The 228201-nt window shown below is 53.6% G+C and carries 225 protein-coding genes, 3 pseudogenes and 2 riboswitches (2 of these 230 running past the window's edge); of the genes and pseudogenes, 105 read left to right on the top strand and 123 right to left on the bottom strand.

The annotated features are described in order from the left end of the window. A protein-coding gene (locus NC979_RS09805; protein WP_190520196.1) for a GGDEF domain-containing protein crosses the window boundary here: on the bottom strand, positions 1-869 show its 5' portion. Its footprint begins 190 nt before the window's first position; only the first 869 of its 1059 coding nucleotides appear in the window; it begins with the start codon at positions 867-869; its stop codon lies off the left edge, out of view. 196 nt (positions 870-1065) lie between these two features. Continuing rightward, complete coding sequence (locus NC979_RS09810; RefSeq protein ID WP_190520198.1) at positions 1066-2379, bottom strand: C1 family peptidase; 1314 nt, start codon at positions 2377-2379, stop codon at positions 1066-1068. Positions 2380-2859: 480 nt separating this feature from the next. Between NC979_RS09810 and NC979_RS09815 the strand changes: the two genes are divergently transcribed. Beyond that, positions 2860-3921 (top strand): AI-2E family transporter, encoded by a 1062-nt coding sequence (locus NC979_RS09815; RefSeq protein WP_190520200.1) that lies wholly within the window; start codon positions 2860-2862, stop codon positions 3919-3921. Between the two features lie 48 nt (positions 3922-3969). On the opposite strand, the gene NC979_RS09820 is transcribed toward NC979_RS09815, so the two are convergent. Next, the gene (locus NC979_RS09820) at positions 3970-4179 is read right to left on the bottom strand and encodes a DUF2949 domain-containing protein (RefSeq protein ID WP_242021184.1); all 210 of its coding nucleotides are present in this window, start codon (positions 4177-4179) and stop codon (positions 3970-3972) included. Between the two features lie 254 nt (positions 4180-4433). On the opposite strand from NC979_RS09820, the gene NC979_RS09825 reads away from it, so the two are divergent. Together NC979_RS09825 and lepB are read left to right on the top strand one after the other, a co-directional pair. Beyond that, the gene (locus NC979_RS09825) at positions 4434-4634 is read left to right on the top strand and encodes a hypothetical protein (RefSeq protein ID WP_190520202.1); all 201 of its coding nucleotides are present in this window, start codon (positions 4434-4436) and stop codon (positions 4632-4634) included. Positions 4635-4733: 99 nt separating this feature from the next. After that, positions 4734-5291 (top strand): signal peptidase I, encoded by a 558-nt coding sequence (lepB, locus tag NC979_RS09830; protein WP_190520204.1) that lies wholly within the window; start codon positions 4734-4736, stop codon positions 5289-5291. Between the two features lie 4 nt (positions 5292-5295). Here the strand turns inward: lepB and NC979_RS09835 are convergent, their stop codons facing one another. The 4 genes from NC979_RS09835 to NC979_RS09850 form a co-directional block, all read right to left on the bottom strand. Further along, positions 5296-5850 carry a DUF421 domain-containing protein gene (locus NC979_RS09835; RefSeq protein WP_190520205.1) on the bottom strand — a complete coding sequence of 185 codons (555 nt, stop codon included), beginning with the start codon at positions 5848-5850 and terminating at the stop codon, positions 5296-5298. A 283-nt stretch (positions 5851-6133) separates the two neighbouring features. Continuing rightward, positions 6134-7951 carry a M3 family oligoendopeptidase gene (locus NC979_RS09840; protein WP_190520207.1) on the bottom strand — a complete coding sequence of 606 codons (1818 nt, stop codon included), beginning with the start codon at positions 7949-7951 and terminating at the stop codon, positions 6134-6136. Between the two features lie 83 nt (positions 7952-8034). After that, positions 8035-8940 carry a DUF6999 family protein gene (locus NC979_RS09845; RefSeq protein ID WP_190520209.1) on the bottom strand — a complete coding sequence of 302 codons (906 nt, stop codon included), beginning with the start codon at positions 8938-8940 and terminating at the stop codon, positions 8035-8037. Continuing rightward, a complete protein-coding gene (locus NC979_RS09850; protein WP_190520211.1) occupies positions 8937-10862 on the bottom strand; it encodes a 3-oxoacyl-[acyl-carrier-protein] synthase III C-terminal domain-containing protein in 1926 nt (641 codons plus the stop codon). Before NC979_RS09850 ends, NC979_RS09845 begins: the two co-directional genes overlap by 4 nt. 728 nt (positions 10863-11590) lie before the next feature. Between NC979_RS09850 and NC979_RS09855 the strand changes: the two genes are divergently transcribed. The 3 genes from NC979_RS09855 to NC979_RS09865 all read left to right on the top strand — a co-directional run bounded on the left by NC979_RS09855 (position 11591) and on the right by NC979_RS09865 (position 14561). Continuing rightward, positions 11591-11860, top strand: a complete 270-nt coding sequence (locus tag NC979_RS09855; RefSeq protein WP_190520213.1) for a GlsB/YeaQ/YmgE family stress response membrane protein — start codon at positions 11591-11593, stop codon at positions 11858-11860. A gap of 255 nt (positions 11861-12115) precedes the next feature. Next, positions 12116-13459 (top strand): hypothetical protein, encoded by a 1344-nt coding sequence (locus NC979_RS09860; RefSeq protein ID WP_190520215.1) that lies wholly within the window; start codon positions 12116-12118, stop codon positions 13457-13459. Positions 13460-13649: 190 nt separating this feature from the next. Further along, a complete protein-coding gene (locus NC979_RS09865) occupies positions 13650-14561 on the top strand; it encodes a DUF5996 family protein (RefSeq protein WP_190520217.1) in 912 nt (303 codons plus the stop codon). Positions 14562-14707: 146 nt separating this feature from the next. Here the strand turns inward: NC979_RS09865 and NC979_RS09870 are convergent, their stop codons facing one another. Then, positions 14708-15292 (bottom strand): HdeD family acid-resistance protein, encoded by a 585-nt coding sequence (locus NC979_RS09870; RefSeq protein ID WP_190520219.1) that lies wholly within the window; start codon positions 15290-15292, stop codon positions 14708-14710. 412 nt (positions 15293-15704) lie between these two features. On the opposite strand from NC979_RS09870, the gene NC979_RS09875 reads away from it, so the two are divergent. After that, the gene (locus NC979_RS09875) at positions 15705-16190 is read left to right on the top strand and encodes an orange carotenoid protein N-terminal domain-containing protein (RefSeq protein WP_190520221.1); all 486 of its coding nucleotides are present in this window, start codon (positions 15705-15707) and stop codon (positions 16188-16190) included. Between the two features lie 68 nt (positions 16191-16258). On the opposite strand, the gene NC979_RS09880 is transcribed toward NC979_RS09875, so the two are convergent. The 7 genes from NC979_RS09880 to NC979_RS09910 form a co-directional block, all read right to left on the bottom strand. Then, positions 16259-16837, bottom strand: coding sequence for a hypothetical protein (locus NC979_RS09880; protein WP_190520223.1), 579 nt, complete (start codon positions 16835-16837; stop codon positions 16259-16261). Positions 16838-16977: 140 nt separating this feature from the next. Beyond that, positions 16978-17859 (bottom strand): SAM-dependent methyltransferase, encoded by an 882-nt coding sequence (locus tag NC979_RS09885; protein WP_190520225.1) that lies wholly within the window; start codon positions 17857-17859, stop codon positions 16978-16980. Between the two features lie 549 nt (positions 17860-18408). Next, positions 18409-18543 carry a hypothetical protein gene (locus NC979_RS09890; protein ID WP_255524834.1) on the bottom strand — a complete coding sequence of 45 codons (135 nt, stop codon included), beginning with the start codon at positions 18541-18543 and terminating at the stop codon, positions 18409-18411. A 24-nt stretch (positions 18544-18567) separates the two neighbouring features. Then, positions 18568-19140, bottom strand: a complete 573-nt coding sequence (locus tag NC979_RS09895) for a hypothetical protein (protein ID WP_190520227.1) — start codon at positions 19138-19140, stop codon at positions 18568-18570. Between the two features lie 447 nt (positions 19141-19587). Continuing rightward, complete coding sequence (locus tag NC979_RS09900) at positions 19588-19713, bottom strand: hypothetical protein (RefSeq protein ID WP_255524835.1); 126 nt, start codon at positions 19711-19713, stop codon at positions 19588-19590. After that, positions 19707-20306, bottom strand: a complete 600-nt coding sequence (locus tag NC979_RS09905; RefSeq protein ID WP_199308880.1) for an HNH endonuclease — start codon at positions 20304-20306, stop codon at positions 19707-19709. Before NC979_RS09905 ends, NC979_RS09900 begins: the two co-directional genes overlap by 7 nt. A 33-nt stretch (positions 20307-20339) precedes the next feature. Next, positions 20340-20693: a phosphorothioated DNA-binding restriction endonuclease family protein gene (locus tag NC979_RS09910; protein WP_488656486.1), complete on the bottom strand. Its 354-nt coding sequence runs from the start codon at positions 20691-20693 to the stop codon at positions 20340-20342. Between the two features lie 644 nt (positions 20694-21337). Here NC979_RS09910 and NC979_RS09915 point away from each other — a divergent pair. Further along, positions 21338-21628, top strand: coding sequence for a hypothetical protein (locus NC979_RS09915; RefSeq protein WP_190520229.1), 291 nt, complete (start codon positions 21338-21340; stop codon positions 21626-21628). Positions 21629-22535: 907 nt separating this feature from the next. Here NC979_RS09915 and NC979_RS09920 read toward each other — a convergent pair. Beyond that, complete coding sequence (locus NC979_RS09920) at positions 22536-23744, bottom strand: chromate transporter (RefSeq protein ID WP_190520231.1); 1209 nt, start codon at positions 23742-23744, stop codon at positions 22536-22538. A 127-nt stretch (positions 23745-23871) separates the two neighbouring features. Continuing rightward, entirely contained in the window at positions 23872-24837 is a 966-nt protein-coding gene (locus NC979_RS09925) for a chromate resistance protein ChrB domain-containing protein (protein ID WP_199308882.1), read from the bottom strand. 710 nt (positions 24838-25547) lie between these two features. Between NC979_RS09925 and NC979_RS09930 the strand changes: the two genes are divergently transcribed. Continuing rightward, positions 25548-27890, top strand: coding sequence for a beta strand repeat-containing protein (locus NC979_RS09930; protein WP_190520233.1), 2343 nt, complete (start codon positions 25548-25550; stop codon positions 27888-27890). 377 nt (positions 27891-28267) lie between these two features. Here NC979_RS09930 and NC979_RS09935 read toward each other — a convergent pair whose 3' ends face one another. Beyond that, a complete protein-coding gene (locus NC979_RS09935; RefSeq protein ID WP_190520235.1) occupies positions 28268-29200 on the bottom strand; it encodes a tetratricopeptide repeat protein in 933 nt (310 codons plus the stop codon). A 571-nt stretch (positions 29201-29771) separates the two neighbouring features. Here NC979_RS09935 and NC979_RS09945 point away from each other — a divergent pair. After that, on the top strand, positions 29772-34922 hold the full coding sequence (locus NC979_RS09945; protein ID WP_190520236.1) for an adenylate/guanylate cyclase domain-containing protein: 5151 nt from the start codon (positions 29772-29774) through the stop codon (positions 34920-34922). A gap of 127 nt (positions 34923-35049) precedes the next feature. On the opposite strand, the gene NC979_RS09950 is transcribed toward NC979_RS09945, so the two are convergent. Next, positions 35050-35490 carry a DNA-binding transcriptional response regulator gene (locus NC979_RS09950; RefSeq protein WP_190520238.1) on the bottom strand — a complete coding sequence of 147 codons (441 nt, stop codon included), beginning with the start codon at positions 35488-35490 and terminating at the stop codon, positions 35050-35052. Positions 35491-36017: 527 nt separating this feature from the next. On the opposite strand from NC979_RS09950, the gene NC979_RS09955 reads away from it, so the two are divergent. The 4 genes and pseudogenes from NC979_RS09955 to NC979_RS09970 all read left to right on the top strand — a co-directional run bounded on the left by NC979_RS09955 (position 36018) and on the right by NC979_RS09970 (position 39324). Next, positions 36018-36461 carry a hypothetical protein gene (locus NC979_RS09955; protein ID WP_190520240.1) on the top strand — a complete coding sequence of 148 codons (444 nt, stop codon included), beginning with the start codon at positions 36018-36020 and terminating at the stop codon, positions 36459-36461. A 183-nt stretch (positions 36462-36644) separates the two neighbouring features. Continuing rightward, positions 36645-36833, top strand: coding sequence for a hypothetical protein (locus NC979_RS09960; protein ID WP_199308883.1), 189 nt, complete (start codon positions 36645-36647; stop codon positions 36831-36833). Positions 36834-36848: 15 nt separating this feature from the next. Next, positions 36849-38150, top strand: a pseudogene (locus NC979_RS09965) (serine/threonine protein kinase); the annotation flags it as partial. Between the two features lie 226 nt (positions 38151-38376). Next, entirely contained in the window at positions 38377-39324 is a 948-nt protein-coding gene (locus NC979_RS09970) for an S-layer homology domain-containing protein (RefSeq protein WP_190520242.1), read from the top strand. Between the two features lie 462 nt (positions 39325-39786). Here the strand turns inward: NC979_RS09970 and NC979_RS09975 are convergent, their stop codons facing one another. The 3 genes from NC979_RS09975 to NC979_RS25315 all read right to left on the bottom strand — a co-directional run bounded on the left by NC979_RS09975 (position 39787) and on the right by NC979_RS25315 (position 41720). After that, positions 39787-39996: a hypothetical protein gene (locus tag NC979_RS09975; protein ID WP_190520244.1), complete on the bottom strand. Its 210-nt coding sequence runs from the start codon at positions 39994-39996 to the stop codon at positions 39787-39789. A gap of 579 nt (positions 39997-40575) precedes the next feature. After that, the gene (locus tag NC979_RS09980) at positions 40576-40956 is read right to left on the bottom strand and encodes a single-stranded DNA-binding protein (protein WP_190520246.1); all 381 of its coding nucleotides are present in this window, start codon (positions 40954-40956) and stop codon (positions 40576-40578) included. 488 nt (positions 40957-41444) lie between these two features. Continuing rightward, on the bottom strand, positions 41445-41720 hold the full coding sequence (locus NC979_RS25315; RefSeq protein ID WP_431191052.1) for a DUF6464 family protein: 276 nt from the start codon (positions 41718-41720) through the stop codon (positions 41445-41447). Between the two features lie 838 nt (positions 41721-42558). On the opposite strand from NC979_RS25315, the gene NC979_RS09990 reads away from it, so the two are divergent. Together NC979_RS09990 and NC979_RS09995 are read left to right on the top strand one after the other, a co-directional pair. Continuing rightward, the gene (locus tag NC979_RS09990) at positions 42559-44121 is read left to right on the top strand and encodes a hypothetical protein (RefSeq protein ID WP_190520248.1); all 1563 of its coding nucleotides are present in this window, start codon (positions 42559-42561) and stop codon (positions 44119-44121) included. Between the two features lie 173 nt (positions 44122-44294). Further along, positions 44295-45932 carry a hypothetical protein gene (locus tag NC979_RS09995; RefSeq protein ID WP_190520250.1) on the top strand — a complete coding sequence of 546 codons (1638 nt, stop codon included), beginning with the start codon at positions 44295-44297 and terminating at the stop codon, positions 45930-45932. 285 nt (positions 45933-46217) lie between these two features. On the opposite strand, the gene NC979_RS10000 is transcribed toward NC979_RS09995, so the two are convergent. Next, complete coding sequence (locus NC979_RS10000; protein ID WP_190520252.1) at positions 46218-47480, bottom strand: glycoside hydrolase family 10-like protein; 1263 nt, start codon at positions 47478-47480, stop codon at positions 46218-46220. Between the two features lie 516 nt (positions 47481-47996). Further along, complete coding sequence (locus tag NC979_RS10005; RefSeq protein ID WP_190520254.1) at positions 47997-48512, bottom strand: hypothetical protein; 516 nt, start codon at positions 48510-48512, stop codon at positions 47997-47999. Between the two features lie 37 nt (positions 48513-48549). On the opposite strand from NC979_RS10005, the gene NC979_RS10010 reads away from it, so the two are divergent. Continuing rightward, positions 48550-48741, top strand: a complete 192-nt coding sequence (locus NC979_RS10010) for an SDR family oxidoreductase (protein WP_431191057.1) — start codon at positions 48550-48552, stop codon at positions 48739-48741. 187 nt (positions 48742-48928) lie between these two features. Here the strand turns inward: NC979_RS10010 and NC979_RS25320 are convergent, their stop codons facing one another. Next, on the bottom strand, positions 48929-49096 hold the full coding sequence (locus tag NC979_RS25320) for a hypothetical protein (protein WP_431191059.1): 168 nt from the start codon (positions 49094-49096) through the stop codon (positions 48929-48931). On the opposite strand from NC979_RS25320, the gene NC979_RS25325 reads away from it, so the two are divergent. Beyond that, complete coding sequence (locus NC979_RS25325; protein ID WP_431191058.1) at positions 49025-49237, top strand: RidA family protein; 213 nt, start codon at positions 49025-49027, stop codon at positions 49235-49237. The genes NC979_RS25320 and NC979_RS25325 overlap by 72 nt on opposite strands. 336 nt (positions 49238-49573) lie before the next feature. Here the strand turns inward: NC979_RS25325 and NC979_RS10020 are convergent, their stop codons facing one another. Continuing rightward, on the bottom strand, positions 49574-49918 hold the full coding sequence (locus NC979_RS10020) for a tyrosine-type recombinase/integrase (RefSeq protein WP_190520257.1): 345 nt from the start codon (positions 49916-49918) through the stop codon (positions 49574-49576). Between the two features lie 685 nt (positions 49919-50603). On the opposite strand from NC979_RS10020, the gene NC979_RS10025 reads away from it, so the two are divergent. Both NC979_RS10025 and NC979_RS10030 read left to right on the top strand, forming a co-directional pair. Continuing rightward, complete coding sequence (locus NC979_RS10025; RefSeq protein ID WP_190520259.1) at positions 50604-50849, top strand: integrin alpha; 246 nt, start codon at positions 50604-50606, stop codon at positions 50847-50849. Further along, on the top strand, positions 50785-50970 hold the full coding sequence (locus NC979_RS10030; protein WP_278002584.1) for a bluetail domain-containing putative surface protein: 186 nt from the start codon (positions 50785-50787) through the stop codon (positions 50968-50970). The genes NC979_RS10025 and NC979_RS10030 overlap by 65 nt, the downstream gene beginning before the upstream one ends. Before the next feature lie 655 nt (positions 50971-51625). Here NC979_RS10030 and NC979_RS10035 read toward each other — a convergent pair. Continuing rightward, the gene (locus tag NC979_RS10035; protein ID WP_190520261.1) at positions 51626-52384 is read right to left on the bottom strand and encodes a DUF6875 domain-containing protein; all 759 of its coding nucleotides are present in this window, start codon (positions 52382-52384) and stop codon (positions 51626-51628) included. Between the two features lie 714 nt (positions 52385-53098). On the opposite strand from NC979_RS10035, the gene NC979_RS10040 reads away from it, so the two are divergent. After that, positions 53099-55762: a non-ribosomal peptide synthetase gene (locus NC979_RS10040; RefSeq protein ID WP_199308885.1), complete on the top strand. Its 2664-nt coding sequence runs from the start codon at positions 53099-53101 to the stop codon at positions 55760-55762. A 731-nt stretch (positions 55763-56493) separates the two neighbouring features. Here the strand turns inward: NC979_RS10040 and NC979_RS10045 are convergent. The 4 genes from NC979_RS10045 to NC979_RS10060 all read right to left on the bottom strand — a co-directional run bounded on the left by NC979_RS10045 (position 56494) and on the right by NC979_RS10060 (position 61592). Further along, positions 56494-58167 carry a GspE/PulE family protein gene (locus NC979_RS10045; protein WP_190520263.1) on the bottom strand — a complete coding sequence of 558 codons (1674 nt, stop codon included), beginning with the start codon at positions 58165-58167 and terminating at the stop codon, positions 56494-56496. Between the two features lie 202 nt (positions 58168-58369). Next, complete coding sequence (locus tag NC979_RS10050) at positions 58370-59899, bottom strand: alkaline phosphatase PhoX (RefSeq protein ID WP_190520265.1); 1530 nt, start codon at positions 59897-59899, stop codon at positions 58370-58372. A 529-nt stretch (positions 59900-60428) separates the two neighbouring features. Next, entirely contained in the window at positions 60429-60977 is a 549-nt protein-coding gene (locus NC979_RS10055) for a hypothetical protein (protein WP_190520267.1), read from the bottom strand. Positions 60978-61343: 366 nt separating this feature from the next. Next, on the bottom strand, positions 61344-61592 hold the full coding sequence (locus NC979_RS10060) for a hypothetical protein (RefSeq protein WP_190520269.1): 249 nt from the start codon (positions 61590-61592) through the stop codon (positions 61344-61346). 128 nt (positions 61593-61720) lie between these two features. Between NC979_RS10060 and NC979_RS10065 the strand changes: the two genes are divergently transcribed. Both NC979_RS10065 and NC979_RS10070 read left to right on the top strand, forming a co-directional pair. Then, complete coding sequence (locus NC979_RS10065; RefSeq protein WP_190520271.1) at positions 61721-62644, top strand: alpha/beta fold hydrolase; 924 nt, start codon at positions 61721-61723, stop codon at positions 62642-62644. 97 nt (positions 62645-62741) lie between these two features. Then, positions 62742-63107 (top strand): DUF4345 family protein, encoded by a 366-nt coding sequence (locus tag NC979_RS10070; protein ID WP_190520273.1) that lies wholly within the window; start codon positions 62742-62744, stop codon positions 63105-63107. Positions 63108-63128: 21 nt separating this feature from the next. Here the strand turns inward: NC979_RS10070 and NC979_RS10075 are convergent, their stop codons facing one another. The 5 genes from NC979_RS10075 to NC979_RS10095 form a co-directional block, all read right to left on the bottom strand. Next, positions 63129-64508, bottom strand: a complete 1380-nt coding sequence (locus tag NC979_RS10075) for a carotenoid oxygenase family protein (protein ID WP_190520275.1) — start codon at positions 64506-64508, stop codon at positions 63129-63131. A gap of 688 nt (positions 64509-65196) precedes the next feature. Beyond that, positions 65197-65472, bottom strand: coding sequence for a UBP-type zinc finger domain-containing protein (locus NC979_RS10080; protein ID WP_190520276.1), 276 nt, complete (start codon positions 65470-65472; stop codon positions 65197-65199). A gap of 36 nt (positions 65473-65508) precedes the next feature. Then, complete coding sequence (locus NC979_RS10085; protein WP_242024058.1) at positions 65509-66066, bottom strand: putative antibiotic biosynthesis monooxygenase; 558 nt, start codon at positions 66064-66066, stop codon at positions 65509-65511. A 64-nt stretch (positions 66067-66130) separates the two neighbouring features. Next, positions 66131-66745, bottom strand: coding sequence for an FMN-dependent NADH-azoreductase (locus NC979_RS10090; RefSeq protein ID WP_190520280.1), 615 nt, complete (start codon positions 66743-66745; stop codon positions 66131-66133). 101 nt (positions 66746-66846) lie between these two features. After that, a complete protein-coding gene (locus NC979_RS10095) occupies positions 66847-67533 on the bottom strand; it encodes a type 1 glutamine amidotransferase domain-containing protein (RefSeq protein WP_190520282.1) in 687 nt (228 codons plus the stop codon). Between the two features lie 545 nt (positions 67534-68078). Here NC979_RS10095 and NC979_RS10100 point away from each other — a divergent pair. The 36 genes and pseudogenes from NC979_RS10100 (at position 68079) to NC979_RS10275 (ending at position 101468) form a co-directional block, all read left to right on the top strand. After that, positions 68079-68318 carry a hypothetical protein gene (locus NC979_RS10100; RefSeq protein WP_206755260.1) on the top strand — a complete coding sequence of 80 codons (240 nt, stop codon included), beginning with the start codon at positions 68079-68081 and terminating at the stop codon, positions 68316-68318. Positions 68319-68435: 117 nt separating this feature from the next. Continuing rightward, positions 68436-75881, top strand: a complete 7446-nt coding sequence (locus NC979_RS10105; protein ID WP_190520287.1) for a PAS domain S-box protein — start codon at positions 68436-68438, stop codon at positions 75879-75881. A 12-nt stretch (positions 75882-75893) separates the two neighbouring features. Beyond that, on the top strand, positions 75894-76523 hold the full coding sequence (locus NC979_RS10110; RefSeq protein WP_190520289.1) for a response regulator: 630 nt from the start codon (positions 75894-75896) through the stop codon (positions 76521-76523). 217 nt (positions 76524-76740) lie between these two features. Continuing rightward, positions 76741-77298 carry a DsbA family protein gene (locus NC979_RS10115; protein ID WP_190520291.1) on the top strand — a complete coding sequence of 186 codons (558 nt, stop codon included), beginning with the start codon at positions 76741-76743 and terminating at the stop codon, positions 77296-77298. 118 nt (positions 77299-77416) lie between these two features. Beyond that, complete coding sequence (locus NC979_RS10120) at positions 77417-77773, top strand: AraC family transcriptional regulator (protein WP_190520292.1); 357 nt, start codon at positions 77417-77419, stop codon at positions 77771-77773. A 79-nt stretch (positions 77774-77852) separates the two neighbouring features. Continuing rightward, the gene (locus NC979_RS25330) at positions 77853-78224 is read left to right on the top strand and encodes a hypothetical protein (RefSeq protein WP_242024059.1); all 372 of its coding nucleotides are present in this window, start codon (positions 77853-77855) and stop codon (positions 78222-78224) included. Positions 78225-78305: 81 nt separating this feature from the next. After that, on the top strand, positions 78306-78791 hold the full coding sequence (locus NC979_RS25335) for a CPBP family intramembrane glutamic endopeptidase (RefSeq protein WP_431191053.1): 486 nt from the start codon (positions 78306-78308) through the stop codon (positions 78789-78791). Positions 78792-79107: 316 nt separating this feature from the next. Then, positions 79108-79758 (top strand): GOLPH3/VPS74 family protein, encoded by a 651-nt coding sequence (locus NC979_RS10130; RefSeq protein WP_190520294.1) that lies wholly within the window; start codon positions 79108-79110, stop codon positions 79756-79758. A 534-nt stretch (positions 79759-80292) separates the two neighbouring features. Beyond that, positions 80293-80874 carry an ester cyclase gene (locus NC979_RS10140; RefSeq protein WP_190520296.1) on the top strand — a complete coding sequence of 194 codons (582 nt, stop codon included), beginning with the start codon at positions 80293-80295 and terminating at the stop codon, positions 80872-80874. Between the two features lie 159 nt (positions 80875-81033). Beyond that, positions 81034-81702 carry an NAD(P)H-dependent oxidoreductase gene (locus NC979_RS10145; RefSeq protein ID WP_190520298.1) on the top strand — a complete coding sequence of 223 codons (669 nt, stop codon included), beginning with the start codon at positions 81034-81036 and terminating at the stop codon, positions 81700-81702. Between the two features lie 160 nt (positions 81703-81862). After that, positions 81863-82609 carry an SDR family oxidoreductase gene (locus tag NC979_RS10150; RefSeq protein ID WP_190520300.1) on the top strand — a complete coding sequence of 249 codons (747 nt, stop codon included), beginning with the start codon at positions 81863-81865 and terminating at the stop codon, positions 82607-82609. Between the two features lie 253 nt (positions 82610-82862). Next, positions 82863-83051 (top strand): annotated as a pseudogene (locus tag NC979_RS10155) (helix-turn-helix domain-containing protein); the annotation flags it as partial. A gap of 127 nt (positions 83052-83178) precedes the next feature. Further along, complete coding sequence (locus NC979_RS10160) at positions 83179-84078, top strand: pirin family protein (protein ID WP_190520302.1); 900 nt, start codon at positions 83179-83181, stop codon at positions 84076-84078. A 110-nt stretch (positions 84079-84188) separates the two neighbouring features. Beyond that, the gene (locus NC979_RS10165) at positions 84189-85211 is read left to right on the top strand and encodes an LLM class flavin-dependent oxidoreductase (protein WP_190520304.1); all 1023 of its coding nucleotides are present in this window, start codon (positions 84189-84191) and stop codon (positions 85209-85211) included. A gap of 298 nt (positions 85212-85509) precedes the next feature. Next, entirely contained in the window at positions 85510-85611 is a 102-nt protein-coding gene (locus NC979_RS10170) for a zinc-binding dehydrogenase (RefSeq protein WP_347403951.1), read from the top strand. A gap of 55 nt (positions 85612-85666) precedes the next feature. Further along, positions 85667-86356, top strand: coding sequence for an NADPH-dependent F420 reductase (locus NC979_RS10175; protein WP_199308886.1), 690 nt, complete (start codon positions 85667-85669; stop codon positions 86354-86356). A gap of 311 nt (positions 86357-86667) precedes the next feature. After that, a complete protein-coding gene (locus NC979_RS10180; protein ID WP_199308887.1) occupies positions 86668-87081 on the top strand; it encodes a nuclear transport factor 2 family protein in 414 nt (137 codons plus the stop codon). A gap of 142 nt (positions 87082-87223) precedes the next feature. After that, a complete protein-coding gene (locus NC979_RS10185; protein ID WP_190520307.1) occupies positions 87224-88177 on the top strand; it encodes an NADP-dependent oxidoreductase in 954 nt (317 codons plus the stop codon). A gap of 120 nt (positions 88178-88297) precedes the next feature. Then, positions 88298-88537, top strand: coding sequence for a pirin family protein (locus NC979_RS25340; protein ID WP_199308888.1), 240 nt, complete (start codon positions 88298-88300; stop codon positions 88535-88537). Next, complete coding sequence (locus NC979_RS10190) at positions 88534-89085, top strand: pirin family protein (RefSeq protein WP_199308889.1); 552 nt, start codon at positions 88534-88536, stop codon at positions 89083-89085. Before NC979_RS25340 ends, NC979_RS10190 begins: the two co-directional genes overlap by 4 nt. A gap of 578 nt (positions 89086-89663) precedes the next feature. Then, positions 89664-90419, top strand: a complete 756-nt coding sequence (locus tag NC979_RS10200; protein WP_190520877.1) for an SDR family oxidoreductase — start codon at positions 89664-89666, stop codon at positions 90417-90419. Between the two features lie 273 nt (positions 90420-90692). After that, positions 90693-90947, top strand: coding sequence for a hypothetical protein (locus tag NC979_RS25345; protein ID WP_199308890.1), 255 nt, complete (start codon positions 90693-90695; stop codon positions 90945-90947). A 114-nt stretch (positions 90948-91061) separates the two neighbouring features. Beyond that, positions 91062-91412: a hypothetical protein gene (locus tag NC979_RS10210; protein ID WP_190520309.1), complete on the top strand. Its 351-nt coding sequence runs from the start codon at positions 91062-91064 to the stop codon at positions 91410-91412. Between the two features lie 362 nt (positions 91413-91774). Continuing rightward, a complete protein-coding gene (locus NC979_RS10215; protein WP_190520311.1) occupies positions 91775-92611 on the top strand; it encodes an alpha/beta fold hydrolase in 837 nt (278 codons plus the stop codon). Positions 92612-92720: 109 nt separating this feature from the next. After that, a complete protein-coding gene (locus tag NC979_RS10220; protein ID WP_190520313.1) occupies positions 92721-93296 on the top strand; it encodes a TMEM175 family protein in 576 nt (191 codons plus the stop codon). A gap of 278 nt (positions 93297-93574) precedes the next feature. After that, positions 93575-94174 carry an ester cyclase gene (locus NC979_RS10225; protein ID WP_190520314.1) on the top strand — a complete coding sequence of 200 codons (600 nt, stop codon included), beginning with the start codon at positions 93575-93577 and terminating at the stop codon, positions 94172-94174. A 395-nt stretch (positions 94175-94569) separates the two neighbouring features. Continuing rightward, positions 94570-95025, top strand: a complete 456-nt coding sequence (locus NC979_RS10230; RefSeq protein WP_190520317.1) for a peptidoglycan-binding domain-containing protein — start codon at positions 94570-94572, stop codon at positions 95023-95025. Positions 95026-95383: 358 nt separating this feature from the next. After that, entirely contained in the window at positions 95384-95734 is a 351-nt protein-coding gene (locus NC979_RS10235; protein WP_190520318.1) for a nuclear transport factor 2 family protein, read from the top strand. Between the two features lie 89 nt (positions 95735-95823). Beyond that, positions 95824-96045: a hypothetical protein gene (locus tag NC979_RS10240; protein ID WP_190520320.1), complete on the top strand. Its 222-nt coding sequence runs from the start codon at positions 95824-95826 to the stop codon at positions 96043-96045. Between the two features lie 117 nt (positions 96046-96162). Beyond that, positions 96163-97752 (top strand): serine hydrolase domain-containing protein, encoded by a 1590-nt coding sequence (locus tag NC979_RS10245; protein WP_190520323.1) that lies wholly within the window; start codon positions 96163-96165, stop codon positions 97750-97752. Between the two features lie 87 nt (positions 97753-97839). Next, positions 97840-98052 carry a CPBP family glutamic-type intramembrane protease gene (locus tag NC979_RS10250; protein WP_255524841.1) on the top strand — a complete coding sequence of 71 codons (213 nt, stop codon included), beginning with the start codon at positions 97840-97842 and terminating at the stop codon, positions 98050-98052. A 120-nt stretch (positions 98053-98172) separates the two neighbouring features. Further along, entirely contained in the window at positions 98173-99936 is a 1764-nt protein-coding gene (locus tag NC979_RS10255) for a CocE/NonD family hydrolase (protein ID WP_190520325.1), read from the top strand. A 68-nt stretch (positions 99937-100004) separates the two neighbouring features. Next, positions 100005-100133 (top strand): hypothetical protein, encoded by a 129-nt coding sequence (locus NC979_RS10260; RefSeq protein ID WP_255524837.1) that lies wholly within the window; start codon positions 100005-100007, stop codon positions 100131-100133. Next, complete coding sequence (locus NC979_RS10265; RefSeq protein ID WP_190520327.1) at positions 100123-100356, top strand: alpha/beta hydrolase; 234 nt, start codon at positions 100123-100125, stop codon at positions 100354-100356. Before NC979_RS10260 ends, NC979_RS10265 begins: the two co-directional genes overlap by 11 nt. Positions 100357-100473: 117 nt before the next feature. After that, positions 100474-101214, top strand: a complete 741-nt coding sequence (locus NC979_RS10270) for a CPBP family intramembrane glutamic endopeptidase (RefSeq protein ID WP_190520329.1) — start codon at positions 100474-100476, stop codon at positions 101212-101214. Positions 101215-101234: 20 nt separating this feature from the next. Continuing rightward, positions 101235-101468 carry a hypothetical protein gene (locus NC979_RS10275; RefSeq protein ID WP_190520331.1) on the top strand — a complete coding sequence of 78 codons (234 nt, stop codon included), beginning with the start codon at positions 101235-101237 and terminating at the stop codon, positions 101466-101468. A gap of 1032 nt (positions 101469-102500) precedes the next feature. Here the strand turns inward: NC979_RS10275 and NC979_RS10280 are convergent. The 5 genes from NC979_RS10280 to NC979_RS10300 all read right to left on the bottom strand — a co-directional run bounded on the left by NC979_RS10280 (position 102501) and on the right by NC979_RS10300 (position 107706). After that, on the bottom strand, positions 102501-103148 hold the full coding sequence (locus NC979_RS10280; protein ID WP_206755261.1) for a hypothetical protein: 648 nt from the start codon (positions 103146-103148) through the stop codon (positions 102501-102503). A gap of 201 nt (positions 103149-103349) precedes the next feature. After that, the gene (locus NC979_RS10285; RefSeq protein ID WP_190520335.1) at positions 103350-103961 is read right to left on the bottom strand and encodes a hypothetical protein; all 612 of its coding nucleotides are present in this window, start codon (positions 103959-103961) and stop codon (positions 103350-103352) included. Between the two features lie 1042 nt (positions 103962-105003). Further along, positions 105004-105852 carry an aldo/keto reductase gene (locus tag NC979_RS10290; RefSeq protein ID WP_190520338.1) on the bottom strand — a complete coding sequence of 283 codons (849 nt, stop codon included), beginning with the start codon at positions 105850-105852 and terminating at the stop codon, positions 105004-105006. Positions 105853-106033: 181 nt separating this feature from the next. Then, on the bottom strand, positions 106034-107206 hold the full coding sequence (locus NC979_RS10295) for a zinc-dependent alcohol dehydrogenase (RefSeq protein WP_190520340.1): 1173 nt from the start codon (positions 107204-107206) through the stop codon (positions 106034-106036). 5 nt (positions 107207-107211) lie between these two features. Further along, entirely contained in the window at positions 107212-107706 is a 495-nt protein-coding gene (locus NC979_RS10300; RefSeq protein ID WP_190520342.1) for an SRPBCC family protein, read from the bottom strand. A gap of 428 nt (positions 107707-108134) precedes the next feature. On the opposite strand from NC979_RS10300, the gene NC979_RS10305 reads away from it, so the two are divergent. Next, complete coding sequence (locus NC979_RS10305) at positions 108135-108764, top strand: RraA family protein (protein ID WP_347403945.1); 630 nt, start codon at positions 108135-108137, stop codon at positions 108762-108764. Positions 108765-109087: 323 nt separating this feature from the next. Beyond that, complete coding sequence (locus NC979_RS10310) at positions 109088-109453, top strand: BON domain-containing protein (protein ID WP_190520345.1); 366 nt, start codon at positions 109088-109090, stop codon at positions 109451-109453. Between the two features lie 265 nt (positions 109454-109718). Here NC979_RS10310 and NC979_RS10315 read toward each other — a convergent pair whose 3' ends face one another. The 22 genes from NC979_RS10315 to NC979_RS10420 form a co-directional block, all read right to left on the bottom strand. Beyond that, positions 109719-109856, bottom strand: a complete 138-nt coding sequence (locus NC979_RS10315) for a hypothetical protein (RefSeq protein ID WP_190520347.1) — start codon at positions 109854-109856, stop codon at positions 109719-109721. Positions 109857-109937: 81 nt separating this feature from the next. After that, positions 109938-110693 (bottom strand): ABC transporter ATP-binding protein, encoded by a 756-nt coding sequence (locus NC979_RS10320; protein WP_190520349.1) that lies wholly within the window; start codon positions 110691-110693, stop codon positions 109938-109940. Positions 110694-110859: 166 nt separating this feature from the next. Then, entirely contained in the window at positions 110860-111669 is an 810-nt protein-coding gene (gene ssuC, locus NC979_RS10325) for an aliphatic sulfonate ABC transporter permease SsuC (protein ID WP_190520351.1), read from the bottom strand. A gap of 62 nt (positions 111670-111731) precedes the next feature. After that, positions 111732-112796, bottom strand: a complete 1065-nt coding sequence (locus NC979_RS10330) for an aliphatic sulfonate ABC transporter substrate-binding protein (protein WP_190520353.1) — start codon at positions 112794-112796, stop codon at positions 111732-111734. Further along, entirely contained in the window at positions 112793-114172 is a 1380-nt protein-coding gene (locus NC979_RS10335; protein ID WP_190520355.1) for an LLM class flavin-dependent oxidoreductase, read from the bottom strand. The genes NC979_RS10330 and NC979_RS10335 overlap by 4 nt, the downstream gene beginning before the upstream one ends. Positions 114173-114238: 66 nt before the next feature. After that, on the bottom strand, positions 114239-115438 hold the full coding sequence (locus NC979_RS10340; RefSeq protein ID WP_190520357.1) for an acyl-CoA dehydrogenase family protein: 1200 nt from the start codon (positions 115436-115438) through the stop codon (positions 114239-114241). A gap of 43 nt (positions 115439-115481) precedes the next feature. After that, on the bottom strand, positions 115482-116030 hold the full coding sequence (ssuE, locus tag NC979_RS10345; RefSeq protein WP_190520359.1) for an NADPH-dependent FMN reductase: 549 nt from the start codon (positions 116028-116030) through the stop codon (positions 115482-115484). 48 nt (positions 116031-116078) lie between these two features. Beyond that, on the bottom strand, positions 116079-116828 hold the full coding sequence (locus tag NC979_RS10350; RefSeq protein ID WP_190520361.1) for an ABC transporter ATP-binding protein: 750 nt from the start codon (positions 116826-116828) through the stop codon (positions 116079-116081). Positions 116829-116967: 139 nt separating this feature from the next. Further along, positions 116968-117774: an ABC transporter permease gene (locus NC979_RS10355; protein WP_190520363.1), complete on the bottom strand. Its 807-nt coding sequence runs from the start codon at positions 117772-117774 to the stop codon at positions 116968-116970. Positions 117775-117885: 111 nt separating this feature from the next. Next, positions 117886-118722, bottom strand: a complete 837-nt coding sequence (locus NC979_RS10360) for an ABC transporter ATP-binding protein (RefSeq protein WP_190520365.1) — start codon at positions 118720-118722, stop codon at positions 117886-117888. 11 nt (positions 118723-118733) lie between these two features. Beyond that, on the bottom strand, positions 118734-119798 hold the full coding sequence (locus tag NC979_RS10365) for a taurine ABC transporter substrate-binding protein (protein ID WP_190520367.1): 1065 nt from the start codon (positions 119796-119798) through the stop codon (positions 118734-118736). Positions 119799-119930: 132 nt separating this feature from the next. Beyond that, positions 119931-120755, bottom strand: coding sequence for an ABC transporter permease (locus tag NC979_RS10370; RefSeq protein ID WP_190520369.1), 825 nt, complete (start codon positions 120753-120755; stop codon positions 119931-119933). Between the two features lie 159 nt (positions 120756-120914). After that, positions 120915-121997, bottom strand: coding sequence for an aliphatic sulfonate ABC transporter substrate-binding protein (locus NC979_RS10375; RefSeq protein WP_242024063.1), 1083 nt, complete (start codon positions 121995-121997; stop codon positions 120915-120917). Between the two features lie 90 nt (positions 121998-122087). Beyond that, on the bottom strand, positions 122088-122693 hold the full coding sequence (locus tag NC979_RS10380; protein ID WP_190520371.1) for a peroxidase-related enzyme: 606 nt from the start codon (positions 122691-122693) through the stop codon (positions 122088-122090). Between the two features lie 24 nt (positions 122694-122717). Beyond that, on the bottom strand, positions 122718-123902 hold the full coding sequence (locus NC979_RS10385) for an acyl-CoA dehydrogenase family protein (protein WP_190520373.1): 1185 nt from the start codon (positions 123900-123902) through the stop codon (positions 122718-122720). A 153-nt stretch (positions 123903-124055) separates the two neighbouring features. Further along, positions 124056-125198, bottom strand: coding sequence for an FMNH2-dependent alkanesulfonate monooxygenase (gene ssuD, locus NC979_RS10390; RefSeq protein ID WP_190520375.1), 1143 nt, complete (start codon positions 125196-125198; stop codon positions 124056-124058). Positions 125199-125320: 122 nt separating this feature from the next. Beyond that, positions 125321-126433: a sulfonate ABC transporter substrate-binding protein gene (locus NC979_RS10395; RefSeq protein ID WP_199308891.1), complete on the bottom strand. Its 1113-nt coding sequence runs from the start codon at positions 126431-126433 to the stop codon at positions 125321-125323. A gap of 35 nt (positions 126434-126468) precedes the next feature. Then, positions 126469-127545, bottom strand: coding sequence for a sulfonate ABC transporter substrate-binding protein (locus NC979_RS10400; protein WP_190520377.1), 1077 nt, complete (start codon positions 127543-127545; stop codon positions 126469-126471). A gap of 449 nt (positions 127546-127994) precedes the next feature. Then, a complete protein-coding gene (locus NC979_RS10405; RefSeq protein WP_190520379.1) occupies positions 127995-128771 on the bottom strand; it encodes a class II glutamine amidotransferase in 777 nt (258 codons plus the stop codon). 149 nt (positions 128772-128920) lie between these two features. Next, positions 128921-130564 carry a RecQ family ATP-dependent DNA helicase gene (locus tag NC979_RS10410; RefSeq protein ID WP_190520381.1) on the bottom strand — a complete coding sequence of 548 codons (1644 nt, stop codon included), beginning with the start codon at positions 130562-130564 and terminating at the stop codon, positions 128921-128923. Between the two features lie 158 nt (positions 130565-130722). Beyond that, positions 130723-130917, bottom strand: coding sequence for a DUF2795 domain-containing protein (locus NC979_RS10415; RefSeq protein WP_190520383.1), 195 nt, complete (start codon positions 130915-130917; stop codon positions 130723-130725). A 214-nt stretch (positions 130918-131131) separates the two neighbouring features. Next, positions 131132-132049: a TauD/TfdA dioxygenase family protein gene (locus tag NC979_RS10420; RefSeq protein WP_190520385.1), complete on the bottom strand. Its 918-nt coding sequence runs from the start codon at positions 132047-132049 to the stop codon at positions 131132-131134. Positions 132050-132211: 162 nt separating this feature from the next. Here NC979_RS10420 and NC979_RS10425 point away from each other — a divergent pair, with 162 nt between their 5' ends. The 6 genes from NC979_RS10425 to NC979_RS10450 all read left to right on the top strand — a co-directional run bounded on the left by NC979_RS10425 (position 132212) and on the right by NC979_RS10450 (position 140331). Beyond that, complete coding sequence (locus NC979_RS10425) at positions 132212-134521, top strand: FAD/NAD(P)-binding protein (protein ID WP_190520387.1); 2310 nt, start codon at positions 132212-132214, stop codon at positions 134519-134521. A gap of 471 nt (positions 134522-134992) precedes the next feature. Continuing rightward, positions 134993-135514: a C-phycocyanin subunit beta gene (cpcB, locus tag NC979_RS10430; RefSeq protein ID WP_190520389.1), complete on the top strand. Its 522-nt coding sequence runs from the start codon at positions 134993-134995 to the stop codon at positions 135512-135514. Between the two features lie 159 nt (positions 135515-135673). Then, positions 135674-136165: a C-phycocyanin subunit alpha gene (gene cpcA / locus NC979_RS10435; RefSeq protein ID WP_190520390.1), complete on the top strand. Its 492-nt coding sequence runs from the start codon at positions 135674-135676 to the stop codon at positions 136163-136165. A 208-nt stretch (positions 136166-136373) separates the two neighbouring features. Next, positions 136374-136457, top strand: a riboswitch (Fluoride riboswitch). An 85-nt stretch (positions 136458-136542) separates the two neighbouring features. Further along, positions 136543-138180 (top strand): cation:proton antiporter, encoded by a 1638-nt coding sequence (locus NC979_RS10440; protein WP_190520392.1) that lies wholly within the window; start codon positions 136543-136545, stop codon positions 138178-138180. Positions 138181-138638: 458 nt separating this feature from the next. Further along, positions 138639-139499: an SDR family oxidoreductase gene (locus NC979_RS10445; protein WP_190520393.1), complete on the top strand. Its 861-nt coding sequence runs from the start codon at positions 138639-138641 to the stop codon at positions 139497-139499. 256 nt (positions 139500-139755) lie between these two features. Next, on the top strand, positions 139756-140331 hold the full coding sequence (locus NC979_RS10450; RefSeq protein ID WP_190520395.1) for a cytochrome P450: 576 nt from the start codon (positions 139756-139758) through the stop codon (positions 140329-140331). Here NC979_RS10450 and NC979_RS10455 read toward each other — a convergent pair. From NC979_RS10455 to NC979_RS10520, 14 genes are all read right to left on the bottom strand, one after another. After that, complete coding sequence (locus NC979_RS10455; protein ID WP_348253551.1) at positions 140328-140993, bottom strand: acyl-CoA dehydrogenase family protein; 666 nt, start codon at positions 140991-140993, stop codon at positions 140328-140330. The two genes, NC979_RS10450 and NC979_RS10455, sit on opposite strands and share 4 nt — an antisense overlap. Positions 140994-141271: 278 nt before the next feature. Further along, positions 141272-142015: an SAM-dependent methyltransferase gene (locus NC979_RS10460; RefSeq protein ID WP_190520397.1), complete on the bottom strand. Its 744-nt coding sequence runs from the start codon at positions 142013-142015 to the stop codon at positions 141272-141274. A gap of 40 nt (positions 142016-142055) precedes the next feature. Then, positions 142056-143183, bottom strand: a complete 1128-nt coding sequence (locus NC979_RS10465; protein WP_190520399.1) for an iron-containing redox enzyme family protein — start codon at positions 143181-143183, stop codon at positions 142056-142058. Positions 143184-143510: 327 nt separating this feature from the next. Further along, entirely contained in the window at positions 143511-144245 is a 735-nt protein-coding gene (locus NC979_RS10470; RefSeq protein WP_190520401.1) for a DUF3891 family protein, read from the bottom strand. Positions 144246-144414: 169 nt separating this feature from the next. After that, the gene (locus NC979_RS10475; RefSeq protein ID WP_190520403.1) at positions 144415-144876 is read right to left on the bottom strand and encodes a hypothetical protein; all 462 of its coding nucleotides are present in this window, start codon (positions 144874-144876) and stop codon (positions 144415-144417) included. 241 nt (positions 144877-145117) lie between these two features. Next, positions 145118-146143 carry a hemerythrin domain-containing protein gene (locus tag NC979_RS10480; RefSeq protein ID WP_190520405.1) on the bottom strand — a complete coding sequence of 342 codons (1026 nt, stop codon included), beginning with the start codon at positions 146141-146143 and terminating at the stop codon, positions 145118-145120. A gap of 279 nt (positions 146144-146422) precedes the next feature. Next, positions 146423-146815, bottom strand: coding sequence for a BON domain-containing protein (locus tag NC979_RS10485; RefSeq protein ID WP_190520407.1), 393 nt, complete (start codon positions 146813-146815; stop codon positions 146423-146425). 143 nt (positions 146816-146958) lie between these two features. Beyond that, entirely contained in the window at positions 146959-148659 is a 1701-nt protein-coding gene (gene crtO / locus NC979_RS10490; RefSeq protein WP_190520889.1) for a beta-carotene ketolase CrtO, read from the bottom strand. A 419-nt stretch (positions 148660-149078) separates the two neighbouring features. Beyond that, positions 149079-149309 carry a hypothetical protein gene (locus NC979_RS10495; protein ID WP_190520408.1) on the bottom strand — a complete coding sequence of 77 codons (231 nt, stop codon included), beginning with the start codon at positions 149307-149309 and terminating at the stop codon, positions 149079-149081. A gap of 89 nt (positions 149310-149398) precedes the next feature. Continuing rightward, complete coding sequence (locus NC979_RS10500; RefSeq protein WP_199308892.1) at positions 149399-149692, bottom strand: hypothetical protein; 294 nt, start codon at positions 149690-149692, stop codon at positions 149399-149401. 102 nt (positions 149693-149794) lie between these two features. Further along, on the bottom strand, positions 149795-150976 hold the full coding sequence (locus NC979_RS10505; RefSeq protein WP_190520410.1) for a zinc-dependent alcohol dehydrogenase: 1182 nt from the start codon (positions 150974-150976) through the stop codon (positions 149795-149797). A gap of 126 nt (positions 150977-151102) precedes the next feature. Continuing rightward, positions 151103-151516 carry a hypothetical protein gene (locus tag NC979_RS10510; RefSeq protein WP_190520412.1) on the bottom strand — a complete coding sequence of 138 codons (414 nt, stop codon included), beginning with the start codon at positions 151514-151516 and terminating at the stop codon, positions 151103-151105. Positions 151517-151549: 33 nt separating this feature from the next. Then, positions 151550-152242, bottom strand: a complete 693-nt coding sequence (locus tag NC979_RS10515; RefSeq protein ID WP_190520414.1) for an SRPBCC family protein — start codon at positions 152240-152242, stop codon at positions 151550-151552. Positions 152243-152341: 99 nt separating this feature from the next. Next, positions 152342-152749, bottom strand: a complete 408-nt coding sequence (locus NC979_RS10520) for a phage holin family protein (RefSeq protein WP_190520415.1) — start codon at positions 152747-152749, stop codon at positions 152342-152344. A gap of 515 nt (positions 152750-153264) precedes the next feature. Between NC979_RS10520 and NC979_RS10525 the strand changes: the two genes are divergently transcribed. Together NC979_RS10525 and NC979_RS10530 are read left to right on the top strand one after the other, a co-directional pair. Beyond that, the gene (locus NC979_RS10525) at positions 153265-153735 is read left to right on the top strand and encodes a BON domain-containing protein (RefSeq protein WP_190520417.1); all 471 of its coding nucleotides are present in this window, start codon (positions 153265-153267) and stop codon (positions 153733-153735) included. Between the two features lie 197 nt (positions 153736-153932). Continuing rightward, positions 153933-154331, top strand: coding sequence for a cupin domain-containing protein (locus NC979_RS10530; protein ID WP_190520419.1), 399 nt, complete (start codon positions 153933-153935; stop codon positions 154329-154331). Positions 154332-154502: 171 nt separating this feature from the next. Here the strand turns inward: NC979_RS10530 and NC979_RS10535 are convergent, their stop codons facing one another. The 8 genes from NC979_RS10535 to NC979_RS10570 form a co-directional block, all read right to left on the bottom strand. Beyond that, positions 154503-154913, bottom strand: coding sequence for a VOC family protein (locus NC979_RS10535; protein ID WP_190520421.1), 411 nt, complete (start codon positions 154911-154913; stop codon positions 154503-154505). Between the two features lie 155 nt (positions 154914-155068). Beyond that, positions 155069-155473, bottom strand: coding sequence for a VOC family protein (locus NC979_RS10540; RefSeq protein WP_190520423.1), 405 nt, complete (start codon positions 155471-155473; stop codon positions 155069-155071). A gap of 95 nt (positions 155474-155568) precedes the next feature. Beyond that, positions 155569-155988 carry a YybH family protein gene (locus tag NC979_RS10545; RefSeq protein ID WP_190520425.1) on the bottom strand — a complete coding sequence of 140 codons (420 nt, stop codon included), beginning with the start codon at positions 155986-155988 and terminating at the stop codon, positions 155569-155571. 142 nt (positions 155989-156130) lie between these two features. Further along, positions 156131-156490 (bottom strand): YciI family protein, encoded by a 360-nt coding sequence (locus NC979_RS10550; RefSeq protein WP_190520427.1) that lies wholly within the window; start codon positions 156488-156490, stop codon positions 156131-156133. A 34-nt stretch (positions 156491-156524) separates the two neighbouring features. After that, complete coding sequence (locus NC979_RS10555) at positions 156525-157001, bottom strand: DUF1579 domain-containing protein (protein ID WP_190520429.1); 477 nt, start codon at positions 156999-157001, stop codon at positions 156525-156527. Between the two features lie 99 nt (positions 157002-157100). Further along, on the bottom strand, positions 157101-157829 hold the full coding sequence (locus tag NC979_RS10560) for a DUF899 domain-containing protein (protein ID WP_190520431.1): 729 nt from the start codon (positions 157827-157829) through the stop codon (positions 157101-157103). A 224-nt stretch (positions 157830-158053) separates the two neighbouring features. Then, on the bottom strand, positions 158054-158449 hold the full coding sequence (locus NC979_RS10565; RefSeq protein ID WP_190520433.1) for a YciI family protein: 396 nt from the start codon (positions 158447-158449) through the stop codon (positions 158054-158056). 276 nt (positions 158450-158725) lie between these two features. After that, entirely contained in the window at positions 158726-159958 is a 1233-nt protein-coding gene (locus NC979_RS10570; protein WP_190520435.1) for an RNA polymerase sigma factor, read from the bottom strand. A 421-nt stretch (positions 159959-160379) separates the two neighbouring features. Between NC979_RS10570 and NC979_RS10575 the strand changes: the two genes are divergently transcribed. From NC979_RS10575 to NC979_RS10585, 3 genes are all read left to right on the top strand, one after another. Next, entirely contained in the window at positions 160380-161027 is a 648-nt protein-coding gene (locus tag NC979_RS10575) for a Crp/Fnr family transcriptional regulator (RefSeq protein ID WP_190520437.1), read from the top strand. Positions 161028-161238: 211 nt separating this feature from the next. Then, the gene (locus NC979_RS10580; protein ID WP_190520439.1) at positions 161239-161688 is read left to right on the top strand and encodes a YidH family protein; all 450 of its coding nucleotides are present in this window, start codon (positions 161239-161241) and stop codon (positions 161686-161688) included. A 144-nt stretch (positions 161689-161832) separates the two neighbouring features. Then, positions 161833-162681 (top strand): prohibitin family protein, encoded by an 849-nt coding sequence (locus NC979_RS10585; protein WP_190520441.1) that lies wholly within the window; start codon positions 161833-161835, stop codon positions 162679-162681. 112 nt (positions 162682-162793) lie between these two features. On the opposite strand, the gene NC979_RS10590 is transcribed toward NC979_RS10585, so the two are convergent. After that, positions 162794-163729, bottom strand: a complete 936-nt coding sequence (locus tag NC979_RS10590; protein ID WP_190520443.1) for a LysR family transcriptional regulator — start codon at positions 163727-163729, stop codon at positions 162794-162796. A gap of 127 nt (positions 163730-163856) precedes the next feature. Here NC979_RS10590 and NC979_RS10595 point away from each other — a divergent pair, with 127 nt between their 5' ends. The 6 genes from NC979_RS10595 (at position 163857) to NC979_RS10620 (ending at position 168409) form a co-directional block, all read left to right on the top strand. Further along, positions 163857-164654 (top strand): cadmium resistance transporter, encoded by a 798-nt coding sequence (locus NC979_RS10595; RefSeq protein ID WP_242024064.1) that lies wholly within the window; start codon positions 163857-163859, stop codon positions 164652-164654. Positions 164655-164667: 13 nt separating this feature from the next. Further along, the gene (locus NC979_RS10600; RefSeq protein ID WP_190520445.1) at positions 164668-165276 is read left to right on the top strand and encodes a cadmium resistance transporter; all 609 of its coding nucleotides are present in this window, start codon (positions 164668-164670) and stop codon (positions 165274-165276) included. A 28-nt stretch (positions 165277-165304) separates the two neighbouring features. Next, positions 165305-165943, top strand: coding sequence for a hypothetical protein (locus tag NC979_RS10605; protein ID WP_190520447.1), 639 nt, complete (start codon positions 165305-165307; stop codon positions 165941-165943). Between the two features lie 122 nt (positions 165944-166065). Beyond that, positions 166066-166341, top strand: coding sequence for a hypothetical protein (locus NC979_RS10610; RefSeq protein ID WP_199308893.1), 276 nt, complete (start codon positions 166066-166068; stop codon positions 166339-166341). A gap of 270 nt (positions 166342-166611) precedes the next feature. Then, a complete protein-coding gene (locus NC979_RS10615; RefSeq protein WP_431191054.1) occupies positions 166612-167865 on the top strand; it encodes an urease accessory protein UreH domain-containing protein in 1254 nt (417 codons plus the stop codon). Beyond that, positions 167846-168409 (top strand): hypothetical protein, encoded by a 564-nt coding sequence (locus NC979_RS10620; RefSeq protein ID WP_190520449.1) that lies wholly within the window; start codon positions 167846-167848, stop codon positions 168407-168409. The genes NC979_RS10615 and NC979_RS10620 overlap by 20 nt, the downstream gene beginning before the upstream one ends. Positions 168410-168464: 55 nt before the next feature. Here the strand turns inward: NC979_RS10620 and metX are convergent, their stop codons facing one another. The 6 genes from metX to NC979_RS10650 form a co-directional block, all read right to left on the bottom strand. Continuing rightward, a complete protein-coding gene (metX, locus tag NC979_RS10625; protein WP_190520450.1) occupies positions 168465-169568 on the bottom strand; it encodes a homoserine O-acetyltransferase MetX in 1104 nt (367 codons plus the stop codon). Positions 169569-169684: 116 nt separating this feature from the next. Further along, positions 169685-170977 (bottom strand): O-acetylhomoserine aminocarboxypropyltransferase/cysteine synthase family protein, encoded by a 1293-nt coding sequence (locus tag NC979_RS10630; RefSeq protein ID WP_190520452.1) that lies wholly within the window; start codon positions 170975-170977, stop codon positions 169685-169687. Positions 170978-171089: 112 nt separating this feature from the next. After that, positions 171090-172079: a cysteine synthase A gene (gene cysK / locus NC979_RS10635; RefSeq protein ID WP_190520454.1), complete on the bottom strand. Its 990-nt coding sequence runs from the start codon at positions 172077-172079 to the stop codon at positions 171090-171092. Positions 172080-172212: 133 nt separating this feature from the next. Then, complete coding sequence (locus NC979_RS10640) at positions 172213-172425, bottom strand: hypothetical protein (RefSeq protein WP_190520456.1); 213 nt, start codon at positions 172423-172425, stop codon at positions 172213-172215. 192 nt (positions 172426-172617) lie between these two features. Continuing rightward, on the bottom strand, positions 172618-172908 hold the full coding sequence (locus NC979_RS10645; protein ID WP_190520459.1) for a hypothetical protein: 291 nt from the start codon (positions 172906-172908) through the stop codon (positions 172618-172620). A 64-nt stretch (positions 172909-172972) separates the two neighbouring features. Continuing rightward, positions 172973-173539 (bottom strand): MgtC/SapB family protein, encoded by a 567-nt coding sequence (locus tag NC979_RS10650; protein ID WP_199308894.1) that lies wholly within the window; start codon positions 173537-173539, stop codon positions 172973-172975. Positions 173540-173805: 266 nt separating this feature from the next. On the opposite strand from NC979_RS10650, the gene NC979_RS10655 reads away from it, so the two are divergent. From NC979_RS10655 to NC979_RS10710, 12 genes and pseudogenes are all read left to right on the top strand, one after another. Further along, positions 173806-174267, top strand: a complete 462-nt coding sequence (locus NC979_RS10655) for a protein tyrosine phosphatase family protein (RefSeq protein WP_190520461.1) — start codon at positions 173806-173808, stop codon at positions 174265-174267. Beyond that, positions 174268-175506: an NAD-dependent epimerase/dehydratase family protein gene (locus NC979_RS10660; RefSeq protein ID WP_190520463.1), complete on the top strand. Its 1239-nt coding sequence runs from the start codon at positions 174268-174270 to the stop codon at positions 175504-175506. It abuts the gene before it with no gap. 43 nt (positions 175507-175549) lie between these two features. Then, positions 175550-176131 carry a beta-class carbonic anhydrase gene (locus tag NC979_RS10665; RefSeq protein WP_190520464.1) on the top strand — a complete coding sequence of 194 codons (582 nt, stop codon included), beginning with the start codon at positions 175550-175552 and terminating at the stop codon, positions 176129-176131. Between the two features lie 109 nt (positions 176132-176240). Next, entirely contained in the window at positions 176241-177191 is a 951-nt protein-coding gene (locus NC979_RS10670; RefSeq protein WP_190520466.1) for a sulfurtransferase, read from the top strand. Between the two features lie 90 nt (positions 177192-177281). After that, positions 177282-177500: a hypothetical protein gene (locus NC979_RS10675; RefSeq protein WP_190520468.1), complete on the top strand. Its 219-nt coding sequence runs from the start codon at positions 177282-177284 to the stop codon at positions 177498-177500. Between the two features lie 24 nt (positions 177501-177524). Continuing rightward, positions 177525-178712 (top strand): YeeE/YedE family protein, encoded by a 1188-nt coding sequence (locus NC979_RS10680; RefSeq protein ID WP_190520469.1) that lies wholly within the window; start codon positions 177525-177527, stop codon positions 178710-178712. 362 nt (positions 178713-179074) lie between these two features. Further along, positions 179075-179842, top strand: a complete 768-nt coding sequence (locus NC979_RS10685) for a hypothetical protein (protein WP_190520471.1) — start codon at positions 179075-179077, stop codon at positions 179840-179842. Positions 179843-180102: 260 nt separating this feature from the next. Then, positions 180103-180495 carry a GFA family protein gene (locus NC979_RS10690; RefSeq protein ID WP_190520473.1) on the top strand — a complete coding sequence of 131 codons (393 nt, stop codon included), beginning with the start codon at positions 180103-180105 and terminating at the stop codon, positions 180493-180495. Positions 180496-180587: 92 nt separating this feature from the next. Further along, positions 180588-180914: a DUF433 domain-containing protein gene (locus NC979_RS10695; RefSeq protein ID WP_190520475.1), complete on the top strand. Its 327-nt coding sequence runs from the start codon at positions 180588-180590 to the stop codon at positions 180912-180914. 5 nt (positions 180915-180919) lie between these two features. Then, positions 180920-181249 (top strand): annotated as a pseudogene (locus NC979_RS10700) (DUF5615 family PIN-like protein). 217 nt (positions 181250-181466) lie between these two features. Beyond that, positions 181467-182144 (top strand): cadmium resistance transporter, encoded by a 678-nt coding sequence (locus tag NC979_RS10705; protein WP_190520477.1) that lies wholly within the window; start codon positions 181467-181469, stop codon positions 182142-182144. A gap of 76 nt (positions 182145-182220) precedes the next feature. Next, positions 182221-182415 (top strand): hypothetical protein, encoded by a 195-nt coding sequence (locus NC979_RS10710; protein ID WP_242024065.1) that lies wholly within the window; start codon positions 182221-182223, stop codon positions 182413-182415. A gap of 12 nt (positions 182416-182427) precedes the next feature. Here NC979_RS10710 and NC979_RS10715 read toward each other — a convergent pair whose 3' ends face one another. From NC979_RS10715 to NC979_RS10730, 4 genes are read right to left on the bottom strand one after another with little or no spacing between them, the layout of a single operon-like run. Further along, on the bottom strand, positions 182428-183117 hold the full coding sequence (locus NC979_RS10715; RefSeq protein WP_190520479.1) for a phosphatase PAP2 family protein: 690 nt from the start codon (positions 183115-183117) through the stop codon (positions 182428-182430). A gap of 16 nt (positions 183118-183133) precedes the next feature. Continuing rightward, a complete protein-coding gene (locus NC979_RS10720; RefSeq protein WP_190520481.1) occupies positions 183134-183664 on the bottom strand; it encodes a DUF7980 family protein in 531 nt (176 codons plus the stop codon). A gap of 49 nt (positions 183665-183713) precedes the next feature. Beyond that, the gene (locus NC979_RS10725) at positions 183714-184184 is read right to left on the bottom strand and encodes an HAD family hydrolase (RefSeq protein ID WP_190520483.1); all 471 of its coding nucleotides are present in this window, start codon (positions 184182-184184) and stop codon (positions 183714-183716) included. Further along, positions 184181-184987 carry a sulfite exporter TauE/SafE family protein gene (locus NC979_RS10730; RefSeq protein ID WP_190520485.1) on the bottom strand — a complete coding sequence of 269 codons (807 nt, stop codon included), beginning with the start codon at positions 184985-184987 and terminating at the stop codon, positions 184181-184183. Before NC979_RS10730 ends, NC979_RS10725 begins: the two co-directional genes overlap by 4 nt. 578 nt (positions 184988-185565) lie before the next feature. On the opposite strand from NC979_RS10730, the gene NC979_RS10735 reads away from it, so the two are divergent. Together NC979_RS10735 and NC979_RS10740 are read left to right on the top strand one after the other, a co-directional pair. After that, positions 185566-188217: a hybrid sensor histidine kinase/response regulator gene (locus NC979_RS10735; RefSeq protein ID WP_190520487.1), complete on the top strand. Its 2652-nt coding sequence runs from the start codon at positions 185566-185568 to the stop codon at positions 188215-188217. Between the two features lie 46 nt (positions 188218-188263). Then, the gene (locus NC979_RS10740) at positions 188264-188950 is read left to right on the top strand and encodes a type 1 glutamine amidotransferase domain-containing protein (protein ID WP_190520489.1); all 687 of its coding nucleotides are present in this window, start codon (positions 188264-188266) and stop codon (positions 188948-188950) included. Between the two features lie 179 nt (positions 188951-189129). Here NC979_RS10740 and NC979_RS10745 read toward each other — a convergent pair whose 3' ends face one another. Next, positions 189130-191559 (bottom strand): PAS domain-containing hybrid sensor histidine kinase/response regulator, encoded by a 2430-nt coding sequence (locus tag NC979_RS10745; RefSeq protein ID WP_190520491.1) that lies wholly within the window; start codon positions 191557-191559, stop codon positions 189130-189132. 1020 nt (positions 191560-192579) lie between these two features. Between NC979_RS10745 and NC979_RS10750 the strand changes: the two genes are divergently transcribed. Beyond that, positions 192580-192936: a hypothetical protein gene (locus NC979_RS10750; protein ID WP_190520493.1), complete on the top strand. Its 357-nt coding sequence runs from the start codon at positions 192580-192582 to the stop codon at positions 192934-192936. Between the two features lie 250 nt (positions 192937-193186). On the opposite strand, the gene NC979_RS10755 is transcribed toward NC979_RS10750, so the two are convergent. Further along, on the bottom strand, positions 193187-193786 hold the full coding sequence (locus tag NC979_RS10755) for a tetratricopeptide repeat protein (RefSeq protein ID WP_190520495.1): 600 nt from the start codon (positions 193784-193786) through the stop codon (positions 193187-193189). Between the two features lie 196 nt (positions 193787-193982). On the opposite strand from NC979_RS10755, the gene NC979_RS10760 reads away from it, so the two are divergent. Continuing rightward, entirely contained in the window at positions 193983-194381 is a 399-nt protein-coding gene (locus NC979_RS10760; protein WP_190520497.1) for a DUF5335 family protein, read from the top strand. A gap of 176 nt (positions 194382-194557) precedes the next feature. Here the strand turns inward: NC979_RS10760 and NC979_RS10765 are convergent, their stop codons facing one another. Both NC979_RS10765 and NC979_RS10770 read right to left on the bottom strand, forming a co-directional pair. Beyond that, positions 194558-195532: an aldo/keto reductase gene (locus tag NC979_RS10765; RefSeq protein WP_190520498.1), complete on the bottom strand. Its 975-nt coding sequence runs from the start codon at positions 195530-195532 to the stop codon at positions 194558-194560. Between the two features lie 224 nt (positions 195533-195756). Further along, positions 195757-196167 (bottom strand): MerR family transcriptional regulator, encoded by a 411-nt coding sequence (locus tag NC979_RS10770; protein WP_190520500.1) that lies wholly within the window; start codon positions 196165-196167, stop codon positions 195757-195759. 362 nt (positions 196168-196529) lie between these two features. Between NC979_RS10770 and NC979_RS10775 the strand changes: the two genes are divergently transcribed. After that, complete coding sequence (locus tag NC979_RS10775) at positions 196530-197144, top strand: DUF6962 family protein (RefSeq protein ID WP_190520502.1); 615 nt, start codon at positions 196530-196532, stop codon at positions 197142-197144. Between the two features lie 194 nt (positions 197145-197338). Then, complete coding sequence (locus NC979_RS10780) at positions 197339-197863, top strand: orange carotenoid protein N-terminal domain-containing protein (protein ID WP_190520504.1); 525 nt, start codon at positions 197339-197341, stop codon at positions 197861-197863. A 67-nt stretch (positions 197864-197930) separates the two neighbouring features. On the opposite strand, the gene NC979_RS10785 is transcribed toward NC979_RS10780, so the two are convergent. The 4 genes from NC979_RS10785 to NC979_RS10800 all read right to left on the bottom strand — a co-directional run bounded on the left by NC979_RS10785 (position 197931) and on the right by NC979_RS10800 (position 202977). Beyond that, positions 197931-198335 carry a hypothetical protein gene (locus NC979_RS10785; protein WP_190520505.1) on the bottom strand — a complete coding sequence of 135 codons (405 nt, stop codon included), beginning with the start codon at positions 198333-198335 and terminating at the stop codon, positions 197931-197933. A gap of 28 nt (positions 198336-198363) precedes the next feature. Next, the gene (locus NC979_RS10790) at positions 198364-199086 is read right to left on the bottom strand and encodes a lipase family protein (RefSeq protein ID WP_190520507.1); all 723 of its coding nucleotides are present in this window, start codon (positions 199084-199086) and stop codon (positions 198364-198366) included. 75 nt (positions 199087-199161) lie between these two features. Continuing rightward, a complete protein-coding gene (locus tag NC979_RS10795) occupies positions 199162-200784 on the bottom strand; it encodes a S8 family serine peptidase (protein ID WP_242024066.1) in 1623 nt (540 codons plus the stop codon). Between the two features lie 132 nt (positions 200785-200916). After that, positions 200917-202977 (bottom strand): NAD-binding protein, encoded by a 2061-nt coding sequence (locus NC979_RS10800; RefSeq protein WP_190520511.1) that lies wholly within the window; start codon positions 202975-202977, stop codon positions 200917-200919. Between the two features lie 166 nt (positions 202978-203143). On the opposite strand from NC979_RS10800, the gene NC979_RS10805 reads away from it, so the two are divergent. Further along, entirely contained in the window at positions 203144-203425 is a 282-nt protein-coding gene (locus NC979_RS10805; protein WP_190520513.1) for a hypothetical protein, read from the top strand. A 108-nt stretch (positions 203426-203533) separates the two neighbouring features. Here the strand turns inward: NC979_RS10805 and NC979_RS10810 are convergent, their stop codons facing one another. From NC979_RS10810 to NC979_RS25355, 3 genes are all read right to left on the bottom strand, one after another. Then, positions 203534-203812, bottom strand: coding sequence for a hypothetical protein (locus NC979_RS10810; protein WP_190520515.1), 279 nt, complete (start codon positions 203810-203812; stop codon positions 203534-203536). A gap of 286 nt (positions 203813-204098) precedes the next feature. Then, positions 204099-204554, bottom strand: a complete 456-nt coding sequence (locus NC979_RS25350) for a tyrosine-type recombinase/integrase (RefSeq protein ID WP_190520516.1) — start codon at positions 204552-204554, stop codon at positions 204099-204101. A 233-nt stretch (positions 204555-204787) separates the two neighbouring features. Next, positions 204788-205060: a phage integrase N-terminal SAM-like domain-containing protein gene (locus tag NC979_RS25355; protein ID WP_190520519.1), complete on the bottom strand. Its 273-nt coding sequence runs from the start codon at positions 205058-205060 to the stop codon at positions 204788-204790. A 244-nt stretch (positions 205061-205304) separates the two neighbouring features. On the opposite strand from NC979_RS25355, the gene NC979_RS10820 reads away from it, so the two are divergent. Further along, the gene (locus NC979_RS10820) at positions 205305-205823 is read left to right on the top strand and encodes a DUF6714 family protein (RefSeq protein WP_190520521.1); all 519 of its coding nucleotides are present in this window, start codon (positions 205305-205307) and stop codon (positions 205821-205823) included. A gap of 165 nt (positions 205824-205988) precedes the next feature. On the opposite strand, the gene NC979_RS10825 is transcribed toward NC979_RS10820, so the two are convergent. From NC979_RS10825 to NC979_RS10855, 7 genes are all read right to left on the bottom strand, one after another. Beyond that, on the bottom strand, positions 205989-207938 hold the full coding sequence (locus NC979_RS10825) for an ABC transporter ATP-binding protein (RefSeq protein WP_190520523.1): 1950 nt from the start codon (positions 207936-207938) through the stop codon (positions 205989-205991). A 98-nt stretch (positions 207939-208036) separates the two neighbouring features. Next, positions 208037-208414, bottom strand: a complete 378-nt coding sequence (locus tag NC979_RS10830; RefSeq protein ID WP_190520525.1) for a hypothetical protein — start codon at positions 208412-208414, stop codon at positions 208037-208039. 111 nt (positions 208415-208525) lie between these two features. Then, a complete protein-coding gene (locus tag NC979_RS10835) occupies positions 208526-210268 on the bottom strand; it encodes a VWA domain-containing protein (RefSeq protein ID WP_190520527.1) in 1743 nt (580 codons plus the stop codon). Between the two features lie 97 nt (positions 210269-210365). Next, positions 210366-211007, bottom strand: a complete 642-nt coding sequence (locus NC979_RS10840) for a hypothetical protein (protein WP_190520529.1) — start codon at positions 211005-211007, stop codon at positions 210366-210368. A gap of 41 nt (positions 211008-211048) precedes the next feature. Continuing rightward, a complete protein-coding gene (locus NC979_RS10845; protein ID WP_190520531.1) occupies positions 211049-211651 on the bottom strand; it encodes a hypothetical protein in 603 nt (200 codons plus the stop codon). Positions 211652-211852: 201 nt separating this feature from the next. Beyond that, complete coding sequence (locus tag NC979_RS10850) at positions 211853-212224, bottom strand: GFA family protein (protein WP_190520533.1); 372 nt, start codon at positions 212222-212224, stop codon at positions 211853-211855. Between the two features lie 19 nt (positions 212225-212243). After that, positions 212244-213467, bottom strand: coding sequence for a M20 metallopeptidase family protein (locus NC979_RS10855; protein ID WP_190520534.1), 1224 nt, complete (start codon positions 213465-213467; stop codon positions 212244-212246). A 170-nt stretch (positions 213468-213637) separates the two neighbouring features. On the opposite strand from NC979_RS10855, the gene NC979_RS10860 reads away from it, so the two are divergent. The 3 genes from NC979_RS10860 (at position 213638) to NC979_RS25360 (ending at position 214610) form a co-directional block, all read left to right on the top strand. Next, the gene (locus NC979_RS10860) at positions 213638-214048 is read left to right on the top strand and encodes a DUF433 domain-containing protein (protein ID WP_190520536.1); all 411 of its coding nucleotides are present in this window, start codon (positions 213638-213640) and stop codon (positions 214046-214048) included. A gap of 81 nt (positions 214049-214129) precedes the next feature. After that, on the top strand, positions 214130-214402 hold the full coding sequence (locus NC979_RS10865; RefSeq protein ID WP_190520538.1) for a hypothetical protein: 273 nt from the start codon (positions 214130-214132) through the stop codon (positions 214400-214402). Positions 214403-214487: 85 nt separating this feature from the next. Then, positions 214488-214610 carry a Uma2 family endonuclease gene (locus NC979_RS25360; RefSeq protein ID WP_242024067.1) on the top strand — a complete coding sequence of 41 codons (123 nt, stop codon included), beginning with the start codon at positions 214488-214490 and terminating at the stop codon, positions 214608-214610. A 423-nt stretch (positions 214611-215033) separates the two neighbouring features. Here NC979_RS25360 and NC979_RS10875 read toward each other — a convergent pair whose 3' ends face one another. Both NC979_RS10875 and NC979_RS10880 read right to left on the bottom strand, forming a co-directional pair. Continuing rightward, on the bottom strand, positions 215034-216821 hold the full coding sequence (locus NC979_RS10875) for an AIPR family protein (RefSeq protein WP_190520539.1): 1788 nt from the start codon (positions 216819-216821) through the stop codon (positions 215034-215036). A 163-nt stretch (positions 216822-216984) separates the two neighbouring features. Beyond that, positions 216985-217212, bottom strand: coding sequence for a helix-turn-helix domain-containing protein (locus NC979_RS10880; RefSeq protein WP_190520541.1), 228 nt, complete (start codon positions 217210-217212; stop codon positions 216985-216987). A 167-nt stretch (positions 217213-217379) separates the two neighbouring features. Between NC979_RS10880 and NC979_RS10885 the strand changes: the two genes are divergently transcribed. Beyond that, positions 217380-217583, top strand: coding sequence for a hypothetical protein (locus tag NC979_RS10885; protein WP_190520543.1), 204 nt, complete (start codon positions 217380-217382; stop codon positions 217581-217583). 279 nt (positions 217584-217862) lie between these two features. Here the strand turns inward: NC979_RS10885 and NC979_RS10890 are convergent, their stop codons facing one another. Next, positions 217863-218234, bottom strand: a complete 372-nt coding sequence (locus NC979_RS10890) for a hypothetical protein (protein ID WP_190520546.1) — start codon at positions 218232-218234, stop codon at positions 217863-217865. 165 nt (positions 218235-218399) lie between these two features. Between NC979_RS10890 and NC979_RS10895 the strand changes: the two genes are divergently transcribed. Beyond that, complete coding sequence (locus NC979_RS10895; RefSeq protein WP_190520548.1) at positions 218400-219053, top strand: methyltransferase family protein; 654 nt, start codon at positions 218400-218402, stop codon at positions 219051-219053. Between the two features lie 26 nt (positions 219054-219079). Here NC979_RS10895 and NC979_RS10900 read toward each other — a convergent pair whose 3' ends face one another. Beyond that, a complete protein-coding gene (locus NC979_RS10900; RefSeq protein ID WP_347403947.1) occupies positions 219080-219631 on the bottom strand; it encodes a DUF2283 domain-containing protein in 552 nt (183 codons plus the stop codon). Positions 219632-219673: 42 nt separating this feature from the next. Between NC979_RS10900 and NC979_RS10905 the strand changes: the two genes are divergently transcribed. Continuing rightward, positions 219674-221605, top strand: coding sequence for an ABC-F family ATP-binding cassette domain-containing protein (locus NC979_RS10905; protein WP_190520553.1), 1932 nt, complete (start codon positions 219674-219676; stop codon positions 221603-221605). Positions 221606-221775: 170 nt separating this feature from the next. On the opposite strand, the gene NC979_RS10910 is transcribed toward NC979_RS10905, so the two are convergent. The 4 genes from NC979_RS10910 to NC979_RS10925 all read right to left on the bottom strand — a co-directional run bounded on the left by NC979_RS10910 (position 221776) and on the right by NC979_RS10925 (position 225477). After that, positions 221776-222480 (bottom strand): hypothetical protein, encoded by a 705-nt coding sequence (locus NC979_RS10910; protein WP_190520555.1) that lies wholly within the window; start codon positions 222478-222480, stop codon positions 221776-221778. 101 nt (positions 222481-222581) lie between these two features. Further along, entirely contained in the window at positions 222582-223262 is a 681-nt protein-coding gene (locus NC979_RS10915; RefSeq protein ID WP_190520556.1) for an actin-binding WH2 domain-containing protein, read from the bottom strand. Positions 223263-223498: 236 nt separating this feature from the next. After that, positions 223499-224437, bottom strand: a complete 939-nt coding sequence (locus tag NC979_RS10920; protein ID WP_190520558.1) for an exopolyphosphatase — start codon at positions 224435-224437, stop codon at positions 223499-223501. 254 nt (positions 224438-224691) lie between these two features. Further along, positions 224692-225477, bottom strand: a complete 786-nt coding sequence (locus NC979_RS10925; RefSeq protein ID WP_348253574.1) for a dienelactone hydrolase family protein — start codon at positions 225475-225477, stop codon at positions 224692-224694. Between the two features lie 160 nt (positions 225478-225637). Here NC979_RS10925 and NC979_RS10930 point away from each other — a divergent pair, with 160 nt between their 5' ends. Further along, positions 225638-225856, top strand: a complete 219-nt coding sequence (locus tag NC979_RS10930; protein WP_313887271.1) for a PCP reductase family protein — start codon at positions 225638-225640, stop codon at positions 225854-225856. A gap of 419 nt (positions 225857-226275) precedes the next feature. Next, positions 226276-226353, top strand: a riboswitch (Glutamine riboswitch). 284 nt (positions 226354-226637) lie between these two features. On the opposite strand, the gene sir is transcribed toward NC979_RS10930, so the two are convergent. Continuing rightward, positions 226638-228201, bottom strand: the 3' portion of a protein-coding gene (gene sir, locus NC979_RS10935) for a sulfite reductase, ferredoxin dependent (RefSeq protein WP_190520562.1). The gene runs 377 nt beyond the window's last position; the window shows 1564 of its 1941 coding nt (coding positions 378-1941); its start codon lies off the right edge, out of view; it ends in the stop codon at positions 226638-226640.

Raw genomic sequence — 228201 nt, forward strand, 5'->3', positions numbered from 1 at the left:
GGAATGGCTAGGGCTTTAACGGCCTGTTGAATTTGCTCTGCGATCGCAGTTGCGCCAAACAAATCAGTATTGGGTAAAACAACGGCAAATTCTTCGCCCCCGTAGCGGGCCACCACATCAGTCGTTCGTTCAACTGTTGATTTAACCGTCTGAGCAATGCTAATCAAGCAGTCATCACCCATTTGATGACCGTAGTAATCGTTGTAGCGTTTGAACGCGTCAACATCGAACATAATTAATGAGAGCCGCTGCTGGCTGCGTAGGGCGCGCCGCCATTCTTGCTCTAGATAGTCATCAAATTTTCGTCGATTGGCGATTTGAGTGAGGCTATCTACGGTGGCTAACTTTTCTAACTTTGTATTAGCGGCCTGAAGAGATTGCTCAAGACGACGGCGCTCTGTGCTGTCAAAAACAAATAAGTAGTAGCCAACTACCTCCTGGTCACTGCTGAAGGCTGGCGTTAAACAACTGGTGAGATAGACATAGTCACCATTGCGATAGACCATTCCAAATTCAAAGCTTTGCGGCTCTCCCTTTAAAACGCGCTCAACATAGTCTTTGACAGAGGCGTATGCTTCTTCACCAATTACATCCCAGACGTATTTATTTAGAATGCTTTCTCGAGAACGGTTGAAGCGTACTTCATAAAACCGGTTGACAAACTGGTATCGTCGCTCGGCGTCGACAAAGGCAATACCCGCGTCGGTAGAGTTGAGAATTTGCTGAAGCTGTTCGTTACTTGCGCGCAGGGTCGCTTCCGTCTGGGCACGTTCTTGCTGTTCCAGTTTCAGTTGAGCCTTGGTTTGCTCGAGTTCTAGAGCAAGCTGTTTGACCCGCTGTTTCAGCGTTGAGATGTAATCAGCATCCATTAAAGGATTTTAGCTTGTCGACGCGTAGAGAGCTTCTGAAGCGTAGCACCCGCTTGAGCGGCTTTTGTTATGTGACTTAGAGCAACGCATTTACCCGCCTATAGCTAACTATCCTCAACCGTCCTAAGCATGGCTTGCGCTGGGAGAATTTGCCGCTGCAAGCCATGCTAACCGGAATCAAGGCACCGTCAGTCGGCTATTCTTCTTCCTCAGAATATTCCTCTTCCTCGGATTCTTCTTCGGCGTACTCCTCCTCCTCTTCCTCAGAATATTCCTCTTCCTCGGATTCTTCTTCGGTGTACTCTTCCTCAGACTCCTCTTCCGCGTACTCTTCTTCAGATTCCTCCTCGGCGTACTCTTCTTCGGATTCTTCTACGGCCTCGTCTTCCTCAGTTGCCTCTTCATCGCTGCTGCCGTAGCCGAAGCTATAAGATTCATCAACGGCGTACTCTTGGCAAAGAGCGTCTAGCTCGGCGACAAACTCGGTACCGTCCTCAACGCTGAGGTCAAAGTTGAGGATGTTGAGCAAATAGGGACTGCCTTCGTCTTCGTTGTAGTCGTAGTCGAAGTAATAGTCGTCTTCGGTTTCGACGTAGGTGAGGCAGAGGGCAGCAAGCGCGTCGGTGAAGCCTTCGGGGTCTTCGGTATGAATATAAAAGTCGTACAGCAAGAGCGAGCATTCGTCGGCGAAGAATGACTCGTCCTCTTCCCAAACTTCGGCGCTAAAGTCGAGATCGCTGAGAGACTTGATAATCCAGGAGTCGTGGCCGTTGTAGTCGTCGTGGATGACGTAGTCGTAGGGAATGTAGCAGTAGCCGCGATCGCCCCACTCTGGCCCCCAGGAGTTGCGCACAATAAAGAAGCGGTCTTTGTCGGAGTAGCCGACGCAGAGCATAGCGTGCCAGCCGTGGGTTTCGCGCACGTTGTCGGAGCGCTTGGGCTGAGGGACTCGGCCTTTGTTGCGGGTGGCCTCGTCAAACGATTCAAAGGTGTTGAGGGCGAAGGCGATTGGGTAGCCTTCGGCCAGGGTATGTCGCCAGAGGTCTAGGTCGGTGTCGATGGTCTCAGTTTCGACAATTTTGAAGTTAGAGGCGTGGTCATAGGCCCCGGTGTCGGGCTCGGTGAAGATTAGCTCTTCGTCATTGGGCCAGAGGTCTTCGGAGCAGGCCCCGTGCTGCATTAGGGTTTCGATCGCACAACGCATCTGTGTGCCAGCATCTTCGTTGTGGCTACCGGTTTGCGATCGCGCGTTGTAATAGACAAACAGACGGCTGACGTTACCAGCATCACCCAGATCGCGCTTGGCCAGATATTCGTAGGCCCCTACAAAGGCATTGGCCACGCAGCTATTGCCCACCTGCGCTTCCACTTCAGTCATGTGGTGGCGTAAATCGACCCGGCCCGGCAACTCCTCTTTCCCAAATCGGCCAATCTGGTGATGCTTAACGTCGTCCGGCTTTTGCCCCGGTTGATAACCGCCAATGCGAAACTTACGGGTCTGCGTAAACATGTTCAACCTTGAGGAATGGCTTCTTAAGCATTCCCTCCGCACCCCTAGCGAGCGCAGCATGGCAGCCCAATATTGCATTACTTTTAAAGAACGGTAAGGCAGTTTGAAGCGGAGTCTGCGAGGTTCTTGTTGCCTGCTGCCCTCGCGTGCCCGCTCACCCTAGAAGAAGGTGCCAGTACCGATAAGAAGCAGGTCATCTAGGTTCAAAGTTTTCCCTAAAGAATGAGGTTCAAGCGGAACTCTAATTTGTGGATCCCTCAGGGCAGACCCTCTAATACCAAATCTGATTTGGTAGACCCCAATTCATAATCAGGAACCCCGTAGGGGCGTAGCATGCTACGCCCCTACAAATTGGGGGTCATTCATTCGGGATTTGGTGTAAGGCATCCGCTAATCTCTACCCCAGCGCGCCGCTTGCCTCAATCGCAAGACGTTACCTTAAGTCTTATAGACCGTACTGATAGGCTACGCCCATTGACCATGCAAGCATTTGATAAGCTGCCCCGTTGGCTGGTGTGGGAAATTGCCCTGCCTTTGACCATTCTGAACATTTGGCTGCTTTACAAGGTCTTTCAGACCTTTCAGACACCGTTTACTATGCTGATCGCCGCCACGCTGCTGTCGTTTCTGTTGAGCTATCCGATCGAGCAGCTTGAAAAGCGCGGCATTAAACCCGGTGTCAGCATTGCGCTAATTTTGCTTTTGACAGTTGGGCTAGTGGGGATTTTGGGCTTTACCCTAGTGCCGGCCCTGCTTCAGCAGTTAGGAGATTTGGGAACTCGCCTGCCTAACTGGTTAGAGTCGGGTAACGAGGAGTTTCAAGCATTAGATGCCTGGCTGGCGGTTCAACATATTCCTTTAAACGTCACCGCGCTGGCGACACAGGTGGCGCAAATGCTGCCCGATGAGGTGGCTCAGCTGCCCGATCAGCTGCTTGAGGTGGTTGTTGGCGTCGCTGACAGCCTGGTGGAAGTATTGATTACGGTCGTGCTGACGCTCTACCTGCTGCTGCATGGGGATGGGTTTTGGAGCGGTCTGCTGCGCTGGCTACCGGGCAACCTTGGCGGTCAGATTCGGCTGGCGTTTCAGGAAAAGTTTAAGAACTATTTTGTGGGGCAGGCCACGATCGCGCTGCTCATGGTCACCAGTCTAACGACCGTCTTCTTTCTGCTCCACATTCCCTATTGGCTGGTGTTTGGCATCGGCATTGGCCTGATGACGCTGATTCCGTTTGGCGATGTCGTGGGCATCTTTACGGCTACCATCATCGTGAGTTTTCACAGCATTTTGCTAGGGGGAGAGCTGGTAGTGGTGGCTCTGCTGGTTGATCAGGTGATTGACAATGCTGTGACTCCCAAAATTTTGGGCGATTTAATTGGGCTGAACCCCGTGTGGATTTTGGTGCTGCTGTTGATTGGCTCCCAGCTCGCGGGGGTGTTAGGGTTACTGCTGGCCGTACCGCTGGCGGGGGCAATCAAGCGAATCTTTGAGGAGATTTATCAACCCTCTGGGCCATCCTCAGGGGCTAACCCAGTCGGTTGACCGGCGGGCTTGAAAAGACCTGCGATCGCTGGCCAACCCCCAATCCCTCTACCCCTCAACGGAGCGAAATCTGGCCCGTTCTAGCCAGGCAAACAGTGCGTCGAGCTGAGCTGTGTTGATAAAGCCATACTGCCAGAGAATCATCGGCAGCTGGGTGGCAGAGTCACTGTGGTGGAACGCGGTAGCCACTTCTTCGTTAGATACCCCAAATTCGGTTTGCACGAAGCTAACCAACCGGCTGAGCAGTGGTGAGGTCATAGCAAAGTTTCCTAGTGTGAGGGAGCGTTGGTCTTGCCCATCAGTAGCCGCAGTGGGCTAATCAGGACAGTCCAATTTGAAGGCAAAGCGCAAACAGCGGTTGTGGTAATACTGTGTCGCTAGCGTTTCAGCCTAGTTGCATTGGGCCTAAATCGCTCGCTTTGTCACAGTCATGTCACTGTAACGACATACCCAGCCCCTAACCTAGAATCCATGGGTAGAAATCAATCGTATCGATAGGATGGTCCACCTATTTGAGCAGCACACTAGCTGTTTCCTCTAGCGGCTGGGCAGGGAAACAGCCATCCACTGGTAATTTTGACCTACTGCACGCTAAGTCTCCTGGTTCTATCGCCTATGATTGGCTCAATCACAACCGCGATCGCGTCGTTATGGCTAGCTACCTTCAGGGCATTCTTGAGGTCACTTATGCTCACCGGATTATTTACCGCTAGCATTGTGGCAGCGACGATGGCGTGATTTGGCCTTGTTTATGTCAACAATGACCCTGCCTCAGCGAAAATTAGCTTTCACCCCCTGTAAGTGAGTCAGTCATGATCGATTCCAGCTCTACCCCTCCCCGCCCTTCGGCCCCCAGAGGCAAAGGAATTTTGCGTGAAACCGTAGAAACCCTAGGCCTGAGCGTGCTGCTGGCCCTGGGCATTCGCACCTTTGTAGCTGAGGCTCGCTACATTCCCTCGGGCTCAATGCTGCCCACTCTGGAAATCAACGATCGCCTGATCATCGACAAGGTGAGCTACGACTTTGGCGATCCCCAGCGGGGCGACATCGTGGTGTTTCGTCCCCCCGACGCCTTAGGTCAAAATGAGGCCTTCATCAAACGGCTGGTTGGTCTGCCGGGAGACGTAATTGAGGTCAAAAACGGCCAGCTCTACGTCGACAATGAGCCCCAGTCAGAGCCCTACATCGCAGCTAAGCCAGACTACCAGTATGGGCCTGTGACGGTGCCTGATGATTCTTACCTGGTTTTGGGCGACAACCGCAACAAGAGCTTTGATTCTCACTACTGGGGCTTTTTGCCGGCTGACCATCTAATTGGCCGCGCTGTATTTCGGTTTTGGCCTCCCGATCGCCTAGGGGATCTTGACTAAACCGCTATAGCTGCTGGAGCCGCTGCTCAATGCGATCGAGCCGGCGCAGCAGTTCTGCCTCAGCGGGGGTGGGTAAATCGGTGGCTCGCTCCACGGTAATGCTGCCGCTGGTTTCTAAAATAGCTTCTCTAATTTCCGCCAGGTTCTCAAACCCCTGACGGCGCAGCACCGTGCGGAACTCTTTTTCGCTAATCAACTCTTTAGCCAGATTTTTTGAAATCATTTGCCCATCCAACAGCAGCGGCGTCGATCGGCCTTCGACTACCTGCTGAATGCGAGGATAGCGATAGGCTAAACGCACCACTAAATAGTTTGTAATTAGTAGAGTAGTCGCCCCAACTAGCCCGCCTAAGACCGAATTGTCGTCGCCGATAATGGCGTTTTGCACGGCGTTAGAAAGCATGAGCAGCACAACTAAGTCAAAGCCCGTCAGCTGCCCCAGCTCTCGTTTGCCACCCAGCCGCAGGGCAATGAGCAAAAAGCCATAGACCAAAATTGGCCGAATAATCTTTTCAAGAATGGATACATCGGGTATCCACAGATCGTGAGCGATAGTCATAGGGCAAAGAACAAACATAGAAGAGCGAAAGATGAAAGAGATGCTCGATGGGCTTGAATTTCGCTATTTTGGGCTGTCCTAACTAGTTTTCACTTGCTACAGAGTTTAGGTGAATCAGTAGGTGTTCAATGCTATAGCAGAAGCAGGCTTAAGCATCTGCTCAGCCTCAAGTTGGCCGCAAAGACTGTCTATAAACCAAGCAGGCGAAATTTAGCGATCGCCAAACTTCGCCACAGCACAAGGCTCTAGTGACTGGCAATAACTATGCTGTGGATTCTTGCGTCTACACCACCAGGCTTTCTAATCGGCTGACGGCGCGATCGACAATGTCTAAACTGTCCTGCCAAAACTCAGGCTGGCGAATGTCTTGCTGGAGATGACGCAGCACGACATCCTCCGCCGTCATGCTGCCGGTGTCGCGCAGCAGCTTGGTGTATAGGTCGTTAAACTGAGCGCCGTATTGGTCTTTTTGGGCGTAGATGCCCAGGCTAAACAGATAGCCAAACAGGTAGGGATAGTTGTAGAAGCCCAGCTCTGCGATCGAGAAATGTAGCTTGCTGGCCCAAAACATGTCGTCATAGCTGGCCAGGCTGTCTTCGTACCAGTGCTGCCAACTGTCGCGCATCATGGTCTTGAGATTGTCAGCAATCACAAACCCCTGCTTGCGGGACTCGACCAGTTTTTGCTCAAAGGTGAACCGAGCTGGAATATTGAGCAAGAATGTCGCCGCCGCAGACCCTTCTTCCCAGGCAATTTTGAGCTTCTGCTCGGGGGTACTGGCCTGCTCAAACAGAGCATCGCGCACCAGGGTTTCGCCGAAGATGCTGGCGGTTTCGGCCAGGGTCATGGGGTAAAAGGTTTTGTAGCGGGGCAGATCCTGCATAACCCAGTTGTGCCAGGCATGGCCCAGTTCGTGAGCCAGGGTCAGCACGTTGTTCATGCTGCCCTCGAAGGTCATAAAGATGCGCGGTTCTTTGGGCTCGGCGAAGCTGGTGCAGTAGGCCCCCGTGGCCCGGTTGGGGGTCGGTTGGGCGTCAATCCAACCCTTTTCGGCCATCATCATGGCAAAGTCGCCCATGGCTGGGCTGAACTGTCGAAAGGCGTCGGCGACCAGTTCGATCGCCGCCTCAAAGGCAAACCCCCCGCTCTGGTCTGCCGCCGGGGGCGGAGCAAACAAATCCCAGGGGGCCATGGGCTCGATTTTGAGCACTTTGCCCATGGCCGTTAGGGCGCGCTGGCCGAGGCTACGCCGCTGGTATGTAGCCTCCATCATGGCGTCGAGGGTGGTGCGATCGATGCGGCTTTGGTGGCAGCTTTTGTCGAGGTAGTGCAGGCTGCGGTGGCGCGATCGCTGTTTGGTTTCCTCTAGCCGCCAGCCGTTGATGGCGTTGAGAACGGTGGCAACCGTCTCGGCCCGGCTCTCCCAGGCGGCGTTGACCCCATGCCAAGCCTCGGAGCGCAGGGTGCGATCGGGGGAGCTGAGCAGGTTAAAGGCCTTGGCCAAGCCCACAGTGTCACCGGCCACGGTGCATTGCAGGGTGCCCGATAGCTCGGTGTAGAGGTTGCCCCAGCCCTGCAGGCCGTTGACGGCCAGGCCGGTGATTAGCTTTTCTTCGGCTAGGCTGAGCAGCTGGTCGTTGAGCTGACGCTGGTGCAGCAGGGAGAAACTCAGCTCTTCGAGGACTGGATCGGCAATCAAGGCCTGGATAAAGGCGTTGTCGACCCGCAGCAGAAAAATGTCTAAGGCCTTAGTGGCCTGACTGATTTCGGCACCGAGCTGTTGCAGGGTGGGTTTCCACTCGCTGGCGCTGGCGTCGCGGGAGTCAACGCTGAGAATAGAGGAGATAAAGGTGCGGAGGTTGCCCAGGCGTTTGGCGGTGGCGGTGCGCTGCTGGTGGGCGGCTCTAACTTGAGCCAGCAACCCCTCAAACTTTTCCTGAGTAAGGGGTTCGGCAGGTTCGATGTGCTCGATGAACGGGGCGCAGAGGGTGGATAGGGTATCGATTTCCGCTTTGATCCGCTCAACCGTTGCGGCAATTTGGGGATCATCACTGCCCGCGAAGAAGTGGCTGTTATCCCAGGTTTGATGGAGGATGGGCATAAAGGCAATGGAGCAAAGGGCATTGCCTTTAGCTTACCTAACCTCTCAGAATATGCTAAGCCCCTAAAGATGCGATCGCGCCATTAAGGAGCAACGCGGTTTATTGCGACAGCTTTAGCCTCAGGGCAGCTATCCGCCGTGGCTAGCTCCAAATAGCGCTGGAGCGACTCTGAGGCCAGACCGTGCAGCAGCAGATTGCGGGCTGAGCCAAAGGGGCTGTTGGGAGCCAGGGGATGGCGGTTCTTCACGGTGTGGTTCCAGGCGTAGTCGCCGGTTACCCGGCTAAAGTAGAGGGCAAAACTTTCGTCGAACTGAAGGGAAAGCACTGCCCGCTCAAACTCGTCGCTGGTGACCCAGAGGGAATAGCAGATCTTGAACAGCTCCAGGGAGGACTCCATATCGAGCACCTGGAGCCAGCCCCGCCGAGTGATGTCGATCTCGACGGACACCGGGCGGATGCCCCCATAGCTGAGCCCTCGCTGACGTACACTCTCTAGCCAATTGGGGTGCTGCTCTTGGGCGCGATGATAGCCGAGCACAAAGTTGTAGAGGTTGATGTCGTGCTCTAAAAAAGCGTTAGCGGCCAGGTCCTCCACCCGGCGAGGGTAGAGAGTGGCGTGGGGCAGGGTCGGGTCGGGGCCATTGTCGATTAAAAAATTGACGATATTAGAGCCAATGGCAAAGTGGCGCACAATCAGGTAGCAGGCTTCGGGAGTAGTGAAGGTGTTAAGAAACCAGACGGCTAACTGGTGCATCAGCCAGTAGTTGCGAAATTGAAAGGGCAAGAGCCGCTTGAGCGTCATAATCAAAGCCATGACCAGGTTGGCGAAGAGCTTGATCGGCAGCAGCAGGTAGGAGCGCGACCAGCTTTGCAGGTCTTTGACCATGTAGGCCTTGGCGGTGGGGTCGAGGGGGATGGCCCAGTCGGCATAGATAGCATCCCAATAGTTAGGGTCTTGCCGGTTGTGGGGCACGGGGGTATAGGTCATAGGTCAATCTCTTCTAGTTGCAGGCGGTACAGGCGGGCGGTGACCTGGGCCGTTTTGACAATGCGGGCGGCGATCGCCGCCGTCATCCAGTCGGCATTAAGAAAGGCATCGAGCTTTTGCACATGGGCCTCGTCATTCTCGCCGTGGTAGCTGAGGAAGGAAATTTGGGTCTTATCTAACCCCAAGCTTTGTTGAATGAGCGCGGCCCACTGGCCCGCCATGCGGTTGCCCAGCCCTTCCACAATGAAGATGCTGCCCAGTAGATCAATCGGGTTTTCGCGGGAGGCGCGTTGAAAAATAAAGGCAGACAGGGCTTCTGAACCAATGTTTTGCTCAGCCTTCAGAATCTCCTCGAGCTGCCCCCCGACCGAGACGTAGTCGCGCTCCAGCATTTGAAAGTCGCGGTGCTCGTCGCGGGCGTGGCCGATCAGGTGCGATCGCAGCTCAAAGTCAGTCATATTTGACGCGGCTCGGGCAATCCACCGGGCGCCATCGACCACCTGGGGGCGCAAGGCTCGCAGCAGCGCCCGGTAGTCTGCGAGGGTAAACTCCCCCCGGTGCAATCGCCTGACGATGGGGACGGACCGCAGCTCTCGCTCAAAGGTCAGCCACACCAGCATCAGCTGGCGCAACAGCGCTTCAGAGACTGTGTCAGGGGTTTCGGTTTCCAGGGCAGCGGTTGCTGAGGGGGGACGGTCAGGGGAGGCGATCGCCGCAGTGGCCGGCAGCAGCGTGGCGTTAAAATCCTGGCTTGGCCCAGTCGCCTCCACCACCGTCAGCAGCATGTAGGCGGTCGTGAACCGGCCACTTTCGGGCACAAAGCAAAAGATCTGCTGCCCTGGCCACAGCTTGCCCGAGTTAAATAACTCCTCCAGCATCAGGTAGATTGAAGCGCAGCCGGTGTTGCCCCGGGTGTAGAGGTTGGTAAACCACCGCTCCTCAGGAATCATGCAGCCCGCCTGTTCGAGCAAATTGATGATTTGGCTACGAAAGAAATGCGACGAGTAGTGGCACAGCAGCCAGTCCACCTGGTCGGGGTGCACCCGACCAGCTTCGATCAGCCTGATCCAGCCCTCCACGCCCAGCTGCACCACCTGGTCGAGCAGGCGAATGTTTTGGCGCAGGTTGAGCGCTCCCGCCGCTGCCGCCGCCCCCTGATCGGGAAAGTCCATCCAGCTGGTTAGCTCCGTGGCGCTATCGACCCCGGCATACATGCACAGCGGATGGGAATTGGCGTGGGAGACCGACTCAATCCACTCAATTTTGAGGCTGAGGCCGCTGGCGTTGGGGCGATCGCTGACCAAGCAGGCCCCCGCGCCATCCGACAGCATCCACCGCAGAAACTCGGTGTCGAAGGGCAGGGCAGCCCGCGCTTGATGGGCGGTTTCGGCCTCAAACCGGGTGTGTTTAAACAACCGCGAGGCCAGCTCTGAGGCCACCGCGATCGCCTGCCGCTTTTGACCCAGCTGCACCTGGGCCGCCGCGTATTTGAGTGCCGCCACGCCAGCGCAGCATACCCCTAGGTGAGAGGTCGCCTCCACTGGGGCCAGCTCCGGCAGCTCTCCATGCACCATACTGGCAAAGCCCGGCACCAGCAGGTCGGGCCAGGTGGTGGCACAGGCCAACAGGTCAACGGTCTTGGGATCTAGCTCAGCCTGGGCCAGGGCGTCTCGCACCGCTGTTGCGGCCATCTGGCTATTGCTGAGGGTGGTTTGCTGTTGGCGATCGAGGGCATAGTAGCGCTGCTGAATGCCGTTGCTTTTGAGAATGCGGGCCTTGACTCGGGAGGGGCGATCGCCCACCTGGCCCAGGTAGGCGTCCATCTCATCGTTGGCGATCGGGTTTCCTGGCAGACATTTGCCGATGTGGGTGATGTAAGCCGCCCGGGGTTGAGCCCGGTCGAAGGGGGTGAAAGCCGGCATGGGGTTATACCTCTAGCATGAGACTGTCAGTTACTGCCCTGGGCGACCCGCTGGTGCTGCGCCATAGGAGGTGAATTGATCTTGGCCCTGACAGCACGCCGCCAGTGGCCCAAGCAGAACAATCCAGCAAAAATCGTTGACGAGATGCATCGTCTCAAGATGCCCCGATTGACTCAGCCCTAAACCTTTTGTTAGGTGAGCCATGCGTTCAGTAAAGCACCGCTACCTAGCGCTCTGACCCAAATCGATCCGCTTTAAAGTTTGACCTTATCGCCAAAGAGGTCAACGGTCTGTTGCCTAATTTAGAAATGCTGTCTATGAGCTGTCATCCACTGCTCGCTGATGTCCAAGCGTCAGCAGTTACAGCCCCTAACCCGTTTTTGTCGGGCGAGGTTAGCGTTGATGCAGAATTTTAGTCGGAGTTGATCAAACGCCTAAGCGGCAAGAAAACTGTTGCCTAGCCACTTTAGAAAGGTTCTTCAGAACTGCACTGACTGCTGGAATGGCCATCTGCCGTTCGCAAACACTGTCCGACGCTAACCCTAGAAGTAGATGGGCAACACCCGAAAAAGCCAGCTAAGCACCGGCAATTTATCTGCCAAAACCCTATGTATGCCTTTAGACAAAGGCCAACTATTTCTTTAGATGGTCTCGCCAGCTAAATCGTTTGGCTATTGTTATTTGTAAGGAAAAGGCACCGATTGCCTACAACATTTGGAGAGAAGGGAATGAACATTCTAGCTTGGATCGTATTGGGTTTGATTGCTGGTGCAATTGCTAAAGCTATTTATCCCGGACATCAGAGCGGTGGTCTCTTGGGCACACTGATTCTGGGTGTAATTGGTGCATTCGTTGGGGGTAGCCTCTACTCTTTGCTGACCACAGGATCATTAGCCCTGACAGCAACAGGTCTCAGCATCGGTGGTGTAGTAATTGCCGTCTTGGGCGCAATTGTCGCCCTGTTCATCTACTACGCAGTTGCCAAGCGTGCCGTTTAATTGCCAGCTATTAGCCATAAATCGAAATAGATAAGCACCAACGAACCGGATATAGCGGGTGGCGATTGCCGCCACCCGCTGGGGGTCAAAACTCGGCATACTTGCCTAGGATGACTCCTTTCCGCTAAGTGGGCTTATCTATTTTTCCGTGTATGGGTGTAATAGCTTGGGGGCAGCGTTGAAGCAAGTTGTCCCAAATCATTTTTTGAGGTAGGTTAGCAGCAGTTTCCCCTGCGTTGTGTCGATAGGTTCCGTGTGAGCGATAACGTAAACCAGTCTCAGGTCTTAAAACAGGCGCTACAGGCCTTTGTACTAGATGCTGAGGGCGAGCTGGCAACAGCCTTAGAACAATACAGCGCCGCTCAACTAAAGCTTTGGTCAGCCACCAACCTGCAAGGCATTAATCGCTCAAGCCTGGCGATCGATATGTTTTTGACCGAAGGCCAGGTAGCTGGCCAGTCGGTATTGGATATTTTTATTGAAAATCAGCCCAGCTTATCCCCGAGTGACCGGGCTTTGGCTGAGAGCTGGAAGAAAACGTTTAATGGCCTGTTTAAAGTGCTTCAGGCTACGCCAGAACGCTTTGAAGTGATGAACTGGCTGACGGAAAAGCGCTACTGGGTCGAGCCGAATGGGGCACAGTCGGCCGAGGAGCTAGCTCGTCTTGGCCCCGGCGAGATTGTGGTTACTCGTCTGTCGCCAGACGTGGATGATGTCTGGACGTTTTCAGGCCCTTTGATGCTGCTGGGCAAATTGGGTAAGCCTAAGCTAGCTGTTGCGATCGGCAACTTTAAAAACTGGTTTCCTGACCATTTGTATGGCGATGCCCCTGAGCTTTTAGAAGAAGCCTGGAAATCTGTGGAGCGCTACCACCACGATTTTGTGGACTTTTTTGGGGGCGATCGCATTACTCTGTCAGGCTATGAGCTGAACAAAAAGCTCAAAGAATATCAAGAGATTTCTACCCAGCGCCGTTTAGAGGCGCTCGGCATTGACAGTTCTAAGTCGCTCAAGGAACTGGTCGCTGAGTCTGGGGTTTCTGAGGAAGAGGTGGCTGAGTCGATGGCCTCGTTTGGCAAAGACGGGAAAGAGGTGGACCGGCTCTTAAAGGATGACAAGGCGATTAAGATGGCAACGCCGCCCATCAATCTGCCCGATGAGCTGCGTCGGGCAGAAGCCGTGACGGTGTTTGTTCACCCCCGTTGGGGACAGACATTCCTCAAAGACTACGTGCGCTTGACCCAGCTGTTTGAGGCGACCGATGACGCATCTGTAACCAAGGCGGATCAGCTAATTCAAAAATATCTCAAGGAAGATGCGGTCAACGCCTACGTTTGGCATTGCTTTGCTGAAGACAACGCCACGCCGTTGATGGCAGCTTTGGGAAGACATTTCAACCGCTCAGATCTAACCATAGATGATCTGGACGACGTTTTAGTACAGGCCGGAAAGCCTTTAGAGCCAAAACTTCCAGAGATTGCGAGTGTGCCTATGCATCTGCAAGACTTGTTTCAGGAAGCGATGCAAGAGGTGGATCAAGGCTCCTCAAAGAAAAAGTCAAAGGGCAAACAGAAGCAAAAAACCGGCTTTGCCGTTTAGAGGCTGTTCAGCAGAGCATCTGTTGTGACGTTAGCCGTCTACGCTCTCCCAGCGCGGATTAGGGCAGACTCATTGGTTACTGAGGGAAATCCTGCGCTGTGGGCCTGCGGAAATGGGGGCGATCGCCCCCATTTCCACAAATTGCTAATCTTGTGCTCCAATTTGTCTTAAACCAATTGGGGGAAACGTTATGCCTAACGTCTGGCCACAGCTACCTCTCGATGATTGGCAAGACACCTACGCCACGCTGCACCTGTGGACTCAAATTGTGGGCAAAATTCGGCTAGTGCAAACGCCCTGGATTAATCACTCGTGGCATGTGCCGCTATATCTGACCGCGCGGGGTCTGACAACAAGCACTATTCCGAGCACGGATCAGATTTTTCAGATCGACTTCGACTTTTTTGACCACCAGCTGCGCATTGCCACCAGCGAAGGCAGCGTGAAAACGGTCGAGCTACGGCCTCGGTCGGTGGCAGACTTTTATCAGGCGGCGATGACGGCTCTGGCAGAGCTGAATATTGCCGTTCGCATCCACACCACGCCTAACGAAATCCCAGATGCGATTCCCTTTGAGCAAGATGAAACCCATGGGGCTTACGATGCCGATGCGGCGCAGCGGTTTTGGCGGGTGCTGTTGCAGAGCGATCGCGTCTTTCGGGATTTTCGCTCTCACTTTTCGGGCAAGGTGAGCCCGGTGCATTTTTTTTGGGGCAGTTTTGATCTGGCGGTGACGCGATTTTCGGGGCGACCGGCACCGGAGCATGGTGGGGGTGTGCCCAACTTGCCCGACGATGTTGCTAAGGAAGCCTACTGCCAAGAGGTGAGCAGCGCTGGGTTTTGGCCAGGGATGGGTCTGGGCTACCCGGCTTTCTATTCCTACGCCTATCCGGTACCGGAGGGGTTTAAGGATGCGCCGGTTCAGCCGGAGGCGGCCTTCTTCCATGAGGGGCTAGGGGAGTTTGTTTTGCCCTACGATGCCGTACGCGAGGCCGCTGACCCTGACCAGGCGCTGCTGCAATTTCTGCACAGCACCTATGAGGCTGCTGCTAATTTGGCCAACTGGGATGCCGCCGCGCTGCAACAGACCTGGTTCAAATAGCGCTGCGTAGTAGGGGAGAGGGGCGATCGCCCACGGAGTTTGCAGAATCAGAGTTTAAAACAGGGCTAAACCCACTGGCTAATTAATATCGCCAGTGGGTTTAGCCCCGTAGCTGTGGATCGAAGGATTGCGGTGGTCTACAGCGCTCAAGCAGAAGCGGCTGATTCGGACTCGCGCTCAGACTCGCGCTCCGAAAATTCGCGGGTTTTGAGGGATAGCCCAATGCGAGAAATGCCCGTAAAGAGAATGCTGGCACCGACTAAAGTACCTAACAACCAGGGAGCGTTAAAGGGAAACTGAAACCAGATCATGGCGCCCAGGATCAGGGTAATGATGCCGTTGCCTAAAGCCCAGGTCCAATTTTGCTGGGGTCGTAGACGAAAGGCCAGAATGAGTTCAAACACGCCTTCGGTGAGTAAAAAGCTACCGAGCAACAGGGTCAACGTCAGTACCCCTGAGCGTGGATTCACAAACAACATAATGCCGGTAGCAATGTAAAGAACGCCAAGCAGCGCTTTCCAAAGGGTGCCGCCTTTGTCACGGGTTTGATAGGCATAAACGAGTTTTGCTGCCCCTGCGGAAGCCAAAATTACGGCTACCCAAGTTTCAACAAAAAGGGTCGAGACGATGGGCAGCGCGATCGCAGCTACACCCAAAATTGTTAGAACAACGCCAGTCCATAACGAGCGATCGCGAACCTGTTTAACATCTACTGAAGTATTGCTGACCATGAGATTTTCCTCTTGATTTAGCTGTTTAGCTGTGAGCTTCTTCAAGTTAAGAAATCTTGCCGCGATCGAGTAGAACCAAAGGGTAGAACGTGCTTGAAATGGCGGTGACTTTAGGATGAGATGCAACGCTGAAGTGCAAAGTCTTTTCCGGTTAATTTTAGAGGACAGCTCAGCCCTTTAATAAGCCACACAATGCAGGCAATACAAGCGATCGCGGCAGCAACAGCAGACGGTTGAGAGCATTGTTAGATGACCTTTACCCATCCACTGGTATAGCTTCGGCTATTGCCATAGCAGGAGGAAGGAAGTTAAATCCTCCATTAACTTGCAGGTATCGGCTCCAAGTACGAGTTTCATTGCTGAAGCGTGCTTTTTAGGGCCATTTGTACAAGCTGCAACAAAAGGATTTTTTATGACTGCTTACACAACCGCTAACGATCCTAACCAAGCTCTGAATGTCTTTAAGGGCTTAGATACAGATGCGCAACTGGCACTGCTGTGGTTTGTCTATGAGCAGATGGGAGAGCGGATCACGCCAGCTGCCCCTGGCTCTGCATCCCCTGAAATTGCTACCGGTCTTTATAACCAGGTCAAAGAGGTCGATCAGCAAGAGCAGCTTGAGATTATGCGCGCGATCGCACGGTGTGACGCCTCTAACCAAATCGGCCGAGAGTACGGTTCTTTGAGCGCCAACACAAAACTCGCTTTTTGGTATTACCTGGCTCAGGGCATGGATAGCGGTGAAATTATCCCAATGCCTGAAAATTATGAACTTGATAATCAAGGGCAAGATCTGCTGGCTGCCCTAGAGACGATGGGCTTTGAAGAGCAGATTACCTTTTTGCGCGACGCTGCCCTTGGCATGGGCGCAGAACCCGCCAGCGGCTCCAACATCTAGATTTAGCGCAGGTGCTTCCTCCCAGCGGATCGTGTAGCGTTGGGAGGAAGTGTTCTGAAATTGCGAAGCTACTGAGGCAGGCCCACAAGACAACCTGCTGCTTCAAAGGCAGCCACAGTCTCAGGGTAAAACTGCCTTAGCTCTTCTGATGAACTGGGCAGCGGTCGGGGGTGAGCATACTCATAAAGGCTGGGCTGATTTTCATAGACCGATACGTTGCCCAAAAAGTTGTTGTCTAGAAAGAAGACTACGTTTTGGTCGGTGTGTAGTTTGTTGTCTCTCACCTGGCCAGCGTAGAACTTGCTCTGATCTTGGTATATGTCGAGAATGCAGACCCCTCCTCTGAGAGCAGATGGGTAGATATAGAGAGATTCTTCAATGGCAGTCCATTCGCCCAGAAATGGGGCGATCGCAGGGTCAACGTCAGCCCAAGCTTCTGCATAAGCCGATCGTTCTTGCCACTCTTCAAAGGTGCGGCGATCGCTGTAGAAACCACTGGCTTGAAGGTCTGGAATCTTGCGTCTGAGTTCCTGGGCTAGCTGTTGAAGCTCTGTTGCGGTTGGATATCGCTCAGACTGGGCGATCGTAGGCTGAGCTAAGCTAACCAGCGTTAAAGCCAAAAGGCTACTCAGTTGAAGTTGTCTCATTGGGTTGCTTGCCTTCGCTGCTGACTGTTTCAGAAGTCCGTCTCGCAGAACGGCCCTATACAGAGCTAATCATCAACCTCTAGTAGAATTCCGGGCTGTCGATTATTTCTTTATTTAGGGCGCGGTTGATGCGATCGGGTTTACGGGTCTTTTTTGGCCTGCATTAGCCAAACCCCTCTCTCTGACTGGTGGTCACCGACCTCGGCTGTAACTGGCATAGATTCTGGGTATCTGCTGTGGGCAATGCCTACATCTTGGGGTTGGCTAACTCTACCGCTCCAGCCATAGCGCTTTAGCAATTGCTGGGGGTCGTCGCAGCCAAACTGCCAGTGGCGCACCACACGCCCTCTATCGTCCTGTTTAGCTCGCTGAGCCGCCTGAATTGAACCGTCGTTGACCCCATCCATACCCAAAACGCTACCGGGGCAGCTTAGTGTAGCAACAGTTTTCAGTAGAGAGTGGGCTGAAGGCTCTGGCAAATACATCATCACGCCTTCAAGCAGCCAGATCGTTGGCAGTTGCTTCAGGCCTGCCTCTAGGAGGCGAGCCACCCAGCCAGTTTGAACATCTCCTAAGTCGCCAGCAATTAGGTGGTGACGACAGTTGGCCTCATGGTTTCGCAGGATGTTGGCTTTGTAGTCTAAAACTGCTGGCACATCGACTTCGTAGAGGCAGGTGGCTGGTGGCCAGGGCAGTCGATAGGCTCGGGTATCTAGTCCTGAACCCAAGATGACGACTTGAGGCTCGAGTAGCCGGGGCAGAGTGGCTAGCAGTAGGTCATCAAAGAAACGGGTGCGAATGGCAATGTAGCGGGTGCGCTTGGCAATCACTTCTTCTAAAGCGCGTCCCTGCTGTGCAGAGACCTGCTGCCATTTGGCTAGAAGATGCTCAACCTCGTCACCCGCTAGGGCCGCCGCATAGGGGTCGTCGAACAGTGGCTGCGGCAGAGATTGCTCAATGGCTCGCTTCGCCGCCACAATTTTGGCGGTGTAGGAGATGGGATCGGCAGAAGTCGGGGGCACAGCAGAGTTCTAGAAGTTGCGTTTTAGGGGCTGTTTAGCAAGGGATTGGTTGTAGCTTTAGTCATTGGCTGATTCCCCTTGCCTTGCGAAGGGAATGTTCAGGCTTAGTCTCCCCCTTTTATAGACGCTCTCTTGTAGTTTGGTCTGATTCTGCCCCGTTATTTTGTAGAGCTGCTTCACCGGATAGGGGCCGCTCTGTTCGGCTGGGCCAGCCTGGAGTTGTGATCTGCATCATCTCACTGGGCGGCATCGCTCACGTTGTAGGGCTAGAAGTATCACCAAGTGACCGATACCTCTATCACTTCCTGAGCTGAGGATTTAGGAGACTATGAATTCATTGCTAGCAGTCCGCAGATTTGATTTATCGCAGCGTTCTCCACGCCCGGTAGATAACCCAACGACTTTCCTCCTAAACAACAACGACCTACCTACCCCGCTCGCAACAGTGGGGTTTTTTGTAGCTAGCAAATCTGATCGATACACTATAAACGCGTCATGATTCTCCCATTGCATGACGAAAGTCATCATCTAACCCTGGCTTCGATCGCTCTAATCCTCAGTCAGATTCACCTGGCTAACCGCAGCAGCATACAGGCTGTTGGCAAGTGCGATCGCCCCTGCTCGATCAATGGTCTCCGTCATCTGCTCTAGCAGTTCTGGAGTCAGTAAGGGAAAGGCTGTCATGCTTATAGTTTTGCCACTGTCCGTTTAATCAACCCAGGAAATATCATCCAGGCTGGGCTTGGTTGGCTCTTTAGCTGGCGGGGCTGTAACCGTCTTTGGTGGACTGGGTTGCACCTGAGTAGCCTGCGGTTTTGACTGAGCTTGACTGACTTGGCTGACGCGATCACTCCCATTTCCCTGCTTTCGCTTCATAAAGGCAGAGGAGGCTAACTCTTCCGGTGCCAGCGATCGCAGAAACCAATCGAGCGTCTCTTGAGACAGCCATCCGTGTAAAACCGCCAGTGCCCCAATTCTCAACCCCGCCTGCGCCTGCTCTCGCAGCAGGGCGTCTACCTGTTGAGAACTCAGCAGCCCCGCCTGCTGAAAGTAATACCCGATCGGATTATCCCGACCAACCGTGGCGAGCTGCGGCCACTGTTCAGCGAAAAACTCAATGGCGTCGCGCTTGACCCACCCGCGCAGCTCAAGAATGTCGCCTATTCTGAGCTCAGGCTGCCATTGCTGATCCTGAAGCACCACGTCAAGCTGCGCTTGGGAGAGCAATCCTGCCCGCTGCAACATTTCTCCGAGGGGTCTGGTTTGAGGCTGGGCTGGCATGGCTAAGCGATCGACGCAAACAACGGTCTTTCTGAGAAAGTACCCCTATTCTACTGTCGCATTCTTGGACAGGTTGGGGAGCTGGTAATAACTAAGCAAAAAGTTCTTTAAACCTTGACTTGCTTATCTAATAGCTCTCTAATTCGATACTGGTGGAGATCAGGATAACCACTGGCTGGTCTGGGGAAAGTAGCGATCGCTCAGGTATGTACGGTGCTCTTAAATGTTGGCAAAGCCGAGCTGGTGCAGGGCAACGCTGAACCCTAAAGCATCACAGGCCTTTGTGCAGCGATATCTCGGAGATGAGAAATAGCCCAATAATATCGTGTCGGGTGGGCAATATTCACCGCTTAGAGTTTCAACAGTAGCTAGGGGCTGAAATGAAAGAAGCGATCGCATGGCATTGTGCGAGCGCCCCTCAAACTGACTCGGCTTTGGGTTAAGTGCCTAAGCAACTGACTGCTGATCGAGGGAAGTCTGGCTAGCCCGTCGCCGCTCAGGTCGCCGCTTGCCGCCTGCCATTTCATACTCAGAGCTTTTGCGGCCATAGACTACGGCGACGGCATTCAGCATCCTTTCAGACTTTTCGGCCAATATTCCATTCCCCACCTCTCCCGATGCCACCTCAATCCCTCCAAATTTGGCCTAAACTCCCGCTTCCCCGGCAATCTAATCGCCTCTCCCCTAAATGCCACCATCTCTCGACTTTTCACCGCTGGCTCCTCCACAAACCGCCCCTGCGGAATCACAATTCGGTAATCGTCATCCACCCCAAACCAGCCGTGGTCAAACGCCCAATAGTGATTCTTGCAAAGCGCCAGCCCATTTACAAAGCGGTCATCCCTAAACTCAGCAACCGGCTTAATGTGAGCACCATCCACAATGTCTTGCCCATCCGCGCTAATAATCCTCAGCCCACAAAACGCGCAGCGCTGGTTATAGAGCGACACCACAATCTTGCGGAATGCCCTATTTCTGACAACAATATTCTTCTCATTCTTCAGGTCTTCAACCTTGTAGGTTGCGCTACCCTCCCGCAAGAGTTGAGTTTTCACCGTCTCAAATTCATCGATTAATGATAGCTGCTCAATCTCAGACGAGCACCCTGCAAACCAGCTATCGATCAGCACCCGCAACAAAATTACCCGCTGCCCTGGGTCTTGCAATATTGCAAACAGATCCGGGTCTAACCACGCATACTACACAATTCGCCGCACCGCCGTCACCCCCTTGCGGCCCAACCCCGTCGAGGTTGCCGTTTTACTATTGGGGTAAAACGCCAGGTGCCAAAACCCATCCCCCGTCAAATGCACAAACGGGAGCGAAACATCAGAGCGATCATCGCTCCTGACCAAGCTGCGCCAATACCTCAAAAATGTCGAGATTAGCTCTGGCGATAGCGGCACCTGATTTAGCCAAATCTTGCCCTGCTCAATCAGCTCCATCGATGCGATCAAGAGCACAGGCTTGTGAGGCGCAGCTCCGCGCTCTCGGTGCCGGTTGACATTCAGCCTGGCAAATTTCTTGGCGTAGTAAGTTAGGTCTTTTGGTATCGTTTAGCCAGAGGGGACATCTGGCACTAAGCTTGCTTTGGCTCTACCCAGTCATAACCCAAGCCGCTGATAATGTCTCAGTGAAGCGGGGAAAACAGCATTTGTAAAATTTTTTTACCTTACGTAAGCCTCTTACCGGTACCGCCAGTGAGCCATCCATGTCAGTGGTTGCTTGCCCTCAACAAAGCCTGATCATCTGCTGTTGTAGTGCGATCGCTTGCACAACAGCGAGAGTCACACCGAAGTAATGCACTTACTGTCTGAACGGAGGTTTGAGATTTTAACTTAGCGGTTTACCGTTAAAGGCGACACCTAGATTTGAACTAAGGGTAGAGGTTTACAGACCTATTGAGCCCTTTGATTTTAGAGCGTCTAGATCTTCAAATGCTTAGGGTTGAGAGCGGTGAAGGCGGAAAAGCTACTCAAATCTATTTGAGGGGGTACTTTGGATTGGTTCAAGGCTGGTAACGGAAGTTAAATTGGCCTGTTGCAGGTAGTCTTGACCTTCATCAGTAAGCAAGAGAGCCGCAAACTTAGCCCCGATGGGCGGCAGGCGATTGTCTCGCCGGTAGACTACAGCTAGAGAGCAGGTTCACCTAATAGTCAAAGCAGCTCAAGCAACAGCCGCTGCTTTAGGTTACTCAGTGCCGGATGCAGTTGCAAATTTTTCTACAGAAATAATTAACGCATTACTAAGCACAGGTGATGATGAGCTTGGTCTTGGGACCTACGTACTTCAACCTAATGCTTTTGCTAGCTTTGCTCAGCAGCCTCTAACTCACTTCAGAGTTCAGCTCGACTATCACTTTTTCCTTCAGCATACTGATGGCGATGCCAAGTACTATTCCTTCTATCAAATTGTTGAGGATGGTTCGGCTGTATTATCCCCAAGTGTTTCTGTAGGACCTGAATGGAAGCTTATGGGCCATGCCTAGAATGTCAAAGGTATGGCATTCCTGGCTAACAAACTGTATGCAGCTCCTTCAAACAACCAACTGTGGATGCGGGATTCAGCCGACTATGATGTGCCTTGGCGGCATGTCGGAAGTGCTAGTAGTGTAGTAGCGATGGCGGGGTCTATCGATAGTCCTCAAAGTGGTGCAGTCTTCGCTGCGACTTCAAGCAATCAACTTTGGAGGTTTAATACCTGGGCCATCACCTAATCAGGTATGGCTTGCCCCTCCTTGTCTTAAGTTGAACTGATACAAGAAATCCAATATTTCAAGCATTTTAAGCTTGTAAATGTTGGATTTCGGCATCAGATTTTACTATCTACATTTTAATTTTTTTAAGTAACAGCGAATTTTTGGAATAAAAATTAGAGCTTTATATGTTGGCATGGGAAAGCCACTTAGCTAGATCTGTATTGACGAAAACCAAGCTTACTAACTTTATTGAGTAGGTAGTAAGTTTTGAAAAGTTCTAAAAGGTTTGTGGACGCTTTTGAGAGGCAAGGTTAAACTCGCCAGGCTTTTAGTTCACTAAGTTTTTGCACGTGTGCTTGGGTTGGCCCAATGATTAGTAGCAAAAATATTTTGGTGCTATGCCTTGAAGAGATGAGAGAGGTTTGCGCTCACTGCCCTTAACTCGCTTAAGCTTAAGGGCAGTGAAGGTGGAGTAGTTGCCTGCGCGCGCAATCAGCCGCTCGGGCTTACCCCCCTGTATTCAGAGATTCTGGACGTAGTTAAGTGGAAATTGTCCAGCACGGTGATAGTGTTAACAACTTTTAGAACATTTCACGAAAGAGCTGCCGAAAGAGATTGTGATGCTGCTCTGTGGCCCAGGGCAACTACACCTTTACACCCAAGCCAGCAATGGGCCAGCTCCTAATAGCTTTCAACCTTATAAAGCTGGATGGGTGAGAGGGTAAATGACTAGACCCAGCAGAGCGGAAACCAGCACAATGAGTGGCTCAGGCAGCTTCTTTTTGAAGATAAGCAGCAAAGCTAGGGTGACAGCAGCCACGATGACTGTGGGAATATCTACCAGCGATCGCTTCCCGAGCACCACCACCGCTCCGGTGATTGCCCCGATCGCTGCTACCGTCACCCCTTCGACAAAGGCTGCTACCCCCGGCTGCTTGCCATGCTTCTTAAAGTACGGCGCTGGAATAATCGTAAATAAATAGCAGGGTAGAAACGTCGCCAGGGTCGCCACAATTGCTCCAGCTAGCCCCGCTACCAGAAATCCAATAAATCCAACCGTAATCACAATTGGCCCTGGTGTAATCATCGCCACCGCTACAGCATCGACAAACTGTTCAGAATTCAGCCACTGCAACTCATTCACCAGTCCGCCATAGAGAAAAGGCACAATCGCTAGGCCACTGCCAAACACAAACGCCCCTGCCTTGCCAAAGAAGGTGAAGATTTGCCAGAGAATGCCTGGCTCAGTGACTGGAATAGCCATCAGGGTCGGCAGGAAAGGCACTACAGCAAAACTAGATAATCTTTTAGGACGCCACTGCTTGGGCGGAGCCTTCACCAACCACACCAGCACCCCTGCCGCCAAAATCAGCGCAATTTTCTCAGACTCGGTGATGACCGTGACCGCCGCCGAGACAATGTAGATTGCCCAAAACAGCCAATCTTGGCCGATAGTTTTGACCGTGAGCTTATAGCTGCTGTTGGCAATGATGCCGATGACCGTGGCACCGACCGTGTAAAAAATGGCCTGCATCCAGGGCAGACCCCCATAAATTGTGTAGGCCCATCCCAGGCCCAGCACCATTAAAAAAGCTGGTAGGGGAAAGACTAGCCCCGTCAGCGTTGCGCCCAAAGTGCCGTAGTGGACGTAACCCATATAGATCGCCAGCTGCTCGGCCAGGGGGCCAGGGGCTAATTGCGCCAGAGATAGCCCTTCTTTGTAGTCAGATTCAGAAATCCAGCCGCGCTCCTCCACTAGGTCGCGCTTCATATAGCCCACTAGAGCAATGGGGCCACCAAATCCCCAGGTGCCCAACTTGAGAAAGTACAGCACCATTTGCCCTAGGGAGTAGGGCGGCGGCGATAGTTCGGGGTGCTGGTTTGCTGGCAGTGGGGCCTCGGCCATGGGGTGATTCCTCTGGTGACAGAACATTCTCTCTGAAACTATCTAGAAGATGCTCAGTCAAAACTGTAATGCTTGTTTATCTTGTAAGCAACATGTGTTGCACAAAATTTGATGCCCCTGGTTTAGTTTACCGCTCAGCGGCTTGAGGGGCGGAAGAACCCAGCGGAGTGGCCCGCTCCTGAGCCAAGGTTGCATACAGCCCTTCAAACAGAGCAATGCCGTGCATCTCTAGGGCAGTGTCAGAGAAATCGGTCAGCAGCCAGCCCCGCAGCAGGGCATCGACCCCCGCAGTTTGGGGCTGGTGGTATTGACCATCGCGCAGGTCAATTTCATGCACAATCTGGCCCAGCACCTGCAGAGCTGGATTATTGTCTAAACCAAAGGCTCTAACCATGACCTCAAAGGTGCACAGATTGCCCTGGTGCTGAAAGTCACCTTTATCCATATCGAAGGTGACTTCGTCGGCTGCCGCCGTTTTGGCATAGCGAATCACGGCCTTGGGGTCAATAAATCGACGAATCAGCCAGATGCAGGCCAGGCGATCCACATGGGGGCGGGGCCGAGTTACCCACGATCGCTGCTGATACTGGTCTAGGGCAGCGGCGGCAATGGCGATCGCCTCCGATACAGGCGTCAGGACTTCAGCAATCTGGTTGAGACGGGCCATCACCTGCGCCCCTTCAGGGCAGTCAAAAAAGTCGATGCGGCGGATGTCAGCATAGTGCTTGTAGAGCTTTTCGAGGCGCTCGTGTAAATCGCCCGAGACATCAAAGGCAGGGGAGCTAGCCAGCGCTGTAGCCTGTGCCTCTAGCTCGGCGTAGTCGTCGCGCCGAGCGGCTCGAAACCGCTCGACGATATCGGAGTCGGATAGGCCCTCAAACTGCTCAACCCGCATAATCAGTGCTTCTCCACTGGCTTTTTGCACCTCTTGGGCTAGCCACTGAAACGCTTCGAGGCACTCATCGCGATCGGGCAGCACCTGAATGCTGTTGAAGGCGATCGCCCCCAGCCGCTTCAGCCGCCGCCACAGGGTTACCCTCGGGCTCGACGAGGCCTTTGAGGGCAAAGAATAGGAAAAAACCAGCCAGCTCACGCCATGACCTCTACTCAAAAGCCAGAGTAACGGATATAGCTATGAGGAGCAACAGGTGTTGCTAGCGCTGGCTTGGCTGGGGCTATTGACCTTTAAAGGGGCTGGCGACGTGCTGACGGTGACGAATAGCCTTGAGCCGCCTATACCCCGAGAAGCAGTTAAATCAGGACTTAAAGTTGTTTCCCTTTATAGCAAAATTGATATGCCCAATGCCGTGTGTCGATTGCACATTGCTCTTAGGAAGGGGTGGGCAGAACCGTATCGTGAGCTCGCAGCTCTGGCAGGGTGAGTTGCTGCAGAGCAAACGTACTCTGCAACGGCTAAGGCGCGAGAAACTATAGAGCCTGACGAGAGCTTTCGTGAATCACCGTAAAACTTGTATCACGAACAAAGCTTTCACTTGAGTGTTTCCGTAAAAACGCGGATTCTGATTGATGAATTGATTCAGACTAAGGCGACTTGTCCTGGCTAAGCAAGCTCGTATTGGTATGGCTAAAACAACGTGGACCTTATGGTCTATGGGGTAATCGCACACTTGTCCGCAGCGGGAACTCGATTCCTCAGGGGAAGGGGAGAGTGCTTCTGTTTGAACAGGCATCACGCCTAGCTCAACTCACATCGTTGCAGTTTAGACCTGCCTCAAGCTCACGCATGGACAGTCTCTAGTTTTGCTCAAGGCTCAATTTAAATTTTATCTTAGGGCTTTTTTTATGTTCGATCCCGTGCTTAACCTTTCTACCCTCAATGGCAGCAACGGCTTTGTGATTAACGGCATCGCTGCGGATGACAATTCAGGCTTTTCTGTCAGCAATGCAGGCGACATCAACAACGACGGCATTGACGACCTGATTATTGGGGCAGATGGAGCAGACCCCAACGGCAACAGTAATGCTGGCGAAAGCTATGTGGTCTTTGGTGGAACCGGCGTGGGCAGCAGCGGCAGCTTCAACCTCTCTGACCTCAACGGCAGCAACGGCTTTGTGATTAACGGCATCGCTGCGGATGACAACTTAGGCAGATCTGTCAGCAGTGCGGGCGACATCAACAACGACGGCATTGACGACCTGATCATTGGAGCATTCATAGCAGACCCCAATGGCAACAATGCGGCTGGTGAGAGCTATGTAATTTTTGGTGGGGCAACAGTGGGCAGCAGTGGCAGCCTCAACCTCTCTGACCTCAACGGTAGCGACGGCTTTGTGATTGAGGGCATCGATGAGTTTGACACCTTAGGTTTATCCGTCAGCAGTGCGGGGGATATCAACAACGATGGCATCGACGACTTGGTTGTTGGGGCAAACCTAGCAGACCCCAATGGCACCGTTAATGCTGGCGAGAGCTATGTGATTTTTGGTGGGGCTGGAGTGGGCAGTAGTGGCAGACTCAACCCCTCTAGCCTCGACGGCAGCAACGGCTTTGTGATTAACGGTACGGAGGTGGATGACTTCTCAGGTTTTTCGGTCAGCAGTGCAGGAGACATTAACAACGATGGCATCGACGATCTGATCATTGGGGCACCCAAGGCACTCCCTCCAAGCAGCGCGGGAGCTGGCAAGAGCTATGTGGTGTTTGGTGGGGCCGGCGTGGGCGCTGGAGGCAGCCTCAACCTCTCTGCTCTCGATGGCAGCAACGGCTTTGTGATCAACGGTATTGATGCAGGTGGCATCTTAGGCAGTTCTGTCAGCAATACGGGTGACATCAACAACGATGGCATCGACGACATGATCGTTTCGGCAATCGTGGCAGACCCCAACGGCCTCTTTAATGCTGGCAAAAGCTATGTGGTGTTTGGTGGAGCAGGTGTGGGCGCTGGAGGCAGCTTCGACCTCTCTGCCCTCAACGGTAGCAACGGCTTTGTAATCAACGGCCTTAACGGGGGCGATCGCTTAGGCACCTCCCTCAGCGCAGCGGGGGACATCAACAACGATGGCATTGACGACCTGATCATTCGGGAAGGTGCTAACGAGGGCTATGTGGTGTTTGGCGGAGCAACCCTGGGCAGCGGGGGCAGCCTCGACCTCTCTACTCTCAACGGCAGCAACGGCTTTGTGATCAACAGCACCGATGAGTTTAGCAGCATAGGCCCCGCCGTCAGCGCGGCGGGAGACATCAACAAAGATGGCATCGATGACGTTATTCTTGGAGCACTTTTTGCAAACTTCAATGGCAACAATGCGGCTGGCAAGAGCTATGTGGTGTTTGGTAGGGCAAACGCCCCTAACCTTGCCCCCGATGCCGTCAATGACAGTGGCTTCACGGCTAACCAACGCACCTCCCTGGTAATTTCCGCGACGGCGCTGCTGGCCAACGACACCGATCCTAATGCCAACACCGTGCTGCGCATAATTGCTGTGGGCAGTGCCACAGGCGGCAGCGTGGCGCTGAGCAACAATGACACTCCCAGTGACTTTGCTGACGATTTTGTCGCCTTCACCCCCAACGCCTGCTTTGACGGCACGGCTAGCTTTGTCTACACCCTCAGCGACGGCAGCTTGAGCGATACCGCCACAGTGAGCATTGCAGTGGGCAAAACCGTCAACGGCGGCAACGGCAAAGACACCCTCACTGGCACCGCAGGCAATGACACCCTGAATGGCGGCAACGGCAAAGACACCCTATCGGGACTAGAGGGTAACGACACACTGGTAGGTGGCAATGGCGCTGACCGTCTGGTGGGCGGTGCTGGAGGCGATGGCTTAACCGGGGGTAATGGGGCTGACACGTTTGTCATCTCTAGCTTGAGTGACTCGCTGTTGAGCAATTTTGACCGCATCACTGACCTGAAAATTGGCACCGATGTGATTGATGGTCCTACTGCTGTCAGCGCGGCCAACGTAGCAGAGCTAGGTGCAGTTGCCTCTCTAAACCAGGCCGGTATCAGTGCCATATTGACAGCAGGTGCCTTTGGGGCCAATCGAGCGGCGACCTTTAGCTTGGGCTCTCGTACCTTTGTTGCCCTCAACAACGATACGGCCGGATTTCAAGAGACCAGCGATGCTGTGGTTGAGATTACTGGCTTCAGCGGTAGTTTGACCAATTTGGCGATCGCTTAATCACTCATCGACCTACCGACCCAGTGAGATCGCATCTCACTGGGTTTTGCCGCTTCTGGCATTATGTATAGTGCGATCGCCTCATCTAAAGTGAGCCACAGAAGTAGGAATAAGGCATTGTTTCTAGTCCTACAGTGGTTGAGATTAGGTCTTCAAACTCACTGGCAGGACGGCAATATTGGCTTAAATTTTTTCGCTATATAAAAGAGCAACTTTACTGTGCAGGCAGGAATTGGCCTGTCCTCGCCACAGTGAGAGTGAAGTAGTCGCCTGCGCGCAGCTAGCCTATATGTTGTTGCCACAACCAGTCAACGAGAGAATGCGAGTTTCCCGTAGTACGCTTAGGGGCATATCATTAAGCTCGATCGCGGCTATCTTTATTCCACTTCCTTGATAAAATCAAGCACCTGCTGCGCTTCTTGAGGGCGATTTTGCTGTCTTAGCATCTCAGCGCAACGGTGGTAGGTATTGATGATGAACTCAGTAGAATATTGTTGAAACCATGGCTCGCTCAGCTGCTCGCGAATTGGTTTATATACTTCAGCAGACTGCTTAAAATAGTCAATGGCTAGGTCGGTTTGATTCTGCGCAATTAGCGCCTCCGCCATATTAGCAAGCGTTGCTGCTTCAAACACTTCCACTGTAAGCGTAGTTTGCAGCGCTTCAACCCCGCGTTCGGCTTGAAGGATTGGCAAGGCTTGCTGGTAATACTCAATGGCTTGCTGAGGCTGACCTAAGGAATTGTAAGCAAAGCCAAGATGATGCCGTACAAACGCTTCCCCCTCGGGATAGCGTATGGCTCGATAGTTTGACAAAGCTGGCTGAAGATACTCAATGGCTTGCTGAGGTTGATCCCAGAAAATGTAAGCCTGGCCAAGAGTGGTCTGTACGTTCCCTGCGTAATAGCTATCATCCAAAGATTGATAAATGGCCAAGGCTTGCTGAAAGTACTTAACGGCTTGTTGGTCCTGACCCAAGTCATAGTAAACCAAGCCCTGACTATTTAATGCATACGCTTCGTCATCCCGATCGCCGTTCTGACGAAAAACTTCTAAAGCAGCTTGAAACGATTGCAAAGCTGCTTGATGTAGACCAGCATCATGCTGGTTAATACCTTGGCTCAAAAGGCGCTGGGCTTCTCGGTCTAAGAGGATCTCAGGATCTCGAATGCTAGATGGGTCAATTGGGGCAATTTCGATCCGGTTTTCTTGCGCTCGTGTAAGCGGCACAGCGACAGGCGTAAGAAGCGCTAGCGGAAGGATAATCAACAACAGTAACGGTTTGGTGAAGCGCAGGGAGGGTAGAAGCATCTGCTTTCTAAGGGAGGGAGAAGATTATCGCTGACGCTTCAACCGTACTGCGGAGTTACTAAGGTAAACAAGGCTAGAAAAGGTACTTCAAGTAAACAAGTTGATCGGACACTGGTTCGTCAAGAGGAGATACATAGAACCCTTCTCATACAAAGATTTCCTGGGTTGATAAGCGGCGAGAGCAGAGGCCTATCGCTATCACCACCACCGTCGCAATTGCCCCATCACTGTAAGTTTGAGCGGCCCCTCGCCGTCCTGTAGGCATGGTTACTAACCACTGATTGAGGATGTCCTCAATCAGTAGTTGGTGAGACTTCCGCGCTGCTTCAGACCAGCGTTATACTCAGACCAGTTACGGACTCGGTACTGCATCGGCGTCAGGTTTTGGGTGGTACTTAAACATTAGGCCATCGCCCCGTTCGTAACACCCTACTCATACAGCAACGCCGTTTGGGGTGATAATCTGGGAGTGCATTCCCGGTTGTAAACCTGGCATTCGTTCTCTCTTCTCTAGTTTGGGTCAAACGAGAAATAGTCAGATTGCGTCCAGGTATCTTTAGTCCAGGTGTCTATGGTTGCACTGCTCGGTTATCACCCCCAGGCGCTGCTGTACGAGAGCGCCAATTCGCGGGTATATCGAGCTACCAGGGCAGCTGACGCCCAGCCCGTGATTCTCAAGGTGCTCAGCCCAGACTACCCGACACCGGCCGAGCTAGCCCGCTACCGGCGGGAGTACGAAATCCTCAGCAGCCTATCCGGGGCGGGCATTGTTCGAGCCTACGGCCTGGCACCCTATGAAAAAACCCTGGTGATCATTCTGGAAGATTTTGGAGCGATCGCCCTGCGCGATGTGATCCACCAGGAGTTCCTCAGCCTAGAGCAATTTTTAGAATTAGCCATCGCTATCACCGCTGCCCTAGCCCAAATTCACGCTGCCAATATTATTCACAAAGATATCAACCCCGCCAATATTGTTTTGAATCGGCAAACCGGGCAGGTCAAAATTATTGACTTTGGCATTGCCACCCGTATCAACCAACTCAGCCCCAGCCTCAAGCATCCCAACGTCTTAGAGGGCACCCTAGCCTATCTTTCGCCAGAGCAAACCGGGCGAATGAATCGGCTTTTAGACTACCGCACCGACTTTTATTCCCTTGGGGTAACCTGCTTTGAGCTATTGACCCAGCGGCTGCCCTTCTATGCCGCAGATCCCCTGGAACTGATCCACAGCCACCTGGCCAAGCAGCCCCCCAACCCCACAGCCCTCAATCCGGCAATTCCGCCCCTAGTGTCGGCCATCGTGCTCAAACTGCTGAGCAAAAATCCTGAGGATCGCTACCAAAGTGCCCTGGGCCTGCAGGCAGATTTGGAGTATTGCCTGGCCCAGTGGCGACAGCAGGGGGCGATCGCAGTGGTGCCACTGGGCCGCGAAGACTATATTACCTGGCTGAGCATTTCCCCAAAGCTCTACGGTCGAGAGGACGATCTGGCCGCGCTGCTGGCGGCCTTTGACCGCATTGCCACTGGCAACGAGGCCACCACCGAGGCCAGCGGAGCCCAGTCCCAACGCCCAGAAATGATCACCGTCACTGGCTACTCGGGTATTGGTAAGACGACGCTAGTGCGCGAGATCTATCGGCCGATTACCGAGCGGCGGGGCTACTTTATTACCGGCAAGTTTAACCAGCTCCAGCGCACCATTCCCTACAGCGCCCTGGCGGCTGCCTTTAGCGACCTGGTCAAACAGCTGCTGACCGAAAGCCCAGAGGCCCTACAGCAGTGGCAGGCTAAACTGCGGGCGGCGCTGGGAGCTAGTGGCCAGGTGATTGTTGAGGTGATTCCCGCTGTAGAACTGGTAATTGGCCCGCAGCAGCCGGTGTCTGCCCTGGGGCCCGCCGAAACCAAAAACCGCTTTCAACGGGTCTTCCAAACGTTTGTTCGCGCCCTTAGCGATCCGGCCCACCCACTGGTGATCTTTCTTGATGATTTGCAGTGGGCCGATGCCGGTAGCCTGCAGCTGATTCAGCTGATGCTGAGCGATCGCGACGCCCGATCGCTGCTGTTAATTGGGGCTTACCGCAGCAACGAGGTCAGCAGCACCCACCCGCTGACTATGGCCCTGAAGGGTCTAGCGGATGGGGGAGTGCCCCTCACCCAGATTCTGCTCCACCCCCTCACTGTCGATCACCTCAGCCAGCTCCTGGCCGACAGTCTCCACAGCGATGCCGACACCACTCGGCCCCTAGCCGAGCTGATTCACCACAAAACCAACGGCAACCCCTTCTTTGCCAACGAGTTTTTAAAGACCCTAGCGACAGAAAACCTACTGCATTTCGATCTGGATCGGCGCCTCTGGGTCTGGGACATTGCCCAGATCCAGGCCCAGGCCATCACCGACAATGTGGTCGAATTGATGACAGAGAAGCTGCGCAAGCTGGACCCCAAGACCCAAGGAATGTTGCAGTTAGCCGCCTGTATCGGGTCCGGCTTTGGCCTTAACACCCTGGCGGTGATCGCCCAGCAGCCACAGGCGGCGATCGCCGCTGATCTGTTGCCTGCCCTTCAGGCGGGGCTGGTATTAGCGCCCTGTGAACCCGACGACCAGGGGGTAATGCAGACCTACCGCTTTCTCCACGACCGGGTGCAGCAGGCGGCCTATGCCCTGATACTAGAATCGCAGAAGCAGCAACTGCACCTGCAAATTGGCCAACTGTTACTCAACGACAGCTCCAGTCGCCCCCGGGCCGACGGCGGCGATGAGGCCCTGTTTAGCATCGTCGATCACCTCAACATCGGGCGATCGCGGCTGTCCACCGAGGCTGAGCGCCTAGAGTTGGCCCAGCTCAACCTGCGAGCGGCCCGCAAGGCCAAAGCCTCTACCGCTTACCAGGCCGCCCACAGCTACCTGGCGGTGGGGTTAGCCTGTCTGCCCCCCGCCACATGGAATCAGCAGTACGCCCTCACCCTGGCGCTCCACCAGGAGCAGGCGGAGGTGGAATACCTAATCGGCAACTTTGAGACCTCCAAGCAGATTCTCAATAGTATTCTCTGCCATGCCACGGCGGTGATTGACCAGGCGGAGGCCTACAACCTGCTGGTGGTGCAGTCTACTCTCAAAACCGACTACGCTGCTGCTCTAGACTACGGGCGGCAGGCTTTGGCTCTTTTGGGAGTCGAGTTTCCCGCCGACCAGTACGAGGCGGCCTTTGAGCAGCAATATCGGCAGTTTCAAACTCGCCTGGGCGATCGCCCGCTGTCGGCCCTGCTAGATCAGCCGGAAATTACCGAGGTTGAACAGCGCCTGGCAGTGAAGGTGCTCTCAAATATGGGGTCGGCGGCCTACCGATACCGACAGGTGATCTGGCAGGTGGTAGTCACCGTGTCGATGAACCTCTTTTTGGAATATGGCAATGGGCCCGAGTCGTGCTACGGCTACTCGAACTACGGCACCCTACTGGGCTCGGTACTAGGCAACTACGCAGCGGGCTATGAATCTTGCCTGATCTCGATGCAGCTTAGCGATCGCTACCAGAGCCTCACCCAGCGATCGCGCGACTGCTTCATTCTGAGCAATTTTGTCCACTCCTGGGTGCAGCCCCTACGGCTGGCCGATGGAATCAACCAGGAGGGGGTGCGCGCCGGTCTGGAATCTGGGGAATTTCAGTACGTCGGCTACTCCCTCAGCTACCGCATCTCCAATTTGATGGCCCAGGGCAAACCCCTGCCAGAACTCACTGAGCGGGTGCAGGAGGCACTGCTGTTTTGCCAGGGGGTGAACAATCAGTGGGCGATCGATGTGCTGGAGGGCTACCAGTTGGTGCTAGCCAACCTGGCCGGGCAGACCGCCGATCGCCTCAGCTTTGATCTGCCAACCCTGACCGAAAGCAACTATCTCCAGGCATGCGAAGCCCACAAAAGTTATAGCGCTCTATGCCGCTACGCCATTGCCAAGGCCCTAGCGCTCTACCTGTACCACGCTGACGAGGCGGCTTGGGCCTGCATCGAGCGGGCGCTGGCGTTGCAAAACTATATTTTGGGAGTGATCTCCAACGCCGAGCTGCACTTCTACGGGGCGCTGATTTTGCTGCGCCTGGCCCACAACGCCACCGATCGCCAGCGGGCAGAGTACCAGCAGCTGGTGGCCACCCATTTTGCTAAACTGGAGCGCTGGGCTACTAGCTGCCCCGACAACTTCCAGCACAAGGTTTGGCTGCTAGAGGCCGAACTAGCTCAGCTCCAGGGCAGTTCCCTGGATTACACCCTCGACCGCTACGACCGGGCGATCGCCGCCGCCGCCGCCCAGGGTTTTTTGCAGGATGAGGCCATCGGCCACGAGTGCGCCGCCGACTTCTGGCAGCGCCGCCACAAGCCCGACTTTGCCCGCAGCCACAGGCAAAAAGCCCGCTACACCTACAACCGGTGGGGGGCAACGGGCAAGGTAGAACAGCTAGACCTGCCGAAGAGTGGCCACCCGGAGCGCCCCTGGCACCCCAGCGGCGCCACCACTACCGGAGCCACCTCCGGCCAGGCCCTCGATCTGAGCACGCTGATGAAGGCCTCCCAAGCGATCGCCAGCGAAATCGTACTGGACCAACTGCTGGCCCGGCTGATGGAGGTGCTGATGGAAAATGCCGGGGCCCAGCGGGGCCACCTGATGCTAGAGTCGGCGGGCAGCTTTTATATCGAGGCCACCAGCGAGGTCGATGGCGAAACCACGGTTCTGGCCTCGCTGCCCATGGCCGACCTGGTACCCGTGAGCGTGATCAACTATGTGCTGCGCACCCAGGACAGTCTGGTATTCCACCAGATAACCGAGACCGCGCTGGGCCAGGATCCCTACATTCAGCGCCATCGCCCCCAATCGATCCTCTGTACACCACTGATCCACCAGGGCAAGCTCACCGGCATTTTGTATTTAGAGAATCGCCTGGTGGCCGAGGTCTTTACCCACGATCGCCTGGAGTTGCTCAAGCTACTGTCGGCCCAGGCAGCCATTTCTCTGGAGAATGCCCGCCTGTACGCCACCCTGGAGCAAAAGGTGCTGGAGCGCACCCAGGAATTAACTGCTGAAAAGGCCCTCTCTGAGCGGTTGCTGCTCAACATTTTGCCGGAGTCAGTGGCGGAGCGGCTCAAACGGCAGAATCAGGCGATCGCCGACGGCTTTGATGCGGTCACCGTGCTGTTTGCCGACATTGTCGGCTTCACCCGCTTTGCCAGCCAGATTCCCCCCCAACAGCTGGTGGATCTGCTCAACCACATCTTCTCCCAGTTCGACCAGCTCTGCGATCGGCACGGCCTAGAAAAAATCAAAACGATCGGCGATGCCTACATGGTGGCCGGTGGCTTGCCTGAGCCCCACCCCGACCACGCCGCCGCCATTGCCGATATGGCCCTGGCCATGCAAGCTGCCATTCAGAAACCCCTGATCCTATCCACCCTGCCCCAATGGCTGCCCCACCAAGACATTGCTATTCGCATTGGTATTCACACAGGGCCCGTGGTAGCCGGGGTAATCGGCACCAAAAAGTTTACCTACGACCTGTGGGGCGATACGGTCAATGTAGCCAGCCGCATGGAAGCCCAGGGGCAGGGCGGTAAAATTCAGGTCTCCACCACCACCTACGAACAGCTCAAGGGGCGCTACCACCTGCAGCGGCGGGGAGCGATCGCCGTCAAAGGCTGGGGCGAAATGGTCACCTACTGGCTGACAGGGCCACGCTAAGGCGGAAAAACGGCAATCGCCAACTGTAATGGAACATGGTGCCGTAGCGCTTCACCAGCGTCGGTCAGATCGAAAAGAGGGCGGCGAAGGAAGTAGTTCCAATCAAAATCACTTGATAGAAGCAGTACTATACCGAAACAATCAATTCTTCTGTACTACCCTGCGGCTCGAAGCTTCTGATGCCAGATCTTGTGGCCAGGATTTGATCGACTGACTCAAGAATTGACTTTAAGCCAGCCCCCTTAGAAAGGACAGCATCAGCTGAGGGACAAATACCTTCTGCAGAATAGAGCATATCGCTAGTGAAGAATGCAGACATCAGCACTAACAGAGGCGGTTGGCCAAGTTCACTCTTGAGTTTACAGATGAGCTCAGCTCCGTCTAAAGCTCTTTGGTAACTTCTTCCGGGCAAACAGAAATCAACCAGTGCCAAGTCGAATTGGTGATCAACTGGAATAAATTGAAAAGGGTCTTGGAAAGCTTTAGCCTTAAAACCTACTTGTTCTAACGAGCAGGCGAGTGCAAAGCCCCATGCTTCATTGTCATCAATAATAGCAACCCGCGTCATCTTCTAATGAAACCTACCTAGATTATTAAGTATCATCATCCAATTGCTTCTAGTTCACTTTTACTGCACGAAACACTTCTATGAATCCTCCTTGGGAAGGATATCTTAATAAAATCCAAAAAACAACAGTCCCTAAAACAATGCTCATACAGTTTTAAGAAGTGGTTTGGAATGATCTTTGGCTGTCTCTTGAGCCACTGAGAAATATTCAATTTTAATAATATTACTAAACATGCTCAATTCTTAAATGCTTCTCAATCGCCTATTGGGCAAACAATTGAAAGACCCAGACAACTTCTGCACATTTCAAAAATTATGAGTGGTTATCTATCGTGTGGATGAAGACCTTTTCACCCACACGATAGAGCAGAAGGCTCGCGGTGGCAGATAGGTTGGTAGCCATATTATTCGCTGTTCGCCAAAAGGTTTTCCTCAGAAGCTCTTTTTTTGGCAAATTCAGCATCAGGAGGAGCACGCAGAACCTGCCGCACCTGATAGTACGTCTCGATTGGTAAGGAGAATCGGTTATGAAGCTACCTATACTTAAAGCAAAAGGAGTCCTCATAGCAATTACTCTAATGCTGCCTTTAGGGCTAATTGGAACAGTAGTTTGGGAGCAAGAAGTAAGGGCACAACAAGACAGCCCTTCAAAACTATCTGACTCCTTACCGGATGGAGTATACCTCTATAGTGATGTGCCCCAGCCTGACCAAATTCAGCATACATACATCGTTTTTGAAAAGGAACAGGGCAAGGTCGTCGGAGCACTCTATACTCCTCAATCGGAATTTGCCTGCTTTACAGGAGAGCAGAAGGGGAATCAGTTAGAGGTTAAAGCTGTCCCATCCGAGGCTCCTCAAGGTTTTGAGGCGACCGCTAAACTCAGCGAACTTCATCGCATCGATTCCCACAGCACGAATGACCAGCGCATTCTCTCGATCTGCAAGCAGGATGCAACTAGTGTTAATTGATAGCCTCAGTTGCCTTACGAGAAACAGGGCGCCGAAGGAGGCTCCACAGTTTCATCACAAAGAGGTGATTCAGGTCAGATTAAAGGGTCATGAATTGTGACAGGGGCACTATTCCCCTAGAAGGGAGTGGCTAATTCTTTCAGCAGCAGGGAACATAGGGCATGAAATGGGTTCTAAGGCTCTGTGGGCGTCCTTAACGGTAAATTCCTACAGCAGGGAAAATATGTTGTTGAACAGGAACTAGGCCGCGGTGGCTTTGGCATCACCTACAAAGCCAGAAATACCGTGCTGGCACAAGTTGTGGTGCTGAAGACGATCAACGATGCGTTGCATCAAGAACCCCAATTTGAGGAGCACCAGAGGCATTTCTAGGATGAAGCCAAACGGCTAGCCCGGTGCTCCCACCCCAACATCGTGCGGGTAATTGACTTCTTTGTAGAAGACAGTTTGCCTCACATCGTAATGGACTACGTTCCTGGTCAGACCCTGGACAAGCTAGTTCAGTCAGGCCGCCCGCTTCCTGAGACTACGGCGCTTTACTACATCCGCCAAGTCAGTGAAGCTGTTGAGGCGATTCACCAAGCAGGGTTACTTCATCGAGACATCAAGCCTCAAAACCTGATTCTCCGACCCGAAACCCAGCAGGTAGTGCTAATCGACTTTGGCATTGCCCGAGAGTTCACCCCAGGGGTTACCCAAGCCCACACTCATCTCGTCTCCGAAGGGTACGCCCCTGTAGAGCAGTATCTTCAGCAGGCTCGGCGATCGCCAGCAACCGATGTCTACGGTTTAGCTGCCACACTCTACACCCTCTTAACAGGCCAAGTTCCTACTGCCGCGCTTTTGCGAGCTAGAGATCCCCTCCAGTCTTCCCACGAGCTTCAGCCTTCAGTAAGCCCTGATGTCAGTGCTGCTGTGATGCGGGGCATGGCCGTGGAACCTGAGGAGCGACCTCAGCGCATAAGCGATTGGTTAGCCTTGTTGCCGATCGCTTCCCATAGCACTCAGGTCTCGTCTGTACCCCCTAGCCAGCGTCCAACCGTTGTGGTGGCTCCGCAGTACCGTCCTACCATACCAGCCGGGCCTGGAAATGCGACGGTTTCTGCGGAGCAACTGGGCAGAGGCTCTGTGGTGCAGGACGTAAACCCGCCTTCGCAGCCATCACGGAGGAGAGCGAGTAGCTCCTGGTGGTTGCCCGTAGCGGTTGCTCTAAGCGTATTTCTCCCACTCCTGCTGAGCTACAGCTGGTGGCGCAGCCAAACTACCGCTACCCCATCACCTGCGCCAGAGACTGTTACACCCCCCTCTACTGCCAGTGAACCAACCCCTACAGAGGAGTCTAGCCCTCAGCCTACAAATGAAGTTCAGGAGGCTTTACCCACCCCAGCTGCACCTGAGGTGATGACTCCACAAGCAGAGCCTCCGCTTGCAGAGACGCCAATAGAGCCTCCACCTGCAGAGACGCCAGTGGTGCCTGATCAAGCTGTTGAAGTACCTGACGATCAAGTCCAAGCTGGCCCTGAGACCAGTGAGGAGGCGCGTCGAGCGCAGGAGCAAGCTCGAGAGGAGACACGCCGGCAGGAAGAACTGGCTAGGGAAGAAGCGCGCCGGCAGGAAGAGCAAGCTCGAGAAGAAGAAAAACGAAACGAAGAGCGAGAAAGAGAAGAACAGAGAGGGGAGCGAGAGTAAAAAGCCACAAATTAAGAGAATTAAGAGCGCTAGAAACGCTTATTCTCTTTTAAGAATTTTTATGACAATTTCCCGAAGCCATACATGCCAACAGTAGAACTGATCTAGTTCATTTTCATACATTTTCATAGGTGTTGGGATAAGTAGTCGGTTCTTTGAACCCAAGGTCTCTACCTTGGGCTTCTCTTCATTAGGTGCATTGCTTCTACTCTGTGCGGGGTTTCTGTTGGCCGCGCCTAGTCAAGCTCAATCTGCTCAAGACTTGCCAGATTCAGTGCAGAGCCAGCTCAAGGACGACGATGACAACGGCGACGATGATGACGATGATGGCGAGGACAGAGGTGGCACATCAACGACAACTACAACCACAGCGATGGTTACTCAAACTACCTTTACTGATGTTTCAACAAGCTACTGGGCCAGGGATTTTATCTACCGCCTCAGCAGCATTAACATAGTACGAGGATTTCCTAACGGACAGTTCCTCCCCAGTAGTACTCTGACCCAGGCTCAGTTTGCAGCAATTGTCTCTCAGGCGTTCCAGCAGCCCACCGTTCGTGAGGTGGGGACCATTCGCAGCCTATCGCGTAGTTACTGGGCCTACCAATCGATCCAGAAAGCCTACTCAATGGGCTTCGTCAACATCTCCAATAGAACATTTAACCCCAATCAGACACTGACCCGATTGGACCTATTGGTCCAGCTAGCACAAGGGTTAGGTATCACCGAAGTTTCATCCGGTCAGTCTGTAGATCAACTGCTGAACGTCTTTACCGATGCCAATACGATTCCTAGCGAGTACCGAGTCATCATCGCGGCCCTGGTAGAGCGAGGCATCTTAGTGAACTATCCTCAGCTGCGTACTCTTAACCTCACGCAAAGGGTAACTCGGGCAGAGACCTGCGGGTTCATTTATCAAGCGCTGGCGTACCTGGGCCGGGTTGAGGCCGTTCAGTCGGCTTACATTGTCAACACCGCTAATCTGCCAAACGTTTCAAACACAGGCACCACGACCACAACTGGTACGACTACAACCGGTACGACTACAACTGACACCACCACTACGGGCACAACTGGAACTGAGTCGGTTTCAAGTGGGGATGTGATCACGCTCTCTAACGGCTATCGCATTACGTTGCTAGAGGTTAGCTACACATCAACAACGTCTACCTAGCGCTACTACATGGAGGAATTGCCTCAGGCTCAGGACTTGAGTAACTGGGTGCTAGGGTTGCCTAGCTGCGCTCGAGTTGTGAATGCGACTCCCAACGGGGAACTAGTGAATCCAGATCCCAATGCTCGGATTAGTGGCATCAAGTGGCAGCCGGGGGGCGGATTCACAGCAGGTGAGTTCTCCGTGACGCTTGAAGGTCGCTTTGCCGTCGGTCAAGTTAGTGTTGCCGCTAAAGGCCCGGATGTCGTTGGTGGAACTCTGAGTGGGCCTTCCTGCAATCTACGTTCTTAGCCAGCCTCAAACTATAAACCGTGCTCTAAAGACGGGCACCAACCTCAAGGCAAACGTACCCTAAACTCAAAAGGCCCCATCCCCTTAAAGTAGTGGGTGGGGCCTTTCTTGCGCTAACTACTGCAGAATATTCTCGAGTAGTTGCCTGCGCGCGCAACCAATCAAAAACTGCTACTTCCCCTGGGTCACGAGCATCAACATGTAGTCAAGGGCTTCCTGGGTCATGGCAGCCAGCAGCTTCTCCATAATGGCGACATTGATATCTTGCCCCGGCTTGAACTTGCTAGTCTGCGCCGCACTAACGTCGCTACGGTTGAGCAGGTCAGAGCCCCGTAGCTCATAGCGGAACATGGCTTTATGAAGAGCAGTAGAGAATTTCATGGAGCTATTCGTCAACATCGGCGTCTGGTAGATGGTCTCCATCTGTTCAAAGCACCATTCACAGTACGCCATACACTCTACGCAACATTCTCTACCCCAGGGCGAAACAAAAGCCCCAGGCCTAGCTGGGCGGCTTCACCACGCCAGCCGGATGGCAGCAGCTTCTGGGCACTGACCGCACCGGCATAGCTAAGTTAGAGAAGTTGCTAGGAGCACAGTGAGTCAGCACTATAATCAGTTAAGTAAATACTGACTGATCAACTTCATCTAAAAAATTGTCGATTAGGGTACGGACTAAGGTACTAATGTCGGTGTCGAGATTTTGGGCAACTGCTTTTAGTTATCAATGCCGACTTTTCACCAGGTCAACCGTCAACCTTACCCGTGGCTTGCCTCGACGGCTTTGAACTCTGCAAGTACTAACGCCGTTAGATCGGACTGCTTAGGGGATGCTGGCTACGATTGCTATCATCTGAGCCGATTGCTTGCAGCTTGGCCCGCCGCTGGTCACCTTCAGCCAGTGCGGTAGCCTCACGGTTCAGCTCGATTGCGGCGCATATCTGAGCCGCTGTGGCAGCGCTATTTGCTGCGATCGAGGGCCTTCACCACGTAGTCAGGCAGCGGTTCTGCTGTAGGTGTAGGGCCGTCGGCGAAGGTAATCAGCCTCACGTAGCTGGCCTCGCCATCTTCGCCCTTTCCCATACTGCGGCTGAACCAAATCGCCGCCCCAAATTTGGGGTTACTGCCACTGCGGCGGGTGTAATGATGGCCCATCCACCAGATGACAGTAGGGCCGTGGTTGTCGTGAGCTACCTCGATCGCACCGATCGCAGCCACCCAGCCATCTTTGTAGGCCAATAATGGACGCTTCCAATTGGGCGGGTTGGCTGCGGCGATCGCCATCGTGGCGACTTCAATCTGCTTCAGTGCGCGGGCTAGGTCGGCGGTGTTGTCGGTCATGGTTGTGAGTAGGTGAGGTGTGCGGTGGTAGGGGCCAGCCCTAGGGAGGTCTATGCTGCAATCGGGCGGGCGATTGGCCAGGTGTCTACTACTTCATGCCTGGGGTAATGCTGGTCAACGTGGGCCGCGATTGCGGCCTAGTTTCCCCAACCAAAGTAGTCACCACTGACTATCTCTATGTTGAACCCCTTCACAGGGTTTGACCTCCTGCTTTATGGGCAGTGACAACGTGATACCACTAAGTAGCGGGGCGACGGCTAGAGCCTTCTCTAGCTCTCGCTCTTGGGTAGCAAATGTCAGATTGAGAAAGTCGAAATTGTAAGGGTCTTTGAGCAGTTGCTGAGCGAGATCGGACTGTTTCGGCGGTAGGATTCGCTCAAAATTGGTAACGGCACTGCCTTGACGCTGGAACAGGTTGGACAAGATGTTCTTGACAGGGATCACAAGCTGGTAGAGCCTTCTAACTGGGCGGCTAGTCAATCAATTGGTTAATCAATTTCATTTAACTCCTCATTCCCCCAGAAGGTTAACCATTCCTCATCTGACGGTCCCCAAAACCTCATCCAGTCAGGCTCTATTACTGAGGCTTGCGGTAAGTTGCCGCTAGGGCGTTGAACAACAGGAGTGAGAGACTCAAAGTCGGGGCATCGCCGCTGCTCTGGCCCGGCTGGATGTACCGCACAGACTAGGTAAAGGCTGCGCGCGTTGAAACGGCAGATTCGGCATTGCCGCGTAGGGAAGAGGTTAGTTGAAGCGTTGACCATTGCCAATGCACAGCTGCTGTCTATGGAAGTCGATAGGCCGATTTTAGCCTTTACCTAGTTCAACACTCATTCCAGGCTAAGCCTTTGAGGCCTTTTAAGTTCTGTAAGTGATGGGGGTCACAGTTTACCGAAAGGTTGAGGGGTTTTGGGTGCAAACCAAGTTCTGATGAATATGACCAGGAACTCTGTCCACGGTCTTGAGTCTAAGGCATTGTAAGGAAGGCAGCAGCCACTCCTTCTAACACAGTCGACTTATAGCGAACTCTATATAACGAAACCGCCCCTGGTGCCCTGTGCGCCGGGGGTTATTTAATGGGTGCTCCTTAAAGCATTGCCTGGGTTCAGCGGCCCATCGTCAACTTCACGGGTACTATACCAAGGCATTATCCCGACCGCCCAACCGGAGCTTGGGTTGAGGTTCAGGATAGTGCTTAATTGCTCAATCGCTTAGCCAGAACAGGTATTCTTTTGCCCCTTACAGTTCATGAGCTTAGCTGATTAATCAATTCGCAAAATAAAGATCCCAACTGGGAACAGCGAGGAGATAGAACTCCTGAGAGAAAGCTTGTGCGTTATTGAAACGAGGAGCGTTGCAGCAGTTAAGCCGTTTCTTGTCGACGTCCTCCAAAGTTTGTCGGCAATAAGTACCCGCATGGGTCATGTCAAACAAATATTAGATTCCCATACTTAGAAATATAGTTAACCGGCAGCATTTCTTCTTGTCAACTAATTAATGACTGAAACTGTAAATTTCTGAATGGTTAAGTCCAGGACGAACCGACAATTTTGACAAGAACTAGACTGCCAAAGCTGTGTCTTAAAATTAGGAGACCTGATTATGTCGTTCGAAACTCCGAGTGCTTTAGCCAATTCAATTATGGCTAGCCTATACGATGTGCTAACCAGCGGTGACAATAATGTTCCTGCTTCAGAAGACAACTTCTTTAGCTGGACATCACCCGGTATGCCCATTGAAGCTGATGATTTTGACTTTCTTAGCCAGGGCCTAACTGGCATTGTCAATAAATCTGCTGTTGAAGATCTGGGTACTGAAACTCCAGAAATTACTCCAGAGCTTCTTGATCAGTTAAGGGCAACCGATACTGCTCGGCTCTATATGCAGGCTGAAAGCTTTGCCCGCATGGTCGATTTTGTCCCCGATTTGGCCAAGCTTAACAATGAGCAATTCACCCGCCTGAGCGTAATGAACAATGAGGGCACACTCTCTGAACGCTACGAATATATTCTGCGGATGAGTCAGGTAATGCAGTCGGAATTACCCGCTGATATTAAGCAACGGATTGAACAATTCCGAGGCCTTCTAAACGTCACCCGTACAGAGACAGATTTATTTGGTCGCGAACGGGAGATCACCGAAGACGGCCCAATTGTGAAGCTCTACCAGGAGAAAATGGCTAACTACGAAGCCGCTGCCTTGGAGTATAACAACCGCCGCATCGCTGCCCTAGCGGCTAGCCGTCCTGAGGATGTGCACTATTGGGCGATGAACGCCAATATCCTACGCAATAGGGTGCGGGCTGCTATGGCCGATTGGGTTTCCAACGGCTATAAGAATGACTACGAACAAATCAACGCTTTTATCGATCAAGTGATGCAGCGAGATATGTCGTTGCTGAAGGATCAATATCGCGATGACCTGCTGAAAGCGAAGCTCACTAGTTTGGCCTCAGGTAGTGACTTTTACTTTACGTCAGTCGTTCCTGGTAACTTCACCCGTGCCTCCGGCTGGACGCAGTTTACCTTCAACTCCGCCCGCTACAACCGCTATCGCAACTCTAAGTATGCCTCCCAATCCTCTAGCACCAAAGCTGGTGGTGGTTTCAGCCTCGGCTTTCTGACCGTAGGCGGTGGCGGCGGCGGTAGCAACGCTAGCTCCTCCTACGAGTCGAAAGTGAAATTTGATAGCACTCGCTTCCGGCTTTCGTTCAAGATTGCTCAGGTAATGGTGACTCGGCCCTGGTTCAAGACGGCCTTTCTCAACAGCAAAACCTGGCGCTTTGATCAAAATAACCCTGATTCTAAATCGCAAATGGTGAGCGATGGCGGCAACCCTGCCAAGGGATTGATTCCGGCTTACCCCACATCGATGGTGGTGATTAAGGATTTGGAACTTTCCCTCGGTCAAAGCAGCGGCTTCTCGGACTACCTCTCCGAGTACGAACGGTCGTCGGCCAGCGGTGGTGGTGCGCTCTCCCTCGGTCCCTTTAACCTGGGCGGTTCTCACAAACGCAGCACCAGCCTGGGCGAAACTACCTCCAAGCATGGCTATTCCTTTGATGGCCAAACTATGAAGGTGCCAGGTATGCAGGTAATTGGCTTTAAGTGCCATGTTCTACCCAAGTCTCCTAATCCATTACCCAACATCGAGAAGTGGATCTAGTTTGTGTGGATTGATGGGATGAAAGAATAGATAAATCTTGAGTATTGAGGTTGAGATTTGAGTGAATAATTTAATTCAAATCTCAATCTTTTTTCAGTTTTTTCGCTACTTTGAAAAGCCCTTTTTCCTGTCAAAATTTATGGTTTTAGGCTCAACTTAATTAAGGAAAAATTATGGACGCGATCGCTCAATTGGCCCTGACGCAAAAAGCTCAAAGTGTTTTTGGGGGCGACAATACATTTCTCAGTTTTCCCCTCACACCGCTGCAATATACCCAGGATGACCTGAGTTTTGTGCAAAATTTCAATGTGTCTCGACTAAAAGAATTTTCATTGCTGGTCAACTTAATCCCCAACGGACAGGCATGGCAGCCGACAGAAGCCTATTATCTCTGGGATGTTTATGGCGATGTTTTAGGTGGCCATGATACCGAATTAGCCCAGTCTACCCGCACGGCTCAAGAAGAAACTCAATACCAACGAGCTGTACAGTTTTTAAGTATTGCTGGTGCCGACGGCTGGCCAGAGATGAGCCCAGCAGTAAAGGCCTACAATCAATTTCGAGATCAGTGGTTTGTGCTTCAAGAACATTACAATTCAGTCAAAATCACTGGCGAGACTACAACTGATCTCGCTCTCAGGGAGCAATGGCTTAGAGTAGACGAACCTCGACTTCGGCAACAACTCCGTGATTTAGAGAACCGCTGGCTGAGTGAGGGATTTAAGCAAGAGGTAGAGCAATCTCAAGAGATACGCAGTCGCCTAGGGGCCAAAAACCCCCATAGAACTTGGGGAGAGTGGAACAGCAAGTTTGACCCCAGTATAAATGCTCTGACCGATGTAGATGGAGTAGAGTTTTATCCCAGCAGTTTTTCGCCGATGAATGCGTTGGCATCGGGTTCTTGGCAAACCTTCAACCTGACCCGGGACGAAGTGGACGCGATGGTCAAAACCGCTCCTGCCGAGTTGCGATCGCGCCTTGCCGCCGACCTCCAAGCATCAGATATTGAGTCAATTTCTCTGGAATTTAGCTCTGCTGCGATTGTACGAACTTGGCTAGATTCTGACCTTTTCAAAGCTCGTTTTTGGCGGTTTATAGATCGCTCTCGGCAGCTTTCTAACGGCAATACACCCCCTGCTGGTCAATGTCCTGCCTATGTCAGTGCAGTGGTGTTTGCCCGCAACATTACAATAAAGCGCCGGGTTCAACCACCTGCGCCCGCAACCCCGACAACGCCTAGCCCATTCTCCCCGGCAACGCCCGTTGTTATTCGCCCTAGACGGCCTAAACCTGATATTTTCATTGACCCAACTGATTTTCCCAAGGGTAAACGTTACTGGGATCGCCCCTCTGTCATGATGAAGATGGTCGCTAGCCCCGTCACCTCGCTCGACCTGTCCTATCCCATCCTGGCTCAAACGGCACAACCCAACTTAGCCCCAGGGAGCGTCGCTCAATCGATAGTGACTCAACCCCTGAAGGCAGACGCTCAGTCGCTTAAGGTCAACTCGTTGAATACGGCTCAACTTCGGCCGATACACACTATCGAACCGGCGGATCTACCCTCGAGGAAACCGCTACGGCCAATGGATATAAACCCCGAAATTTCTCAGGCCGCTGCGTCAAAGGCATTCTTGCGACTCCAGCAGGAAGCCGTCATGCGCCCCACGCTGCCCCAGGCAAGCAAGGTTTCGCAGGAACCCAGCCAAACGAAAACCACCTCCACGGCGGCTGACCAAATTTACATCCTGGCGTTTATTTGCAAGCCTGTACCCCTCAGCCCCAACCCCGATTCCGCGTTGCAGTGGTAGTTGCTGGTCTCTCTGAGCGAGGCTGTATCGGCCTAATCCATAGAGTTGATAACAATGTACTCTCCCAGCCATGGGTACTCATTCTCATGGCCTTAACTGCGGCTACTGCGATCGCATTTAACCTACCTCTGCTTAGCAAAAATCAGCGTGACTACCGCTTATAGAAGGCCTCAACTGCCCTCTATCATTGCTTTAGATGGATTGCGGGGAGCCTAAACGTTGCCGAACCCTTACACTCCGGCCCTGAGCGACAGATCGCAGATACAGCGCGATCTGTCGCTCAGCTCAACTTCCAGTCACCGCTGGCCTGGGACTGTAGGCAATGCTGGGGCGCTGTCGGGGGGTAATAAACAGGCGCTGCATGGCTTGGGTGCGATCGCTGCTGGTTTCACCATCTGCCACTGTCCACATCGTGTCGTAGAAGAAAAACGAGACGCCAGCAAAGCCCATGCCTCGGGCCGTCTGCACCTGCTGTTGAATTAGTGCCATGGGCATAGGTCGATCCTTCAAACCGCTTAGAATGCCAACGCCAGTAGGGATATGGCGACGAGCCTGCTGAAAGGCGCGATCGCGAAGGGCGTTGCGAAAGCTGGCCAGGTTATCGCGATAAATCTGGACGACGAGCTCTTCGATGTAGCCTTTTTCTCGCCAGCGGGGCCAGTCTTGGAGATGGTGGGTATAGGCAAAGGCAGCCGGGTTGGGCGAAACCGATAGCACCGCGTTGGGTCGTCTTGCTTTGACCGTCCAAAACACCCGGTCGACAAACGCGGTGATTTTGTCAGCTCGCCAGCGCGTCCATTCGGCGTCGTAGGGGTTGGCTGGTGGTGCTTGGCCGCGATGCTCCTGCCGATAGAGGTTGATGGTGTAGGGGTCGTAGCCAAAGGCTACCGGCAAGCTGAAGTGATCATCCAGCTGGAGACCGTCGACCTCGTAATTGGCCATCAGCTCGGCAATCAGGTCGAGGATGAACTGTTGCACCTCTGGGTGAAATGGATTGAGCCATACCCGAGGGTGTCTGCCCTCTTGGTCTCGGCTCGCAGCGGGTAGAACTCCCTGCTTTTGGGTCAGCCAGTCAGGATGGCGCTGGGCCAGGGGCGAGTTGGCCGGAGCCATGAAGCCAAACTCAAACCAAGGAATAACACTGAGGCCGCGATCCTTAGCGGTTTTGACCACTTCGAGCAGCATGTCGCGATCGCCCTGGGCCGCTTCTAATGCCTCGTTGCGCCCCTGGTTTTCTAAGTCGGGATAGAGCCCCTGTCTGTAACCCGTCGCTCGCTCCGCCACCTGACTGGGGTAGAGCGTGTAGCCCCAGCTCCACACCGCTGGGTAGACGGTATTGAACCGGTTGTTGGCCAGCTGTTGCAGCGAGTTTTGGACTGCTTGCTCTGAAAAAAGCACCTGACTATCGACATTGGTCAGCCAGACTCCCCGAATTTCGGCGGGTGCATTGGCAATGGCCTGTGCTGGCAACAACCCGATTGCGCCTTGAGCGATCCCGATTACTAGGGCTGTCAATATAGCGAGGCCTAAATAGCAAAACCGTCTCATAGCATTTCCCAACTAGCCCTACAGGCGTTTTCGAACCTATTACCAAATGCCAGTATTTCGGATCGATTGTCTGAACTTGTCAGCCTGATATTCAACTGGTACACAGATTTGAGAGATGGTTCGGAAATCGCATAGGCGCTCCTCGCGGTAAACGTTATAGCGAGTAAGGTTCCTTTTGGGCGCGTCCCTTTGCTAACAAAGAGCTCTCTGGAGGAACCCGTGGGAGTGTAGTTTGCTCAAAGTAAAGACTTGAGTTGAGCGGCATAGCGATCGCCCGTAATGGCGAGGAAACTCCCCATATACCCCAGACGTGGCAGTTTTTATTCATACCCGTATCCAGCACCGCCGATTCTGCGAGTTCATTGCGCCTTTGCCAGGAGCATAGGAGGGCAAGGATATTGCCCTGGAGCTGAGGGTATTTATTGTGATGGCCGCTAACGCGTCCTACGCCTTGAAAGCGATCGCCAATCTAACCTTTTTGCCCACTCTGTCGAAGCTTTAGTTCAAGCCCAAAAATTAACAACCAGCGTCACCTAGAACTGGAATTTCCGTCATTTCTCCGTTCTGCTGAAGTTGCAGGGTGCCCTCTACAGCGACCGACTCAATTTCTCCCGGTTCACCGAGGGTGACATTGACCTGCAGCTTAATTGTGTCATCTGGACTGGCAAAATTTTGTAAGGTTTGTTGTCCGTAAAACTTATTACCCGATGCGGCGATGCGGCGGAAGCGGATAAACTCGCCATTGAGTTTCATGAGGGCCACAGCATCGGCTGGGGGTTGAGCCAGACCGTTAAAGAAGAGATACTCCTGCGATCGCAGGCCATCATCCCGGTGCCACAGAGTCATGCCGCAGCCACCCCCATCCTGAGCAAACAGTTCGTCAAGGGTAAATTGATCAATTACCGAAAGCGCAGGGTTAGAGGTAGGGTCGCTAAGCACTGGTGGCGAGGTGTCTGGGGGCCGGGTGCCCACTGGGGTACAAGCCAAGACCACAGGCGTTAATAGCAGCAGTAAAGATGGTAGGCGTTTCATCACTGGGTCGCGTTACTGTAGATAGCATAACTAGAGACTGCCTGGGTCCGATCGACACCGATATGAATCCTGCAGACAGGGCTTTTGCCGTGGAAATGAGCAAGCTGACTGCCCACGGTCGCTATGGACAGAAGACGAGGTGGCTGGCATGGTCTCTTATCTCGCCAGTTCTGAAGCCGCGTTTGTTACGGGCGCGAACCTCAAAACTGATGGCGGATTTACCGCTTGAACGAGACAACAATCTAATGCGCTATCCATGGGAGATCGCAATGCCTAGTCGAAGCCAAGAATGAACCCAGCAGCGCGGCCTCAGCAGCAGGAGAGATAGCCAAGCGTCCTAAACAGAGGAATATCATGAATAAGCCCGAGTTTTTTGGTACCCCCAGTTATGGCGAATACACGCTGAATGAGTTGTATTACTCGCAAGCGGTAAAAAGTGGCAGTCGAGCGGAGACATCTGGAAAGGCGGCATTGATGACAATCTGCAAATTCCCGAATTGCTTGCGGATGAGATTGCTCAGGCGCTTCAGAACGTAGAGCGAACCTTGGCGACTGCCGGTGCGGGTTGGGAGCGTGTTGTCCACGTCAATTCTTACCACGTTGGTGGGTCTCCCCAGAGGTTAACGAGGTGTGGTCAGGCTGTTTCTTCGTTACATGCTCAACCACGCCCCAATATGGACAGAGGTAGGAGTCGCGGTTCTTGGATTTCCAACGATGCGGATTGAAATTCGCATTACTGCAATTGTTCTGTAGGTTTTGCGTAAGCGACAACGCTGCACACTAAGCGGATGAAATCTAACTCCGGGCAAAGGGTTGGTGCAGCAGACTCCAACCCAGATGGCTGAGCGATCGAGCAGTATTTAGAGAACGAAGCATCTTCGAACGAATGTTCGTGAGTACTGAATCGTCCCACCACGAATGCTGTCGCTCCCTTCATGTGCCCTATTTTGTCGAAGGTGGAAGGCTCCCTTCACAATCGCGCGATCGCATCCACCTTTGCCTCCTCCAACACATCAAGATACCGCTGCAACGCGACCACCCGCCCAGGTCTTGAATTGCCTTCAACCCCCGCCGAGCTGGGTCGCCCAAGTGCGCCGGTTGCTGTGGGTGCTGTAGCCGCGCAGGCCGAGGCGATCGCACGCCTTCCGCAACGCCAAATCACAGGCCTGCTGCGTAATCGGCTGCTCTCCACTGCGACCCGGAAACAAATAATCCCCGTCGGGTAAATCTGCCGTAGCTAGCACCGCCTTGAGCTTGGGGTGAATCGGCACCGCTCGCGTCCGCTGTGTCTTCGTCGTTGCCTTGCGCAGCACCAACGTATTCCCTACCACCTCCTCAGCCCGCAGCTGTCGTGCTTCGCTGACTCGGCAGCCGGTGTAGTAGTAGATTGAGAAGAGCGATCGCATCTTCGGACTCAGCTCTTCCTCACCTGCTTAAACTAATCCGCCCACCAAATGTCTAGCTAGTCGTGGCGATTTTGCTTCGGCACCAGCCCACCTCAGACTGGATCTAATTTGACCCTATAAACTATGACTTGCTCTTTTTAATTTCAGCAAGTGCAGTTCATCGGAATACCAAAGGTTTCAGTGAGTTGAAGCGAAAAGAGGTCAAAACGGCGAGGATTGTTGAGAATGAGCTCCTGTTATTGAGAATAGCAAGGTGAATTGCTACAGAGCAAACGTACTCTGCAACGGCTGAAGCCGAGAAACTACAGAGCCCGACGCTATCTTCCGTAGATGAATCATAGAACTCGTATAAAGACAAAGCTTACGCTTGAGTGTTTCCATAAAAACGCGGATTCTGATCGATGAATTGATTCAGAAAGGCGACCTGTCCTGGCTGAGCAAGCTCGTATTGATATAATTCAACCAACGCGAAGTCTTGGATTCTGGGTAGTAATCACACGCTTGTCCGCACCGGGAACTCGATTCCTGCGAGGAAGGGGAGATTGCTTCTGTTTGAACGGGCATCACGCCTGGTTCAACTCAGACCGTTGCAGTTTAGACCTGCCTCAAGCTCTCACGCACGGACAGTCTCTAGTTTTGCTCAGGGCTCAATTTGAATTTTATCTTATATCTTACGGCTTTTTTTATGTTTGACCTCTCTACCCTCAACGGCAGCAACGGCTTTGTGATTAACGGCATTGATGCGGGTGACCTGTCAGGCTTTTCCGTCAGCAATGCGGGCGACATCAACAACGATGGCGTCGACGACCTGATTATTGGAGCAAGCGGCGCCGACCCAAATGGCAAAAGTGATGCTGGTAAAAGCTATGTGGTATTTGGTGGAGCCGGTGTGGGCAGCAGCGGCAGCTTCAATCTCCCAGACCTCCACTAGTCTGGGTCCTCGTACCTTTGTCGCCCTCAACAACGACACGGCTGGGTTTCAGGAGGCTAGCAATGCTGTGATTGAGATTACTGGCTTCAGCAGTAGTTTGACCAGTTTGGTCATTGCCTAATCTCTCATCGACCCATTAACCCAGTGAGGGGCGATCGCACCGTGTTTTGCCGCTCTGTCAATGCGTACAGTGCGATTCGCCTCACCTACCCACTCATGAAAGCTTGCTAGTCCTCTAATAAACGTCACACCTCTCAAGTTTCTGACATGCCTTATTCAACGTGGTTTGCAGTGCTATTCAGTTGCGGCGTAGGGCAACTAGCTTGAGCAATTTTGTTGGTTCCAGAGGCACCGACCAAATCAGATTCCGACGTGAAAATACCACGACTAAAAACTCCGTATGAACACGGTGGTTAAATTGGGGTAGTTTTTTTCTGCCTACGATGCCCCTAGGCGGACTACCTACTCTTGGTGCGACACAACGTCATTAGCAGCGGCCATCTCAGCAATCATGCTCCGCTCTGGATATAAGGGATACCTGCTCGATGCTTGGCATGAGTGGGGGTCAGCGCCCACAGCTTCTGGCGTTGAGTAGACCAGGCAGCCTCATAGCCCGATATACTTTCACGGCTCAAGGCCGATGCCGAGTTCTTTGCAGTCGCGGTTAGGGTTGAAGGTGATCCCGGCAGGGAGAATGGTGGGGCAAAACTTCACCCAAGTGAACCGCCTTGAGTTAAAGCCTTAGCTCCTTTGTCCACTGCTTAAATTAGCAACGCCTAAAAACCAATTTTGTGCAATTGCTGATTCAAAAGGTGCTTTAGTTTAAACACAGGACAGCGACTCGAGGGCACCGAAGAATTTTCACCAATCAACTTTGCATTGGGGGCTACATTAGCTACCTGGCTTTGAGCAATCTGGAGTGCAGCATGAGCCGTTGCAAGCGCTTTAAAATCTTTGTTTATGGCCGACATCTGCTGCAGATAGGCGTTAAGGTAGCGCATTCTCACCTGAGGATCATCGCTGGAGCGACTAAGAAAGGGTAGATCAAGCTCAGTCATAAATCGAATCGCCAGCATAGGGATCGGGCTCCGCAGAGGCCGAAAGTCTGGATTGTGTAGCCCTGGGCTTTCGTTATGCTCATGAAATTCTCCAATCATTAGCCCTTCTTCTACAAAGAAGGGCTTTAATTGCTGCTGAATTCGATCAATTAAAGCTGTCTGCTCAAGCAGCCCTGAAATATCTGGGAAAATCAGTAAAATTGCTTTGTATATAGCTAGATCACCCTGCTGCGGCTCCATTGTCAAAAACTGCGTTCGATAGCTTTTCACCAAATCGGCAATTTGAGGCTCTTCCAGGCCTTCGGTGTGGACAACGACGCTTTTGATAGTATCCATTCGCAGCGCTCTTGGCACGAATGGACAGACAATTCCTGGCCGCCCTAACTTAGGATGGGGGCTACCCAAAAACTCCTTTATCCAATCTTGAATTTTTTCTTTATAGACGATATCCGCAGCTTTTTTGGATGTTGTGAGCATAGTTAAAGCCAGAAAAAAGACAAAACGATAAAGCCTTGAAAGATGTTAAAGACAAGGTAGAACTAATTTCAACCTTGCCTTAAACGATATGGTTTCTAGACGGACAAGAGTTTTAGCCTTGATCCAAGAAAATATCGAACGGGTGAAATCAGAAATTATTAATTTATGATTTGATAGACTTTTGATGAACTAATTGCTAGAAGACAGCATCAGTGGGCTTTTGTGTGCTCTCAACCAAATAGCTAGTACTAACGGTGAGCCTAGGGAGCATAGGGCTAACGGTTGACAAGCTACTTTGATTTGTACAGACTCCAGAAAAAAGCGACATCAAAATTTCAACCAAGGTAGTGCCTATCGTCCATTTAGGCGTTTCGTCGCCATTTTGGATTTGCTTTCATCGTGAAAATTACGGAAACTTTACCGATAATCATCTGAGAATAAAGTTATTGACTACAATCGAGCGTTTCTATTCTCAGAGGTCTAGGCATTGAGGCTAATCTAGATTTGCCTCTAGCGTAGGTCCTTTCTATACAAAGTTAGGGCTAAGCTTAATTCAGCAAGTTTCAAGGAAACTTTACTTGCATTGATTATAAGAATGGCATTTTGCCGAAGCAGACTTACGATCGATCTAGCTAGCTAAAAAACGTATTAAGAACATGACTATTAATTTCTAAACGCTGCGCTACCAAGATTTCTAATAGTTTTTCTCAGTTGATGTGTGCGCCCAAAAATATGCTGTCAAAAAACAAAGACGTAGCTGTCTGGCCCTCTGGAGAAGTAGCGGCAGAAAGCGATTCAGGACAAAACCTTTGCAGTGACTGGGTTGAGGCGTGGGACAGCATCTCTTCAACGACATTGCTCCATCAACTCTTCGAAATGCAGGCTGAACATAGCCCCGAAAGCATTGCTATCAGAGCTGAAGAGCAGTGCTTATCCTACCGGCATGTTAACGAGCAAGCTAATCGGTTTGCCTATTACCTTCATCAACAGGGCCTAGTTGTCGACACAGTCGTAGGGCTATTTATTGATCGCTCACCAGCCATGGTGATTGCCATGCTGGGCATCCTCAAAGCCGGTGGTGCCTACTTGCCGCTCGATCCCGATTATCCAAGCGATCGCACGGCTTCAATTTTGGCTGAATCTGGAGTCTCATTGGTAGTCAGTTGTTCCCACCTGATAAAAAACCTTCCCCAGGAAAATATCAATGTCATTTGCCTAGACCTTGAGCAGGAGAAGATTGGACGTCATAAGCACACAAACCCAAATTTCCCGATCACTGTCAATCACCTAGCCTACGTCATCTACACCTCGGGGTCTACAGGAACTCCAAAGGGGGTGATGATTCCACACAAGGGCATTTGTAATCAGCTATTTTGGCGACAGACTACCTTTCCATTAACACCGTCAGATCGGGTACTGCAAAACATCTCCTTTAGCTTCGACCCATCGGTATGGCAAATATTTTGGCCGATATCCTGTGGGGCACAGATAGTTTTGCCAAAGCCAGGTGGGCAGCGGGATATTGCCTATCTAGTTGAATTGATTGCCAGAGAGCAAGTTACGATCTTGGCATTGGTGCCCTCAGTGCTGAAGGTTTTTCTAGAACAAACCAAAGGTGCTCAGAGCACGCCGCTCCGGCATATCTTCTGCGGAGGTGAGGCGCTACCTACCACTCTCCAAGATCTTTTTATAAACAAATTTGGAGCAACAACGCAATTACACAATGTCTATGGCCCAACTGAAGCCTCTATTGACGCTACTTATTGGACTTGCCAACCTGGTATAGAGACTGCGATCGCTCCAATTGGTCGTCCAATTGCAAATGCTGAGGTCTACGTCTTAGATGAGCACCTGCAGCCTGTGGCAACGGGAGATTCGGGAGAGCTTTACATTGGAGGGCGGGGGTTAGCGCGGGGCTACCTCAAACGACCTGACCTAACCGCAGAACGCTTTATACCCCACCCTTACTCCTCCGATACTGAAACTCGGCTATACAAGACAGGCGACTTAGTTCGCTACCGATACGACGGAAATCTCGAGTTCCTAGGACGCTTAGATTCTCAGGTAAAGATACGTGGGTTTCGCATCGAACTCCAGGAAATTGAAGTAGCTTTGACCCAGCATCGCAGCGTTGCTGAATGTGTTGTCTTGGCCTCTCAATCTGATATAGAAAATTCCTATCTGGCAGCCTACATCGTAACTGCCAATTCCCATTGCTCTACAGCCCAAGAGCTTAACAACTTCTTGAGAGGTAGGTTGCCCGACTATATGGTGCCTGAACATTTCATTTTTCTGGATGAGCTGCCACTAAATGCCAACGGCAAAATTGATAAGAAGAAGCTACCTGAACCCAACTTGAACCGCCAGGCTTTTGAAAATGACGTTGTTTCGCCTAGAAATGAAACAGAGCTCAGGTTAACCCAGATCTGGGAACAGGAGCTTCAACTTGGGCCTATTGGAATAACTGATAGCTTCTTTGAGTTAGGCGGAAACTCTTTACTCGCTGCCAGTATGTTGATTAAGGTCGAAGATGTCTTTGGCCGATCGCCCTCTTTGGGAAAGTTTTTCCAGTTGCCCACCATTGAAGCATTGGCTAAAGCTTTGCAGGAGACATTAGAGGATAACTCTAAGCAGTCTCTGGTCGCTATTCAACCCTATGGGTCGAAATTGCCGCTGTTTTGCGTACATACTAGAACCGGAAGTGTGCTTGATTACTATACATTGGCTCAGCAGTTAAACCGCGAACAGCCAATCTATGGATTACAAGCTCGAGGTTTGAGCAGTAGCGAAGATGTAGATTACCGGGTTGAAGCTATGGCCCGTCGCTATATTCGAGAGCTACAGACACTTCAACCTACAGGGCCATACTTTTTGTGTGGTTATTCGTTTGGCGGTTTGGTGGCCTATGAGATGGCCCAACAGCTGGTGCAAGACGGCCAGACAATAGGATTGCTGACACTGATTGATACTTACTGCCTCACTAAGTCCTGGTTTGACTTCAGCACTCCTACAATTTTGGGTCAATTAAGGGGCAAACTGAGCGCTGGGGTGCGGAGAGTTCACCAGAAATGGCTATCTCTGGGTTACTTGCGATCGCACTCTTCGGAAGCAGTTTTAGAAAGAATGATGGCTATTAGCGAAAGAGCTATCAGAAGTTACAAGCCCCAACCCTATTCAGGGTCAGTGCTGTTGTTAAGGGCCACCCAACTCCCAGAAAAGGCTAATCTAAGCCCTCAGTTTGTGGATGAAACTCTGGGATGGGAAAAATTGGTAACTGGAGAAATTAAGGTTCACTCTGTGTCAGGAGATCACTTTAATCTGTTCGAAAAACCCAACGTCTTCGAACTGGCAAATTATCTCAATCGTTTTCTTCCATGAGCTACGAACTACTCGGGAATGTTGCTGAATAGTAGTATGAATTTGTGGAATTCTAAATGAGTCCTCAATGCGTCTAGCCCTTGCTTCATGCCCCGAATCAGTAACGCCAGCTATTCGGGAACGCACGTGACCGGTCAAGATGATGATCCTACAAAGCTTGCTCTGTAAGGTTTCTGAGCCTGATTAAAAAACGGTTATTGGCGAACAGTGTTGTTCTTATTGGACTGCGCACTATCTTCTCTGCTGGTTTGCAGTCACTATGTTCATCTCGTTTATCCAGCCGTAGCCGGTTCTGTTAAAGCTCAAGGGCTCGGTATGCTCCCGTTGATGCTCGGCTCTATCTTTCTTGGGCACTGCTAGCCATCCTCACAACTAGGCATAGCTTCACTTAGAATAGTCAAAATGCGCTTAGTCGCTAGCTTGTGCGACTAGTTGTTCTGGCTTAATCTCACACTTCTACTTACAGAAAGACCTGACGTAGTTAAGTGGTAATTGTTCAGAACAGCTGCAGCGTTGGACAAATTCGGACCGTTTCACGAAGGAGCTGTCAAGGGGATTGTGATGTTACTCTAAGACACGGGCAGCCGCTCAGGGGGCCTATTTAAGCCCATTTGTGGTCACCCCTAATCAGCAGCTCGCGCATAGGCCTTGTTGGTAATCAAAGGCAAGCAGCACCATGTTGAATCCCCCTGCCTAACCTGACTTGAGCAGTTTTTACAGCAAGTTTTGTATTATCCCAATCGCTGCACCAGATGCAGCGGTTCTGGTTCTCCAACACTAGTCAGTTTTAGAGCACTTCTGGGCAATACCCGCAGTACTTCCTCTACAGTTGTGACGCCAGCCATGACTTTCTCAATGGCCGATGTTCGAAATGAGATGGAGTCGCTCTTGCTGAGGTGGCGGCGCAGTTGAGTCATGGTGCCATCATAGATCAACTCGCGAATGCGATCGTCCACCTCCAGCATCTCGACTACCGCCTCCCGCCCTGAATAGCCGGATTGGAAACAGGATGGGCACCCCCGCCCTCGTCGCCAGTTGCCCTTTTTGATTTGAGCGGCATCCAGTTGCAGTATGGCCAGGAGTTCTGGGTTGGGTTGGGTGGGTTCAGCGCAGTGGGGGCAGATGCGCCGCACCAGGCGTTGAGCGACCACCCCTAAAAGGGCGTCGCTAATCAACCCTGGATCTGGCCCAATATCTTTAATCCGGGGAATTGCCCCAGCTGCATCGTTGGTGTGCAGAGTGGTGAATACCAGGTGGCCGGTTAGGGCAGCCCGAATGGCGGTTTCGGCAGTTTCGTGGTCCCGCACTTCCCCCACCATAATGATGTCTGGATCCTGCCGCAGGATGGATCGCAGCCCCGCCGCGAAGGACATACCTGCCGCTTCGTTCACTTGGGTCTGGGTAATGCGGGGCAGCACATATTCTACTGGGTCTTCTACCGTGACCACGTTGACATGCTCGGTGGCGATCGCTTGCAGACTGGTATAGAGAGTACTGGTTTTACCGGAGCCGGTCGGTCCGGTGAAGACAATGATGCCCTGGGGCTGTTCTAACCAGGTTTTGTAGATCTTCAGCGCTTTGGGCGAAAACCCTAGCTTGTCAATGGTAGTGAAGGGGTTTTCGCGAGGCAGCAGGCGCACTACAGCTTTTTCACCACAGACACAGGGTAAGGTGCTAACTCGCATATCCATACTCTGGTCGGCTTCGTTGTCGACCTGGTATTTTTCCCCAATGCGGCCATCCTGGGGCCGGCGGCTATCGGCAATGTCCATGTTGGCCATTACCTTTAGGGCTACGATCACCCGGCGGCTGATTTCCCCTGGCAGCAGGGTAATATCGCGCAGTACCCCATCAATTCGGTACCGCACCCGCAGCCCTTCTAGGGTCGGTTCTAGGTGAATGTCGCTGGCCTGGTGCTGAAGGGCGCTGGAAATGATGGCCTTAATTCGCTCAATTTGCCCCTCTGCCTTAGACAGAAATAGCTCAGTGGTCTCGCCAATATCATCGGTTGATTGCTGGCCGGTGATTGGGTCCAGCAATCGGCTAGAGGTAATGCGGCTCAGATCAGCGGTGCGAGTATGGTACCAGGCCCGGTAACTCTTGGCTGAAATGGGTAGGACTTTGATGGTTGTCAGGGTGCGATCGCTAATCGTCTCCAAGGCCTCGGCGGAAACTTCAATCGGGCTGCCCAGGTAGAAGCAGCTTTGCCACAGTAGCAACGGCACCACAGGGGGCAGTTTTTGCCCCTGGCAATACTGAAAGAAGCGACTACAAACCTCTTCATCCAGCAGGTCTAGCTTAAGGATGCCCTCGTCATCGCGCACCAGGCTAAGAGCCTCTTCACAGGAGATTTTTCCCTGTTTGAGTTGCTTCCAAGCAGAAACTGGCCAAGGTACGGTTTGCATGCGATCGGGGTCCTGAATATAAGCGTGATGAAAAACTGATCCAGCCTCACCAACTGCCAGAACAGTAACAGTTTCTCATCCCTGTTTTGAGTGGCGGCTGGAAGGATGACCAAAAGGTAAAGGAACCAGCCAGCCTAGGTAGAGAACCAAAAGCTGGCTGGTAGGGGTTACGTCAGAACTAGGGTAATTGACTCAACACCAGTTAAGCAGTCGCACCATTTAGGGCGATCGAGCGATTATCCGTTCGCCAAATACAGTAGGTAATGCCAGATCCCTGGGCATTGACGTACATATACTTGCCATTCTGGGAGAAACAGGCACCTGCAAACTCGGCGGTGCTGCCGGGAATGATGTTGCGACAGAACTCAAACAAACCACCGCTAGCATCCACTCCAACCACCCGCTGGCTGAAGTTAGGAGCGCCCGGCTGGCCACCGCTGCCGTCCTCACAGAGGTAGAGGGTGCCATCTCGAGCAACCGTGATGTTGTCGGGGCCGTCCAGGAGGTTTTCACTCGTTGACTCAACTACCAGGGTGACCGTTTCGGTGGTGGGGTCATAGGCCCACACCTGCCCTTCGCCCTTATCTCCGGCATTACTGCAAACCCAGTAATGCTTGCCCTGATGATACCAGGCACCTTCACCCCGATACCACGCAGCAGCTCCTTTAGCCAGCGCTTCATAGCGTAGGGTATCTCCCTCTGGGTCAACATCATCTAGCTTGACCCACTCCACGCTGAGGGGCTGCCCCAGGAAAGGTAGCAGGCTGCCGGAACCATTCGCGCCTAGGCCACGGGTATCAACTCCGCTAAAGCTTCCGCCTCGATCATTCGTCCCGCCGGTGGGAATTAAGGCTCCGGTGCAGTCAGAACGCTGCCCTGGCTTAATTACCATGGCGTAGAGGTCACCTCCTTGTTGCAGATCGCCAAAGCCATTGGGTTTCCGCACCTTAGGCACGAACTTGTAGTAGGCGCTATCGCCCCGGTCTTCGGTTTCAAAGATATATCCAGTCTGAGGATCAACTGAAACCGCTTCATGGTTCATGCGGCCCATAGCCACTAGGGGGATAGCGTCAACCGCTTCACCCGATTGGGAAGGAACCTCGAAATTGTAGCCGTGCTTTTTGGTCACCCGCGGGTCGGTAGCCGGAGTAGCTACATTTTCCTCAGAGGAAATCCAGGATCCCCAAGGGGTAGGGCCACCGGCACAGTTGCGGATGGTACCACTTAGGGAAACATAGTGCCGGACTACTTGACCATCGCGATCAACTTCGACTGTGGTAGTACCGCCGCCACCGCTGTTGAAAGCGCTACCCGTATAAGGGTCATATTGCTTACCATTAGGCGCAACAGTGCCACCGCCCCCAGGATTCCGCTCATGGTTGCGCACCAGAATATAGTTGCCATTGCGCCCCTGAAAAGCGGCCATGCCATCGTGATTTCCAGGCACAATCGCACCATCGGACATTGTCTGTCCTTGAATGGAGATAGCAGTGTATTGAAACTTTTCAGGCAGGGTAATCAAGGGAGTATCAGCTAGGCTCCCCAAACTTTTGGTGTTGTTGGGCAACTTAGGAACGGGGGTACCGAACCCCGGCACTGTAAAGCTGGCGGTATTACAGGTTCCCTGGGCCATAGCCCGACGAGCATTCAGTAAGCCCATGGGAGCCACTGCTGTACCTGCCGCCGCTGCAGACATCAGCATGACAAACTGACGCCGTGAGAAATTAGACATCGTACCCTTGCTCCTCTCTAAAGCATTAAATCTTACAGACCGTTGCAGAGCCAAAGGCAGAGAAAATCGCTCTAGAGTTGCCCCTAAAGCTGACTAAATAACTCCTTTGACCAAAATTTATCAATCCCTTGTTATGGACGAGATAAATCCAACCATAACAAGACAGTCACTCCAGCTAATGGTTAGCTTGAGCGGGTTTTTCTGTAAGCAATATTGACCCATTAAAGTATTCATTGCAACCGTGTTAAAGTTAAAATCTGGTTAATCAAAAAATTTTGATTAATTAAGTAGTTGAGCTTATGATGTTCAGTTTTCATTTCTTTGAAAGCCAAATAGAAATTAACTGACTTGTAAAGTTAATGTGAATTTGAACTGTAGAAAACGTGAAGGCTGTTATCCTCTAAGCCTGCTAGGAGTAGCATTTACTAACTAACTCCTGACGATATTGAGAGTTATTGACTATCAGAGCCCTATTCAATGAGGCGCAGGCTTGCCTGTAGCGTACCTGAGAACGGTGAAATGTAGCGATTTAGTCGAGAGCATTTATTAATTGATCGTATTCCTCGGAGCTCAAACGACCTTGACGAAACGCCTCACCCGCTTGAACAGACGGATCTCGACTCACCAGTGACGATGGCAGGGCCTGGGCTAGGGTTGTTGAGGTTCGGCCTTCATCGGTCGAGTCTAACCCCAGTAAACTGTAGGAAGAGTAATAATATTGAGCATTTTGAAGAGCAATTCGGCGATTGCTCGACCACTGTTCTCGAGAAACATTAAGACTAAAAATTGGCACTACTCGTCCGTTGAGCTGACCTAAAACGTTAATCTGGACTGAGCTTAACTGCGAATTTTGAGTAAAGGCTTTCGTAATTTCATCGGCTGCTGCAGATTCAGCCTGCCTATCTAGATCACTACGTGTAGGTATGCCATAAACCTCTACAGTTACCGTCATAGAATCCGGCTTTGCATGAACAAGTTGGCCAATCGGAAACGCTTCAAGGAAAGAAGCAAGAACTGCTGCTGCTAGTAGCTTTCCTATCATTTTTTTAAGATCTGGCAACGTTAAAAAATTCAGCATAAAACGCTTTTCTTAACCAACAAGAACCAAATTCATCAACGAAAATATTTTTTCACTAAATGGGTATTCTTGAGGTAAAAAAGCAGTTAAATCAACCCCATATTTTCTTAACCTAAGGAATTTATTTTGAGTGAATTACGTGTAATTACTGATTCGTTGCTGAGTAGCATCTGAAACAGTTAATTTTCTGCTAGATTCGGATCCCGAACGCAGAGTGGTATACTCAGCACGGCAACCTAGTTCTAGGCAAGTCAAAGACGTCGAGAAACCTTGGGCTCTCATTACTGATGAGCTACCCACCCTCAATACCCTGTGGTAATGTGTCATTCAGTTTGCATTGAAGACCCGTCAGATCGGCGATGAATTTTACTGCGGCATTGTCTGAAGCGTCTTGGGAAAACAGCTGGCCTTGGCCGCGTCAGTTAGCTTGGTCATCTCTGAGCTGGTCAGATATTCCTGGCTGCTGCTCGTGGCTTTGTGCGCCTTGAACGAGCTGCTGTGTTCCCAAGTAGCAACTAAGGCTAGCTTGGTCGGCTTAAATCTAGACGCTGCATCTAGAACGGTGCCCATATCGTCTTGTTCAACTTTCAGTGATTGGGCGGTATCTTCAAGCATGGCTCAAACCCGTCGCCTTGCCTTGGTACCGTGCTTACGGCGTTTGTTCAAAAATGAGTTGTAGGATAGAGCAGCTTTGCCATTTGGGGCCTAGTACTGGCAAGGTTACCCATTTTGGGTTGAGACGCATGTTTGCTGATTTTCTACCGTCCTCCAGTCGTGAGATCCAAGATAGGGACGCGATCGCCCTGCTGCAACGAATTCAGCGTCGTGTTGTTCAAGTGTCGGTGAGGCAAAGTACGACGGCGAGCGCAACCGCTTATGCCCATTACAGTCCTAATTCATTAGCTCCTGTACCGGGCACGGTTCCTATTCTGCTGCTGCACGGATTTGATAGTTCTCTGCTGGAATTTCGGCGAATACTTCCCTTACTGGCGCATCGTCACGAAACCTGGGCGATTGACTTGTTGGGTTCAGGATTTACTGAATATACAGCTACGCTGGCGGTCAATCCCCAGACAATCCGGCAACATCTGCTTAGCGTTGTAGAAGATTGGATCGGGCAACCTGTAACTTTGGTGGGAGCCTCTTTGGGAGGGGCAGTCGCGATCGACTTTGCCTTGCATTATCCAAGCTGGGTGCGATCGCTCGTTCTCATGGATAGCGTCGGTTTTTCTGGTAGCTTTCCCGTTGGGCAGTTTCTCCCGAGTCCGCTAATCGAACTGGGCACAAACTGGTTGTATTTTCGCAAACATGCCGCTCTGGCGGCGGCCTCGGTCTTACCGATATTGGATGCAAGCTTGGTAGACGCCCTGCGCTGCTCGCTGCTGCATCAGGAGATGCCAGGGTGGAGGGATGCGATCGCATCTTTTACCCAAAGTGGGGGTTATGCGAACTTGAGCAATGCGATCGCTCAAGTCACGCATCCCACCCTGATTTTGTGGGGAGAAGCCGATGATGTTTTAGGAACGGCAGATGCTACTCGGTTTGAGCAAGCAATTCTAGGCAGTCGGCTGACCTGGGTTGAGGGAGCGGGGCACGTTCCCCACTTCGATCAACCCCATGTCGTTGCGGATCACCTGTTGTCATTTGCCCAGCAGATCGAGGGATAGCGGAGCCAAAAGGGGAAACAGGAAGTCTACCAACCGACAGTACCCTGTCCCAATCCTGATCGCCTGCAATAGAGAGAGTCGTGATTCCGTAATACCTGTGGAAACTTCTATCCAGATTGCGCCCAATCTAGCGGCAGTGTTCTTAATGCTGCTAGGGGGAGCAGCCTTGCTCTTTCCGAAAACAATGGCGGCCTTCGTGGGTCTCGGTCCCATCGCTCCGGTGGGGATTTCTGAGATTCGCTCAACCTTGGGTAGTTTCTTTTTAGGGCTAGGAGCCGCCTGTTTGTGGTTGCAGTCTACCGATGCCTTTACCGTCCTCGGGGTAGCTTCGTTAGTGGCTGCGGCCGTGCGGCTGATATCGAGCATCGTTGACCGCAGCGTCACCCTCAAAAATATTGGCGGCGTGGTGGCAGAAGCCTGCTTGGGGGCTCTGTTTTTGTTGAGCTGGATGTGGCAGGCTTGAACTGGAACCGGATTAATAGCCCTAGGGCAGTGAAACCCAGGTGCCGTGAAAGCCATAGGGAACCCGCTGTGGCATCTGAATGCGGGCAACGGGCTCATTCGTCATGGCCTGCGTGCTGACGATGACTAACTCAGATACATCCTGCTCTTCGTCGTGCACAAAGGTCATCAACCAGCCATCATCCTCGACACTTGCGTTTGGTCGCGGTACGAAGACCCCTTCGCCACCATAGCGTCCGGTTCCAAACGAATGAGCCTGAACGCTCCCATTGTCCAAATCAAACTTCAGTAACCCATCAAACTTCGGCACTGTGGTAGGCGCACTTTTGCCAGCATAGCCATAGCGAGACGGCCTACCCAAATACTGCTCATTGATGCGAGGAAACTCGCAGGCGCGATCGTCGAGAGCCTGTTCTTGCACAGCCCCTGTCTTCAAGTTAAATCGCCACTGGTAGAGCAAGGGCACGTCGCTGCCAACCTGGTGATTGTCTCCCTCGTGGGCATCAGGAGACGCCCCCAAAACGTTGGTATTACCTGTACGACAAGCCATCAGAACAATGTCATCCCCATCCTCATAGGCATTTAGGGTGTGGAAGACATAGCAGCTGGGTGCTTCAAACCAGCGAATCGACCTGTTGTCGCCATGGCGAGGCAGAATTCCAAATCGACTGGGGCGATCGCGCTCGAAGGCAAAGGCCGATTCTCCCCGCTGCAACCGCTCTAAGCGGAAGGTGAGGGGCAAATCCATGAAAAGGGTGTAGTGCTCTGTGATAGCAAAGTCATGCATCATCACCCCAACCGGCAGATCGATTGGGACTGTTCGCAACAGTTCTCCCTCAGCCGACACAACACTGTATTTGACGTAGGGCGGTTGGGCCAGCGAATACCCAAAGAACATCATTTCCCCTGTCACCGGATCTACTTTAGGATGGGCCGTCACGGGAGAGGCCAGCTTGCCATTGAAGGTGTAGGCACCGATTGTCTCTAGCCCAGGCACATCAATCGCGTGTGGTTCTCCCCCTTCCCAAAGCGCCAACAGGCGATCGCGATGCCATATAAGTGCTGTATTGGCCACGTTTTTGAAGCCGCCTTGAGACGGTTGAAGCAATCCACCAAACACGGCTTGCCCTGCTTGTCGCTCCTGTTCAAACCCCTGCGTCCGAATGTAGCGATTGCGGTAACTCGCTTTGCCGTCTTGGATGTGAACGCCATGTAGCATGCCATCCCCATCGAACCAGTGGTAAAGCCCCAAGGGTGAAAACTGAGGATTGGGACCGTTGCGAACAAACATGCCACTCAGTTCGGCTGGTAACTCGCCAACGACAGGCAGCTGATCGACTGTCAACTCTGTCTGGACAGGGGCAAAGTTACTAGTGAGGTAGGGGTTGAGGGTGGTTGTCATAAGACCAGTAGGTTAACGAGCAGCGGGAGCGTTCATGGTCTTGTGGGACGGCCGTCTTGCTGTCCAGCTCAGACATGCAAGATGCCTATCCTACAAAGCCATCATCGGACAAGCAGGCGATCACAAGTTCAAGGTAGCTGATATTTGAATAGAACCGAACAATGTTCTGGGGAGCGATCGCTCTCATAACGGGGAACACCACTGTAGAGCCGTTGGCAGTATGCCCTAGGCTGATTCGATTTGTAGAAAGGCAGAACAACTGCCATGCGATCAAGCTGCTCCTGCCAATCTGGAGTTTTAGCGCGCCACACTGTAGAACTCTACCGGTCTAGCTCTTTGTGGCGCTCGCTCCAGTAGGCGTAGCCGTCGGTTATCTCCACTAGCCAGCATCGCCGCCCGATCAATGAGGAGCTGATCGAGAGTGCATCAAGGCCGCCATGATAGATCTTGCAGTAGGTCAAACCTCTAAAAACAACCCCACCATCCAAGGCCGAGGGGGGTATGGTGGAGCGCTGCCGCTTTCAAGCTTGGCAATTTTGCTGTACTGTACAGTGACACTTTATTTATTATCGAGTCAAATTAGTGTCGTCAGCTCGAACCCCTTTATCTCCAGTCGTTTCAAGTATTTTACTTGGGGCAGGTTGATTTGAGATCATGGTTTCCTCGCGGGTAGAAAAGGGGCGCGTGATCAATAGTTCTTCTGTTGTTCATCGGCAAAACACCACAGCCATTGTTCTCCCAACTCTGCTGAACTAATCACCACATGTCCGCTTTCTTCGTAATGGCGGCGAGCGTGTTGATTTTTAGACGAGTCGCAGCACAGCATTTTGCCGCAGGTTTGACAAATTCTCAGGTGAACCCAGCGATCGCCAACGCGCAGGCATTCCTCACAGCGGAATACCGGATAATTGGCTTTTGAAATCATAGTCTCTAGCGTCAGTTCGTTGAGGTGTTGACAAGACATAGAGGATTCCTGTGAATGTGAAAGGTATGCACGTAATCAAATGAGATACAGCCATTTGCGAAAGAGCTGGGTGAGACGAGGCATAATCACGTAGGTGAGCAGGGCAACCGTTAGACCTGTGACCAACAACGTTCTGAGCAATACCGGAAGCTCTACCAGGAGCGGTACTAGCAAATGATTGAAAATCGATATCGTGAAAAACACCGCCAGCCAAGTCACGATCGCCATTTTGTAGCGCGGAGGTGGAGCCTTTATGGATTTGTTGGGAAGCGTAAACCAGGTTTCTAGACCTGTCAGAGTTTGAATGGTTTCAGGCTTTTCAATCAAGGGCTGTAACCGCTCCAACCATTCTTGCCGCACGCTGGATTCCAGCCAAGTTTTGAGGTTGTCGTAATGATCAAATTTGACGATTGCCACATATTCAGGATGAGCGTGATCAGCGGGACGGATCACACTCACCCCTGAATGTCCCTTAAATTGGTGGGCAGCCATCGCAATTCCGTGCAACCATTCCTCATACCCCTGTTCACGCCCTGGTCGGACAAGGTGAGAGATGATCGCGGTTACCTGGTGAGTTTCTGCATCTGTACCCACTACCCCTGGCTCTAGCATGAGAGATGACCTCAGAAAAACTTGGTTGCAAGGAACGCGATAAGTGCTAGTGTGAAATCGCTGCTCTTAAAGCAGATTGGGCATTAGCGATCGCCAGATTCCGAGCTTCATCCCCAAGATTAAGGCTATCGGCATAGACGAACTCAATATCCGTGATACCAATAAACCCAAAAATGAGTCGCAAGTAGGGTGTTTGTAGATCATAGGAGTGAGTAGGGCTACCTTCGGGGTAGGCTCCTCCCTGCGCCATAATGATCGTCATCTTCTTGTGAACCAGTCCCTTGTAACCTGCTTCATCAACGGAGAATGTACGTCCCGCTCGCACAATCTGGTCAAGATAAGCTTTGAAGTTGGCAGGAATGCTGAAGTTATACATGGGGATACTGAAAACGTAGCGATCGGCTGATAAAAACTCGTCGATCAATTCGTCGGAAATCTGAATTGCAGCGGCTAACTCAGGTGTATGTTGATCGGATGGAGTAAACGCAGCAGCGATCCAGTCTTCGCTCACAAAAGGAACGGGGTAATGCCCAATATCCCGGTAGGTTACGGTGTCGTCAGGATGAGCCGTTTTCCACTGGTTAATGAACTCTTTGGAAAGTGTGCGGGAGATGGAGCGATCGCCACGCGGACTCGCATCTAAATGGAGAATGTGGGTCATAGAATAAATCTCAGATTGTGAATGAAGAATGCAGCGGCCTCAGCAAACCCCTCGATCTCGAAAAACTGGTGCAGGCCGTGGTCGAACTCACCCAAACTCGTTCACCGAGCGACGCTCAGCGCTTGTAGCACGGCTTGGGCCGCCGTCTCGGAAGAGGCCGGATTTTGCCCGGTGATCAGGAGGCCGTCATGCACCACGTGGATCTGCCAATTCTCGGCTTTAGAGTAGTTGCCGCCGTTCTGCTTTAGCATGTCTTCTACCAGAAAAGGCACCACATCGGTCAGACCCACAGCGGCTTCCTCGCTGTCGGTAAAGCCAGTTACCCCTTTGTTTTGCACCAAGGGTGCGCCATCGGGTGCTTTGGCGTGGCGCAGCACTCCAGGGACGTGGCACACCGCGGCTACAAGCTTATTCGCTTTATAAAAGGCTTCGATCAAGGCAATGGAGTGGGTGTCGTCGGCGAGATCCCACAGTGGGCCGTGGCCACCGGGGTAAAACACGGCGGCGTAGTCGGCGGCTGACAGCGTAGCCAGCACAGCGGTGTTAGCTAGAGCTTTTTGGGCGTCGGGGTCTTGGCTAAAGCGAGCGGTGGCCTCAGTTTGGGCGTCAGGAGCATCGCTTTTGGGGTCTAGCGGGGGTTGCCCGCCCTGGGGTGAGGCTAGGGTAATGTCGGCTCCAGCATCTTTGAACACGTAGTAAGGGGCCGCGAATTCTTCTAGCCAGAAGCCAGTTTTTTTGCCGGTGTCTCCTAACCGGTCGTGGGAGGTCAAAATCATCAAAATTTTCATGGTTATTCCTTAGTTAAATGAATTGCAAGTTGTGGTCAAGACGGCGATGGGGCTTAGTCTCTAACCGCAGATCAGCTCGACTAGGGCCAATTGCAGAATGAAATCAAAAGCTAAACATCTCTGCTTGTGCTTTTAAGTGAAACGTCTGTGTACCCTCAAGGGTTGATGACGTAAGCGATCGCGCCATGAACTGAGGCTGCAAGACAACGCCAAATTTCATCACTTAAGCTCCGCAAGTTAAGCACAGAGTTAAAATTTTCGTGTCACGTGCCCAATGAGCATTCGCCCAGTTGCACCTTGAATATTCATGCCTTCAAGCATGGAACCGTGCAATTTACTCGCTCGATCTATTTGCATGACTGTTTGCACAAATTCAATATAGGGGGTTGCCTTCAAGCTGTCGCCTACAACAAGTTAAATTTTTTACAGTGCAAATCGATAGAGTAACCATGCCATCGCAGAGTAGAAGGCTGGCTCTAACTTAAGTTAGAGTCCGAATTTGATCGAAAGTACACTCAGACAACCGATCGACCATCAATGTCTGAATGCAAAATCCGGTAGCGATGTCCCACACCATTGATGCGGGCGATGACCTGTTTGCCTCCCGGATGAAGCAGCTATCAATACGAGCTATTGCCGTGAACCGACGACAGACCCTGACTGCCTCAACGCTTGAGCAATACGACTCTCGATTCCAAGGCAGTCTGTGGGAGATCTTGAATGTATCTCTACCTTCCAGGCTATTTCCTATGCCCTTGCCTTACACCAGTCTGATTGGCTATTGAGTTGAGCAATTAGAGGTCAGGATATAAAGGCTCTACACAAGGAGCTTTATATTCTGGAGTTTGGCAAGCGATATACTTTGGGAAACGGATGACAGTCCTTCACCGGGGAAGTATTCAATGATTACCCTGCCTGGAATTACTATCCACAGCAAAATTTATGAGAGCTTAGCTTCTTTGGTGTATCGGGGCATCAGAGAGCAAGATAACTGTGCAGTGATTGCCAAAGTTCTCAAGCAGGATTATCCCTCTTCTCAGGATTTAACTCGCTATCGGCAGGAGTATCAAATTACTCGATTTCTCAATGTTGAAGGCGTAGTCAAGGCATACAGCCAGCAAGACTACCAGCGCACGCTGGTGATTCTTTTGGAAGACTTTGGTGGAGAGTCTTTAGAATGCTGGATGCGGCAACAATTAGACTTCTCTCCCATGCCGCTGCCGGTTTTTTTGAATATGGCGATCGCCATTACTGATACTCTAGGCAAAATTCATGCGGCTCAGGTCATCCATAAAGATATTAATCCTGGCAACATTGTCTTTAATCCGAGGACTGGCGTTGTCAAAATCATTGATTTTGGCATTGCCACTCGCTTCAGTCGCACCAATCCCACATTCAAAAGTCTCCATCTTCTAGAAGGAACCCCCGCCTATTTTTCGCCAGAGCAAACCGGACGAATGAACCGGATGCTCGACTATCGCACCGACTTTTATTCACTGGGTGCAACCTTCTACGAACTGTTGACGAGACAATTACCGTTTCCCACTAAAGATCTCCTAGAGCTAGTCCACAGCCACATTGCCAGACCGCTGACTCCTCCGCATGAATTGAACGCAACAATTCCCCAACCTGTTTCAGATCTTATTTTGAAACTGATGGCAAAGAATGCGGAAGATCGCTATCAAAGTGCTTGGGGCATCAAAGCAGATTTAGAACGCTGTGCCCATCAACTGACAGAAGTGGGTTTAATTGAACCTATGCCATTGGGTCTGCAAGATGTTTCCGAGCAGTTCTTCATTCCTCAAAAACTGTATGGGCGAGAAGCGAAGATTGCAGCATTATTGGCGGCGTTCGACAGGGTGGCAGGAAATGAGGGAGTAGGGAAATGGAGAAGTGGGGGAGAAGAAGACATTACCCTACTACCGCATCGTGAAATGATGCTGGTCTCCGGTTATGCTGGCATCGGCAAAACGGCATTGGTGCAGGAACTCCATAAACCGGTCACAGCAAACCAAGGCTATTTTATCTCTGGTAAATTTGACCAATTTGGGCGCAACATTCCCTACAGCGCTATTGTGAATGCCCTGCAAAAGTTAGTGCAGCAACTCTTGAGCGAACCAGATGAGCAGGTGGAAGTGTGGCGATCGCGCCTGCTGACTGCTCTGGGCAACAACGGACAAATCATCATTGATGTCATCCCCGAGATTGAGTTAATCATTGGCAAGCAGTCGCCTATACCCAAAGTTGGAGCAACTGAGGCACAGAACCGCTTCAATGTCACGTTTCAAAGATTTGTGCGGGCGTTTTGTGCCAAAGAGCATCCCCTAGTGATTTTTTTAGACGATCTACAGTGGATCGATTCTGCGACTTTGAAGTTAATCGAACTCATCTTACTTGATGAGCAAATCCAGTATCTGTTTTTGCTCGGAGCCTACCGAGATAACGAACTGACTCCAACGCATCCGTTGGTCTTAACGCTAGAGAGCCTGGGAAACCAGGGAGCAGTACTTCAGGAAATCATCCTGGCTCCCTTAACGCTGGAACCGTTGAGTCAACTGGTGGCTGAGACATTACATTGTAATCCTGATACCGTTCGTTCCTTAACCCAAGTCGTGTTGCGTAAAACCGAGGGCAACCCTTTCTTTGTTGGTGAATTTTTGAAGCTGCTGCATAGCGAAAACCTGTTGACCTTTGATGCCCAACAGTTGAGCTGGCAGTGGAACCTAGCTGAGATTGAAGCTCAAAATATCACGGATAATGTGGTGGAGTTGCTGCTGCGTCAGTTGCAGAAATTGCCGAAAGCAACACAGCAAGCTCTTTGCATCGCGGCTTGTGTTGGGTCTGAGTTTGATTTAGAAACGTTGGCGATCGTTTGCGAAAAATCACCGAAAGCAATTTTTCAGGATCTACTAGCAGCAATACAAGCGGGCTTAATTCAACCGCTGTCTGACCTGGACGAAGATTTGTTAGTTCAAGAGTATGAGTTTTCGCACGATCGCGTTCAGCAAGCGGCTTATGCTTTGATTGATGAATCGCAGAAACAAGTAGTTCATCTCCAAATCGGTGGCAATTTGCTCGAAAAAACTTCACCAGAGCAACGACCCGATCGGTTGTTTGAAATCATCGATCATCTTAATCAAGGACTTGAGCTAGTCACTGCTCGATCAGAACGAACTGAAATTGCCAAATTGAATTTAATGGCAGGTCAGAAAGCAAAAACAGCAACGGCTTATGAAGCAGCTTTTAAGTATTTCACTATAGGGCTTAAACTCCTCAATTCAGAGGGTTGGCAGAGTGAGTATGACCTCACCTTAGCGCTGTACTCAGAAGCAGCAGAAGCGGCATATCTCCAGGGTCGCTTTGATGAGATGGAACAGTTGGTAGAAGTGGTACTTGATCGCGCTAAGACAGTACTTGACAAAGTGCAGGTTTACGATAGCAGAATTCAAGGATATTTGTCACAGGGTAACCTAAAAGAAACACTAAAAACTGGATTGGAAGCGTTAAAGCTCTTGGGAATAGATTTAATAGAAAATCCAAGTCAGGCAGATATTCAAAAGGAATTGGGGTCAACGGCTGCACTACTTGCTCAACGAGAAATCGAAGACTTGATTAATTTACCAGAGATGACTGCACTAGAACCGCTGGCAGCTATGTCAATTCTGGCGAGTATGAGGTCTGCTGCATTTATCAGGTCACCAGCACTATTCATGCTGATTACTTGCAAAACGGTAAATTTATCAATCAACTACGGGAATGCTGTCTGGTCATCACTGTTTTATGCTGGCTACGGGTTTATTCTATGTGGAGTTGTTCAAGACATTGAATTCGGTTATGAGTTCGGCAAATTGGCTCTCAGTTTGGCAGAACGACTGAATACCAGAGGAAATGCTAGAACCTTAATGTTTTCAAATGTCCATATCATGCACTGGAAGTTGCATCTTAGGAACACAATACCCATGCTGGCTGATGCCTATCAGGATGGAGTGAAAACTGGAGACTTTGAAGCTGCTGGTTATGCTGCATATTGCGTGTGCTATTACTCGTTTTTTGCTGGAGAAGAACTCACCCAACTGGAACAAAAAACAGCAGCCTACAGCAAAGCGGTTGACCAAATTAGACGAGAAAGTCCCTCGGCTTGGATTGCAATAGTGTGGCAGACTATCCTTAATTTGCAAGATAGGACTGAGAATCCCAGTCGCTTGGTTGGTCGGGTGTGTAATGAAGAACAGGCGTTATCACACGCTATTGCAGTTAAAGATGGAACTGCAATCCAAATGCTCTATTTGCACAAAATCATGTTGTGTTATCTATTTGGAGAACACCATCAAGCTGAACAGATTGCTATTTTGGCAAGGCAACATTTTGAAGATGTGACAGCAATAACAGTTCTACCTATATTCTGTTTCTATCATTCTCTGGCGCTTTTGAGCCTATCGCCTGATGTTTCAAACTCTGAAAAAACAGCTTGGCTAAGTTGTGTTAGCTCCAACCAAGAAAAGATGCAAAAGTGGGCGAGTCATGCCCCAATGAATTATTTACATAAATTTTATTTAGTCGAAGCAGAAAAAGCGCGAGTCTCAGGACAATTTTTTGAGGCCGAGGAACTTTATGAACGAGCGATCGCAGGTGCTGCTGAAAATGAGTATATCCAAGAAGAAGCATTAGCTTATGAATTAGCGGCAAAACATTATCTAGCGCGAGGTCGGGAAAAGTTTGCTCAGACCTACATGAAAGAAGCGCACTATTGCTACGATCGCTGGGGCGCAGCCGCTAAAGTTAAAGACTTAGAAAACCGCTATCCACAGTTCTTTTGTCAGTCGCCTAAAGCCGCTTCCACATCAATTCCTATTATCGCTGAAACTATCACTAATCCCTCGCATACTGCTTTTGATTTGGCAGCAGTGATGAAAGCTTCACAGGCGATTTCTCGTGAAATTGAACTGAAGCAACTGCTGCGATCACTGATGCAAACTTTAATTGAGAATGCTGGCGCACAAACCGGATATCTGATTTTAGAAAATTCAGGAGAATGGTCGATTGAAGCGGCTTGTGAACTCAGTACCGATGAAAGTGCTTGTGCGACTCAGGTGTTACAGTCTATTCCAATTGCCGATCAATTGCCAGAATCAATCATTCAATATGTGATTCGGACTCTAAAGCCTGTCACCTTAAACGATGCGACTCGTGAAGGTGCTTTTATTAATGAGCCATACATTCAACAGAACCAGCCTCAATCTGTTTTCTGTTTGCCCCTGCTGAATCAAGCCAAGCTGGTCGGTGTATTGTATTTAGAAAATCGGTTAGCAACTGGAGTATTTACACCAGAGCGATCGCAGGTCTTGCAGCTATTATCGACTCAAGCCGCGATCGCTATCGAAAATGCCAACCTTTACTCAGAACTGCAGGCTAAGGAAAGCAAGATCACCCAGTTCCTTGAAGCGATTCCGGTGGGAATTGCGATCGTGGATGCAACGGGTTGCCCTTACTATGCCAACCAATGCAGCAATCAACTCTTGGGCAAAGAAACTGATACTTCTATAGCACCGGAGCAACTCTCAGAGGCTTATCAGCTTTATGTAGCGGGGACGGATCAAATCTATCCACCGGAGAGCCTGCCTAATGTGCGGGCATTAAGAGGCGAACGCATCAGGACTGAAGATATAGAAATTCGTCGAGATCATGTCACAATTCTACTTGAGGCACGGGGAACACCAGTTTTTGATCAACAGGGCAATATCACTCATGCGATCGCTACCTTTCAGGACATTACAGAGCGCAAACAAACCGAGAAACTCCTAGCCGACTACAACTGCACTTTAGAGCAACAGATCGCAGAACGAACTGCTGCGTTACAACGCAGTGAAGCTAAGTTCCGAACTATCTTTGAAAACTCGCAGGTTGGCATCTACCGAACCCGCCTCTCGGATGGATTAATTCTCGATGCCAATCAACGCTTTGCCAATCTGTATGGCTTTGACTCACCAGAGGAGATCATTGGGATTGAACACACCGCAGGCTACTATGTCAATCCCAGCGATCGCCAACAATTCCTTGAGATGCTGAAGCGGGATGGGGAAGTGCGAAACTTTGAAGCCCAGGTGCGGAAACGAGATGAGACATTGTTTTGGGTACTTTTCTCTTCTTATCTGAATGCAGCCGATGGATACATCGAAGGGGTGGTTGTAGATATTAGCGACCGCAAACAAGCAGAAGCCGCATTACGGCAAAGTGAAGCGAACTACTCCAACCTGTTACAAACTGCGAATTCCGTCATCATTTGCTATGACACGCAAGGACGAATTCGATACATCAACGATTATGGGGTGAAACTTCTAGGTTATGAAGAACATGAGATTGTAGGGCGAACCTTATTTGAAACCATCATTCCAGAAGCCGAACTCTCTGGACGCGATGTGAGACCCATGGTCCACGATTTACTTCATAATCCTCAATCGTACCCGCAAGGCGAGAGTGAAAACCTGTGTCGAGACGGACGGCGAGTTTGGATGTCCTGGTCGAATCAAGCCATCTTCAATGACCAGGGAGATGTCGTTGAAATCTTATCGGTGGGCAGTGACACCACCCAGCGCAAACAAGCAGAAGAGGCATTACAACGCAGTGAGGCCAAGTTCCGCAATATCTTTGAAAACTCGCAGGTTGGCATCTACCGAACCCGCCTCTCGGATGGATTAATTCTCAATGCCAATCGATGCCTTGCTAACCTGTTGGGCTTTGATTCACCAGAGGAGATCATTGGGCTAGAACACAGCATTGACTATTTTGTAAATCCCAACGATCGCCAACACGCCATTGAGGTGATGAAGCGGGATGGGGAAATGCGAAGCTATGAAGTCCAGATGCGAAAACGAGATGGGACACTGTTCTGGGGACTTACCTCTTCTTATCTAAATGCATCCGATGGATACGTCGAAGGGGTGGTTGCGGATATTAGCGATCGCAAACAAGCAGAAGTCGCTCTACAAATGAGTGAAGAACGACTACGCTTAGCATTAACCGCTTCAAATCAAGGACTCTTTGATCACAATATCAAAACTGAAGAAATCGTGGTTAACCCAGAATACGCTTTAATGCTGGGCTACGATCCGGCAATATTTCACGAGACCAAATCTAGGTGGATTGAGAGTTTGCATCCTGATGACAGAGAATCAATGGTTGCAATTTGCAATGCTTTTAATACTGGAGAAGTCCCCAGCTATCGAGCAGAGTATCGCCTGCGTACCCGGGATGGTCAGTGGAAATGGATTCTTTCTGTCGGCAAAATTGTTGCCTGGAATGAATCCGGTGAACCCATCCGATCGTTGGGAGTTTATACGGATATCGACGATTACAAACGGGCAGAAGCCGCGCTGCAAGCCTCTGAAGCAGAACTGCGAGCGCTCTTCTCAGCCATTCCCGATCCGCTGTGTGTTTACAATGCTGAAGGGCAAGTGATCGACGCAATCCCAGGAAATCCATCCTATGGAGAGGAGTATATAAAGGAATATATTGGTAAAACACTGCATCAACTCTATGCCAAGGAACAAGCTGATGAATTCCTGAATTATATTCAGCAGGTGGTGAAAACCCAACAAGTACTCACCGTTGAATACACTGAATGCCAGTGGATGGCTGGACGAAAAGTTTGGTTTTCGGCTCGCATTGCCCCGCTTCCGCACGAACAGGTGATTTGGCTGGCGCGAGACATTACGCTGCAAAAGCAAGCAGAAGCAGCCTCAATTTTGGAAGAACGCAACCGCATGGCACGCGAGATTCACGACACACTCGCTCAGTCGTTTACAGGCATTCTGGCTCAGGTAGGAGCGGCAAAACAGGTGCTAACGGATGATGTAGAAGCAACTCAGGCGCATCTAGACCTGATCAAAGAATTGGCGCGAACTGGACTGGCTGAAGCGAGGCGATCGGTCGTGGCGCTCCGTCCTCAGCTTTTGGAGGAGGGCAGTTTACAGAGTGCTCTACATCGTCTTGTCGCTCAAATCAGAACTGCCGCAATGAATACCACTTTGTATTATGAGATTGAAGGTACAGTGTATTCTCTACCGACTGAAGTCGAGAATAACTTACTACGGATGGGGCAGGAAGCATTAACCAATGCGATTAAACATGCCAATGCTGACGAAATTCGAGTGGAGCTAGTCTACGATCGCGATCAGGTTTGCTTGCGCGTGCAAGACAATGGGCAGGGTTTTGGGGTCGGGAATATTCCAGCCTCTGAGGGTTTTGGCTTACTCGGCATGAGCGAACGGGCAGAGCGCATCGGCGCACAACTGACGATTAGGAGTCAACCTGGACAGGGAACAGAGATTATTGTCACCGTCAACCCTTGAGTGAGCATCACGATGAGCCAAGCCACGACCATTCGGGTTTTGATTGCGGACGATCACGCCATTTTTCGGCAAGGATTAGCCACGATTATCAACCATGACCCGGATATGCAGGTAATTGCTCAAGCTGAAAATGGGGAACAGGCGATCGCTCTATTTGGGGAACACCAACCGGATATCACGCTGATGGATCTGCGAATGCCGGAAGTGGAAGGAGTTGCCGCCATCGGTGCAATTTGTGCTGCTGCTAAATCGGCTCGGATTATTGTACTAACCACATATGACAGTGACGAAGATATTTACCGGGGATTGCAGGCAGGCGCAAAAGGATACCTGTTGAAAGAAACTGAACCTGCCGAGCTTCTAAATGCCATTCGTACCGTTCATCGGGGTCAGAAGTATATTCCGCCCGATGTGGGCGCAAAGTTGGTACAGCGCCTCAGCAATCCAGAACTAAGTGAAAGAGAACTAGAAGTACTCCGCTCACTGGCACAGGGTATGAGTAACGCCGATATTGCGGCTGCTTTGAGCATCGGTGAAGGTACTGTCAAATCCCACGTCAATCGGATTTTGAATAAGCTAGATGTTAGCGATCGCACCCAAGCTGTGATTGTTGCCGTTAAGCGCGGTATTGTCAGTTTGTAGGATGTACTTTCGTTCAAGTTCGGATTCTAACTTAAGTTAGAGCCAGCCTTCTACTCTGCGATGGCATGGTTAATCTATCAATTTGCACTGCAAAAAACTTAACTTGCTGTAGGCGACAGCTTGAAGACGACCCCCTATATTGAATTTATGCAAACAGTCATGCAATTGGATCGAGCAAGTAAATTGCACGGTTCTATGCTTGATACAAATGTAAAAAATGAGCGACGATCGTAGCCACAGTTCTTTACTTGTACCACCTTCAACTCAAGATTGGATTCAAGGTATTTTGGGTGCCAAGGTCGTGCTGGTGATGTACGGAGACTATCAATGTCCTAGAAGTGCGGACGTTTACAAGCTGATTAAAGGGATCAAACGAGAGTTTAGTTCTTCTTTGGGAGAGGATTATTTATGCTTCATCCTCCGTCATTTTCCGCAAACACAGATTCATCCCCATGCTCAACGGGCGGCCCAAGCAGCCGTTGCCGCCGCCGCCCAAGGAAAGTTTTGGTTAATGAGCGATAGTTTATTTGACCATCAACAAAGGTTGGAGAATGGTTATCTTATCGAGTACGCCAATGATTTGGGGCTTGACATGCCTCAATTTCTCAAAGAGTTGTCTAAACAAGAGCATGTCGATCGCATCAATGAAGACATCAAAGGCGGAATACAGAGCGGAGTAACGACTGCCCCAGCCCTGTTTATCAATGGAAGTCGGTATCTCGGGCACTGGAACACGACGGAGTTGATGGCAGCCGTGATTGCTGCAAGTCATTAAGCTCACCAATCTTTGTTCTCAATTCATATCTGACTTGTTGGTTAGTGCTAGTCAGCGATCGAATGCGCGATCGCTAGTTTTTGCCTGATTTGTTGAATAATTTGCCATTTTTTGAACCATGCTGACAACTACAACGCCAACCGTTGAAGCCAATTACAAAGGCTTAACACATACCCGATTGCAGCAAGTACTTGACTATATTCAGACTCACCTCGATCGAGAATTATCACTGGCTGAACTTGCAGAAGTGATCAACGTTAGTTCGACCTATTTTGCGAGTTTGTTTAAGCAAACAACGGGAATTTCGCCCCATCAGTACGTGATTAAACAGCGCGTGGAACGAGCAAAAGTAATGTTGAAGAAGACGGATTTTGCGATCTCCGACATTGCTCTACAAGTCGGCTTCTCCAGCCAAAGTCATCTGACACAACAATTTAAGCGCATTACGGGAATGACCCCAAAACAGATTCGCTAGCGTCCAAGCACTACATACACACGAGCCAAAGAGACAAAGACGAAGTTTAAAGCAATTACAAGGACATCAGGGAATCGGAATGGAAGTGAAAGATGTGACTTACGTGGAGGCCGCTCGGTGGGGTAAGCATCGGGGGTGGCAGTATGTTCTGGGATTAGTAGTCATCCTCTTTGCGGGGCTGGTGGTCGGCGGCATCGCCACCCCGCGCATCGCGTTCTTGCTCGGCGGTCAGGAGGGGCTTGCGGCGTTCAGTCGGCTGGATTACGCCGCGTTCGGTCCCTTAGGGGGCTTCGTTGCGGTCATGGCGAGTTTTCCGTTCTTCCTTGCGGGAATCCTGATCGCCGTCACCCTCATTCACCAGCGTCATCCCCGGACGCTGGTCACAGCGAGAGAGAAGATCAGTTGGCGGCGTGTCGGTCACGGGTTTGTGGCGTGGTTCGTGCCATTCTGACTGATCGCTGGGCTGGGACAGTACTTCTTCTATCCCGATACCTTTTCCTTTAACTCCGACCTGACGACGTTCGCGCTCTTCGTGCCACTGGCACTGGTCTTGACCGCGATCCAGACCACCACAGAGGAGCTTTTCTTTCGCGGCTACATTGTGCAGGGCGCGAGCCTTGTTTGGACGAACCGCGTCTTTCTGGCGCTGGTGCCAGCCGTGATCTTTACCCTGCCGCATCTCCTCAACCCAGAGGCGATCACGGGCGGCTGGCTCACGGTCTTCTTCAACTACTTCCTCGTTCCGGGTCTGGTGTGGACCGTGGTCTCGTTGATTGACGGAACCACCGAACTCGCCATTGGCGTACACTTCGCGAACAACATCGGCGGCAGTCTCTTGATGGGCGTAGCCGGAAACGCCGTGAACGCATCGGTTCTGTTCACAGTCAGCAAGTTCCACGCGACCTACACGGCACTATCGATACTGGTTGTAGTACCCGTGTTTCTGGCGATCGCCTATGGAGTGTTCAAGCGTAAGACCCTAACCCGTTTTCCAAAGCCACGGGAAGATCGTGGGTGATCTTGTCAGTTCGCAAACCTATCAGCAAATGACCCAAGAGGGTGATCATCGTGTCTAAAGTTTCTTCTAACCACCCGAAGGACTCAGGAAGCACCGCCATATGTTCATCTCGACCCAACAAAGTTCTGCGTCCGAGCTTGCCCGAAGGCATTGTTGGTCTTATCGTCTTTACCGTCTTAGAAGAGGCAAATGCGGCGATCGCATAGGCACATGGACAGAAGCCGCTTAAGCTCCTCACCTTTCAGCATCAAATTTGCGATTAGCGCCGAGACGCAACTCCGAAGGAACCGCAGCATACTTCAATCAGAAATTCATCATGCAATATCTTTCACAGGACTTAATCCTGCTTGCACTCAATCCCCAAACTGGGAAAACTCGCTTCTCTTGGTACTCGGCACTCGACTACGGCTTGGTCGGTTCTTTATTACTAGACTTAGTACTGCAAGGCAAACTTGAGATCAACAACGACAATCGTGTGATCGGTGCGATCTCAAGCAACACAAGCAATGAATTCTTAGATCAACGCCTCAGTGAGGTTCTAGCATCGTCTCGTCCTCGAACTGCAAGGTTCTGGGTGACTCGTTGGAGACGAAGATACAGAGGAATTCAAACAATTGTGTTGCAGAACTTAGTTGATTTAGGTGTTTTAGAACGACAAGAGCAACGCATTCTTGGACTGTTCCCAACGCAGCGATATTTTCTAACCGATGAATCCATTCAACGCGAGATTGTCCAGCAAGTTCGTGCAGCCGTGTCAGAAGGCATTGGACTGGATTCTCGGATGGCAGCATTGATTAGTTTGATGCAAGCCTCTCACCTGAGCGATGCGGTATTCGGACCTGAAGAACGTCCTGAAGCGCGATCGCGAATTAAAGCGATCGCAAGAGAGGAACTGGTCGGGCAAGCAGTTTCAAAGGCAATTTTAACCATTCAAGCAACCACTTTGGGTGCAATCAATGGCGGGTGAAATTTTTAAGGGTTGTATAGAACAATAGTTCGGACAATTTTTGATAGGAAAAGTTTTTTGCCAGAATTGTCCGGAGTGTTGTTGTCATTACATAGCAAGTAAATTCTAAACATTGATAGTTCAATCGAATGATACTGAAACGAACTTGCTCTTCACCATAAGAATCTGGAAGAAATCAAGCATTGGAACTTAGTACGCTTCAGATCAATGCAACGAAATTAATGCTAGGAGAAGCACAATGATACTTCAAGATAGAGTGGCGTTAGTCACTGGTGGCACATCGGGAATCGGTTGTGCAACGGCGACCCTTGCGGTATCTGCGGAGCAGCGCGCGCTCGGTGCTGCTGGAGCAAAAGTCGTGTTCTCCGGTAGACGCGACGCAGAAGGAGAAAAAACCGCCCAACTGATTCGCGAAACAGGCGCTGAATGGTTATACGTACATTGAAACAAGTTCACTAACACCACAAGAATCTAAAGCAGTCAAGTATTGGAACTCAAGACACTTTAGATAGATAGAACCAGGAGTATTTAATCATGGTCAAAGAGCAAACTGTAGACGGGCAAGCAAATTTACAAGCAACTACCAATTTGACACCAGCCCAAGAGTTTTTGCAAGTACTTTGGGAAGAGCATTTACAGTACGAGTTTGGCACTCACAGTACTGAAGATGCCCTCGCTACAATGGTTGAAGATGCTTACGTTAACCACATCCCGGTAATGATTGGGGGAGTCGGGAAACCAGCACTGCGCGAGTTTTATTCCAAATACCTCATTCCACAGATGCCGCCGGACATGGAGCTGACCCTGATCTCGCGCACAATCGGGACCGATCAACTCGTGGATGAAATGGTGGCTAAGTTCACTCATACTGTTTGGATGGAATGGATATTACCCGGCGTTGCTCCAACTGGGAAACGGGTTGAAGTGCCAGTAGTTGCGATTATTCGGTTTCGTGACGGCAAAATAGCCTACCAACACATTTACTGGGATCAGGCAAGTGTATTGGTTCAAGTCGGCTTGCTCGATCCGGGTACACTTCCCGTCGTGGGCGTTGACAGTGCGCGTAAGGTGATCGACCCCAACTTACCTTCAAACACATTAATCGAGCGCGACTAAGTGTAGAAGCCAGCAAATATCAATGCCTAAACCCGCCATTTTGCAACCAGGATCGCAACTCGCCTGACCCAGCCACGTTCTATACCCGTGGTGAAAAAGGCTGTCTGGATTATCCAGCCCTAGCAAAAGTTTAGAAACTTAGAAAACGAAGTAACTCACATGAAAGTTTTGATTGTTCTTGCACACCCAGAGTCGAAAAGCTTTAACGGAGCAATGTTTCAGACAGCAATTGATACGTTCAAAGACTCTGGGCATGATGTTCAATATTCAGATCTTCATACCATGAAATTTGACCCTGCATCCGATCGCCGCAACTTTACGTCTGTCAAAGATCCTGACTACTTTAAGCAGCAACTTGAAGAGATGTATGCAATTGAAGTTGGAGGATTCATTCCAGAAATTGAAGCTGAGATCCAAAAACTGGAATGGTGCGATCTGATGATTTGGCAATTCCCTTTGTGGTGGTTCAGTGTCCCTGCAATTTTGAAGGGGTGGGTCGATCGCGTCTTTGTTATGGGTCGTGTTTACGGTAATGGACATATTTATGAAACGGGCAGATTTCGAGGTAAGCAAGCGATGCTCTCGTTGACCACAGGTAGCACAGAAGAGGACTATCTTGCAGGCGGTTTTAACGGTGATATCCATGCTATTCTGCGCCCAATTCAGCGAGGGATGCTGCAATTCGTTGGTTTTGACGTTCTTGCTCCGCAGATTGTTTATGCCCCCGTTCGCCAAACAGATGCAGTTCGTCAACGTATCTTGAATGATTTTTCGCAACGATTGCGAACCATTGAACGTGAGTTGCCGATCGCCGTAGGTCAATATTGATCGGCATGGAACTGGCGAGACCGGATTTATGGGGCACGCAGCCAGGATCGTACTCATCCTGGTTGTAGAGGCGCTTCTTATTGCTGGCTCCTACACGTATTGCTGCCCATTGGGTTTTTGACGCAAGTAAGATAACCATTCACAACAAGAGGTAACTGTCATGATGCTGAAAGGCAAGGTTGCTTTAGTGACGGGAGGGACATCGGGAATTGGCAGAGCAACGGCGATCGCTTACGCCCAACAACAAGCAAAGGTGGTGGTGGTGGGTCGTCGAATGGATGAAGGTGAAGAAACGGTTCGATTGATCAAGGAGGCTGGCGGAGAGGCGATTTTTGTGCAAGCAGATGTTACGAAAGAAGCCGATGTTAAAGTAATGGTTGATAAAGCGGTTGGCGTTTTTGGTCGGTTAGATATTGCCTTTAATAATGCAGGAATGGGCAACGAAAATCCCTCATTGATTGAGCAAACAGAAGCGGAATATGACCGCACTATGAACGTCAATGTCAAAGGCGTTTGGTTGTCGATGAAATATGAAATTGCTCAGATGTTGAAACAGGGAAGGGGTGCGATCGTCAATATGGCATCTGTGGTTGGAGTCGTTGCACTGCCTAACATACTCCTCTATACCGCGAGCAAACATGCGGTAGTAGGCTTAACCAAAGCTGCTGCGCTCCAATATGCCAAAGCGGGTATTCGTATTAATGTCGTTGCACCAGGGGCAATCCAAACAGATATGTTTGAAGCAGTCACAGATGAAGCTAAAGCTTATTTGGCAGGGCTTCACCCGATCGGACGAGTTGGAACACCGCTTGAAGTTGCTAATGCAGTCCTGTTTTTATCATCTGACTTAGCATCGTTCATAATAGGTGAAACGTTAATGATTGATGGTGGCTATGCAGCGCAGTAGTCGAACGACAGTGCAAAATACTGTAGTGATCTAATGCACGATAGCTAGCTTTTGCCTGTTTTGTTGAGCAAATTGCCAATCTTTGAACCATGCTAACAATTACAACGCCAACCCTTAAAGCTAAGCACAAAGGCTTAACGCACACCCGATTGCAGCAAGTACTCAGCTATACTCGTACTCACCTTGATCGAGATTTGTCACTGGCTGGTCTTGCAAAAGTGATCAATATTAGCCCGACTTACTTTGCGAGTTTTTTAAGCAAAAAATGGGAATTTCTCCCCGTCAGTCCGTGATTAAACAGCGCGTGGAACAGGCAAAATTGATGCTGTCGAAAACAGATCTGGCAATCGCAGACATTGCCCTACAAGTAGGCTTTTCCAGTCACACAGCACATCAAGCGATTCACGGGAAAGACCCTCAAGCAGATTCGCTAGCACCATAAGAATCTGAAAGAAATTGAGTCTTGGAACTCATTACATTGAAGTTAAGTTAGGCAAGAGTCTGAAGCAGCAACAGAATTAAAATTGTATCTTCGTCCACAACGTCAACTAAAAATGGATCGTACAAAAATGAGTATTCAGCAATTAATTACGCCTGAAAAGCACAATTTAGGTGGATTTAGCGTGCAACGCACCTTACCGAGTGAAACCCTAAAAATGGTTGGCCCTTTCATCTTCTTTGATCACTTAGGCCCAGCTATTTTCCCGGTTGGGGAAGGCGTTGATGTTAGACCCCATCCACACATCAATTTGGCAACGGTTACCTATTTGTTTGAAGGAAGCCTTCTGCATAGAGATAGTCTAGGTACAGTACAAGAGATTTTTCCGGGCGAGGTGAACTGGATGACAGCAGGTAAAGGTGTTGTTCATTCTGAGCGATCGCCTGAGAGCTTTAGAGAGAAAGAATCTACTCTTCACGGCATTCAGACCTGGATTGCCCTCCCCGAAAGCGCTGAAGAAGTTGAACCCAGCTTTTTACATTATCCGGCGACTGATTTACCGAGGTGGATTCAAACAGGCACCAGCGCAACCTTGATCGCTGGTAGCTATCAGTCTCACCAATCACCCGTTAAAACTTACTCTGCTACTCTTTACCTAGCGCTTGTTTTCACGGAGGGTAGTCAATTTCAGCTAGCGCCAACAGAAGGTTTAGAAAGGGCAGTTTATAGCGTCACATCTGGCCTGTTTGTAAATGGAAAGCCTTTAGAGCCCTATCGCCTAGCCGTTTTAGCGCCGGATGAATCAGTAGATATCCGTGCAGGGGCTGAGGCAAAAGCAATGATTATTGGCGGGGCACCAGTGGGCGATCGCACAAAGTACTGGAACTTTGTGTCGAGCCGCTCAGCGCGTATCGAGCAGGCAAAACGAGATTGGCAAGACCGCCGCTTCCCGCCGGTTCCCGGTGAAACTGAATTCATTCCGCTCCCTGATAATTCAGATCGCGATAGTAGCGCGCCCCCTCTGAGTTGACGATGGTAGGCGTTTTGCTGAGCGAGAGAACAGCCGCTTAACTTGTACAGCAAGGCTTTCTACTATTTCGGATTACGTCTATTTCGTTCGCAAAACGCGTGGGAAGTGATATGGAAGTTGGAATTGACAGTTTTGCCTCGGTTGGAACGAGTGAAAACGGTGAAACGGCGGATGCCGCGCAGTCTGTCGCCGAACTGCTGGAGAGAATAGAGCAGGCGGATCGTTCCGGGTTGGATATCTTCGGCATCGGCGAGCATCATCGGCATGAATTTTTAGATTCGGCAAACGCGGTCATTCTCGCCGCTGCCGCCGCACGCACCGAGCGTATCCGTCTAACCAGCGCCGTTACGGTGCTGAGCGCGGCTGACCCGGTGCGTGTGTTTCAACAATTCGCCACGCTCGATTTGATTTCAAAAGGTCGCGCCGAAATGGTTGTCGGGCGCGGCTCGTTCACCGAAGCCTTTCCGCTATTCGGACTTAGTCTCGGCGATTACGACGAGATTTTCGCTGAAAAGCTCGAACTCTTGCTCAAAATTCGGGACAACGAAATGGTCGATTGGTCGGGCAAATTTCGCCCCGCGCTGGAAAACCAAGCAATTTATCCGCGTCCGCTGCAAAAGCCGTTTCCCATCTGGATCGGGGTCGGCGGTACACCGCAATCTTTCCACCGCGCCGGAATGCTTGGACTGCCGCTCGTGGTCGCCATTATCGGCGGCGAAACGCACCGCTTTCGCTCGCTCATAGATTTATACCGCGATGCCGGAGAGTACGCTGGACACGCGCCCGAAACATTAAAAGTTTCATTGCATTCAATCGGTTATGTCGCCGACACGACCGAGCAAGCTGTTGAAGAATTCTTTCCAGGCTACGCCGAAACCTTCACTAGAATTGGCAGAGAGAGAGGCTGGCCGCCGGTTACGCGCGCCGCTTTTGACGCGCAGCGCAGCGCAACCGGCGCGTTACTGGTCGGCAGCCCCGAAGAAGTGGCGGAGAAAATCCGCCGTCACAGCGAATCGCTCGGCGGCATTTCGAGAGTAACGTTTCAAATGGACAACGCGCAGATGAATCACGCCCAACTGATGCGCTCCATTGAACTGATTGGAATGAAAATGTCGCCACTCTTGAACGATTGAAATATGCGGGCATGGTTCAACTCAAGTTCCGCTAGGGTAACAAGACAGAGAAAACGGATATGAAACTGGTTCTGCAAGTTTGTGCTGAATTGGTAAAAACGGAGTTAGCGATAACCCTCCGGGATAGCTTCGCTTAGCGCAGACGTTGCCCTACAAGTAGGCTTCTCCAACCAAAGTCATTGACGCAGCACTTCAAGTGATTTACGGGAAAGACCTCCAAGCAAATTCGCTGACACTATAAGTAATCTGAAAATTTCTCCTAGGAATCTGAAAGAAATCGAGTACTGGAAATCATTACATTGATTCAGTATTTTCTTGGGATCAGGTCGTTCAGGCACATCAGCATCTAGAGCAGGAAGGAACACAGGGCAAAATTGTGCTGAAGTCTACAGAAAATTAGACCAGCTTCACGACGTTGGTAATTGCTAAATCCATTTACAAAGGAGAAACCTCTCATGTCTTACATTACCCTTGGTCAAGAAAACTCTGCAAACATCGATATGAGTATCGGAATTATTGGTTCAGGAGCCCTCGGCTCAAACCTGGCGCGCATGTTGGCAAAAAATGGCATTGCAGCCACCATAGCCAACAGCCGCGGGGCGGAATCGCTGGCTGACTTTGTGGCCGAAGTGGGTCCCTCCATAAAGGCCGGCACTGTTGCCGAAGCCGCCAGCGCCGACATCGTCATTGCGGCTGTGCGCTGGGTCGATGCAGAGAAGGTATTCAGTGCCCTGCCTGCATGGAATGGTCGCATCGTCATTGACAGCACCAACCCAGTTGAATTCCTCGACCCAGATTCACCTGATGCCAAAGACCCCAGCAATCCGCTGGCAGCCTACGGTATCAGGGCTGTTGATCTAGGCGGCAAATTCTCCAGCGAGGTGTTCAAGCAATACGTACCGGGTGCACGCGTAGTGAAAGCCTTTAATCATCTGGAGGTGAATCTATTGCAGGATCCTAAGGTGTCTAGTGGACAGCGGGTGCTGTTCTACTCAGGTGACGACGCCGATGCCAAAACCCAAGTGCGAAAAATCATTGACGGCACGGGCTTCTTCCCGGTGGATCTAGGCACTCTGGAAGCTGGCGGCACGATTGCGTCTTTGCCGTTTGGTTCATTGGCTGCGCACAACTTCATCAAAATCTGATCGCGCAGAAGAAGTCTCCGACGAGCATCGAAACTTCATCGCGTCGGCCCTAGCTGCTGGCCATAAGCGCGCATCGGGTTTCACAACTGTGAAGCCGCTGGGCGTTGGTCCCTATGTGATGAACACCCCCATGGGTGGCTTGAGCGGAGCACCCGATCAGCGACAGCAACACAACTGGACTGAACCATAGCCCCAAGATTGCCGCACGCAGGGCAAGTCAACATTTGTAACTTTAACTTAGACAAAATCACATGGAAGAAGATCACCCCCATAGCGAAGCCACGCTCGCCATCACCGATCCCGGCGCACCTGTGGGTCTGACCGCAGTGCAACTGTTCAAGCGCAGTCTGGACACCTTCCTCGCCAAAGACATCAAGGGCTGGGCTGAACTCTGCGACGAAGACATTGTGGTCGAGTTTCCCTTTGCGCCCGACGTGGCATCTAGGAAGCTGGTCGGCCGCGCGGCCATCTACGAGTATTTGAAGGACTATCCCAGCGTCATCGACATTCAAAGTACTCCCATGCTAAAGATCAACGCCACCGATGCCCCCAACGTGGCCATTGCCGAGTGGAGCATCTCAGGCCGGGTGATCACCAACGGCAATCCCTATGAAATGAGCTACGCCACGTTTATGACTGTCAAGAATGGGTTGATCGTCAATTACCGCGAGTACTGGGACCCGATGGTGTTCATGGCAGCCATGAGCGGCGCAAAGTTCTGGTGATCTTGGCGAGTTGCTAAAACCCTTTCTCCCCAACAGCATTGTCTATCATCCACCGCAGATAAGCTCTGCATCACAAACAAGCAACTCTCAACGGTCAGTATTTATCTACCTCAAGCTTCGTTCACCTCATTCCTAAAAAGCAATGAAAGCTATTGTTCTTGACCATTATGGAACACCTGATGTTCTATATCTGACTGAAGTGCCTGATCCAGTATCTGGTACTAACGAAGTATTGGTACGAGTCTATGCATCCAGCGTGAACCCTATTGATATTGGCGTTCGACAAGGGCGTGTTTTATCAAGTGAACCACATCGTTTTCCCTTGATTTTGGGGTGGGATGCCGCAGGAATTGTTGAAGATGTAGGAGATGGCGTGACTGATTTTGTTGGAGGCGATCGCGTCGTACTGATTTCAGAGCAGCCTTCCAGCGGCAGAGGTACTCATGCAGAACTCGTTGCGGTTCCGTCAACACAGATTGTAAAACTGCCTGAAACCATCAACTTTGTAACTGCCGCTGCCATTCCTCTAGCCGGTATTACAGCTCTTCAAGCCGTTAAAGCCCTCTCGCTATCACCTGGACAACTGATTCTGATTAATAATCCACTGGGTGCAGTGGGCGGCTTTGCTAGTCAGATAGCACGGCAGCTAGGGCTAAAAGTGATTTCCCCTATATCACCTCACTTAGCAGAAGAAGCACGTACCCAAGGGGTTGAATGGGCGGTTCCAGTTGACCAAAGCTTGAACAATGCTGTTCGTGAAGTAGTATCTGAAGGCGTTGATGGGGCGATCGATCTGGTTGGAGCAGACATTGCCCATCAGACTTTCAGTGCTGTGAAGAATGGTGGAGCTTATACAACCGTACTTCCAGAATGGTGGAAGCCAGGAGGTTCTTACACTGAAGATCGAGCCATCAAACCAATCGTGGTAGAAAATAAACCCAATCAAGCTGACTTGTCTAAGCTAGTTGAATGGTTGAATCTTGGTGTTTTATCTCCTCGAATTGAGCAGACATTCTCATTAGCTCAAACGGCAGAAGCACACAGACTGCATGAAAAGCCTGGTTTGACTCGGAAGCTAATCATAGAGAATGCGTAAAAGATTTTCTTCAGCTAGGCATCGCTTTCACCTAAAACGAACTCAACTACCTATTCGCTAACCAACAAACATGGAGGATGATCATGTCCTATATCCTACACATCGACTCCAGTCCGGGCATTGAGCGATCGCTCTCTCGAATGCTGTCAAACCGAAACTGTCAGCTACGTCCTGGATGGACGGCTGGAACACAAGGACTCGGTCGGTCATGCCGGACTGCTCAATCCCAGTGATGTGGAGTGGATGACCGCTGGGGCAGGCGTAGTGCATTCCGAAATGCCAGAAGCTGAGTTTACCCGCACGGGGGGCGACTGCACGGCATTCAACTGTGGGTCAACTTGCCGCAGCGGGACAAGATGATTGCTCCTCGCTATCAGGAAATTCCATCAGCGCAGATTCCGGTAGCTCAGACAAAGGATGGGTCCGTGACGGTGCGCGTGATTGCGGGAAAAGCGTTGGGGGCGAAAGCGGTGATTGAAACCCGCACCCCGATTATCTACCTGCACTTCACTCTACAAGCGGGAGCAAGCAGTGTTCAATCGGTACCGAAAAAGTACAACGCCTTTACCTATGTCCTCGATGGGTCTGGTTTGTTTGGTACTGAGCAGGAACGGGGTGAGGATGAGCAAATGGTGATTTTTGCACCTGATGGTGAGAAAGTGGCGATCGCCAATCCTGCGGATGCCACCCAGCCCCTTGATCTATTGCTGATTGCTGGAGTGCCGCTGAATAGACCTGTGGTGCGCTATGGTCCTTTTGTGATGAACACTGAAGCCGAAATTCTGCAAGCGATCGGCGGCATTTCGAGAGTAACTTTTCAAATGGACAACGTGCAGATGAACCATGCCCAACTGATGCGCTCCATTGAACTGATTAGAATGCAAATGTCGCCACTCTTGAACGATTAACATATGCGGGCATGGTTCAACTTAAGTTCCGCTAGGGTAACAAGACAGAGAAAACGGATATAAAATTGGTTCTGCGAGTCTAGCTGAATGGGTGAAAACGGATTTTAGCAATAATCCTCCGGGATAGCTTCGCTTAGCGCAGACATTGCCCTACAAGCAGGCTTTTCCAGTTAAAGGCATTTGACGCAGCACTTCAAGCGATTCACGGGAAAGACCCCCAAGCAGATTCGCTAGCACTATAAGAATCTGAGAATTTATCCTAAGAATCTGAAAGAAATCGAGTCTTGGAAATCATTATATTGAAGTTAAGTTAGGCAAGAATCTGAAGCAGGATTCGTGGGAGCTTTCATTGCCTTACGTTACTATCAGTCAAGAAAACTCTGCAACCATCGATCTCTACAAGGAAACCTATAACTATGTCTGAAAATTCAAAAACCGGCTTGGAAGGACTGCTTCGTCCAGAAGATAGCATCCTAGTACTGATTGACCACCAGCCTTATCGGTTCAGGTAATTGCTAAACGGACCGAAGTTTGATTTTGCGTTGAAGATCAATATTGATTGGGACAGGAGAAACAGAATGATACTGAAAGATAAAGTGGCGTTAGTCACTGGCGGAACTTCGGGAATTGGTCGTGCAACCGCGATCGCTTATGCCCAACAACAAGCAAAGGTGGTGGTGGTGGGTCGTCGAATGGATGAAGGTGAAGAAACAGTTCGATTGATCGAGGAAGCTGGCGGAGAGGCTATTTTTGTGCAAGCAGATGTCACGAAAGAAGCCGATTTTGAAGCAATGGTTGATAAAGCGGTTGACGTTTTTGGTCGGTTAGATATTGCTTCTAACAATGCAGGAACGATTGGCGAAAATCCTTCACTGATTGAGCAAACAGAAGCGGAATACGATCGCACGATGAATGTCAATGTCAAAGGCATTTGGTTGTCGATGAAGTATGAAATTGCTCAGATGTTGAAACAGGGAAGTGGTTCAATCGTCAATACGGCATCTGCGAATGGAGTCGTTGCATTTCCTACCTTCCCCCTTTATACCGCGAGTAAAAGTGCAGTAATAGGCTTGACAAAAGCTGCTGCGCTCCAATATGCCAAAGCGGTGATTCGCGTCAATGTCGTTGCACCAGCGGTAATCGAAACAGATATGTTTGAAGCAGCGGCAGGTGGGCAGGATGAAGTCAAAGCTTACATGGCTGGACTTCACCCGATCGGGCGAATTGGAACACCACTTGAAGTTGCAAATGCAGTCCTGTTTTTATCATCTGACCTAGCATCGTTCACAACAGGTGAAACGTTAATGGTAGATGGCGGGTATGTAGCGCAATAGTCGATCGGCAGTGCGAAATGTTGCGACCAAGTAGCGATCGACCTGCATCATCCGCTTGATCACTCTCCGTGCCGTTGATTCTCAGGGGCGTACCGACGCAGTGTTTGATTGAGCAGTAATACATCTAAATGAGTCCATCATGACGACAACACTTGCAGGCAAAGTTGCACTGGTAACGGGTGGTTCTCGCGGTTTAGGAGCGGCAATCGTAGGGTATGCGAAAGGTGTCCAGCGCGATCTTGGTCCGCGCAACACCACTGTGTGCAGCCAGGTATGCCGACGGACATGGCAACAACCGCAGCCGACAAATTGCCGGAAGCAGCGGAAGCGATGGATTTTCACGCCATCCACCGGATCGCAACCTTGGAGGAGGTAGCGGCGACCGTTTGTTTCCTCGAAAGTTCAGACGCTGGCTACATCAGCCTACGACGCCTAATCATGCGCTGCACCGGAACGATACAGTTTGGTCGGTTGAGTTTTCAAGGTTATCTGCGTCCGATGAGCTTCGTCGTTAGGCAGCGAGGGTGAAGAATAGACTTAATCGGAATTAAGAAAAGCAATCAATTCTTAAACCGTTTACAAGCCTTCTTGCAGCCTATTTGTCCATTGAGATACCGAGCACTTTATTACTGATAAGGTCTAATGAAAAGAGAGTTAGCTATAAGTTTTTTGTTCTCGTTTGTGGGTGGCGCCATGGTCTGGGCCTTGTCACCATTTTTATCCGGGCAGGTTGAACCGTGGGATGCGAAAGGTCTTTATTATTCCGCAGCACTTCTTATTGTTGGCCTTACCGTTGGCCTTGCTCGGCCTAAACATGTTTGGTCGCACTATGCCGGTATTATTCTTGGTCAACTGACGTATATGCTTTGTTTTCTGCCTAGCGGTCCGTTAATTCCTGTTGGAGTCGCTTTTGTAGTGGCTTACTCCATAATCGCTTTAGCAGGAGCAGCAAGTGGGGCATGGTTTCGTCGAGTCAACCGGGGTGCGCGGTAATTTTGCTGCCTAACAAGGCGCTGCAGTGAACCCGGCGCGCTTCGGTTGCAATCCACGCTGTCACCGCGGGCTGGGTCGCTGAGCTTGAGTCGTTATAGACCGTATGAATCTCGATGCTGGTGTGCGTACCGCGCTGGCCACCGAAGCAGAATTAAAGCCATCTTAGAGGCGGCAAACGCGGCGATTGCGCTCAGGCAACAATGAAGGATTCTTGTCGTTCCGAAGCGATGGTAGGCAGTGGATGCTTGCCCCATTTTGAAGTCTGCCTAACACAGCATTGTTAAGACGGTGCTCGATCGCTGCATAACAATTGCGGTGCAACAGACAAAAATACTCATCAACTTGCAATGGAGAAACCTCTCATGCCTTACATTACTGTTGGTCAAGAAAACTCTGCAAATATTGATATCTACTACGAAGATCTGGGAACAGGTCAGCCGATTGTTCTGATCCATAGATTTCCATTAAACGGACATTCCTGGGAGAAGCAGGTTTTAGCTTTACTGAATGCAGGATATCGAGTCGTTACCTACGATCGCCGAGGATTTGGCAACTCCAGTCAGCCCTCATATGGCTATGACTACGATACCTTCGCCGCCGATTTGAATACACTCATGACTAAGCTTGACTTGCAAAATACTGTGCTGGTCGGTTTCTCAATGGGAACAGGTGAAGTCACACGTTATCTGGGCAAATACGGCTCAGAGCGAGTGCAGAAAGCCGTGCTGATGGCTCCGGTACCGCCCTTTCTGCTAAAAACGGACGACAATCCTGAAGGCGTTGACCAAAGCATTTTCGACGGCATCATGAAAGCGATTGTTGACGATCGTCCAGCTTATTTCTCTGCCTTTTTCAAAGAGTTCTTCAATGTTGATGTATTGCTTGGCGATCGCATCAGCAATGAGGCAATTCAAGCCAGCTGGAATGTGGCAGCAGGGGCTTCTGCTAAAGGGACTTTGGATTGCGTCCCTTCCTGGCTGACTGATTTTCGCGATGATCTACCCCGTATTGATGTACCGACTCTAATTATTCATGGAGATAGCGATCGCATTCTGCCACTGGAGTCCACCGCAGCAAGACTTCCAAAGCTGATTAAAAACAGTCAACTTGTTGTCATTCCTGGTGGGCCGCACGCCATCAACTGGACTCATGCTGATCAGATCAATCCCGTATTGCTAGGCTTTCTTCAACAGGAATAATTAGTGATCTGCTGCGTTGGGATATTGAATGAATAGTGAATAACCGGACAACATTTTTTGCAAACGGCAGTTATACAACGCGGTAAGCAAACAAGGAGCATACCCAAAAATGGTTAAAGGTAGGTTGGAAGCATTCAGTGATGGGGTAATTGCTATTATTATCACCATTATGGTGCTGGAGTTAAAAATACCTCATGAGTCAGATTTAGCTGCACTACGTCCGTTGATTCCAACCTTTCTAGGCTATGTGTTGAGTTTTGTGCATGTTGGTATCTACTGGAACAATCACCATCACCTGTTTCAGGCAGTCCGACAAGTCAATGGTTCAACGTTGTGGGCAAACCTACATTTTTTGTTCTGGTTGTCATTATTTCCCTTTGTTAACGCATGGATGGGTGAAAGTCACTTTGCTGCGCTGACTGTGGCGCTTTATGGTGTGGTTCTATTGTTGGCTGCGATCGCCTACTTCACTCTGACCCGCACACTTGTTTCTCACCACGGTCAAGATTCCACACTTGCAACTGCTCTTGGTCGAAACTTTAAAGGCAAGTCATCTGTATTGATTTATGCAGTTACAATTCCACTTGCTTTTGCAATTCCTTGGCTTGCATGTGCATTATATGCTCTGGTTGCAGTCTTGTGGCTCATTCCCGATCGTCGTATCGAAAAGGCGTTAAACTCATAAAGTTCTATGTTCGGAATGCTTGTTTGTGAAATTAAATGCATCGAGTGAGGCGGATGTCCGGGAATTGCTGCAGAAAGCGATAACTTCGTTAAGCTTCGCTAACGCGACCTATAGCAGACTCGTTAAAGAGCCACAGTGGGCTCTTTGACGGTACGAATCAGGGCAAACTCATCATTACAGTTTCAGAAGATTAGGAACTAAGAAAACCATAAGAATCTGAAAGAAGTTAAGCATTGGAATCAACACAGTTGAGATAGAACAAACTGGGAGAATCTAACATGCTCAAAGAGCAAATTGTAGACAAACAGGCAAATGTACAGGCAGCTCCCAATCTGACACCTGCTCAGGAAGCTTTACAAGCGGTCTGGGAAGAACATATCGGGCACGAGTTTGGTACTCACAGCACCGAAGATGCTCTCGCTACAATGGTTGAGGACGCTTACGTGAATCACATTCCAGTAATGACTGGGGGAGTAGGGAAACCGGCGCTGCGAGAGTTTTATTCCAAGTACTTCATTCCACAGATGCCGCCGGACATACATCTGGCTCCGGTCTCGCGCACCATCGGAACCAATCAACTCGTCGATGAAATGCTAGTTAAGTTCACTCATACCATCCAGATGGACTGGATGCTACCTGGCATTGCTCCGACAGGGAAACGGATTGAAGTAGCAGTAGTAGCGATTGTCCAGTTCCGTGATGGCAAGTTAGCCCACGAACACCTCTACTGGGATCAGGCGAGTGTATTGGTTCAACTCGGCATACTTGATCCAGTTAAACTGCCCGTTGTAGGTGTTGACAGTGCGCGCAAGATATTTGATCCGAGCTTGCCCTCAAACGCACTGATCGATCGTGAAGCGATCGCGACTAAAGGCTAACGAGTGCTTGATTCGCGTCAAGGCATTTTCGATGAATCGGGGCGAACTTAAGCGATCGCAATTTGTCCGCTTCGTGAACTCGCAACTCGCGCTCATGCACGCAGGTATCAGGGTAATACTGCCCGGACAAACCGAAACTTCACCGTCACGAGATTCGCTGCCGCTATACGTCGTAACAAAATGCGATGAGGGCTGGCAGATCGAAGGGTTGCTCAATACCCGGAAGTTAACGCTAGAACGTCAATTCTTCTGATACGACGTTGACTCCCTGAGTGCAGAGGCTCAACGTCAAGTGACCGACCTCGTTGCAGGTCTCAAAGCGAGTGGAGTAATCACTCTGATGCAAATTGATGCGAAATAACGAAATAAAACCAATCTCCATTAGGAGGACAATCATGAAGCCTCAACTCATTTTCGGAGTACTAACGATCGCTACAGGATTACTTGGAGGTTCATTCACTCATCCCGCGATCGCACACAGCATTTCTTCACAGCAAACATCACCTGTTCTGATCGCAACTGCCTACACTGACTTAACCTTACCCACCTTGCGCCAAGGCGATCGCGGCAGAGATGTGCAATTGTTACAGCGCATTCTTCAAGACAATGGCTTTTTAGGAGCCGCAGGTGTGAGGTTAGGCAATCCAAGAGGGGCGATCGTTGATGGCATCTTTGGTGCGGTCACAGCGTCTGCGGTACGCGATCTCCAGCAACGATACAGAATTCCAGTTACAGGGCGAGTCAATCCAACCACCTGGGAAGTCCTGGATATGCACGAAAACCCCTATCGATTGCCGCTTCCCTGGAAACAACAGAACATTACTCAACCACAAGCCACAGGAGATTTTTAATGAACCGAAAGATTCTTTCAACCAAAATCACAATTACAACCACAATCGCAATTCTTTTCGGCGTACTCCTACTGTCCAATTTTCCATCCTTGGCTCAAGTCAGTTCACAAGTAATTCCCAGAATCGAAGTGATCGAAAGTTCTGAAGGGATTCCACCCAGCTATCGTTTAGTCATTAGCCGATCTCAGGACAATGTTTATGTTCTCTGCCCGACTGGCTTCGAGCCACAGTTGGACTATCTGCGAAATGTGAAGGCGATTCAATGTAAGCCGTTTACCAGTCCCTAGAAGTAAAAAGTGAAGGGCAACAGCATAACAACTCACACCACTTTTTTGCTTTGAACAGAGGAGAGATTTAGATGTCAAACAACAACAAAGCCATTTTAGAAGCGGCAAATGCGGCGAACGCTGCAGGCAACTATGAAGAATTCTTGTCATTCTGCACTGACGACACGAAATGGACGTTCGTAGGGGACAAGACCCTTAACGGAAAAGAAGCTGTTCGCCAATATATGGCAGAGACATACATAGAGCCGCCAAAGTTTACGGTCGCTAACTTAATCGCTGAGGGTGATTTCGTCACTGCAGTTGGCGACATCACACTGAAGGACGCAGACGGGAAGGCGGATCATTACTCGTACTGCGATGTCTGGCGCTTTCGCGGCGGCAAGATGGTCGAATTAAAGGCTTTCGTGATCAAGACCGAGTGAGATTACTAGGGACGCGGTGCGCATGAGAGGAGTGACAATGGCTATTAAGCCAGTTGATGAAAAATTAGCATTTCATTGAGAATAATTCGATGATGCATTCAATGCTACAACGCAAGCATAATTCTGAGCATGAGGTTACACCTCAGACTGATTCTCTCCATGACTCCAACGTTAATTATGCTCTGATTGCGATCGCCCAAGAAGTTGCTGAGTTGCTGAAACAATCCTATCTAGCACAAGCTGATGAAATCGACAGCATAGAGTTAATAGTCGGACGCAATTTTGCTGATGATGATCAGCGGCTGAGGTAGGAAAGGCTGTCTAAGGAGACGTTGACTATACTCCGCTTACGGCTAGTCGGTCTGCAGCACCTTAAACACCCCGCCCACCGCACCATATTCAAAGTTTAAATGAGGTGTGTCATGCACATGTATACGCTCGCCCGCAGAACGTTTCGATACTTGATGCTCACTATCGTCGCGGTCCTCGTCAGTTCAATTGTAAGCTTTCCCCTCCTCGCCCAGCCTTCGTTCGACACGGCTCAGCTCGACACCTTCGTCAAGGAGATGATGGACGCCTACGACGTTCCCGGCGTCGGGCTCGCGGTCGTCGAAGACGGCGAAATTAGCTACGTCCGGGGTTACGGGGTCCGTGACGTGACCACTGGAGCACCCGTCACGCCCGACACCCAGTTCGCCATCGGTTCAACCACCAAGTCGTTCACGGCGCTTGGCATGATGCTGCTCGTTGAGGAGGACCTCGTGGGCCTCGACACGCCCGTCAGGACCTACCTGCCCGAGTTTAAGCTCTCCGACCCGGAGTCCACCCGCACGGCGACGGTCCGACACCTGCTCAGCCACACCACCGGCCTGGTGCGGACCGACGCCTCTACTTTCGACACGAGCGTCACCGCCGCGGACGTCATCGAGGCCGCCGCCACCACCCCGCTGGTCGGTAAACCAGGTGAAGTGTTCGTGTACAGCAACGTCAACACCATCATCGCCGGGGAGATCATCGAACGGATCACGGGAAGGTCGTGGGAAGACTTCACCCACGAGCGCATCCTCGAGCCCTTAGGCATGACCACGGCGACGCTCTCTATAGAGGAGCTTAAACGGCAGGATAACATCGCCGTGCCGCACGTACTCGACGTGCGGCACGGACTGCAAACTGCCGACTTCCTGAACTATCGGGCCGACGCCCCGGCGGGAGCGATTAACGCAAGCGCCGCCGAGATGGCCCGTTACGTGCGCTTCCAGCTCGGCGACAGTGCACCGCTCGTGTCCCAGGCGAGCCTAATGGAGATGCACAAAGGCCAGGTTGCCGCCCCTGACTTCAGCCTGCCGGGCACCGTCGCGGCCCAAGCTCAAGCGGTGGCCGCGCGCCCGGAGGATGTGCCGCCCGCGCTCGTCACGGCCGCCGAGTACGGCTTCTATTGGGGCGTTGAGCGCTTTCTGGGGGAGAAGCTGGTGCAGCACAGCGGCAACGTGGACGGCCTGACGGCTAACGTGACCCTGCTGCCCGAAAGCCGTTCGGGCGTAGTCGTCCTCGCCAACGCCGAAGGGGCCAACATCTTTATTGAGACCGTGCGCCTGCACGTTGCCCAACTCTTGCTCGGTCGCTCCAGCCCCGACGTGAACGCCATCTTGCAAGCGCAACTCAAGGTGTTAGGTCAAGACAACGCGAGCCGAAAGGCTGATCTGGCGGCGGCCCGCAACTACCAGCCCGAACCCGGCGAGTTTATGCCTTTGGTAGGCACGTATGAGAGCCTCGCGGATCCTCAGCCGACCCAGGTGAGCGTGGTTGGTGGCCGCACCCTGATGCTCGAGTCCGGCTTTCAAGCGGTCCGCTTCTCAGTAGAACTGCTTCCGCTGGGCGGAGACCGCTTTATCGCGACCTCCCAGCCGCTGACGGGTTATGTGGTCCGCTTTGTCGAGGGTGAGGGCGGGCGCACCATCGAGCTAGAAACCCTGCTCGGCGCGCAGCCGCTGGCCGTGCGGCGCGGAACAGATAATTGACCGGGTACGCGTCGGTTTGATTTTTGATGTAGAGGTTTGAAAACTGCGCGCGGAACCTAACGTTGAGGACTGAGTCGTAACGCGCTGCTGCGCTACGGCCCGTTAGTCGGCGTCGTGGGCAGCACCCTGATCTTCGCCCTCGCCCACGGCGTCAACGAGGTGTTCCCCGCGGCTCTAGTCGTTGGCCTCACCGTCGGTGAGGTGTTTCGGCGCAGCGGCTCGGTCTGGCTCGGCGTCGTCATCCACGCCGTTGTCAACCTGCCCACGGTTTTCGTGTTGGTGCTCATCAGAGCGTCCTGAACAATCAGCATCACTCGAAAGGAGTGTCTACCCATGACTCGCTTGTTTTTGAACCATCCGCCCGATTCTGATGGACGCACACACAACGCCACGCCAGCCCCGCGCGCTTGGAGGAAACCCATGCACACAGGAAAAACCTACGTCCGAAGCCTGCTCTTGCTCGGGGCACTGCTGCTTGTCCTTAGTGCCCACGGGCAGTGCGCAGCCGCGCAGCCGCCCACGCCAGAGGCGACCGCAACTGCTGCGGTTGCCACCGCCGACAAAGCGGTCACGCACGCCGAGAACGACCGCGTCCCGGAAGGCGCGGCCTGGACGCAGCACTACTTTCCGTCCTCGGACGGCTCCGACGTTGAGCTGCACGCCGATGTGCTCCTGCCCGAAGGACTGGCCGCAGGCGAGAAGGTGCCGGTGATTCTGGTGGTCGGGCCGTACTTGGGGCACTCCGGCCAAATAGCACTGGAAAACCACGCGCACACCGGCCCCTCCAACCGCTTCAATGACTTGATCGAAGGGGCCGACCTGTTCGGGCAGGGCTACGCCTTGGTGATGGTCGACCTGCGCGGCTTCGGCGGCTCCACTGGATGCATGGACTTTGCGGGGCCGGGTGCTCAGGCCGATATCAGGGCCGCAATCGACTGGGCCGCGACGCAGCCCTGGTCTACCGGTGCCGTCGGGATGTACGGCAAGTCCGCCGACGCCATCACCGGCCTGATCGGCAACAACCTCAACCACGACGCGCTCAAGGCCGTCGTCGCGCAGGAACCCATCTGGGACATATACCGCAACTTCCGCTCGAACGGCGTCCCCCGCGCGACGATTGTCAGCATCCCCAGCATCTATAACACCGCTGCCATGCTGCCCCAGATGTCGGACGACGACGAGCGTTACCGGACGAATGCCGAGTACGAGAAGACGATCCCAGGCTTATTTTGCCAATTTGACAACCTGGTCAAATACCAGATCGCCGATCCCGAGTCCGATCACTGGACGACCCGTGACCTGGCGGAGCAGGCCAAGGGCACCGACACGCCACTGTTTTCCACGCAGGGCTTCCTCGAGTGGAATAGCGAAGCCGAGGCGATGGAGGAGTTTCTCGCGAACCACCAGGGGCCGCAGCGCGGCTGGCTCGGCCCGTGGGAGCACGTGCGGGGCAACGACCGCTCTGTTATAGACGGGCGGCTGGAGATGGGCCGCGAGGGCTGGTTCGACGAGGTGATTTCCTTCTACGACCAGTACCTCAAGGGCGTCGAACCGACCGTGGCCTACCCAGCCTACGTTGTGCAGGACAGTACCGGTGCCTGGCGTGCCCAGGACACCTGGCCGGTTGTGGAGTACTCCGCCACCATCTCGCTTGGCGGCGGGTCGTATCTGGACGACGGCCTGCTCGCCGACCCCGCAGCCGAGGCTCCCAACCGCTTCTTCGTCTGGTCTGCGCCGCTTGGGCAGCCAGTTCGCATTACCGGCACTCCACGGGTATCGCTTGAGATCGAGGGCTACGGCAACGTCATGGTCGACCTCTACGACGTTGCTCCCAATGGCAGCGCCGTCATGTTCAACCAGCAGGTGGCGGTGGTGAAACCCGGCACGACAAGCTTTGAGCTGCGGTCAACAGACTGGACGCTGCCAGTCGGCCATGCGCTAGCCGTCGAGATCGGCACCATCCAGCCGGGGTTTGCGAGCGCAAACGACTGGGTCGACACGCCGTCTTACGAGACGATCATCGTCCGCGACGCGCGACTTGAACTCGCCCTAGACGACCCGGCCAATGACACACCAACGTCCGGCAACCCTGCACCGCGGCTGGATCTCTACCGGCAGCCGCCGTTCATGGAAAAGCTGTCCCCCGGCACCCCGAGCTTCACCCTGCCGACGGGAAACCGCTGACCCAAATCCTATGTTGGGTGGTGCTGTACGCACGACCCAGGGCCAATAGTTTCACGAGGAGGAATACCATGCTCGCTACAACGTATAGCCGACACTCACTCTTGACCGAGGCCATGATGCTGGCGCTCAGTGACTGCGGTCAGCCCGCCGTCATGCAGTCACTGAGCGCCACGCAGCCGCCAGCGCATGGGGATTGAAGATCTCCCCGAAACCCTGATTGTTTCGGTCACGGGTGACCCGGCTACCCCACCCTCGGGCGGCATCAGCCTCGCCAAGACGCTCGGCGGCACCTTGCTCACCGTCGAAGGCGAACAGCACGGTGCGGCCCTCGTGGCCGGGAACGCCTGCGTCGACAACATTGTCGCCGACTATCTCATCAATCTCGATCTGTCCGACGAAAGGACGACCTGCACTCTATGACCACAAGATCGCGAAGACTTAATAACACCGCAGATCAGTACTTTCATCCACTCGGCGCGGTCAACCGCGTCATCGACCTGTACAAGCCACTTCTAGAATGACGTTGAGGATAGAGCTATGGTTGAGCATAAGAACGCTAGGCTGCGACTGTTTGGGCTGCTGTGGTTGGCAGGCATGGCTGGGGTGATGACCCTGGGGTTGCTGCCTTTGCCCTTGCTCTCAGAGGGTGCCCCACCTGCCGCCGTGGTCAGGCTACTGATGCTGGTGCAGCCCACGGTTTTGCTGTCGGTAGCGGTGCTGATAGGTGTGCTCTTGGCTCACCGGTTAGGGCTAATGGCACCGGGGGCAGAGGCTTTGGCCGTTGGGCGATCGTGGCGGCAAGCTATGGTTCCTCAACTGTTGCCTGGTGTGGTGGGTGGGTTGATCAGCGGCGGACTACTGACGGCGATCGCCTTGCTGTCTCGCCCGCTGCTGCCACCAGCCTATGGGGCGGCTGAGCCCACGCCGCTGCTAGTGCGATTTCTCTACGGCGGTGTCACTGAAGAAATTCTGATCCGCTGGGGATTTATGACGCTGCTGCTATGGCTGGGCTGGCGATTTGGGCAGCAGCGCCAGGGTAAACCCCAGGCCCGGTGGGTGGTAGTTGCCATTGCCGTCTCCTCCCTGGTGTTTGCCATGGCCCACTTGCCCTATGCGATCGCCCTAGGACTGCCTTTAACCCCAGCCCTAGTGGGGTTCTTGCTGATCCAAAATTCTTTGGTTGCAGGGGTTGCGGGGTATTTATTCTGGCGCTACGGGTTAGAGACCGCCATGATCGCCCACCTGACGGTTCATGCTGTGCTGGCCCTCATAGGCTGAGTGAGGCCCGTGGCGGCACTGTGCTCACCGTCGAGGGTGAACGGCACACCGTCACTATGGAGGGCATCAGCCCCTGCGTCAATGAGATCGTTGCCGACTACCAAATCTTTGCAGCGGCGATCGCTGTGTCCTCTAGACGCCCCGGCGCCAAAACTAAGGATTTAGAAATTCCTATCGACAATCGTACTGAACGGAGAAACACCATGGATAAGCCCAAGTTTTCATCACCCTCGGCTATCGGGAATACATGCTGAATAAATTGCATTACTCGCACAATTTGGACACAGGTAGGAGTTGCAGCACTTGGACTGCCAACGATGCGGATTGAAATCGCGTGACCGCAATTGTTCCATGAGTTTCGTATCAGTGGCAGAAGGGACGGCTCCGTTAAAGTATCTACTTGAACGAAGGAGAGATTTAGATATCAGCGAACAATAAAGCTATCTTAGAAGCGGCAAACGCAGCGATTGCTGAAGGCAACTATGAAGGAGGCTTGTCGTTCTGCGCCGGCGACGTGGAGGCGACTCATTATTCTTACTACGATGTCTGGCACTTTCGCGGTAGCAAGATGGTCGAATTAAAGGCTTTCGTGATCAAAACCAAGGTAACCTTTTTAGGGAGACCAGTCGCTTTACAAGTACCTTAAGCATGGCTCAGCCGTTAGGTTAGATGGCACCTTGCCCTGTTTGATTCTATTCACCTAATTGAGATCTCTAGGCACTAGCCTGTGTCCATTGGAATCTCTTGGGTCAGTCAACGGCGTAACAGCTTGACGTGTAATAAATGCTAGTAGAGATGCTGTAAAAGCAAAGATAAGACCCATTTGATCTTGAGTAAGACTAACAACTCCAAATCCAGCTAGAAGCGCAAGAGATGCTTGAAGCAATCCTTGAAACATAACGGGTTCTTGTTGAACTCGCTTAATAATCCACATTTAGTTTTCCTCCGCTTCCAATTACTTCTATATGATTCTACTTAGCTCAAGCAGACACTTACGATGATAAAGACTACAACTAGAAACGGTATTACCCTTGCGGGTAATTTGTAGGCTCCATTCAAATCGGGCGAATGTCTAAATCTTAGAAAGACGCGGAAGTGGGATAAGCAGCGATCTAGAGTACTTAGTCTGCAGTTGTCTGAACTAAGCTACTAGCGCCACTTGCTGGTCAAAACTGTCCGAATGTCAGCCGCTTGATCCATCTCCGCAAATTCAGCGCTGGTCTATAGCCTAACCTGTGTATTAAATCGAAAACCGCTTGTCATAAGCGCACAACTGCTGCTCCCGATCACCCTCTCGCGGCGCGATGTTTTGGCTCATTTTTAGCAGCTTGATGCGCTTTAGCCTTAAATGCACCAGCTGAGGCCCTGGCTTGGCTATGACACCCTGGCTTGCCACACGACAGCACTAGACCACGCCTTAAGTACTCCAAGCGCACGCTGGTCTCACGGCCACACTCACACCAGGCACCAGCGCGAAACTCTCTAAACTCATCTCGCCACATAGACGTTACCGTCAGCAGACCAATCGGACTGACCGACTTCCAGTAGGCAAGTTTCTCCTGTAATCGTTGATCTAGGGCCGCCTTGTGCTTTTCAGCTTGCTGCTTGGCTTGGAGCGTCAGCGCCACTGGGTCTTGCTGCCGAACGGCCTCTTCCAGCGCGGATGCCGCCACTTGCATACTCCTGGCAATCTCTCTCAGGTCTTCAAGGTCATACAAACGACGAATCGCGTTAACGAGCTGATCGTCAGATACTGTACGAGACGCACTTTTCACGCTTTTCAAGCCGTAGAAACTCAATACCTGCCGCACTCGCTCACGGGACACATCCATCGCGTCGGCAATCTCGCCATTGTTCCAGCCTTGCTGGTGCAGCTCGATGTAGCGCTTATGACGTGGCAGCGCTTCTTCAATGGGCCTAACTTTACTGGGCATTGCCACGAACTCACTCTCCTCCTTTTCTACTCTTTCCGTCACAGAACCATAGCTGCTGACAACGACGCCAATTTCTGAGTAGCCGCCGTTTTATCTGCCTGGCGTGTATCTCTCATCACGAGCAGCTCGTGAGAGTTCAGGAATTGATCTGAGAGAACTGGCCGAGGGAGCTGATCTACTGATTCCTCCTACAGTGCCGGGTTAATTGTCATACGTGTAACCACCCAACTCACACACGTCGACTTTCGCATGTTTCCTGGAGGTGCCGTCTGCAAATACGGCCTTGATATTGGATACGCAGGGCGTTCCAGCCACAACCGTTATACGACGAGACTCTGTAGGCTGGAGAGGCTGATCCAGGATATTTTTTCCCCTTGTGCTTTTATTGTCAATATAGAATTCGACAATTGGAATGGCAGATTCGTTGCCCAACGTAAAGTACGAGTCTTCTGCACCATTACCAAGCGTATAACCGCCCAACTCACACACATCGACTTTCGCGTCTTTCTTGGAGGTGCCGTCTGCAAATACGGCCTTGATATTGGATACGCAAGGCGTTCCAGTCACAACCGTTATATGACGAGACTCTGTAGGCTGGAGAGGCTGATCCAGGATATTTTTTCCCCTTGTGCTTTTATTGTCAATATAGAATTCGACAATTGGAATGGCAGATTCGTTGCTCAACGTAAAGTGCGAGTCTTCTGCACTCGTTCGTGCCGAAGTGCTGCCAAAGTCCGCAGGGATTGAACAAGCAGGCGAAGACAGCGCGGCCACGGGAATTGCTAATGCCAATGCAAGTTTTGGAAGGTTCATTCTGGCACTAGAGGGTGTTTACTATACGTGTCATTTTTTCAAGATGCCATCGCACACATCGGGATGACAAACTGCTCTGGGAGCACTAGGGAGAGCCCTTGTATCAGCTGCTACAGCCGTAAATATCTAAATCTCGTAAAGCTTACAAAAATATGGCTTTGCTACTATAGGCGACTCAGTTTGTGCTTTGTGTTCTGTCTATGGTCAAGGAATGACGGTTAGTGCCGTGTCGGCAATAGAATTTCGAGACTGGCTTCAACAGCAGCCTAAGAGCTACCAGCCTTTGGAGACCTTTCGCTTCAGGCCTGTTGGTCGTCAAGAGTTGTTGACTTCCTTGCTTACGGGCTGAAGCAGTCTAGCGCAATGAACTGTCTGGCCGATGGTCGCAGTACGTAAGAAAGAGTTTCAATCCTTGTGAGCTGTAGAAGTTTAGTGCGACGGCACCCGATCGCAGATCTTCTAGATCTCCTTACCCACCAGATGTCGATGCAGGCAGTGTATCAACTGGTGGTAGCGGAGAATTGAAGCTCAAACATTAACAACGCTTATGCATTGTCTTGAAAGATATAAACTTTACCAGCAAATGAGTTCCCATTCATAAGTTTCGTTTAAGCATTCTTTTGTAAGGCATAAGCACTTATTGAAAACGCTTTGACGTTATAAGCAAACGCTTAAGCAATATCAACAAACGCTTATAGGTTCCTTTGAAGAGTATAAGCATGTATTGAAAATGCTTTGACGTTACAAGCAAACGCTTGAACGTTAGTTGTAAACCTCTCGAAGTTACAGGCAAACGTCTAAACGATAGCAGCAATTTTGAGGCAAAATCTACCAACGACAAAGCCTTTGTCGCTAACCTTTGAGCAACAGCAGCTACGGTCTAAGCACTAAGGGGAAAGCAAGACGGTTAAGAGAATTCGTTTATACGCTCGACGTCTTGCAGGATATGCTGTCAGTCTATTTGCCGATCGCGCCTCAGCAAACTAAACACCTCGCCCTGAGCTGGGGTAATCAAAATCCCCGATCGCGGGATTGGACAAGGTCATCGCATGGCCAGTGACGTTTTTCGACGGGGCGGTGGGAAGATGCGATCGAGTTCCGTCAGATCTGAGGTGGTCAGCGTCAGCTCTAGAGCCGCGCGATTTTCTTGAATATGCTCTGGATTGGTGGCTTTTGGAATGGCGATCATGCCCTCCTGATGGAGCAGCCATGCCAACGCCACCTGGGTCGGCGTAGCCCCATGACGGTCGGCGATCGCCTTGAGCTGAGAATTTTGAAACAGGCCCTTTTGCTCAGCCGGGGAATGCCCAACGGGGGAATAGGCCATGGTTGGGATATGGCGCTCGCGGCTCCAGGGCAGCAGATCCCACTCGATGCCACGGTTCATCAAGTTGTACAGCACTTGGTTGGTGACAATCTCATCGCCGCCGGGCAACCCGATCGCCTCTTCCATGTCGTTGCGATCGAAGTTGCTGACCCCGTAGCTCTGGATCTTGCCGGCCTGCTTGAGAGCTTGAAGCCCCGCCAGCGTCTCTGCCAGCGGTACTGCCCCCCGCCAGTGCAGCAGATAGAGGTCGAGGGAGTCGGTCTGAAGCCGTTTTAGGCTGCGATCGCAGGCCTCTACCACCCCCTGGCGAGTGGCATTGTGCGGATAGACTTTGCTGACCAAGAAGACTTCATCGCGCCGTCCGGCAATGGCTTCGCCCACCACCTTTTCCGCATCGCCCTCGCCGTACATCTCTGCGGTATCAATCAGCGTCATCCCCAAATCGAGGCCAAGGCGCAGCGCTGCCACCTCTGCCTGGTGCTGGGCGTGCTTTTCGCCCATTCTCCAGGTTCCCTGCCCCAATGCGGGTACCGATCGGCCTGACGGTAAGCTCACAAGTTTCATGGTCTAGATGCTCTCATTACTGGCTGCCCCACCCGACTAAACCGTTTGATCATGGCCCAATCTTGGGTAAGTTTTGACCGACGGCTCAGTCAAAACCTTTATATTTCTTGTGGGATAGCCGTCTCGGCTGTCCTGGACTGGACAGCCGAGACGGCTATCTCACTAAACCATGAGCAACCCCTTAGTCAGGCTTAAACATCACTTTGATGCACTGATCTTTCTTGTGCTTAAACATTTCAAAGCCCTGCTTTGCTTCACTCAGGGGCAGGTGATGGCTTAGCACCACTGACGGATCAACATCGCCGTTCAGCACGTGCTCCACCAGTTTGGGAATATACTTCGGACCAAACATCTGCCCCATTTTGAAGGTCAGGCCCTTGTTCATCGCTGCGCCCATCGGCATTTTGTCTACAAAGCCGCCATACACCCCCATGATGGATAGGGTGCCACCTTTGCGACAGGCCAAAATCATTTGCCGAAGTACATGGGGGCGATCGGTTTCTAAGCGTATGGCTTGTTTAGCTTTGTCATATAACCCTTCCGGTCCCTGACCGTGGGCTTCCATGCCAACCGCATCAATACAGGCGTCGGGACCCCGTCCTCCCGTCATTTCTTTGAGCGCTTCGAGCACATCGACCTTTTCGTAGTTGAGCGTCTCAGCCTTGGCAAAGTCTCTGGCGAGCTGCAGGCGCTCAGGAAAGCGATCGATGCCGATAACGCGCTCGGCGCCCAGTAGATAAGCACTTAGCATGGCAAACTGACCCACCGGGCCACAGCCCCAGACCGCAACAATATCGCCGGGTTGAATCTGGCACAGGTCTGCTCCCATATATCCGGTCGGAAAGGCGTCAGAAACAGGCAGCAGTTTTTCATCGGGAATGTCTTTGGGCACAGCGGTGGCGGTGTAATCGGCAAAGGGAATGCGGATGTACTCAGCAAAGGAACCCGCATAACCGCCAAAGGCGTGGGAGTAGCCAAAAATTCCTGCGGTGCCATGGCCATAAATTTTTTCCAACATCCAGCTGTTCGGGTTGGAGTTATCGCAGAGAGACCACTGCTGCTGGTTGCAGTGCCAGCAGTGACCACAGCCGATGATCGAAGAGACCACCGTGCGATTGCCTTTTTTTAGACGCTTCACCTCAGGTCCAACGTCGACAATTTCTCCCATAAACTCGTGCCCCATAATGTCGCCGGGTTCCATGGTGGGGATGAACCCATCGTAAATGTGTAAATCAGAACCGCAAATGGTGGTAGAGGTTACTTTGAGAATCGCATCCCGGGGGTTGAGAATGGTGGGATCGGGCACTGTTTCCACTCGCACATCTTCCGCACCGTGCCAACAAACTGCTTTCATTGTGATTAATCCTTTGAGTGAGAACGTGCCGATGGCTGACCTTCGTTTGTCGCAATTTCGCCTGCTTCCATTAGCATCTTGAAGCGGGCCAGATCGTCGCCGATTTGCTGTTCGGGTGATTCACCAAACAGCTTTGCCAGCAGGTCTCCAACGGCCCCACCCGGTGGGTTATAGGCTGTGACCACTTTGACTTCGGTGCCGCGATTACCTGGGGCGGGCTTAAATTGAACAGAGCCAGCGTTGTCAACGTCTGCTCCTGGAACCGATTTCCAGGCAATCAATTCGTTAGGGCGATCGTCAATAATTTCTGCATCCCACTCAACGGTTCCACCTAAAGGCCCTTTGGTGACCCAGTGCGATCGGCTGTCGCTGCTAACGGTCACGTCTTGAAGGTGCTTTGTAAAGCGAGGCAAATTCTCAAGGCGACGCCAAAAGCTGTAGAGTTCCGCTGCGGGTTTATCGATCGTTACTGTCTTTTCGACTTTGATGTTTTGGCTCACAATCGTTGCTTCCTACGAGTACTTTGGTCTTAAAACCACGTTGACTCTGCCATGCGCAAGTGACCACCAGAAAAATGAGATCCAGTGCGCTGGGTTTTCAAACATGTTCAACGGATGTACCAAGCACTACCTCTCTCAATGGGCCTATCTTGGACCTTTGTCTACCTAGGCACTAACCAAAAAGAGCCCGCGCTACTTTTGTGGTTGTCAGCTGATAAAAAAGTGTGTAAGTGGTTAAATCTACGAAGTAAACTTGTAAGGTTTTACTAAAGAAAACTACCTTTCTAATTCACCTATTCGGCTCGCTAGCTAAGGTTCACCAAATCAGCATTAAGGGGGCAGGTGCCCCAAGTCCTAAAACCAGTACTCACTAACGCTAGGCGCAACGGTTACCGGTATTATTTGAGCAATGTTTTGGCAGCTTCCCGGTGAACGACCCATTAAACTTTGCGGCCCTTTCCCCCACCGCCTACGCCGATACCTTGGGGCGTGAGCACTGTATGGATAGGGACATTCGAGAATTGTGGCCTCGCATCCCTCGGCTGGCTGGCCCCGCCTACACCGTTAGCTGCCCACCGGGCGATAACCTGATGCTGCACGCCGCCATTTACCGGGCCGCCCCCGGTACGGTGATAGTGGTGCAGGCGGGTGACGCCGACTACGCCATGGCGGGGGGTAATGTCTGTGCGATCGCCCAAAAACGAGGCATTGCCGGCTTTGTGGTCGATGGCGTGATTCGCGACCTGGCCGAGGTGCGCGAGGCTCAGTTTCCGGTATTTGCGCGAGGGGTGATGCCGGTGCCGGGGAAAAAGCAGCAGTTGGGCACGCTGAACCAGGCGATCGTCTGTGGGAGAGTGCGAGTCAACCCTGGAGATATTGTAGTGGCTGACGAAGAGGGGATTGTTGTGATTCCAGCGGCTCAGCAGGCGGCGGTTTGGCAAATGGCCCAGCAGCGCACCGACCAAGACGCCGCCCAATCGCTAGCGGATTGGGAAATTAACCACCGCGCCAAAGTCGAGCGGATGTTGCAGGAACTGGGTTTTGAGCCAGGGGGGTAAATTTGCCCCTACGAAACCTTTATTTCAGCGAGTGAAACAAAGGTTTCGTAGGGCATCTGCTCAATGCGATCGCTCAGTCCCGTCGGGTAGCAATCCTGACAGGTTTTTTTGTGCAAACTATTTATAGATTCTAAGCTTGAGCTCAACGTCACCTACTGAAAGATAGGTTTAAAAGGTAAAAAATATCAGCCCATAGCTGTCTTCTACAACACAAAAAGTATTCAACTATTGACGGTAACACCTCAGGGAAAAGACTGTGGCTGCCTATCCAAGGGCTTATGCCATAGCTCAAAAAGTTATTTTCAAAATATCAAAGGTAGACTATGAAATCACATTTATTTACTAAGACCGTTGGCCTCTGTGCGATCGCACTGGTTGGGTTGGTGAGCTGCGGCGATCGCTCCAATACTGCTCAAACCGACACCGTTACCCCTGGGGAAACCGTTACTCAGACCGACGCCCCCGGCACCCAAACGGTGGATATCGGCGACGCCGCTGACCAAGTAGAAGACGTCCTCGACACTGATGAAACTCTCAAGCCATTTGATTTAGATGCTGAAGGGGAAGACAACACCATCTTGATCGAAGGCACCGTTGACGACGCCACTCAGACGATCCTAGCCGAAGATGTGGCTAGACAAATAGCCCCAGACTTTACCATTGTCAACCGCGTCAAAGTTAAAAGCTAAGTTGTAATCTCGCTGGTTAGCACCTTAGGAAAACCCCCAAAAAAGTTCAAATGGTTGAACGTTTCTTTGAGGAATGCCTCAACCAACTGGCTACAGTTATAGGTGCAAGACCCGGTGTTACAGTCTTGATTTATGCCTGTGAGAGGAAAGCTATGTCACAGCTTCCCCCCCCCGCCCCCCAATTCTAGGGGGATCTGAAGCTCCCAAAGTTGGGGGTTTGGGGGCCAAAGCTCATACTTGTCCTCTCCTCTAAGGTGCTGCCCCATTACAGGGAAGCAGCTTGAAACAGGGTTAACCCCAGCAGACCGACTAACCCCAGCAAACTGGGCAGGGTGACAAACAAAAGGTTGCGGGCGTCATTGTGCGATCGCTGTGGATCTTGAAGCAGCCTAGAGTCATTCATGGTTATAGACACCAATTAGTAAACGGTACAGCCGTCAAACGGGATGCCCCAGTCTTGCCCCAGGCTGGGGTGCAAAAAGCCCTACTTCTTCAAAATTCGGTGGAGAATTTCTTGCTTGAGCTGAATTAACTCTGGGTTGGCCAAGTCGCGGGGGCGGGGCAAGTTAACTGCCACATCTAGTTCAATGCGACCGTTTTGGATCACAACGACGCGATCGGCTAGCACCACTGCCTCTTCAACATCGTGGGTGACCAGCAGGGCAGTAAACTGCTGCTCTTGCCACAGGGCTTCAATAAGCCGCTGCATGTCGATGCGAGTGAGAGCATCGAGGGCACCCAGGGGTTCGTCGAGCAGCAAAAGATGGGGCTGCGTCACCAGGGCTCGCGCCAGGGCCACCCGCTGCTTTTGCCCCCCAGAGAGCACCGTAGTCCAGTCTTTAGCGCGGCTGTCTAGACCCACTTGCTGCAAAGCCCAGTGGCTACGAGGGCGCGCCTGTGAATTCAGACCCAGAGAGACGTTCTCTAAAACATTGCACCAGGGCAGCAGCCGCGCATCTTGAAACATCACCCGCGCCTTGCCGTTGAGCCCAGCCAAACGCTGGCCATCAAGCTTGATCTCACCGTGAGAAGGATCTTCTAACCCAGCCAGCAACCGCAGCAGCGTGCTCTTGCCGCAGCCACTTTTGCCGACAATGGCGACAAATTCCCCCGGCGAAATCTCTAGGGAAAAGCGATCGAGCACTGTCAGGTCACCAAAGGCTTTGGTCAAATTGTTGATCCAAATGTGGCTACCGTAAGTGATTTGGGAGTGGGTTGAGGAAGTTTGGGTGTAGGTCATGAGGGGGAGTGGGGGTAGGGGGTGGCGGGTAGGCGGGTAGGGAGTGGATGGGTGGATGAGTAGATGGGTAGGGAGTAGGGGGGTGTAGGAGTAGGGGGCTTGCACTTGAGCGATAAATTAATTCATGCACCCATCCACCCTCCTACCCATCCACCCTCCCACCCGCCTACTTCAAGTTCTGACTAGGGTGCCAGGCGATGGTGATCTTCTCTAGCCAGCGCACGGAGGAGTCGGCGAGTTTGCCTAGTAGGGCGTAGAGCAAAATGGCGACTACCACCACATCGGTCTGCATGAATTCGCGGGCGTTCATAGCCATGTAGCCAATGCCGGAGCTGGCGGCGATGGTTTCGGCGACAATTAGGGTGAGCCACATGTTGCCGAGGGCGTAGCGCAGGCCCACCAGCATGCTGGGCAAGGCGCCGGGCAAAATAATTTGCGAAAACAGTTGGCGGCGGTTGAGGCCATAGACGCGGCCCATTTCAATCAGGCCGGGGTCGATGGCGCGAATGCCGTAGAAGGTGTTGACGTAGATGGGAAACAGCACCCCCAGGGCCACCAAAAAAATGCGGGCTTCGTCGCCGATGCCAAACCACAAAATCACCAGGGGAATCATCGCCAGGTGGGGGATGTTGCGAATCATTTGAATGGAGCTATCAGCAAGCAGCTCTGCGGGGCGAGAGACGCCGTTCAAAACGCCAAAAAAGAGGCCAATGCTGCCGCCGATTAAGAACCCCACCACGGCCCGCCAGGCGCTAATAGTCACATGCTTAAGCAGTTCGCCGCTGAGGGTGAGGCGAATGGCCGCCTGCACCACCTCGGTCGGGGCGGGCAAAATGCGGCTGTTGATCAACCCGATCTGGGCCAAGACTTGCCACAGCAGAATTAGGGCGATGGGCACCACCCAGGGAATGATGTTATCCCAGGGAACCCGGGCGAGCAGATCAGAAGGTGTATCTCTACGGTGGATGGTTTGCATGGTTCAAGCGTTGTCAGAGTATGAGTAACAACCGGGGCCGGAAAATGCGGTGTTTATACCCACTAGCGTTGGGTATAGGTTTCTAACCCTGCTGTGGCGGGGCAAAGAACTTCACTGACCTCTAGTTCTTTAGGGATGGCTTTTTGGGAGTACATCCAGTCGGCACGGTCCTGTAGGTCGGTTAGCACTTGGTCAGTAAGGGGATGGATCGTTTCAACCTGCTTGCGAGTGCCGAGCTGGTTGACGACGGGAAGTGCGAGGTCTGTCGATGCGCCAAAGGCCTTGGCAGCTTCTTCGGGGTTGTTGGCGGCCCAGTCGGCCTCTTTGACAATTTCGGCAAACGTGGCCTCAACTACCGCAGGCTTTTGGGCCAGGGTGTTTTGGTGCACCACGTAGAGGCCGTAATGGGATGCGGCTTCGCCGGAGGCGATGGGGCGCAGGTCATGCTCGACTTCGGCGATCGCCACGTTGGGCTCCCACACTGACCAGGCATCAACATGACCCTGGGTGACGGCGGGTAGGGCATCGGTGGGGCCGAGGTAGACCCGCTCGACCTGTTCCACAGGAACGTTGGCATCGGTCAGAACTCGCAGCAAAAGGTGCTCGCCCCAGCCACCGCGATTGACCGCAACTTTTTTGCCCACTAGATCTTGAGGCGACTGAATGGGCGAGTCGGCAGCGACCAGGATGGCTTCAGCTTCGGGAATGGGAACCTGGTAGGCCAGCACACAGACGGGGGTACCCCCTACCAATCCCGAAATGCCGGGGATATCGCCTCCGGCGCTGATGTCTACAGAGTTGGCATTAAAGGCTTCTAACACCGGGGCAAAGGCGGGAAATGGCCCCACCCATTCCACCTGAATGTTTTGCTTGGCGAGTTCTGCTTCTAGCACGCCCCGTTGGCGAATGATGGGTAACAGCCCCCAGCGCACGTAGCCAATGCGAATGGTCTCAGGGGCGGCATTGCTTGGGGCGGCGGCAGATTCGGCAGTGGAGGCTAAGGGCTGAGTGGCGTTGTCGGTCGAGGCCGCACATCCCCCGATCGCCAGTCCTGCTACGACGACAGCGGCCAGGGTTTTGAAGGTCGATTTTTGCAGCCAAACGGTCGGTCGGTAATAGCGGGTCATACTGAAACTCCTGGGGTATAAAACTCTGGAGCAAACAATTCTGAAGCAGACAACTCGGCACCCGATGCCCTGGGCAAGGCCAGGTGATCGCGCAGGGTGTTGCCGCTGTAGGTCTGGCGAAATAGCCCCCGCCGCTGCAGCTCAGGCACGACCGTTTCTACAAAGTCGGTGAAGGCCCCGGGCAAGTAGGCGGGGGAGATCATAAACCCGTCGCAGGCATCGGCTTGAAAGAAGGCTTCGAGCTGGTCGGCAATTTGGGTGGGGGTGCCTACGATTTGGGGAATGAGGACGCTGGCCCCGTAGCGTTGGCCAATCTCAGCCAGGGTGGTGCCTTCGGCGCTGAGGTGCTGTACTAAATCCCAAATGCCGCGCATGCCCTGGATATCTAACTCTTCTAAGGGCTGGTCGAGGGGATGCTGGGAAAAGTCGTAGTTGAGGTGGTTAGAGAGGGTCGAGAGACCTACCAGGGGGTTGACCAGGTTGTTGTGTTCAGCTTGCTTTTGACGAGCGATCGCCTCGGTTTCGCCTACAAAGGGCATCACCCCCAGCAAGATTTTGCACTGCTCAGGCGAGCGCCCCCTGGCCTGCACGCGCCCCTTAAGATCGCTGTAGAACTGCTGCGCCTGGGACAGGGTGGGCTGAATAGCAAACACCACCTCGGCCCAGCGGGCGGCAAACTCGCGCCCCCGGCCCGACGCCCCGGCCTGGATTAGCACCGGCTTGCCCTGGGGGCCAGACGGCACATTGAGCGGCCCCCGTGACTGAAACCATTGGCCCTGATGGTGGATGTAATTCACCTTGTCGGGGTCGGCTAAGATGCCCCGCTCCCGGTCGAGCACCAGGGCGTCGGGCTGCCAGCTTTCCCACAGTTGGCAGGCTACGTCTAGAAACTCATCGGCGCGATCGTAGCGCTGGTCGTGCTCTAGGTGGGTTTTGACCCCAAAGTTTTGGGCCTCGCCATCGTTCACCGAGGTAACGATATTCCAGGCGACGCGGCCATGGGTAAGGTGGTCGAGGGTGGCAAAGCTGCGGGCCACGCTGTAGGGATGGGCGTAGGTGGTGGAAACGGTGGCCCCCAGTCCCAGGTTCTGGGTGGTAAGGGCGATCGCCGCCAGCAGCGGCACAGGATCTAGCCGCACGGCATCTTGGTCGCCGTAGCGCACCCCCACCTCAAAGCTGTGGCCGTAGCTCTCAGACACCGCCAGCCGATCGGCAAAAAACAGCAGGTCAAACTTGCCCCGCTCCAACACCTGGGCGATTTGCTGATACGCCTCGGGCCGCAAAAAGTCGAAGCGCGACCGAGGGTGCCGCCATAGCGCGTGGCTGTGGGCCACAGGCCCCGCAATCATAAATGCCGCTAGATGGAGTTGGCGCATGGGCTTTGGTCTGCTAAATCCTGCTGAGTCCTGATCAATCTAAGGTCTGGCGAAATCTGCGCAGCTCTAGCCGTAAAAATCGGGGGTGGGCAGCTCCCGGTTGAGCGCCCAATTGCCCACCGCGCGAATTTTGTAATCGACTGGGTCGTGCAGGGTAAAGGTGCGGAGGTTGCGCCAGTAGCGGTCAAAGCCGTAGTCGGCAGAGGTGGCGCGGGTGCCCATGACATCAAAAATTTTGTTGACCAGGGCCAGGCCGTTTTGAGTGACAAAGGCTTTGGCGGTGGCAATGGCCACGGCGCATTCGCCCCGCTCTTCGGCGGTGAGGGCATAGCCCTTTTCCCAGGCGGCCTGCACTAACGCGGTGGCGCGATCGGCGAGCAGGGTGGCGGCTTCGAGGGCGATCGCCATTTCGCCGTAGTGTTGCAGGATGTAGGGATCTTCAGTCGCTGATTCGACCTTAGACCCTGGCCAAGCTCGCGTCTGATTGCGGGTGTACGATCGCGCTGCCTCAAAGGCCCCCTGCATCACCCCCAGGTAGACGTTGGTGAAGGTGATTTGGGTGAGGCAGGAGCGAAAGGTGCGAAACACCTCATTGCCTGCGGGGGGCGCCAAAATTTCATCGGCGTCCACCCACACGTTGTTAAAACGAATGCTGCCGCTGTCGGTTTGCCGCTGTCCCATGTTGTTCCAGTCGCCCTGCACTTCAACGCCTTCGCGCTGGGTGGGCACGATGGCAATCCGAAAGCCCTCTACACCCTCCTGCACCGTGCTGAGCGGAATCACATCGGAATCGACGGAGCCCGAGCAAAAGCTCTTGGTGCCATTGATGCGAAAGCCCGCGCCATCGGGAGTGAGAATGACTCGGCGATCGAGCGGGTTGAAACCGTTGCACCAAAACCAGTTGTGCTGGGCGGTTTGGCTATAGTAGTGAGCCGCCTGCTCGGGGTTGCCAAACACGTGGGGCGCCACTACCCCCAAATGCTGGTATGAAAACAGGTGGGCAATAGAGCTATCCACCTGGGCAAAGCGGCGGGTAATACGCATAGCTGTTTCCCAATCTGCCCCGAGGCCGCCATACTGGGCTGGGATCACCAGCTTCAGCAGATTGCTCTGGCGCAGGCGATCGCGCTCTGCCTGGGCCGTGCCCCCCTGGCGATCGCGCTCTACCGCCGTGGCGGCAAATTCATCGACCAGGGTGTCAACCCAAGCATCGATAGGGTGAGCGTTAGCTTGAATTTCGAGCTGAGGTGAGGTGAGCAGCGGCATAGGTAAAGATGTTGAACAACAGACTCAATGTAGGGCCACCGGCCTAAACGGCCGTAAGCACGGCGGGGAGCGATCGCACCAACCCCTCTATCGAACTTTGCAGGCGCGCTCTTAGCTCGGGGTCGTGAAACTTAATGCCGCCCGTCTCTAGCCGCTGAAACTGCGTGTCGACCAGATACACGCCCTGGAGAATGTGGGTGGCCCCGAGCACCCCCAGCACCGGGTTGAGGGCGTAATCAATCGCGAGCAGGTGCGCCAAAGTTCCCCCAGTGGCGATCGGCAAAACCGGCTTGCCCACCAGCGCCTTCTGGGGCAGCAGATCGAGAAAGGCCTTGAGAATGCCGGTGTAGGCCGCCTTGTAGACCGGGGTCGAAATAATCACGGCATCGGCGGCGACCACCTGGGCGGTAGCGGCATTGATCACCTCGCTGTCAAACCTGGCGTGCAGCAGCTCAGCGGCGGGCAGGTCGCGCACCAGCAAAATTTCTAGCTCAACCCCCTGACCCTGCAAAATCTTTTGGGCCTCCTCTAACACCGAGTAGGAGCGAGAAGGGTGGGAGGGGCTACCGGCGATCGCAACAACTTTTGTCATGGTTAAACCTCAGTAATTAATTCAAAGTTCAAAATTCAAAATTGGGTTTCACAGCTCCACTAAATCCAGCTCCGGCGTCAGATCTAGCTCCCCAATCAGCTGCTCCTTCAACCGCTGAAACTCCAGGCTGGTGCGACGACGGGGGCGGGGCAGCTCGATCGCCAGCTCGCGGTGGATGCGACCCGGGTGGGGCCGCAGCACGATGATGCGATCGCTCAGCACCAGCGCCTCTTCGACGTCGTGGGTGACCAGCAGCAGGGTGGGATGGTCTTCCGCCCAGATATCCAGCAGGTGGTCTTGCAGCTGGGTGCGGGTAAAGGCATCGAGAGCGCTGAAGGGTTCGTCGAGCAGCAGAATGCTGGGCTGGGTGACCAGGGCGCGGGCGATCGCTACCCGCTGCGCCATCCCTCCCGAAAGCTGTCGCGGCAGGGCCTCGGCAAAATTGGTTAGATGTACTTTCTGCAACACCTGCGCGGTGCGCCACTGTTGCTCTAGCCGGGGCAAATCTTTGAGGCCAAACTGAATATTCTCGGCCACCGTCAGCCAGGGCATCAGCCGAGCCTCTTGGAAAATCAGCCCCACCTTTGGGTGCGGAGCGGTAATGACCTCCCCGTCGATCAACGCCGCCCCCAGGGTGGGAAAATCTAGCCCCGCGACAATGCGCAGCAGCGTGCTCTTGCCGCACCCACTGGTGCCCACCAGGCTGACCACTTCCCCCGGTTTGATCGCTAGATCAATGCCCTCTAGGGCCAGTAGGCCGTTGTCGAATTGCTTATGGACGTTCTCGATGTAAAGCATGGGCGAGGTTGAGTGGATGGGTGGGGGGTGGATGGGTGGGAGGGTGATGGGGTAAGGCTGTAAGGGTTTAAGTTTTGAGTTCTGAATTTTGAGTTAGGAATGAGTTAGGAACTCAAAACTAAAAAATTCAAAACTTTTGTCATCCTCTTGCTCCGTAGGAATCCTGCCAGTACAGCAGGCGCTGACTGACCGCCGACAGTCCTGAATCGGTTAGTTTTCCTAGCAGCGCAAACAGCACAATGCTGGCGATGATCACTGCGGGGCGACCGGTGGTTTGGCCGTCGATTAGCAGGTAGCCCAGTCCTTGGCTGGCTCCCATGAGTTCGGCGGCAACGACAAACATCCAGCCCAGCCCCAGCCCGTTGCGGAGCCCGACTAAATAAGCCGGCAGCGTGGCAGGGAGAAACACTCGGCGAACGAGCTGTAGCTGGCTGAGGCGATAGATTTTGCCGACTTCTACCAGCTTGCGATCGACTCCCTGAATGCCGCTCATCAGGTTGAGGTAAACCGGAAAGAACACCCCCACCGCAATCAGCATCACCTTCGAGCTTTCGTAGATGCCCAGCCAGAGAATGAACAGCGGCACCCAGGCGATCGAGGGGATGTTGCGCAGGGCCTGCAACAGCGGATCTAAATAGGCATGGGCCGTGCGGGAGTAGCCCGTCAGTGCCCCCAGCACCGTCGCCACCAAGGTGCCAATGCCAAACCCGAGCACGACTCGGTAGAGGGTGATGCCTACGTGGCGCAGCAGCTCGCCACTGCGGGCCATCGTCAAAATGGTCTGCAACACTGTCGTGGGGGCAGGCAGCAGGTTGGGGGCCACTAGCCCGAGCCGAGAGAGCAGTTCCCAAGCGACTACCAGTGCGATCGGCAGTAGCCAGCCTTGGAGAGAGCGGGGAATGGCGGAGCGCTGTTTGGTCGGGCGACGGAGGGAGAGGGAGGACATGGAGTGGATGGTGAGGGGGTGAGGGGTGGATGGTGAGGGGTGAATGGTAGGGGGTGAGGGTAGAGGGTGAGGCAGATTTCACTACTCATCCACTCCCTGCTCATCTCCCCCCTACCCACCTTCCACCGAGTGAATCGCCGACACGAGTCGCTGCCGTAGGCGGATAAACTCCGGCATGGTGCGCAAGTCGCTAATGCTCATGGATTTGAGCACGTCGCGGAAGGGGTTGGAAATTTGCTGGACGATGCGGCCGGGGTGGGCATGCATCACGACGATGCGGGTAGCCAAAATCATGGCTTCTTCGACATCGTGAGTAATGAAAAAGATGGTTTTTTGAGTCTGCTGCCAGATTTTGTGCAGGTGCATCTGCATCGATTCGCGGGTGAGGGCGTCGAGGGCACCGAAGGGCTCATCCATAAGCACAACGCGGGGAGTAGCAGCTAGGGTGCGGGCGATCGCGGCTCGCTGCTGCATACCTCCAGATAGCTGGTGGGGCAGACGCTGGCTGGCCTCGGTGAGTCCCACCAAGTCAAGATAGTAGGCAACTCGCTGTCTGAGAGTGAAGTCGGGTTCGCCCTGCATTTTAGGGCCAAAGCCCACGTTGTCGGCAATGGAGAGCCAGGGCAGCAGGTTGGGTCGCTGAAACACAACTCCCACTTCGGCAGTGGGGGCACTGTGAGATTTGCCGCCGATATAAACCGCCCCGGCAGTGGGGGGCTGATAGCCCGCCAGCACCCGCAGCAGCGAGGTTTTGCCGCAGCCCGATGACCCCAGCACGCAGACAAAATCCCCAGCAATGAGGTCGAGATTAATGTTTCGCAGGGCCTCGACCCGCTGAGCCCCATGACCAAAATGCAGGTTAATATCTCGCAGGGCCACGACGACATCTTGAGACAAAGACGGGCTTTGAGTAGTAACTGGGCTGGTGGTGCGGCTAGAAAACGCCATAGTTGGTTGCCTTAAGACTTGAGGGTGTCGTTGCGCAGGTGTTGCTGAAAGGTAGTGATATCGGCGGCCCGATCAATCGCTTTTTGCTTCACCAAAAATTCGGCAGAATCTTTCAGCACATCGGCAAAGTCACCAGGCTGGTCGGGAGTGCCCAAAAACTTCGCGTCAGCCTGCTCTGCGGAAGTGAGCCAGATGATGCCCTTAGAGCTGGCCAGCGATTCTTCTGGCGTCAGACCCAACTCTTTGGCTAGGGCCTCAGCCGCTTCATCAGGGTTGGTACGATAAAACTCCACCGCTTCATCTAGCACGGCGATGTACTGGCGCAGCGCATCGGTATGGTTTTGGGCAAAGTCTTTGTGCACTAGACCCACGTCGGCGGTGAGTACGCCGCGATCGGCCAAATCTGCAGAGGTCGTAAGAATCTGGCCGCCATCGCTGACCAGTCGGGTGAGGTGAGGCTCCCACACGTAGGCGGCATCAATATCACCCCGCTGCCAGGCGGCCACCAAATCCTGGGGCTGCAAGTCGAGCAGAGTGAGACTAGCAGAGTCGACGCCGTCTTGCTCCAGCAGAGCCAGCAGACTGAAGTGGGTAGTAGAGCCAAAGGGAACTGCCACCTTCTTGCCCGCTAAATCTTTTGTGCTGGCAATGCCGTTGCGCACCGCCAGAGCCTCGGCATCGCCAATCACGTCGTGAATGAAATACACCTCGTAGGGCAACCCCTGAGAAATGCCGACGGCCACAGGCACCGACCCCGCTAGCCCAAAATCGATGCCGTTGGCCGCAAAGGCAGTATTGACATCGCGCCCCGAGTCAAAGCTGGAGTACTGAATCTTGCTGTTAGGGAAAGCTTTTTCGGTCAGCCCCAGGGCCTTGGCTAACAGCTCAGCGTTGGGAATTACCTGGTAACCGATGCGAATTGTTGCCGGAGCCGCGACGCCGGAGCTACCCTCAGCATTCGCCGGATCAGCGGCGCTATCAGCCGGAGTGGTAGTGGTGGGCGCGCAGCTTGCTGCAATTAGCGGCAGGCTGACACCGGCTAAGCTGTAGAGAAAATGGCGTCGTCTGAGGGGCATGGTGTGTCCTTTTTGGGGTAGGGAGTGGATGGGTGGATGGGTAGGGGGTGGATGGGGGAGGAGAAAGTTTTAAGTTTTGAATTCATGCTCTAAATCCAAAACTCAAAACTTACTGGCTACTCCATCACCCCATCACTCCCTACCCACCCAGGTCAGGTGCGATCGCATCACCCAGCGCAGCAGCCAGTCCAATGCCACGGCAATGCCGCCCATGATGAAAATGCCGACAAAGATGACATCGCTACGCAGAAATTTGCTGGCGTCGAGCACCATCCAGCCGATGCCGGAGACGGCGGCGACCATTTCGGCGGCAACTAGAGTGGTGTAGGCAAAACCGATCGCCGTGCGCAGCCCGGTAAATAAATCTGGCAGCACCGAGGGAAAAATCACGTAGCGAAAGATTTGCCAGCGGTTGGCCCCCAAAGATTGGGAGCCGAGAATGCGATCGCGGGGCACTCGCTGCACCCCCGCCACCGCAGCGATGAACAGGGGCGCAAAGGCCGCCAAGAAGAGTAGGGCAATCTTCGAGGCATTCTCAATGCCTAGCCAAATCACCAGCAGGGTGTAATAAGCCAGGGGCGGCAGGGGGCGATAGAACTCGATCAGCGGCTCAATCACAGCCCGCAGTTTGTCGAAAGCTCCGCAGGCCATGCCCAACGGCACTGCAATCAGCACCGCTAAAATCAGCGCTACCCCCAGCCGATAGAGGCTTTCCCAAATGTGAAAGAGCAGCGGCACGCCTTTGTAGCCATTCACCACAATGTCCACAAAGGCTTTTAGCACCGCCTCTGGGGTCGGCAAAAATAACGGACTCACCCAGCCCGCGTGGCTCGCCACCCACCACAACCCCAGCACCGTTGCCACCGAGGCCAGAGAAATCCAGCCGTCACCAGCCAACCACCGCCGCCGGGTGGGGAGCGTTGGCGTGACTGGGGTTTGGGTAGCGGGGGTGAGCATGGGGGTTAGAGGGTGGATGGGTGGATGGGTAAGGGATAGGGGATAGGGGGTGGATGGGTAAGGGGTAGAGGCTTCAGGCTGGTGAGAATAGCGGTCAGGGAGTAGGGAAAAAACGAGCGCACAAAGCCCCATCCACCCATCCACTCATCCACCCCTCACCTACCGGGCTGCGACTTTTTCGATAAACTGCGGGTCGACTAAGGAATCCACAACGGCATTCACATCAGTATTAGCGGGCACCACGCCGCTCTTTTTCAGCACGTCTCCGGCGGCGGTGATGGTGTCTTTGTGGATGGTGCCAATTACGCTGTTGGTCAGGTCGGTGCGCTCGAGCTGTTTGGCGGCCACGTTTTTCTCTAGGCCCGCTGCTTCGGCGAGAATTGATTCGAGTTCTGCCGGGTTTTCGAGCGACCACTGGCGAGCTTTTTCGTAGGCGGCTAGCACGCGCTCTACGTAGGCGGGGTGGGTGTTGGCAAACTCTTCCCGCACGTTGAGAAAGCCGTAGGTGTTGAGGTCGGGGTTGCGGAAGAAGAGTTTAGACCCCTGCTCTAGCTCGGTTTTGGCCATGTGGGGGTCAAGGCCAGCCCAGGCATCGACATCGCCGCGCTCTAGGGCTGTTCTGCCGTCGGCGTGCTGCAGCTGCACGACTTCGAGATCGCTTTCAGAGAGCCCCACTTGGTCGAGGGCGCGCAGCAAGAAGATATGGGGGTCGGTGCCCTTGGTAGCGGCCACCTTTTTGCCTTTCAGGTCTTCGACTTTGCTGATGCCGGTGTCGGGGCGGGTGACCAGGGCCGTCCACTCGGGTTTGGAGTAGATGTAGACCGACTTGATCGGGTTGCCGTTGGCTTTGCCCAGCAGGGCAGCGGCCCCGGCAGTGGAGCCAAAGTCAATGCTGCGGCTGTTGAGCAGTTCTAGGGCTTTGTTACTGCCCTGGCTCTGCACCCATTCCACATTGACGTTGTCTTTGGCTAGGTCTTCTTCTAGCCAGCCTTTGGCTTTGAGCACTAGGCTAACGGGGTTGTAGTAGGCAAAATCTATCCGCACTGCGCTGGGCACTGCGGCAGCGGTAGCCCCTGAACTAGCGGCGTCGCTGCTGGGAGAGGGTTGGGCGCAACTGTTCAGCACCGCTACGCAAAAGGCGGTAGTGATGGCTAACATGCCTCGCAGCCACTGCCGCCTAGCCATCCGGCTGAGGGGGCGAATCTGTAGGGACGAAAATCGAAGACTACGAAACCGGAGCATTGCTATACCTACGCTGAGTCAAAAAGGAAAACGAATTAGAAAATGCCGAGGCTGAGAAATAAATTCTCGGCAGTAGAGCTAGCGCTACCCCTAGCGAAAGAGCTGGTCGTACTCGGGGCCAACTTGCCAACCGAAGGCTTTGGTGAGTCGATTAGAGAGGCCAAACTGGGCGGCAATTTCAGCGGCTTCGAGGATGGCGCGATCGCTCAACCCTACCGCCCTCAGCGGCTCTAGCTCCAATGGATCTAGGTCGCGGGCGAGCTGACTGATCAGCACTGCAAAGTCGGCCAGGGCTTGCTCGCGCGGGGTCAGCTCTAAATTTTCGCGATTGGTCACCAGGTCATCGGCAAAGGCGGCATCGCCGGTCACTTCTCGCAGCGCCGCTTTGTGGGTGGTGACGCAGGACTGGCAGTGGTTAGTGGCAGAAGAAACGACGGCAATAATTTCGCGCTCTTTTGCAGAGAGTTCGCCTTCGCCATACATCAGCTCGCGGTAGTAGTTGAACCACAGCCGCAGGTGCTCAGGAATCAGCGAAAACCCTTTGAAGTAGGGATGCACCAGGCCAAGCTTTTTCCGCTGATCGGCAAAGATGGCCTGAATATCGGCAGGCAGACTGGCCTCATCGGGCACGTTCAGCCAGGAGACCGGTTTAACTGAGGACAGGGTTGGAGCGGGTGGAGTGAGGGATTGAGTCATGGGAAGTTTCCTGAATGGGTAGGGTTAGGAATATTGGGTGGGGGTGGGGTAGACGCCGTTGAGGAACCAGTTGCCGGTGTCGCGCAGCTTGTAGTCGGCGGGGTCGTGGAGGGTGAAGGTGCGCAGGTCGCGCCAGTAGCGATCGAACCCGTAGGCGGTGGCGGTGGCACGGCTGCCGGTGACTTCAAAGATGCGGTTGGCAATCTCTAGCCCTACTTTGCTAGCAAAGGCTTTGGCGGCCCCGACCCGCACCGCCACTTCTCCCCGTTCTTCGTGGGTGAGGGCGTCGCCTTTGTCCCAGGCGGCCTGGACCAGTGGGGCCACGCTAGCGGCCAGTTGGTTAGCGGCCTCTAGTTGCACCCATAGATCGCCGTAGTGGTGCAGTACGTAGGGGTCGAGGGTAATGCCGCTGACCCCAGAGGTGATCCAGGGGCGGCTTTTGGCTTGGGTGTACTGGCGGGCGGCCTGGAGCGCGGCTTCGGCAATGCCCAGATAAACGTAGGTTTTGCCGAGCTGAGCTACGGGGCCGGGCAGGGTGGCAAAGGCCCCATCGGGATCGGGGGCTGGGCCATAGATTTCGTCGGGTGCGACCCAAACGTTATTGAAGCTGAGGCTGTTGCTGGCGGTGCGGCGCTGGCCAACGTTGTCCCAGTCGTCCTGGATGGTGACACCATCGCGATCGCTCGGAATCGCCAAAAACAAGGGCAGCTCGACGCCGTCTTGCACCGCCGAAAACACCCAGCGATCGGCGGCAGGAATGCCGGTACCAAACCCCTTTTCGCCATTCAGCCGAAAGCCCTCGCCGTCGGGGGTAAGCTTGAGCCGCTCGTCGCGGGTGTTGATGGCGTTGCCCCAAAACCACTGGTGCTGGGCGGTACCGCGATAGTCGCGCTCTTTTTGCGCCACGGTGCCGAGGGAATGGGCCAGGGTGACAAGACCGATGTGGTTGACGTAGAGCTGGCCAATGGAGCCATCGGCCTTAGCAAGTTCTTTGACCACCTGATATAAGGTGACTAAATCGGCTCCGGCCCCGCCATATTCCTGGGGCACAACGAGGGGCAACAGGCCAAGGTCTCGCAGGCGAGACACTTCTAATGTAGGAATGCCGGCGGTGCGATCGCGCTCCACCGCACTAGCCGCTAGCTCCTGAGCCAGGGCCGCAGCGGTGGCGAGAATGCTGGATTTGTCGAGGCGTTCGAGGACGGGCATGGGGGTGAGGGGGTAGGGGGTGGATGGGTAGGCGGGTAGGGGATGGATGGGTAAGGGGGTAGGGGGTGGATGGGTAGGCGGGTAAGCAAGCAACTAACTCATCCACTCATCCACTCATCTACTCATCCACCCATCCACCCATCCACTCCCCACCTAACTGGCTGGAGCAGGCACCTTATCGTTGGCCATAATCTCGCCCAGTGGGCTGACGTAGCGGCTGGGGGCTGCCGTGGGCAGGTTCTCCAGGGGTAGTTTGGGGAATACGAGTTCGGCGAAGCGGTAGGCTTCTTCGAGGTGGGGGTAGCCGGAGAAGATAAAGGTGTCGATGCCCAGGTCGATGTATTCCTGCATGCGCTGGGCGACGGTGTCGGGGTCGCCAACCAGGGCGGTGCCGGCTCCGCCGCGCACCAGGCCAACGCCGGCCCAAAGGTTGGGGCTAATTTCGAGGCTGTCGCGGCGACCGCCGTGGAGGGCGACCATGCGGCGCTGGCCTTCGGAGTCGGCGTGGGCTAGGGCTTTTTGGGCGGCGGCGATGGTGTCGTCATCCAAATAGCGAATTAGGTCGTTGGCGGCGTCCCAGGCTTGGGCATTGGTTTCGCGCACGATGACGTGGAGGCGAATGCCGAAGCGCAGGGTGCGTCCGTGGGCTTCAGCGAGCTGGCGTACTTCGGCAATTTTTTCGGCCACCTGGGCCGGGGGTTCGCCCCAGGTGAGGTAGAGGTCTACGTGCTTGGCGGCAATTTCTTTGGCGATCGGTGAGGAGCCGCCGAAATACAGCGGCGGGTAGGGGTCTTGCACCGGGGGAAACAGCAGCTTTGAACCTTTCACCGTCAGGTGCTTGCCCTCAAAATCCACCACCTGCTGCTGCATGACGCCGCGCCAGACTTCGAGAAATTCGTCGGTGAGTTCGTAGCGCTGTTGCTTGTCGAGGTGCAGGCCATCGGCGGCTAGCTCGTAGGGGTCGCCGCCAGTGACAACGTTGACCAGCAGTCGGCCCTTGGAGATGCGATCGAAGGTTGCTGCCATGCGGGCGGCCATGCCGGGGGAGCTGATGCCGGGGCGAATCGCCACTAGGAACTTCATGCGCTTGGTGGCTGCGATCAATGAGGCGGCGGTGATCCAGGCGTCTTCGCAGGATTTGCCGGTGGGCAGCAGCGCCCCAGCGTAGCCCAGCTGATCGATCGCACCAGCCAGCTGCCGCAGATAGTCGGCGGTGATGGCGCGACCTCCCACAGCGGTGCCTAGGTAGCGGCCGTCGCCGTGGGTCGGTATAAACCAGTGAATGTCGAGGCTCATAGCAATGAAAAACGCGAGAGAACAACGAAGAGAAAAGACGTAGGAGAGAGTCAGAAGCGCATGCGCAGCGTTAGAGCTGTATCGGCCCTACGTCAAGCTTTGAGTGCCCTGGTGAGCATTACCTAGCTGTTCCAAATGACGGTAGAGACATCAATTTCTTTAGGAATCAGCTGTAGCTCATAGAAGGTGTCGGCAATATCTTGCTGGTAGGTCACCACCTCGTCGGTGATGGGTTGAATGCCGTAGCCGCGCCGACTTTCCACTAGATCCAGCACGTCGGTGGGAATGCCCAACTCGTTGGACAGAAACTTAGAGACCTCGGCCGGGTTTTCTTTGGCAAAGGTGCTGATAGTTTCGGCCTCTTCTAAAACCGCTTTAAGCACGTCGGGCTGACTATCGGCAAAAGATTTGGTGGCAAGATAGAAGCCTCGATTGCGAGCGATGCCTTTGCCGTCGCGCAGGGTTCTGGCTCCCAGCTGTTTTTCTGCCGCTCCCTGGAAGGGGTCCCAAATAACCCAGGCATCGACGCTATTTTGCTCAAAGGCCGAGCGGGCATCGCCGGGGGGCAGGTAAGCGGTCTCGATATCGCTGTACTGCAAACCCGCTTCTTCTAAGGCTTTGACCAGCAGGTAGTGGACGTTTGAACCCTTGTTGAGAGCCACTTTCTTACCCTTTAGCTCGGCGACGCTCTGAATGGGCGAGTCTTTCTGCACAAGGATGGCTTCGGCAAGCGAACCAACGTCTTCCCAGGCGACGTAGACCAGGGGGGCATCGGCGGCTTGGGCAAAGATCGGCGGGGTTTCGCCCGTGTAGGCCACGTCGATGCTGCCCACGTTGAGGGCTTCGAGCATTTGGGGGCCAGCGGCAAACTCATTCCAGGTGATGGGGAAGGCCTCGGCCTCAAAGCGCTTTTCGAGGAGTTTCTGGTTCTTGAGCAGATTTAGCACTGTGGATGACTTTTGGTAGCCCACCCGCAACTGCTTGGTGGCAGCGGGGGCGGCACCACCGGCACTGGCTTGGGTCGCGCCGGTCTCGGCCAGGGGTGCAGACTCGCTGCTGCAAGCCCCTACCGCACCGGCCAGGGCCATGCCCCCCAAGAACATGCCACCTCGGCGCAGAAACCGGCGGCGGGAGGTTGACCCCCACAACGCTGAGGTTTGGGCCTGGCTATGGGAGTGGTTATAGCGAGTCGCAATCTGCAAAGATTTTTCAAACTCCGTCTTTTCAAAATTCATGGGTGGGCTCAACTTTGGTGAATGGCAATGGGGAGTTAGGCGAGGAGGTTGGCAGCAGGGCGCTTTAGCCGGGCCGAGGCCGCTGAGCTGGGGGTCCAAATCACGTCTTGCACGCGCACCGCTTTGGGAATTAGCTCTAGCTCGTAGAAGGCGTCGGCAATGCGCTGCTGCTCTGCGATCGCCTCGGTCTGCACTGGGTCAAAGATCCAGCTGCGGCGGCGGGTGACCACATCTAGAATCTCTGGCTCTAGGCCGGTAATGGGGGCCAGCACCTCCACCACCTCGGCGGGGTTGTTGTCGGCCCACTGGGCAACTTCAGCGGTATCTTCGAGCAGGGCCACCAGTAGCGCTTCGTTGTCGGCTACAAAGGCTTTGGAGGCCAAGAAAAACTCGCGGTTGGGGGCTAGCCCTTCCCCGGTGGTCAGGGTGCGCGCCCCCACCTGTTTTTCTGAGGCCGCGTAGAAGGGGTCCCAAATGCCCCAGGCATCGATGTTGTTTTGCTCGAAGGCGGAGCGGGCATCGGCGGGGGTGAGGTTCACCGGCTCAATGTCTGACCAGGCCAATCCGGCTTTTTTGAGTGCCTGTACCACCAAAAAGTGAGCGCTGGAGCCGCGCTGAAAGCCCACTTTTTTTCCCTTGAGATCGGCCAGGGTTTGTACTGGCGAATCGGCCTGCACCACAACGGCTGAGCTCTTGGGGCGGGGTGCGCCGCTACCGACATAGAAAAAGGGTGTATCCGCCGCCTGAGCGAAAATCGGTGGGGCATCGCCAGTGCGGCCAATGTCTATGCTGCCGACGTTCAAAGCCTCCAGCAGGGGCGGCCCAGATTGAAATTCAATCCACTCGACGCGGGTGCCGAAGGTTTTTAGCCGCTCCTCTAGCCCGCCCCGCGCTTTGATCAAAATGAACGGGTCAAACTTTTGGTGGCCAATGCGCAGCACCTTGGCTTTGGCGTTGTTGGCGGCGGGCTGGGTTTCGGTGCTGGTAGTAGAATCGCTGCTACAGGCGGTGACCGCTGCACTCAACCCCATGCCGCCGGCAAATAGATAGGCAAACGACTTTAGCGACTGTCGTCGGGTAAGCCCCCAAGCTCTAGGGCGATGCTGTGCCATGGCTGTGCCTCCACAAATGATCTGTTCCTAGCGCGGACCTGACCTTGCAGCAGTTGCACAAAGCTAAGGCCAACCCAGGAAACTACGGTAAGTCGGTAGAAATACCGCTGTTTGCTGGCGCAGTATGGCATGGGGGCTAAGTGAAGTTCAAGTAAACTCAGTTACAAATGAAATTAAATTTCATTTAATATTTTATTGAGTTGAAACGTTGGGTATAGAGCTTTGGGTGCAAGGCATGGTTGGCAAGAGACCTACTGGCGCTTGAGCTATGCCGAATCTAGATGTATTGCAGCAGTTGATTTAGTTGGGACACTTTGACAGGCGGAATCCTCTGGTAGGGGCATTGCACTGCAATGCCCCTACGTCGAACCTGTCCTAGATCTGGGTGTTTGTAATGGTGAAGTTAGGCTAGGACCGTTCAATAGATAAGGGGAAAAGGGCATTCCTGCTTAAGGAGTTAGATGGAGCGGTAAACCATCCTGGAAGACCAGCAGTTCACCGGGCTGAATGGGGGTCCAGGCCTCGTTGTCGGTCAGGGAAGTGGTGGCAATGACGGCGACGCGATCGCTCGGGGTGGTCAGCTCTTGAAAATCCACCGTAATGTCTTCGTCAATCAGGTGGGCCGCAGCGAAGGGAGCCTGGCGCACGATGTAGCAGAGCTTGGTGGAGCAGTGGGCAAAGCAGTGTTCGCCATCTGACAACAGATAGTTGAAGATGCCGTGGGGGGCAATCGCCGCCGTGATCTCTCGCAGAGCCAGGTACAGGTCTTCAATGGGGGGCTTGCGATCGGGGAACCGCTGCCGAATGTGGTTGAGCATGAGGCAAAAGGCCTGCTCGCTGTCAGTTTGCCCCACCGCGCGGTAGATGCCCTGGTGGTCAAAGGGCAGCGTCGGCAGGTCGCCGTTGTGAGCAAACACCCAGTAGCGCCCCCACAGTTCTCGCTTGAAGGGGTGGCAGTTTTCTAGCTTGACTGGCCCGATGGTGGCCTTGCGAATGTGGGCAATCACATTCATCGATTTGATCGGGTATTGCCGAATGAAGGCGGCCACGGGCGATGAGCTAGACGGGTTGTCGTCGAGAAAAACGCGGCAGCCTAGGCCTTCAAAAAAGGCAATGCCCCAGCCGTCTTTGTGGTCATCGGTTTTGCCCCCCCGCGCACAGAACCCCTCAAAGGAGAAGCAGATATCCGTGGGCACATTGCAGTTCATCCCCAACAGCTGGCACATAATGACGTATCTATCACGAGTCTTTCAGTAGCTCTAAGGCTAACTCCGTAACTCTGCGATCGATACATCATCGACAAACAAGGCTTTGTGGTGGCATTGATCTTCTGTGTAATTGCAGTCGCCATGAGACGGCGGGTCAGCGTTAGTGGCTAATCTACCTGATCCAGCAGCCGGTACTCTCTGATCAACTGCCTAGCCAGGGTTTTGTAGCCCATCTGATCAAACAAAATCACGATCTTGTCGCCCTCATAGCGCATCACCGTACCCTCGCCCCACGTTCGGTGAACTACGCGGCTATTCAACGCAAAGGGCTGCCATGCACCTTCGTCTTCGACCACAATGCCTGCCTGACAGTTGTCACAAAAGCTGCAGGGCTGATCGCGGTTTTCACCAAAGTAGTTGAGCAAATATCCGCGGCGGCAGTCGCGCAGTTCGGCATAGCCTCGCATCATTTCTAGGCGCGATCGCACGTGGTTTTGATGCCGTTCTTGGGCCTCAACGGCGGCCTGGGAAGCTTCCTCCACATTCGCCAAGTCACGGGCAATCACTTCGCCTGTGGGTAAGGTCTCGACAGTATCTACCGCCTCTAAGTGGCTGAGGGCAGCGGCCACCTTGGTTCGTGACAGATCGGTTTTGGCCTGCAAATCCTGCCGCTTGATGGGGTCATCCTGGCTTTGCAGTACGGTGGCCACCTGGGTCACGTGCTCCACATCTACCTGGCCGCCACTGGCCAGAAAGCGGCGAATATTCAGGTCGTCGGGGCAGTAGAACAGCAGCGCAAAGGCTTTTTCACCATCTCGCCCCGCCCGGCCAATCTCTTGGTAGTAAGAATCGACGGAATCGCTGATGTTGTGGTGAATTACAAACCGAATATTGGGCTTGTCAATGCCCATGCCGAAGGCGGTAGTGGCTACCATCACCTCGGCTTCGTCGTCCATAAAGGCGGCCTGGGCCCGTTCGCGGTTGGCGGCTTTCATGCCGGCGTGGTAGGCGATCGCGGCCACACCGGCTTCCTCTAGTGCCTCAGCTAAAGCCTCGGTATTTTTGCGAGTAGCCGCATAGACAATGCCCGGCTTTTTGGCGCGCACCACCTGGTCGATCAGGGCCTCTGTTTTCTCGGCTTCGGTCTCAAAGCGCCGCACCTCTAGCCAAATGTTGGGTCGGTCAAACCCCTGTACCAGCACCTGAGCGTCTTGCATGGCCAGGTGTTTGACAATTTCTTCTCGCACCGCCGGGGCGGCAGTGGCCGTTAGGGCCAATACCCTGGGATGACCGAGGGCATCGATTACCGCGCCCAGCCTGAGGTAGTCAGGCCGAAAGTTGTGACCCCACTCGCTGATGCAGTGGGCTTCGTCAACCACAAACAGCGAGGGTTTGGCAGCGCGCAACCGGTCTAGGGTCTCGGGGTTATTGAACTGTTCGGGTGCCAGAAAGATAAACTCTAGTTCGTCATCGGCCAGCGACTCAAAAGCCGCCTCTCGCCGAGACGCGCTTAGGGTAGAGTTGACCGCTGCGGCTTCGCCCACATCCTGCTCGGCGATCGAGTCTACTTGGTCGCGCTGGAGCGCCACGAGGGGTGAGATCACAACGGTGCAGCCGGAAATCATGGCCCCCGCCAGCTGGTAGATGGCCGATTTTCCTGACCCGGTAGGCATGACCGCCAAGACATCGTGCCCCTCAATCAGGGCGGCGATCGCCTCCTCTTGCCCCTCCCGCAGGTCTGCGTAACCGAGCTTTGCCTGCGCCGTCTGACGAATTTTTTCCTTAGACACCGATTTGGGTGGTTGAGCCATGCGGCTTGAAACCTGCTGATAAAAACAATTGAGCCGCTATCTGGCTCGCCATTACCACTTCAAGTCTGCTGTTTTTAGCTAGAGTGGCAGCGGCGATAAAAGGTTCTTGGCGCTTGTGCAATGCGATCGGGCGATCGCATTGCACAAGCCATAGCGCTTTAATCAACCTCACCAATGGCCTTGCTGACATCAGCCGAGGTTTCAAACTCTTCGTCAGGCATTTGCTCTAGGGTGGCGCAAACATTCTCATCGGCCCCATTTTGCTTGGCATGGTCGACCACGTCTTGCTTGCTGGCGGGATAGTCCATCCCCTTCAAAAACTTCTGTACATGGATCGGGTTAACTTTAGCCATTTTTCCCCTCCTTGAGTAGCAGCGTTGGGTTGTTGGCTGTCCTCAAGCTAATGCCCCCTGCGCTGGAGTTTCCTCTGCCCCAGGTACAACCTCCCATCCGTCCACGGCATCGCTCGGCATAGATGGCAAAAGCAGGAAGCGTCAAGGCGCGCCAGTGTTACCCAGACGAAGCTGGGCATGTCTGACGCGCTTGAATCCTGTCGTTTTCCCTCAGTTAAGAAGCAACAGCCACCAGTCCGTTGTAGGCCGCAGAATCACCTTTGAGGGCGGTGCTATGGGCTCCGCTGGGGCTGACGGGCAGATCGCCAACGACGGTCACCCGCTGCACGCGGCGGGGGTAGTCACCGTAGTCTGCGATCGCATAGTGCTGGGTGGCCCGGTTATCCCAAAAGGCCACGTCGCCCAGTCGCCATTGCCAGCGCACGGTGTTTTCAGGGCGAGTGACGTAGCTTTGCAGGGTGCGCAGCAGATCCTCCGACTCGGTTTGGGAAAGCCCTTGAAAACGGCGCACAAAGCCACCGAGCACCAGGGCTCGCTCCCCCGATTCGGGGTGAATGCGCACGACCGGGTGGCGAGTTTCAAACACCGTCGATTCAAACACCGCACGGTTGTGCTTAAAAAAGTCAGACAGATTCACGGCCCCAGTGCTGTAGTCGTAGGCGTTGCTATGGATCGCCCAGAGCTGGTCGGCCAGGGTCCGCAGCGGAGCAGGCAAATCTTGATAGGCGGTGACCGTGTTGGCCCAAATGGTATCACCGCCCACAGGCGGCAGCTCTACCGCCCGTAAAATTGAACCTAGGGGTGGGCGATCGACGAAGGTGACATCGGTGTGCCAGTAGTTGGCATAGAGATGGTTTTGACCGTAGTGCAGGTCGAGCACCTCGGGGCGCTGCTCTAGGGGTGGCAGGGTTGGGTGGGCGGCGGTGAGGGGGCCAAACCGTCGGGCAAAGGCGATTTGACCCTCTGAGTCAAGCTGCTGCTGGTCGCGGAAGAAAATTACCTTGTGCTCTACGAGGGCCCGTCTCAGGGCTTGAATGGTGTCGTCGCTGAGGGCATCGCTGAGGTCTAGGCCAAAAATTTCAGCGCCAATGCGCCCGGCAACAGGACGTAGGTTGAGAGATACAAAGCTCATGGCAAGGGAATTGTGAACAACTCGCCGCTAGCACCCACAGATTCGATCGGCCTGATTGGCCAGATCGGCGGTTACGGTGGGCCAAGTATGCCACAGGCTACAGAGAACATAAATTAACTGAATTACAATTGCAAACAAATTACATTTTAATTTGACTGCTTTATGTCATTCTCCAATTCTCCCCCTGCGATCGCTGTCATTGGTGCTGGCTTTAGCGGGTCTCTAGTGGCGACTCACCTGCTCAAAACGGCCAACCGTCCCCTCGTGATTAAGCTGGTTGAGCGTCGCCCAGAGGCGGGCAAAGGGGTGGCCTACAGCACCACAACTAGCGGCCACCTGCTGAATGTCTCGGCGGGCAAGATGAGTGCTTTTCCCGATGAGCCAGACCATCTGCTGCGCTGGCTCAACTACAACCGCAGCGCCCTAACGGGATTTTTGCCCAAAGATTTTGATGCCAGCACCTTTATTCCCCGACAGGTTTTTGGTCTCTATATCCAATCCATTTTGGAGGAGGCCGAGGCGTCGGCCCTCAGCACTGTGCGGCTAGAGCGGGTAGAAGACGAAGCGGTGGCGATCGCGCCCCAGGGCCAAGGAGCGGTGGTGTCGTTAGCCAGCGGGCAGAGTTTTGTCGCCGACCGGCTGGTGCTGGCGCTGGGCAATGCCCCGGCAGGGGTCGAAACCGACAGCGATCGCCCCTACCTCCGCCACGCCTGGGCGGCGAATGCCCTGGATGACCTGGCCCCCAATGCGCCGGTGCTGCTGGTAGGCACCGGGCTAACCATGGTTGATATGGTGGTGTCGTTGCACAGCCGTCGCCACCGTGGCCCCATCTATGCGCTGTCTCGGCGCGGGCTAGCCCCGTTGCCGCACCAGTCGACTTTGCCCTACCCAGCCTTTTTGACTCCAGACATCGCTCCGACTACCCTGCGCGGTCTGACCCAGCGGCTGCGGCGCGAGGTTGAAACAGCTAAGGCCTATGGCTACGACTGGCGATCGGTAATCGACTCACTACGGCCCATCACTCAGGAACTTTGGCAGCGCTTACCCCGCCTTGAGCAGCGGCGATTTTTGCGCCACCTCAGCCCCTACTGGGACGTACACCGCCACCGCATTGCGCCAACGATTGGCGAGATGATCAAAACTTTGCAGCAATCTGGGCAGTTAACCATCGCTGCCGGGCGCATTTTGGGCTACCAGGCGATCTCTGACGGTGTAGCTGTTAGCTTTCGCCGTCGCGGTTCCCAATTGGACGAGACGTTACAGGTCAGCCGCGTGGTCAACTGCACGGGGGTGCAAGCCGACTATCGGCGATCGCCCCAGCCCTTAATCGCCAGTCTGCGCCAGCAGCAGCTCATTCGCCCCTGCGATTTGGGCCTGGGCATCGATACCGCCGCTGATGGAGCTGTGCTCGATGCCCAGGGTCGTCGTTCTACCCTGCTCTACACGCTGGGCACCCCTCGTAAGGGCCAGCTTTGGGAATCTATTGCCGTGCCAGAGCTGCGGGAGCAGGCCCAGCGGCTCGCTTCGACGGTGCTGCAATCGCTGCCGGTGCGGGTGCGCCCGCTGCCCACTCGGGTCTACGCCACTCCCCAGCGCGTGGCTTTCGCCCAAGACTGCGGCGAACCTGCCCCTGTGCTGCCTCAGTCCACTCTGGTGTTTCGCCAGTTGTTTGACCCAGAGTCAAGCACCTATACCTATTTGATTGCCGATAGCCAAACCCAAGAGGCCGCCCTGGTCGATGCCGTCCTCGAGCGGAGCGATCGCGACCTGCAAATTCTCCAAGACCTGGGGCTGACCCTGCGCTACTGTCTTGAAACTCATATTCACGCCGACCACATTACTGGCGCAGGCAAGCTCAGGCAGCAGACCGGCTGCCGAGTGTTAGTACCCCAAAACGCCGCCCACTCCGCTGACCACAATCTGGCTGACGGTGAAATACTCACTTTAGGGGCAGTGCGCCTGGAAGCGATCGCCACCCCAGGGCACACCAGTAGTCACATGGCCTACCTGATTAATAACACCCACCTACTCACGGGCGATGCCCTACTGATTCGCGGCTGTGGTCGCACCGACCTGCAATCGGGCGATGCCGGCGCTCTTTATGACACTGTGACCCAGCGGCTTTTTACCCTGCCTGACACCACCCTGGTCTACCCCGCCCACGATTACCAGGGGCGCACGGTTTCTACCATTGGCGAAGAGAAGCGATTGAATCCTCGGTTTACCGATGGTCAAGGGCTAACTGCGGGCTATCGCACCCGCGACCAATTCATCACCCTGATGACCCACCTAGGCCTGAGTTATCCCAAAAAGATTAATCAGGCTGTGCCTGCCAACGAACACTGCGGCGATTTCATTCCTCCCAGCGATCTAGACGTTAACTCAAATAGTCAGGCAGAGCGCGATCAGACGGAGCAAAACCTGACTACCAATGCCGAAATTTTTGAGGGTTACTTCGCTATGTATATTTGAGGATTGAGGTAAAGCGTTTAGACACCGTATTGGGGCTTGTAGTTCAAACAACAATTGTTACTAAGCCTTACAAAGCACTCCACACTTAATAGCTAAAAGATCAATTGATTGTAGTTTAAGAAACAAATAAATAGCGATTCAGAGGATTTTTTGTGATTGTAGAAACAATGGCGATCGCTAAATTTTTTGTAACAAAATAGCCTTCAATTTTGCTATATAAATAATTCAGGTTGGTTTTGTAAGCAGTCTTTGTCAACTAGAGCTGACGAGGATTCGCTAGGTTCAGCCCATAGGTTTTGTCTAACAATTAATACAAGTGCGGGCAATAGTCTGCACGCCTAGGCTTTGCTTAGACATTTAACTATGCCTGGTTTTTGCGGAGCTTGGGAAAAGTAGTTTAGCTGTAGCCTTTGGGTATCAAAATTAACCAATTTACGTATTGATGAAATCAGTCTTTAGGAGATCCGTGTTATGGTCTTTGATGTCTTTTCTAAGGTAGTTTCCCAAGCCGATAGCCGAGGTTCTTACCTTAGTGACGATCAGGTTGATGCGTTGATTAACCTGGTCAAAGACGGCAATAAGCGCGTCGATGCTGTTAACCGCATTACCAGCAATTCGTCAGCCATTGTCGCGAGTGCCGCTCGCGAATTGTTTGCCGAGCAGCCTCAGCTCACTGCTCCCGGCGGCAACGCTTATACAAACCGGCGGGCAGCAGCCTGCCTGCGCGATTTAGAAATTATTTTGCGCTACGTCACCTACGCTATTTTTGCCGGTGATGCCAGCGTTCTAGAAGATCGCGCTCTGAATGGTTTGCGCGAAACCTACGTGGCTTTAGGCACTCCCGGTGCTTCGGTGGCAGCCGGCATCGAAAAGCTCAAAGAAGCCTCCATTCGCATTGTTAGCGACCCTGCCAACATCACCCAGGGCGACTGCAGCTCTCTTGTTTCTGAGTTGTCGGGATATTTTGACCGAGCGGCAGCGGCGGTAGTCTAGTGCTTCATTCAGCAAGAGTGACAGGTTACAAGCAGGGTTTAGGTACAAAGTGTGAGCCTCAACCCTCTAGGCTTTTTAACCCTAGGCGCTCGAATCTAACCTGCCACGACTAGGTTCTGTTTTACCCCTTTACTTATTTACGCTTGAGGTAATTCTTCCATGTCAAAAACTCCCTTAACTGAGGCGATTAACACTGCTGACTCCCAGGGGCGGTTCTTGAGTAGTGCTGAGTTTCAGGTGGCCTTTGGCCGTTTTCGTCAGGCCGAAAACACCCTGGCGGCTGCTAAAACCTTGGCTAGCAAAGCCGACAGCTTAGCCCAGGCCGCCGCTAATGCGGTGTACCAAAAATTTCCCTACACCAACCAATTGCAGGGGCCGAACTACGCTGCTGACGATCGCGGCAAAGCCAAGTGCGTGCGCGACATCGGTTACTATCTGCGCATCATTAGCTACGGCCTGATCGTAGGTGGCACCGGCCCCATCGATGATTATCTGGTGGCTGGGCTAGCTGAAATCAACAGCACCTTTGAGCTATCGCCCAGCTGGTACATTGAGGCTTTGAAACACATCAAAGCCAATCACGGGCTCAGCGGCGACCCTGCCGTAGAGGTCAATACCTATATTGACTACGTCATTAATGCCCTCAGCTAGGGCATTAATCTAGGCGGCAGGCTCTCCTACCTGAACGCCTGTTTAACAACCAATCTAAATGCGTCAAACAATCATTTGTGTAGCATTCTGGCCTTGCCCTGCTCCTTTATGGGTCTATGGTCAAAGTCAGATGCTACGCAGGTGATTTTTTTGATTGAGGACAGCAGATGCCCATGGTCAACCTGAGGCTTCTCAGTCTGCTATAAACAGTAAAGACGGCGATGGAGCTCGCCAAAACCGCCCTGCGTGAGTCAGTTTTGATCGCGTTAGGGCTGATGGCTCCTACTCATTCCGGCTTGGGGCGGAAGGGTAGGCGCTTTGGAGTCTTTTAACTACTGCCACAGGCCACGTAACCGATTCAACTTTGGCGTGGCGACATGTTAGAAAGCATGATTTGGATTTTGCTGATGGGTTTTTTCGTCGGGCAAATTGCTCGACGGCTAAAAATTCCTGCCCTGGTGGGCATGGTGCTGGTAGGTATTTTGATTGGCCCCCAGGTGGGTAACGTAATTAGCCCAGGGGTGTTGGCAGTGGCAGATGGGCTGCGCACCATTGCCGTAATAGTGATTTTGATGAAAGCGGGTTTGGGCCTCGATCGCGAAAAGCTCACCCAGCAGGGGTCGGTGGCGCTGCGGCTGGGGGTTTTGCCCGCCGCCTGTGAGGCGATCGCCATTAGCTTCACCGCTGTGTGGCTATTTCAGTTTGATTTTGCTACCGGGCTACTGCTGGGCTGTGTGCTGGGGGCCGAGTCACCAGCGGTGATTGTGCCTGCAATGCTGCGTCTCAAGAGCCTGGGCTGGGGCGTTAAAAAAGGCATTCCCGACGCGATTTTGACGGGCAGCGCCCTCTCGGATGTGCTGCTGCTGCTGGTGTTTAGCCTGCTGCTGGCGTTTCTGACCCAGAATGCGATCGCGGTTACTCTACCCGGCGGTGTCACTCTGAGCCCGCTTCAGCTACTGCCGATTCAAATTATTGCCCAGATTGCCTTGGGGGTATTGCTGGGGTGGCTGACCGCTCATTTGCTGGTGTCGCTGCTAGCTCGGCAAAAATGGACCCAAAATGCAGTGCAGGATGCTTTGGTGACAGCGAATTTCGCCCTGTTGCTGGTGGTGGTGGCAGAAGGTTTTCCGGTGTTTTCCGGCTATCTAGCGGTAATGACCGCCGGTTTTTTTCTAGTCGAGCTAGATGCTCCGCTAGCACGACGGTTGCGAGGCGGCTTTGACAGCTTGTGGACGATCGCCCAAATCATTCTGTTTGTGCTGCTGGGGGCGAGCATTGAGCTTAGCGTGCTGGGCGACACGCTGCTGGTCGGCCTGTTGGTGCTAGCTATTGGTACGCTAGTGGGGCGATCGCTGGGCTGGTATCTGTCTACCCTAGGCAGCAACTGGGCCTGGAATGAACGGCTGTTTTTGCTGCCGGGCAATTCGGCCAAGGCGACGGTGCAGGCGGCGATCGGTGCAATTCCGTTGGCCCAGGGCATCGAGGGCGGCGAGATTATTTTGGCGCTGTCGGCCCTCTCAATTTTGGTGACGGCTCCGTTGGGGGCCTGGGCAATTCCCGTCTTTGCTCCCAAACTGCTAGAGCGCGGCGAGGTAGACCCGACGAAGGTAGCGGCGGCCCGCGAGATTACCCTGCTGGCAGCGGTGGATGCGTCGCCACTGGCAACAGGGGTGCTAACCAAAGTTGCCGAACTCGCTCGCCGTAGCGATGCCGATGTGGTGGTGCTGCATGTGGTACGAGTTGACGATCTGGCGATAGTAGAGGAACTGCGCCAGCGGACGAAGCAGTGCTTAGCCGACATTCGCCATCGGTTTATTACCACTTCAGGCTCGGTGCCAGAGGAAATCGTGCGGGTTGCCCAAGAGTATGACGTGGCTGAGATTGTGATGGGCAAGCGCGGCGATCGCACCTTAGACAACGTGCTGGTGGGGTCGGTTTCTCAGACGGTGCTAGAAACCAGCCTGCTACCAGTTGTTGTGGTTGAAGATGCTGCCTTCATGCCAGAACAGCGCTGAGTCAGGTAAAGAAGGCCTTTCCAGGTCAAAAAGTTACGCCAGATCCATCTTCAACTAGCCTCTAAACGTTCGGCGTTGGCAGTAGAGTTTTCCTTCAAATTGGGTTCACCCCATAGAAAGATAACCCTACCGATCTCGGTCGTTACAGTGGGGCCAGACTCTTAATCAAGGCGACATTTTGCCCCAGGCTTGCCCGTAAAGAGTCTACGCGTTCTGGTGTCAGAATGAGTTCTCCCTAAGTTACCTCTTTAAGCGAGAAGTCGTCCCTAAATTTCTTCCCCTTTTACTGGCAATTGCGAATTTTCGTGGAGTAAGGAGCAACGGGTTTCTACACTCGATTGCCTCTCAGGGTTAGCCCAGAACGGCGGCTAGCTGACTGGATAAAAATTTGGGTTCAGCGCAGGGTACACCGCCTTCGTAATCAATCAATTTGTAACTAATCAAAAGGAGCAGCATCCATGACTATCACCCCCGATCAAATCCCCGCCCAGCACCAAGAGCGCACCCCTGCCCTAGAGTCAGAAATGGTGCCCCGGCCGCAGTATGACGACCCCAACTACAAGGGCAGCGGTAAACTGCAAGACAAAGTTGCCCTAATCACGGGCGGCGACAGTGGTATTGGCCGTTCCGTAGCGGTTTATTACGCCAAAGAAGGGGCCGATGTCGCCATTGTCTATCTCGATGAGCACGACGACGCTAAAGAAACTCAGCAGGCCGTGCAAGACTACGGCCGCCGCTGTTTGCTGCTTCCGGGCGATATTCGCGGTGAAGATTTTTGTCGTGAAGCCGTGCAAAAAACGATTGAGGAGTTTGGCAAGCTTGATATTTTGGTCAACAATGCGGCGGTGCAGTACCAAGAGCCTAGCCTCGATGACATTGATGCGGCCCGACTAGGAGATGTTTTTGCCACCAACATCTTCTCGATGTTCTATTTTGCTAAAGCGGCCACTCCTCACATGAAGCCGGGCAGCTCGATCATCAACACTACCTCGGTTAATGCCTACAAAGGCAACCCCAGCCTGCTGAGCTATTCCACCACCAAAGGGGCGATTTTGGCCTTTACCCGCTCCCTGGCTACCCCCATGTTAGAAAAGGGCATTCGCGTCAACGGCGTCGCCCCCGGCCCGATCTGGACGCCGTTTATTCCCGACGCCTTTTCGGACGATGATGTCGCCAACTTTGGCAAACAGGTACCGATGCAGCGGCCGGGGCAACCCAAGGAAGTCGCCCCTAGCTTTGTCTTTTTGGCCTCTGAAGATGCGTCCTACATGGCGGGTCAGGTGCTGCACCCCAACGGTGGCGTGGTTGTTAACGGCTAAGGCAACGCCGGTGGCTGATCACATTTAAGCCCTAGGGAGAGGCTGCGATCGCGGCCTCTCCCTTTATAGTGGCTTGGTTAACCGCTAGTACTTGACCAGGCTCATTTTGACAGGCTTGGACTGCATAGGGTTCAGGGTTTATGTGTCAGGTTTAAGGCAGATCATAGACCTGAGACCTTGAACCTGAGACCCTCACTAACCTGTCACCTTGGGCTGGGCAGACTGCTGGGCTGGGCCAAAAATTGAGGCAAAAGCTATGGCTAATATTCCCGTTGAACCGGGTATCGACAGTACGCTGGGGCTGCTGCGCGACGGCTACAAATTTATTGGCAACCGGTGCGATCGCATGGGGACCGATGTTTTTCAAACTCGGCTGCGGCTGCAAAAAACCATTTGCATGCGGGGTGCAGCGGCGGCCGAATTGTTCTATGACAACAACAAATTTTTTCGGAAAAAGGCTGCCCCTCCGCGGGTCAAAAAGACCCTCCTGGGCGAAGGCGGTGTGCAGAGTTTAGACGGAGCCAGCCACCGCCAGCGCAAGCAAATTTTTATGGGGTTGATGACCCCTGAGCGACTACAGCAGCTCAGCGATCTCACTCTGCGCCACTGCCGGCAGTACGCCCAGTCGTGGCAGCAGCAGGATCAGGTCGTGCTGTTTGAGCAAATCAACGAAATTCTCTGTCGCGCCGTCTGCGCCTGGTCGGGGGTGCCCCTACCCGAAACTGACGTCTCTCGGCGCACCCTAGAGCTGGCTGCCATAATCGACGGTGTAGGTGGCCTGGGACTGAGATATTTGCGGGGTGTTCAAGCCCGCCAGCGGGTCGAAGCCTAGATTGCAGAGGTGATTGAGCAGGTGCGATCGCAGCCCGTGCTCACCTCATCCATGGGCACAATGCACATTTGCCACGACCCATCGGGCAGCTTGCCATTCACAAAAGGGCGCTCCACATAGCCACCCCCCGAGCAAAACGTCTTGGCTCCCTCCATTCGGTAGCGGTTCGGGCCAACAGGCACCAGGTGCAGACCCTCGGAATCTTCCACATTCCAAACGCCAAACAGCTTGTGCTGATCTCGCGCCTCTTGGCCGTAGCGCTCAATTTGCTCCGCCGTGCCAAAGGTTTGAATCAGCTGTAGCGCATTCACATGCCCTTCGTACACCCGCCCGATCGCCAAATTGCCCCGGCCAATGTGTTTGGGCAGCCTTAGCAGATCGTGGATCGAAGCGGCCTCAATGCCAAGGCCGTAGCCGCCCAGGGTAACGCACAGCGGGGCAGCCAAAAACCCTGCCTTGGCTAACTGCTCAAACTCGTTCGCTGGAAATGCCCCCGGCTGGTCGACTGCCGCCGCCTGGGCTGCAAAGTCATCGGCCATCTGTACAGCCAATTGAAGTAGCTCTGCGATCGCAGGTTTAGGCGTTAGCGACAGGGTTAAAAGTTCAGCAGTGATAGGGACACCTCCTAGGAAAGGCACTGTAAGCAGCCACGACGCTGGCAATGCTCCTAAGAATGGCAGATGGCCTAACTTGTGCCCCTCTACCCTTTGATGTATTTGTAAAGATTAGTGTCTAAATCTTTCAAACGCCAACTTGAACTGACAAGAGGCCGTCAGAAAGCCGCCAATAGTGCGAGGACAAGATAGCGAATTGCTTGCCATCAACTTTATAGAATAGGCTAATTGAACCTCCAAAAACTGATCAAACTGCGCAACAAAGCACCTCGAACTCCTTCTTAAAGAGTTTGAGGTGCTTTAGGTGAGCTTGAATGCAGACAGCGCTACAGCGCGGTCATTACCTTCAAGAACTCCTCTGACAGGCACGAGGTCAATGCACTCTTCTGGCGGAAAAGTACCCCAGCTAAGAAGTAAATTCTTTCTGAGAAAAATGCCTGGCGGCGGCGCTGAAGCTCCGTAATAGTATTTCTGACCTTAGGCTCTGAGCTGTAGTAGCCAAACTTGAGGGGAGTGATCATAAAGTCGACCACATCATAACCAATTTGTTTAGCGTGGTTAATAGTGTCAACGGGGTTTGAGTAAGCTGAAATCATCAACATCACCTGCTCACAGCCAAGCGTCAAGAGCTGATTGGTAATACCCGCCCCATCGGCACCACCGTGCAGAGACGGCATATACAAATTGTTGTCTGGAGCAGGCAAGTAAGGAGGATTCGCGATCAGATAGCGCGCTTTTTCTGGGGAGCTATTAAAGAAGCAGTTGTTATGAACTTGATAATAAGGTGTTAGACCATACTGCTCAATTCTAAGCTTCGCCAGCTTATAGGAGTCTGCGTTTAGCTCATATCCTTGAATCGTCCCATCAAAGGCACTTCTGAGCAGAGCTTGAATTACAGGGCTACCATCGCCGGAACCAAATTCAATGATGGTGTCCGCTGAAGTGCTTTGCGATAGCACCATCTTCTCTAGACACTGAGCATAAAATTGAGACTCTTCAGGGCAGAAAAATACCTGATTAGGAGACTTAACCTCGAGCGCAGCATCAGAGGCTAACACAGTTTTGTTCATGGCAAGAAAAAAATAAGTAGGTGAGGAGTGGATTGAAGCGTCAGGCTAGAGAAATCTTGGGCAAAGGAGCAGTTGCCTGTTTGATGCACTGAATAATCGCATCGCCAGCCCGGTCTCCAATGAATTTTTCCTGGGCATAACCCAGCAAAATTTCCCAGGCATTGTCGGCGTACTGCTCTGCTAGGGGGAGCGCTACATCTTGCAGCATCCACAGACCATGACGCTCATCTTCGCGAATATGCAATTCCCAATATCCCGATGACTCTTCGCTGAGGTTCAGTCGCTGAGCCGCTATTAGGTAATCAGTGTAAATTGAGGGGCCAACAATCTCGAAGTAAGTAAGCCCGCCGTTATAACGCAGAAAATAGCGCTTGCATTCGGTCAGCAAAAAGTTGTGGTTAATGCTGGCTAGCAACTGCCAAGGAGCGAGGTCAAAATACCCCTCCGCCTTAGTGTTTAGTTCCATTTCGGCCATCATTTTGGCAAAAAAGGTCGAGTGCTTTCGGGCTAGGCGACCGTTGCCATACTCTTCCATCAAGACCCGGATCAGCATGGCCTGAACTTCGTTACTCGCCCCGCCTAAGATGCGAGACATGCGGCTAGCTTCCACTAACCCATCTAGGGAAGCGATCGCCAACAGACGTCGATAACCCTCTCGATCTAGGTCTTCTCGCAAGAAGCGTCTGTTGTCGGTGACGGGTGGGTTTAAGTCTGCCTCATACGAATCCCGCAGGGTCTGCTCTACGTTCTGCTGTTGAAGAGATTTGACATCTATCTGCCCCAGTTCCCAGGCTTGCCATACTGACTCAATGCGATCGCGCACCCATTGCAAATATAGAGAGCGCTCGTTTTTGTAGTGAGATAAATCGTCGTACCAAAAAAGATTGAGGCGATTAATTCGGTACAAAACGCGCTGTAAAAACAGATGAGCAGAGTCATCACCAGGTTCAGAAGGATCCCCATAGGCTAGGGGAAGCGCCGCCGAAATAGCAGCTTCTAGCTCTTGGGTACAGTTGGGAACTTGGGTGACCTGCTGATCAAGATTTTCCAGGTTTAGCAGCTTGATTAGCTGTTCTTCAGCGGCGACAAAGTTAAAATCTTTGACTGTTGAGGAGCCATGTACTTCGTTTTCTGTCCTCAAGTCGCGATTGTTTATAACGGAAAACATGGATCTCCTTAAGAATCTCTATCTTATACATAAACTTTAACGATCAAGTGAAAATAACTTATCCGTCTCTAGGCAGAATCTTGTTTTGTCTCTCCTCGACGCAGCGCAAAGGCGTTTTTTCAGCACAAAGTCTTTCCCTTTTTAAGGGAAAGACTACTTGTTTTCTAAGTTATGGTTCTAGAGGTTGAGATATTTTCAATCTCTAAAGCTCAATCTAACCTAAAAGCATTTTTATGCATTCAATTTTTGCCGAAAACGTTCTGCGATTTTTCATTATTGAAGAAAGATCGCAGAACGCTACGAAGCTATTTCAAGACCTTGCCTTTATCAATCATCGGATTTTCTTAAAGTCCAGGCTAAGGTTTTGCGAGGAGCCTCCATCAAAGCTTTAGTTAATTCTTCATTAGATTTGAACTGAAGCTGTGATAGGTAGGAGGCATCAACCATAACTGTAAACTTGTCGCAGGAAAATGGCCACGGCGTAACGCACAAATCGCCAGAATCTAGCTCATGAACGTTGTATTGCTTGCCATCAGGGCCCTTGGTGATCTCAAGCTGACGGCCGGCTGCAGGTATCTGGCGCTGAGACAAAATCAGCGACATGCGATCGCACCACCGCATGAAGGTATAAGCTTTTTCAGCATCTTCTTGAGTAACACCAAGTTCAGCCTGCCACTGGGCCTGACGCTGGCGCTGCTCCTTCAAAAAATTCGCCATTTCTGGGTCTTCTTCTCCCTTGGCCTGATTTAAAAAACACAGGTGCATAGAGATCAGCATCGCTACCCAGCGGCCCTGGTACAGCGCTTCGTCAGCGTGCTGTTTGAGTTTGTCGATGGGCGATTCTTTGTCGAGGGTGAAGTCTAGCGGTGCTCCTGCTTCGGTTAGCTCATTGCCCTCCCACTCTTTTTCGAGGTGGTCGTGATGGGCGATCGCGGCAATAGTTTCGTAGAGTCGGTAGGTTTTTTTGCTAAAGTCCCAATAGCCGGCAATTTGAGCCGCTAAAAGTGCGTGAGCACGGTGGTAAATAATTTCCCAGCCATCAGTTTGAAGATTGACGATCATAGACCTTGGTTTCGAAAAATAAAGTGGGTATGGCTAGTGGCGGTGTGAGTGCTGACGCAAAAAATAGCTAGAGCTAAGGTTTACCCATTCAGCAGATATCCAGACGGACCGTTGCAGGTTAACTCCGTCTGGATACTGGTTTTAATGGCTTACTTTGCTAAAGCTAAAACTAGCTGTTGGGCTGGGCTCCATTTACCACGCCTCGAGCGTTTTCAGCGGCATTGTCAGCGGCGCGCTGGGTCGACTTACCAATATTTTTGACGGCTTCCTTAGCTGACTGACCCACGTCTTGGGCGGTTTCCTTAGCCGACTGACCGACGTCTTTGGCGGCGTCGCCGTACCGCTGAGGAATGGGCCTATCAATGTTTTCCTGAATCCGCTGCTCAGCCTGACGAATCATGCGATCGGCTTTGGCATCGGCCCCACTAGTATCCATGTCGGTATCTTTGTGGGGATACATGCCCTCGCTGTCGGCGGTGGCTGGGTTGTTGCCGCCAGAGCTGTTGCCGGTCGGCAAAGCGGCTTGGGCGGTGCCACAAGCGGTTGTTGTCAGCACGACTAGGCCGGCTAAAAAGACAACTATCCACTGTCGTAAGGCGTTAGGGTTGAAAATGCGTTTTAGGGTTTGCATAAGTAATGCTCCTTTGAAGAACTAAATTTGAACAGTTTGCGATTTTTTAAGGGAAAAGGCCATCAATGAAATTTTCCTTGACCTTTGAGCAGTGAGCCACAAGGTAGTCCCTGCTGAGAGGCTAGTTCAAGAGCTTTGCCTGTGTAGCGAAAGATTGAAAGCTACAATAGACACCCTTTGAAATAGCCTCTCAAATCAAGGAAGATTGGCCTGTCCACAAATTTCGGCGAATCAAGCGGCCCTACATTTGGCTCTGTAGCGACTGCTTGGTCTCCTTAAAGCGCATACCCAGTTGCTGCTGCTCTTCGCTCGACATGTTCTTGCGAATGGTGGCAAACATGGTGCTTTCTTCTTGGCGGGTGTGGTCGCCAATCATGGCCTTGAGCTCCTTGAGCTTAGCCATAAACTGGTCACCTGCCGAGGGCATGGCTTTAAGCTCATTGAGAATGCCTTCTATTTCAGCCGTTTCGTCAAACAGCTCTTGGGTGTCGTCACCATAGAACGGTTGTACCGCAGGGTAGACTACGGCTTCTTCAGCCTTGGCGTGCACCACGAGGTCTTTGTACAGTTGGCCAAACAGCGCTTTAACTTGGTCGTCGTTCTCTGCGTTTCTGATTTCGCTGATTAGGGTCCTGGCCTTCTGGTGATCCATAAAGATCAGGTCCATAACGTCGGCAGACTCTTTGTCAGAGGTTTGAGTAACAGCGCTGCCCACAACGCCAGTGGCGGCGGCAACAGCATCCTGCACCCGAGCCCACAGGCCCTGCTTGGGTTCTTGACCAGTGAGCTCTAGGGTTCCTAAGTACTCAAGCATGCCCTTGAGTTGCTCCTGGTGGGCACGGTTCTCGAAGTTGACGGTGTTGAGGGGAGCGATCGCTGCCTCGATATCTTGGCCAACGACCTGAGCCGCTTTGTGAACTACCAGACCCGACATGACCTGGCCATGCTTCAGCAGCTCGTGCTGAGCAATTTTCTCGTACATGCTCAACCGAGAGCTTGCAAGGGTTTCTTTTGCCTGGCTGACAAACTCCCGCACTGTCGGTTTAGGCTCAGATTGGATCCCGTATTGAGTAATGGCTGTTTCAACAATATCTAAATTCTTTTGGTCATCCTCAAGCATGTCTTCCAGACGATGGCGCAGGTGATTATCGCTGCACTCGCTGAGAAACTGCTGCTCGTTATCAATAATCAAATTCTGAATAGCCTTGATGTCGGCTAGCTTCTCTGCGATCGCAGAACGCTTTTGATCGTCAAGCGTGGCAGGCATAGTGGAGGGGCTCCATCTTAGAATTCGCTCACAGTCTAAGGTTTCTGACCCAAGGCGATATCTGCCGATAGGACTGATTACATGTGAGTTTTGGTAGCGCAATCTATTCCCCTAGGCACAGCTCTAGAGCTTTTCCAGGCAATAGAGGAGTAATACTAAATTTAGCCAGGACAAAGTAATCCAATTGCTTTTTCTTAGCGACCACATTTGCAGCAAAAGCTGCTCTCACCCCTGTTGAGCAGAGGTTAAAAGCAGCTTTGACTGCGGTGCAACTACGGGCTAGTGATTTACCGCCACCTGGCTAACATCAACCTCGCGGGTGCCGTCTAGGTGACTGGCAATATCCACAATGCGATCTAAAGCCGCGCCGTCTACCGAGCCAGCTAAGCAGAGGGCGCTGCCGTGCTGGGTCAGAGTTAGCGTGTCAATAGACGCCAGATCTGGCTGTTGGTCAAGGGTTTGAGCCAGCCGTCGCACCAGCCCAAAAGAGTCGTATTCCCCTTCTAGGCCCATGCACTCAGGCGGCGGTGGCGGCGTGTGCATACCTGCTTTCTCTCGCAGTTCATCGTCGTAGGTGTTGGTAAGACCTGGGGTCATGGGGCTGTGCGATGAGGCCCCGTGGGCAGGGCCGTCATCGCAGTGATCAAAATCGATTTTGTTGTGCCAAGTCATGGTTCAAAAACAGGTTACTAAAGAATGTTTAAAGAACTGTAATTGATCTACCTGGCCTAATAATCGTTTGTGTCTGTAGCCCTATCCTCAACTTGTTTACTAATCAACACCAAACTCCTTTAATTGGAGTAATTGGGAGTGCCCTAACTGCCTAAACCAGTCACAGACTTAAACCGATCTTTCAACCAGTTGCCGGCTTCTTTTAAATTGTAAGCTAGGGGTTCTTGCACACTGAGAAATACCCGGGCACAGTTGCGCCCCGGCATGCCCGAAATCGAGCCGCCTGGGTGGGTGCCTGCCCCAGTCAAAAATAGCCCTTCAATTGGGGTTTGGTAGTTAGCCAACTCAGGCAGCGGGCGGAAGAACACCATCTGGTCGAGGGTCATATCGATGTGGTAGTGGTTGCCCTTGCGCACCCCAATTCGCTGGGTCAGCTCAGCGGGGCTTTCAACCCGTCGAGCCATAATCGACTGCTTGAGGTTGGGGGTGTAGTCGGCCAGCTTATCGATCACGCGATCGGCGACCTTATTCTTCAACTCATCTGTCCAGCCGGTGCCAAACAGCCCAGTGCCCTCAGCGTCTTTAACTTGGTAAGGGGCAAAAAACTCAATCCACAGGGTGTGCTGACCCGGAGGCGCCATCGACGGGTCCATCACCGTGGGGACCACCACGTACAGTGAGGGGTCGTGGTCAGGAATCAACCCCTGCATGGGCATAGTGTGGGCTGTTTCTACCTGATCCACCGTGTCGGCAATCAAGACAGAGCCAATTAGATACTCGTCTTGGTGATTGTAGGCCTCAAAGCGGGGCATTTCTGAGAGGGCGCAGTCAATTTTTAGAATGCCTTCGTTATTGTTGACGATGCGGCGATCGAGCCGCTCGCTTAAGCCGGGGGCAAAGGATTGAGCATCGGAGTCCGGCACCAAGTCTTGAAAGACTCGTTGGGCATCAATATTTGAAATCACCCCCTTGGTAGCTCGGTACTCCTGTCCATCGGCTACTCGTACCCCCTCAACCCGCCCTTCGGCGTTAATCAAAAGGCGCTCTACCGATTGATCGCAGAGAATGGTGCCCCCGTGGTCTTCAACCATCCGCACTAGGGCGGAAACCAGAGCCCCTGTACCGCCGCGGGGTCGAGCGACCCCAGGATTGTGGCGCAGCCCCATCATCATTGAACCAATGGCTAAAGTCTTTTCAGAAGGTGGCCCCCCCAGCTCTGACGACAGTCGCGCCAGCGGTGCTTTGACTACTTCTGTGTCAAACCACTCGTTGAGGACGTTTTCAGGACTGGTGAGCATGGTGCGTACCAGATCCAGCGTCTTGTCTACACCACCCAAAACCGACAATAGATCTTTAATGTTGTGCAGACCGTAGTTGCCTAGAATGTCGACGATAGATTTTGGCGGGGCGTTAAATATAGGAGTAATTCCCTGGGTGAGCTTGTCCCAGAAGGTCATGTATTCTTTGTATTTCACCGCGTCTCTTTCGCTGTAGCGAGCGATTTCGGCGCAAGTTTTATCAACTGAGCGGTGGGCCAAAAATGCCCTGCCGTCGGCTTGGGGACAATAGGTAATTGGGTCGCAAAAGAGATACTCTAACCCGTACTTCTCTAGCTCTAGCTCCTCGACGACCGGTCCTAAGTGAATGAACTCGTGGTCGATGGCGCAAAGGTTGAAATGAAAGCCGGGGGCTTCCTCTGGCATGGCCTCTTCAGTAGTGGCAGCTCCACCGGGGATTGACCGTCGCTCTAGCAACAGAACACTGTAGCCCGCTTTCAATAGATAGCCGGCACAGACCAGTCCGTTGTGGCCTGCACCAATAAGAATGACATCAAACGTTTGCATAGGACGATCGCTCACAATGATGTCCCAATCGTAAATAATCTGTTACCTAGAGGCGACCTGTCGCGAGGAATAGATTCGCCTAAAACAGCTTCCTTAGCTCTACTTTAGGGAGCTGTTGTTTATCGTTAAGATAAGTTTTGAATTATATCTCCTGGCGGAAGTATTATGCTACTGTGCTCCCTTCAATTACCCTGAGATCGGTGAATGATTCTGCCTGTCTGACCAGATTTTTACTTGTCAAGAACAACCAATTGCGTTAGTTGAAAATCATTTGCTGCTAGTAGAGATGCGATCGCCCCAGCTCAAGATCAAAAACTGAGTCCCTTCACAACAGTATTGACGTAATAAACCCCCTTCTTACCTAAATAGAAGAAGGGGGATAAGGCAGTTAACTGATTTGAAGTAGATGGCGCAGCTCTCTAGCTAGCTGACATCGTTTTCGTGAGGTGCTGGCGAATTTCTTGAATTTGCTCTGCCTCGGTTTGCTTAAGCCGATTAAACAGCTCAACGCATTCCTCAGAGTTGGCTTCGCGAGCATCTTGAATGTATTTGTCGTAAGCGTGTAGAGCCTCGGCTTTGCTTTGCATAACGGTCAGCCAGTCGTATTCTAGGTTGCTCACAACTTGCTGAGATTGGGTTCCGGTAGTCATGGCAATTGCCTCCAAGTTCTGTATTTACTGTGACTCTATTTTGGGCTTGCTCCCTCTCTCAAAGGAGAGTTTATGGCTGAGTCGATAGATTAGCCCCGACGGGGAGAGTTGGCTGTCGGCAAATCGGTTGCTTCTGGATCAGAGCTGCTGGGCACATAGTCTTCGGCTGAGGACGAGGCACCAGACCCACCAGAACCATTTGGTCCTTCGCCAGCAGCAGCGTTGCGGGCTTCTTGCTGCATCAGTTCTGGATTCTGATGAATAGCAGCGGTTCTAGCGCCTGGATTGTCGGCAACTTCCTCTAGCAGTCTGTTTTGCTCGCTTTCTTTATCGTCAACGTTCGCCATCAACTCGTTTTCTTCGCTTTCGTTACCGTTCGCCATGGGCTTTGTTCCTCGGGTGATTGACAGTGTAGAGCCGTGACCAGGCCAACTGGACCCTGTCTAATTGACCAGGTGCTGGCTTACGTAAGTTTCCTCGTCTACCTATGCAGTGGTAGCAAAAGGCTTGAGGACGACCTTGATACAGTTGTCTTCTTTGTCGCGAAAGATTTTGTAAGCGCGGGGAGCCTCTTCGAGGGGCAACCGGTGGGTAATGACGAAGGAGGGATCGATCTCACCCTTTTGCACCCGCTCTAGCAGCGGCTTGAGGTATTTGTGGACGTGGGTTTGGCCCGATCGCATCGTCAGCGCTTTGTTGACAAAGGCACCCATTGGCACTTTGTCGATAAACCCACCATAGACGCCGGGGACGGAAATTTTGCCCCCCTTACGACAGGCGGCGATCGCCTGCCGCAGCACCTGAGGCCGATCGCTTTCCAGACGCACCGCCTGTTTGACGGTGTCGTAGAGCGCCATGGGGCCAGTGCCGTGGGCCTCCATACCGACGGAGTCGATGCAGCTATCGGGTCCCCGACCGCCAGTCATTTCCTTCAGAGCTTCCCCAGGGTCAAGCTCTTCGTAGTTGAGAACTTCTGCTCCGCCAGCCTGGGCTAGAGCTAAGCGCTCAGGCACGCGATCGATGGCAATCACTCGTTCAGCGCCGAGCATAAAGGCGCTGCGGATGGCAAACTGACCCACTGGGCCACAGCCCCACACAGCCACCGTGTCGCCGGGCTGAATGTCGCAGTTTTCGGCTGCCATGTAGCCGGTGGGAAAAATGTCGGTGAGAAAGAGTACTTGCTCATCGGTGAGGCCATCGGGCACCTTGAGCGGGCCGACGTCGGCGAAGGGCACCCGCACATATTCGGCCTGGCCCCCGGCATAGCCCCCCATCAGGTGAGAGTAGCCAAACAAGCCTGATGGCGAGTGGCCGTAGAATTTCTCGGCCATCCAGGCGTTGGGGTTAGAGTTGTCGCACAGCGACCACAGGTCTTGGTTGCAGAAAAAACAGCTGCCGCAGGAGATGGTAAACGGCACCACCACGCGATCGCCCTGCTTAAGGTTACTCACCCCTGGCCCGGTTTCGACCACTTCCCCCATGAACTCGTGACCTAAAATATCCCCTGATTGCATGGTGGGAATAAAGCCATCGTAGAGGTGTAGGTCAGACCCACAAATCGCCGTAGAGGTGATTTTGATAATGGCGTCGCGCGGATTCAAAATTGTCGGGTCAGGCACAGTGTCTACCCGAACATCGTGGGTGCCATGCCAGCAAACTGCTTTCATCAAACTTCTCCTGAGGTAGTTACGTTCAGCGGATCTCGGTCAACGCCCGTGACAATGACGCATTACCCAGGGGTTGGGAAATGGACAATGCTTAAGGGGGCTTGGTAGCTCAACAGGATTTCACTCCTAGTTGGGGTAGCGGTCTAGGGTGGGGTTTCTCTCGGGCTGAATGGTGCTGCGGGGCGCATCGTTGGGCAACTTCTCTGACGACAGCCCCGGTATCAGATTTTTGAGCCGATCGCCAATGCCAGGTTTTGACTCGGCGGGGGGCTGTATGTTCTTGCCCTGGCGATCGATGGCCGTTAGGTCGACACCGCCCTGGAAATTTTCGTTACTAATCGGGTTATGGCTAGGACGAACGGCACTAGTGTCACTAGCGCCAGTTTTAGGCGCATTGGCCGCCTGAGCGCTGGGCATGTAGCCGACCGAGCCGAACCAAAGGGCGATCGCCAGGGCAGCCCATGCCACCCGCCGACCAAGCCGAGCCTTCACAACGGCGGTTTTAGCGAATGAGAAGAGAGAATGAAACAAAGAATTCATGGCAATACGTCTAAAAACATGGGCAGGTCAGGGTTAGGCTCCCTTGGGTTGACCGTCAGTGGTGGCAATTTCTCCGGTTTCCATCAGCTGCTTAAAGCGGCTGAGATCATCGCCAATCTGCTGTTCGGGTTCTTCGCCAAAGAGCTTAGCGATCGCAGCGGCCACAGCACCGCCCGGTAGCTCATACTCCATGACTACTTTGACCTCGGTGCCGCGATCGCCGGTAGCACGCTGAAACCGCACAAATCCGGAGTGGTTCACTTCGGCATCGTCGGTCGATGTCCAGGCAATCAAGCGATCGGGCTGGTCGTCCACAATCACCGCATCCCATTCGATGCTCTGATCGAGGGGGGCGTTGGCCACCCAGTGGGAATGCTGGTCGTCTTGAACCTGCACCGACTTGACATGGCGCATAAATTTGGGCAAGTTGTCAAACTTCCGCCAGAAGCTGTAGAGCTCTGCTGCCGAACGATTGATCGTGACGGTTTTCTCAACCAAGATGGACTTTTCAATGCCAACGGCTTCGCCAACCTGCTTGAGCGTGCTTTTCTTTTGAACACCCTGATAGGCTAAGCTGCTACCGGCAGCCGCCATCAAAATCCCTCGCAGCGATCGCTGCTGCAAGCCGCCGAGCACCAGAGCGCCACCGCTAATGATTGACGCCCACCGCTCTAACCTACCTGCCTCCGTATCTTTTGACGGTTGCGTACTAACGGAATCTTCCACTTCGATAACCTCTGGGCAAAAATGCTGTTTCTGTGGACCTGATAACTAGCTCGCCCGACGGCTCAGGGCCATGGGGCGAGCTAGATTGAGAACTGGCTACTAGAGCTGAGACGAGCGCTCGGTGCTGAGCTCAGAACCCGTGCCATCGCGCAGGAAAGCGGGAGCTTTCTTGTCGAAGTAATTGTTGATGAAGGTGTTCACCGCCGATAGCACCAGCGGGCCTACCAAAAAGCCAATGATGCCGCTGATGTAGAAGCCAGGCACCACTAGGGAGGCCAGCCACAGGCAAAGACCGTTTAGGACTAGGGAAAATGCCCCAAAGCTAACGGCGTTAATGGGCATGGTCAGGGTTTGCAGGGTCGGCTTGAGAAAAGCGTTGACCACGCCGACCGAAGCAGCCGCGATCGCCGCTGCAGTTAGGGTGTTGATGGTAACCCCAGGCACAACTAGATCCACAACCAGCAGGCTAAGGGCCGTTGCCAAGCCAGATAAAAGAATGCTCCACATAGTGTCATCTCCTGAAAAACTATAAGCCTTGGGTAATTGAAGTTTTGCCGGGCCTAAGTGAAGCGGTTAATGGTTAGCAGCCTCAAAAAAGCCAGGACAACTGCAAATGGTCTAATTTGCTTCGCTTATTTCCACGGTAAAAACCTATGCCAACATGTGTGTCTACTATTGGATAGATAAGCTAAAAATATGTACTGATGGTTTTCAGAGGCTTAGAGATCTTGTTGGCGACGAAAAACCACAAATTGAATAGTTTTCCTAAAATTTCTCGCTCGAGAAGTCAGACAAGACGCCAAAAATTTTCAACCATGGCAAAAAAATAAGACGAACCCGAAAAACTATTCCTTTTGACGGAGCCACCTTACTGCCGTCGGAAGATATGGAATTGGGCGAGGTTCTGTAAACTGCTGAGTTAAGCGGTGAGATGCGCCAGCGAGATGCGTATAGCCCCCCAAGGGCCGGTCTCTGACTATCGCTTTGCGCCCTCATCCATAAATTTTGATTGGAGTAAATCTATGTTGATATCGTTAGCAATTGGAATGGTGGTGATCGGTTTAGGGTTAGCCCTAATGCTAGTGCGTCTTCCCAAAGCTGGGCAGTCTGGCCTAATCGCTATGGCTTGTTTGGCTATTATGCTGGTTGGCTTCACCCAGCCTGCTCTCGCTGGTGCGGTTAACGGTGCTGCCCTGACCGATGAGCAATTAGACCTCAACGAGACGCTTCAGTCTACCCCCAACGACAGTCAATATGAGGGCATCGAGTATGCCAATGTCAAAGGTACTCCCCTGGGCGATCAGGAAATCACCGACAGAATTATGAACAAAGTTCCTGATAACCTCAAGGTTGGCGTCTCCAACGGTGCTGTACAGCTATCGGGCAAGGTGAAAAGTCGCGACACAGCCCGAGCCATCATTGAAGATGTCAAGTCTATTCCTGGGGTACATGAGGTTTCCTACGATCTAGGCCTCAAGGAAATAACCCAATAAGCAACAGATAGAAGCTTATTTAATCGGCGGCACACCGCCGATTTTTTTGTGCCTAAATCATTAGAAGTTCACTATTTTTATTTATTAATTCCCAAATTCTGAAAAGCTCGTCCAATAGCGTATAAAGTGACTGTAGAAACATATAAAGCAGTTTAAATAGATTTCAGTCACAGCCACAATCATTTGAGACTTAGTCGATGCCCAGCGAAATCAAGCCCTTAAACATAAACTCCACCTACGTTGTGATGGATGGTAGCGGTAATGCCATGCCAGTGTCAGTAAGCGACACCTTTTATGAAGAACTAAATTTCACCTTTGGAGACTTTAAGAACAAGCGACTTGTCTCTCAACTTAACTTTGACCGCGATTGGGGCACCTGGGAAATGCATCCTGCTGGTGAAGAGTTTGTGTGCCTGATCTCAGGTCAGATTGATCTCATCCTTAAACAGAACGGTGTTGAAAACAAGCTACCGCTAGACACCCCTGGCTCCTATGTGATTGTGCCCAAAGGCATTTGGCACACCGCTAAAGTTCACCAGCCCTGCTCTGTGTTGTTTATTACTCCTGGCGAAGGAACTCAAAACCGACCTGTTTAGAAACTCAGGCGATCGCCGCAAAACAACCCTCATGGTTGGTCCACAGCTAGATAAGTAGCCTTAAAGCTAACCGACCATCAAATAAACGAACCGAAAGCCTAATGATGAAATGTGTCCTGTAGCGTGAGGGTTGCCGCTGACAGCAACCCTCACATAGCTTTCTTTGAAGGGCTAGGCGGCGCGATCGCAGTTAATCATCCATGGTGTGCCAAACTGATCGACGACCATACCAAACCGGGCCGCCCAAAAGGTTTCTTGAATAGGCATCTTAATAGTGCCATTCTCAGCCAGGGCTGCAAAGACATGCTCAGCCTTATCTGGATCTTCAATGGCAATTAAAACAGAGGTACCTTTAGGCTCTTCAAAGTAGTCTGGCATGCTGTCAGCTCCCATAAGCTCCTGATCGCCTAGGATCAGCTGAGCGTGCATAATTTTGTCGCGCCAATCTTCAGGTGTTTGGTCGGCCATTGGCGATTCTCCATAGGTCATCTTGTCACCAACTTTGCCGCCTAAGACCTGTGCATAGTAATTAAACGCGGCCTCGCAATTGCCATTAAAGTTGAGGTAGGAATACAGTTTCATAGCGCCCTCCTAGGACTAAAAAATTCGTGAACAAGCGAAGCTGGGTTTTAAGGTCAAGGGGTGAAAACCTAGCTAGCGCAAAAAACGATGAGCGAAACGAACCGCTGAGGCAGGTGTAGTGGATCACGCGAATTGATGACCCACCCAACCAATACTTACTGAGGGATAGCGCCGGGTTCCATGTACACCAGCTCCCAAATATGACCGTCTAAATCTTGAAAGCCGTGGGCGTACATAAACCCATGGTCTTGAGGGTCGTTGTAGGTTGAGCCCCCGCTACTGACGGCTTTGCTGACTAAGCTATCGACCTCTTCGCGGCTATCGCAGGATAGGCAGATTAGCACCTCGGTATTCTTGGTGGCGTCGCAAATGGGTTTGGGCGTAAAGGTTTTGAACTTATCGTTGGTCAAAAGCATGACGTAAATGTCATTGCTGACAATCATGCAGGTAGCGGTTTCATCGGTAAATTGCGGATTGAATGTAAAGCCGAGTTGGGTAAAGAATGCGATCGCCTGGTCGAGGTTTTGAGTAGGCAGATTGACAAAAATTTTGCGTCCCATGGTGGGGTTCCTTATGCGATTTGTGAGGGCTGGAAATCGGCTGTTTAGGGCGCATCATCTGGGGCGACGCCCTAAACAGTTCTTTGGGTATTGGCTCAACAGCCTGGATTAAAAGGTATCGAGCAGTGCTCATGCAAAATCTGCCATTCACCCTGTCGCTTTTGATAGCCAGCGGTGATGCGTAACCACATCTGCGCCGCCGGATGATCGGCAGCAACGCCGGTATAGTGCAGCATCCAGTGGGCCAGAGCTAGGTCGCCGCTGATGGTGATGCTAAGATCCTGCATCTCGGTACCTGAAGAGTCGGGCATGTAGGGTAAACTGCTTTCCCACATTTGGTGAATGGCAGCGGCACCCTTGAGCTGGAGCGGCGGCTTAACATCAAACAGAACGGCATCTGAGCCATAGTGAGCCATGATTTGGTCAAGATTTTTGGCACAGATACCGTTGGCCTGCTCGGTAATTAGCTGTCGGATTTGGGCTTCGTCGCGGGTAACCGTGATCGTGCTAGTCATAGAAATATCTCCGATATCGAGCGGGGGTCAAGGAGTTGTTTGCAACTAAAATCTCCCTGCTTTGTTAAGTAGTCGAATGGAGGGGGGCGAGATCGACAGGTAGAGCTGACCCTTTTGAAAAAAAACCTGAAAAGATTAGCCTCTATTGGCCAGATGGCAGGCCAGTTAACTCTATTAAGGGGCGAATTTCGACGGTGCCTTTGTGCACAGAAGGAATGCGGCCGGCGATCGCGATCGCCTCGTCCAAATCTTCCGCCTCGATCAGAAAATAACCGCCGAGCTGTTCTCGGGTTTCGGCGAAGGGGCCATCGGTCACCAGGCGCTTGCCGTCGCGCATCCGCACACTGGTGGCTGTAGCTACCGGGTGCAGCGGCGACGCGCCCAGATATTGACCCTTGGCGTGCAGATCCTGGGTGAGTTTGACCGAATCTTGGTAGCAGCGCTCCTGCTCGCCCTCGCCCCAGACGTTCTCATCGCTGTAGATCAGCAGCATGTATTTCATGGTTTAGCTCCCAAGATTAACGGTTTTCAATCGGCTACTGTCGCCGAAAGTGGGTGATCATAAACTGTTGCCACTGACCATCATCGGTCAAAATTTGCGACGTCATGGTGCGGTGGTCATCAGCCAAAAACTCAATAATGTCCTTATACTGGGTCATTGAATTTCCGTTGAAATCAGGCCCTTCAGTTTCTAGCGTTAAGACCTTTTTTGCCTCATCTAAAGAGCCGTTATATACCCACAGATGGGTCATCATCGAGCCGACATAGGTGCCCGTATAACGCTGGGTTTCGGGATCATACCCCAGGGTCATCAGGGTAGTACCGGTGCCGCCATCGGGCATTTCACTTTCGCCCTCGGCTACAACCCAAATGCCATCTAGGGAGCGAACTACCTCTTTGCCATGAGTCGTTGATGGGGGCTGATCTGGCCCCATGATGCACTCGCACTCACTCACCCATTCGCCAACTAGTTGGTCTAGCCACTGGTGTTCTGTCTGTGGTTGAACGTGCATAATTTTTCTCCAATGTTTTACGTACAGAGTTAAAGGGGCCGGCGGGATGGCAGTAGGTTTGGCCGACCTGGCGTTGACCTTGCTCCCACCCGCTGGGCGCTAGCCGTAGGTCGGTCGCTGTGGCCAGCCTGCGGGAGAATCCTCAAAGTCTTGCTGCCGACCGTAGGGGGTGAGATCGAGCAGGCTATAGGCGTCGGTCAGGCCCTCGCAGCCGCGAGCGTAGGTCGAGTAGGTGTGAAAAACCTCGTCGTCGATGTGAAAGAACACGCTCATGCCGTGGCTTTCGCCCTTCATAAAGTGCTGCTCTGAGTTGCTAGCCAGCTCCGCCTGGTCGCGGTAGTTGTACTGCACCGGAGCCACCGCTTCGTCGAGCGTGACGTGAAAATCGTAGTTAAAGTCGCTGCCAAAGGAAGAAACCCAAGGTAGAGTCCAGCCTTGGCGAGCCTTGTATTGCTCAAGCTTGGCCAGGGGCGCGCGGGATATAAGTGCGAAGCTGGTGTCGCGATCGCCCAGCAGACTTAGATCGCCCAGGGCGTTGACAAGGCCGGTACAGCCCGTGCAACCGTTCTCCCACTCGGGGTCAAACATAAAGTGGTAAACCAGCAGCTGGTGGCGACCCTCAAACAGATCGAGCAGGCTGGCCTCACCCGCAGGCCCTTCGAACGTGTAGGTCTTCTCTAGCTTGACCATGGGCAAGCGGCGGCGCTTGGCATTGACGCGATCGCGCTGTTTGGTCAGGGCTTTTTCGTCTGCTAAAAGCGCTTTTCGTTCCGCCAGCCAGGTGTCGGCCGACACCACAGGCGGATGGGCAAGAGTAGTGGTAGTCATGGCGATTTTTCCTTAAGTGTTTAATTGAGCATTCCTAGCGGTAGCTGACAGGTTGGGTAGAGCGTCAGATGACGCTGTTGGCGAATTGCTCTCATGCCTTGTTCTAGCTCTCTCCCCCAACCCCTCTCCCAGTTAGGAGAGAGGAGCCGGAAAGTCCTGCAAAGCCCCTCCTTCAACTGGGGAGAGCCGACGAGTTTAGTGCCAGAAACAGGTATTTAAGGTATTTACTGGAGGTTGACCTGGAGAGCTTGTCTTTCGTTAACTTGGGCGTTGATCTCCTCATCCGCTGGGCGAATTTCAAAGGGGCCGTTGCGCACTCCGGGATGGTGCGACATCAGCTGGATGGCGTGGTTGAGATCGCGGGCCTCCAGCATCAAAATGCCGCCGATCTGCTCTTTAGTTTCAGCAAAGGGGCCATCGGTGACGACGACTTGACCGTTCTGGTACCGCAGCGTCGCCGCATTGCGAACGCTTTGTAGCGCTTCTCCACCGATGAAGTGGCCACCCCGCCGCAGTTCGTCATCGTAGGCAAAACAGTCGGCCATTAGCTCTCCTTGTTCGTCTTCAGAAAGCCTGTCCCACTGCGTTTCGTCGAAGTAGCCCAGACAGATGAATTTCATGCTTGCCTCCAAAATTTAGGTCTAATACCAAATCCCGTTTGCATTTCCCCTTCTGTAGGGACGTGTAGCGCCCTTGGGGTATCTCATCGGCAACAAGGTGATTGACTGTGGATTTGGCCTAAATTTCTCACCTTTGTGAATTAGTCGTTTGGCTGGAGGGCAGATCGACAGCAACGCAAAAGATTTTTCTAAATTTTTTGGGATTTCCCACTTCAGGGCTAAATTAGGCATTCAGTGGGAGCTTTGAGGACTACCATTGGCCCTATGCAGCGCTACTCAGACCAGTTCGCGCAGGCGGCTTTCGAGAAACCGGCGCTCGGGTTCTTGCTTCACTAGATCTAGCGCTCGCTGATAAGACACCTTGGCTTCAGCGGTTTCGCCTAACTGGCGGCACAGGTCGGCTCGGGCCGCATGGGCCAGGTGATAGTGGGCCAGATCGCCCTCGGCGAGAATTTTATCTAGCAGTTGCAGACCCGCCTGGGGGCCATCGCGCATTGCCACGGCCACGGCTCGATTGAGATGAACGACGGGAGTTGGTTCGATCTGGGCTAACAGGCTATACAGCCCGACAATCTGCGCCCAGTCCGTTGCGGCTGGTTGAGGGGCCTCAGCATGGACGGCAGCGATCGCCGCCTGAATTCCATAGGGCCCCACTTGCCCTGACGATAGGGCCTGCTGCACCAGCGATCGCCCCTCGGCAATCTGCTCCTGGTTCCACAGCGCGCGGTCCTGATCGGCTAAGAGAATCAGATCGCCCGTGGGGGAGGTGCGAGCCTGACGGCGCGACTCTTGCAGCAGCATCAGCGCCAGCAGCCCCATCACCTCGGGGTTGGGCAGCAGCTCTAGCACCAGTCGCCCCAGCCGAATCGCTTCGCCCGAGAGATCGGCCCGCGTCAGCGATGGGCCAGAGGAGGCCGCATACCCCTCGTTAAACACTAGATAGATCACCTGGAGTACGGTGTCTAAGCGATCAGGCAAATCTTCCAGGGCAGGCACTTGGTAGGGGATGCCGGCCGCGCGGATTTTGGCCTTGGCCCGCACAATGCGCTGGGCCAGTGTGGGCGGAGCCAGCAAAAAGGCGCTAGCAATTTCCTCGGTTTTGAGGCCGCAAACCTCTCGCAGGGTGAGGGCCACCTGGGCCTCCTGGGGCAGGGCCGGGTGGCAGCAGGTAAAAATCAGCCGCAGGCGATCGTCCTCGACATCGTCGTCGGGCAACTCGGGCTGGGCATCGAGCTGCTGGGCCAGCTCGGCTAATGACGCGTCAAATCGAGTGCGGCGACGCAGGCGATCGATCGCCCTAAACCGACCCACCGACACCAGCCACGGCCTTGGTTTAGCTGGCATTCCATCCCGTGGCCACTGCTCCATCGCTACGGCGAAGGCGTCGTGCAGCGCTTCTTCGGCCAGGTCAAAATCTCCCAGTAGGCGAATCAGCGTGGCAAAAACCCGACGCGACTCAGCCCGGTAAATGGCCTCTACCTGCCTCTGCATCTGGAGGGATTCGTTCATGGTTAGCGCTCCTACCAGCAAAGTCGGTTGTCTAAATTCATTTTAATTTAGTGCAATTGTACTGCTGACTGGCTAATTCGATCGCCAATTTAGCCATTCAACAAGTCAAGAAAGCCTGACTCAGCCGCCATATTGCTCCAGAGCATTGCCCTATATACTCCTTGGACGAATGGGAGTCAGAACTAAAATGAATTTCATTTGAAAATGTTTTGAAATTGAGCTATGCTCCAGAGATGAATTTTTAGGAATGGTTCTGGAGCTGCCCCTTAGCCCTTTGCTAGCTGGGCGGCTCGCCTGGAGCACAGGCTGGATGGTTAACGCTAATCCCTAAGCAAGGTTGGCCAAACCTAGGTCACGTAGTCTTTTCCTAAAGGCATCTGCACGCTGGATTTTTCACAAATCCTTACATAGGAGTCACTCAATGTTGGGACAACTGGATAGTTTAGCGGGTCTATCAAACCCGCCGGTGGCTGCTCGCTTGCAGGGCCTTTCGTTGGAGCAGCTACAGCGGCTGCCGGTATCTGGGTCTAGTCATTTTGGACGGCGCAGCTATTTGCCCGCTGCCAGCGATCGCCTCTGGCTGCTCAAAGCCGGGGCGGTGCGCACCCTAACTTACCTAGAAGATGGCACTGCGATTGCCTTAGGCCTCTGGAGCGCGGGCGATATTGTAGGGAAATTTCTCTCCAATGCAGAGCCCTATTTAATTGAAGCCGTCAACGATGTCGAGGCGGTGTGCATTTCCCTGTCTGACTGGCAGCCGCCAGTGGACGTGATCACCAGCTACCTAAAGCACGCCGAAGCGCTGATGGTGGTGCGCACCCATCGCCGAGCCGAGGCTGCTTTGCTGGGGCTGTTGCAGTGGTTGGCCAACCGCTTTGGTCTACAGCTTGAGCGCGGCTGCCTGATTGACCTCAAAATTACCCACCAAGACCTGGCCGATTTTAGCGGTCTCAGCCGAGTGACGGTGACTCGCCTGCTGCGCCAGTTTGAAGAGCAGGGGCTGATTTACCGGCGATCGCGCCAGCTGATCTTGGCGGAATCTAGCGACCACTGGCATTACGAAATTTAGCTAGGGCTAAGGTGAGAACGCAGCGAACGAGCCTGGTACTGCTGTCTCGACGAGTAGGGCACAGAGTCTTATAACTCAATCCACAGGGCATTAGATTGAAAATCAATCGCAAGTTGATCGCAGATTGAATCTAACTGCTGTAGACTTTAGCCTAGGCTGGTCAGGTTTGGCCCGCCAGCTTTGCTGCCTGTCCTGACTCTCTGCTGCGTTAATGACCCAGTCTTCTCAAGCAATTGATACCCCGCCCACAGGCGATCGCCCCCAGGGCACAACCGCCCCTGCCCCGTCCCCAAAACCTGCCTCTCGCACCCGCGATCACCTGGCCAACGAGCGCACCTACCTAGCTTGGATGCGTACCGCGATCGCCCTGATTGGCTTCGGCGTTTTAATTGCTCGCCTGCGCTACCTGGTTTCGCCCGATGTGCCCGGCACCGGCCAGGGCTGGCTGGTGGGGCTAGGCCTATCCTCCATTGGCCTGATTACCGTGCTGTTGTCGACCTGGCACTACTTTGCGGTTCTTGACGCCATTGAAAGCAGCACCTATGAACCCAGCCGCCGCTGGGTGATTCTCTTTAGTCTGGTGGTCACGCTGCTGGGGGCGGGAGTGCTGTACGTGCTGTTTTCAGCACCAGCGTCGGTGAAAGGGTTTTCGATGATGTAAGGAGTGATGAATGGGGAGTAGGGGGTGAAGCTGCTGATCTGAAGCACGACTTCAAGATTCGAAGCTTCTACCTCTACTCCTTACCCGCCCACCCCCTACCCATCCACCTCCTACCCATCCACCCATTTCAGGAGTCCGTCACCCTTGGTTGATCTCAGCAGCAACCGCGATCGCGCCGCCGCTTCCCCCTGGGGGAGTGGGGCTACCCTGGCGGCCTGGATTTTGCTGGGGCTGCTGGCGCTGGGGCTGGCGGCCAGCTTTTGGGTGGTCATTCCCGCCGGGGAGCGCGGTGTGTGGATGCGCTTTGGCCAAGTGCAGGAGGAGATTCTTGCCGAGGGGCTGCACTTTTTGATTCCCTTAGTGGATTCGGTAGAGACTTTGAGCACTCGGGTGCAAAAGCAGGAAATCGCCACCGAAGCAGCTTCTAAAGATTTGCAGGATGTGTTTAGCGATGTGGCCCTTAACTGGCACATTCTGCCCGACCAGGCCAACTTGGTGTATCGGCAAATCGGCGATGAGCCTGCGGTGGTGCGCTCTATCATCAACCCCGCCATAGAAGAGGTGATCAAAGCCGTGATCGCCCACTACACCGCCGAAGAGGTAATCACCCAGCGCGACCAGGTAAAAGCTGAGGTAGATGCAGGGCTGCGATCGCGCCTGTCTCCCTACAATCTGGCCATCGACGATGTCTCGCTGACTACCATTCACTTTTCGCAGCAGTTTCGCGATGCAGTAGAGGCTAAGCAAATCGCCGTGCAAGAGGCCAAACAGGCAGAGTTTGTTGCCAAAAAAGCCCTGCGTCAAGCCGAAATCGAGATCAATTTGGCTAGAGGAACCGCTGAAGCTCACCAAATTTTGCTAGAAACCTTAACCCCCAATGTGCTCAAGTATGAAGCACTACAAAAGTGGGATGGGCGGCTGCCTATGATTAGTGGAGAAGGAACCAGTACGGTGATCGAATTGGACGATTTGCTGCCAAGTGATGGGAAATAAAAAAGTTTTGAGTTATCAATTTTGAGTGTTAAGTTCTTTTTGTACGATAGACACTCAAAACTTAACATTCAAAACTAGGCTCATACTCCTTATCCCTTTATCCTTAAAAAACTCAAACCGCCACTTTCTCCGGTTCCACTAAAATCTCTTCAAAAGTTTTAGAAATGCGGGTGCGAAATCGCTTTTGATGGCGTAGCAAGATTACAGGCTGGGTCATCTCATAGGTATGCTGAGGCGCGTCGATATCATCCACAATTTCGATCGCCTTTAGAGTGCCGAGCTTTAGCTCCGATCGCACGATTGACCGGGGAAGAGCCGCAGCCCCAATGCCCCCTTCGACCACGGCTTTGATCATTTCGCTGGTGGTGAGAATGAGGGCTATTTCTAACGTGCTGGGGTCAACGCCCCAACCCTGAAGCGATTGCTCAAACATATAGCGGGAGCCAGATCCGGGTTCGCGCATGATCCAGACGGTGTCAGTGATTTCAGTGAGAGAGATGCGATCGCGGCCAAACCAAGGATGGCTTTGGCCAACTACGATCGCCACCACATCTTGACCGATCACCGACACCGACAAGTTTTGGCTGAGGGAGGGTTTTACCTCTCCGGTGACTAGCCCTAGGTCAAACATACCGCTCACGGTGCCGCTAACGATTTCCTCCGCATTGGCAATGGTGCAATTGATCGAAATGCCGGGGTAATGCTGCTTGAAGTGACTAATTTTATGGGGTAGCCAGTAGTTGCCTACGGTGAGGCTGCTGCCAACTTTTAAGCCACCCCGCTGGAGGTCGTTTAGCTCGCGCAAACCCTGGGCAGTTAGCTCCACCTGATCAAGAATTTTTTGGGCTTCAATCTGGAGCATTTCACCAGCGTCCGTCAGCTCAATATGCCTGCCAATCCGGTGAAATAGCTTCACTCCATACTCTTCTTCTAGGGTTTGAATAGATGCGCTCACCGCTGGCTGAGTAATGTAGAGCGAATCTGCCGCGCGGGTAAAGTGTAAATGTTCGGCCACCGCCAAAAAAACTCGGAGTTGCTCAAGCTTCATGGGAGCTAGTTTTGTGATGACTGAACAGTTTAAAAACTCTGTTCAATTATTGCATAAATTCTATTTATCAAACTCACAAAAAAGACTGTTTGATCCGTTTGTTTATTCAACCTAAGGTAAGGGGCAATTGGCAAAGTTTGTTAACCCCCATCGACGAGGTGCTGCGATCGTGACCGACTTACTGACCACTCTGGGGCGTAGCTCCATGGCGTTTGCCGCCACCAATCTCGACGACATCGTCATTTTGATGCTGTTTTTTTCCCAGGTAGGAGCAGCCCTGGGCAAGCGCCACATTGTGGCAGGTCAGTATGTAGGGTTTGCGGGTCTAGTCGCTCTGAGCCTGCCCGGATTCTTTGGCAGTTTACTCTTCCCCCGTCCATGGATTGGGCTGCTGGGGGTGGTGCCCATCGTCATTGGTCTGAGCCAACTGCTGTCGGTGGTCGCCGATGAGGCAAGTGGCGAAGATACCGGTGAGGTGCTGCTGGCGCCCACCAGCGGCGGGTCAGGCTGGCTGTCGCCCCAGACCACCAGCGTGGCGGCCATTACTATGGCCAACGGCGGCGACAATGTGGGCATCTACATGCCCATGTTTGCCAGCAGCGACGGGCTGGGGCTGGGGGTAACACTGGCGGTGTTTTTTGGGCTGGTGGGGGTGTGGTGTTTTGTGGCCTACCAGCTGACCCAGGTGGGAGCGATCGCAGCCCTGCTCACCCGCTATGGGTCTCAGGTGGTGCCCTTTGTGCTGATGGCATTGGGCGGGCTGATTTTGGTCGACAGCCACACCCTGGAGTACCGAGGGTTGACGGCTCTAACCCTCACCATCCTCGGCATCTGCGTCATCCATCTGCTGCGGGAGACGATGCGGCTCTCGGCGGCGGTTGCCGTTGGTAAACCCATGCCCGCAGCCCAGAGAATGGACGGGTAGCGTTTTTGCCCCTATGCCCTCGCTCCCGCAAACCTTGATCAAAGCCGCGCTCGCATTTGTAGCCACCAACCTAGACGACTTTGTTCTACTTATGGTGTTCTTTTCTCAGGTGCCTAACCGCTTCTCCCACCGCCAGATTTTTTGGGGTCGCTACCTTGGCTTTGCCGCCCTGGTTATCCTCAGTCTGCCTGGTTTCTTTGGCGGTCTGGTGCTGCCTAAAGCCTACGTGGGGCTGCTGGGACTGCTGCCCATCGCCATTGGTCTCAGGCAGCTATTCAGGCGAGAAGACGAGGCCGAGGGGCAGGTTGTGCCTCCCAAGCTGCCCCTGCTAAATGCCCAGATGGCGGCGATCGCAGGCATTACCCTGGCCAACGGCGGCGACAACATTGGCATCTATGTGTCGTTGTTTGCGGGCCAAACCTGGGCTGAACTGGGCCTGACCCTGCTGGTGTTTGGGGTGCTGGTTGCCCTCTGGTACTGGCTGGCTCGCGGGCTGGTTGACCAGCCTGGGGTGCGCGATCGTCTCACCGTCGTCGGTCACCGTCTGATGCCCCTAGTGTTGATTGGTTTGGGCCTGTTCATCTTGGTCGACGGCGGAACTTACCGCCTGATCGGCCGCTAGTTTTCACCCTAAAAAGGAGACTTTTCCTATGATTCGCACAATCAAAAATGCTTTGAGCTTTCTACTGTTTGCTGGAATTTTGCTGGTACTCGTCGGCGTCGCCCGTCCGGCCTTTGCCGACCCCATTGCCCAAAAAAGCTCTCAATACGCCGAAATCACCCAGGCGCTAACCGACTTACAACAGCTGCAATCTAACCCCGATGCTGACCTTAAAGCTGAGGGTTACACTGCGGACTCGCTCGCCCAAAAGCTCTCTGACCTGCGCTTTCAAAAGTATATTCAAGACACCAGCGAAGACTGGGGCATTTGCAGCAACACCACCGCTGCCACCGTCGGCGTCTACGGCTATGACCCCGACCACAAAAATGCCACCCCCGAGATTGCCTACCTGGGCGCAGGCCAAACCACCGACGACGACTGGGCCTGTACTGGCGTGTTTCTACCCAGCGATGCCTCGGTAACCGGCATTGAGCTGGGCGGTGAGGGGGCGATCGCCTCCCTCGTCGATGGCACCCGCCTCACCATCAGCGAAAACCCCATCACTGGTGCGATCGAGTTTGATGCCCCGATCTACAAGGTGCTGAAAGCGGCCGATACTACCCTACCGCTGCCCGAGTTCACCCTGGCCGACGTGGCTACCCAGGTGGCGACAGCCCCAGTCGATTAGGAAGTAGGGAGTGGGGGGTGAGAAGGTAAACTTTCACCCGCCCATCCTACCCCCGCCTGTTTTTCTACCTTTCCCGAGCGGGAAAACTAACCATAAATAAACCTATAAAAAGCAGGCCTACAATGAAAATTCCTCTCCCTCCGAAGCGCTCCAAGCAGGCCATCGACTGGCAGCCTATTCTTAACCAAATGCAGCCAACCGATGGTCAATCGCTGCCCGTCTACCCCGGCGACCTCAAGGCAGCGCTGCTACACCATGCGGGCATGACTCGCCATCCCAAGGGAGAGGCCACCTTTCAACTGGCCCGAGAAATTGCCCGCCTCACCACCTGCTGCGATCCGGAAGTTGCCTACTGGTTTTCGCGCCTGGTCGAGCTAGTGGATGATGGTGTTGGATAAGTTTTATTGGTTGTGAGGCATCCCAGGGACGGCAGAAATTCGCCTACTGGAACCACGGCGCAGCTGGGCGCTGTCGGAACAAATTGGTAGTTCCTTGGGCAACGGTCCTAGGCTCCTGCCCACAAAAATGGCCTGATTAATTAGGCCATTTTTGTGGGCTCTTATTTGGGGCATTTACAGCGTTGCCGTTCTTCCCTAGGGAGCATATATCGAGAACAGACTAGGGGTAGAGTCAACAGACAGGCTGTCGCAAGACACCCGCTTGGCGGGGTGTTACGCTCAAAGATTGTCTACCACTGCCTCAACGCCAGCATGCTCGACCTGTTGCTCATGGCCAGCTTAGGATTTTTAGGCAGTTTTGGCCACTGCCTGGGCATGTGTGGACCCATTACCGTAGCTTTTTCGCTATCGCAGACCGACAGCGATCGCGATCGTTGGCAGCAGGTTAGGTTTCACCTACTACTCAACCTGGGGCGGCTGGCGAGCTACGCCCTAGTGGGCCTGATGATTGGGGCGTTGGGGTCGGTGCTGGTGGCCAGCGGACAAATGGCCGGCATCGGCAGCCCCCTACGGCGGGGGGTGGCCCTGGTGACCGGGCTGCTGCTGATCTGGTTTGGCCTAGCCCAAATCAGCCCTGGCCAGGTGCCTAAAGTGCCGCTGCTCAATCCCATGGCCCAGGCGAGCTGGCACAATCGGCTGAGCCGCGCTATGCAAGCACTCTCTCTCAACCCCCAGCGGTGGACGCCGCTGCTGCTAGGGTTAGCCTGGGGGCTAATGCCCTGTGGATTTTTGTACGCGGCTCAGCTGAAGGCAGCAGAGACTACTGACCTCTGGTGGGGTGGAGCTACCATGCTGGCCCTTGGGTTGGGCACGCTGCCAATGATGCTTGGGGTTGGGGTATCGACGGCCTGGGTCAGCAGCGATCGCCGGGGGCAGCTGTTTCGCCTAGGCGGCTGGATTACCCTACTGATTGGCCTGCTGACCTTGCTCCGAGGCAGCGACATGATCGACTTCACTGGCCATGGGGCGCTGGTGTTATTGCTGCTGGCGCTGATTGCTCGCCCCCTTAGCCGCCTCTGGCCAGCTCTACTTGTCTATCGGCGCACCTTAGGAGTGGGGACCTTTGTGCTCTCTGTAGCCCACGTTGCCCACATGGTCACCATGGGGTGGAATCCGGCCGCTTTGCCGTTTCTCTTGCCGAGCCTGCAAGCGGGCGGCTGGTCGGGCATGGTCGCCTTTGGGTTGATGGTGCCCCTGGCCCTAACCAGCTTTAATCGGGCCCAGGCGAGCTTGGGCCAACACTGGCGACGGCTCCATCTACTCATCATTCCTACTTTTGGGTTAGCGGTGACCCACACACTGCTCTTGGGTTCGAGCTATTTGGGTGCGTTTGAGCGCTCTACCCGCCACTGGCTGGCAGCTGCGGCCCTGGTGGTGCTGGCGCTACTGGCGCTGCTGTTGCGTTGGCGGCTGTTTTGGTCTCTGCTGTCTCTGGAGAAGTACTATGCGCCCGCCAAGTCTTAGTCTGGTGGCCGGGCTACTGATCGCCATCCTGGCCGGGCCACCGGCCCAGGCCCACAAGACCGAAGTGTCGGGCGATGTTGCGGGCACCTGGCACCTGGAACCCAACCACAGCCCCAAAGCCGGAGAACCAGCGCGCGTTTGGGTAGCCCTTACCCAACAGGGTGGCCAGGTCATTCCTCTAGAGCAGTGTGACTGCACCCTCGCTGTCTATGCCGCCAACCAGTCTGGGACCTCGCCAGTTGTGCAGCCTACCCTGCAAGCCATGTCGCCCGAGCGGTTTCAAAACATTCCTGGGGCCGAGATCACGTTTCCTGACCTGGGGGAATATCGCCTAGTGCTTACCGGTCGTCCTCAGGCCAATGCTACCTTTGCTCCTTTTGAACTCAGCTACACCACCGTTGTCGCCACGGGTAGCCGTAGCTCCGCCTCAGCTTCGGAAGCTGCGCCTGAGGCGGGGCGCTCCCCGGTCTGGATTGTGGGCGGAGTGGTGGTTGCGATCGCAGCCCTAGCCGCAGTAGTCAGCAAAGGGAAATCGCTGCATTGATTGTTCAAAATGGGTTGGCAGAGGGTTCTAACGGGCTGCCAAGGCTGTCTTTCAGCTAGCGATTAACCAGCGCCCATCGCTGCCGAAAGGCCACGACTTGCTCATTGAGATTCTCCATATCAATCAAAAAAGCGTCATGGCCGTGGGGAGAGTAGAGCCAGCCGAGCTGGGCCTGGGGCATCAGTTCGGCTAATTCTTGCTGCTCGGCGGGATGGTAGAGGAGGTCAGAGTCGATCGACACCACTAGGGTGGGGTGGTGAATGCTGGCCAGGGCTGCCTGGTAACGACGATCAGCATCTTGTCCTGGATGGACGGCCCCAACATCGTGGCGATCCATGGCGTGGGTCAGGGTGACGTAGGTGTTGGCGTCGAAGCGCTTCACTAGCTTGTCGCCCTGGTGATGGAGATATTGGGTGACGGCGTAGGGAGTGGAGGGTTGAGCGCTGGAGGACTGGGTTGGCGGGTTGCGGCCAAAGCGGTGGTGAAAGCTGGCCCAGGAACGATAGGTGCTCATGGCGATCATGCGCGCCACTGCTAGCCCCTGAGCGGGCGGGCGATCGGGGGAATAGTAGCCGCCCTGCCAGAGGGGGTCAGTGTAGATAGCCTGGCGCTGGGCTTCACTCAGACCAATGCACCAGGGAGAATGGCGGCCAGGGGCGGCAATGACGGCTAGGCTCTCAACGCGATCGCCATACTGCAAACCCCACTCCAAAGCCTGCATACCGCCGAGGGATCCGCCTATGACCAAGCGTAGAGATTTTACGCCCAACCCTTCTAGCAGCTTGGCCTGCACCTGCACCATATCTCGCACGGTGATGGCGGGAAAGGCTGCGCCGTAGGGCTGTCCTGTGGCTGGGTTAAGGCTCGTGGGACCAGTGGTGCCGTAGCAGCTGCCCAAAATATTGCTGCAAACCACAAAGTCTTGGGTTGGATCGAGGGTGCGTCCTGGCCTCAGCAACGGTTGCCACCAGTCATCGACATCGGCGGTGCCAGTGAGAGCATGGCAGACCAGTACGGCATTGTCGGCGCGATCGCTCAGCTCTCCCCAGGTGCGATAGGCCACCTGCACCTGGGGGAGAATGCCGCCCAGTTCTAGCTCTAGGGGATCGGGTAGGTGGTAGAGCCGGGTATGCGACGAGACAAGGTGGAGGTAGGACATAGAGGGTGGATGGGTGGGGAGTGGGAGGGTGGATGGGTAGGGAGTGGGAGGGTGGATGGGGATCTACCCTCGTGTCCCGTCGTTTCTTTTCGTCTCATCCTCTATTCCCTTAGCCCTTACAGCGCCTCAAACGCTTGCTCGAAGTCCGCCTTGATATCTTCGATATGCTCAATGCCGACTGAAACGCGCACCAGATCAGGAGACACCCCGGCGGAGCGTTGTTCATGCTCGCCGAGCTGCTGGTGGGTGGTGCTGGCGGGGTGAATCACCAGGGTTTTGGCGTCGCCGACGTTGGCGAGGTGGCTGGCGAGTTTGACCTGGTTGATGAATTTACGGCCCGCTTCCAAACCGCCTTTAATACCAAAGTTGAGCACGCCGCCAAAGCCGTTGTGCAGGTACTTGGTGGCGCGATCGTGGTACGGGTGCTCGGGCAGCCCTAGGTAGTTGACCCACTCCACCTGGGGCTGCTCTTTCAGCCAATGGGCCAGGGCTAGGGCGTTGCTGGCGTGGCGATCGACTCGCAAAGACAGCGTTTCCAGCCCTTGCAGCAGCAAAAAAGCGTTAAAGGGGCTGAGGGCAGGGCCCAGGTCGCGCAGCCCTTCGACCCGCGCCCGAATGATGAAGGCAATATTGCCAAAGGGGCCATCGGGGCCAAAGGTATCGGAGAAATTTAGCCCGTGGTAGCCCGGCGACGGCTCGGTAAACAGCGGAAACTTGCCGTTGCGCCAGTCAAATCTGCCCGAGTCAACAATCACGCCGCCGATGGAGGTGCCGTGGCCCCCAATCCACTTGGTGGCGCTTTGCACCACAATGTCAGCGCCGTGGTCAATGGGCCGCACCAGGTAGCCCGCCGCCCCAAAGGTGTTATCGACAATCAAAGGAATACCGTTTTCGTGAGCCACATGGGCCAAAGCGGCAAAGTCCGGCACGTTGAACTGCGGATTGCCGATGCTCTCCACGTAGAGCGCCTTGGTATTCTCATCGATCGCCTGGCGAAAGGTTTCGGCATCGTCACCTTCTACCAGTTTCACCCCAATGCCCAGACGAGGTAGGGTTACCTTGAACTGGTTGTAGGTGCCGCCGTAGAGATAGCTGGTGGCGACAATGTTATCCCCCGCCTGGGCCAGAGTGCTAAGGGCGAGAAACTGCGCTGCCTGGCCGCTGGCTGTAGCCAGGGCGGCCGCGCCCCCCTCCAACGCCGCGATGCGCTTTTCAAACACATCGGTGGTGGGGTTCATGATGCGGGTGTAGATGTTGCCAAACTCTTGCAGGGCAAACAGGCGAGCCCCATGGTCGGCATCGTCGAAGGTGTAGGAGGTAGTTTGGTAAATGGGCACTGCGCGAGCGTTGGTACCGGGAGCGGGTTCCTGGCCGGCGTGCACCTGTAGGGTTTCGTAGCGGTGGGGCATGGGGTTAAGGGGTGGGGGGTGGATGGGTGGGAGGGTGGGGGGGGGGGGAAGGTGGGAAGTTATAGGCTTTGATTCCTCGCCTCTATTGCCTAACCCCTATTCCCCATCATCTTTAGACGCTGATCAAATCACCTCGTAGGGCTGAGAGATCGGCGACTTGGTTGGGGGGCAGATTGTTAAACAGCACGGTGCTGAGATAGCGTTCGCCGTTGCTGGGTTGGACGGCGACGATGAGTTTGCCAGCGTTTTCGGGGCGCTGCCCAACCTGAATGGCGGCGGCTAGGGCAGCGCCGGCAGAAATGCCGGAGAGAATGCCTTCTTCTCGGGCCAGGCGGCGACTGTAGCTGACGGCGGTTTCGCTGTCGATCTGAATTACTTCGTCAATTAGATCAATGTTCAGCACTTCGGGCACAAAGCCTGCGCCAATGCCCTGAATTTTGTGGGGGCCGGGGGTACCGCCAGAGAGGACGTGGCTTTCGACGGGTTCCACAGCAATGGCTTGAAACCCTGGTTTGCGCTGCTTCAGCACCTCGGCTACGCCGGTGATGGTGCCGCCGGTGCCGACTCCAGCAATCAAAATATCGATCGCCCCCTCGGTATCGGCCCACAGTTCCTCAGCGGTAGTTTCGCGGTGGATTTTTGGATTGGCCGGGTTGCGGAACTGCTGAAGCATGTGGGCATCGGGTAAGAAATCGACAATTTCTACGGCCCGTCGAATGGCTCCGACCATGCCCTGGCTGCCGGGGGTTAACTCTAGCTGCGCGCCGTAAGCTTGCAGCATTGCCCGCCGCTCCAGGCTCATGGTGTCGGGCATGGTCAAAATTAGCCGGTAGCCCTTGGCGGCGGCGACTAGGGCCAGGGCAATGCCGGTGTTACCGGAGGTAGGTTCTACCAAAATCGTGGATTCTGGGTTGATGAGACCCGCATCTTCAGCTGCCTGAATCATGCTGGCCCCAATGCGATCTTTGACCGAGGCGGCGGGGTTGAAGCTCTCTAGTTTGAAGACAATGTGGGCCACGGCTCCCTCAGACTGAGGAATGCGATTGAGTCGCACCATGGGGGTGTGGCCGATGAGGTCGGTGATGTTGTTAGCGATTGGCATGGGGAAAGGGGTGGGGGGTGGATGGGTGAGGAGTAGGGGGTGAATGGGTGAAGGGCTTCGTAAGTTTTCAGAACCAACGGGCTTCTACCTCCTACCCCTCACTCCCTACTCTCTACTGTCTAAGAAAAATCTGTCATTGCCACAGACTTAGTCGCGTTTTGGTGACGTTGTGTAGATAAACCAGTAGCAGACTGCCTAGCAACAGTGGCGCGATTAGGGCAATTACAACATAGCCGCGGCCGTGGCTCCAGCGGCTTTTTAGGGGTTTAGGCAGGGAGTGAATGAGTAGGGGGGTGGAAGGGTAAGGTTGCTGAGTTTCAGCCTGATTGAGAGAGAAGGAAGTCATGGCAAAAAGTAAAGAGAGAAGAGAGAACAACGGAAAATTTGACTAGAGAAGGCGCGGAGACAGGCTTTAGGCCAAGGGCTGAGCCGGTCATCTAGGGTTCCCCCTTTGGCCGTTGGGTTTGTTGTGCCCCGCAGTGAAACCCTGGGTTGTGGTGAAGAAAACTTAAAGTCGTCTGTGCCCCGCTGGCGCTGTTTAGTAATGCCAGCCGTCGCCATCGGGGTTGCCTTTGCCCTGAATGACGAGGGGATATTTTTGCAGCTGGCTCAGCCAGCACTGCACCGCGTTGAGTGGGCCAGATAGCTCAACTTCTAGGGCCGTCGATTGGGCCGAACTGCTGATCGAGAGCGTGGTTGGCTGCCCAGTTAACGCAATGGCTCGCACCACGACCCGACAGCTTTCGGCCAGCTCTTCAAGCAGCGTTTTAACGGAGATTTGGGGAGAACCGTAAATTCTAAGCCTGAGCTGAGTTTGGGGAGTTGTCATGGTGCGTAAACCAACGGAAACAACAGGTGAAAATCGTTGAGGACTAGGAATAGTGAAGGTGCGTCTAGTCATCTTGGGAGAAAAGCAGTGGGTGAGCGCGCCGATCAGTTGGAGCAGGTGACGGTGCGTCGGCAGAACGCTTTTTTGATGAGGGCGATCGTCGCCCCAAACGCACGGCGATCGGCCGGTTGGCCTGCTTGACACCGCTGAGCACCAGCAGCATGGCCGCAGTGCCCACCACGGCGAGTTGCCAATAGCCCAGACCAATGGCGGTGCCGAGGGCGGCTGTGGCCCAAATTGCCGCCGCTGAGGTGAGCCCCTTAACCTTGCCCCGGTGGGATTGCTGCAAGATTAGCCCCGCCCCAATAAAGCCCACCCCAGTGGCAATGCCCTGGATGGTGCGGCTGAGGGCGTTTACGGAGGAATAGTCTTGGGGGATCTGAAGGGGCAGCAGAATAAACAGCGTTGCCCCCAGACTAATCACCATGTGGGTGCGCACTCCAGCAGAGCGGTTGGTGCCAGTCCACTGGCGCTCGAAGCCAATCAGCCCGCCGATGATGACGGAAAGCCCGACTCGAAAGATCAGGTTGAGCCAGTCGTTGGCTTCGATATAGCCAGCCTGAATCGCCAAAATGCCGCCCCCGTCACTGCATACACCGAAAACCCGGTAGGTTTACCGGTGATTGATTTGTGTTTGACAACTATGGCATGACATCAAATAATTTTCAATCAGATTGCAAACATTTTTTGTTTCATGTACGATTCGGATGCGTTTGCCAAGCGCACTACGAAGCTCTCCGCTAGTTTCTTCGTAAGCGCCTAAGTATTTGTGGAGCACTGGTTGCCTAGAGGCACATCCATGCGTCGCTTCTTGTTTCCTGTTGGAGAAAGCAGGCTATGACAGACCCTATTCGCCCAGTGAATGATGATTACAGCAGCGCCGGTCAGCTCACCCCAGAGCAGATTCGGCAAGCGGCCCAGCAGGGGTTTCAGGCGGTGCTAAACCTCAGGTCGCCCCACGAACCCGGTACGCTGCCCGACGAAGCCGAGCAGGCCGCCGCCGCTGGTTTGGGCTATGCCCAGGCCCCGGTAAGCCCAACCACGCCGGAGGGCGACCCCCTCAACGCTGCCCTGGCTGCGCTGGATGGTCTGCCTAAGCCAGTGCTGATTCATTGCCGGGGCGGCGGACGGGCGACGGCGGTGGCGTTAATTGCGATCGCCAACCAAGAAAAGCTTTCCCGTGACGCATTCCTAGAGCAGGCCTCCGCCCACGGGCTGGGGCCAGAGCAACCGCAGATTCAACAATTTTTGCGCGACTATTACGGCGCCCCTGTACCTGACCAGCAGGAGGTTGGGTAGATGGTGGTTGCCAACGGTCAGACCTCGACCCAGCCGCTCAAGGTGTTTATTTTGGGTGGCGACGGGTTTTGTGGCTGGCCCACAGCCCTGCATTTGTCGAACCTGGGCCACGAGGTCGTCATTCTCGACAACCTCTCTCGGCGCAACATCGACAACGAGCTCGAAGTCAACTCACTCACCCCGATCGCACCCCTCGGAGTCCGCCTGGCCACCTGGAAAGCCCTCACCGGGCGTGAAATTCCCTTTCACCGAGTCGATATTGCCCAGGATTACGACCAGCTCCTGGGTCTGATTCAGCAGTATCGCCCCGATGCGGTGGTGCACTTTGCCGAGCAGCGGGCCGCTCCCTACTCGATGAAATCGCCTCGCCACAAGCGCTACACCGTGGACAACAACCTCAACGCTACCCACAATCTGCTCTGCGCCATCGTCGAGTCGGGGCTCGATATCCACGTCACCCACCTCGGCACCATGGGGGTCTACGGCTACGGCACGGCGGGCATGAAAATTCCCGAGGGCTACCTGGATGTGGAAATTCCCACCGAGAGTGGGGAGCGTATTGCCCAGCGGATTCTCTACCCAGCGAATCCGGGCAGCGTTTACCACATGACCAAAACCCAGGATCAGCTGTTCTTCTTTTACTACAACAAGAACGACGGCGTGCGCGTTACCGACCTGCACCAGGGCGTAGTTTGGGGCACCCACACCCGCGAAACCCGTCAGGACGAGCGGCTGATCAACCGCTTTGACTACGACGGCGACTACGGCACGGTGTTGAATCGCTTTCTTATGCAGGCGGCGATCGGCTACCCCCTCACCGTCCACGGCACCGGTGGCCAAACCCGCGCCTTTATCCACATTCAAGACACCGTGCGCTGCATTCAGCTGGCGCTCGAAAACCCGCCCAGCCCTGGAGAACCGGTGAAAATCTTTAACCAGATGACCGAAACCCACCGGGTTCGCAACCTGGCCCAGCTGGTCAGCGACCTCACCGGAGCCGAAATCACCTACCTCGACAACCCCCGCAAAGAAGCCGCCGAAAACGACCTCTTCGTCGAAAACCGCTGCTTCCTCGAACTGGGCCTAGAACCCATCACCCTCAGCAAAGGGCTGCTGCTAGAGGTGACCGAAGTGGCGGAGAAATACGCGGAGCGTTGCGATCGCAGCAAAATTCCCTCCACATCCAAATGGGTAAGACGTGGAGAGCAGGGAGCGCAGAGTACCGGAATAACCCACTAACCTCCTACCCATCCACCCTTCACCCCTCACCCCCAACTCTCCCATGTCCCAAACCCTCCAAGCCGTCCTCGCCGCCAACAAGACCTACGCCGCCGACTTCGGCGACAAAGGTAACCTCCCCATGCCCCCCGGTCGCCGCTTTGCGGTGCTCACCTGCATGGATGCTCGCCTCGACCCGGCCAAGTTTGCCGGGCTGAGCGAGGGCGATGCCCACGTGATCCGCAATGCCGGGGGGCGGGCCAGCGACGACGCCATTCGCTCTCTGGTAATTTCCTACAAATTGCTGGGCACCCGCGAGTGGTTTGTCATCCACCACAGCAACTGCGGCATGGAAACCTTTACCGATACCGTGATTCGCGGGCTGTTGGCAAACAGCCTGGAGACCGCTAAGGTCGATGCCGATGGCTGGCACGACGTGGGCCAGGGTCTAGGCTCCAATGAGGGTGACTTCATTAACTGGCTGACCATCTCTGACCAGGCCAAAAGCGTGGCAGAAGATGTGGCCCGCATTCGCAATCACCCGCTGGTGCCCGCCAACATCCCCATTTACGGCTACATCTACGACGTGAAGACGGGGGAACTGGTGGAGGTGCCGGAGGCAACGGCGGTAGGGGTAGGAATTTAGGGGTAAAGGGTGGGCAGCTAGGCGGCATTCAACGTTCAAAACTTTGAGCACCCGTCCACCCCCTTACCCCTCACATTGACAATCAATCAACACAAAGGAGACACGTTCAATGCTTAAGCAACTACAGCGCTGGAAAATCCAGCTGGCTGCCTTTTTGGCGGCGATCCTCGCCGTAGCGACCCTGCCAGGGTTGGTGCAGCCCGGTGCAGCGGCAACAACTATCGATTTTGTCACCCCTCAGTGGGTGGCACAGCATTCGGGCGATCGCAGCCTGCGCATTCTCGATGTGCGTACCAACCCGCTCGACTACATCAGCAGCCACATTCCCAGCGCGGTGAACATTGCCGAAAACACCTTCCGTGGCCCTAATGGCCGTTTGCCGGTGCAGTTTTGGGAGCAGCAGAAAATTGAAGCGCTGTTTCAAGAGGCCGGGGTCAACAGCGACAGCCATGTAGTGATTTACTCCGAGGGCAACAGCATTTTGGGCAGCACCCAGGTGGCCTACCTGCTAGAGCGAGGCAGCTTTGGCGGTGAGGTTTCGGTACTCGACGGTGGCTTCAAAGCCTACAAAGATGCCGGTCTGCCGGTGACGAAGGAGTTTCCTGAGTATGCCAAGGGCAACTTCGCTTTGGAAGACAACAGCGACATTCGCGTATCGCTCGACGAAGTGCGATCGATTGTGCGTGACCGCAGCGCCCGCGTTACCTTTATCGACCCACGCCCACCCGCGCTGTTTGCCGGTGAAGAAGACTTGTTCATCCGCAACGGCCACATTCCCGGGGCCAACAACCTTCCCTGGCCCAGCTTTACTGTGGGTGAAGCCAACTTTCACCAGCTCAAGCCCCTCGACGACATTCGCGCGCTGCTGGCCCGCCGAGAAATTACCCCCGAAGACGACATTATCGTGACCTGCAGCACCGGACGCGAGGCATCGCTTCAATACGTGGTGCTCAAGCATCTGCTGGGCTACCCCAACGTGCGTTTGTACGAAGGGGCTTGGACAGAGTATTCAGCCCAGCCTGACTTACCCGTTGCCACCGGGCAAGATCCAAACGTTTAATTGCGCTTATCGGTTGTAATGCGGTGGCCTTTTCCAGTTGGACGAAACAACGGGAAGGGGCCACCCAATGTTGAAGGAATCTATTAATTTATGCTGTTACGCCTATTGCTGCTTGCCAGTGTGCTCACCCCGCTCAGCCTGGGGGGGCATAGTTTTTGGTCGGTTACCCACGGGGCTGCTGGTAGTGACACCGTTGATCCGGTTGCCTCCTGCGCCCCTACCCAGCCCGACGACGATGACGAGGCTGATGAAGACGAAGACGAAGACGACAAAAAGCCGCGCCGCCCAACTCGCGGGCGATTCTCTTAAACTCCCTACCCTGACGCTGACGCTATGTCCCCGATTGGTAACTTAACGGCATCGCCATGGTCAAAAACCGGCTCCAGAGGGCCATCGCAATCGCTGTGGCTTTATCTGCTGCTGGCTGTGGTGGTGGCGATCGCTGCTAGCTTAATCCGCTTTGGCTGGCGGCAGAGCCTGCTGTTTTTGATCGGCACTCTGTTTGGCCTCACCCTTTACCACGCCAGTTTTGGTTTTGCGTCGTCTTACCGGCGGCTGGTGGTGCAGGGCGATGGCCAGGGGGTGCTGGCGCAGGTGGTGATGCTGGCGCTGGCGACGGTGCTATTTGCCCCCATCTTGATGGGCGAACTGGGTCGGGGGTCGCTGGCTCCCGTTGCGCTCCAGGGGGCGATCGGGGCGCTGGTGTTTGGGGTGGGCATGCAGTTGGGCAGCGGCTGCGCCTGCGGCACGCTCTATACCATTGGCGGCGGCAGCTCAATGATGCTGTTTACCCTGCTGACCTTTGGCCTTGGGTCGTTTTTGGGCACCTTGACCAACGGCTTTTGGCAGGGGTTGCCCCAAACCGAGCCCGTGGCGTTGGTGACGCTGTGGGGTTGGGGCGGGGTGGCCTTGCAACTGGGGCTGCTGGGCCTTTTGGGAATTGGCCTATGGCGCTGGCAGCGGCGGCAAGGCCATGAAACCCTGGCGCTAAAACCGCTGCTGCACTGGCGATCGCTGCTCTACGGTCCCTGGTCGTTGGTGACTGGGGCGGTGGTGCTGGCCCTGCTGAATACACTGACTTTGCTGCTGGCCGGTCGGCCCTGGGGAGTGACCTGGGGGTTTACCCTCTGGACGGCCAAGCTGGCCACCCTGCTGGGCTGGAATTCGGCCAGCAGCGAGTTTTGGAGCCAGGAGACGATCGCTGAGGTACTGCAAGTCAGCGTTTTTGCCGATATCACCTCGGTGATGAATGTGGGCATTGTGCTGGGGGCTGCGATCGCCGCTGCGATCGCTGGGCGTCTCACGGTACGGCAGCCCCCCTCGCGGCTTGCGGTGCTGGCGGCGTTAATCGGTGGCCTGATGATGGGCTATGGGGCCTGGTTGGCCTTTGGGTGCAACGTCGGCGCGTACTTCAGCGGCATTGCCTCCACTAGTCTGCACGGCTGGTTGTGGATCGTTTTTGCGCTGCTTGGCACGCTGCTCGGGGTTAGACTCAGGCCGTTATTCCAGCTCTCCAACTGATAAGGCTGGTCTCCCGCAGCTATCGTTTTTCACTCAGCGCCAGCCTAGGCCAAGCCCCAGGGTTCTTGAGGAATCCTGGGGCTTGACGATCTATGGGGTTACTCTAGCCGCAGGGTTTTGGTCATGATTACCATCCATATCTCGACTAAGACACCAGTGTTTTAGGGTGCTGTATGTTGCAGTTTTAGCAACCACAACCATTCAGCAACCGTTTCTACTTACGGTAGCAACAGGTTCAAGTCGTATTCTTTGGCAGATCGGTTATCGAAGGATGTGGGGTGATGCAGGTTAAACGAGTCATATGTGGGGCAGTTGGGTTATCAGTTGCGATCGCCAGCAGTAGCCATGCTCATTTCCAGCCCTTGTCCTCATTCTCCGTTATTGGACGCCCAGCGATCGCGTCATCGCAGCCCATCGTTGTGGTTGAGCGCGTGGAATCACCTCGCACCGTTGCTGCTCCCATCCAAAACGTGTCGGAAGAGATGCGATCGCCCCTTGACATGGGCAGCCTTCCTAATGCGCTAACCGCTGCGGTTTTACAGGATGCTCAAGAATGGTTCAACATCACTGAACTGATGCTTGAAATGGCTCCAGATGCACCAACCGATATCGGTGTCGAGGTTGAATTGATTGAACCGGTTACCTGGAACGAATGTAGGGGTGATTCTGGCCCCTCCCGCCCCATGCGTGGCATCTGCCCTGACATCAATGTATCTGGGTGGCGAGTGGTTGTTGTAGGACAGGGGTTCTCCGAGCCGCTCCGTTTGGTTTACTACATCCCGCAAGGGGCTGAAGTCGGTCTTTGGACACCTCAACCGGATGGGTTGCAAAGTCTGTCAGAAGCCGTACGACGGCGAATTCTTACCCAAGTCGCAGAGGAAGCTGGAATTTCTATCTCCAGTTTGCGCCTGTTCTGGGCAGAGGCGCGTTTCTTTGACCGCTCTTTGAATACTCGTGAAGGTACCCCCAGCTGTGGCATGGATATTCGTTCAGGGTGGGCGGTGCAAATCATGGTCGATCAAGCCATCTCCGGCACGTCGATACAGCAACCTCTCTGGGTCTACCACACCAACATCACGGGTACTGATATCCGTCTGGTTAGCCAGGGTCAGTGGATGCCACCTCCGTGATGGTGCCAACTATGGTGATACTGAGTGAGAATTAGCCAACAAAGCCGTTGCACACCGACCGCGCGAAGCTCCTTTCAGTGAGTTCGAGCAGTTTTTGTGTCAGGTGAACAAGGGCGTTAACAGCCATTGTGTGTACTACCGTAGGCTCGGCAGCCCTCTTTCTCTCAACAGTGACGGCGGGCGCCAAATACACCGTGGGAACTGTATTAGTTCTGGCTGTTGTAGCTATTCCGATCGCTTGATTCTGGAGGAGACGCAGCATGGAGCAATTCACTGGCGGTTGCCTGTGCGGCAACGTTCGGATTGTGGCAACGGGACGCCCGTACCGGGTCGGTCTTTGTCACTGCCTAGACTGTCGTAAGCATCATGGGGCTCTTTTTCACGCTTCTGCGATTTTCCCTCAAGATGCAGTAGCGATCGCCGGCGAAACCCGCGACTATGGCGGGCGGTTTTTCTGTCCCCACTGCGGCTCATCCGTTTTCGCCCGCACCGCAGACGAAATCGAAGTGTACCTAGGCTCTCTAGATGCCCCTAACCAACTGACACCGACCTACGAAAATTGGATTATCCGTCGTGAGTCTTGGCTGCCGTCGTTTCCGCTCACGAGACGATATGAGTGCGATCGCGACCCCACAAGTCGCTTTGAAGAGTAGGTCGCGCGATCAGATTTCCACCTTCAAAGTATCGTAGACTCATAGCCGTTACCTACAAAGCACTTGCGCCTATTGAGCGATCGGCCCAAGCGATGACTCTCCAAGAACTGCAAGCTCATCTTCTCGCCCTAACCCCCGCCGAAAAAGCTGAAGCAGTACAGCTTTTAGTGCAAAGCCTCAGCAACACTTGGCCCGGCATCGAAAAAACACCTGGCATTGTCGGCGGCGATGCCTGCATTACCGGTACCCATATTCCCGTTTGGGATTTGGTGCAGTATCGCCGCCTGGGAGCCACCGACGCCAAAATTTTGGAAGCCTATCCACAACTCACAGCTATTAACTTAGCCAATGCGTGGCACTACGCCGACATCTATCAGGCTGAAATCGAGGCGGCCATTCGTGAGAATGAGGCCGCTTAACCTTGGTGCGTCTTTATGCTGACGAACAGTTCCCGTTTCCGGTGGTTCAACGGTTGAGAGTCTTAGGCTATGACATTCTCACGGTGCAAGAGGCTGGGCAAGCCAACTAACGCATTCCAGATGAGCAGGTTTTGCAGTTTGCAGTGAGTCAGAAGCGGGCCGTGATCACGCAAAATCGGCGAGACTTTGTCAAGCTCCACAACCAATCTTCTGTCCATGCAGGCATCGTTGTGTGCTCTAAAAACTTAGATTGGGATGCGTACACCACTCAAATTTATCGTGTCTTAAGCTGCCAAGACAACATTTTGGGTCAGCTTCTGCGCGTTACCAAGTAGCTAGATCGCAATCAGAAATTGCCAATCAGCCCTGCAAAAATGACCCGTTTGGGTACCGTCAATGGGCTAAGACACTGTGGTAGAACCTTTGTCAGATAAGGGTTTTAGCCTTTGCGCTGCATCTATAACTTCAATCTATCAATTCCACAAAAAATAGCGTTTGCTCTTATTTTTCGCTCCCCGTAAATTGAGGGTGCTCATCCTTCAGGGGTTACATATGGACTGGATTGTACCGACCGTTATGCTTGGGTTGGCCACCGCTACGGCCACCACCTTTGATGACAACATCTACTTGACGATGTTTTTTAGCAAAACCAACCGCACCTTTCGGCCGCGTCACATTGTGGTAGGCGAGTTTGTAGGCTTTACCGGGCTAGTGGGCATTAGCCTAATTGGTTACTTTGCCGGGCTAATGATTCCTCACATTTGGATTGGTCTATTGGGCTTTTTGCCCATCGCCATTGGCGTCAACGCCCTGCTCAGCCGCCAAACCATTGCCGAAGACGAAACCGTAGATGTGTCAGTGGCCAACCCCACCCATCCCCACTACCGCCAGGTGCGCCGCCAGTCGCTGTGGCACACCCTGCGCGACCCTCAAACCTATCGGGTGTCGGCGGTTACCCTGGCCAACGGCGGCAACAACATCGCTATCTACATTCCCCTATTTGCCAGCAGCACCCTGCCGCGCCTCAGCATTATTTTGGCGGTGTGCTATGCGGCGATCGGCCTGTGGTTGACCTTGTCTTACAGCCTGACTCGCCAGCCCCAGGCGGCCTTTGTGATGGCCAACTACGTGCGGCGCGCGTTTCCCTTTGTGCTGATCTGGCTGGGTTCTTCGATTGTGCTCGAAAACGGCAGCTATCAGTTGCTCTATGCTTTGGCTCCTGGGTTGTAGCGGACGGCGGAGGTAGGGCGTGGAAGTTGTGGATGGGTAGATGGGTGGACGAGTGGATGAGTTGTTGAAGATGGTTATGGAGAATCGACGAGAGGGATTGTTTGAGCAAGGATGTCGCGATCGCGATGCGGGCCTGCTGCCTCAAAGCACCAACGATGACTATTGGGATGGCTATCGCTCTGGTCGGCCAACAGGGCTAGATGAGGTAGTGCGCTACTTTCCCACCGTTGAGGCATTTTTGGCTTGGCGAGCGCAGAGAGTAAACGGGTGAGTAGCGCTTGCCCTAGCGGTTTTGAACGGGCCGACCACTGGCCTTAGTCAGTAGCTCCGGTAGTAGCGGTAGCCAGCGAAACATAGCCTGATGTAGGCTCAGCGCCCAGGCGGCAGCCAGCAGCCAGCCCCCCAAAATATCGCTTGGAAAATGCACCCCCAGGTAAACCCGGCTAGCCCCAATGCAAAGCACAAACAAGCCACCCAAACCCAGCAGCCAAGGGCGCTTAGGACTATCCCAGTTGAGCAAAATGAGGGCCAGCACAAAGGTCATCGAGTAGGTGGCGTGGCCGCTCGGAAAGCTGAAGTCGGTGTGGGGCGGAATGCCCTCCCAGAGAGCGGGACGCACCCGATGCCAGAGCACCTTGGCAACCTGGTTAAGCTCGGCGCTGCCCGCCATCACCAAGGCCAGGTAGCTGGCCGGTTGCCAGTTGCGATGCCAGAGGCCTAGAGCTATCAGCCCCAGGGAAGCGGGCAGCACGCCCCATTTGGTGCCTAACTTAGTGGCGATCGCCACCCCCTGATTTAGCTCTGGAGTAGCGTAGCGGTGCAAGTGCAGCAAAAAGGCTGCATCCCAAGCGGGCAGAGCCGGGTAAGCCGCCACCAGCAGCCCTAGGCCAATCAAAATCACCAGGGCCAGCAGCGGTAAAATGACTCCCAGCCAGAGGGTGCTGGGGGCTGAAGATCGAGCAGAATGTTCCATTTGAATAGAAATTAACTTAGGCCGAAATCCAGGTCATGAGCCAGTCGGGTAGCACAGCCCTGAGATTAGTGAGTACATCACCCGTGAGAAAATCGGGCACATCGAGGATGTGCAGCTGTAACAGCACCACGATCGCCAGGGTATACAGCGTGGATGTGATCAGGCCATTGCGCAGTGAGTGAGCACTGGTGCTCTGCCCATCTTTTTGCAGCGCGGTGACCGCCCCCTGCTGCATGAGCATAAAGCCGACGACGTTAGTCAGCCAGTAGCCCAGCCCGGTCATGGGCACCAGGGTATTGGGAAACGGGCGGCTGGCCAGATAGCCAAAACCCAGGGCCAGGGGTAGGTTAATTACCAAATCATTCCACCAGCACAGGGGTGAGAGCAGGTAGCCAACCACCACTAGGCTGCCGCCCCACAGTCGCCGCAGCCAGGGGGCTGTCGACTGTGGGGCGGTGGCTACGGGGGTGCTGTCTGCGACGGCGTAGGCAGCAGGTGCTAACTCGGTATCAGAATTTAACTCGGTATCGGACTGAAGGAGTGACAAGGGGTTCATCCTAACTAAAGAGCTGACGTTAAGTAGAGGAGCTGCAAAACTACGATCGCAAAGTAGCCACCAGTCGCCGAGGCTGACGCAGCAGCTCCAGGGCGTCCAGAATGCTGGTGGAGACAACGTCGGCCGAAACCAGGGTTTCAACCGCGCCCCCTTCGGACTGCACCAGGGCAATACCCAGGGCGGCGGCCTTGAGCATTTGGCCGTCATTGCGGCCGTTGCCGATCGCCACTACCCGCTCGGTGCCCAGATCGCTAACGTAGGCCAGCTTGGTTTCGGCCTGATTTTCGGGTGGGGCAATGGTCAGACTGAGGGGCAGACCCGCCAGTTCGTCTTGGGCCAGCCCAAAAGTGTCGGCGGTAATCACGTGAATCTGCAACGCCTCAGCGATCGCCGCGAGGGTTTCGCCCACCTGGGGAATGAGGCGACCGTCTGTGGCCAGAGTGCCGTTGTAGTCTAAAACGAGATCAGACAGCTGAAGATGGCGAAAGCCGGGGATGTTGATGTCGATCATGGGCTTAGCAACAATCTCAGGGCAAGAGCGATCACGGTGACAACATAGATGCGGCGGAGCCAGCGATTGGGCAAGCGCAGCACCACTCGGCCTCCCAAAAACGCGCCCAGAAACATCACAATACCTAACAGCAAACCCAGACCAAAATCCACTAGCCCCAGGTAGATAAATACCAGAGTGGCTACCAGTGAAGAAAAAATATTTACTAATTTGCTGGTGGCGATCGCCTCAATAAAGCTGTGACCGAAGCAGCTCACAAAGGTAGCGGTCAGCAGGGTGACGTAGCCGCCGCTAAACAGCCCGCCGTAGATAGCCAACAAAAACGTGGCCAGGTAGCCGATCGCCATCTCCAAGGTAAAACGCTGGGCTGGGCTGGGCTGAAGGCCCCGATCGCCTATCGTCAAAGAAACCCCAACCACCACCAGCATAGAGGCGGCAATGAAGGGCGACAGGGCGCTGGTGGGCAACTGCTGAAGCAGCATTGCTCCCAGAGCAGAACCCATCAGGGTGAGGCCAATTAGCCCCGGAGCGCGGAGGCTGTCGAGTTTGCTTTGGCCCACAAAGGGTAGGGTAGCGCCGACACTCATTAGAGTAAGGGCGGCCATGTTGGTGGCGATCGCCACCTGCGGCTCTACCCCCGCTTGCAGCAGTGCGGGCACCGTAATCAGCGAGGTGCTGCCGGTCACCATGCTGATGGCGCTGGTGATAAAAAACACCCCCACCAAGAGCGCCAGCACCGTCGGAGAAAGCCCCAGCCCGCCTGAGCTGAGCCTGACCTGACCTGCGATCGCAACATCAACCATGCCGAGTCCGCACAAACCACTAAAAACCCATCGGGTTACCGGTGTTTCCTCAAAAACTATGCCACAGTTTCAGCACACTTTCAATATTTTTGAGATTCAAACAGGTTTAACCGGCTGTCTCGCCTAACCATCACCAACGTCCATTGGGGCAGAACAGATTTGCCGTAGGGGCATTGCAGTGCAATGCCCCTACCAGAGAATTTTGCTGATCAAAGTGTCTTCATTAGATCAACTGCTGCAATATCGCTTAGAAGTTGTTTCAAAGCTCTGTCTTGGTAGAAAAGCACGATTTCTGAAACGCCCTCTTGACGAAAACTTTAGGAGTTTTTTGCTGAATAGACGATTTTGCTGCTGTAGTTCAGCTTGTTGAATAGGGTTATGTCGGTAGCGATCGCCCAGCACCGCCAGTGCAAATACTTAATTTATGCCTGGAGATATATGACTAAAGTAACTCGCCCTCTCAAGCTAAAGCTAGCTGAAAAAACGCTGGGGCAGGCTTGGTTAGAGGTTTTTAGATGGGAGCTGTGGGCTAGGAACAGCTTGCGATCGCCCTAAATGCTTCATACCGTTAGGCTGCTATGAACGTTCGGCCTTATTTGCGTCCTAAAACTTATGGCATAGCGGTTTTGAGCGTGACGATGGCGCTCCTGCTGATGGGGTTACTGAATCCGGTAGCCGACATGGCTACAACCCCATTTTTACTGTTTTTTGGATCGGTGATAGTCGCTGCCATGTGGGGCGGCGTTGCCTGCGGGTTGCTGGTTACGGGGTTAGCGGCCTTACTCAGCAACTATTTTTTTATGACCCCAAATGGTGGTCTGAGCTTAGATGCTCCAGCCATTATCCGGACCCTAGTCTTTGTTACGCAAGGGGTTGTTCTGAGCCTGCTGTGTGGCTCGTTGAGATCGGCCCGCGATCGCTTAGAGCACAGCTCTCTACAGCTGCAAGAAAGTGAGTTTTCTCTGCGCCACACCAACCAGTGGGTGACGGCTATTTTAGAGAGCGTTACCGACGGTTTTTATGCTGTTGATTTGCAGTGGAGGTTTGTGTACATCAACCCCCAGGCTCAGCACCTGTTCAACCGTCCTCTGGATGTGCTGCTAGGGCAATCAATTTGGGAGGTGCTGCCAAATTTAGAGGGTAGCGCCATGGGGGAATCGTTTCAGCGGGCGATGACAACTCGACAGCCGCTGATCGTTGAAATCCCAGGGGTAGCGCACCCCAATCGCCTGTTTGAAATGCACATTAACCCCCTGGAAAGCGGGTTGGCTATCTATTTCCGCGATGTGACCGATCGCAGAAATAGTCAGCGTCAGCTCTACCAGCAAATGCAAATGCTTGACCTGGCTAACGACAGCATTATTATTCAAGATCTCGATACGGCCACCATTACCTACTGGAACCAGGGGGCCGCGCGGCGGTATGGCTGGTCGGCGGCGGAGGCGATTGGGCAATCGACCACAGATTTACTCAAAACCGTTTTGCCAGAGCCCATGGAAGCGATTCGCGAGGCCATTTTGCAGGAGGGCTACTGGGCAGGGGAGTTGATGCAAACCACCCGCGACGGCCGCTCAATTATCACCAACAGCCGCTGGACGCTGCAATCTACCCCGGCAAATGAGCCCGCCGCCGTTTTAGAAATTAGCTCTGATGTGACTGAGCAAAAGCAGGTGGAGGCGGCCCTGCGCAAGAGCGAACTGCACTTTCGCACCCTAGCCAACTCCATGCCGCAGATGTTTTGGACGGCGCTGCCCAATGGCCAGCTAGAGTACTGCAACCAGCGTTGGTACGACTACACGGGCCTGACCCCGGCCCAGAGTTTTGCCCAGGGCTGGCTGGCGGTGCTGCACCCAGACGATCGCGATCGCGGCCAGGCTGCCTGGGACGAGGCGCTGCAAAAAGGGCTGCCGCTGGCCCTAGAAACCCGGCCACGGCGGGCCGCCGATGGTCAATATCGCTGGCACTTGGTGCGGGCGTTTCCCCTACGGGATGAGCGGGGGGAGGTGCTGCGGTGGTTTGGCTCATCGACGGATATTCACGACCAGAAGATGGCGCTGGTGGAGCGCGATCGCGCCTTGGCCCAAGAGCGCGTCGCCCGGGAAGAAGCCGAGGCGGCCAACCGCATCAAAGACGAGTTCTTGGCGATGCTCTCCCACGAGCTGCGCACGCCGCTGAACCCAATTTTGGGCTGGGTCTCGCTGCTGCGATCGCGCCCCCTCGACGAGACTACCCGCACCCGCGCCCTTGAAACCATTGAGCGCAACGCCAAAGTTCAAGCCGAGCTGATTGAAGATCTGCTCGATGTGTCGCGCATTTTGCGCGGCAAGCTACAGCTTAATATTCAGTCTGTGATGCTGTCTGACGTGGTGCAGGCCGCCCTAGAGACCGTGCAGCTCGCGGCCCGAGCCAAGGAGATCACCCTGATCACCAAATTTGACCCCGACCTAGGAAAGATAGCGGGCGACCACAACCGCCTCCAGCAGATCGTGTGGAACCTGATCTCCAATGCCATTAAGTTCACCCCCAAGGGTGGTGCCGTCACCATCGGCCTGCGCCGAGATGGTAGCTATGCCATTATTGAGGTGGCCGACACTGGCCATGGAATTAGTGCCGATTTCCTGCCCCACGTGTTTGAGCGGTTTCGCCAGGCTGACAGCAGCAGCACCCGGGCCTTTGGCGGACTCGGTCTGGGTCTGGCGATCGTGCGCTATCTGACAGAGCAGCACGGCGGCGAGGTGTCGGTGACTAGCCCAGGACTGGGGCAGGGGTCAACTTTTACGGTGCGACTGCACTTGGCCACTACAGCCTCACTCTCCCCAACGAGCGCCCCCCCCGGCGTCATCAGCTTCACCGATCGGCGGGTGCTGGTTATAGACGACGATCTCGACTCGCTGCACCTGTTGACGGCCTTGCTAGAAGGCTACGGCATGGAGGTGCTGACCGCTAAATCTGCTGAGGAGGGCATGCACCTGATCGAGCAGCACCATCCCGATCTTCTAATTAGCGACATCGGCATGCCCGAGAAGGATGGAATTATGCTGATTCAGGCCCTGCGCCAGCGGCCAGCGGCAGAGGGGGGGCTGACCCCGGCGATCGCCCTGACTGCTTACGTCGATGGGCAAACGCGCGATCGCGCGATCGCCGCCGGGTTTCAGCGTCACCTGAGTAAACCCCTCGACCTAGAGCAACTGGACCAGGCCCTGGCAGAGCTGCTCGGCGGTAGCGGCTAGGTCCACCTCTACTTCACCGCCGCCCCAACTCTATTTAAGGAATAACATGAAAATTTTGATGATTTTGACCTCTCACGACCAGCTGGGAGACACCGGCAAAAAAACCGGCTTCTGGCTAGAAGAATTTGCGGCCCCCTACTATGTGTTCAAAGATGCTGGGGCCGATATTACCCTGGCCTCACCCCGAGGTGGGCAACCGCCGCTAGACCCCAAAAGCGACGCCCCTGACGCCCAAACCGAGGCTACCGATCGCTTTGGCCAAGACCCTGAAGCCCAACAGGCCCTAGCCAACACCGCCGTGCTGTCTATGCTGTCAGCCACCGACTACGACGCCGTGTTTTATCCCGGTGGCCACGGGCCGCTGTGGGATCTCGCCGCTGACACCCATTCCATCGCCCTCATTGAGGCCTTCTATGGGGCGAATAAGCCCTTGGCCGCTGTGTGCCATGCCCCTGGGGTGCTGCGTCATGCCAAAGCACCCGATGGCTCGCCCCTAGTGCAAAACAAAGGCGTAACCGGCTTTACCAACAGCGAGGAAGCCGCCGTGGGCCTGACCGATGTGGTGCCCTTTTTGGTGGAAGATATGCTGAAGCAGAACGGCGGCAACTACTCCAAAGCTCAGGATTGGCAGACCCACGTGGTCCACGACGGTCTCCTAATCACCGGGCAAAATCCAGCCTCCTCGGAAGCAGTGGCCCAAGCCCTGCTGCAAGCGCTGAGCGTCGCTCGGTAGGGGAAGGGCTGGGGGTGCGATCGGGCCAGGGTCAAGGTTTGAGGCTCCCGATTTGTAGGGGCGTAGCATGCTACGCCCCTACGGGATTCCTGATTATGAATCGGGGTTTACCAAATCGGAACTGAGGCGCGAATTTGGGTGAGGGCAAACGCCGTTGGCCCCTACGAAGGACGTCGAATTTACGAACGAGCCTGAGTAAGTTCGACCACGGCCTGCACCAGCTTTTCGAGATCGAGGGGTTTGCTGAGGTGGCGCTGATAACCGCTGGCCAAAGACTGCCGCTGATCTTCGTCGCGGGCGTAGGCGGTGAGGGCGATCGCCGGAATGTCTCCACCCTGGTCTGGGGGCAAAGCGCGCACCCGGCGAATCAGTTTATAGCCATCCATTTCGGGCATGCCGATGTCGCTGATCAGCACGTCGGCATGCATGGTTCTGAGGGCGGCAAGGGCTTCGCTGGCCGAGCCGGCGGTAATCACGTTGGCCCCGTACTGCTCTAGCAGCACCGTCAAGAACTCACGGGTGTCGGCTGAATCGTCTACAGAAAATACTCGAATGCCGCTCAAATCAAGGGCTGGTTTGGGCAGGGCAGCGGCGGATCCGGTGTTCGCCTCTACCGACAGCTGAGGGAGCCGAACGCTGAAGGTGGCCCCCTGCCCCTCGCCAGGGCTGCGGGCGGTAATAGTGCCACCGTGAACATCGACTAACTGGCGCACGATCGCTAGCCCCAGCCCTAGCCCCCCATGCCTGCGAGTAATGGAAATATCCTCTTGCCGAAAGGACTCAAATAGGTGAGGCAAAAACTCTGGGCTAATGCCAATTCCTGTGTCGCTGACGCTAATTTCGGCCTGGTTATCGACGGATTGTAGAGTGACGGTGACCTGGCCGTCGCTAGGGGTGAATTTGATGGCGTTAGAGAGCAGGTTGCTGACGATTTGCTGGAGACGCGCGGTATCGCCTGCCACTTGAATGGTTGGCTCCAGATCGAGCTTGAGGGCGATGGTTTTAGCCGCTGCCGAGGTCTTCACCGTTTCTACGGCCGCTTCGACTATGCCAGCTAAGTAGACCGGCACCGGGTTGAGGTGGAGCTTGCCGCGCAAGATTTTGGCCAGATCGAGCAGATCGTCAACCAGCTGGGTTTGCAACAGGGCGTTGCGCTCAATGGTGGCGAGGGCCTGGGCGGTTTTAGCCGCATCGAAGCTGCGGGTTTGCAGCAGCTTGGCCCAGCCCAGAATGGGGTTGAGGGGCGATCTCAGCTCGTGGGAAAGCACCGCCAAAAACTGATCCTTGAGTCGGTTGGCCTGCTCGGCCTCTTCGCGGGCGATGCGCTCGCGCTGGAGCAGTTGCTCACGCTCGTGCTCGCTCTGTTTGAGCGCGGTAATTTCGATAAAACCTGCGATCGCCCCTCGCACCTCGCCGCTGGGAGCGTAGAGAGGCACTGCTTTGCCATAGATGTAGCGCACCGTGCCGTCGGGGTAGACAAACTCAATTTCATCGGTGACTTCCTGCCCAGTGCGAATGGCCTTTTGCATCGGCAGATCCTGGGGCAACAGTTCTTGTCCCTGTTTGTACTGCTTGAATGGCATGGGACTGTCGCCGGCCCACGAGGACTCGGCGGGTAGCGCTCCCGGCTCCGTCTGCATGAGCTGATGGGCCATGCGGTTGGCGGTCATCTGGCGGCACTCGACGTCGTGGGCAATCCAAATGGCGGCGGGGGTGGTTTCCATCAGGGCGGCCAGTTCTTCGGCCTGGGTGCGGGCAATGGCTTCGCTGCCGATCAGGGCTTGTTCAAAGCGCTTTTGCTCGGTGACGTTGATGGCAATGCCGGTCATGCGAATGGGGTTGCCCGCTGTGTCGTAGAAGGTCTGCCCCCTGACCATGATCCAGCGGCGGCCGTCCTCAGGGTGGCCAATGCGAAAACTGACCTTCAGGTTTTTGCCCCGCTCAATGGCCTCACGGACTTTTATCTCAACGTGGGGGCGATCGAGTGGTGAGATGCTGGCCAGCCAGTTGTCGTAGGAGGGCTTTACCGTCAGGTCCAAGCCATAGAGGTGATAGTACTCCTCTGACCAGGTAACGTGATTGTTGACCATGTCCCAGTCCCACAGGCCGGCCTCAGCGCCCTGTTGAGCTAGGCGCAGCTGCTCTTCGCTCTTGCGCAAGGCGCCCTCCGTCGAGGGGCAATGGGTGGGCTGACCAGTAACAAATACTCCGCCGATTTGGCCAGCCTCATCCCAAATAGGGCTACAGGCCCAGTGATGCAGGGTAGCACCTTGCATAAAGTCGAAGGACTGCGATCGCCCGTTGGCAAACACCTGCTCAATGGCGCTGCCTGCCGCTCCCCAGCCGTCAATGGCGTTTAGGGGCTGTCCTTGGGCATTAGCCGGTAGCAATGGGGCGCAGGCCGAGTTGTGCAATAGGATGCGACCGCATCCCCAAAGGCAAGCCATGGGCGTCTCGGCGCTGAGCACAATGCCCAAGGTTGTCTTGAGGGCAGGGGGCCAGGTGGCGGCATCGCCCAGCGGGGTCTGTGACCAATCGCGCGATCGCAGCAGCGCGGCTAGCGGGGCGGGGCCAGCAAAAACAGCTTGGGTGGTTCCCTGAAGGGACATTATATTCTCCCGTAATGCCTGTGCACCTTGCGCCAGCGGCCCTCAACCCTAAAGGAATATAGCGGCTCTGCAATGCAACGCTGTAGCAGTGAATCACCGCTTGGTTGAATCAGTGCCTGAATGGTTTTACTGACCCAAGTCTGGTTCAACCACAACTTCCTTGACCAAAGAACTGAACCACTAGGCCTGTATCGTTAGCTATAGCTGCGAAACTACAGCTATGACTGATAGTCATCCTTTTTATAGAAAGGGTGATCTATCTTAGGGTAGAAACCTTTTTTACTTTTAATTACGTTGACCAACTCAAGCAATTCAATATTGGCTTCTATTAAAGTCAGTTGGGTAAACAAAGCGTTAAAAATACTCGCTGTAAACACTCAACTCAAATGCGCTGTCAACTACAGCCATTATCTTTGTATAAAAGCTTGCCTTTGACTATGTAACTCATAGGAGGTTAAAAAACCTTTGTTATTACCTTTGCTGCCGGGTTTTTCCTATGCTTTCCTTAAGAAAAGAAGTTGCTTAGGTTAAAAACTTTCTCTCTATCACCTTATCTTTAAACGAGTCTTTCAAATTTAGAGATTTGGTTTTTACTAAAAGGGATAAATTTTAAGAAGAATATTCACAATTAGGTAGTAAGTAACAGCTTGGCTAACTACCCTATTCGGGGAGTTAAAAAAATAATTTAAATGCTCCCTTAATGTCTAAAGCAGAAGGTTATTAACATAATCTTAAACGCGAGGAAAGAGTATACAGGAGCTGAGAGCTTACAAACAACCTCTTCCCGTGGTTGTCCAAAAAATATAGCAAAAGACAGAGGTAAATGTCGTTAGGCGTATATCTCAGGAGCGATGTTGAGTTACTGCCGTTGCCCTAGTGTTGTAATGCTAGAGCCAAAAGTGCAGCGAACTATACCATAAGGTTTTGCCGAAAGGCTAACCAAAAAATACCTTTGGTTGCCTTCACAGCAGTTTTGGTTTTGAAGATAATTTGCAACAATTAAGTTGAAAGGATAATTACATGGAACACGTTCTACGTCGCCTAAATCGCAACCTGGCTCGGATTTCTATGGTGGTAGTAGCCTCGCTGTTTTTGCTATTAGGGATAGCTAATCCGGCAATGGCTTTCGGCAATTCCGGCAGTAGCCCCTCTGATGGCACCACCCAAATGAATAATCTCCAGGAAACGTCAGAGCGTGCCCTTGATGCTGAGCCTCGAAACCAGCAAGAAGTTCGGCGTAAAGCCCAGCAAGGCCCTAATGAAGTGCAAGGCGATGCTGACCTGCACACCATGAATTCCCCCTCAGATTCTCAATCTGCCACCACCGTGCAGGATCAGATTGAAAACGTTCTGGAGAAAATTACTCCCGGCAACTAGACTCCGTTGGTACCAGCGATGTCTTGAGCTACAGTCTAATGCCTCAAATCCCTCTCCTTGAAAAAGGAGAGGGATTTTTTTAAGCTGGCCAATCTGTAAATGTACTGCACCTAGCAAAGTCTCCCCATCTTTACCAAGTGCAGCCTATGAAGCTCATGGTTAAGGACTTTAGAGGGTTGGTTCCTCCCAAGGGGGAGAAGGGGAGGCAACGACAAGCAATTTTCAGAGAACTCGGTGGCTGTCTGTCAAGCTAGCTAGCTTGGTGACTGTGAACGATGTCTTGGCAAAGCCGCTGGAGGTTGGAGTGAGACCCAGACGCTAGGGCTGGCTGAGCGACCCGGCGGTAGCTGCGGTGGGCCTCCTTAGAGCGCCCCAAGCGCTGTAGGGCAACGCCGCGAAAGAGCCATGCTTGGCTGTGCTTGGGGTTGAGCCAAAGGGCGCGATTGCAGCAGGTGAGTGCGTCCTCTAGACGGTTGAGCCAGATCAGCACTACGGCTTTTTGTACCAACAGTCGAGTAGTGGCAAACCCGGCTAGGGTTTGAGCCTGCTCTAAGCTGGCCAAGGCATCTTCGTAGCGGTTGAGGCAGGTAAGTGCCTCGGCTCGGTTTTGCCAGCTTTCGACATCGTGGGGTTGTAGGGCTAAGGCATGCTCAAACAGCTCAAGGGCGTCCTCAAAGCGCCCCATCTCTAAGCGAATCTTGCCGAGCTCACACTGACCCATGGCAACGGTTTCGTTGTCGCAGGGAGGTAGCGCCCTGGGAACGGTGGCCAGAGACCGGCCTTGAGGTAGCGTTGCATTGGATCGAAGGCCAACGGGTGAGATTTGGCGATCGCGAACCATAGTTTCCATAGCTTTGTCCTTTTCCTAGAGGGAATCGGTGCATTTCAAGTAACGGTAGTTAGCGGTTGTGGCAATTTTGTGTCAGTGGCGTCTCAGTCCCGTCTCGTCGGTGTTGCCCAGGCAGATTTAGCCCTTTTGTCATAGTCTTGGCACAGCAATGACACACGAAAAACCTACTCTGAACACCATCGTTAGGAGGTAGACGATGGATCTGGAACTGTCCTGTAAGCGATATCAACTCGATATCCCCCACGGCATTTGGCAAGAATTTTTTGCCCAGCTCACCGATGAGCACCGGGGCCGGTTGATTACGTTGAAGCAATTAGATCAAGAACTGGGCGACTTTAACGTGCTGTATCAGAAGCCGCTGTTTTCGATCACCTACGACCAGCCCGACCACAGCAACGACCTGATGGTCACGGTCAACCGCTTTTTGGGCACCCGTGAGGCTGTTTATGCTCACCGCATTGTGTCTCCCCAAGCCGTCAGTATCGTTACCGATGAAGATGGGGCAATTCAGTCTTGCACCATTACTGATGAGGATTATGCCCAAACCGTCATTAGTTTTCAGTTCCAGCGGCTGAGCCCAACCGGCAGGTTTTAGGACCACGGTTCACTAACGTTTTTGAAAAGGGGTGCTCGAGCCATCGGGCACCCTTTTAGATTTTGTGGGCAGTTTAACCAGGCAGTGGTTTAAAAAATTTTGCGATGGCAGGGGGAATCAACAGATGCCCCTGCCCCTTAAACAGGAGAAGTTAAGGTGAGTTTTGGCAGCACCGCTTAGCGGTTGACAGTGCTCATGTCGGCGTAGCGATCGCCTACGGCGGCACCTTGAGGAGCCACAGCGTTAATGCGATCGAGTTCGGTCTGGGACAGCTCAAGTTCCACTGCCGCCACGTTTTCTTCGAGGTACTTGCGGCGCTTGGTGCCGGGGATGGGCACCATGTCGTCGCCTTGGGCCAGCAGCCAGGCCAGGGCTAGCTGAGCGGGGGTGACGCCTTTTTCGGCGGCGATCGCCTTCACCTGATCAACCAAAGCCAGGTTCTTGACAAAGTTTTCACCCTGAAAGCGGGGGGCATGGCGGCGATAGTCGTCGGGGGCAAAATCGTCGGGGGTTTGAAAGGCACCGGTCAAAAAACCGCGCCCTAAGGGGCTGTAGGGCACAAAGCCGATGCCCAGCTCACGCACTGTTGGCAAAATGTCGTCCTCCGGCTCCCGGCTCCAGAGGGAGTATTCGGTTTGCAGCGCGCTGATAGGGTGAACAGCGTAGGCGCGGCGAATGGTGTCCGGGGCCGCCTCTGACATGCCCAAGTAGCGCACTTTACCCGCCTGCACTAGCTCGACCATTGCCCCGATGGTGTCTTCAATGGGCACCGTAGGGTCTACCCGGTGCTGGTAGTAGAGGTCAATTACGTCGACCCCGAGCCGTCTGAGTGAGTCATCGCAGCACTGCTTGACGTAGTCGGGCTTGCCGCTGACGCCGCCCCAGCCGCCCTCGGCAGTGCGCACATTGCCAAACTTGGTGGCCAGTACCACCTGATCGCGGCGATCTTTGATAGCGCGGCCCACTAGCTCTTCGTTGGTAAAAGGCCCATACATGTCGGCGGTATCGAGCAGGTTGACGCCTAGCTCGAGGGCACGGTGCAGGGTGGCGATCGCCTCCGCCTCATCGCGATCGCCGTAGAACTCTGACATGCCCATGCAGCCGAGCCCAATGGCAGAAACTTCTAGTTGACCTAATTTACGGGTTTTCATGGCTTAAATCCTAGTTGACGTGTTCTGTTTCAAAATCGTTCTTCCCTAACTCCCAAAATTGGGAAGTGGGATGCTCAAACTTCCGCAGCACAGATCCAGTGGACCGGCTGCGAGCGGTGAAACTTGAAGGCTTAGACCTTTTGTGTGATTAGCAAACTGGCGAAGATCTGCGCTCCTGCCGCCCTATCCACTGCTGGTAAGGGCTTGACCGCAAAGATTATGCGTCAGGCAGAGCGGGTCTGTTCAGATGGGTTGAGTGAGTCATGGATGTTTGCCTCTAGTTCTGAATAGTGCTGAATCTTCCAGTCGATGACGGCCAGGTTGTCTTGCAGCTGCTGAATTTGGGCCAGCACTGCTTCACGGTGAGATTCCAGGATTTGCCGTCGGCTGTGGAACCCAGTGTCGGGCTGAGACCTCACCAGCTCTGCGTACTCCTGCATCTGACGAATGGGCATTCCCGTCAGGCGCAGCTTATTCAAAAACTCGATCCAGCGGAGGTCGTTGGCTGAGTAACGCCGATGGCCGCTAGTGGAGCGACCAATGGGCGCAATCAGGTTGCAGCGCTCGTAATAGCGCAAGGTGTAAACGCTAAGCCCAGTGGCAACGGCGACCTGCTGAATGGTGAGTTCTTCCATATGTGCACGTTAGAGGTTAGAGCGCACTCTAAGTCAAGCAGAATTTTTCAAATCTGTCTGGTTTGATCTGGGGCGAGGGTGCTTGCCCTGAGAAATCCGTTTGCCAACCATCGCTTCATCAAAACAAATGCCATTTGCCCTACCTAGGTGCCCGTGGGGATAGGATTGCCCCCTAGCCCCCAAAAATGGGGGAGTACAGAGTCTCAAAATCCCCCAGAATTGGAGGATTTTGAGAGCCATCGGAGTCTAAAGGTTTTGCCAGTTCATTCCTCGATTAGCAACGCCGAAGTGTTGAGTTCGAGTTCGGTATTAGACTTTAATCGCGGGCTGCGATAGCCCAGCTTCATTCGCTTTTTCCCAGCATGGCAGAACCGATTACCACTCTGACCGACTACGCGATCGCCCTGGAATGCCTGATTTTAGCCGGGCTGCTGCTGGGACAGGGGGGCGTGCAACGGCTATGGGCGGCCGCCTTTACCAGTGTTAGCGGCGCGGCCTTGATGGGGGGCATTTACCACGGGTTTGCCCACCAGATGTCTCTGCTCCAGCGGATTTGGCTCTGGCAGGGCATGGGTATAGCAGTAGCGATCGCCAGTTTTTTTACTGTTGTGGCGGCGGCGGAGACTCTGAGCCGGGGCAGTCGCTTGGCCCTGTTAGCTCTGACGACGGCAAAACTCGCCTTGGCGATCGCCGCAGGGTTCACTCTATGGAGCTTTGCTTTGCGGGTGGCCGATTACCTCAGCGCGTTGCTCATTGTGCTGTTGGTGCAATGGCTCCAGCGCTATCGGGATCCTAGTGCCCCAGTCTGGCTGCTGGCTGCGATCGCCTTCTCGGGGCTGGGGGCCATAGGGCTGCTAATTCCCTGGCCTGGGGTCAGCCCTTTGGTGGTCTATCACTTGGTGCAAATGGTGGCGCTGTTCTGCATCTACCGCAGCGTTGCCGCTAAGCACACGGCTAATGCCGGTGTTCCTGGCTAGAACTGAGTTTAGGAGATTACGGGTAGCGGCAGCGAGAAAGAGGAAAGGAAAGATGCAGCTGTGTAGTAGGCGATTCATCTCCCCTACCTCCCCTTCTCTACCCACTGACTCTGACTATGTCTCCCTCGCAGTCGATGTTGAGGCAAAGACGGTGGGCTTAGTGTAAAGCGAAGATATTAGATGTGGATGACTATATGGCTTCTAACAATCAAACAACTCAAATTACTGAAGACTCTACTAACGACCTGTTTCAACGCTACGACGCGCTGTCTGTAGACGATAAGCTGGCATTGCTCTACTACATATATGAGGCCATGGGGGGCTCTATCACTCCAGCAGCGCCCGAAGCCGCCGATCCTGAACTGGCTGAGCCGCTGATTAAAGCGCTGTATGACCTATCGGAAGAAGATCAGCTTGAGGCCATGCGCAGCGTTGCGCGGGGCGAGCACAGCGATATATCTGAGCGCTACGGTGCTTTGAGCGCCAACAACCAGCTGCTGGTTTGGTATGGATGGGCCGAAGCCATGGGCAAGCAAATTGTCGATATGCCCAGCGACTACGAAGCCGAAGGCGATGTCAGCAAAATTCTCTCCGACATCAAGGGCATGGAGTTCCAGTCACAGATTTCGCTGCTGCGGGAAGCTGCCACCCAAATGGGTTTCACCAGCGTCACCGCTCCCCCTCCCCTATCCGAAACCGGCATCACCAACAGCTTGTAAGAACAATGCGGCCTCGGCATCTCTAAAGATGCCGAGGCTGCGAACATAAAACCTTGTGTTCAAGCTGCTACCGGTGGTTTTCGAGCCGATTGCGTGCCAAGAAATAGCCGTTTGCGCTGGTGCCGATACGTAGCCCGGCCTCGGACCAGGCGATCGCCCCCCACTGCGCTACTGCCTCGGCATGGGTTTTGACGGTGCCAAGCTGACCGCAATCGTGGATGTAGCTGGTGCCCCGCCCGATGTTGTCGCGTCCGATGTAGACCTTAGCCCTGACCGCATAACCGCTGCTTTGGGGTTCCAGATATACCAGGGCACCGTAGAAGGCATCGCCATACTTGCCATCGCCCCAGCCCATAGCAACAACTCGGTTAATCTCCACCGTCTCTGAGCTATGAGCCACGGCCAGACCCGAGACGAAACCAATCATCAGAGCTACAGCGATGCTGAAAAAGAGCGGTAGAAAACGTCTCACGGCATAGCCTTAGCATCAAATTTTTAGCTCAAGCGGCTTTGGCTTCGGCCTCTAGATCCGCAATGTAGCCGTCGATCGAGTGGTCGCTAAAGCGGCGGCTGAGCACTTGCCATGTCCAGCGAGAGCCCAGCTGAATGGCTTTTTCGACATGGTCATAGCCCTGCCAGGTGCGGGGAATGCGGGTGACAATATCCCAACCGTAGACAAAGCGGTAGCTGTTGGGAATGCGGCCGTTATAGGACTCGACCATGGCGCTGTTGCCCACTCGAGGAGCGCCAAAGGTGTAGACCTCAAAGCTAAGGTCGCGCTTGGTGCCCAAGTTGTACTGAATATCGAGGGCGGCGATAGTAGCGAGCGCCCCTCCTAGGCTGTGGCCGGTAACGATGACATGCTGGCCCACAAACTTATCCATGCCTTCCAGCAGCTGCTGGCGCACAGCAAAGTAAGCCGACATAAATCCTTGGTGAAACTTGACTTCGGTGTTGCCGTCGCCGTAGGGGTAAACCTGCTGGCGAAACTGAACGTTGTTCATCCAGTCAATGGATTTGTCAGAGCCGCGAAAGACGATGTAGAGGCGATCGCTGGTCATCTCATTCAAAATCGACACCTGGGTGTCGGTAAAGCCATTGTCCTGGCTTTCCACAAACACTGGTTCAACGTCGGGATAGCTCGAAAACCGCAGACCGTTAAAGTCGCGGTAGACCTCTTGGCACAGGCGAGCGCATTTGAGAGCAACGGCGTAGTCGACCATTGGGCATTCCTCCAAAAAGGCATAGTTTTTCCCTGAAAACTGGTAGAGGAGTAGCTGAAACCCCTGCTCTAGATCCTAGGGCGCAGGCACCGACCACCAAGCCAGGGCGTAGGGCTGAGTGGGTTCGCTGTGGGCCTGCTGCTGATAAATAACTCTCAGTTTGTACCGACCCGTTTCCGGAATTTGGTAAAAAATGTGTTCAATGCTGTCAACCTCGCTCACCGATGACCACACACTCTTGGTGATGTCGTCTTCGTCAGCGGGCATGAGGTAGACGTCGAGGTTGTTGAGCCCTTTGTCATTAAAGCCCTCGCCCAAATCGTAGAGGCCGTTGCTGTTGGCATCGGCCAGTTCTACCACTCGCTCCCAGGCCAGGGTAGCCGACAAAAAGCTGCCCGCCTGAAGGGCATCGGTAAACTCGTAGTCGTGGACAGTGGCGGGTCGGGCCTCCAGCTCGGCGAAGTTCCAGCCGATGGCGGGAATGGCCTGGTCGGGGCCAGTGGCACCGGGGGCCAGCTGTTGGTAGGCGCGGTAAGCATTGAGGTGGCCAGTGCCCAGGTCGCTGTGGAGCGGAATTTTGGGGTCGCGGTAGGCATCAGACTCAATCCAGGAGCGGTTGCTGTCGTCAACCAGGGTGCGGCTCATGCCCAGGCGCAGGCCGTCGCCGCTGTCTTTAATTTTGTCGGCGGAATTGAGCAGCACGGCTTTCATCACCATGGGGTGGCGGGCATCTAGGGACCAGTTGGGCGACCCGGTGCGAAACTGGCGATCGACAAACTGTTGCAGCAGAGCAACGGCGCCCACCACGTGGGGCGAGGCAAAGCTGGTGCCGCTAGAGCGCCGCACCTGTCCGTCGGGGTCGATGAGCTCAATGTCGCTGCCGGGGGCCACCAGGGTAATGGAGCGGCGAGGGCCTTCGTTGGTTTCGGGGGCAGCCTGGCGCGATCGCAGTGTGGGTTCGCTGCCCAGGTTAGAGTAGTCGATTTTGCTGAATTGGCCGTTGACCTGGCGCGAGTAGGCGATATTCAACCCGTTGAAGTTGTCAGTGGGAATGGGAATGCCGCCGCCGCCTTGGTTGCCCGCAATCACATACAGCGTGCCGTGCACCCGCGATGACCAGTCGATGCACTGGGTGAGCAGGGCGTTGCCATCGAGCACCGCGTTGGGGCGTGGGTCGCGGCTCAGGGGTTCGCCAAAGCTAAAGTTGATCGCCCGCACGTCACCGCCATTCTGCGACGCCACCGACTGGGAGGCGAGGCATTCTTCGGGTTGGGCGCTGCGATCGCCCAGCTCCCCCACCGCACCCGAATACAGCATGGCGGCGGGGGCAACTCCCACCCGCAGCTTGTCTTGGCTGATCATGACGCTGGCTACATTGGCGGCGTGGCCATCGACATACTCATCGGCCACAGCCCAGCCGTCGAGCACCAGCACGCGCCGCACCATCACGGGCAGGGTTTCTGAGGCCACCTTGTCGAGGCCAAACTGGCTGGGGCGGCCAATTTCGACCTGGCCAATGGCAATTTTTTCGCCAGTCAAATTGTAGGGGGCGTCGTGCAGCCGCCGGGCGTCAATTCCCTCAGGGCCAACGGATTCGGTGAGGGCCAGCACCGGCAGGGCCAGGGGCACCAGAGCACCGATTCCCCCCAGCCAGAGCAGCGTCTTTAAACGGGGCTTTGGCCCTTGATGCTGCGTCATCCTCTTACCCCACTTCGCCATAGCCCTACCCTGCTGCAAATATCTCTGGGCAAACTCTATCGCAAAGGCTCTGGCCCCGGCAGGAAAACCGCTGAATCTATCTATTTCTTCAGAATCTTCTGCTGTTTTGCCCTAGGGTGGTGGCATCACCTGGGCTTTGACCTGTGCCCGAGTGAGTAGGCGGCTAAGGCGCAGGGCCTGGTGACGGTAGAGCGGCAGTGGCAAGGTGCCGGGTAGCTGAGCCATAAACTCCCGCGCGTCGCCGAGGCGGTAGCCAACCACCCGAGCTAGCTCGGTGGCCCCGTCGAACAGGGCATCGGCGGTGAGAGCTTTTTCGAGGTAAATGTGCCAGGTGCGGGGGGCTAGTTCGTGTTGCTCAATGCGGCGCAAACCGCTAATGGTGGCCAGTACCGCCAGGCGATCGCCCGGCTGCAAGCGAGTGTCGTCGGAGGGCATGATTTTGCCGGGTTGGTCGCCATGCTGATGCCACAGGGGCACAACGCCATAGCCACAGGCCACCTCTGACAGCAGCATCTCAGCTAGGGTATCGTCGGTTTCAACCCGGTACTGGGTAATCAACACTGTCTGGTCGTAGAGGCGAAATAGGCCAATGACATGCTCACCAAAAGCCGTTGCAGCAAAGGCTTCAGCCGATAGCGCTGAGGCACAGAGCACCTCGGCAAAGGGAAAGATCTGGGCAACGCGATCGCTAAACTGGCGATCGTAGGTGCGAATGATGGCGCGGCAGTCGGGGTTGAGCCGGTGGGCCAACAGCCCCATCTCCAGGTTTTGAATTTCGTCTTCGCTAACGGCTACCACACTCTTGGCAGTGGCCAGGTTGGCCTTAGAGAGGGCGGCGTTGACATCGCCAGTCAGCAGCGGTACTTTAGGCAGCACGTCAGCATCCAGCGCCTGAGCCGAAATACCCACAATGGGCTGATCGAGTTCTTGCAGCGCCGCTACCACCTGCCGCCCGACGCGCCCCAGCCAGATCACGACTACGTGGTCTTTTTCAGGTACGGGGGGGCGGCGCTCCATAAACTCAAACCGCAGCGTGAGCAGTTTTTCGGTAAGCAGAGCATAGAGTACGCCGACAAAGGCGGCTCCGGCCACCGTTAGCAACACCCCAAAGGTCTGGAGCAGACGCGGATGCTCAAAGTCTGCGAGAGCGGCGTAGACATCGCCGTAGCCGCCAAACAGGGTAATAAAGGTGTACAAAAACGCCTGAAACAGAGGGATGTCGTCGGGGGAATTGGCATCTAAGAGCAGGGTGCCAACCAGACACAGGATCAGTACGGTAACGCCGCAAACTGTGGCCACCCGGCGCAGCTGATGGCCAGAGCTGGTCTGCCAAATGCTAAGCAAGCCCTGCCGCAGGGCGGGCCAGTCGCCTAGGCGAGCGATCGCCTGCCTCAGTCCTCTAAATGCCCCCTGACGCAGAGGTTTGGGGGCTTCGCGATGGAGCGACCGCAGCTGGGCATCGCATTCGACCAAAACGACCTCGTCGCCGGCTCGCAGCACCGTGTCGGGCAGCCACCTGTAGAACAGCGCTGAGGGGCTGGCAGCTACCCTATCCAGATCTGGAGCGAGGGGAGTATGGCAGAGCACCCGGCGATGACTGGTGTCTAGCTGGTGGAGCTGGCGGCGATCGCACCAGTTATGTCTTGGCTCCAGCCGCTGCATCACCACCTGAAAGCGGTGGCCGTCGAGGTTAAAGTAACCGATCAGTTCTTCCCCAAAGGCGCCTAGGGCAAAGGCCGGAGCCGCCAGCTGCGTGGGCTCAAGGGCGACAAAATTTTTGAGCTGCTGCCCCATCAGCTCGTTGAGGTTTTGCTTATCTGAACGCATCACCAGCCGCACCCGCGGGTTCAGCACCCGCGCCGTTAGGGCCGCCTCTAGATTGACCCGCTCATCCTGCGTGACCAGCAGCACCGCTCGGCACTGACGAATTCCCGCCCGCTCCAGCACCTCTGCCGAGCGGCAGTCACCGAGTTCTAGGTGGTCAATTAAATCCCGTAGGTGGGGTACCTCCCACTGATCGGGCAGGGCGTTGTTGATGGCATGTACCGGCACCCCAAAACTCTTGAGATTGGCCACACAGTTTTGGCCCAGGCTACCCAACCCACACACCAAAAAGCCGTCGCTGGGTAAGGGTGGCGAAGACTTCAGCGGTTGAGGAACTGCGTCAAGCACAGGGAGAGCAGGGAAGTAGAATGCCGCTATTGTAGGCGGGAGAATTGAACAGTGGCTGCTTCGCAGACAAGTTTGCGGCCAGCATGGGTCAAATGGTGAGCACTATCTCAATGCAAAACAAAATATCCTAAGCTGACCTACCGCAGAGCCGTACTTTGGGCCTGCAATGCCAAACTGCTGTGCCACATTGGCGATCTGCGTCTTCAGATCGCCAGACTGCTGTGCCAGTTTCGCCAAACTGCTGTGCCACATTGATGATCTGAGGGCGCAGATCGCTAAACTGCTGTGCCACATCGGCGATCTGCTGTGCCAGTTTGGCGATCGCAGGGTGCGGATTGCTTTGCAAGACTACGCGATCGCCAAACTGCTGTGCCGCATTGACGATCTGAGGATGCAGATTGCTTTGCAACGCTGCGCGATTTGCTTGGCAACGCTGTGCGAACGCTAAACTACTGCGCCACTTCGCTCAACCGTGGCGTTTAGAGACCGGGTGCCTTGGCCCATAGCTCAGTTTGGGCAAAAGCTAGCGCGGCCCCGGCCTCTTTGATCAGTAGGGCTACTCCTCTATAAGTAGGGTTTTAGTCAAAATCACCATCCACGGCGTGTCTGAGGAGGCTGCGCCTACGACTCCGCCCGGCGGCACGGGGATGGGGTCGCTCCAATCGTTGGGGTCGGCGTAGCCGTGGGCATGGAGAATTTTGATGGTGCGGTCTATGGCGGCCAGGCTGCCGTAGAGCAGGTGACGCACTTTCTCGGGGTGAGTTTGGGGGTTGCTGCGCGAAGACGGCGGCAAGTTAGATGCGCCGCTGGCATCGGGTTCGAGATATTCAAACATCGGTTCTGTTTCCTTGGCGTAGGGTTGCAAGAAACAGAACGCGAAAACCCTAGCCACCCGCAGCTTGAGGTGCAAACTGGGGGGCTAGGGTACCATGAGCCTAGCCACGCAATCTGCCTTAGAGATTTGCGGGGTTAGCTGTCGGTTGGTGCTGGTACCACCTTCCGGCAGCGCTAAAGTTTCCGAGTTCTGTATGGTCACCGCTCTGCTGAACGGCTTAACGTAAAACACTACTGATACAAAAGCTCCCCGTCAACCGTATTAACGATAGTTGCTAAAGGCAGGATCAACTATCCAACGGACTTTTCACCCCCAGTCCACCTCGATTTAGAACATGGGTATAAATCATAGTGGTCTTGACATCTTTGTGGCCCAATAGCTCTTGCACCGTGCGAATGTCGTAGCCATTTTGCAGCAGATGGGTTGCAAAGCTGTGGCGAAAGGTATGGCAAGATACACGCCTTTGAATATCAGCAGCTCGAACCGCTTGTTTAACTGCCTTTTGCAAGCCACTTTCGTGAAGATGATGGCGACGACAAATGCCCGTGCGCGGATCGATAGAGCGACGCTCTGCGGGAAATACATATTGCCAAACCCATTCTCGATCAGCATTGGGATATTTGCGTTCAAGAGCATAGGGCAAATAAACCGACCCATAGCCTTGGGCTAAATCTTGCTGGTGCAGTTGCCGAATCCCTTGAATATGATGATCTAAAGGCTCAATCAGCGCACCTGGCAGCATCGTCACTCGGCTTTCTCGCCCTTTAGCATCTCGAATGATGAGTTGACGTTAGCTAGAATCAACATCTTTAATCCGTAGCTTCAGTCCTCGGTCAGCCGTAGCCAACTACCGTAAAGCAGTTTAGCTACTAGTAGGTAGACTCCAGATAAGTTATTGAATACAGCGCTGACTTCGCTGGGCGTCAACACTGTGGGTAGGTATCGAGTAGGCCGCGCTCGGATGGCATTTAAGTTTCAGTCTGTATCTTGCTGATAAGCCTCGGGATACAAAAAGATTAGGGCGCTGAGCGCTTGATTTTGGGTAGATGGTGCGACCTTTTGCTCAACCGCAAGGTGAGTTAAAAATGCTTCTACTTCAGCAACACCCATTTCCTTAGGTGGCCTCACCTGATGAAACGCTATGAAGCGTTTGATCCAGTGGATATAAGTTTTCTCAGTTTCATAAGAGTAGTGCCTGACTCGAAGCACCTGGCGAACTTGGTCAAAAAGCTCATGGGTAGATGCCACGACAACGTTTGTACGGAGAACAGTATTGTGATCAATGGTACATGCTTACGCACCTCGGGCTTTGTGAAGTTATACGGAAAACTTCTGGGTAACTACCCCTAGCAAGGATAATATGCGGCAATTATCCGTATAACTGCCTTCAGAAGGTGAATTATACGGAAACTGTCGGTATAACTGCCCTCTCTAAGGCAGTTATACGGAAACTGTCGGCAGAATAAGTTGTTAGCTCTCTGAGTTGTTGCCAATGATGCCTGATGAACTGATCCACAAGATCAAACAAGCCTTTACGGATGTAGCTTATCCTGGTGACGATGCTCTTACAGCAAGCAGCTACGGTGATGAACCAGCGGCACTGATCGAGGAGTTCTCTGAAAAAAAGGATTGGCAACAACTTGATCCTCAGTTTTTGGATCAAGCCCCCGACGGCTGGGGATCTGCTTTGTCATTTTTCTCCAATGACGCGCTTCAGTTCTATCTCCCCGCCTACTTAATTGCTGATATTCGTGGCGAACTGAGGTGTGTTGACCCAGCATATCGTTTGTGTTCGTACTTAGCCTTCCCAGGAAAGACAAAGATTGCGAAGATCTGGGGCGGCGGAACCATGGAAGAGCGTGCCCGTGAAGAATTTAATCGTTACGATGTGGCAAAGGTATCCGTCATCGTTGCTTACCTTCAGTGGAAGCTAGAATCTGTCGAGGAGGATATTTTAATCGAGGAGGCTCTTGTAAATTATTGGTTAGACCGTAAGGTTGGTGATAACTGAAGTCGTAAGTTATATAGACAGCTAACAAGCGCGTGCACACGGAACGGAGGCATACGCTATTGACTATAAATACGAAGAACATCGCCGTCCGGTGACGCGCAGACCGTTAGAAGAAAATTTTGCTCTAAGTCTAGAACTTTAGTTCCAGGGTTTTTAGAAGACGTCTTATACCCCCAATCGCTGCAAACGATACAGACTCGAATACAACCCCTCCCGCGCCAGCAGCTCGTCGTGGCTGCCCTGCTCCACCAGCTCACCATGCTTGAGCACGAGAATGCGATCGACATTACGAATGGTAGAAAGGCGGTGAGCAATAATGATCGCCGTGCGCCCCTCTAGCAAGCGCTCTAGGGCCTCTTGAATCATCGCCTCGGTGCCCACGTCCAGGTTGGCTGTGGCCTCATCCAGCACCAAAATTCCCGGATCGCGAATCGCTGCCCGCGCAAAGGCCAACAGCTGCTTCTGGCCACCCGAGAGGTTGGTGCCCCGCTCTCGCAGCTCGGTGTTGTAGCCCTGGGGCAGCTCTTCAATCAGCCCGTGGATGTTGGTCTTTTTCGCTGCCTCAATTACCGTCTCTAAGGGATATTCCTCCCCCAGAGTAATGTTGCTTTTTACATCCCCAGCAAAGAGAAAGCCATCCTGCAAAATTACCGCCATGCGCCGCCGCAGCTCTGACTGGGGCAAATCGCGAATATCAACCCCATCCAGCAAGATTGCCCCCTGGTTGATGTCGTAGAGCCGACACAGCAGCCGAATGATCGAACTCTTCCCCGCCCCCGTTGGCCCCACCAGGGCCACTTTTTCTCCAGGGCGAATGGTAAAGGTGAGGTCTTTGAGCACGTGCTCGTCGGCCTTGTAGCCGAAGGTGACGTGGTCGAAGCGAATCTCAGAGGCTTTGGAGAGTGATGGAGTGATGGGGTGATGGGTGGATGAGTGAATGGGTGGATGGGGGGTAGACTCGGCGGCGGCTTCTATCTGGGTAGGGTAAGTGGTAGGGAAAGCGCTTAAGCCATTGTTTTTACTCCCTACCCCATTACCTCCCACTTCCTCACTCCCCACCTTCTCTGGGTCGCGGATCTCCACCGGCACGGTGAACAGGTCGGTAATGCGCTCCACGGCGGTGAGACCGGCTTGGATGGCGGTGAATTTGTCAGCAAACTGGCGTAGGGGGTCAAAGAGGCGCTGGGCAAAGAGAATAAAGGTGGCCAGGGTACCAAAGGTGAGGGCGTCTTGCATCACCAGCAGGCCGCCGAGCCAGAGCACGCCGCCGATCGCTACTAGCGAAATCCACTCCAGCGTAGACGACACCGCCGAGTCGTAGAAAATGGTTTTATCGACGGCGGTGATGTATTTCTGGTTGGTGTGGCGAAACATTTCGGCGTTGTAGCGCTCGCGCCGAAACAGCTGAACTACGTTGATGCCCGCCACGTTTTCTTGCAGGGTGGCATTGAGTTCGGACAGGTGCTCGCGGGATTTGTAGTTGGCCTTGCGGAACTGCTGCTGAAAATAAATAATCAGCCAGGTAACGGGCACCAGCAAGGCCAGCAGCATGAGGGCCAGCTGCCACTGCATGGTAAACATCACCACGATCAGCACCAGCATCGAAACCACGTCGGTGATGATGCCCACCGCCCCAGTAGAGAACACGTCGCCCAGGGCATCGACATCGCTGGTGATACGGGTAATCAGTTTGCCCACTGGGGTGCGATCAAAGAAGCGCACCGCTAGGGAGGTGACGTGGGTAAACAGATCGGTGCGAATGTCGGCAGTAATGTTTTGGCCCACGGCCTGCACTAGGTAGCTCTGAAAGCCATCCAGCAGCAGGCGAATCAGCACGGTGACCACCAGCAATCCCACCAGCAAATTTAGCCCGCTCTGAAGGGTGAAGTCCTCTAGGAAGAACATCACCGGCTCTTGGCGAATCAGGGAGATGGCCTGGCCAATCAGAACCGGCTGGAGGGCGTTGGCCAGCGATAGGGGCACCAGCAAGACCAGCGGCATCACCAGAGCATTGCGGTGTTTGTAGATGTAGGGCCACATGCGCAGAAACAGCCGCCAGTCGCTGTCGGGACGGCGGGTGGTGTCGTCGCTGGGGAGGGTGGGGGTAGCGGTCATGGGGGCGATGCAAATGTTGACGCAGCCTCCAGTTTAGGTCTGAATCGAGGCAAGTGGCGGAGTCATACCCCCTACTCGCCTACCCCTCACCCATCCACCTAATTGCCGCAGGTTAGCACCGTCGCGTCAGGATTTTCTGTGGTGGCCTGCTGCATTTGGGTGGGGTTGGGTCTGCCGTAGGTACTGAGGGTCTGCACATCTTCGGGGGAAGGCACGGCCTCGGCAACTTCCTGACCCAGATCGCTGACGTAGATCACCTGGTCGATGGTGAGCTGCCGCTGCTCTTGCTCGGCGTAGAGGCTGGCGTAGCGATCGCCTACCCGTTCCTGCCACTGGGCTGGGGCGCAGTAGCTGCGATCGATGATTACCGTCACCGCAGGGCCTGAGAGAAACTGGCGCAGACCCAGCCCCAAGCCTGCAAAGACCAACCAGCCGAGGCCGAGGGTGAGAATCAGTCGTTGGTTGGGGTTGCGCATGGGGGCGGAAGAAAGGCCTCAAGAACCGGGGGAAGGGGTACAGGGTATAAGGTTTAGGGGGTCTAGGGTCTAGGGCAACACCTTGCACCCTATACCCTGTACCCCAAACCCCTAAAGATTAACCTGGAACAGATCCTTAAACAGGGTTTGCACATTGTCTGGGGTGCCCTGCTGCACGGTAGATTCGCGCAAGGCTGCGATCGCCTCCAATTCCCCCTGATTTACCTCACCGTAGGCGATGGGGTAGAAGCGCACATCACTGTAAGACAGGATGTCTTGGACAGCGTCAAAGGTATAACCCCGGTTGACTTCACCATCGCTGAGCAGCAGCAGGTAGTAGCGCCCGTTGGGGTCTTTTTCTTTTTGGGCCATCAGGTCGGCGAGGCCCACCATGGCTCCGTCGTACATGGCCGTGGCACCATCGGCCCGCAGACTGTCAACGGTGGCTAAAAACTTTTGGTGCTGAAGCTGGTCAAAGGGAGCCAGGGGCAGGCGGCGGGTGGGCGCGTCGGCAAAGGTGACGACGCTGACGTAGTTGCCTGCGTTAATCTGCCCGGCGGCGACCCGCAGACCATCCTTGAGAGCCTGCATCCGCTCCCCTTCCATGGAGCCGCTGGTGTCGATCACCAGGGCCATATAGACCGTGCGACCTCCGTCTTTGCGCAGCTTCCAGTTTGACTGAGCCGCCAGCAGGGTTTCGCCGTTGGGGAAGGGGGGCACTTGCTTGGCTTTGAGATAGTCGGTTTCGACAAAGCCCTGCCGCTGGGCCAGGGTCTGCATTTCGGCTGACTGGGCAAATTGGGCAAACCGCTGTAGAGCCGCTGTCTGCTGGGGCGTGTTCCAGCTAAAGCCCACCAGGGGGTTGTTGTGGGGCACGCCAAAGGGCACAAACTCGGTGTCGCTAAAGCCGGGCACCTCCCGCAGGGCCAGGTAGTTTTGGTATTCCAACGGAAAGGCTTGCAGGTTGCTCTGGTCGCGCAGGAATAGCTCCTGCAAGTCGAGGGTGGTGGGAGTGGTGATCAGCACCTGCTGCTGAAACTGGTCAAAGACCGAATTGACCTGGGGGGTTTGCAGCTCGGCCACGGTGAGCGGGCCACCGTTTTCCTGGTGCCCGGCTGCCCGCCAGTAGAGGGTGTAAAGCAGGTTGAGCGCGGTGGAGCTGCTGTAGGGGTTGGGGTAAGCCACGGTGACTTCGCCCGAGGCGATCGCATTCAGCAGTCGGTCAAAGCTGACGGTGCCGTTTTCAGCCAGGCTGTCGTAGACAGGCTTGGGCAGCACCCAGCCGGCGGTGTTGGGCACTAGGCGCGCGGCCACGGGCACGGTGCTCACCCCTTGGCTCTGCACCATGGCTACCCAGAGATCGTTAGATGGGCTGTAACCCTGGGGCTTGACAGCTTTGGCCCCCAGCAGTCGAGCGGCGGTACCCGAGGCCACCTGGCGTACTCCCACCTGAATCACTTCCCCAGAGGGCAGGGTCTCTTGGCGCTGGTTAAAGGCTTGGGCGACTTCCACCAGCCAGCGCTCGTTTTGGCGATCGACGTTAGCCTTTTCAGAAGAGCTGTAGATCTCTATATAGGCGGTGTTGCTGCCGCCCGGTTGAGCGCCGTGCAGCGGAAAGGTATTGACGTCGGGCAGCGGATCGACGATTTGGTCGGTAGTGTAGCGGCTGGCCACCTGATCGGCGATTAGCTCTTCACCAACGGTGATTTTGGGCAAAACCGACTGCTCTAGGGCCTGCCGAGCGCTCTCCGCAGAATCAACTTTGGGAGTGCCGTTGAAAACGTCCGGCGTACAGTTCCACAGCAGCACGGCGCAGAGGCTGATGAGGAACGGGATCAGGGGGAAGCGGCGCATTTTGGGAGTGGATGAGTGGATGGGTGAGGGGTAGGGGGTGAGGAAGTAGATACAGAATTAATCGCGTGTTTTCCTGAAGATTTTTGGAGATTTGGGTTTACGCGGAATCTTGGTTGTCTTGGAGGATGGTTTTGTTGGCCTCAATCAGAGATTGGAGGCTGTGGGGCAGGGTGCTATCGCCAGCGGTGTCGAGGGTGGAGAGGGCGACCTGATCTTGGAGCTGTTGCAGTTGAGAGTGGGTGGCCTGGAGGCGATCGCGGCTGGCGGCCAAGCGCTGCTGGGCCATCTGTTGGTAAGCGGGGGTTTCTATCTGATCGAGCACGGCTAGGCCGTCGGCCACCTGACCTGAGAGATCGAGCACGGTGTGCAGGGCTTCGAGCAGTTCTACTTGCAGGAGGGGGTCGCGATCGAAAATACGGGCGGCAAAGCGCTGCGATTCGATGGACCAGTCTTGCACTTCGCGCCAGGCTTTCTTGGCCTTGGGCGGCACCCGCTGCTCCAGGGTACCCAGCTGGTTAGCAAAAGTTTGGGCATCGAGTAGGTCACCGCTGTTGGCCGTGGCTTCTTTTGGGCGAAAGCCTGCCGCCCAGCTGCTCACCATAGCCGCCGCCACTCCGGACCCCACTACCACAGCCACGGGCTTTGGCCCCGCCAAAAAAATCATCAGGGCATACCCCAGGGCAGTGCCCCCCAGCAGTAGATAGGTCTGGGGCAGCCCCCACAAGGTCGATCGGCGCATACCCATAGCCTGCTTACCCCTTTAATTAACGCTACTGTAGCCTACGGCACCGTCAGCGTCCCCCCCAGGGCGTTGATGGCGTCAGATAGCTGGGGTTCGGCGGCATCAGTCGCCGCCACCAGTAGCAAGAACGCCTCTTCGCCGCGCTGGCGGGCAAAGATTTTGCCGGTAATGGGCTGGGGCGGGGCAGCTCCCTGGCTGAGGCGACCCGTCCAGTTGATGCGGATGCCGCCGCCAGGGATGGGCTGTATGTCGTCGCCTGCGACAAAGCCTTCTCCAGCGCCAAAGGTGCTCTCAGCCGCTGCCACCAAGGCCGCTTCGGGAGTTTGGGCCGATGGTAAGGGGGTCACCGCTACGGTGTAGGCCAAACTGCCATCCGCCGCTTGAAATAGGGGGGTACCGCCCGCCGAACTGACGCTGTAGCCGTCTAAGATGCCGATCTGAAACCGGCCCTGGGGGTCTTCAAAACTGCCGTTGACCATGGGTAGGGCCGGAGCCAGGGCTGGCGGGGGGGCATTATTCTGTGCAATCGCATTCCGATTGCTTCCGGTGCCAAGGTGCATCGCCTGGGTTAGTAAGATGCTCACGACTAGGGCGATCGCTGCGATCGCTAGCCCCCTAAACCGCCGAAACAGCTGCCCCATGGTGGAATCCTCTCTACCTAATGGCTAAACATAGCAACTTTAGCTGCGGCGCATCCAAACGATCAAAGAAGTTAACCTGGACCTGCCCGAAAATGCCAATTTGCGGTGTCCCTAGACCTTGAACTTAGCACCGGCGGTCTTTGCCTATCTTGTTAGACAGCGCAGTCGGAGCACAGATAAGGCAAAGTTTTTACGCAGCAGCTACCAAAGGTTTTTGCCATCAATAACTACGACAGGTGCCTCCTCTGCATCAAAGTCATCGAACAGACGGGCATTAACTCCGATGCGGCGACTGCTCTTGTCCCAGCTTCCATCTAGTTCAAAGGCTGGGCTGTCGGAAAACGTGCCACACCCGCAGGTTGGGCAGAAATGATGCGCCACAAGTTTTGACTGCCAACGGTAAACTGCATCGTCTGTTGGGGTTACTACCTGAAATTGATCTGGCTGGTAATACGCCCACAGTGCGCCACGTTTGGAGCAGAACGAGCAAGTGCATCGAGTCAGTTGTTCTGGAATATCGCCCTCGATACGAAAGGCCGTCCTTCCGCAGTGGCAGCTTCCGGCGATCGCCATAGTGTTTCTCCTAATCTCCTTACAGATTTGGCCCCTCACCAAAATACGCTTCTACACAGCGCACAAACATCTCCACCCCCAACCCCAAGGCCGTTTCATCGAAGTCAAAGCGAGGGTGGTGGTGGGGGTAGGCCAGCGCTTTGTCAGAGTTGGCAGAGCCTAAAAAGAAGTAGCAGCCCGGCACTTCCTGTAAGAAAAAGGCCATGTCTTCGCCGCCCATGGTGTGGCAGTCGGGCACCACTCCCGCCGGGGTTTCAACTACCGCCAAAGCTACCGATCGCACCAAATCTGCCATCCCCGCATCGTTGATCACAGGCGGGTACAGCGCTCGGTAGTCGAGGCTATAGCTGGCTCCATGGGCCTGACAAATGCCTGCAATAATCTGCTCCATGCGAGGGGCAAAGTAGTCAGCATAGGCGGGATCAAAGTAGCGCACGGTGCCGCCAAAGGTGGCGCTGTCGGCAATCACGTTTTGGGCCTTACCAGCATGGAATTGACCGACGGTGACCACCGCCGACTTGGTGGGGTCGATGTTGCGGGCCACAATGGTTTGCAAGGCGTTGACGATCTGCGACCCGACTACGATGGAATCCACCGTTTGGTGCGGCAGCGCGCCGTGGCCCCCTTTGCCCTGTACTGTGCAGGTAAAAAATTCTGACGCCGCCATCAGCGCCCCGGTGCGCACTCCCACAGTGCCCAAAGGCAGGTTGTTCCACAGGTGGAGGCCAATCATGGCATCAACGTCGGGGTTCTTGAGCACCCCAGCTTCAATCATGGGTTTGGCGCCCCCCGGTCCCTCTTCAGCGGGCTGAAAGATCATTTTGACGGTGCCCGCAAAGTCATGGTGGGTGGAGAGATAGTAGGCTGTGCCCAGGGCGATCGCCACATGGCCATCGTGCCCGCAGGCGTGCATCACTCCGTCGTGCTGCGAGCAGTAGGGCACCGTGTTTTCTTCTTGAATAGGTAGGGCATCCATATCGGCGCGAATGCCCAACACAGGGCCGGGTCGGGTACCCTCAATCACCGCTGCCACGCCGGTTTGAGCAATGTTGCGCTGGTGGTCAATGCCCCACTGGCTGAGCTGCTCGCAAATAAAGTCGGCGGTCAGCCACTCTTTGAACCCCAGCTCAGGCCGCTGGTGCAGACCGCGCCGCCAAGTGACCAACTGATCTTGCAAAGATTGAATGGCTGGGCGAATGCGATCGCGGTTGACGGGCAGCGGCGGGGCGGTGGTGGCAAACATAGCGCAACAACAGAGAAAGGGGGCTTAACAAACCTCTCCTGCGGGCGAGAGGTACCTCTATCAGCATAAACCAGTTGCCCTGAGCCCTTGGGGTGGCCAACCGCAGACAAGACCCGGCCCAGCATTTGCAGTTTAATAGAGGTGTTCAACCCGCACCTACGCTCACATCTATGACGCTCCACGAATTACAAGACCAGGTTCTGCAACTCTCTGTCGAGGACCGTTGGCAGCTCGTGAATACGGTTTTAGCCTCGCTGCAAAAAGAAACCCACTGCGCCCTGATGGAACCTGACCCGGCCTTTCCAGACATTGCCTTCCGCTCTGATGCCGAGAATAGCTGGGTGCCTGTGGTGCACGGCACCAGCATTCATGTGCGAACTGTGGTGATGGCGGCCACCGAGTGGGACTGGTCAACGGAGCAGATTGCAGAGGAGTACGGCCTTTCTGAAGCTCAGGTGAAAGCGGCCCTGGTGTTTTATGAGGCCCACGGCGATGAGGCAGCTGTAGCTGCTACTGAGCTGATACCCGCGCCTGCGCCAGAGAAGGTAGTAGAGAAACCGATCGAAGCTGCAAAGGCCTAACCTGGCCCTACTCCTTTCTACAGACCCCTCAAAATTGGGGCAGCGTTAAACTGTCAATAACGCTGTTACAAAAGTTAACCAATGCTTCCCGATTTGATGGGTGCCACCCGAGACTACTGGCGCAAGCTAGACGAGGTCGAAGCCGCCTACCAGCGCGACGAGCTGACCATTAAAGAGGTTGATGCTGAAGTTAAGGCGCTGATGGTTGAGCTGGGCCAAACCCGGCGACAGCTGTTGCGCGACTCGTGGGCGATCGCGCAAACCTTTATCAACCAGCAGGGCGAGGCTCTGGCTGGGGTAGCCGCATTAGGCGTACTGGCCTACGTATGGCTAGTAGCCAATGGCCAAGCTTAGTAAATCTTGCCTGTGCTAACCCTGGAACGGAGCTACCGCTCTTTATGGAAAGAGTCCCAACTGAACCCAGACTTTTCTTGCGGTGTTGGCGGTTCCAGTCCCGCTGGTGATTAAGATTGTCAGCAAAAACTGGCAGGAAGATTATTTAATCAAGCTTGCTGAGTACGAGACGTTGGGCATTCCAGAATATTGGATTGTGGATTATTAGGGGCTACGCGGCACTCGCTATATTGGTCACCCCAAGCAGCCCACAATTTCGATCTACACGCTGGTAGAGGGTGAGTACCAGGTGAGCTTATTTAGGTCAGAGGAAGCGCTAAAATCTGCGATATTTCCAGAACTGATACTCAAGGCTGAGGATGTTCTTTCGGCTGGGCAGCCCAGATATTTGCGATCAGATCAGAGCCATAAGATTCTTTGAATTTCTTTGATACTCTGAGATGCTGCAATGAGCCCAGCTGCCGAAGGTTACATTGAAATGGCGCGTTTATAAGCACCGTAGTTTTCCTGAAGGAACTATCTATTACATTGTATCTCTAGCTAAAAAGACAGATGATTTATGCTTTTCTATCTAAAGCTTGGGTTTTATAGCAATATTTGTATGCCACATTTTATCAATTGCATGAATACTCTAGGCACTCATCATATCTAAGGCTGACAAAACCATAGAGTATACATTTGCAAACTTTAAGTTTCTCACAAGTGAGTTCATATCTTTCTTGATTTCTATAATATCCTTGTTAGTTGCAATTATGCATTGCATTACGGTTTTGAAACCTTCTACGTAAGCTTGTATATACTCTTCCTCATTGTTGCTTATGACAATTGATACATCATTGAAAAATGATGACAGGTCGTCAAACTTGGAAACCAACCTCTGGTCATATATATTTTTTCGAACAGAACAACATGAAGCCAGCACAGTTATTATGCTGTGGTATCTTGTATTTTCATCAGCGAAAAATCTTTGAAACTCTAAAAGCAGGTTGTCCGATGTTTTGCTCTTAAGATTCAAAATTCTTTTTCGAGCTTTCTCCGACGTCACCATCAGATCTATTAAAAACTGATATGTTTTTTGGCCATCTGGATCCTCGAATGTAAATTCATTCAGAATATTGTTTCTCAGTTCTGTGTAGTTAGGTCTGAGGACATTACTTACATTCTTACTAAAAAAGCCTATAAAAAGCGCATACGCTTGATTATAAGCTACTTGCTCTTTGTATACAACATTTAGAGTGTCTAGTATGGAATTAGGAGAACCTTGATCAAGGCTTAAGCCAATTCCATGCTCCGTAACTGCTTTTTTAATTGTTTGCGGCCTAATATATCTTGCTAAATCTAGTTCTATTTGCTTAACTTCATTCTGGAAGTTGGCAGATTTAGCGATATCCCATGAATCTTTTGTTTCAACGATTTTAACTAAAACGCTTGCATTAGAACTCGCATTCTTTACAAGAGCCATAGTAGTTTGACAGCCATTCACAATACTTGCTTTTTTTAGCGTAAGACAACTTTTACTCTCTCCAGCACTAACAGATTCAGCCTTAAATGTTATTCCATTGTTTCTGGAGAGCATTTTTTCTGGTTCACTGTTTACAGTATCAAGGATGGCATTATTAACAGATGCTCTGTCTTTTCTGTCTCCTTTGTCAAACCCCAGGAAATCGCGAATGTTTTCAAGAAATATAGAGTCTCCAAATTTATCGTAATGCTTTTTAAGTTCTAGTCCAGTAACAACACCTATATAAACATTATCTTGATGAATCGGTTTGGTCGTAAAAGATATATTGAGATTTGATGGTAATTCAAAAGCTTTGGTATAAGCGGTTTTGAGTAGATTCAATATTTCTGGTCCATCGATTATCTCAATACCTCCTAACCTCTTCAATGCTAAGAAGAAATCTTTGGAGGCGTATGAGCTGTTGAGATATTTAGGTACAATATTTTTTGTTATATTACTCAGAGTCACTATCATAAATGCTGGATTTTGCTCTTGACCTCCTAAAAACAAAGGTTGGTTCTCATGATTTCCAATTAATTCAAATATCGAGCCTTGGTGAATATCGGGACGTTGAGAGCTTAATTTCCTGTAGTAGTCATGGAATTTAGAGATTATTGAATCAAATTCTTTGACGCTAGGAACAGTAAATTTTGCTTGACAGTATAAATTGCCGCCTTCCAAGGATGTGGCGAAAAAATCTACACCATCGTCATGAGTTAATTTTTCGTTTTGCTTCGGCTGATCATAATTCTGACCTATCGGAGATAGGAGCATTAATCTACTTGAAAGCTCTGAGAAAATTCTGCCTTTATCAGTGCTACTAAGTTCAGAAAGCTGGCTATCTATATGATCTTTTAGATTGCCATATGACTGAAGAAAGAAAGGAAATTCTGAATCAGTGTTAATTCGATCGTTCATAGACAAAAATTACCCTTTTGTGATTGCCTTCTAGAGTGCTATGGCTGAACACTAAAGTTCGATATTTAGCTATTCTCAACAGGTTTCCAAGATTTAGTTCTGCGAGCTTAAGGTCTAAATTTTGAAAATCCGAAAGATGTTTTACTACAAGAAACTAAGACATCTAACCTCCTTCACCTAAATATATACGCACAAACTCATCAGCAGCTTCTTTGTTGAGCTGCATTAGAGCCTTTTTAATTTCAAAAATAATTTCCCCTGATGGATCACGCAATTCCTTTACCCAACGATTCACGTTGGCGCGATCTGTGCCCATCGTCACCGCCAGCTTGTTTTGGCTAATGCCGTAGATCTCCAAAACCTGCCGTAGCGCGCTGCCTGCCCTTCCCATGCCCAAATTTTGGCAGAGGGGGCTAAGCTCGTCTATGTTGCCAATCTGTCAGCATTCGTTTATGCTGCCAAAACGTCAACATTGTTATTGCCATGCCACAAGCTAACCATTCGCTTGCCAATGCCACTTCCCACCTTCGCCACTCTGCTTTCCTTGCTTCTACTGCTATGCCACAATCTGCTGATTTGCCTGTTGAAAGTCGTGAGCCTGTGCAGCTGATGGTGATTGGCAGCGCTCAGGGCATCGAAACTATTGTGCAAACGCTTCATCTGCGCGGCTTTGCCCACGTCAGCGAGTGGAGCATCGTCATGCCTCACAGCTCTGGCAAGCTCATGCGCGTGCTCACCCGATGGGTGCAGGAGGTGCGCTGATGTGCCTGGTTCTAGCCCCTACACCAACTTCATCACTACGATAGGTCCGTAGGATCGATAACGCTGAGGCGAGGCTCCGCCAATGCAAAGCAATGCACCACTAAAAAACAATGCCGAAAGATAGGCAAATTCTAAATTTCAGCATTGACAGAGCACCAGGACGTGCCACTAATTTTCGTTACAATCCCTATTCCATCAGCAACACCATGCCCGCCCCAAAAGCAGGCTAGGGGCTGTAACCGCTGATGCTTGGGCATCAGCGGTTAGTTGATCACACTTTCAGTTCGATTTACCTGATGCCCCCGTAACTCGCTTAACGGCATCTGTGGCCTTTTCAACCAAGCTTTCATTGTCCTCTTCAGGGTCAACTTTGCCCTCAGCCTGGCGCATTTCTTCTCGTATGCCTGTCGCTTCGCTCATGTCATAGGCCCGGTTTAACCGTTCTTCGGCACTCAGCGGTTTGCCCTCGGTGCGACCCGTGAGTTGGTCTTTAGTTTGACCGTGGGCCTCTTTTGAATCGAAAGGAATTTGGGCCAAACTCGGCTGTACAGCAATGGTTAAAAAACTAGTCAGGCTGAGGAAACAGGCCAACCCAACCATCAGCAAGCGTCGTCCCATGCGATCGCAGCGGAACCAGGAAAATAACGTCATAGGAAAATCTCGTAGTCTTGGCGGAGAGAATCTTCGCTAGAAAATGGACCCTTTAGGCCATCCCTGCGGTGGCTTTAGCCTATCGGCGCGAGGGGTATGCCTTGTTCCGCCTAGCGATATATTTTCGTCATCGCTACGATAGTGAAGCCATCTAGGGACACTGCAATGAAAATAAAGCACGTCATTAACCTCCACAAAGGCACTACGGCTCTTTTTGTCGTGGCTCTGATGGTGGCTTACCAAAACTTTGGCCTGGGGCCATGGATTTATCTGGCGCTCCACGGCACCTACGGCATGGTGTGGCTGCTAAAAGATCGCCTCTATCCCGACAAGCAGTGGGAGCAAACCATTCCCCTAGCCACCGGAATTTTTGGCTTTGGGTTCGTCAGCCTCTACTGGGTAGCGCCCTTTTTGCTTGTTAGCCGGGGTGTGGAGCCGCCGTTGCCTTTGGTTGCAGGGGCGATCGCCCTCAACATCCTCGGCGTGTTTCTCCACTACGCCAGCGATGCCCAAAAATACTTCACCCTCAAGTATCAACCGGGGCTAATTACCGAAGGTCTGTTTGCCCGCTGCCGCAACACCAACTACTTGGGCGAAATTCTGATTTATCTATCCTTTGCCCTGCTAGCGATGCACTGGCTGCCCTTTGTCATTTTGGGGCTGGTCGCGGCCGTGCTGTTTGTGCCCAACATGCGCAAAAAGGACGAATCACTATCGCGCTATCCAGAATTTGCAGATTACAAGGCGCGATCGGGGCTGCTGCTCCCACAACTGATTGGGGGTGCTGTTTCTCAGGAATCTTCCTCTGCGCAATCGTAACTAGAAGACTAGAAGATTAACCAACTTCAGGCGCTTTGCAGCAAAGCCTGTTGGTTTTGCAAAATTTGTCTAGCGAAGGCGAGCTTTGCTTGCAGGTCGGTATCGGCGATCGCTTCTAAAAAGCGCATAAATTCCACCTGCTGCTCTAGGCTCCGAAACGGGAATGCTCTAACGGCCAACCCTGGTAGGTTAGCGCTTACCCTCAAAAGCTCAACTCCAATCACCCGGTCGTCGGCAGCATAGTCGTACACCACATTGGGTTCTATTGAGTCTGACTCTACAATTTCACCCTCAGCCAAGCGTAGGTAAAGAGCATCAACGTCGGAGTCATATTCAATATTCATAGTCTGCACCCGTCCACCAGCCTCTGGTATTGCCCGGTAGACACACTGGCATGTGGGGTCTTCTGGATGAGACTCAACCAGAGTCGGCTCTGCAATCGTAAGTGCAACCCAAGCCCATTCGATTTTGCGCTCAGCTAGTCTTAGCTCAGCATGGTGGCTCAGGCTATATGAGATTTCATCATTAGCCATCGTACTCAGTGAGGCTGCATAACTGCTAACTTCCCCCGCCAGCATACTCTAGGGACTATGATCTAATGGTTCATGACCCGGCTGCCCATGACTCTGTTTACTTTGCGCTCCGCCACCAAAGACTTTGGCATCAAGGAAATTCTCCGCGATGCCAGCTTTAGCCTGGATGAGGGCGACAAGGTGGGCCTCATCGGCACCAACGGCTCGGGCAAATCGACCCTGTTGAAGATGATTGCCGGGCTAGAGCCCTTCGACGGCGGTGACTTTTGGGTCAACCCCGGGGCCAAGATCGTCTACCTGCCCCAGCAGCCCGATTTTGAGGCCGATCGCACCGTCCTAGAGCAGGTCTTTGTCGACGCGGGCGAGCAGATGGCGCTGATTCGCGAGTACGAAGATATCTCGCACCATATGGCACAGGGCACAGGCGACGCCGATGCCCTCATGGCCAAGCTCTCAACGGTGTCTGAAAAAATTGCCGCTGCCGATGGCTGGGATCTAGAGACCAACGCCAAGGCCATTCTTAGCCGCTTGGGCATTGATGACTTTGACGCCAAGGTGGGCGATTTGTCGGGCGGGTATCGGAAGCGGGTTGCGATTGCCGCTGCCCTGCTCGCCGACCCCGACGCCCTGCTGATGGACGAGCCTACCAACCACCTCGATGCCGAATCGGTGGAGTGGCTGCAAAGCTACCTCAGCGGCTTTCGCGGTGCTCTACTGCTGATCACCCACGATCGCTACTTTCTCGACCAGGTCACCAACCGCATTCTTGAAATCGATCGCGGCGATCTCTACGGCTACGCGGGTAACTACGCCTATTACTTGGAGAAAAAGGCATTAGCTGAAGCCGCCGACCAGAGCACCCAGAAAAAGCACGCTGGGGTGTTGCGCCGCGAGCTGGAATGGCTCAAGCGCGGCCCCAAGGCCCGCAGCACCAAACAAAAAGCCCGTATTGATCGCATCGGCGACATGCAAAACCGCGAGTTTAAAGAATCCCTTGGCAAGGTGGATATTTCCACCGTCGGTCGCCGTATCGGTAAGAAGGTGATTGAGCTGGAGAATGTCTCCAAAAGCTACGAAGATCGCCTCTTATTTAAAGATTTCACCTACGCTTTTGCTCCAGACGAGCGCATCGGCATCATTGGCCCCAACGGCGTCGGCAAATCGACTCTAATGAACGTGATTACCGGGCGGCTAGAGCCCGACACCGGCACCGTCGATATTGGCACCACCATTCACGTCGGCTACTTCGACCAGCATTCCGAAGACCTGTTCGCTAACCCCAGCCAGCGGGTGATCGAATATCTCAAAGAAACCGCCGAACTGGTCACCACCAACGACGGCAGCGTAATCACCGCTTCTCAAATGCTGGAGCGGTTTTTGTTCACCTCTAACCAGCAATACTCTCCTTTAGAGAAGCTTTCTGGTGGCGAGCGACGGCGGCTGTTTTTGCTGCGGGTGCTGCTCTCGGCCCCCAACCTGCTGATTCTCGACGAGCCCACCAACGACCTCGACGTGCAGACTCTCGGCGTGCTGGAAGAATATCTGGAGGAGTTCAACGGATGCGTGATTGTGGTTTCCCACGATCGCTATTTTCTCGATCGCACCGTCAACACCATCTTCGCTTTTGAAGGCAATGGCGTACTGCGAAATTATCCCGGCAACTACTCAGTATATTTGGACCACAAGAAAGCGGCCTCAGACACTCAGAAGGAAAACGGAAAACAGGCCGCTGCTAGCAAGGCCCAGGCCGCTGCGTCTGCGACGATAGCTAAGGTAGAACCAACCCCCGATGCCAAAGCCAAAAAGCTTTCCTACAAAGAAAAGCGAGAATATGAGCAGCTAGAAACCCAAATTCCCGCGATGGAAGCCGAAAAAGAAGCGCTAGAAAAGCAGCTTTACGGTAACCCGCCCAGTGACTACAGCGAGGTGACAAAGTTGTCTGAGCGATTGGGCGAACTCACCGCTACCATCGATTCCTCCACTGAACGCTGGATGGAGTTAGCAGAACGGATGGAGTAGGCGTCCACAGCAGGCAGTGCCATCAATCACAACTGCTAGGGGCGCAGAACCTTGATCCCGATGCAACATCTGTAGCATGGGTAAAGTCTCAGGAATTAAGGGTATCCACAGTCTGTAGAGCTATTTCACAGATTTGGTATTAATCCCTTCAAGGCGATCGCTGTTCACCCCTAATGGTCGGGAGGCAGATAAGGATTAGCATCCATCTCTCGCTGCACAGCGAGACCAATGTTTAGCGCCTCCTGCAAGAACTGTCGGTATTCGCTAGCCTGGTGATTGACCTGGAGGGTTTGCAGCGTTACCAGGTTGGCCTCAATAGTAGTAAACAAGTCCTGGCGTCGATCCAGCAGGGCTCGGTGATGCCGTAAAATTTTCTCGGTCATCAGAGCTGAAGTCAGACTGTCTCGGGTGGACTGGAGGGCAATCAAGATCTCACTGTTCTGCAACCCTTGAGAGCCTGCGCCCTGCGCCACATCCAACTCCTCCATCACTTGTAGCGCTTGAATGATGTCATTGTGGCGATCGCACTCATCCAGCAGTCGCGCCAGGGTGATGAAGCTTTTAGAGCGCTGCCATTGGTAAAAGTGCCAGGCGATAGCTCCAAGCGCGATCGCCCCAGCAATCCCCAGCAGCAGCGCACCAAACTGGTCAAAGCCCTCCTGCTGGCTCACCAGCACCAGCCCGAGCCCCAGACAAACCACAAACATCGTCCCCAGCACCAAGCATTCTGTAATAAAAAGGGAGAGCAGTTGCCGCCGCGATCGCCATACAGAAGGGCGAATCATTCTGCCCATAAAAACCGCATCGATATCTAGACCCGTGAGCTGATCGAGTTCAGATCGGGTAATGCGTAGCGCCTGCAAATCAGAGGTCATCGTCTCTGTAAAATTAGAGATTGTCAGTTAAAAATATGAATCAGAAATATAGACTTTGGTGGGGAAGAAACCATTCCCCCAGACTGTTCAGTAGCGGTTGATCAGTTGCCAAACAGTAGGGCGGCAATGCTGCGAATCACCTGGGAGTAAAAGTTGCCTTCTACCTCACGGAACAGCTGAAAGGGCTGGTCAGGGGAGCCGAAAAAGGGTCTTAGGGTCCACCCCAACTGGCTGCCCACCAACCCATAGAGCGTCAGCCAAAACAGCAGCAGCCGATTGCGAATCTGGGGCGTATCTTCAGTAAAATCCATCACGGAGCGAATGCCTGCATAAAACAGCCTCACCCCAATGAAGCCGGTAAGACCAAAAATGGCGACGTTTAGTAGCAAAAAGAAGTGATAGCTGCGAATAGAGACCAAAAAGAATAGCGTCACTGGCGCAAAGCTGAACAGCAGAACGCTGATTACCGAAACGGTGGTGAGGCTGAGCACCGCATACTGTTTAAAGTCAGCTTTGGAGCCAAATAAGATGTCGAAAAAGTATAGCGTTGGTAGGCAAATAAGCAGAGTTAGTAGGTAGAGGGCCGGCAGCTTGACCATCGACACCAGCAGTTGTTGCCAACCGCTCGACGAGCCAATAATGGCCCCATAGATAGCAAAAAACAGCGAGCTGACTACCAGCAGCGACAAAATTTTAGATTCAATCTTTTTGCCCTGGCGGACTTCTTCTAGAAAGGTAGTGCGATCGCGCAGCAGCAATATCAGGGTTGAAAAATGATCCATAGTTTTACCCAAAGCGACAGCGGTAAAGGCCTATCTGAAGCGTAGCCATCTCTTGTGGTGGAATAGGTCGGAAAAAGGCGGCACTTGTTTTTCCCGTCGCAAGCGACTAAGAGATCTAAGGGAGTATGGGCTCAGTGATGCGGCAAAGCACACCTGCTACTGATTGTTGTACCTATGGGTTGAATCAGCTAAATCAGTAGCAGGTGGCCGAGATCAATATATCCCTTAGATCCTTTCTAGCCGTCCGCGTTAATTTGGGCAACCAGGTCTGCCAATACCTGCTCGGCCCGCTCGTTCTCAACCTGGCAGGTGCCAGCAGCATCGTGCCCTCCTCCCCCATACTTCAGCATGAGTTCGCCGATATTAGTTTTGGAGGTGCGGTTAAAAATGGATTTGCCCGTTGCCAGCACGGTGTTTTGCTGCTTCAATCCCCACATCATATGAATTGAAATATTGCACTGGGGAAACAGAGCATAGACCATAAAGCGATTGCCTGCATGAATCACGGTTTCTTGCCGTAGATCAAGCACGACCAAGTTGTTGTGAACCGTGGCGCAGCGCAAAATTTGGGCTTTGAACTCAGGCTCTTGGGCAAAGTAGAGCTCTACCCGCTCTTTTACATCTGGCAGAGCTAAGATCTCGGCAATTGTGTGATTTTTGCAGTAGTCAATCAACTGCATCATCAGGTTGTAATTCGAAATTCGAAAATCTTTAAACCGCCCTAATCCTGTCCTCGCATCCATCAAAAAATTCAGAAGAGTCCAATTATTGGGATGCAGCACCTCTTCTTTGACATACTGTGCTGAATCAGCCTGGTCTACTGCCACCATCATTTCGTTCGAAATAGCAGGAAAACGGGTGGCCCCGCCATAGTAGTTGTAAACGACTCGCGCCGCCGAAGGAGCCTGCGGGTCGATGATGTGATTGTCCCGCTGTCCCTGATTACGGAGCATTTCGCTAGAGTGGTGATCAAACGCTAAATGCACCCCTTCAACGTAGGGCAGGTTAGTAGTGATATCGTTGGAATTGACGTCAACTTTGCCATCCTGCATGTCTTTGGGATGCACAAACATGATGTCATCAATTAGATCCATATCCTTCATTAGGACGGCGCATACGAGACCATCAAAATCGCTGCGAGTGACCAACCGATGCCGAGTTTTGGTAGCTATCATAGGGGCTCCTTGCAATCCAAAATGCTGAAAAAAGGGGTTGTTCCAGCCCAGTTTTCCCAAACTCAGCTAATCGCTACCAAGTCTTGATAGTTGGTAAATTTGACTCTGCTAGTGCAAACCGTCAAATCCTCTATTGAGCCAAAGACGTTTCTGGGAAACGCAAAAACACCGCAGGCTGGGCTTAGCCTACGGTGTTTTGAAAAGATGCTTTGCTCTAAAGGGTAGCGATCGCGCCTATGGTCCGCGCTACAGCATCAGCCTAGAACATCACCCAAAAAAGTCATTAGGGTTTGCCATGAGCGGCGATCGGCGATGCCATCGTAGCGATCGGCGTCGCTCCAAATCGTAAAGGCGTGGTCAACCCCGCCGTAGATTTCCATATCAAAGTCCACCTCAGCTGCGTCGAGTTCGGTGGCCAGCTGGGCCACATCGGCCATGGGAGCAGCGCTATCGTCAGAGCCGTGCAGAATCAGAATGCGGCCTTGGGTTTGGCTATAGTCTTGCCCTTCAGGGGTATCAAAGCTGCCGTGGAACGACACAAAACCATCTACATCCATGCCAGCACGGGCCATTTCGAGCACGGCGGCCCCACCAAAGCAGTAGCCAATCGCCACGACTTGGCTGCTGTCTACTCCGGCCTGGGCCTGGGCTTGGGCAAGACCAGCCATCAGACGAGCACGCAGGGTAGCGCGATCGCCGTAAAGCGTGCTGGTTTGAGCCCGCGCTTCGTCGGGGTTGGCAGGCCGCACACCCTGACCAAAGAGGTCGACCGCAAAGGCCGCATAGCCCTGCTCAGCCAGCATTTGGGTGCGGCGCTTCTCGTATTCGCCTAGGCCATCGCGATCGTGAATGAGCAGCACCAGGGGCTGGGTTTCACCAAAGTTTTGGTTGAAGGCAAAATAGCCCTCAAAGGGTTTCCCGTCCAGGTTGTAGACTACCGGCTCGGCCACAATATTAGCCTTGGCCTCGGAGGATAGGCCCACTGCCACCAGCGTGGTCATTACGGCAGCTAGCATGACGAGTAAGAGTTTCCTGATCACTGCGATCTCCTTGTTTAAAGAACACGATTGGAGTCATAGGGCCAAAACTCTCTGACGAGAGGATTTTAAGGTCTAGCCTTCCTTGTATCCAGGGAAAATTTGTGCAGTGTAAGCAGGGCTCACAGCCCTACCGTCGCGAAATTAACCCCTGGGGCAAAGAATGTCTCTAACCCCTGATATCGTAAAGAAGTTTGAAGCTCTATGCAAAATTGCGCCTCTACCTATGGAATGGACTGCCGACGCTGAAGCCCGCCTCAAAGAGATTCCCTTCTTTGTGCGCCCTGCCGCCCGCAAAAAAATCGAGAAGTTTGCCCAAGAGCAGGGCATGAGTCAGATTACCGTTGAGGTCTACGAAGCGGCCAAGAAGCAGTTTGGCTAGGGGCGATCGCACAGCGACAGCCGCTGCGGTACCAAATTCCTATTTGTGCTGCTCAAAACTATCCGGTTTTAATCCACTTGTCGGCCCATTTGTGTCGGTGAATGGAAAAAATTTTCTTACCTAAAAATTAGTAATTTTCGCAGCCGCAACATACATAGAACCCTGTCAGCTTTTAACTGGGCAGGAGCCCTGCCATATTGGGCCAAAGGATTAGGCTGAAAGCTGATGTAGGGTTAAACTTCCGTACCAAACCCTTTCTTTCCTCCTAATATGGAAAGCCACATTGACGATTGCAAAAAGTAGGTTTCCTGTTGCCGCGAGAAAATTAAATAGGTCGGCAATCCGAACCGTTTTGAATTAATAAAAGCCCTATTCTCAATAGGCACTTTGGTTAAACTGTAAGAGTAGATAAGAAAGATACCGTTCATCCTGTCCACTGTCTGATGTCGCTAGCTTGACAGGACGGAAGTAGAGAAATCTTCTCGAAGGAACGTGCCAACCATTCTCTGCCTTGGGAGGCGAACCTAGTTATGAGCACTGCTCTTGTTGCCGGACTCGAAATTATTGCTGCTGTCACCCTGATGACCGTGGTGGTCTGCCCTGTACTGGTGTGGATACTGCCCGATCGCAGCCAACCTGTGGGCTAAAAACTAAGGGGTCAGATGCCCAAGATTGCTAGCAAAACTCGCTGGCATAACCCAATAGGCATCTGACCCCTTGACGCTCAATTTTGCGAAAAAAAAGGGGGGTGGATTGTATGATCCACCCCCCTTTTTTCGCACTAGTCTCTAGGTACCGGTTTTTGCAGATATACCGCCAGGGCATCGGCCATTACCTGCGCCATGGGTCGCCCCTCTTTGTCGGCGGTGGATTGCAGGGTCATGAACAAATCGTGGGAAATGCTCAGCCGGTGCCGCCCTTCTTTGGTGTGCCGTGGGGTATATTGATCAGCGTTGTAGGTGGCCGAAAACTGCCGCAGGGCTTGAAAGCCGACGCGATCGCAGAAATCCCCAAAGCTTTCGCCCTTTTTGCGCCCGTCGCGGAAGAACACAAACAGCGGCTCTAGGGTGGTGTCGACATCGTTGTCGTGGAGGCGCTCCAGGTAAGGGCGAGCTAGTCGGGTTTGGTTAGGGGAACCTCCCAGCCATACCTGGTACGACTCGGGAGCGCTGCCCACCAAGCCCAACTCGGCCATGTAGGGGCGGGCGCAACCGTTGGGGCAGCCAGTCATGCGTACGACAAAGTGCTCGTCTTCTAGGCCCAGTTTGGTGAGCAGGGCACGCAGGCGACCGAGCACCGTGGGCATGATGCGCTCTGACTCAGTTACCGCTAGGCCGCACAGGGGCAAGGCCGGGCAGGCCATGGCGTAGCGCACCAGAGGGTCGATCTCGGTTTCTTTCGCTATCCCATGGCGGGTGAGAATGGCCTGAATCTCAGCTTTATCTTCGGGCTTGACCTCGTAGAAGAGTACGCTCTGGTTGGGGGTGATCAGCATCGGTAGGTGGAATCGCTGCACGATCTCCCTCAGCGCTGATTTGAGCTGAATGCCCTCGCGGCGGTCGATAATGCGGCCGTTTTCGACAGGAATGCCGACAAACCAATTGCCGTCGCCCTGCTCATGCCAGCCTAAGTAGTCATAAAAGGTCCACTTGGGCAGCTTTTTGAAGGGCTTGAGGGGCTTGCCTAAGTAGGTCTCAACCTGCTGGCGGAAGCGATCGACGCCCCAGTCGTGGATCAGGTACTTCATACGGGCGTGGCGGCGGTCGTGGCGATCGCCATAGTCGCGCTGGGTGGCAACAATCGCCTTCATCAGGTCGTAGATATCGGCTTTGTCGACATAGCCAATTTCGTCGGCCGTGCGGGCAAAGGTTTCTTCTTTGTTGTGGGTACGGCCTAGACCGCCGCCAGCCAGCACGTTAAAGCCTTTCAGCTGCCCAGAGCGATCGGTGATCACCACCAGAGTGACGTCGTGGGTGTAGGCATCAACGGAATTGTCGCCAGGCACCGTGACCGCGCATTTGAATTTGCGGGGCATGTAGTAGGTGCCGTAGATCGGCTCTTCACTGTTGTGCACAACGGTACCGTTGCCGTTGCGCTGGCGGGCCGCCACTACGTCAGGGTGCTCTTCGACCGAGACCGCCTTCTCACCGTCTAACCAAATTTCGTAGTAGGCTCCGGTTTGGGGCCGCAGCAGGTCGGCGATGTTGTTGGCGTACTCCTGGGCCAGCCGGTACTCGGGTCGGTTTTTGTAGGGGGCCGGGGGAGCCATGATGTTGCGGTTGAGGTCGCCGCAGGCCCCTAGGGTAGAGCCCATATTGCGCACGATCGCGCCAATGGTGGCCTTG

It is taken from the genome of Leptolyngbya subtilissima AS-A7, assembly GCF_039962255.1.
Taxonomy (GTDB): domain Bacteria; phylum Cyanobacteriota; class Cyanobacteriia; order Phormidesmidales; family Phormidesmidaceae; genus Nodosilinea.

What these genes read in the sequence shown, in the direction of transcription:
- NC979_RS10320 (WP_190520349.1), bottom strand. Translation starts at nt 110,693, where the DNA reads ATGACCTACACCCAAACTTCCTCAACCCACTCCCAAATCACTTACGGT.
- NC979_RS10495 (WP_190520408.1), bottom strand. Translation starts at nt 149,309, where the DNA reads ATGACTACCGGAACCCAATCTCAGCAAGTTGTGAGCAACCTAGAATAC.
- NC979_RS10260 (WP_255524837.1), top strand. Translation starts at nt 100,005, where the DNA reads ATGCTCGCTACAACGTATAGCCGACACTCACTCTTGACCGAGGCCATG.
- NC979_RS10420 (WP_190520385.1), bottom strand. Translation starts at nt 132,049, where the DNA reads ATGAGCTTTGTATCTCTCAACCTACGTCCTGTTGCCGGGCGCATTGGC.
- ssuC (WP_190520351.1), bottom strand. Translation starts at nt 111,669, where the DNA reads ATGCAAACCATCCACCGTAGAGATACACCTTCTGATCTGCTCGCCCGG.
- NC979_RS09870 (WP_190520219.1), bottom strand. Translation starts at nt 15,292, where the DNA reads ATGGTCAGCAATACTTCAGTAGATGTTAAACAGGTTCGCGATCGCTCG.
- NC979_RS10445 (WP_190520393.1), top strand. Translation starts at nt 138,639, where the DNA reads ATGACTATCACCCCCGATCAAATCCCCGCCCAGCACCAAGAGCGCACC.
- NC979_RS10050 (WP_190520265.1), bottom strand. Translation starts at nt 59,899, where the DNA reads ATGTCTAATTTCTCACGGCGTCAGTTTGTCATGCTGATGTCTGCAGCG.
- NC979_RS10120 (WP_190520292.1), top strand. Translation starts at nt 77,417, where the DNA reads ATGCTGACAACTACAACGCCAACCGTTGAAGCCAATTACAAAGGCTTA.
- NC979_RS10855 (WP_190520534.1), bottom strand. Translation starts at nt 213,467, where the DNA reads ATGTTTGCCACCACCGCCCCGCCGCTGCCCGTCAACCGCGATCGCATT.
- NC979_RS10350 (WP_190520361.1), bottom strand. Translation starts at nt 116,828, where the DNA reads ATGCTTTACATCGAGAACGTCCATAAGCAATTCGACAACGGCCTACTG.
- NC979_RS09955 (WP_190520240.1), top strand. Translation starts at nt 36,018, where the DNA reads ATGAAGCTACCTATACTTAAAGCAAAAGGAGTCCTCATAGCAATTACT.
- NC979_RS09995 (WP_190520250.1), top strand. Translation starts at nt 44,295, where the DNA reads ATGGACGCGATCGCTCAATTGGCCCTGACGCAAAAAGCTCAAAGTGTT.
- NC979_RS10005 (WP_190520254.1), bottom strand. Translation starts at nt 48,512, where the DNA reads ATGAAACGCCTACCATCTTTACTGCTGCTATTAACGCCTGTGGTCTTG.
- NC979_RS10245 (WP_190520323.1), top strand. Translation starts at nt 96,163, where the DNA reads ATGTATACGCTCGCCCGCAGAACGTTTCGATACTTGATGCTCACTATC.
- NC979_RS10375 (WP_242024063.1), bottom strand. Translation starts at nt 121,997, where the DNA reads ATGCTCCGGTTTCGTAGTCTTCGATTTTCGTCCCTACAGATTCGCCCC.
- NC979_RS10465 (WP_190520399.1), bottom strand. Translation starts at nt 143,183, where the DNA reads ATGTTTTCCGTTATAAACAATCGCGACTTGAGGACAGAAAACGAAGTA.
- NC979_RS10805 (WP_190520513.1), top strand. Translation starts at nt 203,144, where the DNA reads ATGCCAAACTGCTGTGCCACATTGGCGATCTGCGTCTTCAGATCGCCA.
- NC979_RS10115 (WP_190520291.1), top strand. Translation starts at nt 76,741, where the DNA reads ATGAGCGACGATCGTAGCCACAGTTCTTTACTTGTACCACCTTCAACT.
- NC979_RS10185 (WP_190520307.1), top strand. Translation starts at nt 87,224, where the DNA reads ATGAAAGCTATTGTTCTTGACCATTATGGAACACCTGATGTTCTATAT.
- NC979_RS10620 (WP_190520449.1), top strand. Translation starts at nt 167,846, where the DNA reads ATGCGCCCGCCAAGTCTTAGTCTGGTGGCCGGGCTACTGATCGCCATC.
- NC979_RS10675 (WP_190520468.1), top strand. Translation starts at nt 177,282, where the DNA reads ATGCTGTTACGCCTATTGCTGCTTGCCAGTGTGCTCACCCCGCTCAGC.
- NC979_RS10410 (WP_190520381.1), bottom strand. Translation starts at nt 130,564, where the DNA reads ATGGCTCAACCACCCAAATCGGTGTCTAAGGAAAAAATTCGTCAGACG.
- NC979_RS09840 (WP_190520207.1), bottom strand. Translation starts at nt 7,951, where the DNA reads ATGCCCATCCTCCATCAAACCTGGGATAACAGCCACTTCTTCGCGGGC.
- NC979_RS10820 (WP_190520521.1), top strand. Translation starts at nt 205,305, where the DNA reads ATGATGCCTGATGAACTGATCCACAAGATCAAACAAGCCTTTACGGAT.
- NC979_RS10715 (WP_190520479.1), bottom strand. Translation starts at nt 183,117, where the DNA reads ATGGAACATTCTGCTCGATCTTCAGCCCCCAGCACCCTCTGGCTGGGA.
- NC979_RS10415 (WP_190520383.1), bottom strand. Translation starts at nt 130,917, where the DNA reads ATGGCTAAAGTTAACCCGATCCATGTACAGAAGTTTTTGAAGGGGATG.
- NC979_RS10045 (WP_190520263.1), bottom strand. Translation starts at nt 58,167, where the DNA reads ATGCAAACCGTACCTTGGCCAGTTTCTGCTTGGAAGCAACTCAAACAG.
- NC979_RS10065 (WP_190520271.1), top strand. Translation starts at nt 61,721, where the DNA reads ATGTTTGCTGATTTTCTACCGTCCTCCAGTCGTGAGATCCAAGATAGG.
- NC979_RS10705 (WP_190520477.1), top strand. Translation starts at nt 181,467, where the DNA reads ATGGACTGGATTGTACCGACCGTTATGCTTGGGTTGGCCACCGCTACG.
- NC979_RS10790 (WP_190520507.1), bottom strand. Translation starts at nt 199,086, where the DNA reads ATGGTCGACTACGCCGTTGCTCTCAAATGCGCTCGCCTGTGCCAAGAG.
- NC979_RS10710 (WP_242024065.1), top strand. Translation starts at nt 182,221, where the DNA reads ATGGAGAATCGACGAGAGGGATTGTTTGAGCAAGGATGTCGCGATCGC.
- NC979_RS10655 (WP_190520461.1), top strand. Translation starts at nt 173,806, where the DNA reads ATGACAGACCCTATTCGCCCAGTGAATGATGATTACAGCAGCGCCGGT.
- NC979_RS10035 (WP_190520261.1), bottom strand. Translation starts at nt 52,384, where the DNA reads ATGCTCACAACATCCAAAAAAGCTGCGGATATCGTCTATAAAGAAAAA.
- NC979_RS10630 (WP_190520452.1), bottom strand. Translation starts at nt 170,977, where the DNA reads ATGCCCCACCGCTACGAAACCCTACAGGTGCACGCCGGCCAGGAACCC.
- NC979_RS10730 (WP_190520485.1), bottom strand. Translation starts at nt 184,987, where the DNA reads ATGGTTGATGTTGCGATCGCAGGTCAGGTCAGGCTCAGCTCAGGCGGG.
- NC979_RS10360 (WP_190520365.1), bottom strand. Translation starts at nt 118,722, where the DNA reads ATGGCGTTTTCTAGCCGCACCACCAGCCCAGTTACTACTCAAAGCCCG.
- NC979_RS10670 (WP_190520466.1), top strand. Translation starts at nt 176,241, where the DNA reads ATGCTTAAGCAACTACAGCGCTGGAAAATCCAGCTGGCTGCCTTTTTG.
- NC979_RS10225 (WP_190520314.1), top strand. Translation starts at nt 93,575, where the DNA reads ATGCTCAAAGAGCAAATTGTAGACAAACAGGCAAATGTACAGGCAGCT.
- NC979_RS10640 (WP_190520456.1), bottom strand. Translation starts at nt 172,425, where the DNA reads ATGACTTCCTTCTCTCTCAATCAGGCTGAAACTCAGCAACCTTACCCT.
- NC979_RS10270 (WP_190520329.1), top strand. Translation starts at nt 100,474, where the DNA reads ATGGTTGAGCATAAGAACGCTAGGCTGCGACTGTTTGGGCTGCTGTGG.
- NC979_RS10475 (WP_190520403.1), bottom strand. Translation starts at nt 144,876, where the DNA reads ATGCAAACCCTAAAACGCATTTTCAACCCTAACGCCTTACGACAGTGG.
- NC979_RS10165 (WP_190520304.1), top strand. Translation starts at nt 84,189, where the DNA reads ATGGAAGTTGGAATTGACAGTTTTGCCTCGGTTGGAACGAGTGAAAAC.
- NC979_RS09880 (WP_190520223.1), bottom strand. Translation starts at nt 16,837, where the DNA reads ATGAGACAACTTCAACTGAGTAGCCTTTTGGCTTTAACGCTGGTTAGC.
- NC979_RS10255 (WP_190520325.1), top strand. Translation starts at nt 98,173, where the DNA reads ATGCACACAGGAAAAACCTACGTCCGAAGCCTGCTCTTGCTCGGGGCA.
- NC979_RS10230 (WP_190520317.1), top strand. Translation starts at nt 94,570, where the DNA reads ATGAAGCCTCAACTCATTTTCGGAGTACTAACGATCGCTACAGGATTA.
- NC979_RS10525 (WP_190520417.1), top strand. Translation starts at nt 153,265, where the DNA reads ATGTTGATATCGTTAGCAATTGGAATGGTGGTGATCGGTTTAGGGTTA.
- NC979_RS10055 (WP_190520267.1), bottom strand. Translation starts at nt 60,977, where the DNA reads ATGCTGAATTTTTTAACGTTGCCAGATCTTAAAAAAATGATAGGAAAG.
- NC979_RS10130 (WP_190520294.1), top strand. Translation starts at nt 79,108, where the DNA reads ATGCAATATCTTTCACAGGACTTAATCCTGCTTGCACTCAATCCCCAA.
- NC979_RS10845 (WP_190520531.1), bottom strand. Translation starts at nt 211,651, where the DNA reads ATGGGGCAGCTGTTTCGGCGGTTTAGGGGGCTAGCGATCGCAGCGATC.
- NC979_RS10265 (WP_190520327.1), top strand. Translation starts at nt 100,123, where the DNA reads ATGGGGATTGAAGATCTCCCCGAAACCCTGATTGTTTCGGTCACGGGT.
- NC979_RS10315 (WP_190520347.1), bottom strand. Translation starts at nt 109,856, where the DNA reads ATGAATGACTCTAGGCTGCTTCAAGATCCACAGCGATCGCACAATGAC.
- NC979_RS10565 (WP_190520433.1), bottom strand. Translation starts at nt 158,449, where the DNA reads ATGAAATTCATCTGTCTGGGCTACTTCGACGAAACGCAGTGGGACAGG.
- NC979_RS10880 (WP_190520541.1), bottom strand. Translation starts at nt 217,212, where the DNA reads ATGGGAAGGGCAGGCAGCGCGCTACGGCAGGTTTTGGAGATCTACGGC.
- NC979_RS09895 (WP_190520227.1), bottom strand. Translation starts at nt 19,140, where the DNA reads ATGCCAGCCCAGCCTCAAACCAGACCCCTCGGAGAAATGTTGCAGCGG.
- NC979_RS10760 (WP_190520497.1), top strand. Translation starts at nt 193,983, where the DNA reads ATGGATCTGGAACTGTCCTGTAAGCGATATCAACTCGATATCCCCCAC.
- NC979_RS10020 (WP_190520257.1), bottom strand. Translation starts at nt 49,918, where the DNA reads ATGCGATCGCTCTTCTCAATCTACTACTACACCGGCTGCCGAGTCAGC.
- NC979_RS10405 (WP_190520379.1), bottom strand. Translation starts at nt 128,771, where the DNA reads ATGTGCCAGCTGTTGGGGATGAACTGCAATGTGCCCACGGATATCTGC.
- NC979_RS10690 (WP_190520473.1), top strand. Translation starts at nt 180,103, where the DNA reads ATGGAGCAATTCACTGGCGGTTGCCTGTGCGGCAACGTTCGGATTGTG.
- NC979_RS09920 (WP_190520231.1), bottom strand. Translation starts at nt 23,744, where the DNA reads ATGGCCGAGGCCCCACTGCCAGCAAACCAGCACCCCGAACTATCGCCG.
- NC979_RS10190 (WP_199308889.1), top strand. Translation starts at nt 88,534, where the DNA reads ATGATTGCTCCTCGCTATCAGGAAATTCCATCAGCGCAGATTCCGGTA.
- NC979_RS10510 (WP_190520412.1), bottom strand. Translation starts at nt 151,516, where the DNA reads ATGAATTCTTTGTTTCATTCTCTCTTCTCATTCGCTAAAACCGCCGTT.
- NC979_RS09945 (WP_190520236.1), top strand. Translation starts at nt 29,772, where the DNA reads ATGGTTGCACTGCTCGGTTATCACCCCCAGGCGCTGCTGTACGAGAGC.
- NC979_RS10725 (WP_190520483.1), bottom strand. Translation starts at nt 184,184, where the DNA reads ATGATCGACATCAACATCCCCGGCTTTCGCCATCTTCAGCTGTCTGAT.
- NC979_RS10500 (WP_199308892.1), bottom strand. Translation starts at nt 149,692, where the DNA reads ATGGCGAACGGTAACGAAAGCGAAGAAAACGAGTTGATGGCGAACGTT.
- cpcB (WP_190520389.1), top strand. Translation starts at nt 134,993, where the DNA reads ATGGTCTTTGATGTCTTTTCTAAGGTAGTTTCCCAAGCCGATAGCCGA.
- NC979_RS10080 (WP_190520276.1), bottom strand. Translation starts at nt 65,472, where the DNA reads ATGTCTTGTCAACACCTCAACGAACTGACGCTAGAGACTATGATTTCA.
- NC979_RS10450 (WP_190520395.1), top strand. Translation starts at nt 139,756, where the DNA reads ATGGCTAATATTCCCGTTGAACCGGGTATCGACAGTACGCTGGGGCTG.
- NC979_RS10570 (WP_190520435.1), bottom strand. Translation starts at nt 159,958, where the DNA reads ATGAACGAATCCCTCCAGATGCAGAGGCAGGTAGAGGCCATTTACCGG.
- NC979_RS10400 (WP_190520377.1), bottom strand. Translation starts at nt 127,545, where the DNA reads ATGGCACAGCATCGCCCTAGAGCTTGGGGGCTTACCCGACGACAGTCG.
- NC979_RS09950 (WP_190520238.1), bottom strand. Translation starts at nt 35,490, where the DNA reads ATGACGCGGGTTGCTATTATTGATGACAATGAAGCATGGGGCTTTGCA.
- NC979_RS09850 (WP_190520211.1), bottom strand. Translation starts at nt 10,862, where the DNA reads ATGCCGGCTTTCACCCCCTTCGACCGGGCTCAACCCCGGGCGGCTTAC.
- NC979_RS10470 (WP_190520401.1), bottom strand. Translation starts at nt 144,245, where the DNA reads ATGATCGTCAATCTTCAAACTGATGGCTGGGAAATTATTTACCACCGT.
- NC979_RS09820 (WP_242021184.1), bottom strand. Translation starts at nt 4,179, where the DNA reads ATGACCTCACCACTGCTCAGCCGGTTGGTTAGCTTCGTGCAAACCGAA.
- NC979_RS10505 (WP_190520410.1), bottom strand. Translation starts at nt 150,976, where the DNA reads ATGAAAGCAGTTTGCTGGCATGGCACCCACGATGTTCGGGTAGACACT.
- NC979_RS10210 (WP_190520309.1), top strand. Translation starts at nt 91,062, where the DNA reads ATGAAAAGAGAGTTAGCTATAAGTTTTTTGTTCTCGTTTGTGGGTGGC.
- NC979_RS10340 (WP_190520357.1), bottom strand. Translation starts at nt 115,438, where the DNA reads ATGCCGCTGCTCACCTCACCTCAGCTCGAAATTCAAGCTAACGCTCAC.
- NC979_RS09935 (WP_190520235.1), bottom strand. Translation starts at nt 29,200, where the DNA reads ATGCTTCTACCCTCCCTGCGCTTCACCAAACCGTTACTGTTGTTGATT.
- NC979_RS10600 (WP_190520445.1), top strand. Translation starts at nt 164,668, where the DNA reads ATGCCCTCGCTCCCGCAAACCTTGATCAAAGCCGCGCTCGCATTTGTA.
- NC979_RS10040 (WP_199308885.1), top strand. Translation starts at nt 53,099, where the DNA reads ATGTGTGCGCCCAAAAATATGCTGTCAAAAAACAAAGACGTAGCTGTC.
- NC979_RS10830 (WP_190520525.1), bottom strand. Translation starts at nt 208,414, where the DNA reads ATGCGCAACCCCAACCAACGACTGATTCTCACCCTCGGCCTCGGCTGG.
- NC979_RS10535 (WP_190520421.1), bottom strand. Translation starts at nt 154,913, where the DNA reads ATGAAACTGTATTCCTACCTCAACTTTAATGGCAATTGCGAGGCCGCG.
- NC979_RS09930 (WP_190520233.1), top strand. Translation starts at nt 25,548, where the DNA reads ATGTTCGATCCCGTGCTTAACCTTTCTACCCTCAATGGCAGCAACGGC.
- NC979_RS10900 (WP_347403947.1), bottom strand. Translation starts at nt 219,631, where the DNA reads ATGCTGGCGGGGGAAGTTAGCAGTTATGCAGCCTCACTGAGTACGATG.
- NC979_RS10890 (WP_190520546.1), bottom strand. Translation starts at nt 218,234, where the DNA reads ATGACGTTATTTTCCTGGTTCCGCTGCGATCGCATGGGACGACGCTTG.
- NC979_RS10060 (WP_190520269.1), bottom strand. Translation starts at nt 61,592, where the DNA reads ATGCTTGAAGATACCGCCCAATCACTGAAAGTTGAACAAGACGATATG.
- NC979_RS10330 (WP_190520353.1), bottom strand. Translation starts at nt 112,796, where the DNA reads ATGACCCGCTATTACCGACCGACCGTTTGGCTGCAAAAATCGACCTTC.
- NC979_RS10735 (WP_190520487.1), top strand. Translation starts at nt 185,566, where the DNA reads ATGAACGTTCGGCCTTATTTGCGTCCTAAAACTTATGGCATAGCGGTT.
- NC979_RS25350 (WP_190520516.1), bottom strand. Translation starts at nt 204,554, where the DNA reads ATGCTGCCAGGTGCGCTGATTGAGCCTTTAGATCATCATATTCAAGGG.
- NC979_RS10100 (WP_206755260.1), top strand. Translation starts at nt 68,079, where the DNA reads ATGCAAAATCCGGTAGCGATGTCCCACACCATTGATGCGGGCGATGAC.
- NC979_RS10865 (WP_190520538.1), top strand. Translation starts at nt 214,130, where the DNA reads ATGCTTCCCGATTTGATGGGTGCCACCCGAGACTACTGGCGCAAGCTA.
- NC979_RS10605 (WP_190520447.1), top strand. Translation starts at nt 165,305, where the DNA reads ATGATTCGCACAATCAAAAATGCTTTGAGCTTTCTACTGTTTGCTGGA.
- NC979_RS10915 (WP_190520556.1), bottom strand. Translation starts at nt 223,262, where the DNA reads ATGGATCATTTTTCAACCCTGATATTGCTGCTGCGCGATCGCACTACC.
- NC979_RS10795 (WP_242024066.1), bottom strand. Translation starts at nt 200,784, where the DNA reads ATGACGCAGCATCAAGGGCCAAAGCCCCGTTTAAAGACGCTGCTCTGG.
- NC979_RS10850 (WP_190520533.1), bottom strand. Translation starts at nt 212,224, where the DNA reads ATGGCGATCGCCGGAAGCTGCCACTGCGGAAGGACGGCCTTTCGTATC.
- NC979_RS09815 (WP_190520200.1), top strand. Translation starts at nt 2,860, where the DNA reads ATGCAAGCATTTGATAAGCTGCCCCGTTGGCTGGTGTGGGAAATTGCC.
- NC979_RS25330 (WP_242024059.1), top strand. Translation starts at nt 77,853, where the DNA reads ATGGAAGTGAAAGATGTGACTTACGTGGAGGCCGCTCGGTGGGGTAAG.
- NC979_RS10660 (WP_190520463.1), top strand. Translation starts at nt 174,268, where the DNA reads ATGGTGGTTGCCAACGGTCAGACCTCGACCCAGCCGCTCAAGGTGTTT.
- NC979_RS10775 (WP_190520502.1), top strand. Translation starts at nt 196,530, where the DNA reads ATGGCAGAACCGATTACCACTCTGACCGACTACGCGATCGCCCTGGAA.
- NC979_RS09810 (WP_190520198.1), bottom strand. Translation starts at nt 2,379, where the DNA reads ATGTTTACGCAGACCCGTAAGTTTCGCATTGGCGGTTATCAACCGGGG.
- lepB (WP_190520204.1), top strand. Translation starts at nt 4,734, where the DNA reads ATGATCGATTCCAGCTCTACCCCTCCCCGCCCTTCGGCCCCCAGAGGC.
- NC979_RS10540 (WP_190520423.1), bottom strand. Translation starts at nt 155,473, where the DNA reads ATGGGACGCAAAATTTTTGTCAATCTGCCTACTCAAAACCTCGACCAG.
- NC979_RS10110 (WP_190520289.1), top strand. Translation starts at nt 75,894, where the DNA reads ATGAGCCAAGCCACGACCATTCGGGTTTTGATTGCGGACGATCACGCC.
- NC979_RS10295 (WP_190520340.1), bottom strand. Translation starts at nt 107,206, where the DNA reads ATGAAAGCAGTTTGTTGGCACGGTGCGGAAGATGTGCGAGTGGAAACA.
- NC979_RS09845 (WP_190520209.1), bottom strand. Translation starts at nt 8,940, where the DNA reads ATGACCTATACCCCCGTGCCCCACAACCGGCAAGACCCTAACTATTGG.
- NC979_RS10930 (WP_313887271.1), top strand. Translation starts at nt 225,638, where the DNA reads ATGTCTCTAACCCCTGATATCGTAAAGAAGTTTGAAGCTCTATGCAAA.
- NC979_RS10335 (WP_190520355.1), bottom strand. Translation starts at nt 114,172, where the DNA reads ATGCGCCAACTCCATCTAGCGGCATTTATGATTGCGGGGCCTGTGGCC.
- NC979_RS10485 (WP_190520407.1), bottom strand. Translation starts at nt 146,815, where the DNA reads ATGACTTGGCACAACAAAATCGATTTTGATCACTGCGATGACGGCCCT.
- NC979_RS10090 (WP_190520280.1), bottom strand. Translation starts at nt 66,745, where the DNA reads ATGACCCACATTCTCCATTTAGATGCGAGTCCGCGTGGCGATCGCTCC.
- NC979_RS10220 (WP_190520313.1), top strand. Translation starts at nt 92,721, where the DNA reads ATGGTTAAAGGTAGGTTGGAAGCATTCAGTGATGGGGTAATTGCTATT.
- NC979_RS10215 (WP_190520311.1), top strand. Translation starts at nt 91,775, where the DNA reads ATGCCTTACATTACTGTTGGTCAAGAAAACTCTGCAAATATTGATATC.
- ssuE (WP_190520359.1), bottom strand. Translation starts at nt 116,030, where the DNA reads ATGACAAAAGTTGTTGCGATCGCCGGTAGCCCCTCCCACCCTTCTCGC.
- NC979_RS09890 (WP_255524834.1), bottom strand. Translation starts at nt 18,543, where the DNA reads ATGACAGCCTTTCCCTTACTGACTCCAGAACTGCTAGAGCAGATGACG.
- NC979_RS10810 (WP_190520515.1), bottom strand. Translation starts at nt 203,812, where the DNA reads ATGTTTGAATATCTCGAACCCGATGCCAGCGGCGCATCTAACTTGCCG.
- NC979_RS10765 (WP_190520498.1), bottom strand. Translation starts at nt 195,532, where the DNA reads ATGAAAACCCGTAAATTAGGTCAACTAGAAGTTTCTGCCATTGGGCTC.
- NC979_RS10030 (WP_278002584.1), top strand. Translation starts at nt 50,785, where the DNA reads ATGTGGTATTTGGTGGAGCCGGTGTGGGCAGCAGCGGCAGCTTCAATC.
- NC979_RS10745 (WP_190520491.1), bottom strand. Translation starts at nt 191,559, where the DNA reads ATGTCCCTTCAGGGAACCACCCAAGCTGTTTTTGCTGGCCCCGCCCCG.
- crtO (WP_190520889.1), bottom strand. Translation starts at nt 148,659, where the DNA reads ATGCAAACGTTTGATGTCATTCTTATTGGTGCAGGCCACAACGGACTG.
- NC979_RS10920 (WP_190520558.1), bottom strand. Translation starts at nt 224,437, where the DNA reads ATGATAGCTACCAAAACTCGGCATCGGTTGGTCACTCGCAGCGATTTT.
- NC979_RS10370 (WP_190520369.1), bottom strand. Translation starts at nt 120,755, where the DNA reads ATGCTCACCCCCGCTACCCAAACCCCAGTCACGCCAACGCTCCCCACC.
- NC979_RS10895 (WP_190520548.1), top strand. Translation starts at nt 218,400, where the DNA reads ATGAAAATAAAGCACGTCATTAACCTCCACAAAGGCACTACGGCTCTT.
- cysK (WP_190520454.1), bottom strand. Translation starts at nt 172,079, where the DNA reads ATGCCAATCGCTAACAACATCACCGACCTCATCGGCCACACCCCCATG.
- NC979_RS10095 (WP_190520282.1), bottom strand. Translation starts at nt 67,533, where the DNA reads ATGAAAATTTTGATGATTTTGACCTCCCACGACCGGTTAGGAGACACC.
- NC979_RS10905 (WP_190520553.1), top strand. Translation starts at nt 219,674, where the DNA reads ATGACTCTGTTTACTTTGCGCTCCGCCACCAAAGACTTTGGCATCAAG.
- NC979_RS10740 (WP_190520489.1), top strand. Translation starts at nt 188,264, where the DNA reads ATGAAAATTTTGATGATTTTGACCTCTCACGACCAGCTGGGAGACACC.
- NC979_RS09980 (WP_190520246.1), bottom strand. Translation starts at nt 40,956, where the DNA reads ATGACCGACAACACCGCCGACCTAGCCCGCGCACTGAAGCAGATTGAA.
- NC979_RS10235 (WP_190520318.1), top strand. Translation starts at nt 95,384, where the DNA reads ATGTCAAACAACAACAAAGCCATTTTAGAAGCGGCAAATGCGGCGAAC.
- NC979_RS10755 (WP_190520495.1), bottom strand. Translation starts at nt 193,786, where the DNA reads ATGGAAACTATGGTTCGCGATCGCCAAATCTCACCCGTTGGCCTTCGA.
- NC979_RS10355 (WP_190520363.1), bottom strand. Translation starts at nt 117,774, where the DNA reads ATGTCCTCCCTCTCCCTCCGTCGCCCGACCAAACAGCGCTCCGCCATT.
- NC979_RS10440 (WP_190520392.1), top strand. Translation starts at nt 136,543, where the DNA reads ATGTTAGAAAGCATGATTTGGATTTTGCTGATGGGTTTTTTCGTCGGG.
- NC979_RS25315 (WP_431191052.1), bottom strand. Translation starts at nt 41,720, where the DNA reads ATGGTCAACGCTTCAACTAACCTCTTCCCTACGCGGCAATGCCGAATC.
- NC979_RS10140 (WP_190520296.1), top strand. Translation starts at nt 80,293, where the DNA reads ATGGTCAAAGAGCAAACTGTAGACGGGCAAGCAAATTTACAAGCAACT.
- NC979_RS10395 (WP_199308891.1), bottom strand. Translation starts at nt 126,433, where the DNA reads ATGAATTTTGAAAAGACGGAGTTTGAAAAATCTTTGCAGATTGCGACT.
- NC979_RS10160 (WP_190520302.1), top strand. Translation starts at nt 83,179, where the DNA reads ATGAGTATTCAGCAATTAATTACGCCTGAAAAGCACAATTTAGGTGGA.
- NC979_RS10770 (WP_190520500.1), bottom strand. Translation starts at nt 196,167, where the DNA reads ATGGAAGAACTCACCATTCAGCAGGTCGCCGTTGCCACTGGGCTTAGC.
- NC979_RS10860 (WP_190520536.1), top strand. Translation starts at nt 213,638, where the DNA reads ATGACGCTCCACGAATTACAAGACCAGGTTCTGCAACTCTCTGTCGAG.
- NC979_RS09900 (WP_255524835.1), bottom strand. Translation starts at nt 19,713, where the DNA reads ATGCTGAATGCCGTCGCCGTAGTCTATGGCCGCAAAAGCTCTGAGTAT.
- metX (WP_190520450.1), bottom strand. Translation starts at nt 169,568, where the DNA reads ATGTCCTACCTCCACCTTGTCTCGTCGCATACCCGGCTCTACCACCTA.
- NC979_RS10835 (WP_190520527.1), bottom strand. Translation starts at nt 210,268, where the DNA reads ATGCGCCGCTTCCCCCTGATCCCGTTCCTCATCAGCCTCTGCGCCGTG.
- NC979_RS10200 (WP_190520877.1), top strand. Translation starts at nt 89,664, where the DNA reads ATGATACTGAAAGATAAAGTGGCGTTAGTCACTGGCGGAACTTCGGGA.
- NC979_RS10075 (WP_190520275.1), bottom strand. Translation starts at nt 64,508, where the DNA reads ATGACAACCACCCTCAACCCCTACCTCACTAGTAACTTTGCCCCTGTC.
- NC979_RS10645 (WP_190520459.1), bottom strand. Translation starts at nt 172,908, where the DNA reads ATGACAACTCCCCAAACTCAGCTCAGGCTTAGAATTTACGGTTCTCCC.
- NC979_RS09975 (WP_190520244.1), bottom strand. Translation starts at nt 39,996, where the DNA reads ATGAAATTCTCTACTGCTCTTCATAAAGCCATGTTCCGCTATGAGCTA.
- NC979_RS10665 (WP_190520464.1), top strand. Translation starts at nt 175,550, where the DNA reads ATGTCCCAAACCCTCCAAGCCGTCCTCGCCGCCAACAAGACCTACGCC.
- NC979_RS10285 (WP_190520335.1), bottom strand. Translation starts at nt 103,961, where the DNA reads ATGAACCTTCCAAAACTTGCATTGGCATTAGCAATTCCCGTGGCCGCG.
- NC979_RS10365 (WP_190520367.1), bottom strand. Translation starts at nt 119,798, where the DNA reads ATGCCCCTCAGACGACGCCATTTTCTCTACAGCTTAGCCGGTGTCAGC.
- NC979_RS10520 (WP_190520415.1), bottom strand. Translation starts at nt 152,749, where the DNA reads ATGTGGAGCATTCTTTTATCTGGCTTGGCAACGGCCCTTAGCCTGCTG.
- NC979_RS09990 (WP_190520248.1), top strand. Translation starts at nt 42,559, where the DNA reads ATGTCGTTCGAAACTCCGAGTGCTTTAGCCAATTCAATTATGGCTAGC.
- NC979_RS10025 (WP_190520259.1), top strand. Translation starts at nt 50,604, where the DNA reads ATGTTTGACCTCTCTACCCTCAACGGCAGCAACGGCTTTGTGATTAAC.
- NC979_RS10580 (WP_190520439.1), top strand. Translation starts at nt 161,239, where the DNA reads ATGACCCAGTCTTCTCAAGCAATTGATACCCCGCCCACAGGCGATCGC.
- NC979_RS09835 (WP_190520205.1), bottom strand. Translation starts at nt 5,850, where the DNA reads ATGACTATCGCTCACGATCTGTGGATACCCGATGTATCCATTCTTGAA.
- NC979_RS10780 (WP_190520504.1), top strand. Translation starts at nt 197,339, where the DNA reads ATGGCTTCTAACAATCAAACAACTCAAATTACTGAAGACTCTACTAAC.
- NC979_RS10000 (WP_190520252.1), bottom strand. Translation starts at nt 47,480, where the DNA reads ATGAGACGGTTTTGCTATTTAGGCCTCGCTATATTGACAGCCCTAGTA.
- NC979_RS10575 (WP_190520437.1), top strand. Translation starts at nt 160,380, where the DNA reads ATGTTGGGACAACTGGATAGTTTAGCGGGTCTATCAAACCCGCCGGTG.
- NC979_RS09865 (WP_190520217.1), top strand. Translation starts at nt 13,650, where the DNA reads ATGCCTAACGTCTGGCCACAGCTACCTCTCGATGATTGGCAAGACACC.
- NC979_RS10385 (WP_190520373.1), bottom strand. Translation starts at nt 123,902, where the DNA reads ATGCCCGTCCTCGAACGCCTCGACAAATCCAGCATTCTCGCCACCGCT.
- NC979_RS09855 (WP_190520213.1), top strand. Translation starts at nt 11,591, where the DNA reads ATGAACATTCTAGCTTGGATCGTATTGGGTTTGATTGCTGGTGCAATT.
- NC979_RS10840 (WP_190520529.1), bottom strand. Translation starts at nt 211,007, where the DNA reads ATGCGCCGATCGACCTTGTGGGGGCTGCCCCAGACCTATCTACTGCTG.
- NC979_RS10550 (WP_190520427.1), bottom strand. Translation starts at nt 156,490, where the DNA reads ATGAAATACATGCTGCTGATCTACAGCGATGAGAACGTCTGGGGCGAG.
- NC979_RS10150 (WP_190520300.1), top strand. Translation starts at nt 81,863, where the DNA reads ATGATGCTGAAAGGCAAGGTTGCTTTAGTGACGGGAGGGACATCGGGA.
- NC979_RS10480 (WP_190520405.1), bottom strand. Translation starts at nt 146,143, where the DNA reads ATGCCTGCCACGCTTGACGATCAAAAGCGTTCTGCGATCGCAGAGAAG.
- ssuD (WP_190520375.1), bottom strand. Translation starts at nt 125,198, where the DNA reads ATGAGCCTCGACATTCACTGGTTTATACCGACCCACGGCGACGGCCGC.
- NC979_RS10380 (WP_190520371.1), bottom strand. Translation starts at nt 122,693, where the DNA reads ATGACTCAATCCCTCACTCCACCCGCTCCAACCCTGTCCTCAGTTAAA.
- NC979_RS10545 (WP_190520425.1), bottom strand. Translation starts at nt 155,988, where the DNA reads ATGACTAGCACGATCACGGTTACCCGCGACGAAGCCCAAATCCGACAG.
- NC979_RS10910 (WP_190520555.1), bottom strand. Translation starts at nt 222,480, where the DNA reads ATGACCTCTGATTTGCAGGCGCTACGCATTACCCGATCTGAACTCGAT.
- NC979_RS10460 (WP_190520397.1), bottom strand. Translation starts at nt 142,015, where the DNA reads ATGAACAAAACTGTGTTAGCCTCTGATGCTGCGCTCGAGGTTAAGTCT.
- NC979_RS10105 (WP_190520287.1), top strand. Translation starts at nt 68,436, where the DNA reads ATGATTACCCTGCCTGGAATTACTATCCACAGCAAAATTTATGAGAGC.
- NC979_RS10145 (WP_190520298.1), top strand. Translation starts at nt 81,034, where the DNA reads ATGAAAGTTTTGATTGTTCTTGCACACCCAGAGTCGAAAAGCTTTAAC.
- NC979_RS10555 (WP_190520429.1), bottom strand. Translation starts at nt 157,001, where the DNA reads ATGCACGTTCAACCACAGACAGAACACCAGTGGCTAGACCAACTAGTT.
- NC979_RS25345 (WP_199308890.1), top strand. Translation starts at nt 90,693, where the DNA reads ATGCCGACGGACATGGCAACAACCGCAGCCGACAAATTGCCGGAAGCA.
- cpcA (WP_190520390.1), top strand. Translation starts at nt 135,674, where the DNA reads ATGTCAAAAACTCCCTTAACTGAGGCGATTAACACTGCTGACTCCCAG.
- NC979_RS10610 (WP_199308893.1), top strand. Translation starts at nt 166,066, where the DNA reads ATGAAAATTCCTCTCCCTCCGAAGCGCTCCAAGCAGGCCATCGACTGG.
- NC979_RS10825 (WP_190520523.1), bottom strand. Translation starts at nt 207,938, where the DNA reads ATGACCGCTACCCCCACCCTCCCCAGCGACGACACCACCCGCCGTCCC.
- NC979_RS10590 (WP_190520443.1), bottom strand. Translation starts at nt 163,729, where the DNA reads ATGAAGCTTGAGCAACTCCGAGTTTTTTTGGCGGTGGCCGAACATTTA.
- NC979_RS10875 (WP_190520539.1), bottom strand. Translation starts at nt 216,821, where the DNA reads ATGAACGATCGAATTAACACTGATTCAGAATTTCCTTTCTTTCTTCAG.
- NC979_RS10175 (WP_199308886.1), top strand. Translation starts at nt 85,667, where the DNA reads ATGTCTTACATTACCCTTGGTCAAGAAAACTCTGCAAACATCGATATG.
- NC979_RS10695 (WP_190520475.1), top strand. Translation starts at nt 180,588, where the DNA reads ATGACTCTCCAAGAACTGCAAGCTCATCTTCTCGCCCTAACCCCCGCC.
- NC979_RS10425 (WP_190520387.1), top strand. Translation starts at nt 132,212, where the DNA reads ATGTCATTCTCCAATTCTCCCCCTGCGATCGCTGTCATTGGTGCTGGC.
- NC979_RS10290 (WP_190520338.1), bottom strand. Translation starts at nt 105,852, where the DNA reads ATGAAACTTGTGAGCTTACCGTCAGGCCGATCGGTACCCGCATTGGGG.
- NC979_RS10680 (WP_190520469.1), top strand. Translation starts at nt 177,525, where the DNA reads ATGTCCCCGATTGGTAACTTAACGGCATCGCCATGGTCAAAAACCGGC.
- NC979_RS10240 (WP_190520320.1), top strand. Translation starts at nt 95,824, where the DNA reads ATGATGCATTCAATGCTACAACGCAAGCATAATTCTGAGCATGAGGTT.
- NC979_RS10310 (WP_190520345.1), top strand. Translation starts at nt 109,088, where the DNA reads ATGAAATCACATTTATTTACTAAGACCGTTGGCCTCTGTGCGATCGCA.
- NC979_RS10280 (WP_206755261.1), bottom strand. Translation starts at nt 103,148, where the DNA reads ATGCCCAGTAAAGTTAGGCCCATTGAAGAAGCGCTGCCACGTCATAAG.
- NC979_RS10885 (WP_190520543.1), top strand. Translation starts at nt 217,380, where the DNA reads ATGCCACAATCTGCTGATTTGCCTGTTGAAAGTCGTGAGCCTGTGCAG.
- NC979_RS10750 (WP_190520493.1), top strand. Translation starts at nt 192,580, where the DNA reads ATGGAACACGTTCTACGTCGCCTAAATCGCAACCTGGCTCGGATTTCT.
- NC979_RS10530 (WP_190520419.1), top strand. Translation starts at nt 153,933, where the DNA reads ATGCCCAGCGAAATCAAGCCCTTAAACATAAACTCCACCTACGTTGTG.
- NC979_RS09875 (WP_190520221.1), top strand. Translation starts at nt 15,705, where the DNA reads ATGACTGCTTACACAACCGCTAACGATCCTAACCAAGCTCTGAATGTC.
- NC979_RS10560 (WP_190520431.1), bottom strand. Translation starts at nt 157,829, where the DNA reads ATGACTACCACTACTCTTGCCCATCCGCCTGTGGTGTCGGCCGACACC.